Below are 230,686 nucleotides of genomic sequence, written 5' to 3' on the forward strand. Positions count from 1 at the left end.
CCGTTTCTCCCTTCAGCAAAAGGTGCCCAGGCTTCCGGTTGAATACCGCGGCTTTGCATCCAGGGCACGGCATGCAGTTGCTGATTGAATGGGTTCACTTCAATTTGGTTTACTGCTGGAACTATCTTGTTAAATGCCATGAGGTCTGCCAGGCGATCTGGTTGAAAGTTGCTGACACCAATGGCACGGATTTTACCCGCCAGGTGCAATTCTTCCATCGCACGCCATGCTCCATGCACGTCGCCATAGGGCTGGTGAATCAGGTACAAATCAACATAATCCAGCTGCAGGCGATTCAGTGAACGTTCAAACTGCGCTTTCGCCCCTTCATAATGAGCACCTTGCAACCACAATTTTGTGGTGATAAACAGTTCATCGCGCGCGATGCCACTTTGCCTAATAGCATTCCCTACCTGCGTTTCGTTCTGGTAGGAAGCCGCTGTATCAATCAGGCGGTAACCTGTCTCAATAGCATCGACCACGGCGCGCTCACATTCTGTTGCGTCCGTCATCTGGAAGACCCCAAAGCCCAGCAGGGGCATATCAATCCCATTGTTCAGTTTTACTGTTTGCATGACGTTATCCTTGAGTATTGTGCTTGAACTAAGCATACCGCAGAGTTTTTCATCTGATTATAGGCCGCCATTCGATAGGCTTAATGAGCAGGATTCATTAATTAGCAAATGTATCCTGCTTTTTTGGACGTTACTGTAAATCTTTTTCTTTCAGAAACTGACTGACCTGATCGGCAATCTCGACATTATTCAGATCAGAAAAAGGAAAGTGCGTGTTGCCCTTAATACCCAGCTCTGGCAAATGGATGACCGTGACATCGCCACCGTGTTTATTCACCACGTCACGCCATTCGCGTGCCATTGCCAGACGTACTCGCCAGCTGTCCTGTGCGGGTAAAACTGTCGGTTTATCCGGAATATTATCGCCGTAAAAAATTACAATAGGAATTTTGGTGAGTGCCATAAATTGATCTAACGGCACCGGCTCGCCTTTCAGGGTATCGAACGCGCTTGGCATCGGTGCAGGTAATTCATTGTCCGGGAAGACAAAACTACTGCCCGGTTCAAAAGCAACGATGGCTTTCACCTTGCTGTTTTTCATCGCGGTGTACCAGCCTGGCCCACCGCCTTGAGAATGGGTGAATAAAATAGCCGGGCCGGTTTTGTCCACCACCGCTGACATGGCATCAGCAATAACGTTGATATCAAAAGGCCCGGTGTTGGGCGTCATCTGACGGAAATACTGATTCAGCGCCTGTTTATCGTGAGAGAACTGAACGCCGTTAAAATAGTCCGGCCAGATACCGACACGGAACTGATTGAACCACATCTGTTCATCCGGTTTTGGGGTGACCGTTCCTTCAACCATCGTGCGTCCTGCATTACCCCGACGTGGTTGATCAACCAGATAGGTCGAAAACCCCCGACGCAGGAATATATTCTGAAACCCTTCGCGGCCATCAGGAGTGCTTTCCCAGGTGCGGGAAGACTGCCCAGCGCCATGAAGCATGATTAAAGGATATTTATGTGGGTTCTCTGGGATTTGATAAAAAACAGAAGCGTGATCGCCGTGATAAGTTTGGCCAGCAGGATCCAACGGTTTTTTTGCATCAAATGTTCCGGGAGCTGTCGCTATTGCTCCACCAGCAGAAAAGCTTCCTTGTGCCTGAATAACCAAAGGCTCTGCATAAACAGATTGCACTGTCAGCCCTCCAGCCATCATGCAGAACACCAGTGTTTTTAACAGCATCTTCAAGGTGACTTCCTCTATGTTGGTTGTGATTCAATATGATCTGTGTTGTTCAGCTTGATGAGTTAGCCACGAACAGTCTCAAATCAATTAAGTCATTGTTTACTTTGCAGTAGCTAACGCTTGTTGCAGTGCCTTTTCAACCCGAGTTGCGGCATCGCCTTCACCCTGTTCACGCAATATCTGTGCAAGCTGGCGCAACTGTTCTGCTGTTAGCCCGACACGCAGACTGGCTCGCGTATGTGACAGTAGTTGTGCTTCCACACTCGGAGTGGCGGCTAGTGCCCCGACCGTCGCCAGCTCGCGGCTTTGCCAGTCCAGATTGTCACGGGCAAAAATGTCGCCAAATAAATGTGTTTGCAGGAATTGATTAATCACTGGGGCAAATTCAAAAACCGGGCCTTGTACCGGCGCGCCCGATATTTTGGTCTGATTAGCCGTCCCCACACGACGGAGTTCATCACCGACCGGAATCGGGCTAACCGGTTCTTTACCTTGAGCATCGTTAATGCCGCGTTGCTTGCGTTCATTAACAACCTTCATTAATTCATTCAATGCATTAAGACTGCGAGGAAAACCGGTATAAGCATAAAGCTGAACAAGGATCTCTTTGGCTTCATTCACCGTCAGCCCAGCATCCAGCCCCCGATTAAGTGCCGCATTGAGTTTTTCCATCTGGCTGCTGGCCATATAAGATGCAATCAAAGGTATAGCTTGTTGGCGCGCGGATAGCGTGTCGGAAATGGTTTGTTGCTGATTCATTTCTGATGCTCCTGTCGTTACGGATGCGGCATGTGCTGTCAGACTCACGCTGAAAACCAGTAAAGCCGCGGCGGTGAGAACTTTAATCTGCGTGGTATTGTTCATCGGTCACTTTCTCCATCCAATTAACACTCTTTCCATCAATGATCCCGGTCACTGCCAGATGTGTCATCGCGCTGTCAGGTGAGGCGCCATGCCAGTGTTTAACCCCTGCCGGGCACGATACCGCGTCCTGGTCGGATTATTTGCACTGGCTGACCTTCCGCCTGAGTCAAGCCAACGCCGGAAGTTACGATAAGCCGCTGTCCGGCGGGGTGGGTGTGCCAGGCAGAGCGGGCGCTTGGCTCGAATGTGACGTAAGCCGCGGAAACGGCCATGTCTTTATCCGCAGTAAAGAGGGGGGCGACACGTACACGGCCGGTAAAGTTTTCCTCTGCACCAAAAATGGCTTGCTGGCTTCCGGCGGGAGCAATATGTGCTGAGCTGCTTTGGGCCAACGTGACAGTAGAGAAGGTGATAAGAGGGACTAATAGCCCGAGATAGCCGATTTTTCCGATCATGCAATGCGTCCTTTTAGTTAAAAAAGCTCATGCTTTGTCGGTTTGATTCTAACCGGAGTCAAATGTCTTCAGGCTGACGGTTGCCTGACAATGTTGTCAGTTGACGCCGAAAATGTATTTTCAAGTTCTTTTGCCGAGAGCTGGTTTTGTTCCGCGCAGAGTTCGTCGTCGGTAGATAGCGCAAACGTCAGCCCAAAGGTATTGATACCGTTCTCGCTACGGGCAAACACATCACCGCGATGCATAATCGCGACTGCGCGTACAATCGACAGCCCAAGGCCGTGGTGAGTGTCACTTTGGGTTCGTGAAGAATCTACCCGATAAAATCGCTCAAACAGGCGATGTAAATGTGTCGGTGCAATAGGGTCACCTGGGTTTGATACTGCAACCCTGGCCTGATTGCCACTTTTGCTTAACTGCACGGTAATGGTACTTTCAGGTGGTGAATGCCTTGCGCTGTTTTCCAGTAGGTTGGCAAGTGATCGGTGAAACAAACGCCGGTCAATATGGGCAATCACGTCACCTTCGACTTTCAGGGAAAGCTGTTTCTCAGCGAAGGAGGGTTCAACATATTCCGCCGTTTTAAGTGTTTCTTCGCGCAGTGAGATACGTGTTAACTGGGCGGCATGATCACCTGCGTGAGCGTGTGACAAGAATAGCATATCGTTAACGATGGACGTCATCCGCTCCAGTTCTTCCAGATTTGAACCCAGCAGCTCCTCAAGTTCCTCCGGCGAACGCCGACGTGACAGGCCCAGTTGTGTTTGACCTAGCAGATTGGTGAGGGGGGTGCGTAATTCATGGGCCACATCGGCGTTAAAGCTCTCAAGCTGCCGCCAGGCGATTTCCTGCCGCTCAAGCACACCATTAAATGATATCGCCAACTGCTGAAGCTCTTGCGGTAATGTGCTGGCATCCAGTCGTTGGCCGTGATCTCCCGGTGCCAGATGTTGTGCCTGATGGCTAAGTGCGCCTACCGGACGCAGACCGATTCTGGATACGGCATAGCCTAGCAGTGCAACAATAAGTACACCCAACGCGGTAATGATCAGTAATGTGCGAGTGAATGCATCCAGCGTGCCCATGTAAGGTGTGGAATCGATAGCCACGACATAGCGCAGTGCCGGCCTTTCTCCATTGGCTGGAATGGTTTTTACTAGCAGAAACAACGAACAAACTCCCTCGGACGTGCCGGGTATCTTGTTAAATCCCTCTTGCAGCGATGACCAGTTAACGCCAGCTGGTGGAGGACCTCCCACGCTAAAACGGGGATTGTCACTGACAATCCAATAGCGCACCCGTTCCCCCTCTGAACTGGCCAAAACGGTGAATTTGTTCGCCAGTGTTGACCAGCCCTCAGCCGAGGTACGCGCAATGATCCACGGGCTCATCAATGATTCGCGAAAAAGCAGCTCGTTATGCATCTGCTTTTGCAATGAATCGTGCAGCGAACTTCGCAGCAAAATACCGATAGCCGAGACAATCAGTAAGGCGGATAAAGCAAACATCAACGCCATATGCACGGAGATGGAACGCCTGAACATATGTTTCTCCCTCACTTAATTTAGTGTGTCGGGTCTGACTTCAAGAACATAGCCCATACCGCGCACGGTATGCAGTAACTTGACCTCAAATGGCGCATCAATCTTGGCGCGCAGACGTTTAATCGCAACCTCAACCACGTTGGCATCGCTGTCGAAATTCATATCCCAGACTTGCTCGGCGATCATCATTTTTGACAGGATTTCCCCCTGGTGACGCGCCAGCAGACTGAGCAAGGAAAACTCTTTCGCGGTCAGTTCCAGCCGGGTTCCAGTTCGAAACACGCGGCGAGCCAGCAGATCCAGATGTAGGTCATGAATCTGTAGTTGCGTGATATCTGCGCCATCCGTCGAGCGGCGACGCACTAGCGCTTGAATGCGGGCTACCAACTCAATGAGTGAGAAGGGTTTAGGCAGATAATCATCGGCACCAAGACGCAGGCCTTTGACGCGCTCATCCACCGAGCCTCGAGCTGAAAGCACCAACACCGGCGTTTGTTTACTGGCGCGAATACCCTCCAGCACCCGATAGCCATCCATGCCGGGCAACATGACATCAAGGATTATGGCATCGTAATCATATTCCAGCGCATAATGCAGCCCCTCTGCACCATCAGCAGATATATCCACGCTAAAGCCCGATTCCCCTAACGCCCGACTTAAATAGGACGAGGTTTTTTCTTCATCTTCCACTAATAACAGTCGCATCCACCGTCTCCTCTGTTGCTTGTCTGCTATACGCGGCCACGCTGATGTTAACCCACTAATGCCAACATCTTGCTGACAACTTCCTGTCATTTCTGTCAGTTTCGCGAATCTGGTTAACTGACAAAATTGTTATTCGCCAGTCATGATGTTGTCAGCCCGTCTCTTTAAGCTAAACCAGCAATACCCACGATACGTGCCCTACGCGTTGGGCCATAACTTATTTCGGAAGATGACCATGAAACTCAACTTGTTAAATGCAATGCTGCTTACGGCAATGGCAGCTATTACTTCAGTTCATGCCGCTGATTACAAACAGAATCCGTTTACTTTGGTGTATGACGGTGCCATTACCGAGAACATCGATGGCAAGGTTAATATTCACCCGGTGAAATATGATCTTCATGGCATTCAAATTGCTGCGAATGTCTACACGCCCGCTAATTATGATCCGGCAAAAAAATATCCTGCGGTGGTAGTTGCCCACCCTAATGGTGGTGTTAAAGAGCAGGTTGCCGGATTGTATGCTCAGCGTTTGGCAGAGCACGGGTACATCACTATCACCGCCGATGCTGCCTATCAGGGAGCCAGTGGCGGCATGCCGCGCAATGTAGATAAACCCGCCAATCGCATTGAAGATATTCACGGCATGGCTGACTACATTAGCCAGTATCCAGGTGTTGATACCACACACATTGGCCTGCTGGGTATCTGTGGCGGCGGTGGGTATTCACTGAAAGCGGCCCAGACCGACAAACGGTTTAAAGCACTGGCGACGCTGAGTATGTTTGACTCCGGACTAGTACGCCGCAACGGGTATCAGGATTCCCAGCTTTCCACTATTCAGGAGCGGCTGAAGCAAGCCTCGGATGCGCGTACAAAAGAGGTCGCCACCGGTGAAATTACCTATACCGGCGATGCTCAATTAACCGATGAGCAAATTGCCAAACTGCCCTTTGATCTCTATCGCCAGGGCTTTGAGTATTACGGCAAAACCCACGCGCACCCAAATTCAACCTTCCGCTATACCCTGAGTAGTCTGCTTGATTTGATGAGCTTTGATGCACAAAGCAATATGGATCTCATCAATCAGCCGCTGTTAATGATAGCGGGTACGAAAGCAGATTCGCGCTATATGACCGAAAGTGCGTTCAAAAAAGCGACAGGTACGCAGAATAAAGAGCTGTTCCTGATTGATGGCGCGACGCATATCGAAACCTACTGGGTACCCCGTTATGTTGAGCAGGCAATGAGCAAGATAGATAATTTCTTTGATAAAAATATCTAATCGCCCGTTTTTGTTGCTCTGGTGGTCAGCGCCATCACAGTGCTGGCCACTGTAACAAAAGGGCTATCCCGACTCACTGTGTCTGAAAGGGCTATGTTCTACGGTGGCTATACAGATTATCCGAACCATTTAGTACAAATAGATAATCAATAAAATCAGTCCAGTAATCCCGTTTCAGCCGCCCTGACTAGCTCATCCACCACATAACGGATTTGGGGCAGTAATTGACGATTTTTCGGCTATAACGCGCTGATGGGCATTTCACCACCGGAATGTCCGGCAAGAACTTCCTTTAATTCCCCACTTAGGTCATTGACTAATGACAAGGCAGGACAGGTGTTAGCCACTTTATAATTACTGCCGTTTATCTTCTTACTGGTGTGAAAGCATGACTTATCAACTCAATCTTAATTGGCCTGAATTCTTAGAGAAATATTGGCAAAAACAACCTGTGGTATTAAAAAATGCTTTCCCGAACTTTGTCGATCCCATTACGCCAGATGAGTTGGCTGGGCTGGCAATGGAAGCTGAGGTAGATAGCCGTTTAGTTAGTCATGTTAATGGCCAATGGCAGGCAAGTAACGGGCCATTTGAGCATTTTGATAATCTGGGTGAAACCAACTGGTCATTACTGGCCCAAGCGGTTAACCACTGGCATGCTCCATCTGCTGAGTTAGTTCGTCCATTTCGCGTACTACCTGACTGGCGCTTAGACGATCTAATGATCTCTTTTTCTGTCCCTGGCGGTGGGGTTGGACCGCATATCGATCAGTACGATGTCTTTATTATCCAGGGTATGGGTAGCCGACGTTGGCGGGTGGGCGATAAACTGCCACTGAAACAGTTTTGCCCACATCCAGCCCTGCTGCATGTTGAGCCATTCACACCGATTATTGATGAAGATTTAGCTCCAGGCGATATTTTATATATCCCACCGGGCTTCCCGCATGATGGGTTTACCCATGAAACTGCATTCAACTATTCAGTAGGCTTTCGCGGGCCAAATGGCAGGGATTTAATCAGTAGTTTTGCTGATTATGCGCTAGAAAATGATCTTGGCGGTGAGCACTACAGTGATCCTGATTTAACCTGTCGGGAACATCCAGGCCGGGTTGAAGATTATGAACTCGACCGCCTGCGCGGGATGATGATCGATATGATTAATCAACCGGAAGATTTTAAACAATGGTTTGGACGCTTCGCCACGACACCGCGTCATGAACTGGATATTGCTCCAGCGGAGCCACCTTATGAGCCAACTGAGATTGTCGATGCTCTGATGGATGGTGAAGTCTTGGCACGCCTGAGTGGGCTACGGGTTTTACAAGTAGGAAACAGCTTCTTTATCAACAGTGAACGACTAGAAACGGTGGATCCTAAAGCCGCTGACGCACTGTGCCGTTACACGATGATTGGTAAAAAGGAGCTGGGCGAGGCATTACATAATCCAGCGTTTGTCGCTGAATTAACGGATTTGATTAATCAGGGTTATTGGTACTTCGACGAGTAATTATGCAGTTAACAGCGGCTTTTGAATTTATATAGATGATACAACTCGAAAGCCGCTGTTAGGTATTAAATATTCACATAAATGGGATGATAATTATCCAACACTATGTTTTATATTGTTTTTTACAGCTTCATGCTGTTCTGAAATGTACAGCTGTCAATAAAATATTACAGGTGACTTTTTATCGGATAATAATTTTACAAATAAAAAACAAAAGATATATATATTCAAATTATTAATAATATAGATATATCATAGGGATGCTTAGTAAACATTCCTTTTTTCTGACATTTTGTTATATGTTTTTTATTATAAACTAACCTTTTAAATCTATTTATTATTAAATAATAACCAATGGATATTTGTTTTAATTAAATATGAATAATATTGCAATTATTGACATCTATTACTCTTTACCTATATTAAAAGTGATTTCTATAAATCAGCAGAGGATGATATGTCATTTTTAAATGATGTCAGTGTCGTGTGGATAAAAAAAGACAAGCCGGTCTCTATCAATGAAATATATGATGTTGCTGTAAATAAAAAAGAGGTTGTTCTGGATAAAGAACTATTAAAGTGGCTTCAATATGGTCGCAGTTTATTAGAAAAAAAACTGGATAAAAATGAAATTATTTATGGGGTAAACACCGGTTTTGGTGGTAATGCGAATATGGTTGTCCCAGCGGAGACCATTGCAGAACATCAAAATAACTTGTTGCGATTCCTCTCTGCTGGCACTGGCCCGTCTCTTCCACCTGAACATGTAAGAGCGGCGCAATTTCTGGTATTAATCGCGGTATGTCGGGGTTGGTCTTCAATTTGTCCAGAAACAGTAGAAATGCTGGCAGAGCATCTTAACAAAGGGTTAATTCCTTTGGTTCCCCGATATGGTTCGGTCGGGGCGAGTGGTGACCTCATTCCTTTAACCTATATTGCTAAGGCACTGTGTGGGAAAGGAAAAGTTTGGTATGATAATAGCGAACTGACAGCCGCAGAAGCTATAGAAAAAGCTGGATTACATCCCATTAGCCTTCAAGCAAAAGAGGGGCTGGCATTAATCAATGGCACTCGAATTATGACTGGGATTAGTGCTATTGCAGTTGTTAGGTTGGAGCAAACACTTAAAGCTGGGATTGCTGGAATAACTATGGCAATTGAAGCCTTACAGGCCTCCGATGAACATTTTGATCCCCGTATTCAAGAAATAAAAAATCATCCTGGGCAAAAAGCTATTGCAGCGACATTGCGTAAACTGTTGAAAGGAACTCGTCAGGAAAGTCTGCTTCATAAATTAAAGCAACAACCTAATCTCTGTTCTAATAAGGGTACTGCAACAAGATTAGATTCGACGGTTCAGGAAGTTTATTCTATACGCTGTGCGCCACAAATATTAGGAATTATTCCTGAGTCATTGGCTTACACCAAAACGATTATTGAACGTGAGGCTTATTCTGCCAATGATAATCCTTTAATCGATCCCAATACAGGTGACGTCTTAAATGGTGGTAATTTTATGGGCCACTATATTGCAAGGACAATGGATGCATTAAAGCTAGATATCGCCTTGCTCGCAAATCATCTGCATTCGATAGTTGCCCTAATGATGGATGAGCGTTTTTCCCATGGGTTGGCTAATTCGCTTAGCCCGGTACCGGGGATATATCAAGGAATGAAAGGAATACAGCTCTCACAAACTGCTTTGGTTGCCGCTATCCGTCGAGAATGTTCCCCTTCCGGAATACATACAATGCCAACTGAGCAATACAATCAAGATATTGTTAGCCTGGGAACGCATGCGGCACAAGATGTTGCTGAAATGGAAATAAAACTACGCGATGTCGTCTCAATGACATTGATTACCGCAGCTCAAGCGTTGGCGCTTAGAGATAATTTGCAGATTATTGCACCTGAAGTAGCGGCATTTTATCACGCCGTTCGTCGGTTCTCTCCTTCCCTCGATAAAGATCGCCCTTTAGATGAAGATATTGCTCGCCTGTCACAAGCAATTATCACCAATGGACTACCACTACCGGACATTATTTTGGATTAATACCTTCATCTCTGACGTGGGAGTCAATCATGTTTTTAAAAAGTGTACGCGAACAAATAAGCTTGCTGCAAGAACAGGGCGATTTGAGGGTAATTAACCGTCCCGTCGATAGTTATTTAGAAGCTGCGGCAATTATTCGCCGCTGTGCGGAAATTGAAGCCCCAGTGCCTTTGATGACCAATATAAAAGATTATCCTGGTTGTTCAATTGTTGGCGGACTGGCAGCCTTATCATCCCATGCTGAATACCCACTTTCCCGGGTAGCGATGTCTTTAGGATTACCCTTAACAGCAACGGCGCAGGATATTGTTCAGTATCTGGTCGATGGCTTGAAAAAAACGCCTTATTTACCGAGAGAAATAGAGCGCAACTCAGCAGCCTGTAAGCAAAATATTCTGCATGGGGATAAAGCAACATTGGCTCGCTTTCCTATACCGCAGGTACATCAATATGACGGCAACCGTTATGTTAATACCTGGGGCGTGTTTATTGTTGAATCACCTGACGGTAAATGGTGTAACTGGTCAATACAACGTGTGCAATATCATAATGATCGACAGATGATTGCATTGGTTTTCCCTAGCCAGCATATTGCTGATATATGGGAGGAGTGGGTAAAAATAGGTAAGCCGATGCCTTATGCGTTGGTTCAGGGAGGTGAGCCCATCGTCCCCTATGTTGCCGGATTGCCTCTGCTTGACCGTGATGTTAACGAAGCCGACTATATTGGTGCGCTATATGGTAAGGGAATCGAGGTTGTTAAATGTGAGACGCATCATTTGAGGGTACCTGCCAGTTCCGAAGTCGTTATTGAAGGCTATTTTGCTATTACTCGCGAAGGTATAGAAGGGCCATTTGGTGAATTTGCTGGATACACGCCAAATGAAAACTCACTACAACCGATCTTGTCAATTGAAGCAATTAGTTGGCAAGACAATCCCATTTGGCCTGTGGTTGCTGAGGGTAAGCCGGTTGATGAATATCACACATGTTCGGGGATAGGCGATGCAGCGGCTATTCAGAACGTGTTGCTGGAAGCGAATATACCGGTGTCCTTTGTTTGGGGGCCGCTATATTCTGCCTGTCATTTAATGATCGTATCTATTAAGCACAATTGGCGTCAACTCCATCCAGATTTGAGTAGTGAACAACTGACTAAAAAAATTGGGGATATTATTCATCAGACGCGTAATAGTATCAAATTACCCAAAATCGTGGTGCTGGATGACGATATAGATCCAACAGAGACTAATTCGCTGCTTTGGGCATTATCGACTCGTGTACATCCTGAGAAAAGGCGTTATTACTATGAAAGCGCAATTTTGCCACTATTGAGTTGTTATTCGCAGGCAGAGCGCCACAACCGTAAAGGAAAACGCGTAGTGATTGATGCGTTGTTACCTGAAAATCACGGTTCTATCAGCTCATTCGATTATGCCTATCCCGAGGCGATAAAACAGCGAGTGCTGAAGAATTGGGTATCTGATTTTGGTGATAATGAATAGTATTGATGATGATTAAAAGCCCCACTCAATATTCAGTGGGGCTGTTGGTTTTTTAGTTTTTCGCTGTTTGGCCCGCGTTATTAGTGCTTTGGCCTTGGCTAATGGAGTAGGTGCCTTGATAGCTGTCATGGTCACCAATATTTGCCATTGAAACAGTTGGAGCCAGAATTGCTGCAATTAAGGTCAGAGCTGCGATGGTCATTTTCATAATAAATTCTCTTCTGTTTATTGATGTGAAAGCCGGTTGCTTTCGATAGAAATAATGTTACTCCGATCACATAATTTGGATATCGAAGAGAATTGTTCATGTTGGTCAAAAAAAATGAAAGAAAACTAACTGTGCAGCACAATTTAATTAACGGACATATCGCATCTATCGATATATGGCGGAACAAACTGGGCTAGCTCAATGATTGTTGATATTGACTTGTTTGTTAGGCCATGACTCTGATACGTGGCAGAATATAAAAAATAATGACAGCTAACCCACCTGAAATGACAAATAAATAAATATGGATCGCTCCCGTATACTGAAATTCCTGCTGCCTTACCTGTGGCCTAAAAATAATCCTAAACTGCGTTACTACCTGATTGCCGCCGTCATATTTATGGTGGTTTCGAAGGTCAGCACCACTCTGGTCCCTCTTGCATATAGGGCAATGATCGACACATTGAGCAGTGAAAATGCCAAGATGATGGCTATTCCCATCACCTTGATAATTGCTTATGGGGTCGCGAGAATCAGTGCTTCTCTATTTGAAGAATTGCGTAACGTCATGTTTGTGCATGTCAGTCAGAATGCGACGCGGTTGCTTGGTTTACGGGTATTTAAACAATTACATGATCTCAGCTTACGTTTTCATCTGGACAGGCAAACGGGCGGGTTATATTTATCTATTGAGCGCGGTACACAAGCGGTTGCGACAGTACTTTCGCGCATCTTGTTCTCCATATTCCCCATTTTATTTGAGATAACATTGGTCTCTCTTATTATGTGGCATTTGCTCGATGGCTGGTTTGCTGTCGCCATTCTGGTGACCGTTGCCTGTTACATTCTATTTACCGTGATGGCTGTCAGTTGGCGAACTCGCTTTCGGCGCGAGCTGAATCAAGCGAATGCCGATGCCAACACCAAGTCTATCGACAGCCTGATAAATTATGAAACTGTAAAATATTTTGGTAATGAACAGTTTGAGGCCGAACGTTTTAATCACTCCAGACAGCTGTATGAATATGCAGCGATAAAAAATCAATTTAGTTTTACTGCATTAAGTCTGGGGCAAACAGCCATTATATCGGTAGGGCTGGTTGTGATGATGTCTATGGCGGCGCAAGGTATTACGCAAGGTCGTATGACCATCGGTGACTTTGTGTTAGTCAACGCTTATCTTCTTCAGTTGTATCAGCCACTCAACTTCTTTGGGTTTATTTACTCCGAGATCAGACAGGCGCTGATTGATATGGAGAATATGCTCGATTTATTGATGGTAAAAAGAGAAATTACAGATCGTCCTAATGCACCAACTTTGCAACTGACAAAAGGAGAAGTGCGTTTTGACTCTGTGAGTTTCGGTTATGACCCACGCCGGCCTATTCTGAATAAAGTGAGTTTTACTATTCCGGCGGGTAAAACGGTGGCAGTCGTTGGTGCATCGGGAGCCGGTAAATCGACACTATCTCGCTTGCTGTTTCGTTTTTATGATGTGACTGATGGTGCGATTTATATTGATGATCAAGATGTCCGCAATGTGACTCAAGCGAGTTTACGTGAGGCTATTGGTATCGTGCCTCAAGATACAGTGCTATTTAATGACACGCTGCGTTATAACATTGCATATGGCAGAACCTCTTCAAGTTTTGCAGAGATAGAACGTGCAGCGAAACTTGCGCATATCCATGATTTTATTATTAGCTTGCCTGATGGTTATGAGACGCGAGTAGGGGAGCGCGGGCTTAAGTTATCCGGTGGTGAGAAACAGCGGGTAGCGATTGCGCGCACGATTCTTAAAAATCCGGCTATTTTGGTTTTTGATGAAGCAACCAGTGCATTAGATACCCATACTGAGCGCGAGATTCAGGCCCATTTACGAGAAGTTAGCCGTGATCACACGACGTTGGTTATTGCTCACCGTTTATCCACCATCATTGATGCTGATGAAATTATTGTGATGGAAGCGGGCGCAATAGTTGAACGCGGGCGGCATGAGGAATTATTGCTGCAAAATGGCCGGTACTCAGCTATGTGGCAGAATCAATATCATGAAGAAGAGCAACAGGTATTGTAACCGGTTGCTTTGAAACGCTATTCAAAAGAGTGCATAAAGATGAATGTGCACTCTTTTCGCTGATATTGGTTGATCTGCGGTACCAACCGTCTGAAATGCTCTGTCGCGCAATGTGTATCTAATGCCGCTTGGTCTGGCCACTCTTCAATAAAAACGAAGCTACCAGGGTCTTTATTATCAATGTACAAATCATAGGAAATACAAAGGGGTTCAAGCTTTGTTTTTTCCACTAATTCTTTATAGAGCGGCATAACATCACTGATGTTTTCTGGTTTGATAAAGTCTTGTGCGATAACTTTTAGCATAGGTTTGATAGCGTTAGGCTCCGGTAAAATGCGTGTAAGCAAATACCGCGAGGGCAATTGCTATCATAATTATCGTTGTTTTTCTCATTTCAATTCTGTTCTCGTTATCAATTATGGGCTTTAGAAAGGTTAAAAGGTTATCTGAACCATAACGGAAAATCCGCTAAAAAACATCGACCCACGACAAAATACCTGGCTTCAGTTTAATGTCAGTAAAATCAATAACACTGCTGGTGTCGGGGGCCTGCGGTGGGCTATTTCCTTTTTGGTTGATCTGTGTCTCGGTTTTAATATAATTATTTGTGTTAAATTGTGCGGTGTGCTAGGTCAAATAAAGGGGGGTAACATGTCAGCACTTGAGAAACTTGTTTCGGCATATTGCCATACCAGCTTGGATTTTGTGGCATCCACGGTTGCTTTTATGGAAAACCAAAAAAAGAAAATTAAAGTTGATGAAATTGAAGCAAAACTTTCATCAGATGAACTCGATTTTTTCCGGGAAAGATTAGCCCATTACAGAGACATATATCGGCCTCAGTGATCCTAAGGCGGTTTGTTGTCCTTTCAACGTAGAATAAGCCGCTTGAGGGCGGCTTATTCTATTTTTGAAATAGCATTCATAAATATTTCCAGCAGTACGAGAGTGACGCGCATCTATCAACAAAAAATTGCGGTGTGTTGAAACTCACCACATTCCCCCTCTATTTTTAACTAAACCCCGCATTGATGCTCATAAATTGAGCAATTAAGCTAAAATTAAAGTAGGCAATACACTGACTGTGAGGCCTGCTATGTACCAAAAAATAAATGGCAGTGAATACCGGCGTATCTTTGTTGTTGGTGATATTCATGGCTGCTATAAAAAGTTGATGGATAGTTTGGGTCGAGTTGCCTTTGATCGCTCGTCTGATTTACTTGTTTCTGTGGGCGATCTGGCTGATCGCGGCCCTCAGAATACAGAATGTTATGAACTGCTTAATGCATATTGGTTTCGTGCTGTTCGTGGCAATCATGAGCAAATGGCCATTGATGTACTGGCCGGTGATGAGGCTGATACCTGGATAGCCAATGGCGGGCGCTGGTTCTTCTTATTGGCAGGAAATAATAGATATCAGGTTGAACAGTTGATTAAACAGGCCGAACAGCTGCCATTGATAATTGAGGTTACGACTGACAACGGGACATATGTTATCGCTCATGCTGATTATCCTTCAGATGAGTATGTTTACGGCAAATTTGTTGATGAGCATTTAGTCTTATGGAATCGTAAGCGCCTTAACGCGGCGATGAAGGGAGAAAGTGATGAGATCTCCGGGGCTGATAAATTTATTTTTGGTCACACGCCGCTGGTAAAACCATCACTATTTAAAAACCAGCTCTATATTGATACTGGCGCAGTATTCGGCAATACCCTGACCTTGATTCAGATTCAATAATGAAAAGTGTTGGACAGAAGCGCCTGCTACCACCCATCGCCTGTTGTCTCTGATATAGGTGATTCTGCTAGTATATTTTATCTTGCGCGAGTTTTGTTGTTGCTGCATATCTGACCCGCCACCACTTCGTATGGAGGCGGATTATATCTATCAAAACGAGATAAAACGTGATGTATATTTATTCAGTAATAGAATTCGCGATAACAGGACTGAGGCCGCAAATACTGACAACAGTAATGTGAACCTCAATGTGACATCAGATAAGTTATATGCGCTGGCAATAAAATAGAAAATCCCATCATGCAAGATATACACCCCGATCATGGATGGGCTGATATAGGCCAATGTTTTCTTTATCCATTCATGTTTAGTGTCAAAGTTATCAAATATTACAAATAAGCATAAGCTCAGAATTAAAACATGCAAATTATCGAGGAAATAGCCTGCATTCACTGTTTTATATACATGTATCGACATAAAGCTTTCATAGTAATACATTGAAATTGCCGTCGGGATAAGAAGTACTTTTGCGACAAGACGTATCCTTGGCAATTTGGTTATTTTTTGGCAAATTTTTGAGCAGAGGAACCTGCCAGTCATATAATAAAATACCCACGTCCATAGTCTAAAATATTGTGGAAAATCAATTAAATATGGCCGCTCACTGAACGCGCTAATTAAATCGATAGAAATAGAGAATATAACCAGACACGAGAGAGTGATGATAGCCGTTCTGTTACTTTGTAGTACTTTCGAGATTATCGGATTGATCAGATAAATAATAGCAATACTGAATAAAAGCCAGCTTTGTAGGAAATAGCCCCGCTTGAAGCCATCCTCATTGATAAAGTAGAAAAGTACGTTCCAGAAAATGATAATGGTTATGATAGATTTTAATTTTCTGAGTATATCTGCTTGATCTATCTCATCGCTCGAATCGATATAACCGATAATCATAAAAAACAGTGGGGTGGCGATGATCGACAAAAAGTACAAAACCCCCATTACTTCTCCACCTAAAAAGCACTGTTCGGTACAGGTTTTACTGGCAGAATAAAAGGTAACGGCAGAAAAGCAGCTTAATGTTTTTAGCGCATGTAAACCGACGTTTCTCATATAATCGTTCGGCTTGAAATAAGGTTAAATGAGATATCCAGCTGTAAATGGCGTAGGTATAGCATTAGAACCTTCCTGGTTAGGCCACTAATTTTTCACTATTTTTACATACAATCTAAATGCTGTCACGCCTGACAGATTTAACTATAAATAAAAGAACGAGAAATATTCTTTTGAAAAAAAGACGTTTCCTACACCCTCCGGTGTTGCCTTCCTATATATCTCATGACGCCTCTATGGTTTACTCAAAAGTAAGGTGTTTCTGGTCTATCTTCATAATATTTAATAATTTTTATTTCATCACAAACAGATGTGAGTTAACAATTCATAGAGTGCTGAAGCACTAGCGGGTGTGGCCAATATGATAAGTTGTATGATCGTTGACAACGATAAATATCAAACACTAGGTATGGTAGCTATCGTAAAAAAGATATTTACATCTCTAGGATTTAAAAAAGAGATCAAATTCTATCGAAAAGCATTTTATTCAGCAGATATCATTTTTATTGGGGTTGATGAGTTCAGTTTTTTTGATGCTCTAAAGCGTTTGGATAAAGCCCCTTCAGAAGCGGATGTTTTTTTGATTTGTGATGCTCGTTTGAATAGCTTTTTACAGGGTATCCCAAGATTCAGCAATGTGACGATGATCTTCAGAGAAGACGGCGTTGATACTGTCACTAATAAAATTACGACTGTTTTCAAACGTAAGCTTCGCGGGCTTAAAGATAACTTATCTGAGCGTAAATCTACGAGAGTTCTGAGTTTGCCGTCGTCGGAGCGGCAGTATTTGACACCCAATGAAAATATCGTGTTGAAATTATTTAATGAAGGTTTTTCCGGTGGTGATATTGCCAAGATTTTGAAAAAGAGTGAGAAAACAGTCAGTGGGCAAAAACGGTCTGCTATGAAAAAACTGGGAGCCCGTACTGACGTTGAATTGATTAAAATGTTTATGTTCAAATAGTTAATATAAATAACGGACTGGATTTTTAGTTACTTTTTCCGTCAACATCAGTGAATACCAAAGGGATTGTCTAGTGCTCGCGGGCAGGGATGCCAGCTTCAAACCCTGGAATGCCCGGACAGCCACAAAGCTATTTGGGGCTGTTTATGGGGATATCGCGGCGTTTTAGTAAAAGTAAATCGGGATTAAATACTCTTCAATTTGGCAATTGTACTGTCAATATCAACTTCATGCTCTGAGAATGTGTAAGTAACATTTTGGAATGTTGTTATCGATAACATTTTCAATGGCACAGTTTTCTCTGAAATATCTTCTTCCTGCGGCCGGATTTTACTCATCAGTAAATTGACTGAAAGGATGGTATTGGCTTTATCAACTTCAGCCTGTGCAGGCACTTCTTTAGTAAAAGTATGGAAGGATTTGATACTGGTGAGTTTGATTCTTTCATTGGCAATAAAGATGTATTTGCTCTCAATGGCCACTTTCACCGCAAATGCTGACAACCCTTTGGTATTGGTTGTTGGCTCGAAAGTCACTTCCGCACCTTTTTTAATCATCTCGGGATTAGCAACTTTAATAACGTGAAAATAACGGTTATCTCCGTTCTCATCGGTGATAAAACCAAAACCTTTATCTTCAAAAAAAGTTGTTATTCTACCGTTCATCATGCATCTCATATTAGCGTATCCAATGGGCAAGTATAATACAGGTGAAACGCTTTCAGATACAGTCTGGGACTTTTTTAGGGCCAGTGCGGGTGAGCTGTAAAAGAGCGAAACATGGATTTCTGTGCTAAAAATTGAGCATAAAATCTGATGTTTTCACTTTTTCTCTGTTTTTTGTGATCTCTGCCGTGGACAAAAAACAGTTCTATTGCTGTACTGTATTTGACACACATTTTGTGTCCAACATTCACGTAAAGGTAAGTTTGATGTCTAAGATTAAAGGTAGCGTTAAGTGGTTCAATGAAGCTAAAGGCTTTGGTTTTATTACCCCAGAAGATGGCAGCAAGGACGTTTTCGTTCATTTCTCAGCCATCGCTAGCAACGGTTTCAAAACTCTTGCTGAAGGCCAGCGTGTAGAATTTGAAATCACGAGCGGTGCCAAAGGGCCATCAGCTGCTAATGTTATCGCTATCTAAGTAGCCCATATCTCTTAAAACCCGCCTCATTGTTATCAGGCGGGTTTTTTATTTATAGCACCGACAAGCATTGACGGGATAGTGGGCTAAAAGAGATATGCCCTTAAAAAGGCAACCGTGATAACCAAGCAAAAAATAACTGCCAGCCATTCAGTTCCTGTTTTGGGTAAACTACACATAGGATCTATCCAGCACATCAGTCACCCCATTGGCTAACTGTTCTCTGCTAAATAATTATCCGGTTCGTAGATTAAGAAAACATTAAGATGCAGTAAACAGTGGTGCTCTTTGATCCACGATTATTGAGCAGCAAAGTAATTAACCAATATAAAAGCCAGCATTGTCATGGCAAGTGAACCGGCCAGATTAAGTGCAACTGTGCCCGCAGCCCAAGCTAATTTCCCATCCTGAAGTAAATAGACAACTTCAACGGAGAAGGTTGAAAATGTCGTCAGCCCACCACAAAAGCCAGTAGTAATGAGTAATTTCCAAACAGGATCAATGTGTGCAATTCGGGTGAATAGTGCTAATGTCAGGCCGATAATAAAAGCACCGACCAGGTTTACAATAAGTGTTCCTACTGGGATATTTGGGGAAAAATTGTTTAGCTTCAGACTGACCAGCCAACGGGCGACACTGCCCACACCACCACCAATAAATACTGCAAGCAATGTATTAAACATAAACACCTTTCTTTAGGGATACCACTATATTGGAATTTTACCGTTATTCAGCTTGCCAGCTCAATGCGGTTACGGCCATTATCTTTTGCCAAATATAGTGCAGAATCGGCGGCTTTTAACCATTGCTGATAGTTAATCATGTCATGACGGTAATCCGCGATACCAGCACTGACTCTGAGTTGCAGGGGCGGTGCTTGGGTAAAAACTAAATCGGCTAACCTTTCCTGAATTCGCATTAATACTTCCCGCGTTTGTTCGGCAGTTGTATTGGGTAAAATAGCACCAAACTCATCTCCACCATAGCGGCCAACAATATCAATGGCTCGCAACCCCAGCAGTAATTCTTCGGCAAGAACAGTAATAGCCTCATCACCAACGGCGTGACCAAAGGTATCATTAATAGATTTAAAATTATCAATATCCAGTAAAATTAGCGTGGCACCATGTTGGTAGCGTCGGCAACTATCAAATTGATTATGTAGCTGATGTTCCCAATGCCTGCGGTTATACAGCCCAGTTAATCCATCCCTGACACTAATACGCAATAACTCTTCTTTATTTTCAGCGAGGCGTTTTGCGGTTCGATAGGTGACTAATCCAAGCAGGGAAGGGTAAATAATTATCATCGGTAGGCAGGCATATACCTGAAGTGGCGAGGTCTCAGGTTTAAAGGGCAAATTAAATATCCATGCAGTCAGTAAACTACAGGCTATCTGTAAAGCCAGCCCTTTACAAAAAACATTTTTCCCACCAGAAGCAATATTGTTCATGCTCATCATGGAGAGAATAACGACTGATGGCAGAGCATTGAATGACATTATTGCAACCCAGACACCTCCCAGCGCCGAGTCTATTTTCATGTTTATGATTTCTTGCTCAAACGGTTGTTCAGAGCGTGAGGCCAGTAGGTAGGCAATATGTGGCCATACCAATCCATTAAGCACCAGCATGAGCCATAGCCATAATGGAGCATTCTGCGTGTAGAGCACGGAGCCTACGCAAAACATGCCAATACCTAAACCAAATGCGCGGGGTAAATAAGTCCTTTTAGCGAAACTTAACCCGGATCTGCGAGTATTGATTCTACTTGAATAAGGCAATTGGCGGCTCCCTCGTTCTTTCTGCTTTGGGGGGATGTTAACGGCAATGTCTCATCCGGAATGAGTCAAAATAAATGAGAATAGACTCTTGAATAAATCATAGTTCACTAACGAAATCTGTTACATATTACTCTTGTTTTAATCGGCAATTTATTCGTAAATAGCGCATGATTTAATGAACAGTACTAATCAAGAAGGTGTGTATGGAAGGTATCAGTATTACCAAATTGCTGGTAGTCGGCATATTGATTGTGTTGTTGTTTGGTACCAGCAAATTGCGCACGTTAGGTGCGGATTTAGGCGCGGCTCTGAAAGGCTTTAAAAAGGCGATGGGTAATGACGATGCTCCTCCAGCCAACACGGCTGCTGAGTCTAAAGTCGCCACAGAAGCCAAACCGCCTATCGAGCATAAAGACTGATTATACCGGCAGGTAATAGAAACCGACTGCGAAACTAAAAAACGGATCTCCAGTGGAAATCCGTTTTTGATTATCTGCTATTTAAGATGTAATAAAATATTTCAATCAAATTAGTCTGAACAACTATTCAGACTAATTTGGCTTATTTTACTTCCAATCCTTTTGCTTGCAGGTCAGCATGGTAAGAGGAGCGAACAAATGGGCCGCAAGCTGCATGGGTAAAGCCCATCGCCATTGCTTCCGCTTTCATTTCATCAAATTCCGCTGGGCTAACATATCGCTGTACAGGTAAATGGTGACGGCTAGGTTGCAAATATTGGCCCAGCGTCAGCATAGTGACTCCATGACGGCGCAAATCACGCATAACTTCCACGATTTCAGCATTAGTTTCACCCAAACCGACCATCAAACCAGATTTGGTAGGAATATCTGGATGAGCTTCTTTAAAACGTTCTAATAATTTAAGTGACCACTCATAGTTAGCCCCTGGGCGAACCTGACGATATACCCGTGGAACGTTTTCCAGATTGTGGTTAAAGACATCTGGTGGTGTGACAGTCAAAATATCTAACGCGCGATCCATACGGCCACGGAAATCCGGCACTAATGTTTCAATTTTAATCGTTGGATTCTTGGCACGAATCGCTGAGATGCAATCTGCAAAATGTTGGGCACCGCCATCACGTAAATCATCGCGGTCAACCGATGTGATAACCACATAGCGCAAACCCATATCTTTGATTGTTTGAGCTAATTTCTCTGGCTCATTGGCATCCGGTGTCACTGGGCGGCCGTGGGCAACGTCGCAGAATGGGCAACGGCGGGTGCAAATCGCGCCGAGGATCATAAAGGTCGCGGTACCGTGGTTAAAGCACTCCGACAGGTTGGGGCAGGAGGCCTCTTCGCAAACCGAGTGCAGACCATTTTTACGCATTGCTGCTTTAATACCCTGAATGCGGCTAGAGTCAGCAGGAAGCTTGATTTTCATCCACTCGGGTTTACGTAGCAGCTCTTGGCGTTCGGTAACCACGGTTTTAATCGGGATTAGCGCCATTTTATCTGCGTCGCGGTATTTGACGCCGCGTTCCATCTGAATCGGTTTACTCATAATCGTGCAGGTTCCAGTTCTGAATCTCTCAATTTGAGATTTTTAATTAAATTCAACGGGATGTGGCGTCGTTAAAAAAATTTTGAAAATTGTTTAAAAATTATATCATCTTTAGCCTGTCCCATTCAGCCCCCAATTTTGTAGGCGTTTGTAAATAGCGCCGTATTGAGTTGCTGTGGGAGAGTTATTCATACTTCACATTGCTTATTGCCGGGCTATTGAGCGTCTGGTGGTAAATAATCAGCCAATGACCACGGCTGCTGCTCGGCATCGGGATAACCTAGCTGACGGGTAAATTCGCGCACTAATATTGGTTGAACATCGGCCATAGTAGTACCCGCTTTCAGCGCGCTGATTTGCGTCATTTGCATGCCTGCGTAGCCACAGGGATTAATGCGCAAGAAGGGTTCCAGATCCATTGCAACATTTAATGCCAGGCCATGGAATGAACAGCCCCTGCGAATGCGTAGACCTAATGAACAAATTTTCTGTTGACCCACATAAACACCGGGAGCATCTGGGCGAGCTTGTGATTCAATTCCTAAATGGGCTAGCGTCCCAATCACGGTGTTCTCAATGGTGGTCACAAGCTGCCGTACACCCAATTTGGCCCGCTTGAGATCAATCATGATATACATGACTTGTTGGCCGGGGCCATGATAAGTGACCTGGCCCCCGCGGTCACTTTGGATAACCGGAATATCACCGGGCATCAGAACATGTTCGGCTTTTCCTGCCTGACCCTGAGTAAATACGTGTTGATGTTCAACCAACCAGATTTCATCTGCGCTGGTATCGGTGCGAAACTCAGTGAAATTATGCATGGCTTGAGATACGGGGGCATAGGGTTGTAGCCCTAGCTGACGTAAAATGATCTTATGTTGTTGCAAGCGAGGCATCATCTGGTTACAGAAATGGTGGCGTCAGTATACCAGCCCAGCTGTGTCGAGGCACTATTTTGACGGATGAAAGCGATAATTTGGCCGTAAAAAAATAAGGCCCGACAGCTGAGTAAGCAGTGTGGGCCATAGGTGGGTGGTCAGTATTTGAACGGTATTACAGCACCATTCTGACCAATTCAAGATTGCCTAATTCTTCATACAGCGTTTCCACTTGATCGATATGGGTCGCTGTAATGGTAATGGAAACAGAGTGATAGTTGCCTTTACTGCTCGGTTTGACTTCGGGGGTATAATCGCCCGGAGCATGGCGCTGTACCACTTCAACCACCTGGTTAACCAGTTGAGGTTCAGCAATGCCCATTACCTTGTAGGTGAAGGGGCAAGGGAACTCAAGCAGTTCATTCAGTTTAGTTTTCATGTGCGCTCCTGGGGTTTGACAGACAGATTGTTGTCGGACTGGTGTTAGGATAAAAAGTACCCGACTATAAAATTATAACTCCCGCCGGAGCGGGAGTTTCACATTATTTATAATATGGGGGTCGACTTCGGCTTTTCAAGGCCAGTGATTAGCCAAACCAGCGGTGGAACATCAGTTTGATGTAGTCCACCATGCGGCTGAAGATCCCGCCTTCTTTCACTTCATTCATGACAACCAGTGGTCGTTGATCGATGGTTTTACCATCCAACTGGAAGTTAATCATCCCGACAACCTGGTTTTTCGCCAGTGGCGCATGGATTTCTGGAGTATTCAGAACATAGCTGGCTTTCAAGTCTTTCATTCGGCCACGTGGAATAGTTAGGTAGACGTCTTTATCCACACCCAACTGCACCCGGTCATTGTCACCGAACCAAACTGGCTCTGAAGCAAACTCTTTACCGACTTTCAATGGTGCTACGGTTTCAAAGAAACGGAAGCCCCAAGTCAGCAGTTTTTTGCTCTCAGTTTCACGGCCTTTATAAGTGTGACCACCCAGAACGGCTGAAATCAAACGCATTTGACCATCGGTAGCAGATGCCACCAGATTATAGCCAGCAGCATCGGTATGGCCGGTTTTAATACCATCTACATTTAAGCTGGTATCCCACAGCAAACCATTACGGTTCATCTGGCGAATATTGTTGAAAGTGAATTCTTTCTCTTTGTAGATGGCATACTCATCTGGTACATCACGAATCAGCGCTTGACCAATCAACGCCATATCGCGCGCAGAGCTGTACTGCCCTTCAGCATCTAAGCCGTGAACGGTTTTGAACTGGGTATTTTGCAGGCCCAGTGCTTTAACGTAGTTGTTCATCAGGTTTACGAATGAGTCCTGGCTGCCAGCAACGTAATCTGCCATAGCAACGCAAGCATCGTTACCCGATTGCAGGTTGATACCGCGGGTCAGTTTAGACACAGGCACACGGTCACCTGGCTTCAGGAACATCAACGAAGAGCCCTTGAACTCAGGATTGCCGGTCGCCCACGCATCTTTGCCTACGGTAACCATATCTTCTGGCCCGATTTTACCTGCTTTGATGGCTTGCCCAATGACATAGCTGGTCATCATTTTGGTCAGGCTGGCAGGATTGCGGCGCGCATCGGCATTCATTTCTGCTAATACTTTGCCGGAGTTGTAATCAATCAGAACGTAGGCTTCCGCGTCGATCTGTGGTACGCCGGGGATCATGGTTTTTAAGTTGACGTCATCAGCGTTTGCAGCAGATGCTGCGCTCATAACAATAACAGTGCCGAGCGCCAGGCTCTTGATAATACGAGAAGTAGTTACATATTTCATGATCAGGACAACAACATCCGTGGGAGTAAGTTAAAAAACGTGCCACATCATACCATAGCCTTCTGACTTGACGCTGTTGCCTTGCTACAACGCCAATTAATTTGGCTATAAATTCATGTGGCGCTTATGCATTCAACCGTAACATTCTGTTAGCACAGGGAGTTACGGTTATTTTTGTTTGGTTAGACTTAAATTGCTACAAGCTATGTATATTTAAGGTGCCGCAACCACAAATGACTGCTGTTGAGCTTCGCTCGACAGGCGCTGTTGCAGTTCAACTGCCTGTTGGCGGCTACTAAATGGCCCAAGCTGAACACGGTGGACACTGCCATTGGTGGCGACTTTCCCTGGTACACCAAAACGTTGACTCAGACTTTGCTGCCAGGTTTGGGCGCGGCTTGCATCACTCAGTGCGCCCACTTGAACCACATAGCCCCCAGATGATGATGGGGCGGCGGCCGGTGCTGCTGCCACTGACGAGGTCACTGGGCCGGGGTTAGCGACTACCGGTGGCTGTACCGATTGTGAACTCAGCGCGGGTTCTGAACTTTCGAGCACTCCTGCGGGCACGGGGGTAGATGCGCGCAGGAAGCCACTGCTTTGTGGTGCAACCGGCTGGGTCGCATCGGCACCGGACAAATGACTATTATCGATAGGGCGCACAGGCGCACTTACTGCCGGAGCATCCTGTTGAATCGGGGTACCCATGCCGCTGGAAGTGAGGTCTGGTCGGCTGGGTAATGCATAGCTTTGCTTCGCGATAGTGGTACCAACCATTCCGGGGCCAGATAATGAGCCATCAGGTGCTACATTGATAAAATCAATCTTCACCTTGGTATTATTCGAAATATTTAGGCGGTCAGCGGCAGCTTTGGATAAATCAATCACCCGGCCAGGGGTATAAGGGCCGCGGTCATTGACGCGCACCACAATCTGGCGACCATTGCTAATGTTAGTGACTCGCACATAGCTTGGGATGGGCAGCGTAGGGTGGGCTGCCGTCAATGCATTGGGATCAAAGATTTCGCCCGTTGCTGTAGAGTTGCCATTAGCCTCTTCACCGTACCATGCCGCCAGACCCACTTGACTGAAGTTTTGTGGGTCTTTAACGATGCTGTAAGACTGGCCATTCACTTTATAATCCTGATTGAAATTAGGATTGAAAGGCTCATAGCGTGGCTCTGCACCACCTATTTCTACCACCGGGCCATTGTATGTCTGCTGCACTTGTTGCTGGGGGGCAGGAGGTTGACTGGTACATGCTGATAGCAATACACCTGCGATGCCGATCCAAAGCCATTCCTTACGCATTGCTCACCTCTATAAATTTTTAGATAACATTTTTCGATGAGTATGTATCGACATCACGATACCAAACCCGGCCATCAGCACTATCAGCGCCGAGCCTCCGTAGCTGACCAAAGGCAAAGGTACGCCAACCACAGGTAAAATTCCACTTACCATACCTATGTTAACAAACACATAGACAAAGAGTATCAGCATTAGTCCGCCAACCATAACTCGGCCGAAGGTGGTTTGTGCATGAGCTGCAATCACCAAACCCCGCATAATCAGGCACAGATAGAGAGCTAATAACACCAGCACACCGATTAAACCTAACTCTTCTGCCAGCACGGCAAAGATAAAATCTGTATGACGTTCTGGCAGGAATTCCAACTGTGATTGAGTTCCGTGCAGCCAGCCTTTACCTGATAACCCACCGGAACCAATAGCAATTTTTGACTGAATAATATGATAACCAGCACCGAGCGGATCACTTTCTGGGTCTAGCAGCATCATCACGCGATCTCGCTGATAGCCATGCATCAGGAAGAACCAGAGAATAGGAATAAATGCCGCAACCAAAATGGCTGCAATGGCAATTAAACGCCAGCTCATACCGGAAAGGAACAGAACAAATAATCCGGAAGCTGCTATCAGGATAGAGGTGCCCAGATCGGGTTGTGCGGCCACCAATAAGGTTGGCATAAAGATTAAAATCAGTGCGATACTGGTATTTTTCAATGATGGGGGGCAGACGTCGCGGTTCATAAAGCGTGCGACCATTAAGGGAACCGCAATTTTCGCAATTTCAGAGGGTTGGAAGCGAATAAAACCCAAATCCAGCCAGCGCTGCGCACCTTTACTGATTTGACCAAATGCATCAACTAAGACCAGTAAAATGACACAGACAAAATAGAGATAAGGTGCCCAGCTTTCATAGACGCGAGGCGGGATCTGCGCCATGACCAGCATCACAACCAGGCCCATCGCAATTTGACCGACCTTGCGTTCCATCATACCCATGTCTTGCCCGCTGGCGCTCCACATCACGAAGGCGCTATAAGCCAGTAGCGCCAGTACGCAAAGCAGAAACGGCAGGTCAATGTGCATTTTGTACCACAAAGAACCTTTTTGTTGATTATCAGTCATGAGTTACCTTAATCCGCTGCAACTAATCTGCTTTAGCTAGTCTGCTTCAACGCCCGGAGGCAGAGGAGCTGCATCCGGTAATTCAGTGTTGTTATCGCCCAATAAGATATGGTCGAGAATTTGACGGGTAATCGTCCCTACCGCAGGCCCGGCCCCGCCATTTTCTAAAATCATGGCGACAGATACCGTCGGATTCTCGTAGGGGGCAAACGCAACCATTAACTTGTGGTCGCGCAAGTGCTCGGCTACTTTGTGGGCATTATAGGTTTCATAGCTATAAACCTGCGCGGTACCGGATTTGGCTGCTGCCTTATACGGCGTACCTTCAAAGAACTTACGCCCCGTTCCGTTCGGGCGGTTTGCCACGCCATACATGCCATCTTTGGCAATTTCCCAGTAGCCAGAGTGAATATCGCCAATCTGAGTACTGTCTTCCTGCTTATAAGGCACTAAAACGCCATCAATACGGGTGCTTTGCAGCAAATGAGGTGTTTTAACGGCACCATCATTGATCAGGGTCATCAGGGCTTTTGCCATCTGAATAGGCGTGGCAGTCCAATAGCCCTGACCGATACCTACGGGGATGGTATCCCCTTGATACCAAGGTTTTTTATGGCGTTTTTGTTTCCATTCACGGGTCGGCATGAGGCCAGCCCGCTCTTCAGATAAGTCGATGCCAGTGTATTCACCGTAACCGAATTTGCTCATCCATGAGGATAAACGGTCAATCCCCATGTCATATGCTACCTGATAGAAGAAGGTGTCGGCCGATTCTTCCAACGCTTTGGTGACATTCAGCCGGCCATGACCCCATTTCTTCCAGTCGCGAAAACGTTTTTCCGAACCGGGCAACTGCCACCAACCGGGATCAAACAGGCTGGTGTTTTTGGTGATAACTCCGGCGCTGAGAGCCGAAACCGCAATATAGGGTTTTACCGTCGAGGCGGGCGGGTATACCCCTTGAGTGGCGCGGTTGATCAATGGGCGGTTCGGGTCGTTCAATAACCCTTGATAATCTTTATTAGAAATACCATCGACAAACAAGTTCGGGTCATAGCTTGGGTTTGACACTAAGGCCAATATGCCACCGGTGCGCGGATCTGTTACCACTACTGCCGCACGGCTACCACTTAACAACTGCTCAATATAGGTTTGCAGGTGCAAATCGAGAGTCAGATAAATGTCTTTACCGGCTTGCGGTGGTTGCTCATGTAATTGGCGGATCACCCGGCCACGGTTATTAACTTCAACTTCTTCATAACCGGTTTTGCCGTGTAATACGGATTCATAATAGCGCTCAATACCCAGCTTGCCGATATCGTGGGTGGCGGCATAGTTCGCGAGAATGCCTTCTTTATCCAGCCGCTCAACATCTTTGTCGTTAATCTTGGAAACGTAGCCGATAACATGAGTCAGTGCTGAGCCATAAGGGTAGAAGCGGCGTTGATAGCCTTTGACCTCAATGCCAGGGAAGCGGAACTGGTTAACCGCGAAACGAGCGACCTGCACTTCGGTCAGCGGCGTTTTAACCGCAATTGAAGTAAAGCGACGTGAGCGCTTACGCTCTTTTTCAAAGTTGGCGATATCCTCATCCGTCAGATCCACTATCGGGCGCAGTGCATTGAGGGTCGCGGGGAGGTCTTCAATTTTTTCCGGCATCAGTTCTAACTGATAAATCGTCCGGTTCATTGCCAGCGGAGTGCCGTTACGGTCAAATATCATACCGCGGCTAGGGGCGATAGGAACCAGCTTAATCCGGTTTTCATTGGAACGGGTGCGATAGTCTTCAAAACGGACTATCTGCAAATTGTACATGTTTGCGACCAATATCCCGCTTAGCAGCAGGATACCGAGGAAAGCCACAAGGGCACGGCGGACAAACAAGGCTGACTCAGCCGAATAGTCGCGAAAAGGATTAGGTTCTTTTTTCATCCCACTGCTATTTCATTTTGCCCAAAACCAGCGTCTTACTCAGAGCCATCACTTTACTCAGGTTCATCGCCCGCTTATTCCCGATGATAAGGGTGATTGGTCGTAATACTCCAGGCACGATAGAGGCTCTCCGCCACTAAAACGCGCACTAAAGGATGAGGTAGCGTCAACGGAGAGAGCGACCAGCTCTGCTCTGCGGCGGCTTTACAGGCCGGGGCTAACCCCTCAGGCCCGCCAATCAGCAGACTGACATCACGGCCATCCTGCTTCCAGCGTTCTAATTGCTGAGCTAACTGCGGGGTCTCCCAGGGAGTACCTGGGATATCCAGCGTGACAATACGGTTGTTTTTGCCAACCGCTGCCAGCATCAGCTCGCCTTCTTTTTCCAAAATGCGTTTGATATCCGCATTTTTGCCCCGTTTACCTGCGGGTATCTCTACCAGCTCGAAGGGCATATCCTTGGGAAAGCGGCGCAGGTAATCGATAAAACCGGTCTGCACCCAGTCTGGCATTTTGGTGCCGACGGCTACCAGTTGCAGTTTCACCGCTTAGCTCCAGAGCTTTTCCAGTTCATACATACGGCGGCTTTCTTCTTGCATCACATGCACAATCACTTCGCCTAAATCGACCACGACCCAGTCAGAGACACCCTGACCTTCGATACCAAAAGGTATCATGCCTGCCGCGCGGGATTCTTGAACCAGGTTATCAGCCAACGCCATCACATGGCGAGTGGAGGTACCGGTACAAATAATCATGTAATCAGTGATGCTGGACTTACCCTGAACATCCAGAGTAATAATGTCCTGGCCTTTCAAATCATCGAGCTTGTCGATAACAAATTCTTGGAGCGCTTTACCTTGCAAAGGTTCCCCCTCGGGTGATTTCTGTCTATACCCTTTGTCCTTGAAGTTGCCGGGGTGTTAGCTGCACTTTCTCACCCGAATCACTTACTCATGTAAGCTCATCGGGATTCGTGCGCTGGCTGCCTACCTGCAACGTCAAGTTCTTTGGGTATTAACGTTCTTCCGTATTGTTTGCAGGAGATCCCGCGAACAGTTACCGGTATGAACAGTTAGAATGTAACGGTTTTTCAGCGAATACCTGAAATTTAGCGGCGGAGTATAACATGGGTCAATGCATCGCGATATAAACCCTCAGTTCCTCAGCCGCGATATAAACCTTGTAACTCAATATATCGCTGTACAGCCCGTGGCAGCAGATCATCGCAACTTTCGCCGTTATGACGCCGATGGCGAATATCTGTGGCAGAAATGTCCAGTAAAGGCGTATCTGCCAGATAGATTGCACCATGCGGCCGCAGGCTCAGTGCCTGTGGATCAAAAACGCGATGAGCATCAAGCCATTGCTGTAACTCTGGTGTTTCCAGAGTTTGCGCATAACCTGGGCGAGCGCACACTAACAAATGACACACATCTAACAATGATTGCCAGCGATGCCACTTATGCAGCGATAATAATGAATCTTGCCCAATAATAAACGCTAAGGGGCGTTCAGCACCACGTTCTTTACGAAGTGATTCCAAGGTATCAATGGTGAATGATGGGGCATCACGCAATAACTCTCGTGAATCAACACTGAACAATGGGTTGCCGGCCACAGCCAGTTCGACCATTTTTAGCCGCTGCTGCGCATTGGCCTCAGGTTGAGGGCGATGAGGTGGGACATGGTTAGGTAACAAGATAATGTGTTGTAAACCCACTTGTTGAGCCAATGCTTCAACTGGCTTTAAATGGCCATAATGAATGGGATCAAAAGTACCGCCGAACAGGGCATAGAGGGTGCGAGTCGGGGATTTATTGGGCATCAAAAAAGCTCTCAGGTAAAATTTTTCCACACATCAGCATAGATAGTGTTTCTAACTCCGGCCAGATTGACTGACCGTAATCCTGCTTCAGGCGAACTTCCATCTGTGACAATAAACGCACGGCCTGTTGCAGTTGTGGCATCGAAAGACGTTGTAACGCTTGAGTCATCATCGGACGACGATTTTGCCACACTTTAAATTGATCAAATAATGTTCGCAGTGGCACCTGCTCCATCCGGCGCTTTAGTGTTAGCAGTTGTAATAGCTCGCGCTGGAGTGTGCGTAGCAAGATAACTGGCTCACTGTCTTCCTGCTGTAATTGTTGCAGGATATGCCAGGCGCGTTTGCTTTTCCCCGCCAGCAAAGCATCAAGCCAGTGGTAAGGGGTGAAATGTGCGGCATCGTTGACGGCTTGCTCTACTTTGGGCAGTGTTAATTTACCGTCCGGATAGAGTAATGATAGGCGTTCCAATGCCTGTGATAACGCCAGCAGGTTACCCTCATAGCAGTAACAAAGTAGCTGAACGGCGGCATCATCAATATCTAAATTTAGGCTTTTGGCGCGTGTGCTTACCCAACGAGGGAGTTGAGCCTGTTCTGGTGTCTGGCAGCTGACGAACACCGAATTTGGGCTGAGAGCTTTAAACCATGCGCTGTTTTCTTGTGCTTTTGTTAGCTTATTGGCACGTAATATCAACAAAATGTCTGGGTGCAAAAGGCCGGATAATTTGACCAATTGTTCATTCATCGGTGCGGTTAACCCACTGTCAGGGAAGCTCAATAGCAGTGTCTGGCGGCTGGCAAATAAACTCAGCGCCTGACAAAGGCTAAAGATATTCTCCCATTCAGTGTGAGCATCCAGCGCAAAACTGAAATGCTCGCTGAAATCATGCGTTGCTGCCACACGGCGAATATGGTCCTGACTTTCCTGTAATAACAAGGGTTCGTTACCACACAACAGATAACAAGCGCGCAGCCCCTCATGGAGCTGCGCGACAAGTTGTTCAGGATAAACTCGAATCATTGGGCAGGGGTACTGACGGCAGGTTTGCCAATATTAATTTCTTCGACATCAGCCATTTTAGCTGCACCGGTAGCACGCTTACTGCTGGTGAGTGTATCGCCATTTTCCTGCGCATTTTTTATTTCCGCAGCATGTACCACCAACAGCTTACGCACTAGCTGTTGCGCTGCCTGATCACGCATTTCCTGACGCAGCACTTCGGCTTCAGCTTCTTTCGCCAGTGCGGTTAACGGGTTATCGAAGAAGGTACGGAAGATATTCACCCGAATTGGGTAAATATCATGACCTGGAATCAATACTTGCGCCTGAACGTGTAATACCAACTGATACTCGGCTGTCACGCCGTTGCGGAAGATAGACACGGTATCCTGATTTTCGGATGAACCGATAATCCGCAGCGCTGGCAAGTCCTTACGCATCGGGTCATCAACAATAGTGACGTTACTTAAACGCAATTGTTGGCGTATCGCACGGGTTAACGGCCCATAAGGATCGCTACTTTCCAGCAACAGTTTTTGCAGCTCAGGTGGCACCTGAGTGGTGCCCCGCAGATTAAAGCCACAGCCAGCAGTGACCAGCACCGCCAACCCCAGCAACAGCATCAGAATACGATGTCGCACAACTCCTCCTTGCCTTAACCCACAACCAGGTTAAGCAGTTTGCCAGGGACATAGATGACTTTACGTACGGTAACTCCATCCAGGTATTTAGCCACCAAGTGTTCCTGACCAGCACGTTCACGCACTTGCTGTTCAGTGGCATCGGCTGGCACAGTAATGCGGCCACGCACTTTACCATTAACCTGTACGACCACTAATTTAGAGTCTTCGACCATCGCTTGTTCATCAGCAACTGGCCATGGTGCGGTATCAATATCACCTTCGCCACCCAGCGCTTGCCACAAGCTAAAGCAAACGTGAGGCGTGAATGGATAAAGCATCCGAACCACTGCCAATAATGCTTCTTGCAGCAGAGCACGGTCTTGCTCGGTTTCCTGAGGTGCGCGACCCAGCTTGTTCATCAACTCCATCACCGCAGCAATCGCGGTATTGAAAGTTTGACGGCGGCCCACGTCATCAGTGACTTTGGCAATAGTTTTATGCAGGTCGCGGCGTAAGGATTTCTGCTCTTCCGTCAGGTTGGCAACATCCAGTGGTGCGGTTGCCCCTTTGGCGGTGTGATCATAGGCCAGACGCCAGACGCGTTTCAGGAAGCGGTTAGCTCCTTCGACACCAGATTCCTGCCATTCCAGCGTCATTTCTGCTGGTGAGGCAAACATCATAAACAGGCGCACGGTATCGGCACCGTATTTTTCTACCATGACTTGTGGGTCGATACCGTTATTTTTCGATTTCGACATTTTGCTCATGCCAGCGTAAACCAGTTCATGGCCTTCGGCATCAGTCGCTTTAATGATGCGCCCTTTATCATCACGCTCAACAATGGCGTCCACCGGTGAAACCCAGATACGCTCACCGCTTGTGCCGGTGTAGTAGAAGGCATCGGCCAACACCATGCCCTGACACAGCAGGCGTTTGGCGGGCTCATCAGAATCCACTAAACCGGCGTCGCGCAGCAATTTATGGAAGAAGCGGAAGTACATCAAGTGCATGATGGCATGTTCAATACCACCGACATATTGATCAACCGGCAGCCAATAGTTGGCGGCGGCTGGATCCAGCATGCCTTTATCAAATTGTGGGCAGGTGTAGCGCGCGTAATACCATGATGATTCCATAAAGGTATCAAAGGTATCAGTTTCACGCAGGCCCGGCACGCCATTAACGGTGGTTTTAGCCCACTCAGGATCGGCCTTTATTGGGCTGGTAATACCATCCATCACCACATCTTCCGGCAGGATAACCGGCAGTTGATCTTCTGGAGTTGGTACCACGGTGCCGTCTTCCAGTGTCACCATCGGGATAGGCGCACCCCAATAACGCTGACGGGAAACACCCCAGTCACGCAGGCGATAGTTGACTTTGCGCTGACCGACACCGAGGGCGACCAGTTTGTCGGCAACCGCATTGAAGCCATCTTCATAATTCAGACCATCAAACTCACCGGAGTTGAACAGTATGCCTTTCTCGGTCATGGCTTCCTGGCTCAAGTCTGGCTCACTGCCATCAGCAGCCAAAATAACCGGTTTGATTGGCAAATTATATTTAGTCGCAAATTCCCAGTCGCGGACATCGTGGCCCGGAACCGCCATTACCGCACCGGTGCCGTAATCCATCAAGACAAAGTTAGCCGCCCAGATAGGTAATTTTTCACCTGTCAGTGGATGGATGGCATACAGGCCGGTAGCCATGCCTTTTTTCTCCATGGTGGCCATTTCAGCTTCGGCAACCTTGGTGTTCCGGCATTCCGCGACAAAATCAGCCAGTGCAGGGTTAGTCGCTGCGGCTTGTAATGACAGCGGGTGACCAGCAGCAACAGCTACGTAAGTCACACCCATAAAGGTGTCCGGGCGCGTGGTGTAAACGGAGAGCTTCTCTTCGCTATCTGCGACGTTGAAAACGATATCAACCCCTTCAGAGCGGCCAATCCAGTTACGTTGCATGGTCTTAACTTGTTCTGGCCAGCTTTCCAGCGTGTCCAGATCATTAAGCAATTGATCAGCGTAATCAGTAATTTTAATAAACCACTGTGGGATTTCTTTACGTTCAACTTTGGTATCACAACGCCAGCAGCAGCCGTCGATAACCTGCTCGTTAGCTAAAACGGTCAGGTCGTGTGGACACCAGTTAACGGCTGAGGTCTTTTTGTAGACCATGCCTTTTTCATACAATTTGGTGAAGAACCACTGTTCCCAACGGTAGTAATCGGGTGAGCAGGTGGCAATCTCGCGATCCCAGTCATAGCCGAAGCCCAGTAATTTTAACTGGTTCTTCATGTATTCAATGTTGTCGTAAGTCCAGGGGGCCGGTGCGGTGTTGTTTTTTACCGCAGCGCCTTCAGCTGGCAGACCAAATGCATCCCAGCCGATCGGCTGTAACACGTTTTTGCCCAGCATGCGCTGGTAACGGGAGATAACATCACCAATGGTGTAGTTACGAACGTGCCCCATATGTAGGCGTCCTGACGGATACGGCAGCATGGATAGGCAGTAATATTTTTCTTTGCTGGTATCTTCAGTGACTTTAAAAGTTTGCTTCTCTTGCCAGTGAAGCTGTACTTGCGTTTCGATATCTTCTGGGCGGTATTGCTCTTGCATGGCGGCCGGTGGTCCTATAGTGAAAAACAGCTACGCCTGTAGCATTATCTGTTTCATATCATAAAGAGAGATCCGCATAGCATAGCTGATAAGCGGCTGCGGCAACAACACTCAGCATCCTACTGGAGGCTTTTTCTGCGCAGTGAATGGCAGAAATCATCAAAGTGGCGCGAGAACAACCTGATGATGACGTGACTTCAGTCATTTACGACTAAAATAATTAACGTTAGCTTTAATATCAGAGTAAGTACGTGCAGATAACAGAGACGGGTAACTCAAGAAGATGAAAAACCCTATTTTCTTTGTCACAACTTTGGCTTTATCACAATTTGCTTTATCACAACCGTGGATCGAGGAGACAGTATGAACAAGGTAGCTCAATATTATCGTGAGTTGGTGGCATCACTGACTGAACGCTTGAAAAATGGTGAACGTGATATCGATAAGCTGGTGGACAGCGCTGAACAGCGGTTGGATGCCGTAGAAGAGTTATCCCGCAGTGAAGTTGAGCAAATCATTCAGGCGGTGCGGCGTGATTTGGAAGAGTTTGCTCGTAGCTATGAAGAAAGTAAGGATGAATTTACTGATAGTGTATTTATGCGCGTTATCAAAGAGAGTTTGTGGCAAGAGCTGGCTGATATCACCGATAAAACGCAATTAGAGTGGCGTGAGGTGTTTAAAGATGTCAGTCATCATGGGGTTTATCACAGCGGAGAGGTGGTCGGCTTAGGCAATCTTGTCTGTGAAAAATGCCACTATCATCTGGCTTTCTATACCCCCGAAGTGCTGCCGGTCTGCCCAAAATGCGGCCATGACCAGTTTACGCGTCGGCCATTCCAGCCTTGATAGCGGGTGGTACATATACCATCTCCCCCACCAATGTGGGGGAGATGTGATCATTAATGCAGGATTTTCGCCAGGAAGTCTTTGGCACGATCAGATTTAGGGTTGTTAAAGAAATCATCTTTGTTGCTGTCTTCGACGATTTTCCCTTCATCCATAAAAATAACCCGATTTGCCACTTTGCGAGCGAAGCCCATTTCGTGGGTGACCACCATCATGGTCATACCTTCCAGCGCCAGCTTGACCATCACATCCAGCACTTCGTTGATCATTTCTGGGTCAAGGGCCGAAGTCGGTTCGTCAAACAGCATGGCGATAGGGTCCATACACAGTGCGCGGGCAATCGCCACACGCTGTTGCTGGCCGCCAGATAACTGCGAGGGGAATTTATCCGCGTGGGTGGTAAGACCGACACGCTCTAACAGTTTTAGCCCTTTTTCTCTTGCTTCTGTTTTGTCGCGTTTGAGTACTTTAACTTGCGCCAGTGTCAGGTTTTCAATAATAGACAGGTGTGGGAATAGTTCAAAATGCTGGAATACCATGCCGACTTTAGAACGTAATTGCGCCAAATTGGTGCCTTTATCATTCACACCAATGCCATTGACCGTAATGCTGCCCTTCTGGATAGGTTCCAGCCCATTAACCGTTTTGATTAAGGTTGATTTGCCTGAGCCGGAAGGGCCGCAGACTACCACGACCTCACCTTTTTTAACTTCGGTAGTGCAGTCAGCCAGCACCTGAAAGTGGCCGTACCACTTAGAAACATTTTTCAGGGAAATCATCAAACAGTCCTTTTCTTCAAATAGTTAACCAGCATCGACGCGGAAAAACTGATAACGAAATACACCAAACCGGCAAACAGCACCATTTCGACCTGAGTACCGTCCCGCTCGCCAATCGTGGTCGCGGTGCGGAAGAAATCGGCCAGACTAAGGACATACACCAGCGATGTATCCTGAAATAACACGATCCCTTGGGTTAACAGTAATGGCACCATGGCGCGGAAAGCCTGCGGCAGGATAACCAATCTCATTGACTGGCCTTGGGTCATGCCCAGAGCCAAGGCCGCAGAGGATTGCCCACGAGAGATGCTTTGGATCCCGGCACGGATAATTTCTGAGTAATAAGCCGCTTCAAATAATGAAAAGGCTACCATGGCAGAGATTAAGCGAATATCAGTTTTTGGTGATAAGCCCAGCACATTTTGTAATAAGCTCGGCACGACCAGATAAAACCACAACAGCACCATGACCAACGGAATAGAGCGGAACACGTTGACATAGGCGGTAGCGAACCAGCTGATAGCTTTAACCGGCGATAGGCGCATCACCGCCAGAACTGTGCCCCACACTATGCCGAACACAATGGCGATGAGGGTTATTTTGGCGGTAACCGCCAAACCTTGCAGCAGGTATGGCAGGCTGGGTGCGATGGAACTCCAATCAAATTCGTACATTATTTACTCCCCAGATTGCCGGGTAACTGCACTTTCTTTTCAACTAACCGCATCAACAGCATGATCACGGCGTTGATCAGTACATATCCAAGGGTGATGGCAGTGAATGACTCATAGGCGTGAGCCGAGTAATCGAGCAATTTACCCGCCTGCGCAGCCATATCTACCAGCCCGATGGTTGATGCAATGGCTGAGTTTTTTACCAGGTTGAGCATTTCTGAAGTCATCGGGGGAATAATTACCCGATAAGCATTGGGCAATAAAACATAGCGATAAGTCTGTGGCAGGGTTAATCCCATCGCCAGACCGGCCGCTTTTTGGCCTCGAGGTAGTGATTGGATCCCAGCTCGAACCTGCTCACAAACACGGGCGGCGGTAAATAAGCCAAGGCACATCATTGATGAGAGGAAGAACTGTATATTCGGATCCAATTCGCTTTTGAACCACATGCCAAGATCGGCTGGCAATAATTCAGGGACCACCAAATACCAGGTAAAGAATTGCACAATCAGCGGCACATTACGGAATAGCTCTACGTAACAGGCCCCAATACTAGATAAAATGCGGTTGGGGACTGTTCTTAAAATCCCAAATAAAGAACCGACGAAAAAAGCGATAACCCAAGCGCATAATGATAATGCGACAGTGACCTGAAAGCCGGACCAGATCCAGCCAAGATAGGTGGTATTACCGAAAGGTGCCGGTTGCAGAAAAATGCCCCAGTTCCAGTCTATTGACATAAAAAACTCCCTTAAAAGGATGGGTAAGCCACCCTGATGACTGATGATTCAATGCGTTGCGGCCTCCCGAGGGTGAACAAAAAAATGCGGAGTGGGGAACGGCCACCCCGCATCCTGTCTACCAATCGGTCCATCATCAATCTGTAGGGCTAGCAGAGCTGGCCCTGATTATTATTGTTAGTTCAATGCTTTATCGTTAGGGGCTTTGAACAGCACCTTCATCTCATCAGACAGTGAGAAATTCAGGTTAAGATTTTTCGGTGGAATTGGGTTTTTGAACCAACGGTCAAAGGACTTCTCAGCCACACCAGAGGTTTGTGCGGTTGCGATGGTTTCATCCAACAGAGTTTTAAAGGCTGGATCGTTTTTACGTAGCATGCAGCCGTAGGCTTCCTGAGATTGTGGCGTACCGACGATATCCCACTGGTCTGGTTTCTTGGCTTTGGCACGTTCGCCAGCCAGCAAGGCATCATCCATCATAAAGGCGACAGCACGGCCACTTTCCAGGGTACGGAAAGAATCGCCGTGGTCTTTGGCGCTGATGATGCGCATGTTCATCTTATCTTTTTCATTCAATTTATTGAGCAACACTTCAGAGGTGGTACCGGAGGTAACGACCACTGGTTTCCCTGCCAAGTCTTTGAAATCTTTAACTTCAGAACCTTTTTTGGTCAGCAGACGCGTACCGACAACAAAAATAGTGTTAGAGAACGCGGCTTGTTGCTGGCGTTCCAGGTTGTTGGTGGTAGAGCCACACTCGAAATCAAAGGTCCCGTTTTGCAGTAATGGAATACGGTTCTGCGAAGTGATGGGGATCAGTTTTACCTGGAGGTCTGGGGCATTAAGTTTTTTCTTGATCGCATCGACGATCAGATTGGAATAATCTTGTGAATAACCCACGACTTTCTGCTGGTTATCGTAGTAAGAGAATGGAACGGAAGACTCACGGTGACCGACGACGATAACGCCGTTATCTTTGATCTTCTTCAGTGTGTCAACCGAAGCATCTGGTTTTGCTGCATCTTCTGCATGGGCAACACCACTTGCCATCCCAGCTAACAGTAGCGCTAACGCCAATTTACGCATATGCATGTCCAACTCCTTTGATGTTGTTTTTTACTTAATGTTTTCTGACTCGATGTTGTGATACTTAAAATGTAGTCATGTGACAAACGTGAAATGCCAAAAACTGTCTTATTTTGTTGCGCTTGTATAACCACAGATATTTGTTGGTTAACAGGCTATTTTCATTGTTACTTGTATCAGATTATCTTTAAAAAATAGCCAATTGTTATGCAAGTGATGAATAAATGTTTGTTTTTTGAGACGCAAATCGCACCAAAGAGAGGCAATAAAACACTAGCGCACTAATGCGGTGCGTGGTTCGCCCCATAAATGTGCACGCCAGCAATGGCAATTCCCTCATTTGAAACAGACCTCATCTATACAGCGGGGCTATGCCCTTTGAACACTTAATACAAAGCAGAAATTGGTGGATAGCTAACACTATTTGATTAGAAACGATGCAAGGTCTGTGCCAGTCGCGGAAAACAGGGAGGATAAATAGCCCTGTTTATCAGAGCTATGAAATATCATTCGGGGGCGGTGGGTTAATTAATCAGTCGCCGAAGATGGCATACTATCGATTAGATTAACTATTGGTCATTTTTATAGCAGGTTAACTTAACTGGTGATTATTGATTGCCAGATGAGCTTTAAAAACTTCCAGTGCCGTTGGAACACTTTCTTTAGCGGCATGTTTCTCTGGGTTCCACAGGTCGGCAAAGGTGATTGCGCGGCCACAGTGGATAAATACCTCATCGACTTCGATCACTAACACACTGCGGGCCGGTTGGTCATTTTGGCTAAAACGCTCGCACAGTTCAGGGTCGACGGAAATTTTTGCCCGGCCATTAACCCGAAAACCTTCTGTCCAGCCAGGGATCAGGAACAAGATGCCGACAAAAGGGTTATGCAATAGATTGCGGATACCATCCAGACGGTTATTGCCTGGTCGGTCTGGCAGCATCAGTGTCTTGCTGTCCTGCACATGAATAAAACCCGGTTCGCCACCTTTAGGTGAACAGTCGATTCCGTTGGCACCCAGCGTTCCCAATACTGCGAATGGCGCGGCGGCAATCAGTTTTTTGGCATAATCATCAATATGATCAATTTGTTTCTTCAACACATTCTTATTAGGCGCGGCGTAATGTTCGCTTAATTGCGCTTCAGTTGTGAGGATAAATTCAGGTTTCAGTGACATAACGATGCTCAAGTTACGGGGTTATTTTTATCAGCTCGACATTTCTTGTCAGAGCGACAACGGGCGGCGCGGTATAGCGTTAATGCCCCCAGTATCAGCGTGATAATCCACATTGGCCACGAACCAAACCGGGCATAAGGGGTAATACCGGTAGTCGGTGTGACCTTAACTTCCAGCACTTGCTGAGTAAATTGTGGAATTTGCGCCAGGACTTCACCGCTTGGGCCAACTGCCGCTGTTATACCATTATTGGTACTGCGCAACAGAGGACGACCCAATTCAAGCGCGCGCATACGTGCCATTTGGAAATGCTGCCACGGGCCGATAGAGTGACCAAACCATGCATCATTGGAGACCGTCAGCAAGAAGTTGGTATCGGGGTTGAAGTTGTCCCGAACCTGTTGACCCAAGACGATTTCATAGCAAATAGCGGCCGTTAGGTTAAATCCAGCCACATTAAGCTGTGGTTGCACATAGCCACCTCGGCTGAAAGATGACATCGGTAAATCAAAGAACGGCGCGAGTGGGCGCAGCAGTGTTTCCAGCGGCACAAACTCGCCAAAGGGCACCAGGTGGTGTTTGCTGTAGCGGTTGCGAGTTGGATACTGGTAAGGTTCTTTATCCCCCAATACGATAATACTGTTGAAGAAGTGGTATCCCTTGCCTTCAGGGCGGCGCTGGGCATCAACAATACCGGTAATCAGGCTGCTGTGGTTTGCCCGCATCAGACCATCAACCATCGTCAGGAAGGTCGTTTGATCGGTTTCAATATCAGGGATAGCAGATTCCGGCCAAATGATAATGGGGGCTTTCCCCATAAATGGGCGCGTTTCATCGAGATAAATTTGTAAGGTCTTAAGCAGGATTTTGGGATCCCACTTCATTGACTGAGCAATGTTACCTTGCACCATCGCGATATTAACTGCGCGTTCAGGTTGTGGAGTAAACCAATGCAACTGGCGCAGCGGCCAGGGTAACAATAACATTGCTATGGCAATTATTGCCGCAGTGATACGGCGTTGATAGCAGGCGTAAACCAGTAATCCACTGATCGACATCAGTATAAAGGTGATGCCATCGACACCGAGAATAGGCGCAATACCACGCAGTGGGCCGTTTATTTGGCTGTAGCCAAATTGCAGCCACGGGAAGCCAGTTAATACCCAGCCGCGCAAGAACTCAGTTAACTGCCATACCACAGGTGCCGCAATAGCCAGTCGCCACCAGGTTGTTTTAGGGCATACGCGGGCTAATAAACCGGCAAATAGCATGGTGTAGAGCGAGAGATAGGCCGCCAGTAATACCACCAGGAAGATATTGATGGCTGTCGGCATGCCGCCAAATTCGGCGATGCTGACATAGACCCAGTTAATACCTGTACCAAATAGCCCCATACCCCAACAAAAACCGATAAAAGCAGCTTGTTTGGTGCTACGGTTCAATGTCAGGCTGAGTAAGCCAAACAGCGAGACAATAGCTGCGGGCCAACTATCAAAGGGGGAATAGGCCAGCGTACCGCAGGCGCCAAAAAATAGCGCCAGTAGGGCGCGAACCCACTGGCGTTGAAGGTATGAAGCGATAGGCATCGAGGATTTATTCTTCCAGTTTGGGTTGCGGAGCATCATCCGGGATTTTCACATGAACCTGAATGATACGTCGGCTATCCGCCATGGCAACTTTAAATAAGTAACCTTCAATTTCAATGGTTTCACCGCGAGCAGGTAAATGACCAAACGCCTGCATCACTAAACCACCGATGGTGTCTACTTCATCGTCGCTGAAATGGGTGTTGAAGACTTCATTGAAATCTTCAATGGGTGTCAGCGCACGAATCGTGTATGTGTGCCGACTGAGTTGACGAACATCTCTGTCTTCTTCATCGTCATACTCATCTTCAATTTCGCCAACGATCAGCTCAAGAATATCTTCAATGGTCACCAGGCCAGAAACGCCACCAAACTCATCAATGACAATAGCCATGTGATAGCGTTGAGAGCGGAACTCTTTCAGCATCCGATCGACACGCTTACTTTCTGGCACAACAACCGCCGTCCGTAAAACTTTATCAATGCTGAATGGCTCAGAATCTGTGCGCATAAACGGCAGCAAATCCTTGGCCATCAGAATGCCTTCAATGTGATCTTTATCTTCACTGATCACCGGAAAGCGGGAGTGAGCAGATTCAATAATGACATCCAGACACTCATCCAGCGTTTGATTACGCTTTAATGTGACCATCTGAGAGCGGGGGATCATGATGTCCCGTACGCGCTGTTCGGCGATATCCATCACCCCTTCCAGCATGTCGCGGGTATCGGGATCGATCAGATCGTTTTGCTCAGAATCACGGATAAGCTCTACCAGATCGCCACGGTTTTTGGGTTCGCCGTGGAATAACTGGTTAAGGATGAGAGTAAAGAACCCTTTCTTGGGACTGGGGCTATCATTGTTTTGTGAGTGGTCGTCGCTCATGGCGTTTTAGTTAAGTTTACCCATGTAAGATTATATTTTATCGGCAGTGGTAAACACACACTGCCGACAGCTTTTTACTGATACCCAGTCAGATAATACCTACCTGTGGTGGGTTTACTCGGGGTCTTTCTCTGAAATATACGGGTCTGGGTAGCCCAAACTTTGCATTATTTCAGTCTCAATCGACTCCATTTCTTCTGCTTCATCGTCAACGATATGGTCATACCCTAGCAGATGCAGACTGCCGTGAACAACCATATGCGCCCAATGAGCCAATAGTGCTTTCTCTTGCTCAACCGCTTCTTGTTCAACTACCTGACGACAAATGATCAAATCACCCAGTAGTGGCAGCTCAATCTCAGGTGGGGCCTCAAATGGAAAAGACAAGACATTGGTTGGTTTATCTTTACCGCGATAGGTGAGATTCAGCTCATGGCTTTCTGCTTCATCAACCACACGGATGGTGACTTCAGAGACTTCCTGAAATTGAGGTAATACTGCTTCCAACCAATGCTGAAAATCTGCTTCGGTCGGTAAACCCTGGCTGTCAGCGCAGGCAATTTGTAAATCGAGAATAACCTGGCTCACGGAGCCTCCTGCTCAGACGGGGTGTGAGTTTCCCGCTTACGTTGTTCGGCGATGGCATCTTTACGTTTTTGTTCAGCAGCTTCCCAAGCTTCATAAGCAATGACCACGCGGGCGACGACGGGGTGGCGCACCACATCTTCGCTATGGAAGAAGTTAAAACTCAGCTCTTCTACCCCTGATAACACTTCAATGGCATGGCTTAAGCCGGACTTCTGATGGCGTGGCAAGTCAGTTTGTGTGACATCACCGGTAATTACCGCTTTAGAGTTGAAGCCCATGCGGGTCAGGAACATTTTCATCTGTTCGATGGTGGTGTTCTGGCTTTCATCTAAAATGATAAATGCATCATTCAGTGTGCGGCCGCGCATATACGCCAGCGGAGCCACTTCAATCACATTGCGCTCAATCAGTTTCTCCACTCGCTCAAAGCCCAGCATTTCAAACAGAGCATCATAGAGTGGGCGCAGATAAGGATCGACTTTTTGGCTAAGATCGCCGGGTAAAAAGCCCAGTTTCTCACCGGCTTCAACCGCCGGGCGAGTTAGCAAAATGCGTCGTACGTTTTGGCGCTCCAGAGCATCAACTGCTGCAGCAACGGCCAGATAGGTCTTACCGGTACCGGCTGGCCCAATCCCGAAAGTAATATCATGATCGAGAATATTAGCAATGTATTGTGCCTGATTTGGTGTGCGAGGCTTGACCATCCCGCGCTTGGTACGAATGTTAACAGCTTTGCCGTAATCCGGTACACTCTCGGCGGTTTGTTCTAACACGCGACTTTCTTTCACCGCGAGGTGAATAGCTTCGGGATCGATATCGGGGATAACACCACGGATAGGGGCCGTATCAACATACAGATGGCGCAGGATATCTGCCGCTGCAACCACGCAGATATTCTTACCGACTAACTTGAAACGGTTATCACGACGATTAATTTCAATACCTAACCGGCGTTCTAACTGCTTGATGTTGTCATCAAAAGGGCCGCATAAACTCAGCAGGCGCTGATTATCGGCGGGTTCCAGCAAGATTTCTTGTGTCACTACGTGCAAACTGTTTCTCTGAGTCACTGCGTTCCTCTGGGTCACTAAGGGCCGGTTTATTTGAAGCCTGACTGCCATTCCCACTATAGGGGGATATTATTCGCTGATATAACGTCAATCATACATGTCATCTGTGAATTATTCATGGTGCACCGTGTGGACGCAAGTGTGCGGCTTATGAATCTGTGCCTTCGGCCCCTATTGAAATAGCGGCCAGCAGATGGTGCAACTTAAAAAAACGAATTTGCATAACGCCCCGCTAAAATAAAACAGGCACTGACAATGCAGCGCCTGCTGGTGCGGACTGGTTCGCAGAATTGCAATCAGGGTTGATACAGGCCGACACCTAACTCATTTTCTTTGCGGGTGCGGGCAATCACTGATTGCGGCGATTCATGAATACGCAGATCCATCTGGTCTTCGGTGCGCAGCAAAATGCCGCGAAGTGAACTGGCATAAACATCAACGATTTCAACATCGACGAATTTACCGATCATCTCTGGTGTGCCTTCAAAGTTCACGACCCGATTATTCTCAGTGCGCCCCGCCAATTCCATCACATTCTTACGAGATGTGCCTTCCACTAGAATGCGTTGCACAGTACCCACCATTTCGCGGCTGATTTCCATCGCTTGCTGAGTAATCCGTTGTTGCAAAATATGCAGGCGCTGTTTTTTCTCCTCTTCTGAAACATCATCCGGCAGATCAGCCGCCGGCGTGCCAGGGCGTGGAGAGTAAATAAAGCTGTAACTGGTATCAAAACGGACATCTGCCACCAGTTTCATGGTTTGCTCAAAATCTTGCTGAGTTTCGCCAGGAAAACCGATAATAAAATCAGAGCTAATTTGGATATCAGGCCGAGCCTGACGCAGTTTACGGATGATAGCTTTGTATTCCAGCGCGGTATGCGCCCGTTTCATCATGGTCAAAATGCGGTCAGAGCCACTTTGTACCGGCAAATGCAGGAAACTCACCAGTTCGGGCGTATCTCGATAAACGTCAATAATATCATCAGTAAACTCAATAGGATGGCTGGTGGTAAAGCGCACTCTATCGATACCATCAATGGCGGCAACTAGCCGCAATAGTTCGGCAAAACTACAGATATCACCATCATAAGTGGCACCACGATATGCATTGACATTCTGCCCTAGCAGGTTCACTTCCCGCACGCCTTGGGCGGCTAACTGTGCGATTTCAAACAAGATATCGTCACTTGGACGGCTAACTTCCTCGCCACGGGTATAAGGTACGACACAGAATGTGCAGTATTTATTGCAACCTTCCATAATGGAGACAAATGCTGTCGGCCCTTCAGCACGAGGCTCCGGCAGGCGGTCAAATTTTTCAATTTCTGGGAAACTGATATCCACCACAGGGCTGTGGGTGCCTTGCACGTGATTAATCATTTCCGGCAAACGATGCAGGGTTTGTGGACCGAAAATAACGTCGACACAAGGAGCACGTTGGCGCAGATGCTCACCTTCCTGAGATGCCACACAACCACCCACACCAATAATGAGCTCTGGATTTTTTTCTTTCAGCAGTTTCCACTGCCCAAGCAGGCTGAATACTTTTTCCTGTGCTTTTTCGCGGATTGAGCAGGTATTGAGTAACAGTAAATCCGCCTCTTCGGGGATTTCTGTCAATTGGTAGCCGTGGGTGCTGGCCAGCAAATCAGCCATTTTAGATGAATCGTATTCATTCATCTGGCAGCCCCAGGTTTTGATGTGTAGTTTTTTAGTCATAGCCTATCTACCGCCAAAAAATTCATCATAAAAGTCACATCGCGTGGCGCAATGCTCTATGCAGTGTTCCGTCATCGAATAGTGGGAGCACAAAGGCTCCGTAGTTATAGGGCTATTGTAGTCATTTGCCGTTGCGATGACCACCGCATAACGGCTTACTTATCCTGTGGAGTCATGAAAAATCCGGTACACTGTCTGCTGACAAAATATAGGCGGTATTTTAACTTCTAAGAATGGCCAAAATGGATAAATCGCAACCAAATTATGATGTTGTGGTCGTGGGTGGAGGCATGGTAGGTGCTGCTGCCGCGCTGGGGCTGGCACAAACTGGCTGGTCAGTGGCGTTACTGGAACACGAGGCTCCGCAGCCGTTTGAGGCTGAAAGTGTGCCGGACTTACGGGTTTCCGCGATTGGATGCACCTCGGTATCCTTGCTGAAACAACTCGGAGCCTGGTCGCAAGTGCAACAGATGCGCTATGCACCTTATCGTCGATTGGAAACATGGGAACAGCCGGGTTCTCAAGTTGTTTTTGATGCGGCGTCGCTGTCATTGCCTGAACTGGGCTTTATGGTCGAGAACCGGGTTTTGCAGTTGGCGCTATGGCAACAGATGGCAACATGCCCTAATTTGACGTTACTGTGCCCGTCACGGCTGCAAACAATGGTTAGAGTAGATGACTATTGGAAAATCACGTTAGATGCACAGCGAGAGATACAGAGCCATTTAGTGGTGGGTGCGGATGGGGCTAATTCTCTGGTACGCCGTTTAGCTGGGATTGGCACCAGCGGTTGGCAATATCGCCAGTCTTGTATGTTAATTACTGTTGAGACCGACACTGCTCAGCAAGACACCACCTGGCAGCAGTTTTTCCCTTCTGGTCCAAGAGCGTTCCTACCATTATTTGATAACTGGGCATCATTGGTTTGGTACGACAGTCCTCAGCGTATCCGTCTGCTTCAGGCGTTGCCGCTGGCACAATTGAATCAAGAGATTGCTGCGGCTTTCCCATCTCGTTTGGGAACTGTCAACGCCATTGCCACAGGTTCTTTTCCTTTGGTTCGCCGCCATGCGCAGCAATATGTGCAGCCGGGGTTGGTATTACTGGGCGATGCGGCGCATACCATCAATCCATTGGCGGGGCAGGGGGTTAATCTGGGATATCGGGATGTCGATGTGTTACTGGAGGTGTTAAACCAGGCGCGTGAACAGGCTGAATCTTGGCATAGCGAGCAGGTATTGCAGCGTTATCAGCGCCGCCGCCGTACTGATAATTTGATTATGCAAAGTGGAATGGATGTGTTTTACACCGCATTCAGTAATGACTTACCTGCGGTAAAATTTGTGCGTAATTTGGCGCTGATGGCGGCTCAACGTGCGGGTAAGCTCAAGGAGCATGCATTGAAGTATGCACTAGGGCTGTAGGTATTTTAATAACTCGTCGCCAGAAATAGTTATTGCCTGGCGACTGTGGGCACGTTTCTTGTTCTTTTGTTGAAAAGCAAAATTCAAATTTTATCGCAGCGAAAAAATCTCATTACAGTGAAAAAACAAAATGCAGAAAAGCAAAAAGCCCGCCGAAGCGAGCTTTTCTAAATTTGGCTGGGGTACGAGGATTCGAACCTCGGAATGCTGGAATCAGAATCCAGTGCCTTACCGCTTGGCGATACCCCAAAAGATGGTGGCTACGACGGGAATCGAACCTGTGACCCCAGCATTATGAGTGCTGTGCTCTAACCAGCTGAGCTACGTAGCCATCTTAAAATCTTTAACCTTAAGAAATTGTATGGCTGGGATACCAGGATTCGAACCTGGGAATGCCAGGATCAAAACCTGGTGCCTTACCGCTTGGCGATATCCCAACTGAAATACAATTCTTTTTACTGATTTAGTACAACTGGCGTCTAACAGTATTTGTGTTTAACAATCTTCGTCTTTAACAATCTTCGTGTTTAACAACAAACTATTTCACCATTTCAGAGAAATGGCTGGGATACCAGGATTCGAACCTGGGAATGCCAGGATCAAAACCTGGTGCCTTACCGCTTGGCGATATCCCATCTACTGTGACAACCGATGAAAATGGTGCGGGAGGCGAGACTTGAACTCGCACACCTTGCGGCGCTAGAACCTAAATCTAGTGCGTCTACCAATTTCGCCACTCCCGCATACATGAAAAAAGATGGTGGCTACGACGGGAATCGAACCTGTGACCCCAGCATTATGAGTGCTGTGCTCTAACCAGCTGAGCTACGTAGCCGTCTTTTTTCTGCACAACCTTCATCGGCGTTGCGGGGCGCATTATGCGTATATGGCCGATTTGCGTCAACTAATTTTTTCCCAAAAAAGCATTGAAGGGGTTCGTTTGTTTGGCTTGTGAACAGTCTGGTGATTAAAGCAGCACTTATGATGATTAATTGTTGAATTTGCCAGCAAAAAAATAAGGCCACCCAAAGGCGGCCTTGAGAGCGGAATGGTTGATGCAGGCAGACTCCCCCTGCTATCACGTTCAGTTATTTGTAAGCATCCTGATGCACGCCTACCGCGCGACCAGAAGGGTCATCCATGCTTTTGAATGATTCATCCCATTCAATAGCTTTAGCTGATGAACATGCTACTGAAGGGCCGCCAGGCACGCATTCCGCTGCACTTGGCAGTGGGAATAGCTCTTCAAAAATTTCTCGATACAAGTAGCCCTCTTTGGAGGACGGCGTGTTGTATGGGAAACGGAAGTGCGCAGTTTCCATCTGTTGATCAGTGACTTGCTCGGCAGCTTTCTCTTTTAATGTATCAATCCAGCTGTAACCCACACCATCGGAGAATTGTTCTTTCTGACGCCATGCGACGCTATGTGGCAGGTAGGATTCAAAACATTCACGTAGTACATGTTTTTCCATTTTGCCATTACCGCACATTTTATCCTGCGGGTTAATTCGCATCGCCACATCAAGGAAGTTTTTATCCAGGAATGGTACACGCGCTTCAACACCCCAGGCAGACATCGCTTTGTTGGCACGAGCGCAGTCATACATATGCAGGGCTAACAGCTTGCGCACGGTTTCTTCATGTAACTCTTTGGCATTTGGCGCTTTGTGGAAATAGAGGTAACCGCCAAATACTTCGTCAGAACCTTCGCCAGATAGCACCATTTTGATACCCATCGCCTTGATTTTACGTGACATCAAGTACATTGGTGTTGAGGCGCGGATAGTGGTGACATCATAAGTTTCAATGTGATAAATCACATCACGGATGGCATCCAGACCTTCCTGCACGGTGAAGTGAATTTCATGATGCACGGTACCCAAATGGTTGGCGACCTCTTGCGCGGCGCGCAAATCCGGTGAACCTATCAAACCTACGGCGAAGGAGTGCAATTGTGGCCACCAGGCTTCACTGCGTTCATCATCTTCTACGCGACGAGCCGCAAATTTTTTGGTGATAGCCGAAATAACCGAGGAATCCAGACCGCCAGAGAGCAGCACGCCGTAAGGAACGTCGGACATCAAATGACTTTTAACCGCATCTTCTAACGCATTTGCCAGTTCAACTTTATCAGTGACATTGTTTTTGACATTATCGAAATCAAACCAGTCGCGATGATAATACTCGCGAATTTCGCCATCCTGACTCCACAGATAGCTTCCGGCCGGGAATTCTTTGATGGTACGGCAAACCGGAACCAAGGCTTTCATTTCTGAAGCCACAAACATATTACCGTGTTCGTCGTGGCCCATGTACAGCGGGATAATACCCAGATGGTCACGCCCAATCAGGTAAGCGTCTTTTTCCGTATCGTATAGGACGAAAGCGAACATACCTTGCAGGTCGTCAAGGAATTCAGGCCCTTTCTCCTGATACAGCGCCAGAATGACTTCACAGTCAGAACCGGTCTGGAATTTATAACGGTCGCCGTATTGCTGGCGTAATGCCTGATGATTATAAATTTCACCATTGACCGCCAGAATATGTGTGTGCGCCGCGTTAAACAGGGGCTGGGCACCAGTATTGACGTCAACAATAGATAAGCGTTCATGGGCGAGTATGGCTTTATCATTTGCCCATACACCTGACCAGTCCGGGCCGCGGTGGCGCATTAGACGTGACATTTCCAGCGCTTTTTTGCGTAACTCAATGGGGTCAGTTTTAAGGTCGAGGACCCCGAAAATAGAACACATAGTAATCTCCCTAACTTCTCTGCTTTGGCGGTGATGATGTTGAGTTTGAGTCGTTCATCGCTGGAACTGTTTTTCGTGCACTTGCTTTTGATTGATGCAAGCTGTGCCCCATGACGATGCATTCATCCGAATAATTTGTAGAAAGTAATGCAAAAAACACGCCAATTTAGAGCGAGATAGATTTGTCGCTATAGCTGGCATGGCGGTGAACACACATAACGAAAATGCGCCAAAATGGGGAGAATTAGCAAGAAACTTTGGTGCGCTGCACTAAAAAAGGGCGTCGCGCGATAAGGGGAGTATCACAAAAAAGGTGTATGGCGGCCGGAACCGCCAACGAGAAACTAGATGATGTCAATTTCTGCAACAGATGGGTAAACGTAGCTTGGGCGGAATGGCATCGCTTCAATATCTGTTAATGTCGATACGCCGGAAAGAACCAAAATAGTCTCAAGGCCCGCCTGGAAACCGGCCAAAATGTCGGTACGCAGGTTATCACCCACAATGACGGTACTTTCCGAATGTGCCTGCATTTTATTGAGTGCAGCGCGGATAATCCACGGGCTAGGTTTGCCGACATAAAATGGTTTACGGCCAGAGATTTTCTCGATAGGCGCGCACAACGCTCCACAAGCAGGTGCAAAGCCGTGGCCGTGGCTATCGGGGTTGGTGGCAATAAAGCGCGCACCATTGGCGACGAAATAGGCTGCTTTATGCATCATGTCCCAGTTGTATGAGCGGGTTTCACCCACAATCACAAAATCAGGATTTATATCGGTAATGGTAAAGCCAGCTTTATACAATTCGTGAACTAATGCGCCTTCACCTACTACATAAGCTTTCTTACCGTCCTGGCGGCGCAGAAAATCAGCTGTTGCCATCGCCGAGGTATAAAAAGCACTTTCTGGCACTTCCAGCCCGGCAGAACTAAAACGATTAGCCAGATCCTGAGCGGTTTGTGACGGATAGTTGGTCAAAATAACCAGCGGCATGCCGGCTTCTTGAATTCGGGCCAGAAAAACATCAGCGCCGGGGACGGGGTGATTATCATGCAACAAAACACCATCGATATCGCAAATAACGCTTTTAATTGTCATCGTTTAAATTACTCTTTTAGCCGCAGCAATGAGTCACTATAACATGGTCGATAATGAAACTGACCCTGCCACTATCTTATGCCCGTCATCTTTCAAGATACAGGGCTGTTGGCTGCCATCACTTACCCAACTCATTGAGTTATCTCAACTCCTTGGGTTCATTCCGTTGCCGCCTGCCTGTAACTCGAAATCTATTGGGTGCATAAATGATTAGTTTTCTAACAGGCGTTGCAATAATACACCGTTTAACATGGCGCGCTTGGCCAGCGCAAAAGCCCCAATAGCTGATTGATGATCAAGCTGCGAGGTGACCACCGGTAGATTTTGGCGGAAGTTTTTTAACACTTGCGTATTAATACAACCTTGAATAGCGGGGAGTAGGATTTTGTCAGCTTCAATGATTTCACCGGCAATGACCACTTTTTGCGGATTGAACAAGTTGATGGCGATAGAAATGGCTTTACCCAGGTAGCGGCCTACATGTTCAATCACCTCAGTTGCCAGCAAATCACCTTTGTTAGCCGCTTTGCAGATGGCACTAATATGGCAATCATCCAATGTTAACTTGCTTGGATATCCCTGCGCGAGCAGGTGGCGTACGCGGTTTTCAATGGCTGCATTCGATGCGACAGTTTCCAGGCAACCAAAATTACCGCAATAGCAGCGCTCGCCCAATGGATCAATCTGGATATGACCGATTTCGCCTACGTTACCATTGCTGCCAAGAAATATTTGGCTGTTAACAATGATTCCGGCACCGGTACCGCGATGCAGACGAACCAAAATAGAGTCTTCGCAGTCGCGAGTTGCACCAAAATAGTGCTCAGCCAGCGCTAAACTACGAATATCGTGGCCAACAAAGCTGGTGACATTGAAACGATTTTGCAGATTTTCGACTAACGGCCAATTGCTAACACTGATATGTGGCATATAGCGCACGATACCTTTGCTCGGTTCAACCAGACCAGGGAGGATGACGGCGATAGCGATCAGTTCACGTAATTTGCGCTGATAAGCTTCAATAAACTGACTGATGATATTAAATAATGCATGTTCGAGAGTTTCTTGCGTGCGCTCTGGCAGGGAATAGTGCTCTTCACCCAGCGACTTGCCGCTCATATCAAACAGCGTAATAGTGGCATCATGGCGGCCCAGGCGGACAGCGATGGTATGGAACTGACGGTTTTCTGTCACGATAGAAATTGCGCGGCGACCACCGGTGGAGGCTTGCTGATCGACTTCTTTGATCAGCCCGCGCTCCAACAGTTGACGAGTAATCTTGGTGACACTGGCGGGAGCTAGCTGGCTGAGATCGGCAATTTGAATGCGCGAAATCGGGCCTTGCTGGTCAATGAGCCGATATACCACGGCACCATTGAGTTGTTTCACAAGATCCACATTACCAATTTGTGACTGTCCGCCGGTGCTCATCAATAAAATTACTCGCTTATTTTAAAACCTCGTTACCATTAACGATGGTTTTAGTGATTTTATAATCGCGGGTAAAGGCAGTCAGGTTGGCCACTTTGCCGGCTTCAATACTCCCTAACTGCTTATCCACGCCAATCGCTCGGGCCGCATAAAGTGTGGCCATACGCAATGCTTCGTCTAGCGCGATGCCCACATGCTCAACACTATTTTGGACCGCTTCTATCATGGTCAGTGCTGAACCGCTTAATGTGCCATTTTCATCCACACATAAACCATCGCGATAGTATATTGTTTTACCAGCAAAAATAAATTGATCAATTTCAGCACCTGCTGGTGCAGTTGCATCAGTTACCAGTACTAATTTCTCACCTTTCAATCGCTTAGCATTACGAATATTGGCCCAATCCACATGCAAACCATCCGCAATGACACCTGTGTACACTTCTGGCGTATCAAAAATCGCCCCAATCAGGCCCGGCTCGCGCCCGGAAATGTAAGGCATTGCATTATATAGGTGCGTTGCAAAGCGGATACCGGCAGCAAAACCTTGACGAGCTTGCTGATACGTCGCGTTTGAATGGCCGGAGGAAACCAAAATACCGGCTTCTGTCAGTTGACGAATATATTTGGCATCAACCATTTCAGGAGCCAAGGTCACTTTAGTGATCACATCGGCATTGGCGCACAGATAATCAATCATTTCAGCGCTAGGTTTACGAATAAACGCTGGGTTATGAGTCCCTTTCTTTTGAGGGCTGATATAAGGCCCTTCCAGATGCAGACCCAAAGCCTGATGCTGGTTTTTTTGCAGATATGAACGCATGACATCAATGCCGTGCTTCATGTATTCATCACTGCAAGTAATGAGTGTCGGCAGGAAACTAGTACAGCCTGACTTTTCATTCGCGCGCTGCATAATTTCCAGCGTCTTTTCGGAGATGGCTTCAAGCGAATCATTGAATTGCACCCCCCCGCAGCCATTAAGCTGAACATCAATAAAACCGGGGGCCAGGATGGCGCCACCCAAGTCGCGTACCTCAATGCCAGCCGGAAGTTCATCGGCAGGACAGATACGTTCGATCAATCCGTTAGCCACGACAACAGCGTGATTATCCAGTACTTCATGGCTGGTATAAATACGGCCGTGAGTTAAAGCGTACATCTTAACCCCCTAATAACTGTTACAGATTCTTGATGTTTTCAGCTTCTAATTCGCTGAAATATTTTACAGTTTTAACCTTCAATTCCATAGTCGAAGGTTCATCGCACACCATGATGGCTTTCGCATGCAGTTGCAGGCAACTGATGGTCCACATGTGGTTGATACTGCCTTCAACTGCGGCTTGCAAGGCTTGTGCTTTGCCACGGCCAGTCACCAGAATCATCACTTCTTCTGCATCCAACAGAGTGCCCACACCTACAGTAAGTGCATATTTCGGCACGAGGTTTGCATCACCACCAAAGAAACGTGAGTTTGCTTCGCGAGTTTCTTCGGTCAGCGTTTTGATGCGAGTACGAGAAGCTAAAGAGGACGCCGGTTCATTAAAGGCAATGTGGCCGTCAACGCCTACGCCACCCATGAACAGGTGAATTTTGCCATAAGACTTAATCTTTTCTTCGTAACGGCGACATTCTTCATCGATATCAGGCGCATTACCATTAAGAAGATTGATGTTTTCAGCAGGGATATCCACATGATCAAAGAAGTTGCTGTGCATGAAGGTGTAGTAGCTTTCCGGGTGCTCTTGCGGCAGCCCAACATATTCATCCATGTTGAAAGTGACCACATTTTTGAAACTCACTTCACCGGCTTTATACAGCGCAACCAAGTGCTTATACGCTTCCATCGGTGTGCCGCCAGTTGGCAGCCCCAGAACAAATGGGCGATCAGCGGTCGGTTTAAATGCATTGATGCGGTTAACGATATAACGTGCGGCCCATTTACCAACTTCTGTGGTGTTTTTCAGTGGGATAAGTCTCATCTTGCACCTCTTTGATTGCTAATAGTGGCTATACTCTACGCGGATTGAATCATTCAGCTAAGCGTAACTCAGATTTTGACTCATGCGTTGGTACAATGCTTTGTTCATTTTTCGAATGATAAAATAAGTTTTGTGTCATGGCTAGTCTATTGGTGCTTTTTGACTGGTTTTTGGTGACATTTATCACAAAATAGGGGGTTTTAATTTGCGTTACGAAATAAATTTTTTACACTCCGGAATGAGTCATTTGTATCGTGAATAAATAGCGTGCCGTGAATAAATAAAGATGTGCCATGCGTTTTTCTAAAAGGTAGTGAATCAAATAAATAAACTACTTAAAGGGTCCGATATCGGACGAATAGGGGGAAAGGTGAATATTCTTAGTTACTTGCAAAAAGTGGGTCGGGCTTTGATGGTCCCAGTGGCCACACTGCCTGCAGCCGCGATATTGATGGGTGTGGGCTACTGGATAGACCCAGTCAGCTGGGGAGGTGATAATGCGCTAGCGGCATTGTTTATCAAGTCCGGTGCCGCCATCATCGATAATATGTCCGTGCTGTTCGCCATTGGTGTGGCTTATGGTATGTCAAAAGATAAAGACGGTGCTGCTGCACTGACCGGCTTTGTCGGCTTCCTGGTGTTGACGACGCTGTGTTCGCCAGCCGCGGTTTCGATGATTCAAAAGATTCCGGTTGATCAGGTTCCAGCTGCCTTCGGCAAAATCAACAACCAGTTCGTGGGTATTCTGGTAGGTATCATCTCAGCTGAGTTGTATAACCGCTTCAGCGGCGTTGAATTGCCAAAAGCACTTTCCTTCTTCAGTGGTCGCCGTCTGGTTCCGATTCTGACGTCTTTCCTGATGATCGTGGTTGCCTTCATTCTGATGTACGTTTGGCCACTGATTTATAACGCATTGGTGACTTTCGGTGAGTACATCAAAGATATGGGTTCTGTGGGTGCAGGTATTTATGCCTTCTTCAACCGCTTACTGATCCCAGTCGGCCTGCATCACGCCTTGAACTCTGTGTTCTGGTTTGACGTTGCCGGTATTAACGATATCCCTAACTTCCTGGGTGGCCAACAGTCCATCGATAGCGGTAAAGCTGTTGTCGGTATCACTGGTCGTTATCAGGCTGGTTTCTTCCCAATCATGATGTTTGGTTTACCTGGTGCTGCGCTGGCGATTTATCACTGTGCGCGTCCGGAAAACAGAGCAAAAGTGGCCGGTATCATGTTGGCGGGGGCATTTGCAGCCTTCTTCACCGGTATCACTGAACCACTTGAATTCTCCTTCATGTTCGTTGCCCCTGTGTTGTACTTTATCCATGCCGTGCTGACCGGGATTTCTGTGTTCATTGCAGCCAGTATGCATTGGATTGCAGGCTTTGGTTTCAGTGCCGGTCTGGTGGATATGGTGTTGTCTTCCCGCAACCCGCTGGCGACACACTGGTACATGTTGATCCCACAAGGTCTGGTGTTCTTCGCGATTTACTACGTGGTGTTCCGTTTCACCATCAAGAAATTCAACTTGCTGACTCCTGGTCGTGAACTGGCAGTTGAAGGTAGTGAAGAAGATGGTTATGACGTCAATGTTGATAAAACTCCAGAAGTTAACGAAAGCGAAATTAATGGTCTGGCGCGTCGTTACATTGGAGCCATCGGCGGCTCAGACAACCTGACAGGGATTGATGCATGTATCACCCGTCTGCGTTTGAACGTGAAAGATTCTGCATTGGTGAATGACGGTGTTGCCAAACGCTTAGGCGCTTCTGGTGTTATTCGTCTGAACAAACAAAGTGTGCAAGTGATTGTTGGTACCCGTGCGGAACTGATTGCTTCGGCAATGCGTAACGTGTTGGCCAGTGGCCCGGTTCCTGCGGCAAGTAGCGCCACTGCTCCTGCTGCGGCCAAGCCTCAGGCTGTCATTAACACCGCGAAAGCTGCCTCTTTGGTATTGGTTTCTCCGATTACCGGTGATGTGGTTGCTTTGGAAGAGGTTCCTGATGAAGCCTTTGCCAGCAAAGCTGTCGGTGAGGGTATTGCCATTCGTCCAACGGATAAAACTGTGGTTGCTCCGGCAAACGGCACCATCGTAAAAATCTTCAACACTGACCATGCTTTCTGTCTGGAAACTGAAACCGGCGCTGAAATTGTGGTACATATCGGGATTGATACGGTGAAACTGAACGGCCAGGGCTTTGCACGTCTGGTTGAAGAAGGTGCCACTGTAGTTGCTGGTCAACCGGTGCTTGAGCTGGACTTGGCTTACCTGAACGCTAATGCGCGCTCAATGATTAGCCCAGTTGTTGTCAGTAATATTGATGACTATGCCGGTATCTCGGTGTTGGCGGGTGGTTCGGTGGTCGCCGGTCAAAGCCAGCTGTTTGAGATTCAGAGCAAATAATTGGCTTTAGCCCGACGGTGAAAAGGGACTGCTGTCCTGAATAACCGATTTAACTTTTAGCTGAACCAACGGGAAGAGAGCAATCTCTTCCCGTTTTTTTGTTTTATTTCCTGTAACAAACGGTTGTTTCCAAGTCGGGCTTGTTGGATTATATGCGGTTATATTTGTTGCGTTTGCATTGAGGAATAGAACAATGAGTGAGGCAGAAGCCCGCCCAAGTAATTTTATCCGTCAGATCATTGACGAAGATTTAGCCAGCGGCAAACACACGTCGGTTCATACCCGCTTCCCGCCGGAGCCAAATGGCTACTTGCATATTGGCCATGCGAAGTCTATTTGCCTGAACTTTGGTATTGCGCAAGACTACCAGGGGCAATGCAATCTGCGTTTCGACGACACCAACCCAGTGAAAGAAGATGTGGAGTTTGTGGAGTCAATTAAACGCGACGTAGAGTGGCTAGGCTTCACCTGGAGCGGTGATGTGCGTTACTCCTCAGACTATTTTGACCAATTGTACCAGTACGCTGTAGAGCTGATTAACAAGGGCCTGGCGTATGTTGATGAATTAACGCCTGAGCAGATGCGCGAATATCGCGGCACACTGACTGCGCCGGGTAAAAATAGCCCGTATCGCGACCGCAGTGTGGAAGAGAACCTGGCGCTGTTTGAAAAAATGCGTGCCGGTGGCTTTGCTGAAGGCACCGCATGCTTGCGCGCAAAAATTGACATGGCGTCACCGTTCATTGTGATGCGTGATCCGGTGTTGTACCGCATTAAATTTGCCGAACATCACCAGTCTGGTAACAAGTGGTGCATCTACCCGATGTATGACTTCACCCATTGCATTTCTGATGCGATTGAAGGGATTACGCATTCACTTTGTACTTTGGAGTTCCAGGATAACCGTCGCTTGTATGATTGGGTGCTGGATAATATCTCTATTGAATGCCATCCACGTCAGTATGAGTTCTCTCGTCTGAATCTCGAATACTCCATTATGTCTAAGCGTAAGCTGAACCTATTGGTGACCGAGAAGGTAGTCGAGGGCTGGGATGACCCGCGTATGCCAACCATTTCTGGTTTGCGTCGCCGTGGTTACACCGCAGCATCAATTCGTGAATTCTGCCGCCGTATCGGTGTGACCAAGCAGGATAACAACGTTGAGATGATGGCGCTGGAATCCTGTATCCGTGATGATCTGAACGAAAATGCGCCACGGGCTATGGCTGTTCTGGATCCAATTAAAGTGGTTATCGAGAATCGTGCGGCAGGGGAAGAGTGGCTGACCATGCCAAATCATCCGAATAATCCGGATATGGGCACCCGTCAGGTACCTTTCGACAGTGAGATTTATATCGATCGCGCTGATTTTCGTGAAGAAGCCAATAAGCAATACAAGCGTCTGGTGCTGGGTAAAGAAGTGCGCCTGCGTAATGCTTATGTCATCAAAGCCGAGCGTGTTGAGAAAGACGCCGAAGGTCATGTCACGACACTTTATTGCAGCTATGACGCAGAAACTTTAAATAAAGACCCTGCCGACGGCCGTAAAGTGAAAGGGGTTATCCATTGGGTTTCTGTTAAGCATGCATTGCCTGCTGAAATCCGTTTATATGACCGTTTGTTTAGTGTACCAAACCCAGCGGCGGCGGAAGACTTCTTATCCACCATCAACCCTGAGTCTTTGATTATCCGTCAGGGCTTTGTTGAGCCAAGCTTGGCTGGTGCGGTACCAGAAAAAAATTATCAGTTTGAACGTGAAGGTTATTTCTGTGCTGATAGCCACTATTCACGGCCAGATGCGTTGGTATTTAACCGCACTGTCGGTCTGCGTGATACCTGGGCGGCTAAGGTGACTAACTGATTTTAGTCCTCCGATTTACCTCAATTGGCGTGGCTTAGTCCACGCTTTTTTTATGTCCATATCCAGTCATTGTTAGTTTTACTAAACATGACTCGGTTGTTTCAATTTCCTCTCCGTCCCGTCCTATTCTTTGGTCAATCTCAACAGATTACATTCTTTTCTCCCCCTTAAGCGGCGTTCTGTAAGTCTTTCTTAAATATTCGCTTTACGAATTAACTGGGAAAATAACACTGTTTTCCTCGTATAAATCTTATGTTTTATTGGTTCAGCTGAAACCATTCAAGATGTCAATATGGAACGATTCTGCTCTTTAAAAATCATGTTATGCATTGTTTTTTAAGCTTTTGTGAACTCTGTAATATTTTTTCACAGTTATGTGCTCATTGTCATACTTTGAATAATTAGCTTCATTTTTGATTGATAATTCGCGTCGCGAAAAATAGTCTGTATTCCAGCAGTAATCTTCACCAGTGTGTATTTCGACAGCGAAGTTGGTTTTTTTATGAACAACTGCTGGTGGGATTTCTTCCCAGCAAAACTTTACCCACTAGGGTTTTTTGAGGCTAAACCTGTGAGCTGTGGTGGACACAGGGGCGGCACTTTAAATGTGATGTCAAAGAGGAATTTTTTCATATGGTTACGCACGGTGCTAAACGTAAAACATTAGCGCTCGCAGTCGCGGGTGCATTGTTAGGAACGGGGTTTATGGCAGCCCCAGAGGCCAAGGCAGAAGGCTTTGTTGATGATTCATCACTGACGGGTGGTATTTACTATTGGCAGCGTCAGCGTGACCGTAAGGATTTAACGCCAGGTAGCGCAGAGTATGGCAAGTATGTCGCTAACCTGCACCACTCCACATTTAACGCCAATCTGGACTTCTCTTCCGGTTATGCCGCAGATATGTTCGGTATCGACTTAGCCGCTTTCGGCGCAGTTGAAATGACCAACAGTGGCCCAGCGGCACCAAACGAAATTGGTTTCAGTGATGCCAAAACCCGTTGGGACGAAAAATGGACCGGCGATAAGAGTGGTGTGAGTATTTACAAAGCCGCCGCCAAATTCAAATTAGGTGATTTCTGGGCGCGTGGTGGTTATATCCAACCCACTGGTCAGACCCTGCTAGCCCCACACTGGAGCTTTATGCCGGGCACCTACCGCGGTGCTGAAGGTGGTGCGAAATTTGATTTTGATACGGCGGGCGCATTGTCCATGTCATACATGTGGACTGATGAATATAAAGCGCCGTGGTATCAGAACATGTACAACTTCCGTCAAGCTGATGGCAAAACTGGTATCAGTTATCTGCACTCAATTGGCGCCAAATATGACTTTAAAAACAAGCTAGTACTGGAAGCAGCATTCGGTCAAGCCAAAGATTACATGGATCAATACTTTGCGAAAGCCTCTTATGCTTTCCCGGTTGCGGGTAATGATCTGCGGACGTCTTATCAGTTCTATGGTGCAAAAGACAAAGTTGATGGCGGCTTCAAAGATGTTAATGACGTCTATGACGGTCTTGCCTGGTTGCAAGCATTGACTCTGGGTTACACCACCGGGCCATTTGATTTGCGTCTGGAAGGTACCTGGGCCAAAGCTGACGGCAACCAAGGCTACTTCTTGCAACGTATGACTCCGGGCTACGCCACCTCCAATGGTCGCTTAGACGTGTGGTGGGATTCGCGCTCTGACTTTAACGCCAACGGTGAAAAAGCGTTGTTTGGTGGCGTGATGTATGACCTGAAAAACTGGAATTTGGCCGGTTGGTCAGTCGGGACTTCCTATGCTTATGGTTGGGATGCCAAACCGAGCACCAACCCAATTTATGACCAAAATACCCGTTTGAAAGAATCTGCATGGAACTTTGACATTCTTTACACCCTGCAAGAAGGCCGTGCTAAAGGCACATTATTCAAACTGCACTACACCATGTACGACAACCACACCAACATTCCAAGTTATGGTGGCGGTTTCGGCAACGTATTCCAGGATGAAAAAGACGTTAAATTCATCGTGATTGCACCATTTACGATCTTCTGATTTTTCCCCTTTTGATTGCCATCCCCGGCCGCTGTGCCGGGGACATAATGGAGTGCCACCATGAAAAAAATCCTTTTTATCATCGCCGCAGTCATGGGATTAAGTGCTTGTGCCCCACAAACTCCCATTCAGCCGGAAGACAGCAAACTTAAGCAAGCATACAGCGCTTGTATCAATGCTAGCGAAGGTCAACCAGAAAGGCTGATCCCTTGCAAAGCGGTACTGAACGTTTTGAAACAAGAGAAGGCGCATCAAGCCTTTACCGACAAAGAAACAGTACGGGTACTGGATTACCAGCGCTGTATTGATGCGGCCCACACTGGCAATGGTCAAGCCTATGACGCGCAGTGCGGCAAACTTTGGCAAGAAATTCGCAACAACAATTGATTTAACAACAATTGATTTAACAATAATTGTTTTAACAACGATTGATCTAACAATAATTCTGTCAGCGGCAATACTTCAGTAGCGACTTTGGCAGCGGTTATTCATTATGGATGAGGTTAGTGATGAACAAATTCAGATTAAATGCGTTAGCGGCAATCACCGCAACCTTTGGCTTGATGGGCGCTGCCCATGCAGATGCCGCCAATCAACAGATTGTTGATCAACTCAGCGCTTTGACAGTTAATTATAAAGTGTTGGATAACCGCGCAGCTGAAAATGGCGTAGATTGCGCCAAGTTGGGAGCTGACTGGGCATCATGTAATAAAGTAGTGATTACTCTGACCAATACTGGGGATGAGATCAAAGGCCAGGACTGGGCCATTTACTTCCATAGTATTCGTCAAATTCTCACCGTAGATAATGATCAGTTTAAAATTACTCACCTGACGGGTGATCTACATAAAATTGAACCTACCGCCAAATTTACTGGTTTCCCTGCCAATCAGGCGGTTGAAATCCCGATCACCGGCGAATACTGGCAGTTATTTGCCACCGACTTTATGCCGCGCTGGTATGCCACTTCGGGTGATGCAAAACCAAAAGTTCTGAAAAGTACTGATACTGAAGATATTAATGAATATCTGACTCAGTTTACGGGCGATCAGTGGAAGCGTACTAAAGACGACAATAACGTATTAATGACACCGGAATCTCGCTTCGTCAAAAATGAGGCCGTGAAAACATTAACGGCAGCTAACCTGCGCGGGCAGATTATCCCGACACCAATGGAAGTGAAGGTTCACCAACAAGATGCCGATTTGAGTCAAGGTGTGGCGCTTGACCTGAGCACTTTGCCCAAACCGGCTGCTGAGGCGGCGGCGCAGCGTTTTGCATTACTTGGCTTGAAGTTGGGTGCAACGGGGTTCCCGATTAAAACCTTGATTCAGCCGTCTGCCTTTAAAGGTGACTTAGCCGTTTCAGGCGCATATGAGCTGAAAATCGGTGAAAAGGGCGCGCAAGTGATTGGTTTTGACCCAACAGGTGTGTTTTACGGCCTGCAATCCATTCTTTCTTTAGTACCGACTGATGGTAGCAAGAAGATTGCGACATTGGATGCCAAAGATGCGCCACGCTTTGAATACCGTGGTGTTTTCCTGGATGTAGGGCGTAACTTCAAAACTAAAGATGCAGTATTGCGTTTGCTTGATCAGATGGCCGCTTACAAGCTGAACAAATTCCACTTCCATCTGAGTGATGATGAAGGCTGGCGTATTGAGATACCAGGCCTGCCAGAACTGACCGATGTGGGCAGCAAGCGTTGCCACGATTTAACGGAAAACACCTGCTTACTGCCGCAATTGGGCTCAGGCCCGGATAGCAATAATTTGGGCTCGGGTCACTTTACCCGTGATGATTACATCGACATTTTGAAATACGCGAAAGCCCGCCAAATTGAGGTCATTCCTGAGATTGATATGCCCGCCCACGCGCGTGCAGCCGTCGTCTCGATGGAAGCTCGTTACAACAATTTGATGAAGCAGGGTAAGGAAAAAGAAGCCAACGAGTTCCGCCTGGTTGACCCGACAGATGATTCCAACACGACTTCTGTTCAGTTCTATGAACGCAAAAGTTATCTCAACCCATGTCTGGATTCGTCTAAACGTTTTGTCGACAAAGTGATCGGCGAAATGGCGCAGATGCACAAAGAAGCCGGTATGCCATTGACCACCTGGCATTTTGGTGGTGATGAGGCGAAGAACATCCGTCTGGGGGCAGGGTTCCAGGATAAAAATGGCACCATTGAGCCGGGCAAGGGCATTATTGATAAAAGTGTGGAAGATAAGCCGTGGGCTAAATCGCAAGTTTGTCAGGATATGGTCAAGCAAGGCAAAATTCAGGATGTTGAGCATCTTTCCAGCCACTTTGCGATTGAAGTCAGCAAGTTGGTGAATGCCCATGGCATTGAGAAAATGCAAGCCTGGCAAGATGGCCTTAAAGATGCCAAGTCGTCGAAAGACTTTGCCACTAAACGTGTTGGCGTTAACTTCTGGGATACTCTCTATTGGGGCGGCGCTGACTCAATCAATGATTGGGCCAATAAAGGCTATGAAGTGGTCGCGTCGAATCCGGATTATGTCTATTTCGACATGCCATATGAAGTTAACCCAAATGAGCGCGGTTATTACTGGGCGACTCGCTTCAGCGACGAAGCCAAAGTCTTTAGTTTCGCGCCGGATAATATGCCACAAAACGCGGAAACATCGGTCGACCGTGACGGTAATCATTTCAGTGCTAAAAGTGATAAACCTTGGCCGGGTGTGCACGGTATTTCCGTTCAATCATGGAATGAAACAGTACGAACTGATGAACAAATGGAATACATGATTTTCCCTCGAGTATTACCACTGGCCGAACGTGCCTGGCATCGTGCGTCTTGGGAGCAGGATTATAAAGCCGGTCGTGAGTACCAAGGTGGCGTAACGCATAGGGTTGACACCAAGGCGTTGAGTTCCGATTGGCAGCGTTTTGCCAATATTATGGGCCAACGTGAATTGGCGAAACTGGATAAAGCCGGAGTGGCTTATCGCTTGCCAGTTCCAGGGGCGCGAGTTGTTGGCGGGGAATTGGAAGCTAATATCTCCTTACCGGGTCTGATTATCGAGTATTCCACTGATGGCGGAAAACAATGGCAGCAGTATGATGCCAAAGCACAACCGAAAGTCAGTGGCGACGTATTGATTCGTTCCACCAGCCCGGATGGTAAACGTAGTAGTCGTGCGGAGCCGGTTAAGGTTTGATTATTGCTGTCAAAGTGCTGTGTCTGATGTTAACTCCTGTTTGCTGAGGTTTAGGTAAACACTATTAAGTGAAGTTGAGTTGATGGTTTTCCCCCGGCAAGTCCGGGGTTTTTTTTGTTTTAAATTTATGGAGGTAGCAATAGGGTGTATACCCAAAGTCATTGGAATTGCAGATAAGTGGGGTGGCAAGCGAATAAATCACCTACGTCAGTGATTAGGGGGAATTAGAATAACTAACAACCCAGCGGCTTCAAGGGTGAAGGGTATAAATAAGAATGACCACCTGACTCCCAACCGAGTTGCACTTGGGTAACTGAGCGGGAAAGGCGGCCATCTTGCGGATTATTTATTTCAGCAGCGCTTAAAATCTTTATAAGTCAACGCGATAAAACGACATTATCTTTTATCGTGCGCAGATTCATTTTCACGGCAATCGCCGCTTTCACAGTGGCCGTACAGATACAGACTGTGATTGGTCAGCTTGATACCATGTTGTTTAGCAATTTCACGTTGAAGCGATTCAATGGATTCATTACTAAATTCGATCACTTTGCCGCAATCCAGGCAAATCAGATGATCGTGATGATGTTGCTGCGTCAGCTCAAAGACTGATTTGCCGCCTTCGAAATTATGGCGGGTAACAATACCGGCATCATCAAACTGGTTCAGTACACGGTAAACCGTTGCTAAACCAATTTCTTCACCGATATCGATCAGCTTTTTATAAAGATCTTCCGCGCTGACGTGATGGCACACCGGATCTTGCAACACTTCCAGAATTTTAAGCCGTGGCAGTGTTACTTTAAGGCCTGCGTTTTTTAAGGCTTTGTTGTTGTCAGTCATGCGGATTCAGTCCTGTTACTATCGATTCAAATTAAGGCTGTTCAGCCTATGACATCCGTGGCGCAATATTCTCAATTGCGTCTCATTATAGAACTGCTAGCCCCAAATGAAAACCGTGGTTGTTAACAAAGATATAATTGCACACTTTGCCCGATTAATCATGCAATGTATTGATGAATGGGATTGTTGCATAATTTAAGTATATGACTGCAAAGTATAAGGTTACAAATTTGTAGCAGTTTATTTTCATTTTGCACGGATGAAAGTGCGGATTTGTGGGTGGCTTAACAGAGTATAACCAGAGGGATAGAAGCAACGGAAACGCGTGGCAATATTAAATTTCATCCCCGCGTTTCCGACATGACAAATTAACCGGTAATTTCGGCCAGATTCAGTTCTTCGCTGATCTGTTTTACCCAAGCTTCAACGCGCTCATTTGTCAATTCTGGCTGACGATCTTCATCAATGGCTAAACCAATAAAGTGATCGTCATCCGCCAAGCCTTTAGACGCTTCAAAGTGGTAGCCAGCGGTTGGCCAGTGACCGACGATAGCAGCACCGCGTGGTTCGATGATATCGCGCACGGTTCCCATCGCATCACAGAAATATTCTGCATAATCTTCCTGATCGCCACAGCCAAATATAGCCACCAATTTGCCGTTGAAATCAATTTCTTCCAGTGTCGGGAAGAAATCATCCCAATCACATTGAGCTTCACCGTAATACCAGGTTGGGATGCCGATGAGCAGAATATCAAAGCCTTCTAAATCTTCTTTAGTGCTTTTGGCAATGTCGTGAACCTCAGCAACATCTTTACCCAGTTGCTTTTGGATCATCTTGGCAATGTTTTCGGTATTGCCAGTATCGCTGCCAAAGAAAATGCCTACAGTTGCCATATAACTTAATACCTTTTAAATTCAAATTGTTATGCAAATTACTGAGCGTTTGGCCCAATAATATAACACATGTATAGGGCCATATAGTGCCAGAAAACCTCGTCCGGCCGATATCAAGATTATGCGATATTAAATTTTTGTGAGTGGCTCAACCTTATAACCTCATTGCCGATAACAGCGGTGTAACCGAATGGTTGCAATTTGCAGTGAAGGAGAACAAACATGCAGTTTTTAAGAAATATTTCTATCAGAGCCGCGTTACTTTGGGTGCTTGGGGCATTTTGCCTGCTATGGGGCGGTGTATCTGGTTATACGTTGCTATCGCTGAATCAACTGACTCAATCCTCTAATGCTAATAGTGTGTTGGTTGAAAACATGAATTTGGTCAATCAGGGGACGGATCAATATTTTCGGATGGTGACACGTCTTGCCCGCTCAGTCGATTACCGTCAGAGCGGCAATATTGCGGATGCAGATAAGGAACTCAAATCATCCAATGCAGCACTTGAAAATCTGAAACAGAAGTTGGCGCAGTTTAAAGCCATTGACCATGCACAGATTGATCCTACATTGGTAAATGGGGTGATTGATGGGTGGAGCGGATTAATTGATCAAGGTGTCACTCCGCTGTATCAGGCGGCAATGGCGAACAATAGCGCGGCCTATCAGGATTTAGCTAAAAAGACAGTGCCAGCGCTGAGCCGGCAATATGGCTCTGTTGCGGAGAATTTTAATCAAGCTGCATCCAAGGCTATCGGGGTGGCTAAAGAGCAGTTTGCTCACCTGACAAAAGTGAGCAGCATGACATTAATTTCTGCTTTAGTGGCCGGATTAGTGATTTTACTGGCAACCGATCGCTACCTGTTGGCTAACCTGGTTCGCCCATTGGATGATATTCGTGCACATTTTCGCGTGATTGCTTCCGGCCAGCTGGGCCAGCCCATTACCGATTTTGGTCGTAATTGCGTTGGCAAATTGTTTCCGCTGCTACGTGATGTGCAAGCCAGTTTGGCCAATACGGTAAAAGCTATCCGCAGTAGCACTGATGGGATTTATCACGGGGCGGCAGAAATTTCAGCCGGTAATACAGATTTATCATCGCGAACTGAGCAGCAGGCCGCCGCATTGGAAGAGACGGCCGCCAGTATGGAGCAGTTGACGGCAACGGTGAAACATAACGCAGATAATGCGCATCATGCCAGCCAATTGGCAGCTAATGCTTCTATTACCGCCAAAAAAGGCGGGGCGCTGGTGGCTGATGTGGTTCATACCATGGATGAGATTTCAGCCAGTTCACGTAAGATAGCTGAAATTACAACAGTGATTAACAGTATCGCTTTCCAGACTAATATTCTGGCACTGAATGCTGCCGTTGAAGCGGCCAGAGCAGGTGAACAAGGTCGCGGTTTCGCGGTGGTTGCCAGTGAAGTCCGTAATTTGGCCCAGCGCAGTGCTCAAGCGGCAAAAGAGATTGATAGCTTGATAACCGAGTCCGTTAACCGGGTGAGTAGTGGTTCGGCTTTGGTAGAAAGTGCCGGGATAACTATGGATGAAATTGTTCGTTCCATCACCAATGTCACCGATTTAATGGGTGAGATAGCATCGGCGTCAGATGAGCAAAGCAAAGGTATCACTCAGGTCGGGCAGGCAGTGGCTGAAATGGACAGTGTGACTCAGCAAAATGCTGCGTTGGTACAGCAAGCCTCACGCGCGGCTGCCGCGCTAGAGGAACAAGCGACTCAGTTAAACCAAGCAGTGGCAGTGTTTAAATTGCAATCAGATGATGTGCGGACAAAATCGGTAGCTAAACCTCGGGCTACGGTATTAACGACAGCGCCTATTGCCAAGGTAGACAACAACGCAAACTGGGAAACTTTCTAAAATTTGGGATAGGGATATTGGCGTGGCGTAATCACTTACGCCACGCCGTCGTGATAACCGATAGGGTTAAAACCCTTCTTGTGAGTGCGCCAATTGAGCCAATAACATCTGTTCAATCAGTTCACTACGGCTGATGTTGCGTTGCTCTGCAAGACTATTGAGAGTGTCGACGGCATCGGCATTAATTTTCAGTTCCACGCGCCGTAAACCACGTACTTTATCGCGCCGTAGTTGATTTCGCTTATTAATTCTAAGCTGTTCATCACGCGATAATGGATTTGTTTTCGGGCGCCCCGGACGGCGTTCATCTGCGAACAGATCCAGCGTCGTGCGATCCGTTTGTTCTTTTGCCATAGGTAGCGGTACTACAAGGGATTTACATCAGAAATTTCTGACGATTCGGTTTACACGTTTCAGGCCGATACCTTTCTGAGTTGGTGCTGCTTATAACATCACAACAACCCTTCAATTGGGTATGAACCAACAGCCTGAATTTGCATTTGCTACCAAATATCGGAGCAAATTTATAGCGCGCCATAATACCCTAGCCAACCGAGCAACGACAATGCCTTACTGTGATTAGATTGGGCTAATTCACTCTTTTTTGCACAATTTTTCCACAGGAAATACATTTCTTTTCCCCAGGGTATGATTTTTAATCAACATCCATCGCGCGCGGTTCGTTTTTTACTCAGCGCTATTTTTCGCCAGTGCTATCTTCATCACTCTCTTCATCAATAAAGCGGTGAATGGCACGTAAGACAGAATCTGGTTTTTCTGCATGCACCCAGTGTCCGGTTCCGGCGACAACATGGGCGCGTGCTTGTGGGAATTGACGGGCAATCTCATCGCGATAGCTGTCTTGAATATAAGGTGACAGTTCACCGCGAATAAACAAAATGGGATGTGGCCAGGGGGGAATGGGTTGCCAGCCAACAATATTTTCGTATTGATCCCACAATGCGGGCACGTTAAACCGCCACTCACCGTTATGGAATGATTTCAATAAGAACTGAATAACACCTTCTTCTTTTATTGATTCGCGCATCAGTTGAGCGGCTTCCTGGCGTTGAGTCACACCCGCAGCACTGACTGCATTGATAGCGGTGAAAATTTGATCATGGCGGCGCACTTGATAATCGATGGGTGCGACATCTATGGCTATCAGTTTTTCGATACGGTCGGGCGCAATTGCTGTCATGGCCATCGCCACTTTTCCCCCCATGGAATGCCCAATAATAATCGCTTTTTTTATCTCAAGCCTGTCCATCAGTTCCAGCACATCCTGTGCCATATCGGGGTAATTCACTTCGGGTGATCGCGGGGATAAACCGTGATCGCGCAAATCGACCTGGATAACATCATGGTCTTTATGTAAGTCGCGAGCTAATACACCGAGGTTATCGAGGTTACCAAATAACCCATGAATCAAGATGATCGGCAGGGAAGAAGTGGGAGAAAGTGCGTTTTGTTGGCGGAAGTTTAATTTCATGGCGAAGTTCATACTGAGAGATATTGTGGTTAGGGTATCATGACTGCGCGAGGGTGTGCTGCTCACGATTAGGGTTCATGTGGATTATTCAGTCGTGGCTGATGTATTAGGGTTTTATCGCGGATAAAGCCATGATAAAGGTACTCGTTAGCGCGCTTTGACTTTATAATCCTAAGATATGCATAAGAAAGTAGAAAACCGTACTGGATAAAGATGAAAACTATTGAACTCGACGAAGAACTTTATCGCTATATTGCCAGCCATACGCAACACATTGGCGAGAGTGCGTCCGACATTTTACGGCGCATGTTGAAGTTTACGGCCGGTCAGCCGGTACCTGGCTTATCTACCCATAGTGTTGCCGGTCATGATGTCGCCAAAACAGCGACGGCTCCAGCACCAAAGGATAGGGTTCGCGCGGTACGTGAATTACTGTTATCTGATGAGTATGCTGAGCAAAATCGGGCGGTTAACCGCTTTATGTTGGTGCTTTCGACTTTATATACCTTAGATGCTCAGGCATTTGCCGAGGCAACGGAGTCTTTATATGGTCGTACCCGGGTCTATTTTGCCGGTGATCAACAAACTTTGTTGCAAAACGGGACACACACCAAACCTAAACACGTACCTGGTACGCCATACTGGGTTATTACCAATACTAATACCGAGCGTAAACGCAGTATGGTGCAACATATCATGCTGGCGATGCAGTTCCCGCCGGATTTGACTGACAAGGTGTGTGGAACTATCTAATTTCGTTGAAACGATACCCCAAGAAGTTGGAGTTGCAGGCCGTGAATACTCCTGCAATTTGCACAATGATGGATAGATAGGGAGTAGTAACTGTGGCTAATCACCCTCGTGCCGGGCAAGCTGCTCAGCAAAGCGATTTGATTAATGTTGCTCAGTTGACGTCGCAATATTATGTATTGCAACCTGATGCTGAAAATCAGGCCCATGCGGTCAAATTTGGGACGTCAGGCCATCGTGGCAGCTCATTGCGCCACAGTTTTAATGAAGCCCATATTTTGGCAATCGCTCAGGCGATAGCTGAAGTTCGTCACCAGCACGGCATTACCGGCCCGTGCTATGTGGGTAAAGATACCCATGCGTTGTCAGAACCCGCCTTTATTTCCGTATTGGAAGTGTTGACCGCTAATGGCGTGGATGTCGTGGTGCAGCAAGATAATGGTTTCACGCCAACCCCAGCTATTTCCCACGCGATTTTGTGCTATAACGCGCAAGGCAAAGATCTGGCTGATGGTATTGTTATCACGCCATCCCATAACCCGCCTGAAGATGGTGGAATTAAGTACAATCCACCCAATGGCGGCCCGGCCGATACCAATCTCACCTCAGTAATTGAAAAGCGTGCTAATCAGTTGCTCAGCCTGAAATTAGAGGGGGTCAAACGCCAAACTCTGGATAAAGCCTGGCGCGGTAACCATCTGCGTGAGCAGGATTTGATTCAGCCGTACGTAGAGGGTTTGGTCGATGTTGTTGATATTCCAGCGATTCAAAAGGCTGGTCTGAAATTAGGTGTTGATCCGCTCGGTGGCTCCGGTATTGCTTATTGGCAACGTATTGCTGAGCATTATAAGTTAGATCTGACACTGGTTAATGATTCCATTGATCAGACATTCCGCTTTATGCATCTGGATCATGATGGCGTGATCCGTATGGATTGTTCATCAGAATGCGCGATGGCGGGTTTGTTGGCTTTGCGTGATAAATTCGATTTAGCCTTTGCCAACGACCCGGATTATGACCGCCACGGCATTGTCACACCTGCCGGTTTGATGAATCCGAATCATTATCTGGCAGTCGCAATTAATTATCTGTTCCAGCATCGACCACAATGGGGCGCAGATGTGGCGGTGGGTAAAACACTGGTTTCCAGTGCGATGATTGATAGGGTGGTGGCTGATTTGGGCCGTAAACTGGTGGAAGTACCGGTGGGTTTCAAATGGTTTGTTGATGGTTTGCACGACGGCAGCTTTGGATTTGGTGGCGAAGAGAGTGCCGGGGCATCCTTCCTGCGCTTTAATGGTACACCGTGGTCGACCGATAAAGATGGCATTATCATGTGCTTGCTGGCGGCTGAAATTACCGCAGTCACCGGCAAAAATCCACAACAACACTATGATGGTTTAGCGCAACGCTTTGGTGCGCCAAGCTATAACCGCATTCAGGCTCCGGCAACGCAGGCGCAGAAAAACGCCTTGTCCAAGTTGTCGCCTGAAATGGTGAAAGCCAGTACGCTGGCGGGGGATGCTATCACTGCGCGTTTAACCACCGCACCGGGTAATGGCGCATCCATTGGTGGTCTGAAAGTGATGACGGAAAATGGCTGGTTTGCTGCGCGGCCATCGGGCACAGAGGATGCTTATAAAATTTACTGTGAAAGTTTCTTGGGTGCTGAGCATCGCGAAAAAATAGAGCAGGAAGCGGTCGATATTGTCAGTGCAGTATTAGCCGGTAAATAGTCATTACAGGTAAGGAATAGCGCCAACCGGCGCTATTTCGCCAATACCCATATAAGCAAAAAAACGGCGATACTCGCGGTTGCTAATGTTTTACCGTGACTAAACCGCCAGCAAAACTATCCATTGGTATCGGGGATGTTAAATATTTTATATCGTATTGAGAGGCTTCTTTGGGGGCAAAAGAAGATAGCGCTTGAATAATATAAGTTATATCAGGTAAGTTATCACCAAAATAAAAAGCCCTTTTTGCATACATTTCTCGTAATGTATTATTCTGCTCGATAAGCATATCAATTAGATTTTCCCCGGTTGTTTTTTCAATATCGGGCATCTTTTCACAAAAAATGTCAGAGAGATCAGTTGGATAATAATCACCAAAATCTTTTATATTGCTCAATTTGGCGACTATTTTTTCAGCGTCATCAGTGTGTTTTCTCACTAGATTATTAATCATTATAGTATGATTATTTTTATCATCGTCACTGCCATGACGAAGATACGATTTTGTCTGTAAATTTTTAACTTTATAACCATCTGGGGTATATTGATCTTTGATAACGATGACCAGATTATTAGGATGATCTTCAGTGCTCGATATTATCAGGTGATTGCCATAACGAGTGAATTTTAGCTGATGGAAAAAATAATCATCAATACTGATCGTATTTTCTTCATCAGTGTATTCTACTATCATGTTGATACCATCATAAGCGGAGAAAACATATAAATCATCACCTGTTCCACCGGCCAGATAATCATTATTCTTACCACCACGGATACGGTCATTACCTTTACCACCAAAAAGTATATCATTGCCGCGCCACTGGGCTTCACTGGCATAAAGGCCACCAGCATCACCTTCTAAATCATCGTCGCCATCACCACCATCAAGAAAATCATCACCCGCGCCACCCGTCAGCCCATCATTACCGTTGCCGCCGACCAAAACGTCATTTCCACCCTCACCAAACAGCGAATCAAAAGAGTCATAACCCATAATAAGATCGTTGCCATTTCCACCGGCTAAATTATCATTTTTATCGCCACCCGTAATCGTATTGTTCCCCTCACCACCGGTGACCTCATTTCTAATATATTTATGCCCTGAGAAAGTATCATCGCCATTTAGGGAAAATCTTTCTACGGGCCGAGTATTAGTGATTAGATGGTGTGCGGAGTTATATTTTAGATCTTCTCTAATGAGCAAGATATCTTTGCTGGGGCCATCGTAAAACCCCTCTTTTTTCTTAGTTTCCTTTAGTGTTAAAAATAACTCGGTTTTTACTCCATTTTTGTCACGTAGAATGACAGATTTAACAATATAATTTCCATTATCAATGACGTGGTAAGTTTTGCTGAAAAAATGATTGTTATCGGCAACTATAATGACTTTAAGTTTTGAATCTAAATATTGGAAAAATACTTTATCAGGAGATATATAGTCTAAAAAAATAGATTTCATTTTTCCATTAGTTATCAATATACCCGTGATCGGAGTTGTTTTACTTTTGTTTTTGCTTGTTTTTTTACTCAAAATGATTTCCTTTTTTGATATGTCAGTGATTATCATTCTGTTAGATTTTAAAAAATAAATGATTTAAAATGAAGCCAAATAACATTATTGTTTATTATTGGTCGTTTAATTAGACAGTATAATAAATTTTATTTTTTAATGTAAATTACCCCAATGCCACCAGCAAGGCGCCAGCAGTAATCAGAGCTACACCTAGCCCGGCAAGTAGAGAGATTTTTTCGCCAAACAGTATGAAGGCCAGAATGACTGCAAATACTACACTGAGTTTGTCTATTGGCGCGACTTGGGAGACATTGCCGTTTTTAATCGCCATAAAGTAGAACAGCCAGGATAATGCACCGGCGACACCACTTAGAATAATAAACAGCAGGGCTTTTTTATCTGCTAATACCGTACCAACCAGATTGAATTTACCCTGAACCACCACCACGCCGACTAAAAATAGTGCCATCACCACCGCACGGACTGCGGTTGCGGTATTGGCATCCAAATGCTGCAAGCCTATTTTACCGAAGATAGCGACCAGAGAAGCGGAGAGGGCAGACAGCAGGGCGTAAATCAACCAAGTGCTCATAATAAATAAGACCTATTATCATTAAAATCCTGATGCTACGCCGTTAGGTTTATTATTAATAGCCTTAAAGGAGTTTTATAGTGAATAAATCGTTATGGTATAAAGCGATAGCCGACGCCGGTCTCCGTAATTAAGTGCTGCGGTCGGGTAGGGTCGCTTTCTAATTTCTGGCGTAAATGGCCCATATAAATGCGCAGATAGTGGTTGTGCTCGACATAATTCGGCCCCCAGACTTGGTTGAGTAATTGGCGCTGGGTAATGACTTTACCCGCATTAGCCAATAATGCTGAAAGTAAGCGAAACTCGATGGGGGTCAAGTGGAGGTCAATACCGGCTCGGGTGACCTGGCGATTAATTAAATCCACACTGATATCGGCAAAATTCACCAACGGGCTTTCCTGGCTGCCACCACTATGACGACGCAAAGCCACCCGTACTCGCGCAAGTAATTCACTGATGCCAAAAGGTTTGCTGAGATAGTCATCGGCACCAGCATCCAGCGCTGCGACTTTGTCTTCTTCGCTGCTACGGGCCGATAACACAATAATTGGGATGGCGCTCCATTGGCGCAGATCCTGAATATAAGTCAGGCCGTCACCATCCGGCAAACCCAAATCCAAAATGATCAGATCCGGTTTGCGTGTGCCAGCCTCAATCAGACCCCGTTGTAGGGTATCGCTTTCAAATACACGCCAGCCTTCACTCTCCAGCGCAATACGGACAAAGCGGCGGATCTCTTTTTCATCTTCGACGATGAGGATGTTAGTCGGCGATATAGTCATTTTTCAGCATCAATATTTTCACCTTCAATTTCCGGCGCTTTCTCTAGTGGCAAGGTAAAGTGGAAACTCGCACCACCTTCTTGACTCTTTTCAACCCAGATACGGCCACCATGTACATCAATAATGGCACGGCAAATGGCTAAACCCAAGCCCACCCCTGGAATCGCTGACTCTTTGTTACCGCGAGAAAATTTGTCAAAAATCAGCTGTTCCTGCCCAGCCGTGACCCCAGGGCCATTATCCCAGACTTCGACATTGAGCCACTCACCTTGCACTGTGGCGCGAATTCCCAGCAATGCGTCGTAACCGGCGTATTTATGGGCATTTTCCAATAGGTTGATAAATACCCGCTCCAGCAAGCTACCATCGCAATTGATCAGCACCATTTCATCCGGTAACTCGACACGAATGTGGTGATGATTCAAGGTGGTTTCCAGCATATGTAACGCGCTGCCGACGATCTCTTCCAGTGACTGCCACTCTTTACGCAGATTAAATCCACCCGATTGGATGCGGGCCATATCGAGCAAATTGTTGACCAGCCGGGTGGTACTCAGCACTTGTTGACGGATTTGGTTGGCCTGCGGCGCGTGGCGTGAGCCTTCAGCGGCCAGATCCAGTGTCAGGATTTCCGCCTGACCAAATAGCACTGTCAAGGGAGTACGCAAATCATGAGACAGTGCGGCCAGTAAAGAATTGCGCAGTTGTTCGCGTTCTGCATCCAGTTTAGCCAATTCGGCGCTGCGGGCCAGATGCAACCTTTCTAATGCGTTGGCAATCAGGCTGGTAAAGGTTTGCAGCAAACGCTGTTGCTCCGGCACCATGAGTTGGCGCAGGTTGGCCGGTTCAATCGCCAATACACCGTAAGTTTGTTTAGCTGCGGTGAGTGGCAGTAATTGATAAGGCACGCCCGGCAAGGTATCTGTGCCAGCGCCAGCCGGTGCGCCGTTGTTAAAGCTCCAGCGGGCAATGGCCTCATCGACGGAAAGTGCAGCACCTTCGTCGGTAGTGATTTGTTGCAAACGCCCATCCTCTTGTGGCAGTAACAGGTCTGTTTTGGCCTGAAAACTGCTGGAAAGAAAATGACGGCTGGTTTTGGCAATATCCACCGGGGTCAGGGCGCGGCTTAACCCACGAGACATTTCATACAGATGTCGCGCGCGTTGCTCGCGGTAACGGGCAATTCTGGCTTGATAACGCACGCCAGCAGTCAAGTTCCCCACCACGATACCGACAATCAGCATGACAGCAAAAGTCAGCAAATATTGCACGTCAGTGACCGCCAGCGACCAGTGTGGCTGGACAAAGAACAGATCGAAACTGGCAACATTGATAACAGCCGCCAATACCGAAGGCCAGCGGCCATAGAACAGCGCAATAATGACCACACCCAGCAAGTAAACCATCACCAGATTGGCTTGGTCGAATCCCGGTATTAGCCATTGCGATAATACAGTGATCAGTGCGCACAAGCCGATGGCGGCGGCACAGCCGCGTAATTGCATGCGCCATTTTTCAGTGAAAGTACGCGAGTCCGTCTCTTTCACTACATTGGTCGGGTTATCGCCCTCCAGCGCAATAATCACCAAATCTAAATCTGGCCCGAGTTTCCCCAAGCGGTCAGCAAAGCTGCCACGTAATTTCCAGTGTTTTTCCGTGCGGCGGCCAATAATGATTTTGCCCAAATTATGTTCGCGGGCGTAACGTAATATCGCCTGTTCTTCACCGGCCTCAGATAAGGTTGCTGTTTCAGCTCCGAGTTCTTGTGCCAGTTTGAGGGTGCGCAGAATTGCACGGCGCTTAGCTTCGGGCAGGCGGTGCAAGCGAGGAGTTTCAACATAGACCGCATGCCAGATACACCCTAACCGCGCTGCCAATCTGGCAGCAGTGCGCACCAGTTTTTCATTACCGCTATTATGGCCGATACACAATAAGATGGCATCGCGGGTGTGCCAAACACGCTCGCGCCCTTGTGTGTCGCGAAAGGCGCGCATCTGGTCGTCAACCCGATCAGCAGTACGGCGCAGGGCCAGTTCGCGTAATGCAATCAAGTTGCCTTTGCGAAAGAAATGCTCAATAGCCCGTTCCGCCTGCCCAGGGATGTACACTTTGCCTTCATTGAGGCGCTGGCGTAGGTCATCGGGGGGAAGATCGACTAAAACCACTTCCGTGGCTTCATCAAACATATGGTCAGGTACAGTTTCCCGTACCCGAATACCCGTAACCCCCCCGACCACATCATTCAGGCTTTCCAAATGCTGCACATTGACAGTGGTGAGCACATCAATACCGGCATCCAACAGCTCTTCCACATCTTGCCAGCGCTTTGGGTGGCGCGAGCCATGAGCATTACTGTGTGCCAGTTCATCCATTAAGATCAAGGCAGGGTGGCGGGCGAGGGCAGCATCCAAATCAAACTCGCGCACCTGGCGATTGCGGTGATGAATCCGCTTGGGGGGCAGGATATCCAGCCCCGCCAGTAATGCGGCCGTTTCGCTGCGTCCGTGAGTTTCTACCACGCCGACCAACACATCCAGCCCCTGAGCACGCAGGCGCTGGGCTTCTTGTAGCATGGCGTAGGTTTTGCCGACCCCCGCGCAAGCCCCAAAAAAGACTTTTAGCCGGCCACGGGATTTTTCATTCGCGGCTGCAAGCAGGCTGTCAGGGTTTGGGCGGGTTGGTTCTGCATCCACCATGTTATGTCCTTAAGATTTTGTCGAAGTCGCCGGGACTTTCACATGGCTTTGGGCATCCAGCGCCATATTCAGGTTCAGTACGTTGACCACGGATTCACCAAAGAAATTAGGTGTCGCTTTTTGTACATTGCTATCAATCAACTGTTTCACCTCAGACAGCGGCATCTGGCGAATGCTGGCAATGCGCGGCGCTTGATAATAGGCCGCTGCCAGTGAAATTTGCGGATCGAGGCCACTGGCGGAAGCGGTCACCAGATCAACCGGCACCGGCCCTGTTTGCGTCGGGTTTGCCTGACGCAGCGATTTCACGCGCTCAGTGATGGCTTTATCCAGCTCTGGGTTGCTGATAGCCAGATTGCTGCCACCAGATGCCATTGAATTATAAGGCATCTCTGCTGTCGCTGATGGGCGTCCAGAAAAATACCCCGGTTGGGTAAAGTTTTGGCCGATTAAACTGGAGCCGACCACTTCATCACCCAGCATAACCAGTGATCCGTTTGCTTGCTGTGAAAACATCAGTTTGGCCAGCCCGGTGGTCAGCAGAGGATAAGCTATTCCGGTGATAAGTGTCAGTAATATCAGTAAAACCACTGCTGGACGTAGGTATGACATGCGCCCGGTTGATGACATGCTTTTAGCGGATGACATATTGGTAGTCGATGACATCTTCTATTACCTCAATTTGAGTCTTATAACCGGCCACCGTCAAAGCGCGGTGGCCATTGCAAAATATTGTTAGTCGCGCAGTTAACTCATTATCAAGGCGGCCAGCACCAGGTCGATGAGTTTGATACCGACAAATGGCACTAATAAGCCACCCAAACCATAAATCCACAGATTACGGCGCAGTAGGGCGGCGGCGCTCATCGCCTTATAACTGACCCCTTTTAGGGCCAACGGAATCAAGAACACGATGATCAGCGCATTAAAGATAACCGCCGACAATATTGCGGAGGCTGGTGAGTGCAACTGCATCACATTCAGGGCGTTGAGCTGCGGGTACGTCGCCGCAAATGCAGCCGGAATAATGGCAAAATATTTGGCGACGTCGTTGGCAATACTAAAGGTGGTCAATGAGCCACGGGTCATCAACATCTGCTTGCCGATATGCACCACTTCAATCAACTTGGTCGGATTAGAGTCCAAATCCACCATGTTGCCCGCCTCTTTGGCGGCTTGAGTCCCCGAGTTCATCGCTACCGCTACGTCAGCTTGAGCCAGCGCGGGGGCGTCGTTGGTGCCATCGCCGGTCATTGCTACCAGTCGACCTTCTGCTTGATATTGACGAATCAATGCCAATTTGGCTTCTGGCGTAGCTTCGGCCAGAAAATCATCCACTCCCGCTTCAGCAGCAATGGCAGCTGCTGTTAGCCGGTTATCGCCGGTGATCATCACGGTTTTAATGCCCATTTTACGGAGTTCCGCAAAACGTTCTTTAATACCACCTTTAACAATATCTTTTAGTGCCACCACACCCAGCACGCGAGGGCCATCAGCAACAACCAATGGCGTCCCCCCGGTGCGCGCGACACTTTCTACGGCATCTTCTACTGCGCGTGGGAAGTGGCCTTGATTGGATTCCACATGACGGCGGATAGCATCGACAGCCCCTTTGCGAATCATCCGATCCTGAACATTGACACCACTCATCCGTGTTTGTGCGGAGAAGGGCACAAAGGTGGCATTTAGACTGTGTAAGTCGCGTTCGCGCAAGTTAAAGCGCTGTTTCGCCAGCACCACAATGCTGCGGCCTTCCGGTGTTTCGTCGGCCAGAGAGGAGAGTTGCGCGGCATCCGCGAGTTGTTGCTCGGTAACACCTGGTGCCGGTAAAAACTCGGATGCCTGGCGGTTACCCAAAGTGATGGTGCCGGTTTTATCCAGCAGCAGCACATCAACATCTCCTGCCGCTTCAACTGCACGCCCGCTGGTGGCGATGACATTAGCCCCCAGCATGCGGCTCATCCCGGCGACACCAATGGCAGAGAGCAAACCGCCGATGGTGGTTGGGATCAGGCAAACCAACAGTGCCACCAACACGGTGATAGTGACCGGTGAGCCAGCTTGATTAGCCTCAACACTGAAGACTGAGAATGGATACAACGTCGCGGTAGCCAGTAAGAAGACGATGGTCAATGCCACCAGCAAAATGGTCAATGCTACTTCGTTTGGTGTTTTGCGCCGTTTCGCACCTTCAACCATGGCAATCATTCTGTCGAGGAAAGTCTCGCCGGGGTTAACGCTGCACTCGACCACCAGCCAGTCTGACAGCACGCGAGTGCCGCCGGTGACGGAGGAGAAGTCGCCGCCGGATTCACGGATAACCGGCGCAGATTCACCGGTAATGGCGCTTTCATCGACTGAGGCACCGCCTTCCAGCACTTCACCATCGCAGGGCACGGTGTCGCCCGCTTCAATCAGTACCACATCACCTTTGCGCAGACTGTCGGCATAGACTTTCTCTTGCGGCGCATCAAAGCGAGCTTCGGACAGTTTTTTCGCCCAACTGGTTTTTTTCACACCACGCAGGCTTTCGGCTTGCGCTTTACTGCGCCCCTCGGCCAGTGCTTCAGCAAAGTTGGCAAACAGTACGGTAAACCACAGCCACAAGGCAACACTGCCGGTAAACAGGGCGCTGCCGGTGGTTTGTCCGCTTAAAATAGCCAACCAAATCAGGGTGGTCAACCCACTGCCCAGATACACCACGAACATCACCGGGTTACGCCACTGAACCCGAGGATCCAGTTTCTTCACGGCATCAAGCAGTGCAGTGCGAACCAGTGCCGGCTCAAAAATTGCACGTTGTTTGCGGGTCATAGTTATTCTCTCTTAGTGACGATACCCTTGGACTTGAAGTTGCAGGGGCATTCGTTTGCCACCTACCTGCAACTCCAAGCTCTTTGGCTGTATAATCAATGTGTTAACCAAACTTGAAGATGTTCGGCGACTGGGCCTAAGGCCAGTGCTGGGATAAAGGTCAATGCGCCCACCAATAACACGGTGCCCACCAGTAAGCCGATAAACAGTGGCCCCGAAGTCGGTAGGGTGCCGTTGCCCGCCGGTTGGCGTTTCTTCGCCACCAAGGAGCTGGCAATTGCCAACACGGGCAAAATCACACCAAATCGCCCCAAAAACATCGCCGCAGCCAGCAACAGGTTATAAAACGGTGTGTTGACACTCAGGCCCGCGAAGGCACTGCCGTTGTTGTTGGCTGCTGAGGAGAGGGCGTAGAGCACTTCACTAAAGCCATGTGCGCCGGGGTTCAGAATGCCTGCGCGGCCAGCATCGGTACAAAGTGCCAGTGCGGTGCCAAGTAGCACGACTGCGGGTGTGACCAGAATCGCCAGCGCGGTCATTTTCATATCAAAAACGTCAATTTTTTTACCAAGGTATTCTGGGGTGCGACCAATCATCAGTCCGGCAATAAACACCGTCAGTAGCACGAATAACAGCATGCCGTATAAACCAGAACCGACGCCGCCAAACACCACTTCGCCAATCTGCATCAGCCACATCGGCACCATGCCACCTAGCGCGGTAAAGGAGTCGTGCATGGCGTTAACCGCACCACAAGATGCTGCGGTGGTGACTACGGCATACATGCTGGTGGCGAGAATACCGAAGCGTGATTCCTTACCTTCCATATTGATATTGCTGTCCGCGCCCAGCTTGATGAGATGGGGGTTACCGGCCAGCTCGGCGTACATCACCACCACCACTGCCACCACAAAAATCAGTGACATAGCCCAGATAAGCGCATGGCCTTGGCGGGTATCCCCAACCACCTGGCCGAACGCGAAGCACAGGGCACAGGGGATGAGGAAGATAGCCAGCATCTGGACAAAGTTGCTAAATGCCGTCGGGTTCTCAAACGGATGGGCAGAGTTGGCACCAAAGAAGCCACCGCCATTGGTTCCCAGCATTTTTATTGCTTCTTGTGAGGCCACTGGCCCCATCGGTAAGGTCTGTTTTACGCCTTCCAATGTGGTGATATGCAGGTAGCCATCCAGATTTTGTAATACTCCCTGACTGACAAAAATAAGAGCGATGATCAGTGCAATAGGCAATAAGACATATAACGTGATGCGCACCAAATCGACCCAGGCATTACCTAATGTGGCTGCCGAATGGCGGGAAAATGCACGAATCAGTGCAAAAGCAACCGCAATACCGGTGGCGGCAGAGAGGAAGTTCTGTACGGTCAGGCCAGCCATTTGGCTGAGGTAGCTAAGGGTATTTTCGCCGCTATAGGCTTGCCAGTTGGTGTTAGTCACAAAACTGACCGCTGTATTCAGCGCCAGATGCCACGACATCCCCGGCATATTTTCCGGATTCAGGGGTAATGCACCTTGCATCATTAACAGTGCGAACAGCAGCGCAATGCCCAGAATGTTAAACAGGAGAATAGCCAGCGCATATTGCCAGCCGTTCATCTCGACATTTTTTACTCCACTACAACGCCATAAACCGGCCTCAATTTTTTGCAATGGCATAAAGGGGTCGCCTTCAATAAGGCGCGCCAGAAAACTTCCCAATGGACGGGCTAGCACCAACAACACCAGCATAAAGCTGGCGATAAGCAGAAATCCTGATGCCGCCATTTAAAAGTCCTCCGCATTAAATAAGGCATAAACCAGATAGCCCAATAGCAGCAGAACCAGCAATCCACCACAAATGATGCTGATACTCACGATATACCTCCATAGATCTTGTTTTTTGATATCTCAGTTTTTGATATCTCAGTTTTTGATAACAACAGCTTAGGAAGTTGTAAGAAAAGTTCTTGATAAAAAAATAGGAAGGCGTGTAAAAAAAGTATAAAAACGGTTAAAAAGCAATCGAAAAAAGAGTGTAAATTACTCAGTGGCGCTGTGCAGTATTCAATTGAGTTAGCGGAGTAGATATTTCTGGGGTAAATACACCCAGTTTTCTAATTGATAAATTGCCAGTAACGCCAATGCAACAAATTATAAAGTGAGTTTAACTTTGCTGTAACAAAATTACAGAATGGGTATTTTTTTTCTTTTTTTATGCGATTGAGTGGTCGGATGAGTGGTAAAGTTTCAACCAATGCGGTAAAATTTTGCTCAGTTTCCAATTTGTTTATTTTACTTTCAACGCCAAGCGGTAATAGGCCTGCGGTTAATAGGGTTAGCTGTTACACAACGGCGTTTTAAAGGAGGGTTATTATGTCCATTTACAACGCATACCCATTACACCAAGTGATGTTGCGTCGTTTCGCTGTGATTCTGGTGGGGTTATTGGCGCTGCCTGTCATGCTATTTCGCAAGGACCGCGCCCGTTTTTATAGCTATTTGCACCGTGTCTGGGTCAAAACCAGTGATAAACCGGTGTGGTTGGCACAGTCAGAAACGGCACCACAATATTTTTACTGAGATAAACTATCAGGTTTACAGCGGTAAATTGCAGTAAAGTGAAAGGCCCATGAGTGAATGCTCATGGGCTTTTTTATTGGTCGATGGAGAATGAGATGGCGCAAAACAATCAGATGAAACAGAGTGTTGAATATTGCCATGCGCGCGATGAACTTGATGCGCTATGCACAGCAGGTATCACTCGAGGCCAATTGATGGCATTTCATAGTCGCTATAAATTAGTGTTATTGGCACATTCACAGCCGGAATACCGTGCAATTGGGCCTTTTATTGCGTCAATGGATAAATGGTCATCACTGATTGAATTTACCGCTGAGTATCGCCAGCGTTTACTACAGCTACTCTCTCATTCTCCAACAGTGGCGAACCATACCAATGTATTGATGCATATGCAGGGTTATTTCCGCCCTTATCTCACCTCTACTCAGCGTCAGGCGCTAGCGCAACTGATTGACCAATATCGCTTAGGTGAATTGCCCCTGAGTGCGCCTATCGCCCAGATAACAGCTTATATGATTGAGTTTCCCAATGACTATCTGGCCAGTCAGCACTATTTTACTTTTTACTCAGATCAAGGATAAGCCATGGCAACGCATCTGGTCTGGTTTCGTAATGACTTACGCGTCACTGACAACTTGGCATTGCATACGGCGTGTCAGGACCCACAAGCGACAGTGATTGCGGTGTTTATTGCGACCCCCGCACAATGGGCTGCGCATGATATGGCACCGCGGCAGGCCGCATTTTTGCTGCAAAACCTGCAATTGCTACAGGATGCACTCGCCGCGCGGGCGATCCCACTGCACTATCATCAGTGTGATGATTTTAAGGATTCGATTACCTGGTTGGCTGATTTTTGTCAGCAACAGCAAGTGGATGCACTGTTTTATAACCATCAGTATGAGCTGAATGAGCGGATGCGCGATGAGGCATTGATGACAAAGCTGAGTCATCGTGCGATTGCTTGTCATGGTTTTCATGACAGTGTGTTATTGCCGCCGGGCAGTGTCCTGACGGGTAATAATGAAATGTATAAAGTGTTCACTCCGTTTCGCCGTGCTTTTATCCAGCGTTTAATGATGAGTGATTGCCGCAGTGTCCCAGCCCCGAAAGCTCGTACCACCGCAGCGGTGATCCCCTCACAGCCCCTAGCTCCGTTTGATTACCCGCAACAACCGGTAGACAGCCAGCTATTTCCGGCGGGTGAAGAAGCGGCGTTACAGCGCTTACGCAGTTTTTGTCGCGAAGATGTTCAGGACTATCAACAGCAACGTGATTTTCCTGCTGTGGCGGGCACCAGTTGCCTGTCACCTTATCTTGCGCTGGGAATACTTTCACCCCGTCAATGTGTTAATCGCCTGCGTGCTGAATGTCCACAGGTGTTGGAAAATGCCGATGGCGGGGCTTTTATTTGGCTTAATGAATTGATCTGGCGTGAATTTTATCGCCATTTATTGGTAGCTTATCCACGATTATGCCAGCATCATCCCTTTATTGGTTGGACTGATGCAGTACTATGGAATCACTCCAAACAGCAATTAATCGCCTGGCAGCAAGGGCGAACAGGTTATCCTATTGTCGATGCTGCCATGCGGCAACTCAATGAAACCGGTTGGATGCATAACCGCCTGCGAATGATCAGTGCCAGTTTTCTGGTTAAAGATTTGCTCATCGACTGGCGACAAGGAGAACGCTATTTTATGTCGCAACTGCTGGACGGTGATTTGGCTGCGAATAATGGTGGCTGGCAATGGGCTGCTTCTACCGGGACAGATGCCGCACCTTACTTTCGTATCTTTAACCCCACCACCCAGGGTGAGCGTTTTGACCAAGACGGCGTGTTTATTCGCCGCTGGTTGCCTGAATTGGCGGCAGTACCAGACAGTGATATCCATCAGCCGTGGCGTTGGGCCGAGCGGCAACAGCAATCATTGGATTACCCACCACCGCTGGTGGAGCATAAGCAGGCCAGATTGGCGACACTCGCGGCGTTTGAAGCCGCTAAGCGGGATGGTAGCAAGGATCCCTAACAACAAGGAGCCTTCATGTTTTTGACCTATATTTCGACTCAACCAGTATCGGCAGCCAGTAAAACCAGCACTAATAAGTGCCGTAACCGGCTGTTTAACGCCGGGTTGGTTCTCTCGATTAGCCTTTATAGCACTCTGGCAGCGGCAGGGTTTGAAGTGGTGGCACTTGGTGTGGATGGTGGAGTCAGTGATGGCAACCTGACGTCTTACCTGATACGCGATGATAGCCAGCCAGTGTATTTGGCGCTGGATGCCGGTTCGGTGCTGCCGGGGGTAGCCAAGGCGTTAGATAAAGGCAATTTCTCTGATATTACGGATGAAATCGCTGCGCCGTTGACACGGCAGGGCTATATTTTTCGTCAGCGTATTAACAGCTATTTTATCAGCCATGCCCATCTTGATCATGTATCTGGCCTGATTATCGGCTCACCGGAAGACAGCAAAAAAACCATTTATGCATCAGCTGATACCATCGATGTGCTGAGAAACTACTATTTTAACTGGCGCGTCTGGCCCAATTTTACCGACAGTGGCAGTGGCACGCGTTTAGGCACTTACCGGATGCAACTGCTGCGTCCGGCTCAATCATTAAGCTTGGGGCTGACCCGTTTAACCGGCGAGATTTATCCTTTAAGTCATGATAAATCGCCGTCTTCGATGTTGCTGATCAGTAATAATAATCAGTCCTTTGCCTATTTTGGCGATACCGGCCCGGATGAGGTAGAAAAGTCGAAGAATCTGGATACGGTGTGGCGTAAATTGGCGGAAAAGGTCAAGCAGCAGCAGTTGAAAGGGATGATTATTGAAGTTTCTTATCCGAACGAAGTGGATGATGGCAAGTTGTACGGCCACATGACCCCTAAGTGGTTGCTGAAAGAATTGAAAAATCTTGAGAAATACAGCGGTGAAGGGCAACCGTTAAAAGGCTTGCCAGTGATTATCAGCCATATCAAACCCTCATTCCAACAGGGGCAGGATGTGCGAAAAGTGATTGCGTCCGAGCTAGAGCAAGGTAATGATACGGGGGTTGATTTTATCTTGATGGATCAAGGTGATAGTCGCCGTTTTTAACTACCCATTTATATTTTTTTGAGACTGATAAAATGCGCAATATAGAACTGGAAGCTCTACTCAACAACCAGCTGAATACCTCGGCATTTCAGGATTATGCACCCAATGGATTGCAGGTTGAGGGGCGTGAGGAGGTTCGGCGCATAGTGACTGGTGTGACGGCCAGCCAGGCATTGCTGGATGCGGCGGTTGGGCAACAGGCCGATGCTATCTTGGTACATCATGGTTATTTCTGGAAAAACGAACCGGCAGTTGTGCGGGGAATGAAACGTAACCGACTGAAAACGTTACTGACCAACGATATCAATCTGTATGGTTACCATTTGCCGTTAGATGCACATCCGGAATTGGGCAATAACGCGCAGTTGGCGAAGTTACTGGGGATTCGCGTGCAGGGAGAAATTGAGTCCCTATTACCCTATGGTGAATTTGATACGCCATTAAATGCAGTCATTTTGCGTGAGCGGTTGGAAAAGTTGCTGGAGCGCCCGGTGTTACATTGTGGTGATCGCGCACCAACTGATGTGCGCCGTATTGCTTGGTGCACCGGAGGTGGGCAAGGATATATTCAGCAAGCTGCTGAATTTGGTGTTGATGCATTTATCACTGGCGAGGTTTCTGAGCAGACAATTCATATTGCCCGTGAGATGGGGGTGAATTTTTATGCGGCAGGGCACCATGCGACGGAACGTTACGGCATTAAAGCATTAGGTGAATGGCTCGCGAACCATCATCAACTTGACGTTATCTTTATCGATATCCCTAATCCAGCCTGACCCAATGTGACATTATGCACCGGTAATCAGTATCGGTGCGTAACCTGCTCCTGATATCTCCCTCTCAAAGCATCATTAAACCATACTTAAAACAAGGTCTTATTCTCTGATTGGCCTTTTAAAATCATCATCTGGTGGTGGATGAATGATAAGACGACGGTTTTTAAGAATATCTTCTCGCTGTACTCTGATTTTAAATAAGAAAAAAATCGCACCAACCCTCCTGTTATGGTGAAAAAACTATAAAAATAAGTATTTTCAGCCGTTAATATTGACCTTTCCATCAGGTTTAGTGATTGCTCATAGCTATTAGATAATTCAGTTCTATTGACAGCGACCAGACGCTAACGCATAAATATAAACTTATAACGAGTATTTATATAAAAAATGAAAGCTAGAAATTAATCAGGGGGACGGGAGTGCAACGAGCTCGATGCTATTTACTGGGAGAAAGTGCGGTAGTTCTGGAGCTGGAACCGCCGGTTACATTAGCAAGTCAGCAACGGATTTGGGGGTTAGCTGATCGCCTGATTCATCATCCCGATATACTTGAAGCCATCCCCGGAATGAATAACCTAACGCTATTGCTGGCAGATCCAGACAATACTGCGTTGGATGCTATTGAACGGCTGCAACGTTGGTGGGAAGAGAGCGAGTCATTAGTGCCTGAATCGCGTGATGTCACTATCCCGGTGATTTATGGCGGTGATGCCGGGCCAGATTTGGCAGAGGTGGCGCGTCATACCGGTATGACGGAACGTCAGGTGGTTGAGTGCCACGCAGGAGCGAGTTATATCGTCTATTTCCTTGGCTTCCAACCGGGTTTTTCCTATCTGGGTGGCATGCCGGAACAACTGGCAACACCACGGCGCGCGGAGCCACGACTGGTTGTTCCCGCCGGTTCTGTCGGGATTGGGGGCAGCCAAACCGGTATCTATCCGCTGGCAACGCCGGGTGGCTGGCAACTGATTGGCCGCACATCGCTGGCATTGTTTAATCCATTAGAGATGCCGCCAACCTTGTTGCGGCCTGGTGATAATGTGCGCTTCTTGCCTTCAAAGGAGGGCGTATGCTGAAGATTATTCGTTCAGGGATTTATACCACGGTGCAAGACAGTGGCCGTGGTGGTTTTCGTCGCTTAGGCATTAGTCAGGGCGGGGCTCTCGATTTACCGGCGCTGAGTATGGCGAATATGCTGGTGGGCAATGAGGCGGGGGCTGCTGGGCTGGAAATTACATTGGGCCAATTTACTGCCGAGTTTACCCAACCGGGCTGGATTGCGGTAACGGGTGCAGGCTGTGAAGCTATGTTGGGCGATCAACTGCTCTGGACTGGGTGGCGTTATCCGGTCAAACCGGGCCAGCAGTTAAAACTCAGTGTGCCGCACCGTGGTATGCGCAGTTATCTGGCTATTTCTGGCGGTATTGATGTACCGGAAATGCTGGGATCACGCAGCACGGATCTGAAAGCGGGCTTTGGTGGTTATCAGGGGCGACTTATTAAAGAAGGCGACTGTCTGCCATTGGGCAAACCGACACGTTTACCGCGTGAATCTGTCGGTGTCAAACAATCTGTTGGTGTCAAACAATCTGTTGGTGTCAAACAACTGCTATTTGGTAACCGTGTGCGTGCCGTGCCGGGGCCGGAATATCATGAATTTGACCCTGTTTCACAGGGCGCTTTTTGGCGTGAAGCCTGGCAACTCAGCCCGCAAAGTAACCGGATGGGGTATCGCCTAACCGGGCGCGAGTTAACGCGTACTACTTCTCGCGAGATGTTATCCCACGGCTTATTGCCCGGAGTAGTGCAAGTGCCGCATAACGGCCAGCCCATTGTGCTGATGGCTGACGCGCAAACTACTGGCGGCTACCCGCGAATTGCCTGTGTGATTGAAGCTGATCTCTACCATTTGGCACAACTTCGCCTCGGAGAGTCGGTGCATTTTGTGCCCTGTACTGTAGAAGAAGCACTTCGTGCCAAGTCAGAACAACAACATTTTCTGCAACAGATTGAATGGGGCTTACAGTCAGGGTTCGATACTGTGGAGGCTAAATGAAGGTGGATTTAAACGCAGATTTAGGTGAAGGCTGTGCCAATGATCAGGCGCTGCTGCAATTGGTCAGTTCAGCCAATATTGCTTGTGGTTTTCATGCAGGCGACGCGCAAACCATGCGCCAGTCGGTGCGCTGGGCCATTGAGTATGGAGTAGCGATTGGTGCACACCCAAGCTTTCCGGATCGCGAGAACTTTGGCCGCACAGCCATGCAGTTACCTCCTGAGACAGTCTACGCCCAAGTGGTTTACCAACTCGGTGCGCTGGCCGCCATCGTGAAAGCAGAAGGGGGAATTATGCAGCATGTGAAACCTCACGGCATGCTGTACAACCAGGCGGCACTAGACCCGCTACTGGCAGATGCTATTGCCCAAGCGGTCAAGGCTGTCGACCCGATATTACGGTTGGTGGGGTTAGCTGGCAGCGAATTGATTCGTGCGGGTGAGCGGGCGGGTTTGGTGACGCGTCAGGAAGTGTTTGCCGATCGCCGCTATCAATCCGATGGCACGCTGGTACCCCGTAGTCAGCCTGATGCGTTAATTGAAAGTGACGACTTGGCTTTGTCACAAACCTTAGCAATGGTGCAACGTCATCAGGTGCAGGCGCGTGATGGCAGTTGGGTGTCAGTGCAGGCGGACACGGTTTGTGTGCATGGTGATGGCGCGCATGCTTTGAATTTTGCCCGCCGTTTGCGTGACAGTTTTCAGCAGGAAAATATCACCGTTACGGCGCAATAACTGGGCAGTAAAAACCATAACCACCTGGCCCGGGTGGAATGCATCATAAGTTAGCTACCTATAACTCTATTTTAGGACAGGAGAGTCACCTTGGAACAAACGGTAAACCTTTGGCCGCTGATTGGGATCGCGGCGATTGTAATCGGATTTTTACTGCGCATAAACGCAGTCTTAGTGGTCATTAGCGCGGGTGTTATCACCGGCCTGGCGGCACTGATGCCAATGGCCACTATTTTAGAAAAACTGGGTGAAGGATTTCTGAATACCCGTAATCTGCCCTTGATTTTGTTACTGCCACTGGCGGTTATTGGCTTACTTGAACGTCATGGCTTGAAAGAGCGGGCGCAGGCGTGGATTTCACAAATTAAAAGTGCCACTTCTGGTCGTTTATTGATTGTGTATCTGTTTGTTCGTGAAGCCACGGCAGCGCTGGGTTTAACCAGTCTTGGCGGTCATGCACAGATGGTCCGGCCGCTATTGGCTCCGATGGCAGAAGGTGCTGCAAAGACGCGTTATGGTGAGTTGCCGGAGAAAGTGCGTTATCGCCTGCGCGCCATGTCAGCGGCAACCGATAACGTTGGCCTGTTCTTTGGTGAAGATATTTTTGTCGCCTTTGGTGCCATCATTTTTATGCATAACTTTATGCTGGAATCTGGTGGCATTCAGACTGAGCCGTTACACATTGCGTTGTGGGGGATTCCGACAGCCATCTGTGCCTTCCTTATCCATGCATATCGATTACAACGTTTAGATAAACACCTCGCCGCTGAGTTAACCGCGCTGAGTCAGTCTGCTTTGGCTACCAAGGGAGACGCCAAATGATTTTCCAACAACAATATCTTTATTGGTTGGCTGGTGTGGTGCTGCTGATTGTCGCGCTAATGTCATTTCGTGATAAGGCCAACCCGCGCCGTATCACCACCGGTTTATTTTGGGGGTTGTACGGGCTGATTTTCCTGGTCGGAGATTGGACATACCGCCTGGCGAATACCTTGGCGGGCGAAGGGCCAGATGAGAAACGGGTCCTGAATATCACTGTCGGCGTAGTGGTCATTATCATGGCGTTAATTGCTGGTTTCGGTGGGGTCAAACTGGGTAGTTATCACCAGCGCACCGAGCAAGAGCGCGAAGTGAGCGCCAAGCGCCTCGGTAACCGATTATTCCTGCCGGCACTGACTATTCCGGTTGTTACTGTTATCGGTGTGCTGCTGTTTAATAATATTCCAGCTCTGGATCTGTGGTTATTTGGTGCCGGTAACCATGCCACTCTGGTGACTTTATTCTCGATGACGGTCGGCTGTGTGCTCGGCTTGCTGATTGCGGTGTTCCTGACCCGCGAAACTGCCGCTCAGCCGGTGCAGGAAGCGCGTCGGTTACTGGATTCTATCGGTTGGGCATTTATCTTGCCGCAGATCCTGGCGACACTTGGCCTGTTATTTACCACTGCGGGTGTCGGGACGGCGATTGCCCATCTGACACAGGAATATCTGGCGGTAGATCATCGCTTTATTGCCGTGGCAGTCTATGCTATTGGCATGGCGGTACTCACCATGATTATGGGGAATGCGTTTGCGGCTTTCCCTATTGTCACCGCCGGTATTGGTATCCCTATTTTAGTGTTGCAGCATGGTGGTAACCCCGCAGTTATGGCCGCTATCGGCATGTTCTCTGGTTATTGCGGTACTCTAATGACCCCAATGGCTGCCAACTTTAACATTGTTCCTGCTGCATTATTGGAACTGCCAGATAAAAATGCGGTGATCAAAGCCCAGATCCCAACCGGGATCACTCTTTTGATTGTTAACGTATTTTTACTGTATTTCCTGATGTTCCTCTAGGAGAGGCGATGAAAAGTGTATTAATTACCGGGTTTGAGCCATTTGGTGGGGAGCGGGTCAATCCTTCCTGGGAAGTGGTTAAACAATTAAATGATCTCATGCTAGGTGGGGTCAAAGTGGTGGCTCGTCAATTACCTTGTGCTTTTGGCGAAGCGCTGACCGCGCTGAATGCCGCGGTAGATGAAATTCAGCCAGTGCTGGTGTTAGCCATTGGTCAGGCTGGGGGACGTGCTGATATCAGCATCGAGCGGGTTGCTATTAATGTCGATGATGCACGTATTGCGGATAATCTGGGGAATCAGCCAATCGATCAGCCGATTGTCGAAAATGGCCCAGCGGCTTATTTCACCCGTTTACCCATCAAAGCAATGGTGCAGGGCATTCGTGAAGCGGGTATCCCGGCCTCCGTATCCCAGACTGCCGGAACCTATGTTTGTAATCATGTTATGTACGGGTTATTACATCGGTTACATCAGACAAATGACGAAATTAAGGGCGGTTTCATTCATATCCCTTATTTACCTGAGCAGGCAGTCAATCATCCTGGCGCGCCCAGTATGTCAGCGCATTCGGTAGTGATAGCGTTGGAACTGGCTATTTCCATCGCCTTACAAATTGATCATGATTCGCACATTGCCGGTGGCGCAATCCACTGATTCCACTATAAAAAACGCCACCGGTTAAGGTGGCGTGAGGTTAATGACAAAGTGCCCGTAACGGTGAAAACAGGCAGATCGTAAAGACGCCGTAAACCCCTCCCTGGCGCGGACGCTTTACTCTTCTACCTGTCTTCACCTTGCAAGATTGAGTCGTCGAGGTTTGTCAGCAGTCTGACGCCACCGGTTAAGGTGGCGTTTTTCGATTAAACAGAAAAGAAAATCTGCTTATTTCTTCAACTGACTGCTGAAATCACGTTCGGCGTAACCGGTGTAAAGCTGACGCGGACGCGCGATTTTGATGCCTTCATCGTGCATTTCATTCCAGTGAGCAATCCAGCCGATAGTACGGGCAATAGCAAAGATTACGGTGAACATGGAAGACGGAATACCCAACGCTTTCAAGATGATACCTGAGTAGAAATCAACGTTTGGATACAGTTTTCTCTCGATGAAGTACGGGTCGTTCAGCGCAATATGCTCTAACTCCATCGCCACTTTCAGCAGATCATCTTCTAGTTTCAGTTCTTTCAATACTTCATGGCAGGTTTCACGCATGACAGTCGCGCGCGGGTCATGATTTTTATACACGCGGTGACCAAAGCCCATCAGGCGGAACGAGTCATTTTTATCTTTGGCGCGGCGGATAAATTCTGGAATGTGTTCAACGGTTTTAATCTCTTCCAGCATCTTCAGGCAGGCTTCGTTCGCACCGCCGTGAGCTGGCCCCCATAGAGAAGCGATCCCTGCGGCAATACACGCAAACGGGTTAGCGCCCGATGAGCCGGCAGTACGCACGGTAGAGGTTGATGCATTCTGTTCGTGGTCGGCATGCAAGATGAAAATACGATCCATCGCGCGTTCCAGTACTGGGTTAACTTCATATTCTTCGCACGGTGTAGAGAACATCATGCGCAGGAAGTTACCGGCATAGGACAGGTCGTTGCGCGGATAAACAAACGGCTGACCGATGGAGTATTTGTAGCACATTGCGGCGACTGTCGGCATTTTCGACAGCAGACGGAAGGCGGTGATTTCACGATGCCGCTCATTATTAACATCTAGCGCATCATGGTAGAAAGCAGCCAGTGCGCCTGTCACACCGCAGAGAACGGCCATAGGATGTGAGTCGCGGCGGAACCCGCGGAACAGGCTGGTTATCTGCTCGTGGATCATGGTGTGGCGTGTGACTGTTGCTTTGAAAGTTTCATACTCTTCTGCGGTTGGCGTTTCGCCGTATAGCAGGATGTAGCAAACTTCCAGATAAGTAGAATTTTTTGCTAGTTGATCAATAGGATAGCCACGATGTAGCAGTATCCCTTTATCACCATCGATAAAGGTAATTTTTGATTCGCAGGACGCGGTAGAGGTAAACCCAGGGTCAAAGGTAAAATACCCTTTGGAACCTAAGGTACTGACGTCAATCACATCAGTGCCGATGGTTGGGGATTTAACCCCCAGTTCGATCGTAGCTTCGCCTATGTTCAGCGTCGCTTTTTTGTCAGCCATTTACAGTCTCCTTAGCGCTTATTATAAAACCCTTAACAACTGAAATGTCTTAGATGCCCCTGGGGCCATCTCCTCACCAGCACTGCTCTGTTTTATTCACTATAAAAACATGATTTAGGGTACAGAGTGTCTCGCCAATGCGGTCAACAATCCGTGGGGTCGGATTGATGTCAACGTTACATAGTTGTTAACGATTTGTCGGATACTTATCGTTTATAGTTCATTGCCTACGATATCTATGGGGATATTCATTCACTACACTGTTGCATAACTTAAGCTTATGGGGAAGTGTATCCGCAGACCTTTAGTGCATCATAGGGCTTATTTCTACCCTAGTTGTAATGGAAATGTTTATTCTTTGTCAAATCAGATAATTAATTTTATATAAATTGTGTAAATCGTGATCCTAATCACTGTTCAGGGGAAATGTTACCAATCAGTTTGTGTGGGAATTGTAATAAGAATGTGAACCACCTATACTGCCGCCAGGTCTCCGGATTACCCTGAAGTAGGAGCACCCAGCGTTATACAGAACACGTCATTTAAGCATTCAGGATGTTATGTCTAAATGTGCGATGTGAAGGGTTTCGGCTCTTAACGCTGTCTGATCCACGCCCAGGCCCGGAGGAAGGAAAATAATAAGAGCTGTGTGGGCAAAACCGTGAAAAAACAAAGACCTGTCAATTTGGATCTGCAAACGATTCGATTTCCTGTTACTGCGATAGCGTCCATTTTACACCGAGTCTCTGGCGTAATGACTTTCGTTGCTGTTGGTATCCTCCTCTGGCTGTTAGGTTTGTCTGTATCCTCGCAAGAAGGGTTCATGCAAGCAGCGGCTGTCATGAATAGCTTTTTTGTTAAATTCATCTTCTGGGGAATACTCACCGCACTGGCCTATCACGTTTGCGGTGGCATCCGCCACTTGCTTATGGATTTTGGCTATGTCGAAGAGAGCTTGGCTGCGGGGACCCGCTCCGCCCAAGTCGTCATGGTGTTAACCCTGGTGCTGTCAGTTTTAGCTGGAGTCCTTGTATGGTAAGCAATGCTTCTGCGTTAGGGCGTAATGGAGTACACGACTGGCTGTTACTGCGTGCTTCTGCAATCGTCATCACTCTATATATTCTTTATATTCTGGGCTTCGTTGTTATTGTCCCAGACATCACCTACGAAATCTGGCGTGGCTTCTTTGCTTCGCACATCACAAAAGTATTTACCCTGCTGACATTGCTGTCGATTCTGGCTCATGCCTGGATTGGTCTATGGCAGGTATTAACGGACTATATCAAGCCGCTAGCGGTACGACTGGTGTTACAACTGGCCGTGGTGATTACGCTGCTGGTCTACCTCTTGTATGGAACAATTGTGGTGTGGGGTGCTTAAATGAAACTGCCGGTCAGAGAGTTTGATGCTGTTGTTGTTGGTGCGGGTGGCGCAGGTATGCGCGCGGCACTGCAAATTTCACAAATGGGGCTGTCTTGCGCCCTGATATCAAAAGTATTCCCAACCCGTTCCCATACCGTATCTGCGCAGGGTGGTATTACTGTCGCACTGGGTAATACCCATGAAGATAACTGGGAATGGCATATGTATGACACGGTAAAGGGTTCCGATTATATCGGTGACCAGGATGCCATCGAATATATGTGTAAAACTGGCCCTGAGGCTGTTCTTGAATTGGAACACATGGGGCTACCTTTCTCCCGTTTAGAAGATGGCAGCATTTATCAGCGGCCATTTGGTGGGCAGTCGCTCAACTTTGGCGGTGAGCAAGCGGCGCGTACTGCGGCTGCGGCTGACCGTACCGGGCATGCGCTGTTACACACCCTTTATCAGCAAAACCTGAAAAACCACACCACTATATTCTCTGAGTGGTATGCACTGGATTTAGTGAAGAATCAGGACGGCGCTTTTGTGGGCTGTACGGCTATCTGCATTGAAACCGGTGAAGTGGTCTATTTCAAAGCGCGGGCCACCGTGCTGGCCACCGGCGGTGCCGGTCGTATTTACCAATCAACAACCAATGCGCACATTAATACCGGTGACGGTGTTGGCATGGCCTTGCGTGCCGGTGTACCGGTGCAGGACATGGAAATGTGGCAGTTCCACCCGACGGGTATTGCCGGGGCGGGCGTGTTGGTCACCGAGGGCTGCCGTGGTGAAGGCGGTTATCTGCTGAATAAACACGGCGAGCGCTTTATGGAGCGTTATGCGCCGAACGCCAAAGATTTGGCCGGTCGTGATGTGGTTGCGCGTTCTATTATGATTGAAATCCGTGAAGGTCGTGGTTGCGATGGCCCTTGGGGTCCGCATGCCAAACTGAAATTGGATCACTTGGGTAAAGATGTGCTGGAATCCCGTCTGCCGGGTATTCTTGAGTTATCTCGCACCTTTGCACATGTTGACCCCATTAAAGAACCTATCCCGGTGATTCCAACTTGCCATTACATGATGGGCGGGATCCCAACCAAGGTGACCGGTCAGGCCATCACAGTAAATGAAAAGGGTGAAGATGTTGTCATCCCAGGTCTGTTTGCTGTGGGTGAAATTGCTTGTGTTTCCGTCCACGGTGCCAACCGTTTGGGGGGGAACTCATTGCTGGACTTGGTGGTCTTTGGTCGCGCAGCCGGTATGCATCTGCAAGAATCTTTAATGGAGCAGGGCGCTAGTCGCGATGCCAGTGATTCTGATATTGAAGCATCACTGGATCGAATGAACCGCTGGAATAACACCCGCTCAGGTGAAGATCCGGTTGAGATCCGCAAAGCATTACAATCCTGCATGCAGCATAACTTCTCGGTATTCCGCGAAGGTGATGCAATGGCTAAAGGGTTAGAAGAACTGAGAACTATCCGCGAACGTCTGCAAAATGCCCGTCTGGATGACACTTCTAGCGAGTTCAATACCCAGCGTATTGAATGTCTGGAATTGGATAACCTGATGGAAACAGCGTTTTCCACTGCCGTGTCTGCAAACTTCCGTACCGAAAGCCGTGGCGCACATAGCCGCTTCGATTTCCCGGAACGTGATGATGCCAACTGGTTGTGCCATTCGCTCTATTTGCCTGGCACTGAAAGCATGACCCGCCGTGAGGTAAACATGCAACCTAAGCTACGCGCGGCATTCCCGCCGAAAGTGCGTTCTTATTAATGCATGTGTCGTGTTGATAGGGTTAACCCTAACCCGCTGCGGAGGAAAAAGTCATGAAACTTGAGTTCTCAATTTATCGCTATAACCCGGACGTCGATAACGCGCCGCATATGCAGGATTACACGTTAGAAGCGGAAGAAGGCCGGGATATGATGTTGCTGGATGCACTTATCCAGTTAAAAGAAAAAGATCCGACGTTGTCGTTTCGCCGCTCATGCCGTGAAGGGGTTTGTGGCTCCGACGGTTTGAATATGAATGGCAAAAATGGGTTGGCTTGTATTACGCCAGTTTCAGCTTTGCAAAAAGGCAATAAAAAGATTGTGATTCGCCCGTTGCCGGGCTTACCGGTGGTGCGGGATTTAGTGGTCGATATGGGGCAGTTTTATACTCAGTACGAGAAAATTAAACCATACCTGTTGAATGATGGCAAAAATCCGCCAGCACGTGAGCATTTGCAATCGCCAGAACAACGCGAGAAATTGGATGGCCTGTATGAATGCATCCTATGTGCTTGTTGTTCCACATCTTGCCCGTCATTCTGGTGGAATCCGGATAAATTTGTGGGGCCGGCAGGGTTACTGGCTGCCTATCGCTTCCTGATAGATAGTCGTGATACGGAAACAACAGCACGTTTGGATGATCTGGACGACGCTTTTAGTGTTTTCCGCTGCCATAGCATTATGAATTGTGTCAGTGTGTGTCCTAAAGGCCTTAACCCGACCAAAGCAATCGGCCACATTAAGTCTATGTTGTTGCAGCGTAGTGCATGATAGTTACAGCGTAGCGCATGATAAGCGCTTCACAACGGATCATAGTTGCAACATAGTGGATGATGTGAGTTTATTAACCCGGGGAATGTTTCCCCCGGGTTGCTTAAAGGTAGGGAATCTCTAAAAACCGGCAAGCTGTCCGTTTTTAGAGGTTCCTTGAACGGGACCGTTAAGGTCCATAACAGAACGTGCATTGAGCACGTCGAGTGAACCGTTTTTACGGCAAACCGTTGATATTACGGTGTATATGTTAACCACGGCGAAAACTGAAGCTTCAAAGCTTAAGGGATCATGATGCAGAACGGCGCAATGAAGGCCTGGCTGGATTCCTCCTATCTGGCGGGCGCGAACCAGTCCTACATAGAGCAGCTCTATGAAGACTTTTTAACCGATCCTGGTTCCGTTGATGATAGTTGGCGTTCAATTTTTCTACAACTACCTACAACGGGTGTAAAACCTGATCAGTTCCACTCTCAAACACGCGAGTATTTCCGTCGCCTGGCGAAGGATCCCTCTCGTTATAACTCATCCATCAGCGATCCTGAAAATGATGCCAAGCAAGTTAAGGTGTTGCAGTTAATCAACGCCTTCCGCTTCCGCGGCCATCAACATGCCAATCTTGACCCACTCGGTTTGTGGAAGCAGGAGTCTGTTCCTGACCTTGACCCTGCCTATCACCATCTGACTGAAGCCGATTTCCAGAACACCTTCAATGTGGGTTCTTTTGCTATTGGCAAAGAAACCATGAAGCTGTCTGATCTATATGCAGCCCTGAAACAAACCTACTGTGGTTCGATTGGCGCTGAATATATGCACATCACCAACACCGAAGAAAAACGTTGGCTTCAGCAGCGTATTGAGTCGGTAGTTGGGAAACCCACTTTCAGCGATGAAGAGAAGCGCCGCTTCCTGAGCGAACTGACTGCCGCTGAAGGTTTGGAGCGTTATTTAGGGGCCAAATTCCCTGGTGCCAAGCGTTTCTCACTGGAGGGCGGCGATTCGCTGGTCACCATGTTGAAAGAGATGATTCGCCATGCCGGTAAAAATGGCACACGTGAAGTGGTTTTGGGTATGGCGCACCGTGGCCGCCTGAACGTATTGATAAACGTGTTGGGTAAGAAACCGGAAGATTTGTTCGATGAATTTGCTGGTAAACATAAAGAGCATTTGGGTACCGGTGACGTTAAATATCACCAAGGTTTCTCTTCTGATGTAGAAACTGAAGGCGGCCTGGTTCACCTGGCGTTAGCCTTTAACCCATCGCATCTGGAAATTGTTAGCCCGGTGGTTATCGGTTCTGTGCGAGCACGCCGTGACCGCCTGGATGAAGCGCGCAGCAATATGGTACTGCCAATCACCATTCATGGTGATGCGGCGATTGCCGGGCAGGGCGTAGTGCAAGAGACGTTGAATATGTCTCAAGCCCGTGGTTATGAAGTGGGCGGGACAGTGCGTATTGTTATCAACAACCAGATTGGTTTCACCACCTCGAACCCACTGGATGCGCGCTCTACCCAATACTGTACTGATATTGCCAAAATGGTACAGGCTCCTATTTTCCATGTGAATGCTGATGATCCTGAAGCTGTGGCGTTTGTAACCCGTCTGGCGTTGGATTTCCGTAACACCTTTAAACGTGACGTGATGATCGATCTGGTTTGCTACCGTCGCCATGGGCATAACGAAGCCGATGAGCCAAGTGCAACACAGCCAGTGATGTATCAGAAGATCAAAAAACACCCGACGCCGCGCAAGATCTATGCTGACAAGCTGACCGAGCAAAATATCGCCAGCCTGGAAGATGCCACGGAAATGGTCAACCTGTATCGCGATGCATTGGATCGCGGTGATTGTGTGGTGGAAGAGTGGCGTCCGATGAATCTGCAATCCTTCACCTGGTCACCGTATCTGAACCATGAATGGGATGAAGAATATCCAAGCAAAGTTGATATGAAACGGCTGCAAGACTTGGCGCGCCGTATCAGCCACGCACCAGATGCCATTGAAATGCAATCCCGTGTTGCCAAGATCTATGGCGATCGCGCCTTGATGGCAAGCGGCGAGAAGCCATTTGACTGGGGCGGAGCTGAGACACTGGCTTACGCCACACTGGTAGATGAAGGGATCCCCATTCGCTTGTCGGGTGAAGATGCCGGGCGCGGAACTTTCTTCCATCGTCATGCTGTGATTCATAACCAGAAAAATGGCTCTGTCTATGTGCCACTGGCGAATATTCACAGCGGGCAGGGCGATTTCCAGGTATGGGACTCGGTACTGTCGGAAGAAGCTGTTTTGGCCTTTGAATATGGTTACGCCACCGCAGAACCGCGCACTCTGACTATCTGGGAAGCGCAGTTTGGTGACTTTGCCAACGGTGCTCAAGTGGTTATCGACCAATTCATCAGCTCCGGCGAGCAGAAATGGGGCCGCATGTGTGGTCTGGTTATGCTGTTGCCGCACGGTTATGAAGGTCAAGGCCCGGAACACTCCTCCGCTCGGTTGGAGCGCTATCTGCAACTTTGTGCTGAACAAAACATGCAGGTGTGTATTCCGTCAACGCCAGCACAGGTTTACCACATGATTCGCCGTCAGGCATTACGTGGTATGCGCCGACCTCTGGTGGTGATGTCACCTAAGTCATTGTTGCGTCATCCATTAGCAGTATCGTCACTGGATGAATTGGCAAATGGCAGCTTCTTGCCCGCCATTGGTGAAATTGATGAGCTGGACCCGAAAGGCGTCAAACGTGTCGTGATGTGTTCAGGCAAAGTTTATTATGACCTGCTGGAACAGCGTCGCAAAAACGGGCAAACCGATGTCGCCATCGTGCGTATCGAGCAGCTTTATCCATTCCCACACCAAGCGGTACAAGCGGTGTTGGAACAATTTGCGCATGTTCATGATTTCGTCTGGTGTCAGGAAGAGCCGCTCAACCAGGGTGCCTGGTATTGCAGCCAACACAACTTCCGTGAAGTGATTCCATTTGGTGCTTCCTTGCGTTACGCAGGTCGCCCAGCCTCAGCTTCACCGGCAGTGGGATACATTTCCGTGCACCAGAAACAACAACAAGCTCTGGTTAATGACGCGCTGACTGTTGAATAGCGACCGGTTAACACATAAAGGATAGAGAATGAGTAGCGTAGATATTAATGTTCCTGACCTCCCTGAGTCTGTCGCCGATGGCTCGGTAGCAACCTGGCACAAAAAACCGGGTGATAGCGTCAAACGCGATGAAGTGCTGGTTGAGATTGAAACAGACAAAGTGATTCTGGAAGTTCCGGCCAGCCAAGACGGTATTTTGGATGCCATTTTGGAAGACGAAGGTGCCACTGTGACTTCGCGTCAAGTGTTGGGTCGTATTCGTCCAAGTGACAGCTCTGGCTTGCCAACCGAAGAAAAAAGCCAAAGCACCGAGTCCACCCCTGCTCAGCGCCAAACCGCCAGCCTGGAAGAAGAAAGCAACGATACGCTCAGCCCGGCGATCCGTCGTCTGATTGCAGAACACTCTCTTGATGCTTCCGCCATTAAAGGCAGTGGTGTGGGTGGTCGTATCACGCGTGAAGATATTGATAACCATTTGGCAACGCGTAAATCAGTACCCGCTGCCGTGGAAAACAAAGTTGAAGCTACCGCACCGGTTGCCGCACTTGCTGGCCGCAGCGAAAAACGTGTTCCGATGACGCGTCTACGTAAACGTGTTGCCGAGCGCCTGCTGGAAGCTAAAAACAGCACCGCAATGTTGACTACGTTTAACGAAATCAACATGAAGCCAATCATGGATCTGCGCAAGCAGTACGGTGAGGCTTTCGAGAAGCGTCACGGTGTGCGTCTGGGCTTTATGTCCTTCTATATCAAGGCCGTGGTTGAAGCGCTGAAACGCTACCCAGAAGTGAATGCTTCTATTGATGGCGAAGATGTGGTTTACCATAATTACTTTGATGTCAGCATTGCCGTTTCTACCCCACGCGGCCTGGTTACCCCTGTATTACGTGATGTAGATACTATGGGTATGGCTGATATTGAGAAGAAAATCAAAGAGCTGGCTGTAAAAGGCCGTGACGGCAAACTGAAGGTTGAAGAACTGACTGGCGGTAATTTCACTATTACCAATGGCGGCGTATTCGGCTCATTGATGTCGACCCCGATCATTAACCCACCACAAAGCGCGATCCTTGGTATGCATGCTATCAAAGACAGGCCTATGGCGGTCAATGGTCAGGTAGTGATTCTGCCAATGATGTATCTGGCACTGTCCTACGACCACCGGTTGATCGATGGCCGCGAATCCGTTGGCTATCTGGTGACGGTGAAAGAGATGCTGGAAGATCCAGCTCGCTTACTGCTGGATGTATAAAAAAGATAAATAACAAGGCCAGCCTGATTGCCAGGTGTTGATAACCTGCCTCCGCGCAATCAGGCTACCTGGTAGGCCTCGGCCCAACTCAGACCTTATATGGATAGAACATCATGAATTTACACGAATATCAGGCAAAACAACTGTTTGCTCGGTATGGCATGCCAGCACCAACTGGCTACGCTTGTACCACACCGCGTGAAGCAGAAGAAGCCGCATCTAAAATCGGTGCTGGCCCGTGGGTGGTTAAATGTCAGGTACATGCTGGTGGTCGCGGTAAAGCGGGCGGCGTGAAACTGGTTAACAGCAAAGAAGATATTCGTGCTTTCGCTGAACAGTGGTTGGGTAAAAAGCTGGTCACTTACCAGACAGATGTGCATGGTCAACCGGTTCACCAAATCTTGGTGGAAGCGGCGACTGATATCGACAAAGAGCTATATTTGGGCGCGGTTATTGACCGTAGCTCCCGTCGGGTGGTGTTTATGGCATCCACTGAAGGCGGCGTTGAAATTGAAAAAGTGGCCGAAGAAACACCAGAACTGATCCATAAGGTCGCCTTGGATCCATTGACTGGCCCGCAGCCTTATCAAGGTCGCGAATTGGCATTCAAACTGGGTTTAACTGGGAAGCAAGTGGCTCAGTTCACCAAGATCTTTATGGGGCTGGCGACTCTGTTCCTGGAACGTGACTTGGCGATGGTTGAGATAAACCCGCTGGTGATTACCAAACAGGGTGATCTGGTTTGTTTGGATGGCAAACTGGGTGCCGATGGTAACGCTTTGTTCCGTCAACCAGAACTGCGTGAAATGCGTGATAAATCTCAGGAAGATGAGCGCGAAGCACAGGCTGCACAGTGGGAACTGAACTATGTCGCCTTGGATGGCAACATTGGTTGCATGGTAAACGGTGCTGGCTTGGCAATGGGTACTATGGATATTGTGAAACTGCACGGTGGTGAACCCGCTAACTTCCTTGATGTGGGTGGCGGTGCCACTAAAGAGCGCGTGACTGAAGCGTTCAAAATCATTTTGTCTGATGACAAAGTGAAAGCAGTTTTCGTTAATATCTTCGGCGGTATTGTGCGCTGTGACCTGATTGCTGACGGCATTATTGGTGCAGTTGAAGAAGTGGGTGTCAACGTGCCAGTTGTAGTGCGTTTGGAAGGGAATAACGCCGAGCTGGGTGCCAAGAAACTGGCAGACAGCGGTTTGAATATCATTGCTGCGACCAGCCTGACAGATGCGGCTCAGCAAGTTGTAGCGGCAGTGGGGGCTAAATAATGTCTATTCTAATTGATAAAAACACCAAAGTTATTTGCCAGGGTTTTACCGGTAGCCAAGGGACTTTCCACTCCGAACAAGCTATTGCTTATGGCACAAAGATGGTTGGCGGTGTGACGCCAGGTAAAGGCGGAACCCAGCATTTGGGCCTGCCAGTATTCAATACCGTACGCGAAGCAGTAGAAACGACCGGTGCGACTGCATCTGTTATCTACGTTCCTGCGCCGTTCTGTAAAGACTCGATTCTGGAAGCTATCGACGCAGGTATCAAATTGATTATCTGTATTACCGAAGGCATCCCGACTCTGGATATGCTGGTGGTCAAAGTCAAACTGGAACAGTCTGATGCGCGGATGATCGGTCCGAACTGCCCAGGTGTTATCACTCCAGGTGAATGTAAGATTGGTATCATGCCAGGTCACATCCACTTGCCTGGCAAAGTGGGTATCGTTTCGCGCTCCGGCACACTGACCTATGAAGCAGTAAAACAAACTACGGATATCGGTTTCGGTCAGTCAACTTGTGTTGGTATCGGTGGTGACCCGATCCCGGGTTCTAACTTTATCGATATTCTGAAGTTGTTCCAGGAAGATCCACAAACTGAAGTCATCGTAATGATCGGTGAGATCGGTGGTAACGCAGAAGAAGAAGCGGCTGCTTATATTAAAGAGCACGTAACCAAACCTGTGGTGGGTTATATCGCCGGTGTGACTGCACCCAAAGGTAAGCGTATGGGCCACGCAGGTGCCATTATTGCCGGTGGTAAAGGAACGGCGGATGATAAATTTGCTGCGCTGGAAGCTGCTGGCGTGAAAACCGTCCGTAGCCTGGCTGAAATTGGTAATGCCGTGAAAGCTGTTTACCAAAGTAATAAATAACATCGAGTGCACTGGTTTCAGTGTTAGTTCGACACCTGAGGCCACCTTGCGGTGGCCTTTTTAATACCTAATCAGAACTTATTTAACGCGGTAATTAATGCAATATCAGTTTGAGCCTGTTGTTTGGCCAGTTCACTGCTTGCTGCGGTGGCTTGCTGTTGCAATGTTGCTAAAGCAGCCTGGTAGCTGGCTTTATCATTAAATATCTTATCTTTGATATTGATAGACGCGATGTTGGTATAGCGGCCATCAGCCGTCGCGGGCACAGCAAGTGTGCCGTTATTAATCAGCTGTTTAACAATCTGCCGCTCTTTCTCGTAGCCTTCCAATCCCACTAAATGCCAGCGCTGTTGCAGTTTTCCTTCATATTTACCCGCCTTAACATCAGTCAGATAACGAATAGTCAAATTACGGATAGTGCCTGCTTCTTCTCCATATTGGACTTTACTGTCTGACAGCACGGGGAATGTTTGTCCCTCGAGCACGCCACCTTTTTGCGTCAAATGCCCCATTCGATAGCTGTTCATGCCCAGATGAATTGGCGTGGTATCCGTAACGGGTGTGCCATCATTGAGGCGCAGGTCGGTGATACGTGAGCCGACTGGCTGACGTAAATCAATGGTGTAAGTCACACCGTCAAAGAAATCATTGGTGGAATATTTAGAGGCACGGCGCTGCGGATTAAAGCTGTAGGTCACATCCCCTGGTTTAACCTGGTTAAAGTAATCAGCCGACCATTCCATATATTGCTTCAGTTCTTTGCCCGTCAGAGCATAAACGGTAACTTCCCCACCGGCATATTGATAGTTAAATGCAATGTCTTTAGCCGTGATATTACCTACATCCATTTTTGGCCGGTCATTATCAATTTGTAAGGCAATGACTTGCGCCAGCGGAGCGTAATAATGGGCGGCTTCTTGATACAGTGCGCTGATGCCAGTGTCTTGCACATGGACTTGCGGAATGCCTTTAATCTCATCCGGCGGGACTAAATTCGTGCCATTTAGTGTCGCAATCACACGATTAGCATTGGCGCGTAAAATATCGTGGTAAGGCTGATAGAGTGATTCCAGTGACTTATCGGACTCAATGCCCTTGATGGGGTAGGTGTAGCTGTCTTTCTCTATCAGGTGATATTTCCCGTCTCGTTGCTCAAATTTCAGGTCAATACGTGACAGTGCGCGGCCATATTTATCCGGTTCAGTGATAATGACACCATTCACCACGGCCTTATCAATCTTCACGTGCATATGACCTGCGACGATGGCGGCAAGCTCGGGGTTAGCCTGGGCAATATCACCAACACCGGTTCCAGGGCGCTGATTTTCATTATCGATCCCCATATGCGCGACCAGAACAATGGCATCGACCTGTGGCTGGATCTGCTGAATGACCTTTTTCACTTCCTGTACCGGATCAGTGAAATGGATGCCATTGATGCGATCCGTGCCTTGGGCAAACTCGGCAGTCATGGGCGTGTCCATGCCGATAATGCCGATTTTAACTCCTTGGCGTTCAATGATTTTATAAGAGGGGAGGTAGGGTTTGCCTGAATCCCAGAAGATATTACCCGCCAGCGCAGCACCATCAAATTGCTTGAGTGAGGTAGAAAGGGCTTTTAAGCCAAAATCAAATTCGTGATTACCCATCACCCATGCATCATATTTTAAGGCATTGAAGCCCAGTATCATCGGGCTAATAGGTTCATTTTTAAAAGTTTCGACAAAGTTACCCTGAATGGTATCTCCGGCATCGACCAAAATAATATTCGGCTGTTCGGCGCGTATTTTATGCACTTTGGTGGCAATTTGGCTCAAGCTGCCAGCCAGGTTTTCACTGTCACTGGCGTAGTCCCACGGCACAAAAGTGCCGTGCAGGTCAGAGGTTCCCAAGATGGTGATATCAACTTGTTGAGCGGCGAGAATCGGGGTACTGATACAGAGTAAAGTGGTGAGTGCTATTTTTTTCATTGTAGAGGATTCAATCTTTTATAATGTCATAGCACTTCATCATGCAACAAAATGGCAACACTTGCGAACGCTTCCCTCAGGATGAACTACTATATTGATATAAAACTTGGAAATGTGATTTAACTCACTCTGAAAATAATAAATTTAAAAGTTAACCTGGATCGCATAATAACGATGTAATAAAGCATTAACTAAACCATAAAATTACATTTTATTAACAGCAATGGATTATATAAAAACAATCGAACTTTTAATTAACATGGAAAAGAATTAATTGTTCTAAATCAACTTTTGAATATGGCAATAATGTTCATATGGGCTTAAATTGTTCTGGATCAAATTACGGCATGATAGGCAAACGGCCTATTTATTGACCTGTATCCAGAACTCGAAGCTGGGTCACGTAAAATCCTATTTATTGTGTGGGATTAGAAGCGTACTATTACCGCGGTGTAATACTGGGTAGTTGATATTGTTATTTTTGTTGTGTTTTTTGGGCATTCACTGTGGGTAATTACTAAACTTCCAATATAGCGGAGGTTAAGTTGCCGCAAGTCGGAGTCTTCCTGCGAGGAGCAAGGAGTCAAGATGTTTGATATTGTCGAACTGTCACGGTTACAGTTTGCCTTAACGGCAATGTACCATTTCTTATTTGTCCCACTAACGCTGGGTATGGCGTTTATGTTGGCAATTATGGAATCGGTTTATGTGCTGTCTGGCAAACAAATCTATAAAGATATGACCAAGTTCTGGGGTAAGTTATTCGCGATTAACTTTGCCCTGGGTGTTGCCACTGGTCTGACTATGGAGTTCCAATTCGGGACTAACTGGTCATATTTCTCTCATTACGTCGGTGACATCTTCGGTGCCCCTCTGGCAATCGAAGGTTTAATGGCGTTCTTCTTAGAATCTACTTTCGTTGGTCTCTTCTTCTTCGGTTGGGATCGTCTGAGTAAACACCAGCATTTGGCCGTAACCTGGCTGGTGGCGTTAGGCTCTAACTTCTCTGCGCTGTGGATCTTGGTTGCGAACGGCTGGATGCAAAACCCGATTGCATCTGACTTCAACTTTGAAACCATGCGTATGGAAATGCTGAGCTTCTCAGAGTTAGTGCTAAACCCAGTTGCTCAGGTGAAATTTGTTCACACAGTTGCAGCAGGTTATGTCACTGGCGCGATGTTTGTTCTGGGTATCAGTTCTTACTATCTGTTGAAAGGCCGTGATATTCCGTTTGCCAAACGTTCCTTTGCTATTGCTGCAAGCTTTGGTTTGGCTGCCGTCTTGTCTGTTATCGTGCTGGGTGATGAATCCGGTTATGAGATGGGTGACGTGCAGAAAACTAAACTGGCTGCAATTGAAGCTGAATGGGAAACTCAGCCACCTCCAGCTGCATTTACACTGTTTGCCATCCCAAATCAGGAAACGATGGAGAACCGGTTTGCGGTTCAGATTCCATTCGCTTTGGGAATAATTGCGACGCGTTCATTGGATACACCTGTTATCGGCTTGCGTGACTTGATGTCTCAGCACGAAGTCCGTATCCGTAATGGTATCCAGGCTTACAGTCTGCTGGAAAAATTACGTTCAGGTAATACTGATCCAGCTGTGCGTGAAGCATTCAGTAAGGCTAAGCAAGATTTGGGCTACGGCCTGTTGTTGAAGCGTTATACGCAAAACGTAACGGATGCCACTGAAGAGCAAATTCAGTTAGCCGCCAAAGACTCTATTCCACGTGTTCTGCCGCTGTACTTTGCCTTCCGCATCATGGTGGCTTGTGGCTTCCTGATGTTACTGATCATCGGCCTGTCGTTCTATAACGTGGTTCGTGGTCGGATTGGTCAGAAGAAATGGCTATTACGCGCTGCCTTGTTCGGTATTCCATTACCGTGGATTGCAGTGGAAGCAGGTTGGTTTGTGGCAGAGTATGGCCGCCAACCATGGGCCATCGGTGAAGTGCTACCGACAGCAATTGCAAACTCATCGGTTACCGCTGGGGATATTCTATTCTCCATGGGGTTGATTTGTGGTTTGTACACGCTGTTCCTGGTGGCAGAAATGTACCTGATGTTCAAATTCGCGCGCCTTGGGCCTAGCAGCCTGAAAACTGGCCGCTATCATTTTGAACAGCCGACTGCACCAGTGCAGGAAGCACGGTAAACAGGAGTCCACTTATGTTTGATTATGAAGTATTACGATTTATCTGGTGGCTGCTGATCGGTGTGCTGCTGATTGGTTTCGCAGTCACCGATGGTTTCGATATGGGTGTCGGTATCCTGCTGCGTATCATCGGTAAGAATGATACAGAACGTCGCATTATGATTAACTCGATTGCCCCCCACTGGGATGGTAATCAGGTTTGGCTGATAACTGCGGGTGGGGCGCTGTTTGCTGCCTGGCCAATGGTGTATGCAGCGGCATTCTCCGGCTTCTATATTGCGATGATTCTGGTATTGGCTGCGTTGTTCTTCCGCCCGGTCGGTTTCGATTACCGTTCTAAGCTGGAGAACAACCGCTGGCGCAACATGTGGGACTGGGGCATTTTTGTCGGTAGCTTCGTGCCTGCGGTGGTGTTCGGTGTGGCGTTCGGCAACTTGTTGCAAGGTGTGCCGTTCCATATGGACAGCTATATGCGCCTGTTCTACACCGGTAACTTCTTCCAGTTGCTGAACCCGTTTGGCTTACTGGCGGGGGTGGTCAGCTTAACTATGCTGGTGACTCAAGGTGCGACTTATCTGCAAATGCGTACCCGCGGTGAGCTGCACTTGCGCTCTCGTGCTGCCGCGCAGATTTCTGCTTTGGTGATGGGCGTCGCCTTCCTGCTAGCCGGTATCTGGTTAGTTAAAGGTATTGATGGTTTTGTAGTGACTTCAGTATTGGATACAGCAGCTGAATCTAACCCGATGCGTAAAGAAGTTGCTCATCAGGCAGGCGCATGGTTGATTAACTTCAACAAGTATCCAAGTTTATGGGCGCTGCCAGCACTTGGCGTGATTCTGCCACTGTTCACCATCTTGTTGTCGCGCTTTGAAAAAGGGGCTTGGGCCTTCGTATTCTCATCACTGACTATTGCCTGTGTGATCCTGACTGCTGGGGTAACGATGTTCCCATTCGTCATGCCGTCAAGCACAGTACCAAATGTCAGCCTGACCATGTGGGATGCGACATCTAGCCTGTTAACGCTGAAAGTGATGACCGTTGTTGCGATAATCTTTGTTCCTCTCATCCTGATTTACACCAGTTGGTGTTACTACAAGATGTTCGGGCGTATTGATAAAGACTTTATCGAAAACAACAAGCACTCACTGTACTAAGGAGCATAAAGCATGTGGTATTTTGCCTGGATTCTAGGGACACTTCTGGCCTGCTCCTTTGGTATCATTACTGCTCTGGCGCTGGAGCAGAGTGAAGCCAATGCAGCAGCGAAAGCTGCTAATAATGGCAAAGATGATGTTGTCCGATAAGCTATACAATTTGATGGACAAGGGCCCGTTACGGGCCCTTTCACTGGTATTCGCATTCGCTGTGGCGTTTTGTGTGTTTTGGGACCCTTCGCGTTTTGCGGCGGCGACCAGCTCACTTGAAATCTGGCAAGAGGTCTTTATTGTGTGGGCCGTGTGTACCGGTATGATTCATGGCGTAGGTTTTCGTCCAAAACGGATGTGGTTGCGTGCTTTTTTCTCACCACTTCCAGCAATTGTGATCTTGGGCGCGGGATTATTTTACTTTTTTGTCTAATCTGGTCATGTTTCGCCTAATCTGAACACAATCTCTCCTTATGGGCCGCCTGGCCCATAATTATTTTCGTTCTATTCTCGCAAGTGATTCCAAAGCTTAACGCTCTTCAGTATAGTGTGTCCGTTAACTGCATTACTGGGAAGTAGAGTGAGTAATACGTTGTTTCGATGGCCGGTTCGTGTCTACTTTGAAGACACTGATGCAGGTGGCGTGGTTTACCATGCACGCTACGTTGCCTTTTACGAAAGGGCGCGCACTGAAATGTTGCGCCAACGCAATTTTCACCAGCAGCAATTGCTCAGTGAGCATGTCGCTTTCGCTGTCCGCCGCATGACGGTAGAATACCTGGCACCTGCACGTCTAGATGATATGCTGGAAGTTCAGAGTGAAATTACCGCAATGCGTGGGGCTTCTCTCACGTTTGCTCAACGAATTCTCGACTCACATGGCAATCTTCTGAGTAGTGCAGAAGTATTGATCGCATGTATCGATCCACACCAAATGAAGCCAAGAGCGCTTCCTAAGTCTATTGTCGCGGAGTTTAAGTAGTGGCTGACATGAACATTCTGGATTTATTCCTGCAGGCAAGCCTATTCGTTAAGCTTATCATGCTGGTATTGATGGGCTTTTCTATTGCTTCATGGGCGATCATCATTCAGCGAACGCGTATTCTGAATGCTGCTACCCGCGATGCAGAAGCTTTCGAAGACAAATTTTGGTCCGGCATCGAGCTGTCTCGCCTGTATCAAGAAAGTCAGGCTCGCCGTGATACGCTGGGTGGCTCCGAGCAAATCTTCCATTCTGGGTTTAAAGAGTTTGCTCGTTTACATCGTGCAAACAGCCATGCGCCTGAAGCCGTGATTGATGGTGCTTCCCGTGCCATGCGCATCTCTATGAACCGTGAATTAGAAGCGCTGGAAACTCATATTCCTTTCCTTGGTACTGTTGGTTCCATCAGCCCGTATATCGGCCTGTTTGGTACAGTATGGGGGATTATGCATGCCTTTATTTCTCTGGGTGCAGTCAAACAGGCGACATTGCAAATGGTCGCACCGGGTATTGCTGAAGCACTGATTGCCACAGCAATCGGTCTGTTTGCCGCTATCCCTGCTGTTATGGCTTATAACCGCCTGAATCAGCGCGTGAATAAACTTGAACAAAACTATGACAATTTCATGGAAGAGTTCATTGCTATTCTGCATCGCCAGGCTTTTGCCAGCGCCGAGAGCAAATAAGTAGGGGGTTATATGGCGCGAGTACGTGGTCGTAAACGGCGCGAGCTTAAGTCTGAAATTAATATTGTTCCCTTGCTTGATGTGCTGCTGGTGCTATTGCTGATCTTTATGGCGACAGCACCGATTATCACGCAAAGCGTTGAGGTGGACTTACCTGACGCGACGGATTCCAAAACGGTCTCCAGCGATGATAATCCTCCGGTGATTGTCGAGGTATCCGGCGTCGGTCAATATTCGTTGGTTATTGACCATCAGCGGATGGAGCAACTGCCTTCAGAACAAGTGGTGGCAGAGGCTCAGGCGAGGTTGAAATCGAATCCGAAAACTGTATTTCTGATCGGCGGTGCGAAAGAGGTTCCTTATGATGAAATCATTAAGGCCCTTAATATGCTGCATCAGGCTGGAGTGACATCGGTGGGCTTAATGACTCAACCGATATAAATTTGCGTTGATATTGGTTGGACTAATAATCAGTCTGGCCAGTAGATACCCTGTTTTTGGCAGTTCCGTTTTTTAGCAATAGATCGCGGACATCGAGTGTGGAAATCGAGCGTGGGTAAGGCAACCGAGCAAAATGATAAGCTGAATCGCGCTGTTATAGTGTCGGTGGTTCTGCACATCATATTGATTGCCCTGTTGATTTGGGGCTCTCTGACGCAGACGACTGAAATGGGCGGTGGCGGTGCTGGCGGTGAAGTTATTGACGCCGTCATGGTCGATCCGGGCGCAGTGACAGAGCAGTATAACCGTCAGCAACAGCAACAGACGGACGCTAAACGCGCGGAGCAGCAACGCCAGAAGAAAGCTGAACAGCAAGCTGAGGAATTACAGCAAAAGCAGGCAGCAGAACAACAACGCTTGAAAGAATTGGAAAAAGAGCGTCTGCAAGCACAGGAAGATGCGAAGCAGGCGGCTGAAGAACAGAAAAAACAAGCAGCTGAACAGCAGAAAGAGGCCGCTGAGCAACAGAAAGCTGCCGCTGCCGCCGCCGCAAAAGCGAAAGAAGAGCAGAAGCAGGCCGAGGCCGCTGCAGCGCAAGCTAAAGCAGAAGCGGATAAGTTGGTAAAAGCACAGGCCGAAGCACAGAAAAAAGCTGAAGCCGAGGCCAAAAAAGAGGCCGCTGTCGCCGCTGCTGCGAAGAAACAAGCTGATGCAGATGCGAAGAAAGCCGCAGATGCTGCTGAAAAGGCCGCAACAGAAGCTGCCGAGAAGAAAGCGGCTGCTGATGCTGAGAAGAAAGCCGCCGCTGATGCTAAAAAAGCCGCAGCTGCTGAGGCCAAAAAGAAAGCTGCCGCAGAAGCCGCCGCTGCAACAGATGTTGATGATTTATTCGGTGGCCTGGCAAATTCCAAGAATGCACCGAAAAGTGGTTCCGGTGCAGGCGCTGCTGCTGCCGGTAAAGGTGGCGGCAAGAAGAGTGGGGCGTCAGCAGGTGATATCAGCGGCTATTTGGGCCAAGTCACTGCTGCAATCCAAAGTAAATTTTATGATGCTGATCTTTACAAAGGTCGCACCTGTAATCTGCGAATTAAACTGGCACCAGATGGTCTATTAATTGATGTTAAACAGGAAGGGGGCGATCCGGCACTGTGCCAGGCGGCTATCGCTGCGGCGAAACTCGCTAAAATACCTAAACCGCCAAGTCAGGACGTGTATGAGGTGTTTAAGAATGCTCCGCTTGTATTTAAGCCTCAATAAGGTTTGATTGACAGGGTATAATGGTGTTAATCAACCGTGGATTATGTAGTTTTGTTTGCGTTGGTTTGTTAAAATTCTGCTAATTATCGCGGGCATCCCGCTCGGATAAGGGAGATAAAATGAAGCAGGCATTTCGAGTTGCGCTAGGCTTTTTAGTATTATGGGCTTCTGTTTTACACGCAGAAGTTCGAATTGAGATTACCCAAGGGGTAGACTCTGCTCGTCCAATTGGTGTTGTTCCATTCAAATGGATGGGGCCAGGTACACCACCGGAAGAGATTGGTGCGATCGTTGGCGCGGATTTGCGCAATAGTGGCAAATTTAACCCAATTGATGCGGCGCGTATGCCACAACAACCTTCTACAGCAGCTGAAGTCACCCCTGCTGCCTGGACTGCGCTCGGTATTGATGCCGTGGTGGTGGGTCAGGTTCAACCGAGTGCTGATGGCAGCTATGTGGTTTCTTACCAGTTAGTAGATACTTCTGGTGCCGCCGGTAGCGTTTTGGCGCAAAATCAGTATAAAGTGACCAAACAGTGGTTACGTTATGCCGCGCATACCGCCAGTGATGAAGTATTTGAAAAACTGACTGGGATTAAAGGTGCTTTCCGTACCCGTATTGCTTATGTTGTGCAAACCAATGGCGGCAAGTTCCCACACGAATTGCGGGTTTCTGATTACGATGGCTACAACCAGTTTGTGGTTCACCGTTCTCCAGAGCCTTTGATGTCACCAGCCTGGTCTCCAGATGGTAGCAAAATTGCTTATGTAACTTTTGAGAGTGGCAAATCAGCACTGGTTATTCAGACGCTGGCAAATGGTGCAATCAGACAAGTGGCTTCATTCCCTCGTCATAACGGTGCACCAGCCTTCTCGCCAGATGGCACCAAATTGGCTTTCGCTTTGTCTAAAAGCGGTAGCTTGAATTTGTATGTTATGGACTTAGGTTCTGGCCAAATTAGCCAGGTGACTGATGGTCGTAGCAATAACACTGAACCAAGCTGGTTCCCGGATAGCCAGAATCTGGCCTATACCTCGGATCAGGGCGGTCGTCCACAAGTGTATAAAGTGAATATTAATGGCGGTGCGCCACAGCGAATCACGTGGGAAGGTTCTCAGAACCAGAACGCAGATGTGAGTCCTGATGGTAAATTCCTGGTATTGGTTAGTTCCAATGGTGGGGCACAACACATCGCCAAACAGGATCTGGTAACGGGAGCCGTTCAAGTATTAACGGACACGTTCCTGGATGAAACGCCTAGTATCGCGCCTAACGGCACCATGGTTATCTATAGCTCGACACAAGGGCTGGGAGCCGTGTTACAGCTGGTCTCGACTGATGGGCGTTTCAAAGCGCGTCTTCCGGCAACTGATGGACAGGTCAAATTTCCTGCCTGGTCGCCGTATCTGTGATGCATGTGTAAATACGTATGTATGGCAAACTATAAAAGGATCAAAGAGATGCAACTGAACAAAGTGCTAAAAGGGCTAATGTTGGCTTTGCCAGTTCTGGCAATCGCTGCTTGTAGTTCTAACAAAAGCGCAAATAATGACCAATCTGGCATGGGCGCTGGCACTGGTACAGAAAACGGCAGCAACCTGTCTTCCGAAGAGCAAGCGCGTCTTCAGATGCAAGAACTGCAAAAGAACAATATCGTTTACTTCGGTTTCGATAAATACGATATCGGTTCTGACTTCGCTCAAATGCTGGATGCACATGCTGCATTCCTGCGTAGCAACCCATCTTACAAAGTTGTTGTTGAAGGCCACGCGGATGAACGCGGTACGCCAGAATACAACATCGCGTTGGGCGAGCGTCGTGCAAACGCAGTGAAAATGTATCTGCAAGGTAAAGGCGTTTCTGCTGACCAAATCTCTATCGTTTCTTACGGTAAAGAGAAACCAGCAGTACTGGGCCATGACGAAGCCGCATTTGCTAAAAACCGTCGTGCAGTTCTGGTTTACTAAGAGAATCGCATGAACAGTAACTTCAGACGTCACTTAGTGGGTCTGTCGTTACTGGTTGGCGTAGCGGTCCCATGGGCCGCTACTGCCCAAGCGCCAATCAGTAATGTCGGCTCCGGCTCGGTAGAAGATCGAGTCACTCAACTTGAGCGTATTTCCAACGCTCACAGCCAACTATTAACTCAACTTCAGCAACAACTGTCAGATTCGCAACGCGATGTAGATAGTTTACGCGGTCAGATCCAAGAAAATCAGTATCAGCTCAATCAAATTGTTGAGCGGCAAAAACAGATCTACCAGCAGATGGATAGTCTGAGCGGTGGTCAGGGGGCGTCTACTTCAACGCCTGCGGCTGCTGGCGCTGCGACAGATAATGCAGCGACTGGAAGTTCTGATACTGCCGCCGCAGGCGCAGCAGCAGCTACAGCGGCACCTGCAGCCAGTACTGGCGATGAAAATAGCGATTACAATGCAGCTGTTTCTCTGGCTCTTGAAAAAAAGCAATACGATCAAGCGATCACTGCTTTCCAAGGCTTTGTGAAACAGTATCCAAAGTCGACTTACCAACCTAACGCCAATTATTGGTTAGGGCAGTTGTATTACAACAAAGGTAAGAAAGATGATGCTGCGTATTATTATGCTGTTGTAGTAAAAAATTATCCAAAGTCTCCAAAAAGTTCAGAAGCGATGTTTAAAGTTGGGGTGATCATGCAGGATAAAGGCCAAAGCGATAAAGCGAAGGCGGTTTATCAACAAGTGATCAAGCAATATCCCAACACTGATGCTGCTAAACAAGCACAGAAACGTTTATCTGCTCTTTAGCCTTTTTCGAGCCCAGGAATCGGTCTTATTGACTAGTTTCTGGGCTTTGGCGAACGAAGAACAAGCAGTTAGACGTCTTTACAGAAATTTAAGTTGCACTGTGAAGAGAAATTAGTAATATATGCCGCCGTTGCCAAGACAACTTGTAAAACGTTAAAGCAACAGGAAATTATGGTTCGTAGTAAACATAATGGGTCGTTAGCTCAGTTGGTAGAGCAGTTGACTTTTAATCAATTGGTCGCAGGTTCGAGCCGAGCGAAGCGAGACAGCAACGCGTTAGCGTTGACCCGAAGGGCGAGTCAGCAGGACGAGTAATCCCGCACGACAGGCACTGAATTGTCATTGGCAGTACACATAATGGGTCGTTAGCTCAGTTGGTAGAGCAGTTGACTTTTAATCAATTGGTCGCAGGTTCGAATCCCGCACGACCCACCATTATGTCAAGTAATCCCGCACGACAGGCACTGAATTGTCATTGGTAGTACACATAATGGGTCGTTAGCTCAGTTGGTAGAGCAGTTGACTTTTAATCAATTGGTCGCAGGTTCGAATCCCGCACGACCCACCATTATGTCAAGTAATCCCGCACGACAGGCACTGAATTGTCATTGGTAGTACACATAATGGGTCGTTAGCTCAGTTGGTAGAGCAGTTGACTTTTAATCAATTGGTCGCAGGTTCGAATCCCGCACGACCCACCATTATGTCAAGTAATCCCGCACGACTGGCACTGAATTGTCATCAAATAGTAAACATAATGGGTCGTTAGCTCAGTTGGTAGAGCAGTTGACTTTTAATCAATTGGTCGCAGGTTCGAATCCCGCACGACCCACCATTATCTTCTCCTTCTCCTGTTATACCTTCCAAGCAATATCATTTATATTTCTCATTCCAGAACCCCAAACAGATCTCTATAATCCTCTACTATCCTTTCTATCACTCAACTTCCCCCATATTTAACTCTATTAAACATTTTTGCCATTTTGAGACAATATCTGGCGACTTTTCGCAAAATATTGAGTATTTTGTTTAGGATAAAAAACAAATCAATCTGACTGGCAGCCTGAAAGGCATTATGGCTCCGGAATCACTGGCAATAGAGATGTGAGCGATGAGCGAAACTTTTGATGTGAATGCAGCGATTTATCCTTTCCCTGCGCGGCCTGTCCCGCTGGATGTGGACCAAAAAGCCTTTTATCGTGAGAAAATTAAAACACTGCTGAAGCAACGCGATGCCGTGTTAGTCGCTCACTATTATACTGACCCTGAAATTCAGGCTTTGGCCGAAGAGACTGGCGGCTGTGTTGCTGATTCCCTGGAGATGGCGCGATTTGGTAACAACCACCCTGCGTCAACTCTGCTGGTCGCTGGCGTTCGTTTTATGGGTGAAACGGCTAAAATACTCAATCCCGAAAAGCAAGTATTGATGCCAACCCTCAATGCTGAATGTTCGCTGGATTTAGGCTGTCCGGCTGATGAATTTGCCGCATTCTGCGACAGCCATCCTGACCGCACTGTCGTGGTGTATGCCAATACCTCAGCGGCGGTCAAAGCCCGGGCTGATTGGGTGGTCACTTCCAGTATCGCGGTTGAGTTAATCGAACATCTCGATAGCCTGGGTGAGAAAATAATCTGGGCACCGGATAGGCATCTTGGAAACTACGTACAAAAAAGGAGTGGTGCCGATGTGCTGTGCTGGCAGGGGGCTTGTATCGTCCATGACGAGTTTAAAACCCAGGCACTGGCCCAAATGAAAGCATTACATCCCGATGCCGCGGTGTTGGTTCACCCGGAGTCGCCACAAGCTGTTGTCGATATGGCGGATGCGGTAGGTTCAACCAGTCAGTTGATCATGGCGGCAAAAACATTGCCCCAGAAAAAACTGATCGTCGCAACGGATCGGGGCATTTTCTATAAAATGCAGCAGGCTTGTCCAGATAAAGAGTTATTCGAAGCGCCCACTGCTGGTGAAGGTGCAACATGCCGAAGCTGTGCGCATTGTCCGTGGATGGCGATGAATGGTCTTAAAGCGATAGCTGAGGGGCTGGAGCAGGGGGGTGTGATGCATGAGATACATGTTGATGAGCAATTGCGTCAGCAGGCGCTGATACCGCTAAATCGCATGTTGGATTTTGCCAACGAGTTGAAGTTACAGACCAAAGGTAATGCGTAAGCATTTCAGACGGCTGACAAACCCCAAAGACTCGATCTTGCAAGGTGAGAACAGGCAGAAGAGTAAAGCATCCGCACCAAGGATGGCGCGGGTCGAACCCCCAGGGAAGGGGGTACGGCCTCTTTGCGATCTGCCTGTTCCCACTGATATGGGCACTTTGTCATTAACCTCCAATGCATAAGTATTTGTTCTCTTTAAAAGTTTTATGCCGATAAAACGCTTAAATTAATAGCAAAAGGATAACCAGATGGATTTCTTTAGTACCAGTAATATATTGGTTCATATTCCGCTGGGTACCGGCGGGTATGATCTTTCATGGATTGAAGCAATAGGTACGCTGTTTGGGTTGCTGTGTATCTGGTTTGCCAGCAAAGAGAAAATCATTAACTACTTGTTTGGGTTGATAAACGTGACGTTGTTCGCGGTGATTTTCTTCCAGATCCAACTCTATGCCAGCTTGTTGCTACAGCTGTTCTTCTTTGTAGCCAATATTTATGGTTGGTATGCCTGGAGCAAACAAACGCCTGATAACCAAGCAGAATTGAAAATTCGTTGGCTATCTTTGCCGAAAGCATTGGTTTGGGGCGTGGTTTGTGTCGCGGGTATCGCGTTGATGACGTTACATATTGATACGGTATTTGCCTGGCTGACCCGTGCGGCAGTTACCGTTATGCAAGGTTTGGGGGCGAACGTCCAAATGCCGGAGTTGCAGCCAGACGCTTTCCCATTCTGGGATTCCACTATGATGGTCTTATCCATCGTGGCGATGATCTTAATGACCCGGAAGTATGTTGAAAACTGGCTGATTTGGGTGATTATTGATGTTATCAGTGTGGCAATTTTCGCCTACCAAGGCGTTTACGCCATGGCGCTGGAATACGTGATACTGACGCTGATTGCACTAAATGGCTCTTGGCTGTGGATTAAGAGTGCGGCACGAAACCATTCACGCCCACTGTCTACCCAGAATGACTAATATTTCGGTCCAATAACTGTTGCTGGAAATGTCAGTCAGGCGAGGTGCTCCAAAGCATTCGCCTGACTGATGACATCAATGATGGTGATGATGGTGTTCTCCTGCACTGGCGGCTTGATTAATACCGCAATCAGGTGCTTCGCAGTGCTGGTATTCCATCTGAATGGTGGCATGACCAATATGGTAATGATGCAGCAGATGGTGCTGAATTCGTTGCAGTAATTCATCATTGTCTTGCGGTGGGATCACCTGTACATGCAGTGTCATCAGCCGTTGGTCACCGACTTGCCATAAGTGGACGTGATGGACGTCCCGCACCTCATAGACGCTGGCACAGAGATCTTTGCGTAACTTATTGATATCAATCTCCTGCGGTGCGCCCTCCAATAGTTCGTGAAAACTTTCTTTCAGCAGACGCCAGGCACTGCGTAATACCAATACCGAGACTAATACTGATAAAATTGGATCTATGGGTGTCCAGCCGGTGGTCAGGATCACTACGGCTGCCACGATAGCCCCGACGGAACCTAATAAGTCACCCATAACATGCAAGGCTGCAGCCCGCACATTGATATTCTTTTCTTCCTCGCCACGATGAAGTATCCAGAAGCAGAAAATATTCGCACATAATCCCGCTATGGCAATGATTAACATCGGTACACCCATCACCTCATGCGGGGTAAAGAAACGCCGAACCGCCTCCCAAAAAATCAGCACGACAATCAACAATAAAGCTGCGGCGTTAACAAAAGCAGCCAGTGTGGTGAGACGCAAATAACCAAAGGTATGGCGAGAATCCGGCTTCCTCCGTGAGAAATGTACTGCCATTAGTGCAATAAATAATGCGGCAGAATCGGTCAGCATATGCCCGGCATCAGCCAGCAGTGCCAACGAACCAGATAACCAGCCGCCAATCGCCTCTGCCACCATAAACAGAGTCGTCACAGCGAAAGCTATCAACAGGCGCTTGCTGTTGCCGTCTTGTGGGAAAAACGATGATGCAGACATATTTATCCTTCAATGGTAAAGCTGAACGCAAAACGAGAATTATCTATCTATGTTAGCCCTGATAGGATTTCATTCAATGATTGATGCATATTATAGATAACAGCGATGTTGTTGTTTATCTGTACTGCTCTTCTAATGCGATAAAGTAGATTTACAGCATCCAATTCACCAGTTAGATTGGTTCAACTAGATTAATACAGACAGACGTTGTGCGATGATCGTCACAAGACTTAATGGAAGAGCTATGAATTACCTGAATGATGACCTACGAATTAAAGAAATTAAGGAACTCCTGCCCCCAGTCGCCCTGCTAGAGAAGTTTCCGGCCAGCAATAATGCAGCAGAAATCGTCGCCAAGACCCGCGCTGCGATTCACAACATTTTACGCGCTCAGGACGACCGCTTGTTGGTGGTGATTGGCCCATGCTCCATTCACGATACTCAGGCGGCCAAAGAATATGCGGCCCGCTTGCTGACATTGCGTGAAGAGCTGCAAGGTGAGCTTGAAGTGGTGATGCGGGTCTATTTTGAAAAACCGCGTACCACGGTGGGTTGGAAAGGTCTGATCAACGATCCGCATATGGATGGTAGCTATAACATCAATGATGGTCTGCGTATCGCACGTAAGTTGCTATTGGATATTAATGAGAGCGGCTTACCGGCTGCCGGTGAGTTTTTGGATATGATTACCCCTCAATACCTGGCTGACCTGATGAGCTGGGGGGCGATTGGTGCCCGTACCACGGAATCTCAGGTGCACCGTGAGCTGGCTTCTGGCCTGTCTTGCCCAGTTGGTTTCAAAAATGGTACCGATGGCACTATCAAAGTTGCTATTGATGCTATCAATGCCGCCAGTGCGCCACATTGTTTCCTGTCGGTGACTAAATGGGGACACTCAGCGATTGTCAATACCGCCGGAAATGATGATTGCCATATCATTCTGCGTGGTGGTAAAGAACCGAATTACAGCAGTTCCCATGTTGCAGCGGTGAAAGAAGGGCTTAGCAAAGCTGGCCTGGAACCACAAATCATGATTGATTTCAGCCATGCTAACAGCTGTAAGCAATTCAAAAAGCAAATGGAAGTAGGAACGGATGTTTGCCGTCAGATTGCTCAGGGCGAAAAATCTATTATGGGCGTGATGATTGAAAGTCATCTGGTCGAAGGTAGTCAGAATCTGGAAAGTGGCGAACCCTTAACTTACGGCCAAAGTGTCACCGATGCCTGTATTGGTTGGGAAGATACAGAAGCGTTGTTACGCCAGTTATCAAACGCAGTCAACGCTCGCCGCCAGTAGGCTATCGAACTTGCCATGTTGAATTTGGGCCAATAGCTGGTCAATAAAAACCCCCGGCATCTGAGATGTACGGGGGTTTTTTATGCTACTAATCAGGAATGATTACTTCGCTTTACCCTGATTGGCCACCGCAGCAGCTTTAGCCGCGATTTCATCAGCGTTGCCCAAATAGTAGTGTTTGATTGGTTTGAAGTTTTCGTCAAACTCATACACTAATGGCACACCTGTTGGGATATTCAGCTCAAGAATTTCTTCTTCGTTCAGATTATCCAGATATTTCACCAGTGCACGCAAAGAGTTACCGTGAGCAGCGATGATAACGCGCTCGCCACTGGCGATGCGTGGTTTGATCACTTCTTCCCAGTAAGGGATAACGCGATCGATAGTCAGAGCCAAGCTTTCAGTGGTTGGCAGTTCTGCATCGGTTAATTTTGCATAACGTGGGTCATGACCAGGGAAGCGCTCATCACTTTTATCCAGTGCTGGAGGGGTGATGGCAAAGCCGCGACGCCACAGTTTAACTTGCTCATCACCGTATTTAGCCGCAGTTTCAGATTTATCCAAACCTTGCAATGCGCCGTAATGACGCTCATTCAGTTTCCAGGTTTTTTCCGTTGGAAGCCAAGCCTGATCCAATTCGTCCAGGATGCTCCACAAGGTGTGGATAGCGCGTTTTAATACTGAGGTGTAGGCGAAATCAAAAGTAAAACCTTCATCTTTCAACAGCTTGCCAGCTGCTTTTGCTTCGGTACGGCCTTTCTCAGACAAATCAACGTCATACCAACCGGTGAAGCGGTTTTCGTTGTTCCATTGACTTTCGCCGTGACGTACCAGAACCAGCTTTGTTACTGCCATAGTTCGAACTCCTCAGATGACTAATTTATACCGATTACAACTTCAAGCTGCATACGTGTTGACTGTCTTGCTGCAACTTGAATTATTCAGGGTATATTCAATGATAACTATTATCATTATATTGCGTGATGACCACAGACAGCAATCGATAGTGTTTAACCATAGCCAATTTTTTATCATAAGGTAAGGCCAGAGGTCGAATCGATTTAATTGCATCCAATCGTCTGAGCCAGTGTCCCTTTTTGCGATTTAATTATTTGGGCAACATCTGCAGGCAAGTTTGACCAGATAGTCAGTTGGGGATTTGTTTTTGCTTCGATGGTATCAACGGTGACTTGATAATCGCAGAAATTAGCAGATTTGGCCGTATTTTGATCCATCAGGAATGCAGCATACTGGCCTTTATCCGGTGATGTGCCAATAAAAATGATCTTCCAATAGCCACTCGGGAATGCAACAGACGGCTTTGCTGGCAGTGTTCCTATATTGCGTTCAAATAGCGGCCCGGTAACGGAGTAAACAGCAGTTACATCCTGACGGTTAGCCAATGTGCGCTCCTTGTCTTCGAGCCTCACCCATGCACCTTGGTTTAAGGCTGCTTTTTGTGGTGTGATATTTGACAAATAATTAAGTGCCTGCGAATCGTTGTTACCAGCGAGTAAGCTCAGCGGAGCCTGATGCCCACGATCAACGGCCAGCTTTTGATTAGCACCAGTATAATCTGCCGGTGCTAGTGTATCTGAGGCTGGCAAGTCGGGATCTTGTGCCCATTTACGCGGGTGGTTGCTAGCTTGACTACTTTTTGTGACTTTATATGCCACCCAATTTGCAAATTTGGTATGACTGTTATTGTTCAGCGTATACACATCACGGATAATTGTTTGATCACTACCACCGGTCGGGCAGCCGACAAGGCAGTTATCAATAGCTGCAGCAGGCAAATTTTGTTCGGTAACGGTAGGTGCCGAGGGTGTAGTTTTGGGCGCGGTGGAGTGATCTGTTGTGGTACATGCGGTCAACAAAAGAACAGGCAAAAGTTTAATCAGATTAAATTTCATTATTTATTCCTCTTGCATTTTTGCTTCAGCAATACGGTTAACACTTTGAGCTTGGATTGGAAGTTTCATGTTTCTTTCCTTCATATTTTTATGTAGTGGTGAATTTAATCACCGGATTATCGCCGTCGGATGACGACAAATATTTAAATAAAGAGAGCGTTAGACTTAATAGACATACCAACTGCGTAATGTTCCAATTGTTACTGGCATAATATCGCTTACATCGATTGTGTCGCGATATAGCTTACGAGCAGTGGTTAATCTTTCTTTAGGATTGAAGAATTCTAATACCACATCCCAACAGCCTGAATCAGGGCGACTTACCGGGCTAACGGTTGGAATGACTTGCCCATTAAACAGGCGTGTTTCCCCAGTGACGACTCCAGATACTGAAACGCGTTCCACTCCCTCTTCCTCCAGCCTGTGGTTTGACTCTATTTATGGGCGCATGAACATAGTTATTAGCTGCCGAATCATTAATTTTGGGCAAAGTTAAACTTGAATTTTGTGGCTGAGAAGATAATTTTGTTGCTTCAAAATATAATTCTCATTTGCTTCAGTTGCTGGCGTTATTACATTTTCAGGTGCAAGATATAACTCAGTTGATGATGGGTTAATAATGCTATCTTCAGTTGACATAATGGTATTCCTATTTTGTTGGTAGAGTGTTAACTCTTGTTGTACACGCTGGAGTAACGATGAAATATTAAGACGATGTAACGTAAATATTTGGCGCTCCAAAGCTGGCGGCTGCAACTTCGTGGCGGTTTCAAATAACAATCTATTGACCACCTTGGCTGCTTGATTATTTCCATTTAATGATAACGCTCGTATAATTAATGCGGAAAATTCGGCAATAATAGGTGCGGCAAAACTACTACCAGATACCAGAGAAATATTGTTACCTGTTATGGCTACGGGTATTGAAATTCCAGGTGCTAACAACATTTTTTTTCTTAGTTTATGACCAAAGTTATTAAATTTGGCTGGATATCCCTCTTTATCACAAGCACCGACGGCTAATACTGAATCTAAAGACTCTGGTAATGATTCCTGATTAATACCTTCATTTCCTACTGCTGCAATAATTAATATTCCAGCTTGTTGGCAATTATTTACCTCCTTACACAAATCATCAGACCCACGGCCATTTACCGACAGCGATGCACCACTGATATTAATAATATGACATCCTTGCTGACGAGCTTCATTAATTGCTTTAGCCAGTGTTAACTCAGAGCACCCTTGTAATTTCCCCTGCGAGTTCTCATGGAATACTGGAATATTGTAAATTTCAACATTTTCAGCAATACCTAAACCTTTTCCTCCCACAATGCTGCATACCGCAGTACCATGTGTGGTTTTTTTTTCTTCATTCATAAATGAACAATGAATATTCATATGGTTTAGCAGAGGATGATTTCTTTCTATTAAACCATCGATAATTCCTATTTTAATATCTTTTCCTGACTGACCTAAATTCTTAAGAGTATTAAGGTTAGATTCTTCTGAGGAAATTTCATAATTTGTATTATTTACCCCCATCATTTAAATCCTCGAATGTTTTTCTTTGCGTTGATAATAATCCTAACTTAATATTTAATTTATGTAGTATCAGTTTGGCATCAGTTTAATAATATACAATTTGTTGATATTTAATGACTTTATAATTTATGGCTGTGTTTTATACATAAGTATTGTTTACTTTTCATAGATTGATAAGGGGTGGTATCGAGATTGCAGCCTGTCGTTACTAAAAAACAAGCTACGAAAAACGGGGACAGTAAAGTGATATATGGAGCACTAAAGGCTCCATATCGATAAATGTATGATTATTACAAGAGGAGATTAAGCGGCTTTCTTCAGGCAGGTACTCATAAAGGTTTTACGCGCGTCACCTTTTAACTCTTTGGTTGCTGCCTCGGCATTACAGCTTTTCATTTTCTGCTGTTGCGGGGTCAGGGCTTTTTCATCAGGATGAACTTGTGCTTTTAAGCACTGACTCATAAATTTCTTCCGATCATCACCTTTCAGGGATTGGGTTGTTGCTTGCTGGTTACAATCGGTCATTTTTTTCTGTTGCGCGGCTTGAGCTGGTGAGGGGGTTTTTGCTGTATCCGCCGCCATCACATTCACACTGAGCAGCAATCCGGCTGAGAGTAACCATAGGGTAGTTAGACGCATAAGAGTTCCCTTTATTTGAGCACTGTTTATTCAGTAACGTTAGGGTCTGAAAGGGCGAGCAATATGTCAGTGTCGCCGCCTGACAGATGCCTTAAGCGTAGATGCTGTTTATCAATAAGGGTAGGTTTCGGTTATATCTTATGCCATTAGCATTGCCGCCGCAGCGGCAATCCGCTATAACGCGATAAAGTGATAAACGGTGGTTGCATGGTAGGTTTTCCCCGGTTTTAGCCAACAATCAGGTTGTGGCCATTCCGGGTGGTTAGGGCTATCAGGTAAGAATTCACTTTCCAAAGCGACGCCAGTATAGCTGGCATAGGTTCCGCCATTACGCGCAGGTGTTCCGCCGAGGAAATTACCGCTATAGAGCTGCAATGCGGGTGCTGTGGTGTATACGCTCATTTGAACTTGATTATCAGAAGACCACAGGTGCGCCGCCGGGCTTTCGGTAGCACCACAAGTGCGATGTAGCAGATAGGCATGGTCATAACCTTTCACCCGTTGTTGACCACGGTCTTGCAGGAAGTCGCGCGCCAGTGTTTTCGCTTGACGGAAATCCATGCCAGTTTTTTCAACACTTTCGAGTCCAGCGGTGGGTATCCCATCACTGCCGACCGGTAAATAGCGGTCAGCAAACAGCTGTAATCGATGCGCCCGCACGTCTCGTCCTTCGCCATCGAGATTAAAGTACGCATGATTGGTCAGGTTTACCGGGCAGGTTTTATCAACCTGAGCCTGATAGTGAATCTCCAGCCGATTATCCTCGGTCAGCAGATACTGCACTTCGGCGGTTAGATTACCAGGGAAACCCTGATCACCATCAGGAGAGTGCAACTGATAAGTGACCTGCTTCTCATCTTGCTTAACCTTTTTCCAGCGCCGGTTATGGAACCCTTCCGGGCCACCATGTAGTTGGTTCTCGCCTTGATTGGGTATCAGATGGAGGATTTCGCCCTCTACGGTGATTTGTGCCTTCGCAATGCGGTTGGCGTAGCGGCCAACTGTCGCACCGAGATAAGCCGCTTGATGCAGATAATCGGCCGGGGTTTGGCAGCCCAGCAGCAACTCACGTTTTTCGCCCCCTTTTAGTGGCAATATTGCTGATAACCAGGTAGCGCCCCAATCCATCAGCGTCACGCTCATGCCGGTTTTATTATGTAACTCGGTCAATTCAAAGGGGTGACCATCCGGTGCTAACTGGTCAACACTGCTTGATGATGCAGCGTCGTTTTTCAGCATAAACCCGCTCCTTGTGAAGCCTGACAAACGTAAAAGGTTTCAGTTCTGCCGCCACTGTAAGCCGGATATTGCTGCGCTACAGCCGCACGAACTTGCTCGACGAGTGAGTTTGGCATTAGCGCGACAATACAGCCGCCAAAACCACCGCCAGTCATACGAACACCACCTTGCTCCCCAATAACGGATTTCACAATATCTACCAGGCTGTCGATCGGTGGAACTGTGATCTCGAAATCATCGCGCATTGAAATATGAGACTCGTGCATCAATTGTCCCATCAATTTCAAATCACCAGTTGCCAATGCATCAGCCGCCGTCAGAGTGCGCTCATTTTCAGTAATCACATGGCGAGCACGTTTAGCGACCACAGGATCTAACTCATCCTGAATAGAGAAGAACAGGTTAGGGTCAACATCGCGCAGGGCTTTGACCCCAAAGAAACGCGCAGCGGTTTCACATTGCTGGCGACGGGTGTTGTATTCGCTATCAACCAAGCCCCGTTTCACATTGGAATTGATTATCACCACCGCCACATTTTCTGGCATGGGGACGGCGCGAGTTTCAAGCGTGCGGCAGTCGATCAATAGCGCGTGGTCTTGCTGGCCGAGTGCCGAAATCAGCTGATCCATGATGCCGCAGTTGCAACCAACAAACTGGTTTTCAGCTTCCTGGCCATTGAGTGCCAGTTCCACACCACTCAGAGGTAACTGATAGAGTGATTGTAACGCCTGGCCGACGGCGACTTCTAAAGAAGCTGAAGAGCTCAGGCCCGCACCTTGCGGGACATTGCCGCTGATAACCAGCGAGGCACCGCCAAAATCGGCATGACGCAGTTGCAAGTGTTTTACCACACCGCGCACATAGTCAGCCCAACGGTATTGCGCATGCGGGACAATTGGTTCATCCAGAGAGAATATGTCTTGCTGATTGTCATAATCAGCCGCAATAACATGTATCTGGCGATCATCGCGTTTACTGCAACTGATGACGGTTTCATAATCAATGGCGCAGGGCAGCACAAAGCCATCGTTATAATCGGTATGCTCGCCGATAAGATTGACGCGGCCCGGAGCTTTGATAGTGATGTTAGGTTCATGGCTAAATTGTTGGCGGAAAATGGCCTGGGTATGCTGTTTTAAACTCATTATTTGACTCCAGCTTCTCGATAATGGACATCACTTACTGCCCGCAGGTGTTCAGCCGCCTGTTCCGCAGTAAGGTCTCGCTGGGTTTCGGCCAGCATTTCATAACCCACCATAAATTTACGGACAGATGCAGAGCGCAGTAATGGCGGATAAAAATGTGCATGTAACTGCCAGTGTGTATTGGCAGCGGTTTTATCAGCACCATGATCGGTTTTATCGGTGCCATAGGTTTTATCGGTGCCATAAATGTTATAAGGCGCGCCGTGCCATCCCATTGAATAAGGGAAAGAACATGAGAACAAATTGTCGTAGCGGCTGGTCAGTTTTTTCAGTGCAATAGCCAGGTCGTGGCGTTGTTCATCCGATAAGTCTTCTAAGCGCAGAACATGGGCTTTGGGCAGCAGTAAGGTTTCAAATGGCCACGCCGCCCAGTAGGGCACCACGGCTAGCCAGTGCTCAGTTTCAACCACTGTTCTGCTGCCATCACGCTGCTCACGTTCGGCATAATCGAGTAGCATCGGCGATTGATGTTGTTGAAAATATTGCTGTTGCAGGCGGTCTTCCCGCGCGGCTTCATTGGGCAGGAAGCTATTAGCCCAAATTTGCCCATGCGGATGGGGGTTTGAGCAGCCCATAGCCGCGCCTTTATTCTCAAATACTTGTACCCAAGGGTATGTCTTACCCAATTCGGCACTTTGCTGTTGCCAGGTCTGGATGACATCTTCCAGCGCTGCCAGTGTTAGCTGCGGCAATGTCTTACTGTGATCTGGTGAGAAGCAAATAACCCTGCTGGTGCCGCGTGCACTCTGGCTGCGCATCAAGGGATCATCACTTTGCGGCGCATCGGGGGTATCCGGCATCAGCGCGGCAAAGTCATTGGTAAATACATAGGTTGACCGGTAGTCAGGGTTGACGTCACCCGTTACCCGGGTATTGCCTGGGCATAAGAAGCAATCCGCATCGTGCGTCGGTAAACTCTCGGTCGAAGGCGACTCCTGCTGACCTTGCCAGGGGCGCTTGGCCCGATGAGGCGATACCAATACCCACTGATCACTTAATGGGTTATATCTGCGGTGTGGATGATCCACAGGGTTAAAATCAGTCATAACAATACCTTAATCGGGATAGCCCTGAGGATTCTGTGATTGCCAGCGCCAGGTATCAGCCGCCATTTCGTCCAGCGAGCGGCTGACTCGCCAGCCCAGTTGTTCCGCAGCTTTGGTGGGATCAGCCCAATAAGCCGGAAGATCACCTTCACGACGTGGGGCAAAATGGTAGGTCAGTGGTTTGCCACAAGCTTTGCTGAATGCTTCGACCACCTGTAAAACACTGTGGCCAACACCGGCACCCAAATTAAAAATATGTACACCCGGTTGATTGTGTAACTTTTTCATTGCGGCAACATGGCCGTCAGCTAAATCGACCACATGAATATAGTCACGAACCCCAGTGCCATCAGGGGTTGGATAGTCATTGCCGAATATCGCCAATGATTCACGGCGGCCTACTGCAACCTGTGCAATAAACGGCATCAAGTTGTTAGGGATACCTTGTGGGTCTTCTCCCATCAGCCCAGATGAATGGGCCCCAACCGGATTGAAATAACGCAGGATAGTCATGTTCCATTGTGGGTCGGCCAGTTGCACATCTTGCAGGATTTGCTCAACCATCAATTTGCTGCGGCCATACGGACTAGAAGGTGAGCCAGTCGGGAAGCTTTCAACATAAGGAATTTGCGGCTGATCACCATACACGGTGGCGGATGAACTGAAGATAAAGTTTTTGACCTGAGCCGCGCGCATCGCCTCCAGCAAGACTAAGGTGCCGAAAATATTATTATTGTAATATTCCAATGGCTTACTGACGGATTCGCCGACAGCTTTCAAGCCAGCAAAATGAATGACCGCGTGAATAGGATGAGCGGCGAATATCTTATCGAGCAGGGCGCGGTCACGAATGTCCCCCTGATAAAGTTCAGGAGTGTAGCCAGTCAATTGATGTATCCGGGCTAATACGCTGGATTTGCTATTACAAAGATTGTCGAGGATAACTGGCTGATAGCCAGCTTCAATCAATTGCACACAGGTATGACTACCAATGTAACCGCTACCACCTGTTACCAGTACATACATAAAAGACTCCTGGAATGACTTTTGTCTAAGAAAGATAGCATGCCATTATGTGAGAAAAGGTGATCTGCGCTCAATAATGGAATCGTTTACATTTAATTTTATGCTAGCTTAATCCCTGTGAGGGTATAAATACAGGGGAATGAACAAGGATAGGCTAAAAAATCGAGAAAACTCTGACATAACAAAGATAAGCACAGTGGTAGCGTTCTCATCCATTCATTTAGCAGGAATGTCCTGCTAATGATGCGATGACCCGATACTGACGAATAAAAGGGTATCGGATCTTGTCAGTAAAAATCAGTGGGTGGAGTAAAGCGGGTAGGTAAAGTACAGCAAATGCATTAAATTCAGGCCGAAATGGAATGCCACTGCAACCCACAAACGGCCACTCCACAGCCAGGCTAAACCATAAATGACCCCTGCCAGAGCAGCGAACACCATTAACAGCGCGCCACCGGCAAAATGCGCGGCACCGAACAATAGCGCGGTAAGCAGCAGTGCAGGATAGTTACCGATGCACTGACTTAGGCGTTGCTGCAAATAACCACGGAATAGCGCTTCTTCGGCCAGGCAAACAAAAAATATATTGGCCATAACAAAGGAGCCAACCCATGCAGGAGTGTGCATTTCAACTTTTAAACCGCCTAGCGCAACCGCCAGCAGTAACAATGCGGGGATACTGGCAATCAAACCTAACCAGCCGAGCCGGCTAACTGAGAGATGTTTTTTGGCAACAAACAAGGTGGGCAGGCAGGCGAGCAAAATAAAGGGAACCAGTGCCTTATCAAGATTGTAATACATGCTAAAGGCGGCACTCAGTGGCCCCACTTTTACGTTATCTAACACTTTCAAGTTGTTAAAACCAGGAATCAAGTGCAGGAATAGGGCAATGGCGGCAAGCACCAAGAGCAATTCTAATCCGGCGGCCAACCATTTTTGTTGACGATATTTTTTCAGTAGCAGCGCAACTGCCAGTGTCAGCAACAGAAATGCCGCTGAGGGTAACGTCAGAACACCGTGATACAGGGCAATAGATAAGGATAAAGCCAACAGAAACAGGGAAAGTACCCGGTTAATTGATAAGAAAAACAGTGATGCAGCGAGTACGCCCCACATAGGAAGTCCCTTTGTTATTCAATCTTAAAAATATTATAAAATGAGTAATAATAATCTATAATCATTATCCACCGTCAACCTGAATGATGGTTGACGGTGGCGATAGTAGCATAAGTGCTAGTGGATAAAACTCACGTCAGTTGAGAAAAGCTCTCATTATTTGATGAGCCAAATATTATAATATAACGATGCTGCTCTCATTTAGCTGGGCAATTTTTCCTGCTGATATTGATAAATATCGCCATCAGGAATAAAGGTTAGTCGGTGGGTAATGCATTGCGGAGCATCTTCTGCGTGGTGGGAAACGAACAACAATTGTGTCTCACCTTCACTGATCATCACATCAATAAAACGGCGTACTAACAATCGGTTAAGTGGATCTAATCCTTGCAATGGTTCATCGAGAATCAGTAGCGCAGGGTGTTTTACCAGCGCTCGGGCGATCAGCGCCAAGCGCTGTTGCCCCCACGATAAGCTATGGAAAGGCTGATCGGCAGTCGTTGCAGAAAACCCCAGTAACGCCAGCCATTGATCGGCAAGTTGCTGCTGCCGGTCTGATACCGCCTGATAAATACCAATTGAATCGAAAAAGCCCGATAAAATCACCGTGCGCAGATTGGTACTGACACGATAGTCCAAATGTAAGCTACTGCTGACATAACCGATATGACGTTTAATATCCCAGATGGTTTCTCCACTGCCACGACGGCGGCCAAACAGTGTTAAATCATTACTGTAACCTTGTGGATGATCACCTGTAATTAGGCTGAGTAAAGTTGATTTCCCTGCGCCATTCTGGCCGATAATTTGCCAATGCTCGCCTGGATTTACCCGCCAGCTCAGGTTATGCAAAATAGGGCGGTCATTGTACTTTACCACTCCATTTTTCAATATAATCAGTGGATTGTCTTGCGATAAATGAACTTGCTGCTGTGGGCTTTCCGTTTCTGGCAGTAACAATCCCTCAAGATTTTCGCTGTGTGCCAGTTGAGCAATCAGCGCTTGGGAAAGGATCTGCTGACGTGGGCCGGTATGGGTCAATTGGCAATCCGCCAGTACGCCGACGTATTGTACAAAATCGGGAATATCATCAAAGCGGTTAAGCACTAAAACCAGAGTGACGCCTTGCGCTGAAAGTGTGGACAACCTGCTGGCCAACTGCGCACGGGCGGCCACATCCAAACCATCAAACGGCTCATCCAGAATCAGTAGGTCGGGTTGTGGCATCAGTGCCCGGCATAACAATGTCTTGCGAGTTTCGCCGGTCGAAAGATACTTAAAGCGACGTGAGAGTAAGTGGCTAATGCCAAATTGCTCTGCCAGTTGCTGGCAGCGCTGCGGATCGCTGAATTCTTCCTGGATGATTTCGGCCGTGGTGCGACCGGTATCATCTTCATCGATGCTGAGTAAATCGGTGTTATTACGCTGCCACTCTTCGCTGATTAACTGTTGCAGTTGCTCGAAAGACAAACGCACAATATGGTTAAAATTGCTCTGGCGACGGCCACTAAGCAGGATAAGTTCTCCCGCTAAGGCCTTGGCCAGCGACGATTTACCGCTGCCATTGGCACCAACAAATGCCCAGCTATCACTTGTCTGCTGCATATCACCAGAAGATATACGTAACTCTGGCAAGATGAGTGTCCGGGTGTCGCTCAGACGAAAACAACCTTGCGTTATTTGCAATTCAGACATCATCTTTCCCATATTCTGCAACACAATAATATGTGTAGGAATAGGCGGGAAGGGGCAAAATGTCAACAGGTAAATGCTTACCTCAGACTTGCTGACAAACCCCAACGACTCGATCTTGCAAGGTGAGGACAGGTAGAAGAGTAAAGCGTCCGCGCCAAGGAGCGCGCGGCTCGAGCCCCCTGGGAGGGGTTTACGGCGTCTTTACGATCTGCCTGTTTTCGCCGTTACGGGCACTTTGTCATTAATCTCAGGTGAATACTTACTTATGATTGATAACTAACGCGAATTACTCAACACAGTGTGGCGATGATGACCCGATCAGCATTGAACTGGGCAATAACATCACTTCCCACGCGCAAATTCAGTTTGTGCAACTCGCTGTTATTTTGTGTCGAGCAGAGACTAGCACCTCCCGCCAATGTCACGATAACTTCACTGTGTTCATTACCTGGCTCGATACTGCTAACGGTGCCTGTCAGAGAGTTATCCGCCGCCCCCGCGAGCGCTTGATCAGTGATCAGTTTTATCCAGGGCGCTTTGATCAGCGCCAACACTTCTTTACCCGCGACAAGTTGCAACCGGTCAGCACTTTGCTGGGTTATCGCCGCAGATAAGCGGGTCTCCCCATCTGATAACAAGATATTGATGTGTTGTTGAACCTGCTGATGGTCACGCTCTATCACCGTACCGAAGAACTGGTTACGGGCGCTGGTTTGCAGAGAGAAACGAGAAATTGCGGCCAGCAAGCTATCCAGTGGCATCGAGTCGTCTTTTAAAGTATCAAATGCTTTTTGTTGAATCTGCGCCAGCAAATCATAGAGCTGGATTAAACGCTCACCATAGCGAGTCAGAAAAGCGCCGCCGCCACCTTTGCCGCCTGTTGCCCGCTCGACCAAGGTTTCTTCAGCTAAGGTATTCATTTCATTGATGGCATCCCAGGCGCTTTTATAGCTAATGCCCGCGAGTTTCGCGCCCTGACTGATTGAACCGGTATTTTGTATTTGTTTCAGTAATGAGATACGTCGTGGATCGGCAAACAGTCGCTGCTGAAGTTTTAAAGTGAGTAGGATTTCGGCCTGCATGATTTTTAGCTCCAGCGGGAAACGCGTATTGTGACTCAACAGTCGGTGTATATCCAATGGACATCAAGTGCGTAGCGCTAAAGCCCAATCGCACGTTTGGCAGGTTACATTCTTTTCGTGTGGGTTAGAATAACTGCATTCATTCATTGCTTATATAATTTACACAGAATGATATCTATTGGTTATTGTGATAACGTGGGTTATCGCTCTATAAAGTAGTCATGAGAGGTTAGTATGTTAGATCTTTTGAAAAGCCTGCTTTTTGCTGTGGTCATGGTACCCGTAGTGATGGCAGTGATTTTGGGCATGATCTATGGACTGGGTGAGGTGTTTAACATCATCTCTAAAACGGGTCACACCAAAGAACGCTCTTAATAAGATAGCGGCTGTTCCCAGCGCAGTTGTCTCTATTTCATAAATGCCTGGCGTATTGACGCTGGGCATTTTCGTTTTTATCTTTTGCTTTATTATCTTCACTTCTGTTGTGACAACTCAAGATACCTCACATCTTGCCGATAAATTACATGACCTGCCCATGATGTTACGTTATATTTCAACGTATATAGCGGTATCACTCATGCGGAGAACAAGATGAAGAATCAATACGGTAAAGTGAATAAATGGGTTGCGAGTGCTGCGTTGTTGGTAGCATTTTCCAGTTCTGCCATGGCGGCAGATATTACAGTTTTTGCAGCTGCCTCTTTGACCAATGCGCTGCAAGATATCGCGGCACAGTATAAAAAAGAGAAGCAAGTTGATGTGGTAGCTTCTTACGCTTCATCCTCTACTCTGGCACGCCAGATTGAGCAGGGTGCTCCGGCGGACTTGTTTATCTCTGCTGATCAGCAATGGATGGATTATGCCATTGATAAGCAACAAATGGTTGCTAATACCCGCTATACCCTGTTAGGTAATGAGCTAGTATTGATTGCGCCAAAAGACAGCAAAATTACCAAAGTTGAGATTGATAAAAAAACAGATTGGAAGAAATTGTTAGAGGGTGGCCGTCTGGCTGTTGGCGATCCTGATCATGTTCCTGCTGGGATTTATGCTAAAGAGTCATTAGAGAATTTAGGTGCTTGGGCAACTTTAGCTCCAGAAATGGCTCGAGCCAATAACGTGCGCAGTGCTATGGCACTGGTCGAACGGGCGGAAGCGCCACTGGGTATCGTCTACGGCTCAGATGCTATAGCCAGCGATAAAGTGAAAGTTGTGGGGGTATTCCCGGAATCGAGCCATAAGCCGGTTGAATACCCAATGGCGATTGTTAAGGGTCATGAAAATCCTACCGTTACTGCTTTTTATGACTACCTGAAAAGCCCGGCAGCGGCTGTTATTTTCGAAAAATATGGATTTACCACACGCTAATGATATTGAGTGAGTATGAGTGGCAGGCCATTATTCTGAGCCTGAAGGTTTCCGGTGTGGCGGTGGTGTGCAGTTTGCCATTAGGTATTTTGATGGCATGGATTTTAGTGCGCTGCCGTTTCCCCGGTAAGTCTTTGTTAGATAGTATTATTCACTTACCACTGGTGCTGCCGCCAGTGGTTATTGGTTATTTGCTGCTGATCAGCATGGGCCGCCGCGGTTTTATCGGCGAGTGGCTTTATAGCTGGTTTGGCATTAATTTCAGTTTCAGTTGGCGTGGCGCGGCATTGGCCTCGGCGGTAGTGGCTTTCCCATTGATGGTCAGGGCTATCCGTCTGGCGCTGGAAGCGGTTGACACCCGGCTAGAGTTGGCTGCACGTACCCTCGGGGCAAACCCGTGGCGGGTGTTTTTCACCATCACGTTACCGCTTTCTTTACCGGGGGTGATTGCCGGTACGGTACTTTCTTTTGCCCGTTCGTTGGGGGAGTTTGGTGCCACCATCACTTTCGTTTCCAATATTCCCGGCGAAACCCGCACCATTCCATTGGCCATGTACACCCTAATTGAAACGCCCGGCGCTGAAGCGGCGGCGGCGCGGCTGTGTATTATTGCTATTATTCTGTCGCTGGTTTCTCTGTTGTTGTCTGAATGGCTGGCCCGTTGGGGTAAAAAGCGCATGGGGGTACCATGCTAGAACTGGATTTCAGCCAACAACTGGGTGATTTGCATTTACAAGTGAGCACTAATTTACCCGCTCAAGGCATTACCGCTATTTTTGGTTTGTCGGGAGCCGGTAAGACGTCGCTGATCAATGTGATTGGTGGTTTGACTCGCCCGCAGCAAGGCAAAGTTGTGCTTAATGGCCGGGTGCTGGTGGATGCAGAACAGAATATTTATCTGCCACCGGAAAAACGGCGGGTCGGTTATGTCTTTCAGGATGCGCGTTTGTTCCCCCATTATCGCGTAATGGGTAACTTGCAATATGGTATGAACCCGTCAATGCGCGGGCAGTTTGATACCATTGTGGGGTTGTTGGGTATCGAGGCGTTATTAGGGCGTTTCCCGTTAACCCTTTCTGGTGGCGAAAAACAGCGAGTAGCGATTGGCCGTGCTTTGCTGACTGCCCCTGAGTTGTTGTTGATGGATGAGCCTTTAGCCTCACTGGATTTGCCGCGTAAGCGTGAACTGTTGCCGTATCTGGAGCGGCTGGCGCAAGACGTCAATACACCGATATTGTATGTCAGCCACAGCATGGACGAGATTTTGCGTTTGGCGGATCAAGTGGTGGTGATGGATGCAGGTAAAGTTCGCGCTGTTGGTGGCCTGGAAGAGGTGTGGGCCAGTAGTGCATTGCGTCCGTGGCTACAACGGGAAGAGCCGAGCAGCATATTGCGAGTGAGTGTCATTGGTCATCATGACCGTTACGCGATGACAGCACTGGCATTAGGCGATCAGCGGTTATGGGTCGGAAAGCTGGAGGCGCAAGAGGGTGAATCAATGCGCATCCGGATAAATGCGGCCGATGTCTCATTGGTATTACAGCCACCGCAAAACAGCAGTATTCGCAATATTTTGCCGGTCAAAATAGCCGAATGCCTTGAAGTTGATGGGCAGATTGATGTCAAACTGGCTGTTGGCGACCAATGGTTATGGGCAAGAATTACGCCGTGGGCGCGGGATGAACTGGGGCTGAAACCCGGTCAGTGGGTGTATGCTCAGATAAAAAGTGTGTCGTTTAATCGTAAAAATTGAGAGATGCAAACCTCTACAACTCGATCTCAAGTGGTGAGGATAGGCAGAGGCATAAAGCGTCCGCGCCAGGACGGCGCGGCTCAAGCCCCCAGGGGAGGCTTTACGGCGTCTTTACGATCTGCCTGTTTTCACCGCTGCGAGTTTTTTTAACAAACTCGATTATGCCAGCACATGCTGGCGGATAACCGCAGCAATACCCGGTTGTTCGTTATCGGCAATCACCAGATCGGCCCGTTGTTTGATGGCATCAGCGCTGTTGCCCATAGCCACACCTAAACCGGCGCTCTCAAGCATGCTCAGGTCGTTAAAATTGTCACCAAAAGCGACCACTTCTTTCATGCTCAAACCTTGAGATTCAACCCATTGTTGCAGGCGCATCCCTTTGCTATTTCCGGCTTGGGCGATATCCACTTGATCATGCCACGACCATTCACATGCCAGCCCCATTTCATCTTCTACTTTGCTCGCAAATGTTTTTAGTTGGTCGATGTCAGCATGGGAAGTGGCAAATTTCCAAATAGCATTGGCGCTGTGGGCGGCATCTAACAAGCTATCGACCTGAAGCAGGGTCGGGCGTTGGGCAACGGGTAATGATTCGGCCCAATTGAGGGAGCGAACGACATGCCCGCTACTCTGTTGATAAAGCATCGCATCGTCGACATACATCAGCCCGTGGATATCACTTTGCTCCAGCAACTGTAATACCTGAACCGCCTGTTGAGGTTCTAATGGGTTGGAATCTAAAACTTTTTTGGCTTGATAATCATATAGGTAAGTGCCATTACAGCAAATTGCTGGAGTGTCGAGCTCAAGCGCCTGATAAAACGGATGAATCGCCACATGATGACGACCCGTGACGACCACAACCTTGACCCCTGCGGCGCGAGCTTGCGCCAGTGCGGACAAAGATTCAGGTAAAATACGTTTCTTGCTGTCCAGCAGCGTTCCATCCAAATCCAATGCAATAATACGGTATGTCATAGTGATGCTAATCCCAAGGCGAGAAATAATATGTTTGCATAGTATTTTCTGATGGTACACCGGATAAGCAGTTGATTAAACCTGACTGGGTAAGCACCCGCATCAACGGCTAAAAATAAGCAGAATAAGTTTTGATCTTCACGATGGCGGGCTGTTGTTATGTCTGCTCAGTCAGGTAAGCTAGGCTAAATTATTCGCAATTTTGCAATTGTGTTAAGCGCTGGGTTTGTTTGGAAAGACAAATTCGGCCAATGAAAGTTGCCTATACCCTAAATAATTAGAGTTGCAGGAAGGCGGCAAGCGAGTGAGTCCCGATGAGTTGACGCCAGTCAATGATTCGGGTGATTGAACGAAGCCAACACACATGCAGCTTGAAGTATGACGAGTATAATTGGCTCGACTAAGGAGTAAAGATGAAGCAAGTGGTTTACGTGGCAAGCCCAGACAGTCAGCAGATCCATGTCTGGCAATTAGGTTCCACCGGTGAATTAACCTTACTGCAAACGGTGGAAGTTCCGGGCCAGGTGCAGCCGATGACAATCAACCCGAACCAGCGTCATTTGTATGTTGGCGTTCGCCCTGATTTTGGCATCGTCAGCTATAACATTGCCGATGATGGCACCCTGACTGCTGCCGGTATGGCACCGTTGCCAGGTAGTCCAACTCATATTGGCACGGATCTGCAAGGCCGTTTCTTGTTCTCTGCTTCTTATAGTTTCAATTGTGTCAGTATCAGCCCTATTGATGAGCACGGTGTGGTACAAGCGCCTATTCAGCAGCTTAATGATTTACCTGCGCCACACTCGGCAAATATTGACCCGACCAATCAAATCCTGCTGGTGCCTTGCCTGAAAGAAGACAAAGTGCGCTTATTTGATTTGAGTGCCGAGGGTAAATTGACGCCACATGCGCAGTCTGATGTGACTGTTGCCGCCGGTGCTGGCCCACGCCATATGGCTTTCCACCCTAATCAGCAGGTGGCTTATTGTGTCAATGAGCTGAATAGCTCGGTTGATGTATACCAAATCAGCAATAACGGCCAGGAATATAAGATCATTCAAACATTGGATGCCATGCCTGCCGACTTTACTGACACCCGTTGGGCAGCTGATATCCACATCACGCCAAATGGCTGCCATTTGTACATTAGTGATCGTACTGCCAGTCTGTTGGGTATTTTTAGTGTTTCTGAAGACGGTCGTGAGATTGCGTTGGTGGGTCATCATCAGACTGAAGCCCAGCCGCGCGGTTTTAATATCGACCACAATGGCCAGTTCCTGATCTCTTCCGGCCAGAAATCTGATCATATCGAAGTGTATCGTATCGATCAGAATAGCGGCGAGTTGACCACCCTCAAGCGCTATCCGGTTGGGAAAGGCCCAATGTGGGTCAGCATATTGGCACCAAGAGCCTAAAAAATAATGTTATCAGGCGGGGGAAGTGTGCCGAATAAGCTATAGCGATGTGAGTCGCCGCAGTGCCCGTCGGTACAGTCACCCCGTCAGTCTCCAAACTGTTTTTCGGCAATTTCTTTAGTAGCGTCTTCCCACTGCACCTGCCACCGCGTCGGTCAGTCGGGTTAATGCTTCTGACGAGATAACATAAGGTGGCATCAGGTAAATTAGCTTGCCAAAGGGTCTGATCCACACCCCTTGTTCAACAAAACCGCGTTGCAGGCGAGCGACGTTAACCGGTTCCTTCATTTCCACCACCCCGATAGCCCCTAATACCCGCACATCAGCTACTGTTTTATGCTCTGCCAATGGTAAAAGCGCTTGTTTCAATTGAATTTCGATGGAAGCCACTTGCTGTTGCCAGCGATTCTCTGCCAATAGACTCAGGCTGGCGGAGGCCACCGCGCAAGCCAGCGGGTTTGCCATAAATGTCGGCCCATGCATAAAGCACCCAGCATCACCGTTACTGATGGTTTCTGCCACTTTTCGGGTGGTCAGTGTGGCGGATAAGGTCAAATAGCCGCCTGTTAGGGCCTTACCTAAACAGAGAATATCCGGCACGATTTGCGCGTGTTCACAGGCAAAAAGTTTGCCGGTGCGGCCAAATCCTGTGGCGATTTCATCAGCAATCAACAAAATATTATATTGATCGCACAAGGCCCTTACCTCACGCAGATAAGCGGGGTGATAGATACGCATCCCACCCGCACCTTGCACTATTGGCTCCAAAATCACCGCCGCAATCTCACCGGCGTGCTTTGCTATCATTGCAGCAAAATCGGTGATGTCTTCCGAGTTCCATGCCTCATCAAAGCGGCTTTGTGGCGCGGCGGCGAACAGATTTTCAGCTAAATAACCTTGATACAAACTGTGCATGGAGTTCTGCGGATCACACACTGACATCGCGCCGAAGGTATCACCATGATAGCCGTGGCGCAGGGTCAAAATCCGCTGCCGCCGTTCCCCTTTTGCCTGCCAGTATTGTAATGCTATTTTCAGCGCAACCTCGACCGCCACCGAGCCAGAATCAGCCAGAAACACGCATTCCAGTGCCGGCGGGGTCATGGAAACCAGCTGTTGGCAAAGCTTCACCGCTGGCGGATGGGTGATACCGCCAAACATCACATGCGACATCTTATCCAACTGCTGATGTGCCGCCTGATTAAGCGCGGGGTGGTTGTATCCGTGAATCGCCGCCCACCATGAAGACATACCATCAATTAGCCGTCGGCCATCGGCCAGTTGTAGCTCAACACCTTCGGCGGCAACTACCGGATAACAGGGCAATGGGTCGGTCATTGAAGTGTAGGGATGCCAGATGTGGCGTTGATCAAAAGCCAGGTCAGAAGGTGTCATGAGAATTTGTCGTAAACCAAAATGATGCAAGAATGGTTGACAGTATATCGAGTTTATTTACACTGACGACACTTTTTTCTCTTCTTTGGAGAAGCCGTAATGGCAAATTATCTTCGCTGGACAGTCGGGCAAGCCCAGGCCCTGTTTGAAAAACCGTTGCTGGATTTATTATTTGAAGCTCAGCAGATTCATCGTCAGCATTTTGATCCACGCCAGGTTCAAGTCAGTACTTTGTTGTCGATTAAAACCGGCGCTTGTCCGGAAGATTGCAAATATTGTCCACAAAGCTCGCGTTACAAAACCGGGCTGGAAAGTGAGCGCTTAATGCAGGTCGAGCAAGTGCTGGAATCCGCGAAAAAAGCCAAGGCTGCGGGTTCAACCCGTTTTTGTATGGGAGCGGCCTGGAAAAATCCGCATGAGCGCGATATGCCTTATCTGGAAAAAATGGTCGAAGGCGTCAAGGCGATGGGCATGGAAACCTGCATGACCTTGGGGACTTTGGACAAACAGCAAGCCCACCGTTTGGCAGACGCCGGATTGGATTATTACAATCACAATCTGGATACCTCGCCGGAATTCTACGGCAGCATCATCACCACCCGCAGTTATCAGGAGCGGCTTGATACCTTAAGCGAAGTGCGCGATGCGGGGATCAAAGTCTGTTCCGGCGGCATTGTTGGGCTGGGCGAAACCGTTCGTGACCGTGCCGGGCTGCTAGTGGAACTGGCGAATTTGCCGAAACCACCGGAAAGCGTGCCGATCAACATGCTGGTCAAAGTGAAAGGCACACCGCTGGAAAATAACGACGATGTGGATGCTTTTGAGTTTATTCGCACCATCGCGGTTGCCCGCATTATGATGCCAACCTCCTATGTGCGACTCTCTGCTGGCCGTGAGCAGATGAATGAACAAACGCAGGCTATGTGCTTTATGGCTGGGGCTAATTCCATTTTCTATGGTTGCAAATTACTCACCACGCCGAATCCAGAAGAAGATAAAGATTTACAGCTATTTCGCAAATTGGGGCTGAACCCGCAGCAAACCGCAACACAGCACGGTGATCGCGCACAGCAACAGGTTTTGACCGAGCAATTATTGCATGGTGATTCCTTGCCCGAAGACTCGGTTCAATTTTATAACGCGGCCCACTGATGAGCTGGCAGAACAAAATAGATCTCGGCCTGCAACAGCGACACGAAGCAGCCGCTTATCGTTGCCGTCAAGTCAATGATGGGGCGAATGGGCGCTGGTTACAGACTGGAGCGCAGCAATATCTCAACTTTTCCAGCAATGACTATTTGGGATTAAGTCAGGATGCTGCGGTCATTGCGGCCTGGCAGCAAGGGGCGCAGCGCTATGGCGTGGGGAGTGGCGGTTCTGGTCATGTTACGGGCTATAGCTTGCCTCATGCCCAATTGGAACAACAATTAGCTGACTGGTTGGGTTATCCGCGTGCCTTGTTGTTTATCTCCGGTTTTGCCGCCAATCAGGCTGTATTGACGGCGTTAACCGCTGCTGATGACCGAATTTTGGCCGATAAACTCAGCCATGCCTCTTTGCTGGAAGCCGCTACGCACTCTCCGGCGCAACTTCGGCGCTTTGCTCACAATCAACCTGATTCACTGCAAAAACTGCTTAATAAGCCGTGTTCAGGCCAAACTTTGGTGGTGACAGAAGGCGTTTTTAGCATGGATGGCGACAGCGCACCGTTGGCAGCTATACAGCAACATACGGCGGCTGCGGGGGGCTGGTTATTGGTGGACGACGCTCATGGTATCGGCGTGCGAGGGGCTACGGGGCGGGGAAGTTGTGAGTTGCAAGGTGTGAAACCTGAACTGCTGGTGGTGACTTTTGGTAAGGCGTTTGGCTTGAGTGGTGCGGCGGTGTTATGTCAGGAGCCGGTAGCCGAATACTTGCTGCAATATGCTCGTCACCTGATTTACAGCACGGCAATGCCACCGGCGCAGGCCTGTGCTCTGCAAGCCGCGCTACTACGCATTCAGCAAGGTGATGATTTGCGCCAACGCCTCCAGCAACGCATTACACAATTTCGCTGCGGTGCGGCAGCTTTACCGCTGCAATTAGGGGCATCTGAAACCGCCATTCAGCCACTATTGGTCGGCGACAATCAACAGACAGTGGCATTGGCAGAGCAGCTACGCGCTGCGGGCTTGTGGGTGACGGCTATTCGGCCACCGACAGTTCCTCCCGGTGGTGCAAGATTGCGTATTACCCTGAGTGCCGCCCATGAGAGTGAAGATATTGACCGTCTGCTGGAGGTGCTACATGGCGTTTGTCACTGAAAATTCACCGCCAGCAAGAGTCAGTAAACCCACAGCAAATCAACCAACAGTGAATAAACCAGCAATTGCTGCGGCTTTTAGTCGAGCGGCAGGCAGTTACGATATCGCCGCCGATTTGCAACGGGAAACCGGTGAGGTTTTGTTGGCCCTTGGGGGGCAACATCCAGGGATATCAGTATTGGATGCTGGTTGTGGTACTGGGCATTTCAGCCGCCTGTGGCGCGAGCGCGCTAAGCAAGTTATTGCATTGGATCTGGCCGCGGGGATGTTGGATCACGCCCGCCAACATAAAGCTGCCGATGACTACCTTCTTGGCGATATTGAGAATATTCCGCTGTCAGATCAAACAGTTGATATCTGTTTTAGCAATTTAGCGGTGCAGTGGTGCACTGATTTGTCTGTGGCGCTGGCTGAACTGTATCGAGTCACTCGCCCAGGGGGGATCATCCTGTTTTCCACTCTGGCCGACGGCTCTCTGGATGAGTTGGGGCAGGCATGGCAACAAGTTGATGGTAAGCGGCATGTGAATGATTTCCTCTCATTTCAGCATATCAGCGCGGCTTGTCAGAGATATCGCCATACCCTGACACCGCAGATATATCAGCAACAGTTTCCGAATGTCATCGCCCTTATGCGCTCGCTACAGGGCATTGGTGCCACGCACTTACATCAAGGGCGTAAGGCTGGGTTGAATGGCCGCAAGCGCCTCATGGCCTTGCAGCAGGCTTATAGCATGCAATCTGGTTACTACCCGCTGAGTTACCATTTGGTTTATGGGGTTATTTATCGTGATTAGACGTTGGTTTATCACCGGCACAGATACTGATGTCGGTAAGACTGTTGCCAGTTGTGCATTGTTGCAAGCCGCAGCCCTCCAAGGCTTCCGCACCGCGGGTTATAAACCGGTAGCATCTGGCAGTCAGATGACAGCCGATGGCTTGCGTAACAGTGACGCTCTGGCATTACAGGCGAATAGCACTCAAACATTGTCTTATGCACAGGTGAATCCATTGACACTGCTAGAGGCGACCTCGCCGCATATTGCCAGTGTCAGTGAAGGGCAGGAGATTCATTTGCCGGTCTTATCACAAGGCTTACGCCAACTTGAGCAATCAGCTGACTGGATATTGGTCGAAGGGGCAGGGGGTTGGTTTACGCCCCTTTCGTCACAGGCGACGTTTGCCGATTGGGTGCAGCAGGAACAATTGCCAGTGATAATGGTTGTTGGGGTAAAACTTGGCTGCATCAATCATGCACTGTTGACGGTTTTGGCGATTGAGCAAGCGGGGCTACCTTTGGCCGGTTGGGTGGCGAATGAGGTGATACCGGCAGGACGGCGGCAAACTGAATACATGGCAACACTGAAACGGATGATAAACGCACCGTTACTAGGGATTGTTCCCCATCTTGCGGATTTGGCTACTTCTCCTGTGACAGAGCGACGCGATCTTGGTCGCTATCTGGATCTGAGTTTATTAGCAGTGCACCGCCGCCCAGATTAAAGGTAAATACGGATTTTTAGCCATTTGGTGGTTAAAAGGGCTAATAACAAGTATTAGCCCACTATTTCGTCTGGTATAAATAGGGGGGCGCATAGCAGTATTGAGCCATCTCAACTGGCCAAATGCTCAATGATCATATTTTCATCCAACTGATCTAACGTCCCTTGCGCCACATTTCTCCCTCCTGCCATCAAGCAAAATCTATCTGCAACATGTTGAATAAACGGTAATCGATGTTCGACCAGCAATACCGTCATGCCAAGGCTACGGCTAAGTTGGTGCAGGATATTGCCGATGTCCTCACTCAGTGGCGGCAACGTACCGTTACCTGGCTCATCAAGAATAAGCAATTCAGGTTCGGCGACCAGCGCGCGGGCAATCGCCAACTGTTGTTGCTGGTAACGGGTAAGTTCTCCACCCCGTTGATGACGTTTGTCATACAACAGAGGGAACAACTCAAAAACCCAGCCCGGGATATGGCGTGATTTATGTCCAGCGAGCACGGCTATCAACATATTCTCCTCAACACTCATTTGGGAGAATATCTGTTGCCCTTGCGGAACATAGCCGATACCTAGCGCAGTGCGCCCTTCAACAGGTTGCTGTAACAAATTCTGCGGCGGTTCATGGTTCGGCTGCCAGGTCATGGTGCCACTCATAACGGGCAGATGGCCCATGATGCAATTAATTAATGTGGTTTTCCCTACGCCATTACGCCCAATCAGGCAGGTGCATTGGCCGCGGGGAATCTCCAGATTGATATCCCAAAGAATATGGTTCTGACCATAGTATTGATTTACAGCGGTTAAACTCAGCATCAGTGCTTCTCCTCAGTCGATCTCAGTTGCTCACAGGTATCCCGGTGTTCTGTAACGGCTAGTGAAGGATTAACCAGCAAATCTGCATACTTGGTAGCGGCAGCACTGCATAAAACACCACATTTCTAGCGGGTGGTTGCGAGTGTCTTTTGTTCCTCAAACAAGTAAGCAACTCTTGGGCCAAGTTGCGATGAGTTGAGATAAAATACGTATGTTAACGGGCTGTAAATGGTTTTGGCGCGCAAGGGGAAACTAAAACGGCTAAAACAGCTGGAGGGCCAGTGGTGAGTGGGTTTTTATTGCACTCAAGCAGTGCTATACAGAAAATAATGGTGCAATAAAAATACAGGACTTCTTGCACTGCTGAGTAGCCTCACAGAAAGAACTAAAATTATAGAATTAGCAAATAGATTTGTTAGCACTAATTGAAATATGCGGTGAAATAAAAATGTAAAAAAAACACTAAAAAAGTCAGTTTGTCACTATAACTTCGCGAAGCTTCGCTTTTCGCCAACACGCGGCCCTTATGGGGTTGAATGAGTTATCCACCATTCCTGTGGATAACCTTGTGCATTAGCCATAGAAAACTGATGGCAGACGAGAGCGGACGCGGCTTCCGCTCCTGTTGTCCGGATTCTCGACTTTTTGATAAAAATTTTAATTTTCAATGAGTTAATTAAAATCAAGCATTCAGAAAATATAGCTGGCACACATGGGTAATCTTTAATCAATTAACTATCAATAATGTGTCGATGTTCATAGCTGGGGATAAAAATACTTTTAGGGGGCAAATGCTATCCACATATCACTGTAATAATGCGTGCAATATTGCATTGAGAGAAATTTCAGCATTTTGGTGCTTGAAGCTGGTTTTATATCCAGTATCATAGCAGTGGCAAAAATCTATGGGGCTTTCATAATTAGCCTCCTGACAGTTTGTATTTCTCCGGTGGGTAGCAAATTCATGAGTAAATCATTCAAACTACATTCTGAGTTTAAGCCAGCAGGTGATCAGCCTGAGGCCATCCGGAAACTGGAGGAGGGGCTGGAAAATGGTCTGGCTCATCAGACGCTGTTGGGGGTAACCGGCTCGGGCAAAACCTTTACGGTGGCCAATGTTATTGCTGACCTGAATCGGCCCACCATGGTGTTAGCCCCCAACAAAACCCTGGCGGCACAGCTTTATGGTGAGATGAAAGAGTTCTTTCCCGAGAATGCGGTAGAATATTTCGTCTCCTATTATGACTATTATCAACCTGAAGCTTATGTACCGAGTTCAGACACCTTTATCGAGAAAGACGCCTCGGTAAACGAGCATATCGAACAAATGCGGCTATCAGCCACCAAGGCACTGCTGGAGCGGCGCGACGTGGTGGTGGTTGCCTCGGTTTCTGCCATTTATGGTCTGGGTGACCCTGATTTATATCTGAAAATGATGCTGCATTTGACCAAGGGTATGATAATCGACCAACGCTCCATTTTACGGCGTTTGTCAGAATTGCAATACAGTCGCAACGACCAGGTGTTTCAGCGCGGCACTTTCCGGGTACGTGGCGAGGTTATCGACATCTTCCCAGCGGAGTCTGATGAATGGGCACTGCGGGTAGAGTTGTTTGATGAGGAAGTGGAGCGGCTATCGATATTTGATCCGCTGACCGGTCAGCTACAACATGAGGTTCCACGTTTTACTGTTTACCCTAAAACGCACTACGTTACCCCGAGGGAGCGTATTTTACAGGCGATGGAAGACATCAAGGTTGAGCTGGCAGAGCGGCGTAAGGTGCTGCTAGCCAACAACAAATTGATTGAAGAACAGCGTATTACCCAGCGAACCCAGTTTGACCTCGAAATGATGAATGAACTGGGTTATTGCTCTGGTATTGAAAACTATTCCCGCTATCTTTCGGGCCGTGGGCCGGGAGAGCCGCCGCCAACACTATTTGATTATCTACCATCAGATGGTTTGCTGATTGTAGATGAATCCCACGTCACCATCCCGCAAATCGGTGGCATGTACAAAGGTGACCGCTCACGTAAAGAAACATTGGTGGAATATGGCTTCCGGCTACCCTCGGCGCTGGATAACCGCCCAATGCGTTTTGAAGAGTTTGAAGCGTTGGCACCACAAACTATCTATGTTTCCGCCACTCCCGGTAAATATGAGCTGGAAAAATCCGGTGGCGATGTTATCGACCAAGTGGTGCGCCCAACCGGCTTACTGGATCCATTGATTGAGGTACGGCCTGTAGCAACGCAGGTGGATGACTTGCTATCAGAGATCCGCATTCGCGCTGCAATTAATGAGCGGGTGCTGGTCACTACGCTGACCAAACGCATGGCAGAGGATTTAACCGAGTATCTGGAAGAGCATGGCGCGCGGGTGCGTTACCTGCATTCGGATATTGATACCGTGGAGCGGGTTGAGATTATCCGTGATTTGCGTTTGGGTGAGTTTGATGTGCTGGTGGGGATCAACTTACTGCGAGAAGGGCTGGATATGCCGGAGGTTTCTCTCGTTGCCATCCTTGATGCTGATAAAGAAGGTTTCCTGCGTTCTGAGCGCTCATTGATCCAGACCATTGGTCGCGCAGCACGTAACCTTAATGGTAAAGCCATTCTTTATGGTGACAGAATTACGGCTTCAATGGAAAAAGCCATTGGTGAAACTGAGCGGCGTCGAGCCAAACAGCAAGCTTACAATGAAGAGCGCGGCATTATCCCACAGGGGCTAAACAAGAAGATCGGCGATATTCTGCAATTGGGTCAACCTTCTACCCGTGGCAAAGGGAAAAGCCGGGGTGGCAAAGTGGCTGATACCAACAACTACCAATCTCTGGCACCAAAAGCGCTTGATCAGAAAATCCGTGAATTGGAAGCGAAGATGTACACCCACGCGCAAAATCTTGAGTTTGAGCAGGCGGCAGAATTACGCGATCAGGTGCATCAGTTACGCCAGCAGTTCATCGCTATATCTTAATATCTTGCGGCATAGCTCGATTCCTCGTAAGGTGTGCCGCTAAATTTAGGGTAATAAAAGGGCAAATGATGAGTGACCATGTATCAAAAGATCCGTTACACGGAATTACCCTTGAACAACTGTTGACCAAATTGGTTGAGCATTATGGTTGGGAAGAGTTGGCATATCGCATCCGGATCAACTGTTTCACCAGCTCACCAAGTATCAAATCTAGCCTGAAGTTTTTGCGACGTACACCGTGGGCACGAACTAAAGTGGAAGAGCTTTATATCCACATGAATGCGACCGCTGCTTTGGAAGAAAAATCGCGTAAGTAACCTGGTTCGCCCACTTACACCGAGCCTGCGCCACCTAATTGTTGCAAGGTGGCTTCCAGTGCCTGGCGCAGTAACTCTCGGTCATGACGATAGGGAATATCTTTGGCTTCCAAGGGCTGTTGGACAATGATTCTGTCCGTAACGCCGCTGATATCAATGTGCGGGCTTACAATTGCTGCATCGATAATTTTTCGACCAATTTTACTTTCCATTATTTCCAGCTTTTCGTGTAATGACAGCTCAGCGGCCGCCACACTGAGTTCACGCCCCAGATTGCCAATATAAATCATGCTGGCAGAGCTGCGCCGCAGGGCTTGAGTGAGGTCATCGAGTAGTAACAGCGGCATCAGGCTGGTTAAGAAACTACCCGGCCCGATTAAAATGACATCCGCCTGGCCAATAGCTTCAACCGCTTCTTTGGTTGCGTGGACATGGGGGGACAGCAGCAAATCTTTCGGCATATGCGCAAGTTGGTCAATATTCACTTCGCCGTAAACCGGGTGCCCCTCATGATCGATAGCCAGCAAATCGACGGGGTGTTCTGACATAGGAATCAACCAGGCATCGACTTTCAGCAAACTACGCACCAGGTTAATAGCTTCAATGGGACGAATGCTGAGATGGTCCAGTGCCTTAAGCATTAAATTACCCAGATTATGGCCTGCCAGTTCGCCATTACCGGTAAATCGGTATTCGAACATTGCAGAAGCTACACTAGGTTCTGTTATCAATTGATTCAGACAGTTACGTGTGTCACCCCAGGCAATCCCCCCCTCTGAACGACGTATGCGACCAGTCGAACCACCATTATCGGTAGTAGTAACAATACCAGTCAGGCGTGAACCTAAAGGGGAAAGGGCTGACATCACTCGCCCCAGCCCATGGCCTCCACCTAAAGCAACCACCCGATCGAGGTCCGCTAATGTGCGATTTCGCATATTTTTCCTGTCTAAATATTGTAATAAGCATAGCTAATGGTGAAATTGCTGCATAAGTTAACGGATTTGCCGCCAAAACGCGATATAAGCCAAGATTTTCGTGATTTTAAACAAAGTATTATCCCCACAATAAAATAAGCTCAATAATATAAATTTTGTTATATAAGTCGTTGTATATAAATATATATAGCGAAAAACAGCAATTGGCTATCTTGTAGTTTTAGCGTTAGAATCTGTAGGAAAAGTGAGGGGTTTAGCGATTAGCGGCTATACCCAAAATGACTTTTTTAACCATGGTTCAGTTAGCTGTGAGCACAGTGACTGAGCACAAACTCCTAGCCTTAGTGTCTACGTTGTTGCGTTTATGGACAATATGATGCTCTGGCCGTGGCTTCAAGCCACCAGGGTGCGAGGTAGAAATGCCTGCATCTCCCGTATTTGGAAAGGTGTTATGGTACAACTTACAGACGCATTTGCGCGCAAGTTCTATTACTTGCGCCTATCGATTACCGATGTGTGTAATTTTCGCTGCACATATTGCCTGCCCGATGGCTACCGCCCGGACGGAGTAAAAAGTTTTCTCAGCCTTGACGAAATAAGCCGCGTCAGCCGGGCATTTGCCCTTTTGGGAACAGAAAAAATCCGTTTGACGGGGGGCGAGCCCTCTATGCGTCGCGATTTTACCGATATCATCGCAACTATTCGTCAAAATCCCGCGATCCGCACCTTGGCGGTGACTACCAATGGTTACCGTTTAGCCCGTGATGCCACCCAGTGGCGTGAGGCGGGGTTGACTGCAATTAATGTTAGTGTTGATAGCCTCGACCCACGGCAGTTTCATGCCATCACCGGGCAAGATAAATTTCATCAAGTGATGCAAGGCATTGATGCCGCTTTTGATGCGGGTTTTGAGAAAGTCAAAATCAATGCCGTGCTGATGCGGGATGTTAATGACAAGAATCTCGGTGCTTTCCTTAACTGGATAAAATCTCGCCCGATTCAACTGCGATTTATCGAACTGATGGAGACCGGTGAGGGCGGCAATTTGTTCCGCAAACACCATGTTTCCGGTAGCGTCATCCGCCAGCAATTACTCCAGCAAGGTTGGCAACAGCAAGAGCGTGCGCGCAGCGATGGCCCAGCTCAGGTATTTCATCACCCGGACTATCTGGGCGAAGTCGGGCTTATCATGCCGTATGAGAAAGACTTCTGTGCCAGTTGTAACCGCCTACGTGTTTCAGCGCTGGGAAACCTGCACTTATGCTTATTTGGCGAGCAGGGCATCACGCTGCGTGATTTGTTAGCCAGTGATGACCAGCAAGATGAGTTAATGGCGCGGATTCAAAGCGCATTGCAAACCAAAAAGCAAACTCATTTCTTGCATCAAGGCAACAGCGGTATCACACAGAATTTATCGTTTATTGGTGGCTGATCGGCTGCAATATCAAGAACTAAGGTTATCTATGACCCAACTGACTCACATCAATGCCGCTGGGGAAGCCCATATGGTGGATGTTTCCGCCAAAGCTGACACTGTACGTGAAGCGCGAGCGGAAGCTTTTGTTGAAATGCATGCTACGACATTAGCGATGATTATTGAGGGTAGCCATCATAAAGGTGATGTGTTTGCCACAGCACGAATTGCTGGCATTCAAGCGGCCAAAAAAACCTGGGAATTAATTCCTCTGTGTCACCCGCTGCTGCTTACCAAAGTGGAAGTCCAACTGGAAGCGCAACCGGAACACAATAGAGTTCGCATCGAATCCTGCTGCCGCTTGACCGGTAAAACCGGGGTGGAAATGGAAGCCCTCACCGCGGCGTCTGTTGCAGCCCTGACTATTTACGACATGTGTAAAGCCGTACAAAAAGACATGATAATTGGCCCGATTCGTCTGTTGGCAAAAAGTGGCGGAAAATCCGGTGATTTTAAGGTGAACCCATGATTCAGATTCTGTTTTTTGCTCAGGTTCGTGAGCTGGTGGGAACTGATCGCTTGCAACTGGCAGCGGAATTTCCAACGGTTGAAGCTTTGCGCCAATCCCTATGTCAGCGGGGCGAGCGCTGGCAGTTAGCACTTGAAGAAGGTAAATTGCTCACGGCGGTGAATCAATCGCTGGTCAACATGCAGCATCCTTTGGTTGCGGGGGATGAAGTGGCTTTCTTCCCACCAGTGACGGGAGGTTGATGATGGACAACACGCGTATTCGTGTCGGGCCGGAGTCATTTAATGTCGGCGAGGAGTACATCTGGTTGTCACAGTGCGATGAAGATGGCGCGGTGGTAACCTTCACCGGCAAAGTCCGAAATCATAATTTGGGGACTAATGTCAGTGCGTTGACGCTTGAGCATTATCCAGGGATGACAGAAAAAGCGCTGGAAGAAATTATTACTCAAGCGCGCAGCCGCTGGCCCTTGCAGCGCGTATCAGTTATTCATCGGGTGGGGCCGCTGTTTCCCGGCGATGAAATTGTTTTTGTCGGTGTGACCAGTGCTCATCGCAGTATGGCGTTTGAGTCGGCTGAGTTTATTATGGATTATCTGAAAACACGGGCACCATTCTGGAAACGCGAAGCGACCACTGACGGCGAACGTTGGGTCGAATCACGAGACAGTGATCATGCCGCTGCCAGGCGTTGGTAAACTGTACGTAAACCCGTGTAAAGATTGGCCCTAAACATCTATTTTTACCCCCTTGTTTGCCCTGTTTCTGTGGTACCCTTAAAGAGTCGGTGGGCTGTCAGTTGATAGCCTGTATCATTATTTATATGCATAAGGTAACTACCATGGATCGCTATCCACGCTCTAATGGTTCAATTGTCGAACGTGCCAACTCTGGCATTCAGGCATATATGGCGCAGGTATACGGCTGGATGACCTGTGGTCTGTTATTAACAGCAGTAGTCGCTTGGTATGCAGCGAACACGCCTGCGGTAATGAATTTTATCTTCTCCAGCCAGATCACCTTTTTCGGGCTGATTATTGTTCAGTTAGGTCTGGTATTTGTTATTTCTGGCATGGTTAATCGCTTAAGCGGTTCAATGGCAACCAGCCTGTTTATGTTGTATTCGGCGCTGACGGGCCTGACACTATCTAGTATTCTTATCATGTACACTGGCGCTTCTATTGCCAGCACATTTATTATTTGTGCCGGGATGTTTGGTGCGATGAGTGTGTATGGCTATACCACCAAACGTGATTTGAGTGGTATGGGTAGCATGCTGTTTATGGGCTTGATCGGTATCGTGTTAGCTTCTATCGTTAATATCTGGCTGAAAAGCCCAGCATTGATGTGGGCTGTCACTTATATCGGCGTGTTGGTATTTGTTGGCCTGACTGCTTACGATACTCAGAAACTGAAAAATATGGGTGCACAGTTGGATTCTAATGATAGAGATAATTTCCGTAAATATTCTATCGTCGGTGCATTGACTCTGTATCTTGATTTCATCAACTTGTTCCTGATGTTACTGCGGATTTTCGGCAACCGCCGCTAAGCGGGTTGATTAAGGGCTGCTACGCGGCAGATTTGCCCGGCGTATACTGCTCAAAATTTGAAAGGATACCAGATGGGTGTCCTCAGACTGCTGACAAACCCTAAGGACTCGATCTTGCAAGGTGAAGGCAGGTAGAAGAGTAAAGCGTCCGCGCTAGGGACGGCGTGGCTCGAGCCCCCAGGGAGGGGTTTACGGCGTCTTTACGATCTGCCTGTTTTCACCGTTACGGGCACTTTGTCATTAACCTCAAGGACACCAGATTGGTGTCCTTTTTGCTTTTTGGTGAGTGGATATAGAGTACTAACGATTAAATCCGTTACGCAATTTTCCGTCTAAACATTCCATATGCCACACTACCGGTGGTGGCGGTTATCACCAATAGCGGCCACAAGCTGTGCCAGATAATATCGAAACTGGCATCTTTGAGATAAATCTGTTTGGTGATATCAGTAAAGTGGCGGATAGGATTGATCCACGTGATGTTTTGCAGCCAAATGGGCATGTTCTCCACTGGGGATACATAACCAGAAAGTAGTATTGCCGGCATCATAAAGACAAATACGCCGATAAATGCTTGTTGCTGAGTGGAACATAGCGATGAAATCAATAAGCCAAAACCGACTAGCGACAGGCCGTAGAGCAACATAGTGCCGTAGAACAGTGCCAGTGACCCAGCAAAAGGAATCTGGTAGAAAAATATCCCGATAAACAACACGATAGTAGCCTGGAATGTGGCTACTATCAGCGCTGGAACCGCTTTACCGATAAAAATCTGCCAGGTTGTCAGCGGCGAAACCAAAAGTTGCTCCAGTGTCCCTTGCTCTCGCTCCCGTGCTACGGATAGCGACGTCACAATCAGTACGCCGATAGTTGTAATCATCGCAATCAATGAAGGCACTACAAACCATTTGTAATCCAAATTCGGGTTATACCAGTTTCTAATCACCAACTCGCTGTTATTGGGCTTAACTTGCCCCTTAGTCAATTCTAATTGGTACTCTTGCACGATTTGCTGAATGTAATTTGCCGCTATCTGAGCACTGTTGGAATTGCGCCCATCCAGTACGAGTTGTAGCTGAGTCATTTTGCCATTTGCCAAATCCGCACTGAACTGCTCAGGAAAACGAATCAACAGCAGCGCTTTCTGATTATCAATGACGGGCTGAATCTCTTGTGGACTGTGCAGCAGCAAGACGTGAGAAAAGGCTTCGGCTTTAGCAAAGCGCTGGGTGAGTTCGACCGAGGCCTTACCGCTATCCTCACTGTAAATGGCGATAGTGGCATTGGTTACTTCTAATGTGGCGGCGAATGGGAATAAGATCACTTGCAATATCACTGGCATGATTAATATCGCACGGGTTTGCGGTTCACGCAGTAGCGACTGTAACTCTTTAATAATCAATGTGTAGAGGCGATGAAACATTGCCAACTCCCTTCTGCTAATCGAGTCGACGACTTAATCTAATCGACGATGAGTTTTCCATGCCGTCAGGCCAATAAAGACCACGGCTGATGCGATCAGGAACAATAGGTTAATCACCAAAACGGTACCGATATTCCCCGCCAAAAATAGAGTTTGCAGGCTACTGACAAAATAGCGGGCAGGAATGATATAGGTCACGGCGCGGACAACGGCTGGCATACTGTCGATTTGGAAAATAAATCCAGACAGCATAACTGCGGGCAGGAATGCGGCGTTCAATGCCACCATAGCAGCATTGAACTGGTTGCGGGTGATAGTCGAAATCAATAACCCCATGCCCAGTGTGCTGGCTAAGAACAAGCTGGTCATGACAAACAATATCCACAATGAGCCACGATAAGGTACACCGAGGATAAACACCGCGACCACCATACATAGCGTCATAGCGACCATGCCGAGCACGTAATAGGGGATAAGTTTCGACAACAACAATTCACTGCGCGTGACTTGAGTCGACAGTAACGCCTCCATTGTGCCGCGTTCCCATTCGCGGGCGATTACCAGCGACGTCAGGATCGCGCCAATCACTGTCATGATAATAGTGATGGCACCTGGAATAATAAAATGTCGGCTGATGGCAGCAGGGTTAAACCAATAACGCACCTGAATCTCTATTAACGGATCATTCTTTTGCCCCAGATTTTGCGCCTGCTGCTGTTGCCATATTTGCCATACACCTTGAGCATAGCCTTGCACAAAGTTGGCAGTATTTGGCTCACTCCCATCAGTAATCACCTGAATTGGGGCTTTACTCTCAGGTCGTGCAAGTTGCTCGGCAAAGTCATTTGGAATCACAATAAGCCCACGAATTTTACCGGCCTGCATCGCCTGAATCAGTGCCTGACGGTTATCACTGATTTGTGGCGAGATATAAGGCGAACTGGCGAAGGCGTTAGCCAAATCTTGTGCGGGTTGGCTCTGTTGCTCCATCAAAATGCCAATATGCAGCTTGCTCGAATCCAGATTGATGCCGTAGCCAAATATAAACAGCAACAATAGGGGGATGACAAAAGCAATCAGCCCGCTGCTTGGGTCACGTAGAATTTGCCGGGTTTCTTTATTGCACAGCGCCCGTAAGCGACGCCAGGAGAATCCGGTGTCTTGATAAGTTTCACTCTCATTTACCGGCGATTTATTTACATGGAAATCATGTGGCTCGGTCATGGTTGTTGTTCCTTATCGTTCTGCTGGTCATAGCGCAAGACCAACCCGATGAATGCCTCTTCCATTGATGGATTCGGATTTTCATCAGTAGCAACTTGCTGCTTTAACTCATCCGGTGTACCTGCGGCGATGATTTTGCCGCGATAAACCAGGCCGATGCGATCACAATACTCCGCTTCATCCATAAAATGAGTGGTGACCATGACCGTCACACCTTTGTCTACCATCCCATTGATATGCAGCCAAAATTCACGGCGAGTGAGGGGGTCAACACCTGAAGTTGGTTCGTCCAGAAACAGGATGTCGGGTTCATGCATCAGGGCGCATGCCAGCGCCAGGCGCTGTTTGAACCCAAGCGGCAGTGAATCGGGTGTTTGTTTGAGAATCGGCGTGAAATTAAACGCTGACGTCATATCAGCAATTTTATCGCGCTGGATTTTACCCTGTAGGCCATAAACACCTGAGAAAAACTTCAGGTTTTGCTCCACAGTTAGGTTGCCATACAGTGAAAATTTCTGCGCCATATAACCCAAATGTTGGCGTGCTTTACCTGAGCTGGTTTTCAGATCCATACCCAGCACCAAGGCCTTGCCACTGCTGGGAATCAGCAAACCACACATCATCTTAAATGTGGTCGATTTACCCGCGCCATTCGGCCCGAGTAAGCCAAATATCTCGCCGCGTTTTACCTGAAAATTCACATGGTCGGTGGCGGCGAAATCACCAAATTTCTTGGTTAACTCTTGGGCTTCAATCACTGTTTCGTCATGGCTGCCTTCGACTTTGGGCATGATTTTTGCCAAAGCAGACTCACTGGCCGGGCCACCGCCCAGCAAGTCAATAAAGGCATCCTCAAAGCGCGGTTCGGCCTCCATGATTTCGCCATTAGGTTGATTTAACAGAGATAATACCTGGCCGTGATCCACTTCTGGTTTGAGGATCAATCGCACATATTTTCCCTGAATAACCCCATCACTGACCTGCGGTAACGTCAAGGCGTGCTGTAATAATTTGCGGTTAGTTCCAGTTTGGGCGGCGACCAAAATAGTTCGGCCACGCATACGCTGTGTAAGTTCCTGCGGCGCACCGCTATAAAGCAACTTCCCTTCATTGAGCAGCAAAACTTCGCGGCATTGCTCGGCTTCATCCAGATAGGAGGTACTCCACAGGATAAGCATGCCGTCACTCGCCAACTCATGAACCATGCGCCATAACTCGCGGCGTGAGATGGGGTCGACACCGACACCTGGCTCATCCAGCAACAAAACTTTCGGTTGGCCGACCAAGGTACAAGCCAGCCCCAGTTTTTGCTTCATACCGCCAGAAAGTTTGCCCGCCAGCCGTTCAGTAAAGCGGGTCAAATCGGTAAAAGTCAGCAGGCGCTCAAATGTCTGGCGGCGCTGTTCACCGGTCACACCGCGTAAATCGGCATACAGTGTCAGGTTCTCCATCACCGTCAAATCTTCATACAAACCAAATTTTTGCGGCATATAGCCGAGGATTGAGTGCAACTGGCGATCATTTTCCACCGGGTCGAGACCCACAACTGTCAGCTTGCCATGACTGGGTTTGAGCAACCCTGCCAACATTCGTAACAGTGTGGTCTTACCGGCACCATCAGGCCCGACCAAACCGGTGACTGCCCCGCTGCGAATTTCAGTGGTCAGGCTGGCAACGGCAGGACTCTCCAGTCCGGGGAAGGATTTTTCGACACCTTCCAAAGTAATAAGATGCTGGATGCCATTCATAGCTCATACCACCTTAAGGTTGTACAAAGCGGACAGTGACCGGCATACCCTGGCGCAGCGATTCATCGGCATCGGTGATGATAATACGTAAGCGATAAACCAGGTCGGTGCGTAAATCCGGCGTTTCCACACTCTTAGGGGTAAATTCGGCGGTCGGCGAAACAAAACCGATTTTGCCGTGATAAGGCTTATCTGGGCGGCCATCGGTAAAGACTTCGACCTCAGTCCCTGGGATCGCTTGACCCAAATGGCGCTCGCTGACATAGGCCCGCACCCAAACCGGATCAGTCAGAGAGAGCGTAAAGACGGTATTGCTGGCAGATAGAATGGTGCCTGGCTCAACTGCGCGTGTCAGTACCGTTCCGCCAGAGGGAGAGAGTAGGGTAGTATCTTGCAAGTTGAGCTGGGCTTGAGCCAATTCAGCTTCACTTTGCGCCAGATTTGCTTCGGCTTGCGCAATTTCTTGCGGGCGGTTACCGCTTAAGTATTGAGCCAGCTTATCTTTCGATGCTTGCAGATTAGCTTGAGCCTGATTACGCGCGGTACGGGCATTTTCCAATTCATTGGCTGAAGTGGCTTTATTGGCCCACAACCCTTGTTGGCGTTTGAGGAAGCTGTCAGCGTAACTGAATGCAGCCTCGCGCTGGGAAACCTCAGACCTGACCTGGGCAATTTCTTCCTCCCGATAGCCCGCTTTGAGTAACGCTAACTGAGCCTGTGCACTTTGTACATTTGCCTGCGCTTGTTTGAGGGCGTTGACATAAGGGCCGTCATCCAGCTTTCCTAACACTTCACCCGGCTGAATTTTATCGCCTTCATCGACCGCGAGAGAGGCTAGCCGGCCACTGACTCTAAAGCCCAAATTCACGGTACGAATATCGACATTGCCGTATAACGTCAATGTGGCGTCTTGTTGTTGGCGATAATAACTCCATCCGTAACCTATTGCCGCCAACAGAGCGACAATAACGACGACCACTATAATCTTCTTGCGATTCATAATGCTCCCTATCTGTTACCGATTTTTATACCCTTCGCCCTTGAAGCCGCAGGGTTGTTAGCTACGTTCGTTATTCGGCCCGTCCATGGGCCTCGCCTCTGCAAGGCCGCTGCAAGCAGCCTACCTGCAACTCCAATTTCTTTGGGTATAGCTACAATTTTTATAACGACCGACTTAAGACGTTCATTATGCCGATTTAGCCCGCAGCCCATAAAGCAACAGGTCAATATGTTCGATAAGTACTTGATTAATCATCTCACTTTCCGGCTCGCCGATTTCGAGCCAGCCGGCTTGTCGACGGATAGTCTCCCGCGCCATACGGAAAGCCAGCACCTCACCAATCAATGCATGAGTATGAAGAATAGTTTTTGTAGCACTTGCATCTGCACCAATGAATGCCGCCAGCAATAAATTCATTTTTTGATGTAAGGGCGAAATAGCCTGAGCATGAATCAATGGGTATGCATCTGTGGGGGAAAGTTGTTCTCGCGCCATGATTTTGCTGATATTCAGCGTTTCTGGCTGTGTCATTAAATGGCTGAATTCTAATAAGCCGTGGCGGATATAATGCAACTGCTGTTCCGGGCTTTGCTCCTGGCTCGGTAGCCGCAGAAACTGGTCAATTTCCAATGCCAGTGGCGCGAAAGCCTGTTGGATAAAATCTGCAATTTGCTGCGCCACCGCCAGATACAAACCTTCTTTAGAATTGAAGTAGTAGGTAATCGCGGCAATATTCTGGCCAGCCCGCTGAGCAATCTCTCGGGTGGTAGCCCCTTTCAAACCCTGTTCGCCGAACAACTCGGTCGCCGCTTGTATCAGTTGCTGACGAGCTTGTTCACCACGAGAGGTGACCGGTATTGCTGGTGTCAGATTTTGAGGTGTGGAATGGGACATAGGCGCTAGTCTCAGTGCAATTCCCCTACTGGGGTAGGTGTGGATAAAATTCGCGCTAATAATAGTAATAGCTAAATAATAAATCAATCATATGATTAACTTTAGGCTGCTACTGAGAATATGTAAAGTTATGGCCGGAATTCGCCCTGTTTTTGTGATCGCAAGTGGGTTAATCGCTAGAAATAAATCAATTTTCTTGATGTTTGAGTTAATAAAAATCTTAAGGAACGTGTAAATATCCCTTTTCCTGCTAAACATCTGTTATAATCAGCCGCAATGGTGCACTGCAGTTTGTGCCAATCCTCGTGGTAATGCCTCAATTCATGCCTCGTCTGATAATCTTCCCTTGAAACTGCACCTGACGATATCGCCGGGATTGGGAAGATCTGGAGCTTCTCGTAATATGTCATTTGATTCTCTCGGTTTAAACGCCGACATCCTGCGTGCTGTTGAAGAGCAGGGCTACCTTGTGCCGACGCCAATTCAACGTCAGGCAATCCCTGTGGTACTGGAAGGCCGTGATTTAATGGCCAGCGCACAAACCGGTACCGGTAAAACCGCTGGTTTCACCTTGCCATTGTTGCAACTGCTGAGTCAGGACCAACAGCCCATTAAAGGCCGTCGCCCGGTGCGCGCGTTGATTTTGACGCCGACTCGCGAACTGGCTGCGCAGATTGACGAAAACGTCCAGAGTTACAGCAAATACCTGAAGCTGCGTTCGCTGGTGGTATTTGGTGGCGTTAGCATTAACCCACAGATGATGAAATTGCGTGGTGGTGTTGATATTTTGGTCGCCACCCCGGGCCGTTTACTGGATCTGGAACATCAGAACGCTGTTGATTTGTCCAAGATTGAGATTTTGGTGCTGGACGAAGCCGACCGCATGCTGGATATGGGCTTTATCCACGATATCCGCCGTGTTTTGGCAAAACTGCCAGCCAAGCGTCAGAACTTGCTGTTCTCCGCCACCTTCTCTGATGAGATTAAAGGTTTGGCTAGCAAGCTGTTGCATAACCCCGCTTCTGTTGAAGTGGCGCGTCGCAACACAGCTTCTGAACAAATTGCACAAAGCGTTCATTTTGTGGACAAAAACCGCAAGCGCGAGCTGTTGTCTCAGATGATTGGCGAAGGTAACTGGCAGCAAGTATTGGTGTTCAATCGCACCAAACATGGCGCTAACCATTTGGCTGAACAATTGAATAAAGACGGCATTACTGCCGCCGCTATTCACGGTAACAAGAGTCAGGGCGCGCGTACTCGTGCATTGGCTGATTTTAAAGATGGCAAAATCCGTGTACTGGTCGCGACTGATATCGCCGCTCGCGGTTTGGATATTGATCAGTTACCTCATGTGGTTAACTATGAACTGCCAAACGTACCGGAAGATTACGTGCACCGCATTGGCCGGACTGGCCGCGCGGAACGTACTGGTGAAGCGATTTCTTTAGTTTGTGTTGATGAACATAAACTGTTGCGTGATATCGAGCGCTTACTGAAACGTGAAATCCCACGCATTGCGCTGGATGGCTATGAGCCGGACCCAAGCATTAAAGCTGATCCGATTCAAAATGGCCGTCAAGGTCGCGGAGCACAACGTCCTGGTATGGGGCGTGGTAGCAGTGCCAGCCGCCCACAAAATGGTGGCGCAGCAGCAGGCCGTGGCGATAGCCGCACCAGCCGCCCACGTAGCCAGGCTGATGGTCAACGCCGCCCGGCAGGCCCGTCTTCACGTGGCCGTAGCCGCAAACCAGGTGAATAAGTTAAACCGTATTCGTTGATAAAACCGCTTCTTTGGAGGTAATGCCAGTCAGTTAAGGATCGGTTGACCGATCCAGTGGTTGTGTAAGAATCCGGAAATGTTCTTCATTTCCGGATTTTTTTATGCACATCGGACAGGCTCTTGATCTCGTTTCCCGCTACGACTCACTGCGTAACCCACTGACCACACTGGGAGATTACCTCGACCCCCAGCTCATCTCCCGTTGCCTTGCCGAATCCGGCACGGTGACTCTGCGCAAGCGCCGCCTGCCGCTGGAAATGATGGTCTGGTGCATTGTCGGGATGGCGCTCGAGCGTAAAGAACCTCTTCATCAAATCGTTAACCGGCTGGATATCATGCTGCCGGGCGGCCGCCCCTTCGTGGCCCCCAGCGCCGTTATCCAGGCACGGCAAAGGCTGGGAAGCGAGGCTGTTCGCCGGGTATTCTCACAAACGGCGCAACTGTGGCATGGCTCCGTCACCCATCCTCACTGGTGCGGTCTGACGTTGCTGGCCGTGGATGGCGTGGTCTGGCGAACAGACAATGCAACTGAGCAGGCTGACGCTGCGGAGTAAAAAGCCGGAGCTTGTTGAGCAGGAGCTATGGGGAGTACTGCTGGGCTATAATCTGGTGCGTTATCAGATGATTAAGATGGCGAGAGCGCTGAAAGGATATTGGCCGAATCAGCTGAGCTTCTCAGAATCGTGCGGAATGGTGATGCGGATGCTGATGACGCTGCAGGGAGCTTCACCAGGTCGTATCCCGGAACTGATGCGGGATATGGAGATCATGGCGCAGATGGTGAAGTTACCGATAAGAAGAGAAAGAGCTTTCCCGAGGGTGGTGAAGGAAAGGCCGTATAAATATGGAAAAGCCAGGAACAAAAATGCCAGTCAGTTGCTTAACTGACTGGCATTACTCCTTTCGGGGCGGTTTTTTTTCATCTGAATCCATGTCATTACAGGGTTATTCCTTGTCTTAACCCCGGCTTGCCTCGTATCATTGCCGGTCTTTTTTACCGTTATACTGTGGTTGAAATAAGGAAGTAGGATAAATGATATGCGGGTAATACTGGCACCAATGGAAGGGGTATTGGACTCACTGGTGCGCGAGCTTCTTAGCGAAGTCAATGATTACGACCTTTGTATCACCGAGTTCTTACGGGTGGTCGATCAGTTATTGCCTACAAAATCATTCTACCGCCTCTGCCCTGAACTTCATCAACAAAGCCGAACCTCGTCTGGCACTCAGGTGCGTATCCAATTGTTAGGCCAATATCCGCAGTGGTTAGCGGAAAATGCCGCTCGAGCAGTTGAACTGGGATCTTACGGTGTGGATCTAAACTGCGGCTGCCCTTCTAAATTGGTTAACGGCAGTGGCGGTGGGGCCACATTATTAAAAGATCCTGAGCTGATTTATCGAGGCGCGAAAGCGATGCGTGAAGCTGTACCGGCCCATCAGCCCGTAACGGTAAAGATTCGTTTAGGTTGGGATTCGGGTGATCGCCAGTTTGAAATTGCTGATGCGGTGCAACAAGCGGGTGCAACGGAATTAGCGGTACATGGCCGCACCAAAGAAGATGGCTACCAGGCAGAACGCATTAACTGGCAGGCAATAGGTGAAATTCGCCAACGCCTGACTATACCGGTGATTGCCAATGGCGAAATTTGGGATTATCAGAGTGCGCAAGAGTGCATGAAAGTAACGGGTTGTGATGCTGTGATGTTAGGCCGTGGCGCATTGAATGTGCCGAATTTGAGCCGTGTAGTGAAGTATAACGAACCGCGTATGCCGTGGCCGGAAGTGGTCAAACTGCTGCAAAAGTATGTGCAATTAGAGAAGCAGGGCGATACGGGGTTGTATCATGTTGCCCGCATCAAGCAGTGGCTGGGATATCTGCGTAAAGAATATACTGAAGCCACGGATTTATTCAGTGAAATCCGCGCATTAAAAACCTCAAAAGATATTGCATTAGCTATTACTCGTATTCGAGTATAAGTATGACTAAATACCGTTACCCATAAACCAGCTAAATATATTGGCAACGGCATGTTTTCCCTGCGAATTTATTGTTTTTTGTCCTGCATCTGTTTAAGGACTTTGCCGAAGCTGATAGTTTTCTGACCCACTTTTTTCATCCCTTCTTCCGGGAGATAACTGAATTTTACGTAAAGTAGCTTACCATCAGCCTTTTCCTGATGTTTTAGCTTTTTAATAACGTCATACATTTCTTTTATATCTACAGGAATACCTGCGATATCAGTTACTACCGAGCCAGGTAGAAATATTGATATTTGCTCGACCGATTTACTCAATAAATCATGTAGTGGAAATAAGCCAGTAAATCGCTGCCGCGGTACATAATCGGTAATACCCATATAAATATCAGGCAGTTCTTTAATATGATTTTCAATGCCACGAGTTTGGTTTTTAATCAGAAATTCTGAAACTTCAATAGGGGTGCCAATTAACACTAATGGCTTGGTAGAATTACCCTTTTCTGCAAAGAGATACTCATTATTGCTATCCTTAACAGCCTTCTGTAGTTCACCGCGGTCAACAATCAGGCTGTAATATCTTCCCTCTTTTACAATAGGGACTGGCTCGCGCCATAGGGTAATTTCATTGGCGGATACAACACTCATTCCTACAGTAGAACATATAAATAATATAGATGTATTAACTAAGGTTTTCATCAATAAGATCCTTCTTATTATGACCATTTTATGCAAATGATTAGTTATGAAATAATAATTACATCCCGCCTTTATCCGTTCACTTTTTCTTTCGACCGATAAACTTCGCAATGCCCAATAGGAATACTGCACCAACAAAAATCAGCAATGCATCCACCCAAAATGTCAGAGATGCCAGATTTTCATCATGAATGTCAGCTAAACCAGCCGCGATTAAAAACACACCGAAAAGAATACCAAAAATTGTCGTTCCCATATAAACACCTGTTAATTAGGTTTATCTTAATATTTCTGTTGGCATTATAGACTAATATTGAAGTTGGCTGTATTTACTTACGTAAATGTTTACCGCTGAACAGCAATTAGGCAGTTTTAATCTTTGTAACAATCATTTTAAGAATGTGTGGTGCGCGGTGCATTGCTGTAATTTATAATGCGCCAGATCAACCACAATGGCTCCAGATAACCTATTTAAGCTGATGAACATGCATGTGAAAATCCGTTTTGCACTATTAAGTTTCTTGCTTTTATCTACCAGTATCAGTGTTGTTCCTACCGCGATAGCGAGTGGTGGAGCCAGTGAAGTTAAAGGTAAAGCCCCTCTTGAGCTGGCCTCGGGGAGCGCTATGGTGGTTGATTTACAAACGAATAAAGTGATTTATGCTAACAATGCAGATGAGGTCGTGCCGATCGCATCCATCACCAAATTGATGACAGCAATGGTGGTATTAGATGCTAAATTACCGCTTGATGAGATTATTTCAGTCGATATCCATCAAACCAAAGAAATGAAAGGCGTATTTTCACGGGTTAGAGTGAACAGTGAAATTAGCCGCAAAGATATGTTGTTGCTGGCGCTGATGTCGTCGGAAAATCGTGCCGCAGCAAGTCTGGCTCATCATTATCCCGGCGGTTATAACGCCTTTATTAAGGCGATGAATGCAAAAGCTAAATCACTAGGAATGACCAAAACGCGCTATGTCGAACCCACTGGTCTCTCGATTAATAATGTCTCGACAGCGCGTGACCTTACTAAATTATTGATAGCGACCAAGCAATATCCACTCATAGGCCAGCTAAGCACTACGACCGAGAAAATGGCAACATTCCGAGAGCCAAATTACACGTTGCCGTTCCGAAACACTAACCATTTAGTTTATAACGATAAATGGAATATCCAGCTAACTAAAACCGGCTTTACTAATCAAGCAGGGCACTGTTTGGCAATGCGTACCGTTATTGGTAACCGCCCTGTTGCACTGGTTGTTTTGGATGCTTTTGGTAAATATACCCATTTTGCAGATGCAAACCGCCTGCGCAGTTGGATGGAAACGGGCAAGGCCTCACCCATCCCCGGTGCTGCAAAAAGCTATCGCCAGCAAAAAGATGCTCAAGGCCGATTAGCTCAGGTATCCGAATAAATACAGCAATTGATAATTGAAAGGCAGAGTTTGCGAGTGACTGGCAAATTCTGCCTATAATATTTAATAAATGGCGCTCATATTACTGATAAAAATTAGAAAATTAGTTTAAATACGCCAGTAATGGTCAGTAAGCCTACAATAAAAATGATCGCAATAATCCACAGTATTATTTTCATTTGTTCTCCCAGCCATCAAGATGAAAAATAACGTCTACTAGTCATACCAACCTTAGTTGGTAGTAGACTATGACTATAGTTTATCTGGCAGAATCCATACGCTATGTTGCTGCAATTCGGATAATGCTTAATTTTTCTGATTCAAACCATACTCATTATCGGTAGCGTTATTTTGTCTGCCAATATTTAAGTTTCGACGTTTTGCCAATTCCAGGGTTAAAGCTGTTGGTCGGGTCTATCTGCTGATAAAAAGCCTTTAAAGCTGGTTTGGCGATATAGAGGTGCCCGACATTATGTTCAGCTGGATATTCCGCCCCTTTATCATTCAGAAGAGACAACATTTTTTGTTTTAAGGCGTGCGTATCGACTCCTTTCTTCACAATATAATCTTGATGAAAAACATGGCACAAAAAGTGGCCATAATAGAGTTTGGCAACCAGACATTGGTCTATTTCAGGTGGTAGAGTTTCAAACCACTGCTCTTCATTACGTGGTAGAGCGATATCCAGTGCTAGAATGTCTTCAACTTTATCGGCATGAACTGCGTGATAGCGAACGGCTGCCCCAGCCGCAGCAAAACGATGTAAAAAAGCTTTTTTACCCTCATCGACAGTACAGGTAATAAAATTGCCTTCCGCAGTAGCAAAAAATTTCTTTAAAAATTGCTGGGCTTCAGTAATTCCTTGACCTGACATTTTCAACATCAAGTGATGCTCATATCTGTTACGATAACTCTTAAGCCGCTTTGGCAAATGGTTGGGCAGTACCTGGCTAAAACCTTGCATGATCCGGTCAGTTAAGTGATCAACCAGAAACGGAACTTTACTCAGGCGCGCGTCAATTTTGCCTTTTAAGGTGAAAAAACGCGGCATATTATTGGTGCCCATACTGTTGATCATGACAAATGTATCTTTGCCATACACCTCTGCAATATCAAAAATATCACGATGCATGTATTCACCAGCAATAGGCAAATGTTTGAAGTCGCGTAAAATAGCACGTCGCAGTTCTGTTAATACTTGAGTTTGGTTGGTGCCGATATAAAAAACTTGCTGCTGTTTTTCACTGGGGAATGTATCCAGGCGAACAGCAAACACAGCCAATTTACCCGCGCATCCAGACGCTTCAAATAGGCGTCTCGGGTCAGCATTAAAACGGGATGGGGTGGGGGCATCAATATCTCTCACTCGCGTAGCATATTCATGATCAGATGCTTGCTGTGTCCCTTGATCAATATCGCTGGCCCGATATTTACCCCGTTCTAAACGTTGTAAAATCTCCTCTGGTGTATTGCCTAAATTAATTCCTAGATGATTAATTAATTGCAACTCACCTTGTGCATCGATCTGCGCAAATAGTGCCATTTCGGTGTAGGCAGGGCCTCTTTGAACTAAAGATCCGCCCGAGTTATTACAAATACCACCAATAACAGAAGCACCAATGCAGGAAGAACCAATGACTGAATGAGGTTCACGGTCATAAGGTTTTAAGCGTTTTTCCAGTTGATTCAAAGTACTACCGGGAAAGCCAATAACCTGCTTACCATCATTGAGTAACTGAATTTGATTGAGGCGTAATGTATTCAATATGACAATAGGGCGGTCGTAATTATCACCACTAGGAGTTGAACCCTCGGTCAGTCCAGTATTCGCTGCTTGCATGATAACGATAGTGTCGGCTGCTACGCAGGCCTGCAATAACTGCCATTGTTGCCACAATGTAGAAGGAAATACGACAGCGAGGGCAGAACCTGATCCTGATCGAAAACCGGTACGATAACGTTCAGTCTGTCGTTCGCCAGTCAATAAATAGCGCGCGCCAACAATATGCTGTAACTGAGTTAATAAGGTTTGAGTTTTTTTATCATTAGATTGTTTCATACAAGCATATCCCTATCATTGTATTAATTTTGTGAGACTTTCCACGTCATATAGCGATTATATTGTTATTTGTGCAGCTCGTGGCTTAGCATGGCTAATGTGGGCGTTAATTTGATGATTATCACAATAATAATTTTTAACCCTCAGACTATGAAGTATAGGATCTAATTTGATTATGACACGGATTAATAAGGCATTTTATGAGTGAGCATTTTGTTGGTAAATATGAGGTTGAGTTGAAGTTCCAGGTATCGGATATTGCTCAATTGCATAAACAGTTAGTTAGGCATAAAGCAATTGCATTTGCCGTCGATAATGATGAAAAAGATAGCTATTTGGAGGCGAATGGCGGTGATTTAGCGGCTAAGCAGATAAGTATGGTTTTACGAGAAATGAATCCATCAGGTATTCGTTTGTGGATAGTTAAAGGGCCAGGCACCGAACGTTGCGAAGCGACTAATATTGAAGATATCGATAAAGTGCAGAGTATGTTGTCAACATTAGGTTATCAGCCTGCGTTTACATTGGAGAAACGACGTAGCATCTATTTTGTTGGAAAATTTCATGTCACGGTTGATAACCTGGCGGGATTGGGTGATTTTGCTGAAATAGCTATTATGACTGATGATGCCTCGGTGCTTGATAATCTCAAGGCTGAATGCCGAGATTTAGCCGATAGATTAGGGTTATTGGCAGAACAACAAGAAAGTCGGTCATACCGACAGCTATTGGGTTTCTAGCGAGTACACGAAGAACCCCCATGATGTCATATTGGCCGTTCCAGGTGTCACGGCCAGATAGCCCTATTTTTTCATCAAAGACTTCAAGTTAGCGAATGGATTATGGGTGGCAACTCCCTGATCATTCTGTGCATCATCACCAGCAATTACTGTCGAACCATAGAGATCTGCTTCGGTATATTTGGAGTGTTCATGGTCATGGCAAAAAAGGCATAACATCTCCCAATTGCTGCCATCTTCGGGGTTATTACTGTGATCATGGTCGATATGGTGAACGGTCAGTTCGCGCAGATTGGAATAAACGAATTCTCGTGAACATTTACCGCAAACCCACGGAAAAATCTTCAACGCTTTTTCTCTATACCCACTTTCCAACCGCGCGTAGTTCTTCGGTATATATGCCATATCAGCCTTCTATTCTACGAAAAAATAATGGTTCTATTTTAGCGTGAAAGCAGGCAGTAGACTATCTACTATTGGCTATTAATCTTTAGGTCATACACCATCATTAGAGCCAGTCTCTATAGGAAGATATTGAATCAATTATAAAAAAATGTGTCTAGATATTCATGTAGATACGGAGACTTTTTGAGACTTTTGCTGATGATTTAATGAGATAAGTCGTTTTACACTATCACTGAGTTTTTATAGTCACTTTTTTACATTTTTCAGTATAGAGTTATTAGCATAAGGTTATGTGTATCTCGCTAATAGACTTATTTTACGGCAGGCAATATAGCGTGTTTAGCCTGAAATCCTTTGCCGATACAGTTGAGGCGATATGAAAGAATCTGAGGTACTGGCCGAAGTCAGTAATGAAAACCAGACATTAGTAGCCGTGGTGCAACAAGACCAGCGGGTAGTGTATTTCTATATTTATCCGCAAGAGGCGTTTGAAGAGCGTTTTCCTGTTCGCGCTTGTTGGGTGAGGAATTTGGTTGCAGCGCCAATATCGGTTGATAATGTCGCCCTTGAACAAGGTTTAGCACCGCGATTAGCTGCCGAGTTTTGCCGTAATGTGGCCGGTGAAGCTGAACTTGATGCACAGTTTATTTCAATTATCTGGTCAGAAAGTGATGATGGCGCAGCATTATGGTATCAGGGGCAATTACTGGCGATTATTCCCGGTTGGAGTTTATATATTGATCACTCAGTTTGTTACTCAGCCAGTTGTATTAAAGATAACCCACTAACATTACCTCTGGGTTCAGCTTCCACTAATACTCAATATGCTCGTGCTCAAAATACACGTCAATTTTGGCGAACCTGGCAGCAGGAAGAAGGGAATCCTTGGCCTGCATTACAGGCCGAATATATTCAGTGCTATGAACAACATTTCGGCCCTGCGATAAAATATTATGCCATCGATCAAGGTAAGTGGCCGCCTATGGCTATCTCACAACACGAAAAAGAGGGAATATATTATTTTCTGACGTTGGGGGTTAGTATTCGTCCTCAGCCATGGGTTGAAATATTATTCAATGACGATGCGACTAAATACCGGCGTTTCGAAATGGCTATAGCAATTGATAGCCAATTTGTTAATGAGGATAATGCTATTCATATGGCTAGCGCACTGGCCGGTTTTGCTCATGTACCTTGGGGCAAAATAACCTGGCTGGGGGAGGGGCATACCTTGGAGTCAGAAGTTGCCCCTCAAGGGTATGAAGGCTATATTTTATCAGCAAAGTTTTATGACAATGCTGATAGCCTAATATTGCCTCTTCAGCAAGATGACCCGGTTAATATATATTGGGCTAGCCCTGTCTTTGCCAGTGAAAGAGAATTAGCCCATAGTGCACCGAATGGTGGGTATGATTTGCTGAAAAAGCTGCAACAACAGGGAGTTAATCATATTTTTTCACCGCGTGAATCTGTTATTTAATTTCGTCTGAATATGGCAGATTTGATTTGCAGATTTTGTTATTCGGGTCTTAACTTAACAATGACGATAGCAGTTTGAGGCTGTAATGTTAAATTTGTAATGAGTGAAATAGGTAAATCTGCTATCAGTGATTTTTAATTTTATGGAGGTGCTTATGGGCATACTATCTTGGATTATTTTTGGTCTTATCGCCGGTATTTTGGCTAAATGGATTATGCCAGGAGAGGATGGTGGTGGTTTTATTATGACTATAATCCTCGGCGTAGTGGGTGCGCTGGTTGGTGGCTATATCAGTACTTTCTTTGGGATGGGCAAGGTTGATGGCTTTAACTTTGGCAGCTTTGTGGTGGCTGTTATCGGCTCGCTGGTTGTGCTATTTGTCTACCGAAAGTTGAGAAGTTAGAGGCTATTTAAATGCTTTCACAGTAATTTTAAATAATTATTAGCTGCGAAATCAGCATTAATCAAGAAATATAGACTTATCAAAATATAGGAAGGTGGCTAAATTTTTGTCACCTTTCTCTCATAAAACTATCATCAATATGCAATAAAAATATTCGTTAATGGTTCATGATTACAGGCAATCTGAGAGACATGACATGGGCCAGGCGTTACGTAAATTCACTGTGGCTGATTATCCAGCTGCGGTGCCAGAATCACGTAAAAAGGTACTTGCTGTTAAAGGTTTAGTTAAGGTGTATAAGTCACAGCATCGAGTTCTGGATGATATTAATTTTGAGCTTCACGCGGGTGAGTTTGTCGCAATAATTGGCCGTTCTGGTGCCGGTAAATCGACATTATTGCATGTTTTAAATGGTACTATTCCCAGTAGTGCTGGTGAAATTATTAATTACCATGACAATGGTGAGACCCAGAATATCGCTGCTCTGACAACCAAGCAGATGAGAAAGTGGCGAGCCAAATGTGGCATGATTTTTCAAGATTTCTGTTTGGTTCCGCGCCTCGATGTTATGACAAATGTTTTATTAGGCCGCCTCAGTTATACCTCCACACTAAAATCATTTTTTAAAATTTTTGCAGACCAGGATCGCGCCAGGGCAATCGAATTGTTGCAATGGCTTAATATGCTGCCACATGCCTTGCAACGTGCAGAAAACCTCTCGGGTGGGCAAATGCAGCGAGTGGCTATTTGTCGTGCCATGATGCAAAACCCCAAAATATTATTGGCTGATGAGCCCGTTGCTTCTTTGGACCCCAAAAACACCACGCGTATTATGAATACATTGCAGAAAATAAGTGAAGACGATATTGCAGTCGTCGTTAACTTACACTCTGTCGATTTAGTAAAAGAGTATTGTACAAGAGTCATTGGTATTGCTCATGGACGAATCATTTTTGACGGACATCCCTCTATGCTGAATGACACTATTATTCAGGATATATATAGCGATGAATCAACGGAGCTTTTGCATTAATTCCCACTTATCCCTTTATCAGAATAGGTTATTTTAATGAAAAAAGTACTTTGTCTTACCTCATTATTGGCAAGCATGATGGTATTTAATGCCACGGCAGCGGATGCACCAAAAGAAATTAATCTGGGTATTTTGGGCGGACAGAATGCGACACAGCAAATTGGTGATAATATGTGTGTCAAAGAATTCTTGGATAAAGAATTAAACGTTAAAACTAATTTACATAACGCTTCTGACTACTCAGGGGTGATTCAAGGTTTACTTGGTGGGAAGATTGACCTGGTATTAAGTATGTCTCCCTCCTCTTTTGCCTCTGTTTATATTAAAGATCCTAAAGCCGTCGATATCGTGGGTATTGCTATTGATGATACTGACAAGTCGCGCGGTTATCACTCAGTTGTGGTCGTCAAAGCCGATAGCCCTTATCAGAAAATTGAAGATTTAAAGGGCAAAGCATTTGGTTTCGCTGATCCAGACTCAACTTCAGGTTTCTTGATCCCTAATCAAGTCTTTAAACAGAAATTAGGCGGGACAGCCGATAACAAATATAACAATTTCTTCTCTAGCGTGACATTCTCTGGCGGCCATGAGCAGGATATTCTGGGGGTTATTAACGGTCAATTTGACGGTGCGGTTACATGGGCATCAATGATCGGCGATTACAATACCGGTTATACCAGTGGCGCATTTACCCGTATGATTAGGATGGATCATCCAGATTTAATGAAACAGATCCGTATTATCTGGGAATCCCCACTTATTCCTAATGGCCCGATTTTAGTCCGTGGTGCATTGCCACCTGAATTTAAAGCACAACTCGTAGCTGCGGTTAAAAAACTGGATAAAGAAGATCACGCCTGCTTTATCAAAGCAATGGGCGGCAAACAGCATATTGGTGAGACATCACTAAGTGAATATCAAACAATCATTGATATGAAGCGCGAATTAACCAAAGGCGACCGCTAAGTCGGCTCTGCGAATAAAAATAGTTTAGCTCTGGCTTGCTGGAGCTATTTTTTAGGTGGTAGCTAATTTTGAATACGGACTTCAACCATTACTATCAGCGGGTTCGCGCTAAACAGAAACGTGAAACGTTGATTTGGTCATTGACGCTGGTCATTATCTATCTTGGTGCGGGAAGTATTGCTGAGTTTAATTTACATACTGTTTTTATTTCTATTCCGTCTTTTTTTGATTATCTGGTTGAAACTATCCCCGAACTCCATTTGCATAAACTATTGGCGGATGGTCATACGGAAGGCTCGCTGGCTTATTGGGGATATCGTCTGCCAATTCAGTTACCGCTAATCTGGGAAACGCTGCAATTGGCTGTGGCGTCGACAATCTTGTCGGTAATGGTTGCTATTACTCTGGCTTTTTTGGCGGCGAATAATACTCAAAATCCATCCTGGTTGAGATTATCTATCCGGACCTTTGTCGCCTTTTTACGCACGATGCCAGAATTAGCATGGGCAGTGATGTTTGTCATGGCTTTTGGAATTGGGGCGATTCCCGGTTTTTTGGCGCTGGCCTTACACACTATTGGCAGCTTAACCAAGTTGTTTTACGAATCATTGGAAACCGCATCTGATAAACCTGTTCGCGGCCTCGCTGCTTGTGGGGCGGGTAAATTGCAACGGATGCGCTTTGCATTTTGGCCACAAGTAAAACCCATATTTCTTTCTTATAGTTTTATGCGGCTGGAAATTAATTTTCGCCAATCGACTATTTTGGGTTTGGTGGGAGCGGGGGGAATCGGTCAGGAGTTAATGACCTCAATAAAATTGGATCGCTATGATCAGGTGAGTATGACACTACTGCTGATTATTATCGTGGTTTCGCTGTTGGATTACACATCCGGCAAATTACGCAAGCGAGTTGTGGAAGGGGGTTCATAATGCTAAATAATAATCTAACCGCAGAGCAGCTCTTTACACTGAAGCAACAGTATCCGCAGATTTTCTTACAGCAAACACGCTATATCAGATGGGTTACTATCATTGGGGTAGCTATTTTTTTATATTACCTTTTTTTCTTTAAAACCTTTGGCATTCCCTGGCTGGCATTTGTAAATGGTAGCCAGCAAATAAGCCGATATTTTTTGCGCATGTTTGTTTGGCATGACTTCGTCAATTGGCCATTTAGATATTACTTTGGCCAGATTTTTATTACCTTAGCCATTGTATTTGCCGGAACACTCACTGCCACTCTGATTGCTTTACCCCTGTCATTCCTGGCGGCGCGAAATGTGATGTCGACACCGAGTTTACGCCTTATTTCATTTGTCGTGCGACGTTTCCTGGATATCTTTCGTGGCATTGATATGGCGATTTGGGGGCTGATTTTTGTGCGCGCAGTGGGTATGGGGCCACTTGCTGGGGTGTTGGCGATTATTATGCAAGATATGGGGTTGCTCGGTAAACTTTATGCAGAAGGACATGAAGCGGTAGATAAATCACCTAATCGTGGTTTGACCGCCATGGGAGCCAATGCTTTGCAAAAACAGCGTTTTGGTATTTTCACTCAGTCTTTCCCCACTTTTTTAGCGCTAAGCCTCTATCAGATTGAATCCAATACCCGGTCGGCCGCAGTGTTAGGTTTTGTTGGGGCAGGAGGGATCGGCTTAGTTTATGCCGAGAATATGCGCTTATGGAATTGGGATGTCGTGATGTTTATTACATTAATCATGGTGGTTATTGTCATGATTATGGATAAAGTCTCCGCTACTTTACGAAAGAAATATATTGTTGGTGAGGAAATCGCACTTTATCAGCCAATCAAAAATATTAAATCTAAAATTTAATATCTATTCTAATAATTAAGGTAAGTGTTTGTTTATGCCTTGCCTTAATTTATTTTTTTACTAAAAATAGCTAATTAATAATTATACTTCATGATTTTTTATTTCTGCTGTATTTTTATCATCAATCAGATTTACATTGAGAAAATTGGTGTGGATCTATACAATACTGCCCGCTAGACGTTAAAGAAGATTTTTGTTTTTCTTGCGATATTCGCACACGTCTAATCTACATAATAGGAATAGGGCAGTAATATGATCAACAACGATGTGCTCCGTAGTGTTCGCTATATGCTTAACGTAAACGATACCAAGATAACTGAAATCATTAAGCTGGCTGACTTTGAAGTGGACAATGCGGATGTCGTTAATTTTCTTAAAAAAGAAGATGAAGCCGGTTATCAGGATTGCCCTGATCTGGTGATGGCACATTTCCTCAATGGCCTGATTTTCTTTAGGCGCGGTAAAGATGACAAGTTCCCGGCACCTGCGGTAGAGCCAGTTATCACTAACAATATCGTGCTAAAAAAACTGCGTGTGGCGTTTGAATTGAAAGACACCGATATGCATGATGTGTTCAACGCCGTCGAGTTTCCAGTATCCAAACCTGAGTTAAATGCTTTGTTCCGTAAAGAAGGCAGCAAAAATTTCCGTCCATGTGGTGATCAGGTATTGCGCTATTTCCTTAAGGGTTTGACATTACGTATACGTGGTCCTAAAAAATAGAAATAATCATGTCGATATAAAATCGGATGTTGATTGCCAGTAAAAGAGCAGGAGTAGCAATTTGCTATTCCTGTTTTTCGTTAATTAGCGAGATAACCTCACTCTATTTTTAAATTAGCCCATCTCAGTTAGTCTTTTCTTTATATATCTCCCCTTTCAGTGTTGCACTATATGTGCTCGTTTGTTGCGCAATAATGGTGCAGATAATTAGGCTGTATATCAGGCTATTTGGTCGAAATATTTATAATGTTAAATTAAATCATCAAGATATAAAACTGGCACGGCGATTGCGCAGAGTCATTCAATCTTGTGTGTTTTTACTCAACGACCAGAGGTTAACGCTATGCAACATCGTAACTTAATTAAGGTTTTTGCGCTTTCAGCTTCGGTTGTCAGTCTGGGGGTGGCTTTTGGCACACTGGCCGCTGATACTATTAAAGTGGGTATTTTGCACTCGTTGTCTGGCACGATGGCTATTTCTGAGACTCCCCTGAAAGATATGGCGTTAATGAGTATTGATGATATCAATGCGCACGGTGGAGTATTAGGTAAACAACTTGAGCCGGTTATTGTTGACCCAGCATCTAACTGGCCGTTATTTGCCGAAAAAGCACGGCAATTATTAACACAAGATAAAGTCGCTGTTGTTTTCGGTGCCTGGACTTCGGTCTCTCGTAAATCAGTTTTGCCGGTATTTGAAGAGCTTAATGGTTTATTGTTTTACCCGGTACAGTATGAAGGTGAGGAGATGTCACCGAATGTTTTCTACACCGGCGCGGCACCAAATCAGCAAGCTATCCCCGCAGTGGAATATTTATTGAGTGAAGATGGTGGTGCGGCGAAGCGCTTTATTCTGTTAGGTACTGATTATGTTTATCCGCGAACAACCAATAAAATTTTACGGGCGTTCCTGCACAGTAAAGGTATTCAGGATAAAGATATCGAGGAGGTTTATACCCCGTTCGGCTATAGCGATTACCAAACGATCGTGAGTAATATTAAAAAGTTCTCAGCCGATGGCAAAACTGCAGTTATCTCCACCATCAATGGTGATTCGAATGTTCCTTTCTACAAAGAATTAGCCAATCAGGGCATTAAAGCCACTGATGTGCCAGTCATTGCTTTTTCTGTGGGTGAAGAAGAACTTCGCGGTATTGATACTAAACCATTAGTGGGCAATCTCGCGGCGTGGAATTACTTCCAATCAGTCGATAATCCAACTAATAAAAAGTTTGTTGAGCAATGGAAAGCTTATGCCAAAGCTCACAAGTTGCCGAATGCTGATACCGCTGTGACCAATGACCCGATGGAAGCAACCTGGGTTGGCATGCATATGTGGGCGCAGGCGGTGGAGAAAGCCAAATCAACTGATGTGGATAAAGTGCGCGCCGCAATGGCTGGGCAAACCTATCCGGCACCCTCCGGCTTTACCTTAACCATGGATAAGACAAATCACCATTTACATAAACCCGTGATGATTGGCGAAATCGAAGCTGATGGGCAGTTCAATGTGGTGTGGCAGACGGATGCCCCGATTCGCGCTCAGCCGTGGAGCCCATTTATCGCCGGAAATGACAAAAAACCGGACCATCCAGTGAAAACTACCCAGTAGCGCCGACTCTCCGGAGTCAGTCAAATGTTGCTGCCTCCGGCTCTTTTTTGGCACATATCCGTGATGAGTGGGCTTATGAAATCGTTAATTCCTGTTTGGAGTAGAACGGCCAATGATTTGCTTAGGGCTATGCTGTGCCTGCTATTAGGCATGTCGACATTTGCGATGGCAGGGCCAGCTCATGATTTTGCTGTGGCTAATCGTTCGCAACAGATCACGATGTTGCAGCAATGGGCGACAGAACCGGATGCGAGTCGTTTAGCATTATTACAAGCGCTTAAACAAGAAACGTTAGTGATAGACAGTGCTGGGCAGGTTTTTGTCCAGAATCATCAGGTTTTCACCCCTTTGGAGGGGCTGTTACAACCCACTGACGTACCGAAGAAAATATGGCTCAACAACCGGTTACGTATTTTAATTGCTAATGCTTTGGCGGCTCAACGGCTGGTCAGTGACGATGTATCTGTGCGTTTAAATGCGGCACAGGAATTACAGCAGCAGGCGCAAAGTGATCAACTGCCGCTACTTAATCAGCGTTTGAAATTAGAAACTGACAGCAAAGTCAAAGAAGCGCTGAACATTGCGCTGGCAAATTTACAACTGACCGACAGCAACCCGCAAATACGGTTAAACGCCGTACAACTGTTAGGGCAATCGGGCTCACCGCAGACTCAATCACGGCTGCAAAACTTAACTGATGCCAAGGTTGAGCCTGATGCACAGGTACGTGCGGCGGCGGCCAGTAGTTTAAAGCAGGTGCAAAACCGATTGATGGTGGGAGATGTGATCGGGCAGGTATTTAGCGGGCTGTCGCTGGGATCTATCTTACTGTTGGCCGCGCTGGGATTAGCCATCACTTATGGGTTACTGGGCGTTATCAATATGGCTCATGGCGAGATGTTGATGCTGGGAGCCTACTCCGCCTATTTAGTGCAATCCCTGTTTCAACAACTTGCTCCACATTGGCTGGCACTCTATCCATTGGTCGCTTTACCGGTTGCTTTCTTTATTACCGCTGGAATTGGTATGGCTTTAGAGCGAACCGTGATTCGACATCTGTACGGCCGCCCACTAGAAACCCTACTAGCAACTTGGGGGATCAGCTTGATGCTTATTCAGGGGGTACGGATGATTTTTGGCGCGCAAAATTTGGAAGTGGCTAACCCTGCCTGGTTATCGGGTGGCGTGCAACTTTTACCTAATCTGGTTCTACCGTGGAATCGGATTGCCGTTATTGCTTTCGTTGTGATTGTTTTGCTACTCACTTGGTTATTGCTGAATAAAACTCGCCTTGGATTGCAGGTGCGAGCAGTGACACAAAACCGTGCAATGGCCGCGTGTTGCGGGGTAGCAACTGGGAAAGTCGATATGTTGGCTTTTGGGTTAGGGTCTGGTATTGCCGGCTTAGGGGGCGTTGCGCTATCGCAGCTTGGAAATGTCGGCCCGGAATTAGGGCAGGGTTATATTATCGACTCTTTCCTGGTGGTGGTGCTTGGCGGGGTCGGGCAATTAGCGGGTAGTGTTATGGCGGCTTTGGGGCTGGGCATGCTAAATAAAATTCTGGAACCGCAGATTGGTGCAGTGCTGGGCAAGATATTGATTTTAGTGCTGATCATTTTGTTTATTCAAAAACGACCGCAAGGTCTGTTTGCCCTCAAGGGCAGGGTGAGTGACTAATGAATCAACCTTTGGCGATAACCTTGGCGAAGAAAGCCCCAACCCTTAGTTTGTCATTAGCAGGTATAGTCACTATTTTACTGATTATTCTTCCTTTTTTGGCATTATTGCCTGCGGATAACCCACTGGCTATCTCGACATATACCTTAACCGTTGTTGGTAAGATTCTGTGTTATGCAGTGGTTGCCATTGCATTAGATCTGGTGTGGGGCTATGCCGGATTATTATCTCTCGGTCATGGCTTATTCTTTGCCCTAGGGGGATATGCCATGGGAATGTACCTGATGCGGCAAGCTGCTGGTGATGGTTTGCCCGCTTTCATGTCTTTTCTCTCATGGTCTGAATTGCCGTGGTTTTGGCGTGGTAGCCAATATTTTATTTGGGCGTTGTGCTTGATTGTAGTGGTGCCCGGTTTATTGGCTTTTATTTTTGGTTACTTTGCCTTTCGCTCCAAAATAAAAGGTGTCTACTTTTCCATTATGACTCAGGCATTAACCTACGCCGGCATGCTGCTATTTTTCCGCAATGAAACCGGTTTTGGTGGCAATAACGGTTTCACCGGTTTTACAACTATGTTGGGTTTTTCAGTATCAGCAACCTCCACACGTATTGCCTTATTTCTGGCAACACTCGCACTGCTTATTGCCAGTTTGGCTCTCGGGTTTGCCGTGGCGCGCACCAAATTTGGCCGGATACTGACTGCGGTGCGCGATGCTGAAAACCGCCTGACATTCTGTGGCTATGATCCTAAAGGTTTCAAGCTGTTTATCTGGACATTATCAGCCGTGTTGTGTGCTTTGGCGGGTGCGCTATATGTGCCGCAGGTTGGTATTATCAATCCCAGTGAAATGTCACCCACTAACTCCATTGAAGCTGCAATTTGGGTTGCGTTAGGTGGGCGCGGCACTTTGATTGGACCGGTACTGGGGGCTGGCATTGTTAATGGTGCAAAAAGCTGGTTCACCATGGCAATGCCCGAATACTGGCAATTCTTCCTCGGTTTGATCTTTATTTTAGTGACTTTGTTCTTACCTAAAGGGGTTATTGGCTTGCTGAGACGGGGAAAAGACAAATGAGTCGATTTCAAATTACAGAACAACTGATTTACCCTGAAATTATTGCTCAGGAGCCAGGTGCGATACAGCATGCAGCGGATAAGTATCGTCAACAGCGAGATCCGGTACTGACTCTGGAAAATATCAACGTCAGTTTTGATGGTTTTCAGGTGTTGAGGAACCTTTCGCTGCAAATAGGCGTCGGTGAACTGCGTTGTATTATCGGCCCAAACGGCGCAGGCAAAACAACACTGATGGATGTCATTACCGGTAAAACTCGCCCACAGAGTGGCAAGATGATGTACGACCAACACCATGACCTCTCTGTTATGAATACAATTGAAATTGCTCAGGCAGGTATTGGGCGAAAATTCCAAAAACCGACAGTATTTGAAGCGTTGAGCGTGTTCGAAAATCTTGAACTGGCCCAAAAAAGTGCCAAAACTGTTTGGGCCAGTTTGCGCGCTAAGTTAAACAGTGAACAGCGGGATCAAATTGATGAAACGTTAACTATGCTGCGCCTAAATAATATGCGCCAGCGGCCTGCAGGTTTGTTATCTCATGGGCAGAAACAGTTTCTTGAAATCGGGATGTTATTAGTACAAGACCCACATTTGCTGTTGTTGGATGAGCCAGCCGCTGGGATGACGGATGCAGAAACGGCTTATACCGCCGAGCTGTTTAACCAATTGGCTGGGAAGCATTCATTGATGGTGGTGGAGCACGATATGGGGTTTGTGGAGACCATTGCCGACCATGTCACCGTATTACATCAGGGGCAAGTGTTAGCTGAGGGAACACTGGCTGAGGTGCAGACAAATGAGCAGGTGATAGAGGTGTATTTAGGGCGCTGAACCGCTCTGACTCTGCGTTGCCTCCCCTCATTTGGGTTGACTAAACTTCGGGGGATCGCGCCTTGATTCACAGCGGTTGCGCCGCTTTCTTTTCATATCGCGTTATCTGGGTATTTAAGGGCAAAATATGCTGCAAGTGAATGAACTTGATCAATATTATGGTGGAAGCCATATCTTGCGCGGCTTGTCATTCGAGGCAGCCATAGGTGAGGTAACTTGCTTATTGGGCCGTAATGGTGTGGGTAAAACAACATTACTGAAATGCCTGATGGGGCTAGTACCAGTCAAGAACGGTACCATTAGTTGGGAGGGGAAAGATATTAGCCATCAATCACCCCATCAGCGAGTTAAAGGGGGGATTGCCTATGTGCCACAAGGGCGGGAAATTTTCCCCCGATTAACAGTAGAAGAGAACATTCTGTTAGGTCTTTCCCGCTTTTCCGGTTCACAAAGTCAGGTCGTACCAGAACATATTTATCAACTCTTCCCTGTTTTGCAGGAAATGAAACATCGCCGCGGCGGTGATTTATCGGGCGGGCAGCGACAACAACTGGCTATTGGGCGGGCGCTGGCTTGTCAACCTCGTTTGCTCATTCTTGATGAACCCACAGAAGGCATTCAGCCCTCGGTTATTAAGGAAATCGGTTTAGTTATCAAGACACTGGCAGCCCAAGGGGATATGGCTATTTTGCTGGTTGAGCAATTTTATGATTTTGCCGCAGAGCTGGCGGATAGCTATCTGGTGATGTCCCGCGGCAAAATTGTCCAGCGAGGTCACGGTACCGATATGGAGCTTGAGGGTGTCCGTAGCCTGGTCGCAATTTGAGTTATTTTATGACAGCTTAGTGCTATCGATTGGGAGCGAATCAGAAGCACCCCATTCAGCCCAAGAACCGTCATACAGTGCTATAGACGGTGCATTGACAGCAGCTAATCCCAGAGCAACCACTGCAGCTGTAACACCTGAGCCACAACTGGTAATAATGGGTTTGGTTAAATCCACCCCTTGGGTGGCAAAAATAGCTTCCAGTGCTTGTGGTGATTTCAGGTTACCATTTTCAACCATACTCCCCCAAGGCACATTAATACTGCCGGGGATGCGACCAAGACGTAATCCAGGACGAGGTTCTGGTTCCAGAGCTTTAAATCTGGCTGCTGGACGAGCATCTAAAATCTGTATTTCATTGTTTCCCAGTGCGGCTAAAACCTCATGAACATTTTTGACAGCAGCATCATTGAATGTTGCGTTGAAGGTTTGAGGTGTTGGGAATGTTGGGCCGCTTTCTAATGCCAAACCTGCCTGTTGCCATCCACTAAAACCACCGGCCAGTATATATACGTTTTTGGCGCCGAAGATACGGAGTGTCCACCAAACCCGTGGTGCTGAAAATAGGTTGCCATCATCATAAATGACTAAGGTATGTTGCTCACTAATCCCTAATTGGCCGACCATCTCACTGAATACTTGTGGAGATGGCAACATATGAGGCAAATCGGTGCTGCTATCTGCAATTGCATCAATATCAAAGTAAACAGCTCCGGGGATATGCCCTTGCTCAAACTCGGCCTGAATATTTCTTTTGGGGATTAATCCTGGCGGTGACATTCTGGCATCCAGAATAACGATGTTGGTATCATCAATATGTTCTGCCAGCCATTGTGGTGTAACCAAAAAAGATGAGTTCATAGCAAGTTACCTGTCGAAATTATAAAGAAGCAGCTTAGTTGAGTGCTTTATCGTGGTGTTCACTATATAACGAAATCACCGCATTGAAACCCAGAGTTGTCAGCAATGCATATTGCCCCGCAAAATTTAAATTTATAGTTTCATTTGTTTCATAAAAAGAATAAATAATTCATTTGTTGGTTTTTTATGATTTCTTTTTGTGAGCTAAGAGGCTTGGTTTACTACTTGTTAATGCAAAATTTCATCGGACTGGGAAGATTAAATGAGTTGCTTCGCAAAAAAGGTTTTTCATTCCTATTTAGTCTTGAATGTGAAATTTTAATTTCGTATAACCGTTGACAAGTAGCGGCTCCTCATGGGGCCTAAATCCTAAACACGCGAGGGGAATAGAATGCAAAAGGTTCGAATCGGCCTTATTGGTACCGGTTATATTGGTCGCTGTCATGCTATTGCTTATGCGCAGGTTGCGACGGTTTTTCCTTTAAAGGGTTTGCCTGTATTAGAAATGCTGGCAGAGGTCACACCTGAGTTGGCTCAACAACGAGCTGAAGAATTTGGTTTTTCCCGATCAACTGCAAATTGGCAAGAATTGGTTTCTGACCCAGCTATTGATGTCGTAGATATTTGTGCGCCAAATTTCTTACACAAAGAAATGGCTCTTGCGGCTATAAACCATGGTAAGCATGTTTATTCCGAAAAACCGCTGGCACTTAATGCCGCAGATGCCAAAGAAATGGCCGAGGCAGCACGCGCTAAAGGGGTGAAAACGTTGGTGGGATTCAACTATATGAAGAACCCAACTAGCCAGTTAGCCCGCGAGATCATTGCCAATGGCGAGATTGGCGATATCGTGCATTTTTATGGCACTCATAATGAAGATTATCTGGCAGACCCGCAAACACCGTTGGATTGGCACTGCACTAAGGCGCAGGCGGGGCTAGGAGCATTAGGTGATTTAGCCGCACACATTGTCAATATGGCCCATTATCTGGTGGGTGATATCACTAATGTATGTGGTGATATGCAGACGGTGATTAAGCAGCGGCCTGATCCAAAAAATCCCTCATTGTTACGTGAAGTAGAAAATGAAGATCAGGCAAGTGCGCTAGTTCGTTTTGCCAATGGAGCAATGGGGACTATTGAGACTTCACGTATTGCTTGTGGTCGCAAAATGGGTTTGACCTATGTGGTCACAGGAACCAAAGGCACAATCAGTTATTCCCAAGAACGAATGGCTGAATTGCAGCTCTATCGCCACGATGAACCCCACTCCAGACAAGGGTTTAAAACACTGCTTACAGGGCCATTGCACCCCGACTATGCAGCATTTTGTGTAAGTGCTGGGCATGGTATTGGATTTAACGACCAAAAAACGGTCGAGATCCGTGATTTGATTAACGGAATTGCTGCCGGTGATCGTATGTGGCCGGATTTCGACGAAGGCTGGAAGGTCTCCAGAGTTCTCGATGCTATTGCTACTTCAGCAGAGGAACTGTGCTGGGTTAATGTAGTTGAAAATTGATGTGGTTCATCATAGCTCATCGCTTTTTGAGTTTAGTCAGATCAAAGCAAAAGGCGATTATCACATTCTCATATTTACATAGTATTTTAAGTTAGTTAGCAGCAGGGATCATTAAGCTGATACTGGTGAGAATTATGCCAAGTATGAGTCCTCAATATGCCTGCTGCTGATACCAAATTTAATCACCGTGGAGCCGGGGCTGCTTATTATCTTAGCGAGCAACAACGGGCTAGAATAAAACTATTGTCTCGCTCTTGGGTATGGCGGCTGGAATTGCCTACCTGGATATTGATAGGGGTTATTTATACTGGCTGGTTTGCTTGTGTTATTTATTGGCAGCAATTAGGCACAGTGCTAGTAAGCATACTGCTAATATTATTTACCGCGTGGTATATGTCACTACAACATGAGCTGATTCATGGTCATCCAACTCGCTGGCGAGGGGTAAATCAGCTGTTAGGTACTTTGCCACTGGCAGTATGGTACCCCTATGGTCTTTATCGTGACTCCCATATTCAACACCATAAAGATGAGGATCTGACTCATCCTGAAAAAGATCCAGAATGCTATTATTACACCGCAAAGCAATGGCAACATTTTCCGCAATTATTCAAAGGTATTGTTCGTATTAGCAATACCTTTTCTGGCCGATTAATTTTGGGACCCGCGTTAGATATCATCGCCACCATTCGCAGTACAATCCGTGCTTTTATTACCGGCGATCATCCGGCCATTGCAATGTGGTTGGCTCATTTTGGTTTACTTGGCTTATTGTTTTACTGGATGGCTGGTTATGGTATTTCGGCTATTTTTTATATTTTGGTAATTAGCTATCCCGCCCTTAGTTTGACCAAGGTAAGATCCTTTTTTGAGCATCGTGTGGCTGAAAACAGCGCAGCACGTTCTACTCTAAATGAGGCTGCATGGCCATGGCGTCTACTCTTTTTAAACCTCAATTATCATTTGGTTCACCACGATTTACCGGCTTTACCCTGGTATGGATTGCGCCGGATTTATCTGGAAAGTCGGGTTCAATATCAGCATCGCAGCGAGCAATTTGTGGTGAATGGCTATACTGAATGGTTCGAAGCATTTGTTTTTACAGCTTTGGAGATAGAAATTCATCCTTTTTACGATAGTGAAAATAAAGCCCCGGCTGAGGAAAGGCTGCACACTGTAATTGACAGGGGAAATGGGCATACCGAGTCAGTCTAAAGTGACTTATCAAAGTGAAAATGAAGGTATCAGGCCATCTACAAAATCGGAGGTATTGTTTTCACTTATCTGTATTTTGCTGTTGTTATATACAGTAATTTGTGTAATCTTAACAGTCATCCTTGTCAGTAACGCGCGTTTAAATACTTAGCTATCATACTGTTATCTATAGAAGTGGCAGGCCAGTTAGCCTAGTCTGACCTGAATAATATATTTAATATCAATTGGTTATTTGGTTTATTTTCGACTAAATCTAATATGGTTGCTGATTTGTTAATGGTTTTGGTTTTATGCCTTGCTGAAATTGGCATTTCACCGACATTAATGAATGAACTTTCATTAACCCTTGAGCACATAGAGGTAAAGCATGGCAAAGACCTTAACCCGTAGCCGGATTTTTGCGTTAGCTACAGTAATGTTGGCTGTTTCAGGTGGTGCGTCACAGGCTGCTGATACTGTCCGTGTTGGCTCAAAAATTGATACTGAAGGCTCATTGCTAGGCAATATTATTGTGCAGGTTCTTGATGCTAACGGGATTAAAACCACCAATAAATCGCAGTTGGGCACCACCAAAGTGGTGCGCGGGGCTATCACTGCGGGTGAGATTGATATTTACCCTGAATACACGGGTAATGGTGCCTTTTTCTTCTCTGATGAAAAAGATCCTGCCTGGAAAGATGCGAAAGCAGGTTATGAAAAAGTAAAAGCACTGGATTATGAGAAAAATAAACTGGTGTGGCTTTCACCGGCACCAGCGAACAATACCTGGACCATTGCTGTTCGCCAGGATTTGGCCAGCGCAAATAATTTGAAAACCCTGGATGATTTAGGTAAATGGATTAATGCGGGTGGCAAATTCAAATTGGCGGCCTCAGCTGAGTTTATTGAAAGACCTGATGCCCTGCCTGCTTTCCAACAAGCATATGGCTTCAAATTGAATCAAGACCAACTCTTATCATTGGCTGGTGGTGATACAGCGGTAACAATTAAAGCCGCCGCTGAGCAAACCTCGGGAGTGAATGCCGCCATGGCGTATGGCACCGATGGCCCGGTAGCGGCACTAGGTCTGCAAACGTTGGAAGATACTAAAGGTGTACAACCTATCTATGCGCCAACCCCAATAATCCGTGAAACCACACTGAAAGCGCATCCTAATATCCCTGCTTTGCTTGATCCCGTATTTGCCACTCTTGATAGTGCAACCTTGCAAAAACTGAATGCTCGTATTGCGGTTGAAGGTCAGGATGCTAAGAAAGTCGCGGCCAATTACCTGAAAGAAAAAGGGTTTGTAAAAGGATAGTCGTGTGTATCAGGGAGGGTGCTATAGCTATCAATATGTATAGCACTCCCCAATAAACAGATAATTCATTGTTTCGTTTAGGATTATCTGTCATGGAGATAGATTTTTATGTCTGTAAAAAACCGAGTCCTGTTAGCGCTGGTTATTTTGATGATTTTATCAGGAGTCGGGCTTTCTTTTGTCAGCCATGCACCCAATCGGTTGATATCAGGGCAGGGAATTTCATTAATATCGTTGATAACAGGGTCAGTTTGGTGGTTGTTAGTACCGATATTGATGCTGGCTAGCTTCGCTTTCTTTAAACAAAGTACTGTGCTGTATTGGGCCACAGTTTTGATAGCCGAACTGCTGTTATTCGGTTTGTTGTTACTGGCTGGTACAACCGCTACACAACTTGCTGGCGGCGAAGAAAGCCTGGTTCGCACATCTCTAGGCGGTGGGTTCTGGCTGATGAGTGGGATGAGCATTTTGATTGCTATCGATAGTTTGTCTCGTGCGGTTGTGAATCCTATCTGGCGCAGTATGGCTAATGTTTTGCTGCTTCTGCCCGTCGTAATATTGCTAGCTACCGGGCAACTCGATCAACTGTCATTGCTGAAAGAATACGTTAATCGGCAAGATGTGTTTAATGATGCATTATGGCAACACCTTCAAATCCTGTTTGCAACGTTAGTGCCAGCAATGTTTTTGGGTATTCCCCTTGGCCTGTTCTGCTTCCGCTCCACTCGCTTTCAAGTTGCTGTTTTTTCAATATTAAATATTATTCAAACTATTCCATCCATTGCTTTATTTGGTCTGCTGATTGCACCTTTGGCTGGGTTGGCTGCGGCTATTCCCTGGCTGGCAGAGCATGGAGTGAGTGGTATCGGGTTAGCGCCAGCGATTGTTGCACTGGTACTTTATGCTTTATTGCCGCTAGTACGTAATGTAGTTGCCGGGTTAGACGCTGTGCCAGACAGTGTTGTTGAATCGGCACGAGGAATGGGAATGACCCGCAGCCAGTTATTCTTTCGGGTGCAGATACCCATTGCCATGCCACTTATTGTATCTGGCGTTCGGATTATTGCCGTGCAGACAGTCGGTTTGGCTGTTGTCGCCGCACTAATTGGTGCGGGTGGCTTGGGTGCGATTGTATTCCAAGGTTTGCTGAGCAGTGCATTGGATTTGGTGTTGTTGGGTGTAATCCCCGTGGTAGTGATGGCGGTAGTAGTTGATTCGCTGTTTAAATTCATCGTTATTTTTATGGATACTTCGCATCGATGATTCATTTCCATCAGGTAAGTAAATACTTTGCCGGTAAACGGGCTGTAGATAATCTAACGTTACAGATCGCAAAAGGGGAATTTACGGTATTGATAGGTACCTCGGGTTCCGGTAAGTCGACCACACTAAAAATGATTAACCGACTTATTGAACATGATGAAGGGGAAATTCATTTTGCCGGAGAGGAAATTCGTAATTATAAGCCCGAAGATATACGCCGTCGCATGGGTTATGCCATCCAATCAATAGGGCTATTCCCCCATTGGACTGTGGAACGCAATATTGGCACCGTACCACAATTGCTCAAATGGCCTCAGGAGCGTATTCGACTGCGGGTGATTGAATTGCTTGAGTTATTGCATCTGGATCCAGAACAATTTCTTCATCGTTATCCTCATCAATTATCAGGTGGACAGCAACAAAGGGTAGGTGTTGCTCGAGCTTTGGCCGCAGATCCAGAAGTATTGCTAATGGACGAACCCTTTGGGGCATTAGACCCAGTGACTCGTTCGGCATTGCAGTTTGAAATTACCCGTATTCATCAATTATCGGGGCGGACTATTGTGCTGGTTACCCATGATATTGATGAAGCTTTGGCTTTGGCTGACCGTATAGTATTGATGGATGGTGGGCGAGTTATCCAACAAGGGACACCTCTGGAAATGTTAACTCAGCCCGCGAATGGCTTTGTGCGTGATTTTTTTGGCCGCAGTGATTTAGGCATTAAGTTGTTGTCACTCGGGCGAGCCGAACAACGTATCAGGCGCGGTGAAACTATGATAGGGCAGCCCATACTGGGTACAACGAGCTTGCGAGAAGCACTTTCTCTGTTTGTGTCACGCCAGACAGATAAATTGCTGGTGGCCGATGAACAGGGGCAACCATTGGGGGTACTTTATTTTGCTGATTTGATTGCGGATGTAGATAGGGGCGAAGTATGAAACCGACTGACTTCAACATTAGTGAGGATAAAAAGTGTCTAATGGAGAAGCTTAAATCAGGGCTACTGTGCGGGTTAACCGACCCTCTTTGTTGGGCATTGCTGTTATTGGCTGGTCTGGTTTTTGGTATGACCTCCTTGGGGGGCTTTTTTTCGGCGTTATTCCCAGATCTCGACAGGCCGATATATGTGCAAGATACATTTTGGTCACTGGTAGTCGCCCATGTTCTCCTGGTGCTAATTTCCAGCATTATCGCTGTTTTTATTGGGGTGAGCGCCGGTGTTGCCGTGACACGTCCAGCAGGGAAAGAGTTTCGTTCGGTGGTAGAAACTATTGTCGCGATGGGGCAGACATTTCCCCCTGTAGCGGTGCTTGCTATTGCCGTGCCGGTGATGGGATTTAGCGAAAAACCCGCGATTATTGCTTTAGTGCTTTATGGTTTATTACCTATTTTACAAGGGGCTATTACAGGTGTTGAGTCTGTTTCCCGGGATATCCGTGAGGTGGCTGCTGGGGTAGGAATGAGCGCCAGACAGATCTTGTGGCGAGTGGAATTACCGTTGGCTGCCCCGGTTATTGTCGCGGGGATCCGAACGTCAGTCATTATTAATATTGGTACTGCTGCTATTGCTTCCACTGTAGGGACGAAAACCTTGGGATCGCCAATTATTATTGGACTGAGCGGATTTAATACCGCCTATGTTATCCAGGGAGCTATTGTGGTTGCCTTATTGGCGATTATTACCGATATGATCTTTACACGGTGGAATCGGCGTTTATCTCGCTGGAGAGAATTGCAGTCTCTTCCTGCAGCAAAAAATCACTGATACTTCGGTTTTTACTACTCTTCTTAAGTAGGTGCTAATATTGATTTCACTGCCGATGTACGGGGTTCGGCCACCACAAGATGTGCAACCTTTTTGGCAATTATTGTTGCGGCAATTGCACAAACATGGCGTCACGGCAGTTCCCGAGCAATTATGTTGGCCCTCAGATTTACTACAACATTGGCGTGATCCTACACTGCTTTTGAGTCAGACCTGTGGTTTTCCTCTCGTGACTTTATTACAACAGCAAGTTCAGTTGGTTGGCGCATTCAGCTATCAATCACCTTATTGCTCAGGGGAGTATTACCGCAGTTTAGTTGTGGTCCGTGCAGATGAAGAAGGGCTGCAGCTTTCTGACTTTCGCTATCGTGTCGTTGCATTCAACAGCACAGACTCCCAGTCAGGATATAATGCTTTGCGTGCTTTGATTGCGCCACTGGCGATCAAGGGGAAGTTCTTTTCTCGTGCAGTAGCTTCGGGTGGACACTATCGTTCTATCGAAATGATTCAACAGCGGCAAGCAGATATTGCCGCGATAGATTGCGTAAGTTTTGCATTATTACAGCGTGATAACCCATCAGCGGTTGCCGGATTAAAAATTGTCGCGCAAACCGATATTGCTCCAGGCTTGCCATTGATTACCTCGTTAGCGACATCTAAAGAGCAGCTAAACCAGATACGTCAGGCCATAACAGCTACTGTCAACTCTCCCGAGGCAAGCTCCGCTAAGGATAAATTATTGATCAAAGAATTTAGCACGTTGCCGTGGTCGGCCTATGACGAGATTAAGCAGATGGAAAAAAAGGCTGCGGCATTAGGCGTAATAACGCTTTAAAACAAGGAATATTGAAGTCCTGATTCTTGATGAAGTATGTTGAGGTACAGATATAAGACGGCAGTAAAATGCCGTCAGACTGCTGACGAACTTCAATGGCTCGATCTTGCAAGGTGGGGACAGGTAGAAGAGTAAAGCATCCGCGCCAGGGATGCTTGTTTTAACAAAAGAAGTACGGCGTCTTGACGATCTGCCTGTTTTCACCGCTGCGGGCACTTTGCCATTAACCTCGTCTTAGGCCTGATTATGAATAGCTACAGCAGGCCACCGCCGTCAATATCAAGCACGCTACCGGTCATGAAGCTATTTTCCAGTAATAAGATATAGGCGCTAGCAATATCAACTGGTTGGCCTACTCTACCCACTGGCAGTGAAGCACTAACTTTGGGACTGCGGGAGTTTGTCTGAAGCGGCTCGGCGGTTGAATATAACACCAGCAGCGGCCAGCATTGCAGTAAAGCGTCTGGAATCACAATTGGGCGTTCGCTTGTTGGTACGCTCAACCCGCAGTTTGCGGCTAACAGAGGAAGGTATTAGTTATCTGGATAGCGCGCGTATTGCACTAGGGGCATTAATTGAGGGGGAGCAGGCCATTCAGCGGAAAATGACCGGATTATCTGGGGTTTTGCAACTTTCAGCGCCTTCAGATTTTGGTCGCAATTTATTAGTTAACTGGCTCAATGATTTCAAGCAACAACATCCGCATATTCAATTGCACTTGTTACTTAATGATCGTCACGCAGATCTCTTTCGCGAACCCGTGGATATCGCTTTACGTTTTGGCGTGCCGACTGACTCCAGTTTGGTGGCACTACCTATTTTGTCTCACCATCGGCGGATGCTCTGCGCCAGCCCAGCCTATCTTGCCCGCAATGGTGTGCCGCAAACGCCAGCACAATTGGTGAATCATCAATCGGTGTTATATCAGCGTAATGGCCGCCTTTATAATCAATGGCGATTAATGCGGCAAGACGATATTCAGGAAGTCACTATGTCTGGTGAATACATCAGTGATGATGGTGAAATTGCCCGGCGTTGGGCACTGGCGGGGCTGGGGATCGCCAATAAAGCCGCTATTGATGTGATTGCGGATATTCGTGCAGGGCGCTTGGTTCAGGTACTACCGGACTGGCAGGGTGAGATTTTACCCTTAAATTTATTATGCCCCCACCGCTCACAGGTGTCAGAACGGGTTAGGGGCTTGCAGACTTTTTTGCAGCAGCGATGCCGCGAATGGATGGGAACTTATGGTGATTCCTGACCGTTATTGGATAAGCCCGCAGGGCCAATATCAGACAATGGGCTGGACTGCGTAGTTTCAGTTTCATGTGGGGTGGTTGAACGGGTATAAATGTTCAGTCCAGCCAGAAAAACGCCACCTAATGAACTCAGAGCCATTACCGCAATCAGGATAATGAGTGCTTTTCTCAGCATAATTATTTTCACTTTTTATCTAAACAGCGTGAATTATAGCCCGTTGGCTAAATGAAACAACCATGTTGCATTCTCGGACAATTAGCGTGGTTTGAACAAAAATTTCCCCAGCGTCACCAAAACCACTGCAGAAACAATAACAGCTAACGCGCACCATTCCGTGGTGGATAGACTTTCACCGGCAAAACCAATACCCAATAATACTGCAACTACCGGATTTACATAGGCATAGCTGGTTGCAACAGCGGGGCGGACATTTTTCAGCAAAAACATGTAAGCACTGATAGCCAGCATGGAACCAAAAACAATCAAATAGAGTAGTGAGAGGATTCCTCCCATTGAGGGCATTTGATTGAGCTCTTCGCCGCTTAATGCACTGGCAAGTAACAGAACAACGCCAGCAACCAGCATTTGTGCTGCACCAGACATCGCTCCACTTGGCAACGCCAGCCGTGAGCTCCAAACCGAGCCGAATGCCCAACTGGCTGACGCCAGTAATATCAACATCGCACCCAGTGGGTTACCTAATAAGTTACTGCCGGTATTGAGTAATATAATGCCCACTAACCCGAGAGCAATGCCCGACCATTCCAGCTTAGTATTACGCATTCCCCATAACATACTGAAACACAAAGTGAATAATGGAACGGTCGCGACCATAACGGCAGCAATACCGGAGGGGACATGTTGGTGTTCTGCAATGGTGACCAACCCATTACCGATAGCCAATAATAAAACACCAATTGCGCTGGCCCCCATCCATTGGCGCAAAGTCGGCAGAGCATGACCGCGAATAGCCAGGAAGCTGAACAGTAAGACTCCGGCAATCAGGTAGCGTAATCCCGCCATCATCAACGGTGGCCAGCTTTCGACCCCGATTCGAATGACCAGATAGGTAGAACCCCAGACGAAGTATAAGGTGAACAGTGAACCGACTAGCAACCACAGATTACGGTTATTTTGCTTCAGCATAGTTATTCAATAGGAAAGGAACAGTAAAACAGAGATGTATCAGTAAACATGAGAATAGTGATCGTTACCAAAGGTTTTTATTATTTTTTTACGTTTTAATTTTTCGTCTAAAATTTTCATTAAAACAGAGAGTTATTCTTATGGTTAACAACTGCCGGGTTAATAGACAGTGACAAAAGCTACTCTTCTCAAGAAAGCAAAAATTGCTTCAGGCATGATGCATAAAATCAGGTGGCTCAACTGAGCTTATATGACAATTATCAGACAAGGTGAGTGATTTATGGGGCCGATGGAGAGTCAGATTAGAATACGCATTACTAATCTTATACGTACTTATTCCGGCCTGGTGGCACTATTGTCACTGTTTATGATGCCAGTAGCCGAGGCGGTACAGAGTGAATATGCTTTTTTATCTCCCAGCGTATTACAGCATAATCAACGGGCTATCGCGCAAAATAACAAGAAAGGGCAAGAGCAGATCCCCGTGACAACACAGCAGGCTTACCGCCAGTTATTGCAGCAAGCGGACAAAATACTGAAACAACCCAACCCCAGTGTCATGGATAAAAATAGAGTTCCGCCCAGTGGCTCTAAGCATGATTATCTGAGTCTCAGTGCGTATTGGTGGCCAGATAGTCAAAAAACTGATGGTTTACCTTGGATACGCCAAGACGGGCAGATTAATCCCGCCAGTAAAAATGAAGACAGTGATGGTGTACGTTTGGCTGATTTTACTGCAAAGGTACAGGCATTGACGTTAGCTTGGTATTTTTCCGGTGAACAGAAATATGCGGATAAAGCCATTAGCCTGATTCGAACCTGGTTTATTGACCCGGATACTCGCATGAATCCTAACCTGGATTTCGCTCAGGGAGTACCGGGAATTGCCGCAGGGCGCGGAACGGGAGTTTTGGATGGGCGTTACTTTGCCACTCGCATTGTCGATTCGTTGATTATGCTACAGCAGAATAAAAACTGGACGGTGCAAGATGAAAAGCAGATTCGGCACTGGATGACAGAGTATCTACAGTGGTTACGCTACAGTGCAGCAGGTAAAAAAGAAGCTGCGGCGCAGAATAATCACGGCAATTGGTATGCGGTACAAGTGGCGGGTATCGCCTGGTATTTGCAACAACCGATTATCGTAGTTGAGATGGCTGAGTTGCTGAAAACCAAACTGAATAGCCAATTAGCAGCAGATGGTTCACAACCGCTGGAGTTGGCGCGAACGCGCTCATTCCATTACAGCTATTTCAGTTTGCAAGCGGCCATACTGATGGCCCAATTGGCAGATAAAGTTCATGTCGATCTGTGGCATTACCACACTCCGAATGGCAGTGGTTTAATTAAAGCGCTTGATTTTATGGCTCCTTTTTCTAACGAACAAAACAAATGGCCCTACCATAGTCTTGATCATATTGGTGTACGACTCGTGCCTCTGATGGTTGAGACAGACAAAGCGTTGGGTGAAAATCGCTACCAACAATGGATACAGCAAGCTGATTTTTCCGCTAACAATAACAAGCGAAGAGGTGCGGTAACTGAAGCCTTGCGTGACATTGGGCTATTATTTGTATCGGTTAACAAATAGTGGATAATAAAAAGCCGGGAGGGATCTCCCGGCAAAATGTGATGACTTTAATAAAATAAATTCACAAAACACGATGAAGCATTCAAACAATAAAGCAATGAGGGTAATGCAAATCAATAACGATTAGAACTGATAGACCAGGCCAACAGCCAGAACGTTATCAGTGTTCAGTTTCAACTTATTATCGTCGTTAAGTTGGTTTATTTTATAATCAACATAGGTAGACATGTTTTTATTGAAGTAATAGTAAGCACCGATATCAACATATTTAACTAAATCGGCATCACCAATCCCTTCGATATCTTTTCCTTTAGACTGAATATAAGCCAAAGAAGGTTTTAATCCGAAATCAAATAGGTATTGCGCAACTAATTCAACGTTTTGTGTTTTATTAGCAAAACCACTGACGCTAGTTGAGACATTATTAATAACGGCAGTGCCGGAAATAGGCGTCATATTACGTGTTTCGGCGTAAGTTGCACCCAGGTAAACACCGTTATCGTCATATTTCAGACCGGTAGTCCAGGCATCTGCTTTATCGCCTTTACCAAATCGCCCTTCTTTCTGTGCGGTGGTGCGGTTAGATGAGGCATAGGCCGCACCTACACTAACACCTGCGCCAATTTCATAGCTGGAAGACAAACCGAAGCCGTCACCATTCTGTTTGGTGGCATCTGCGCGACCATTGGTATTGTCAGTTTCGCTGCCGTTTTTGCCCTGATATTGCAGGGAGAACTTCAGGCCATCAACCAGACCGAAGAAGTCAGTGTTACGATAAGTGGCAACGCCGGTTGTACGGCCAGTCATGAAGTTGTCGGTTCTGGTGTAGCTGTCATTACCGAATTCTGGCAGCATATCGGTCCAGGCGGCGATGTCATATAATACGCCGTAGTTACGGCCATAATCGATTGAGCCTAATTTCCCATAACGTAAACCGGCAAACGCTAAACGTGTTTTGTTATCTTTTGTTTCCTGGCTTTCAGCATAGTTAGCAGCAATGTTATATTCCCACTGACCATAACCTGTCAGTTGGTCGGTAATCTGGGTGGCACCTTTAAAACCAAAGCGGACATAAGACTTGTCGCCATCACTTTTATTATTATCAGAGAAGTAGTGTAGTGCTTTTACTTTTCCGTATAAATCGAGTTTATTGCCGTCTTTATTATAGATTTCTGCTGCATGTGAAGTTGTGGCAACTAATAAGGCTGGTACCAGGATTGCCAGAATATTACGTTTCATATTTTTTGCCCTGTTTCTCTTATTTAAAAAGACGCGAGTAGTAGAATTTTTTGCTGTATTCAATATCTGTCTGAATTCATCCAGCGCAGAATTTTTACCGCATCTGTGTGATATATTTATGACAAAACATAAATAACTGCGACATTGCGTAAATATTGTTCATTTTTATTAGCGATAAACTGACACTTCATCTGTAGCCTAAATAATTCGAGTTGGAGGAAGGCGGCAACCGATTTGAACAGCATTTATGCTGCCCGCAGGGTGAGCCTCAGAGATGAGGCTCATTAATCCCGATGAGCTTACATAAGTCAGTGATTCGGGTTATTGAGTGTAGCCAACGCACATGCAGCTTGAAGTATGACGGGTATGGTGCTTTCGGGCTGACGTGAGCGTTGCGGTGTGGGACAATAGGGCAACATTCAGTTTAGATAAGATATGCATGGCGTTATCCCCGGCAGTAAAAGAACAAATAAGTCAGTGGTATAAGGCTCTTTCGCAGCAGATTCCGGATTTTATTTCCCGTACGCCGCAGCGCCAGATGATCGCCGAAGTGGCGAAAACGCTGGCGGGTGATGCTGGCCGACATTTGGCTATCGAGGCCCCGACGGGGGTCGGCAAAACCCTGTCTTATCTGATCCCTGGTATTGCTGTCGGCCGGGCGGAAAGCAAGCCGCTGGTGGTCAGTACCGCAAATGTGGCGTTGCAGGATCAGATTTACAGCAAAGATTTGCCGCTGTTGAAGAAGATTATTCCCGACCTTAAGTTCACCGGTGCCTTCGGGCGTGGGCGATATGTCTGTCCGCGCAATCTGGCGGCGATGTGCACCGATGTTTCCGGGCAAGGGGATTTATCACTCTTTCTCGGCGATGAGTTGGCACCCGCCAATGGTGAGGAGCAGGCAACCTGTTTAGCGCTGTCCAAATCATTGAACAGCCATGTCTGGGATGGGCTGCGTGACCATCATCAGTTATCACTCAGTGACAGTTTATGGGCTAAATTAAGTACCGATAAAGTCAATTGCCTGGGGCGTAATTGCCATTATTTTCGTGAATGTCCGTTCTTTATTGCCCGCAAGGAAATTGAGAGCGCCGATGTGGTGGTAGCCAATCATGCTTTAGTCATGGCAGCACTGGAAACTGAATCCGTATTACCCAATCCAAAAGAGCTGCTGCTGGTGTTGGATGAGGGCCATCATCTGCCAGATGTAGCCCGTGATGCACTCGAGATTGAAGGTGAAATCACCGCCGTTTTTGCCAATATGCAATTGGATATGATTGTTCGGCTGGTGGATCAATGCATGGTGCAATATCGGCCTAAAAACCCTCCCGGTTTAGCGAATCCCGAACGTTTAAAAGACCATTGCGAACAACTGCGTGAGCTGATGTTGAGTGTCGAGCAGCAAGTTAACCAACTGCTGCCAGCCGATGGCAGTCCGGCGGTATATCGTTTTGAAATGGGGGAACTACCCGGTAGTTTGACGGAAGATTGTGCCAAATTATTCAAGTTAACCGATGCGTTACGTGGCCTGGCTGAGTTCGTTCTCAATGATTTAAGCGAACAAACCGGCAAGCACGATATTGTGCGGTTACATCGTGCTATTTTGCAAATGAGCCGGACATTGGGTTATCTGGAGGCCATGAGCAAACTTTGGCGCTTGGCGGCGATGGCAAAAGCCTCGAATGCACCGATTTCCAAGTGGATTACCCGAGATTATCGTGAGAACCAAACGCATCTCTATTTCCACTGTGTGGGAATACGCGTCAGCGATCAGTTGGATAAAATGCTGTGGCGCAAAGTGCCGCACGTCATTGTCACTTCTGCCACTTTACGTTCGCTTAATAGTTTTGCTCGTTTGCAGGAACTCAGCGGGTTGAGTGAGAAGGCCGGAGACCGATTTGAAACCTTGTCATCGCCGTTTAATCATATTGAGCAAGGGAAGCTGATTATTCCCAAAATGCGCTTTGAACCCACCATGGCCCATGAGGCTGAGCATCTGGCGGAAATGGCGCAATTTTTCCGTACCCAACACGCCAGCGGGCGGCATAAGGGCATGTTGATCCTATTTAGTAGCCATCGGGCGATGCAAACTTTCCTCAGTCATGTCACTGATCTGCGCTTGATGTTGTTAGTTCAGGGCGATCAACCGCGCTATCGGCTGGTAGAAGAGCACCGCAAGCGAGTGAAAAAGGGCACCGCCAGTGTATTGATAGGTTTGCAATCTTTTGCTGAAGGATTGGATTTGAAAGGTGAATTATTGACTCAGGTTCATATACACAAAATTTCATTTCCACCTATCGACAGCCCGGTGATTCTGACCGAAGGGGAATGGCTTAAGTCGTTGAATCGCTATCCGTTTGAGGTGCAAAGTTTGCCAAGTGCGTCGTTCAACTTGATTCAGCAGGTTGGGCGTTTGATTCGCAGTAACCAATGCCACGGTGAAATTGTTATTTATGACCGGCGTTTATTAACCAAGGGTTATGGTTCGCGATTGTTGGCGGCGCTACCTGTTTTCCCTATTGAGCAGCCCGATATGCCGGAGGGCAAAGTTGTTACTACTCCCATGGTGAAAGCGGTTGCTAAGGCCTCAGGGAAGAAAGTACGAAGAAAACGAACAGCCTTATAGTGGTTGCTAAGCTGGTTTGGTTATGAAGCGGAGCGAGTGATTATTCCGATTGATAATCGACCAGCCTATATTGCGATTTACTTAAATTTCATGGCAAATCTCATTTCTCAAGTTAATAATTTCTGAAAAAAACCATTTGATCTGAAATCTTTTCTGATAGGCATGAATCCAGTGACTAATATTATATCAGCCGCTGGTAAGCTGACCCTAACAAGTCAAGCCTGGCAGTACCTCCGGTGAAAATTGCTGGTTATTGGTTAGCGGCAATGCTAACTGCTATCGACATATTTGGCGGGCAGAGGTAGATCAGAATGAAACAGCTAATGGCAGAGTTTATTGGCACTTTCTGGCTGGTATTAGGCGGGTGTGGCAGTGCAGTATTGGCGGCAATGTTCCCGGTAGCGGGTATCGGATTTCTCGGTGTGGCGTTGGCATTCGGGCTGACTGTTGTCACGATGGCTTATGCATTAGGGCATGTCTCTGGTGCGCATTTTAACCCTGCGGTGTCGCTTGGTTTATGGGTCGGAGGCCGTTTTTCTGGCGCGCAATTGATTCCTTATATCATTGCACAAGTACTGGGGGGGGTTAGCCGGGGCGGCAATTTTGTATTTAATCGCCAGTGGTAAGGCCGGTTTCGATGTGACAGCCGGATTTGCCAGTAACGGCTTTGGCGTCCGCTCACCGGGGGGTTATAGCTTACAAGCGGTATTGGTCGCCGAAGTGATTCTAACTATGGGGTTCGTGATGGTGATTATGGGGGCGACGGATATACGTTCTCCGGCAGTAGCCGCACCGCTGGCGATCGGTCTGTGTCTGACACTGATTCACTTAATTAGCATTCCGGTAGATAACACTTCAGTTAATCCAGCCCGTAGCACCGGGGTAGCCATTTTTGCCGGTGGAATTGCATTACAGCAGTTATGGGTATTTTGGTTAGCACCTTTAGTCGGCGGAGCCTTAGGGGGAGCTATCTACCGTGTGTTGTTTAGCCCACCGGAAGAGTTGAATAATAGATAGAGATATACAGGTCACTGCGGTGCTTCACCCTCAGCAGTGGCCTGTTTCACCCGCAAACTGACCGCTATTAACTCCGTTAGTGATATTGTTCCCGCAGCTTTTATCCCCCACTTAACCTGGTAACTATTTCGGGCATATCCATCCCTATCGATGATAAAGTTTCAGTCATATACATTTTCAAAACATTGATAGGGGAAATGCCGCACCATGAATTACAGCAAAATTATCAAAGAGATTGGGCGCGGTAAAAATCATGCCCGCGATTTGGATCAGGATACCGCCTGTGAACTGTATAAAGCCATGTTGGCCGGACAAGTACCTGCGCTGGAATTGGGTGCTATCCTGATTGCATTTCGTATCAAAGGTGAGTCTGAACAGGAAATTCTGGGATTTTATCAGGCTATGCAGCAACAGGTTATGCCCCTGCGTGTACCCGCTGGCCGCCCGTTGCCGGTCGTCATTCCAAGCTACAACGGAGCGCGTAAACAAGCCAATCTCACCCCGTTATTGGCATTATTGCTCTCGCGTCTTGGGCTACCCGTAGTGGTGCACGGCGTGACAGAAGATAACAGTCGGGTGACCAGTGCCGAGATTTTCCAACAGTTGGATATCCCTTGGTCACACAACTCAGCAGAGGCTCAGCAGCGCCTGGATAATGGGTTGCCGGTATTTATTCCCGTTTCAGCGCTGTCCGCTCAATTGGACGAACAATTACAGCAACGCTGGCGTATGGGTGTGAGAAACAGCAGCCACACCTTAGCAAAGTTGGCAACACCCTTTATTCACGATCAAGCACTGCGTCTGGCCAGCGTATCTCATCCAGAATATATGCAAAAAGTTGGCGGTTTTTTCCAGGCGATTAATGCCCCCGCCTTGTTGCAGCAAGGAACTGAAGGGGAAGTTTATGCAAATCCGTTACGCTGCCCGCCAATTCACTATATCAATAACGGTGAGCAGCAAATTTTATTGGATCGCCAACCAGAACCGGGTGAGCTTGAATTACCTTCGTCGAAAGATGCAGCTATAACCGCACGCTGGATTGAGGATTGTTTGGCTGGTGTTTTACCTATTCCTGATTCTATCCAGAAACAGCTGGCATGCTGTTTAGTTGCCGTGGGGCAGGTGAACACAGTCGAACTTGCACAGCAACAGATTAATGACTTATACGGAATCACCATCACTCGGTAGATGTCATGACGTTATTGTATGTTTTATTGAGTTTGGGTTGCATAAATATTTGTAATGGATATTTTCCTATTTAAATGGTTCTTACCATATAAAATATAGAGTTTTTTATTTAAATATAATCACGACTTGTTGTCTTTTTTTACAGTGATAGACTGAAAAAGTCGTTTTTTTTTCTTGTCTGAATATGTTTTTAATGAAAAATAGCCAAAAAGGAGCGCTATGCAACTAGCTTTGAACTACTTTACTGCTTTGAATAAGGATTATCTGGCTGTTCATCAGGCTAAAGAAGCTCTTTTCTGGCAGAACTATATGGGGTTGGGTGGGGAGGATATTGCACAGCAATTCTCTACAGCCGAGACTGTTTATAAGCGTTTTATTGCACAGAGCCATCGTTTAAAGGAGTTACGTGATCTGATTGCCCAGTTGGAAAGTGAACCCACCACCGCCGAGCGTGATGAGTTATTGCATGGCTTGCAGGGGTGGTATCGCTTTTTTGATTGTAATGCCATTGAAGATCCAGACACGCAAGTATTACTTGATAAGATTATTGCTGCCGAATCAAATCTTTATCAGCGACGCAAAGCCCTCACTTTGACACATCTAAATACTGCTGGTGAGCGGGTTCCGGCTTCCTTGGGTGAGTTATTGACCAACCAAGGCACCAATGAGAATGCGGAGTGTCGATACAGTTCGCATTTAGCATTACGTGAGCTGGAACAATGGCTATTACACAATGGCTTGCCCGAACTAATAAGTTTACGTAATCGTTTTGCGCGAAAATTGGGTTATCGCAATTACTTTGATTACAAAGTGAATAAAACCGAGCAGATGACACCGGAACAGCTATTTGCCATTTTGGATCGCTTCGAAGAACAGACGCGCGAGGCGAATTTACGTAGTTTGCAGCAATTAGCAGAAGAGAAAGGCCCAGAAACGCTGGAGCCGTGGAATATCCGCTTTGCTAGTGGGGGCGATGTTACTCGTCAATTAGACCCTTACTTCCCCTTTGCCGAGTCACTCGACCGCTGGGTCAATAGCTTTAAGCGGCTGCATATTGGTTTTCGCGGCGCACAGATGAATTTAGATCTGTTGGTGCGCAAAGGAAAATATGAAAATGGGTTTATGCATGGGCCAGTACCGCCTTTTGTTGATCAGGGTAAGTGGATACCAGCGCGGATCAACTTCACGAGTTTAGCTAAACCTGATCAGGTTGGAAGTGGTGCTTCGGGCCTAAATACGTTATTTCACGAAGGTGGTCATGCGGCTCACTTTTCTAACATTGTGCAAAACTCGCCCTGTTTCTCACAAGAATTCCCTCCAACTTCAATGGCCTATGCTGAAACGCAATCCATGTTTTGTGATAGACTGCTTGATGATGCTGATTGGTTAAAACGTTATGCAAAAAATAGTGCGGGTGAATCCGTTCCTGATGCATTAATTCAGGAAAGTATTCAGGCGCGACAACCTATGCGGGCTTTTAATGATCGCCACATTTTATTAGTGCCTTATTTTGAATGGCAGCTGTATCAGTGGGATGACGCACAATGCACGCCAGAGGCGATGACTCAGCTTGCCCGGGATATTGAGCTAAAAATTCTGGGTGTCAGCGGCAGTCCACGTCCGACATTGGCTATCCCACATTTGTTATCAATGGAGTCCGCTTGCTCCTATCAAGGCTATCTATTGGCATTGATGGCGGTAGAGCAGACCAGGGCATTCTTCCTCAAACGCGATGGTTATCTGACGGACAACCCGGCTATTGGCCCAGATCTCGCTGAGCATTATTGGCGACCTGGTAATAGTGTCAGTCACGATGAGACATTGCGTAGCCTGACAGGGGAAGGCTTCAATCCAGATTATCTGGCCAAGGTGTGTAATCAAACCGTTGCAGAAGCCTGGCGTGAAGCACAGAAAACAATTGAACTGGCGGCGATACGGCCACAACCGACAGCAAATTTTGACTTAGACGTTACTCTGCGAGTGGTTGATGGAGATGAACAGCTGGCAGACAATTTGCGAGGAGATGAGGCGATGTGCCGCACATTTTCCAACGCCATAAATGCACGGCTCAAGTCAGTGTAGTGTGTTGTTTTTTTTATATAAAAAATCCCATCAGGTTTGCTGATGGGATTTTTCTCTTACAGCAATGACACGAATGATAAATCCCGTCCATATTGCTGCAATGTATTTAAGGGTAAAATGTATCTTAAGGGCAAATTAGTTATAAATAACCGCAGTACCGTGCATCAAGTTATTGCCTGTCGCTGAAGTGATAGTGAAAGCTTTAGCACCAGCAGCATCTGCTTTTTCTGCCAGTTGCGCTTTCAAGCTGCTCAGGTCAGTGACGCCACTGACGGAAACCACACCAACTTGCTCTAATTTAGCCGCATCCTGGCTGCTGACGTATTCAGCAGCAAAACTACCGAAAGATAAAGTAGACAGGGCGATAACTGCAACGAAATTTTTGATGTTTTTCATGATGTATTCCTATTCGATTTTAAGATTGAAAGGGCGTTTCCTTTCGATGGAAGCTATATTACGCCTTTGGTGAAATTTTAAAACCGGATAGAATTGAGTTATTCATTCAAAATATTTGACTTATAATTACCGAGGTTTCATCCCCTCTGGCCGTAACAGATCAAACCGCAAATCATCGGTAATCTGGTAATAAGCACTGGGGCCACCGCCACGTAAAATAGGTTGGGCGGCGGCTGTTTGGTAAATCCCTTCGGCATTGAGCAGTTCACCATGAATGTGCACGGCGATAACTTCACCTAATATCAGCCAGTTATCAATTACTGCTCCTTCAGCATTTTTTAACTGAATGCATTGCGTCAATTTACATTCAAAATTAACCGGACTTTCTGCCACGCAATCGACATTGACTCGACGTCCACGTCTGGCGGTCAATTGGGCAAATTGAAACTCATCTTGATCCCGTGGTAGAGAGGCCGAACTATTATTCATGGCCTCAGCCAGCGGGCGGGTCGCCAGATTCCAGACAAATTCCCTGGTTTCGGTGATATTCGCTACGCTATCTTTCCAACCACTACTGGAAAAACCAATAATTGGTGGGCGGTCACTAAAGCAATTAAAGAAACTATAAGGCGCAAGGTTACGTTGCCCAGACCCGCTTACCGAGGAGATCCAGCCAATAGGACGCGGGCTAATAATGGACTTCAGTGGATCATGCGCCAGACCGTGGCCTGTTGCCGGTTCGTAGTAATAATAGTTTTCTGCGCTCATACATTCCTACATTGCACAATGGTCAGATAAAGGCCAGAAAAGATTAATTCATCCGGTATTCTGGTTTGAGATAAATCGACGGATAGCGAGCAGCCTCTTTTGCTGCTGACCCGTTTCACATGAATTTATGCTATCTTACGCGCCAGAAAATGCCTATCAGAGAGTCAGTACGATGGAAAACAAAAAAGTATTCCCGAAAGAAAAAAGTGGATTGCACCCGCGCAACCGTCATCGCTCACGTTATGACTTTGATGCTCTTTCAGTGAGTTGCCCCGAGCTAATCCCTTTTTTGGCACCGACAGCCTACGGGGATATTTCTATCGACTTCGCCTCCCCACTGGCAGTAAAAATGCTGAATAAGGCATTATTAAAACATTTTTATGGCATTGAATATTGGGATATTCCGGCTGACTTTTTATGTCCACCGATTCCAGGTCGTGCCGATTATGTGCATCATCTGGCTGATTTATTAGCCAGCTGCAATGACGGAGTTATCCCGCAAGGTAAGAATGTTGCTGTGCTGGATATTGGTGTGGGTGCAAACTGTATTTATCCTATTATTGGTCAACGGGAATACGGCTGGCGCTTCACCGGGACTGACATTGACCCGCAAGCCCTGAGTGCGGCCAAAATGGTGGTATCCATGAATCCGACACTGAAAAATACCCTGCGACTTAAGCAACAAAAAAATCCACAAGCGATTTTCGACGGTATCTTGGCGGTGAATGAACGCTACGATGCCACATTGTGTAATCCACCGTTCCACGGTTCAGCAGAAGAAGCAGCAGCAACCACGCGGCGTAAACTGCATAAACTGGGTAAAAGTGAAGTTGCAGCCAAGCCAGTGCAAAACTTTGGTGGTAAAAATAGTGAGCTGTGGTGTGAGGGCGGCGAAGAAGGTTTTGTCAGCCGCATGGTGGCAGAGAGCGCGACGAAGGCGCAAAATTGCTTCTGGTTTACTTCACTGATCTCTAAAAAGACAACATTACCTGCTATCTATCATGCTCTGCGTTACGCCAATGCGGTTGAAGTTCGTACCATTGATATGGCTCAGGGGCAGAAAGTCAGCCGATTTGTTGCATGGACGTTTCTGACGCCGGAGCAACAGGCGGCCTGGAAAGCTGAACGCTGGTAATCCCCGTCGGCCTTGGCGCTACAGGGGTGTTGGCTGCATGCACTTACCCGAATCACTGACATCTGTCAGCTCATCGGGATGTGTTTACTTGCCGCCTACCTGCAACACCAATGACTTTGGGGATACTTTTCTTTGGCCTTGGCGCTACAGGGGTGTTGGCTGCATGCACTTACCCGAGTCAATGACTGCCCGTTGACCTTAAAATAAATAAGCTCAGTGGGATGCGTTTACTGGTCACCGGGTGGCAATATTCAATTATCTGGATATTGCCCTATTTCCTACTATTTTATTTCAATATTGCTCAGTTGGCTGTCAATCTAAATACTTTCGGCTATGCTAATTAAGATAAATATTAGTCAGACAATATAGCCGACAAAGGTAGATTTTATTTTTCCCCATATTTAATTTTATTTACTCAGCTATCTCATCGTCCAGGGTGAAGAATAAAACTTAAAGAAAATTCTATTAAGGGTTTTCTGGGTTTTGTTGTGCAAACACGTTAATGGTCACATGACTTATTTGCAGCACAATCTTTCACCATAAGGACTCAACTTATGTTGTTCAATTTCAGCTCCTCTCATGTATCAAAGCGCGCCGAACTGACCTCGATTGATAGTGCCGTCCCTATGATTATTTTCAAACCTGATGGCACAGTAAAATACGCTAATACCTTATTTCTACAGGCTATGGGATACCAACGAGAAGAGGTCGTCGGGCAACATCATAAACTGTTTTGTGACCCGAAATATGTACAAAGTGATGCTTACCGTCGCCACTGGCAATTGCTCAATGAAGGGCGGGCCATTACCGATAATATTAAACGTATTCGCAAAGACGGCAGTATTATTTGGCTACAAGGGACATATACACCGGTGCTCGATAGCCAAGGGCGGGTGGTGGAAATTATTAAACTTGCCAGTGATGTAACTGAGCGAATGTTGCAGTCTCAGGAACATCAGAGTTTATTGGCTGCGCTAAATCGCTCAATGGGAATGATCACCTTCACACCCCAAGGTATTATTTTAGATGCCAATGATAATTTGCTAAATGTTATTGGTTATTCATTGGCTGATATTCGGCATAAGTCTCATCAGATTTTGTGTACTCCAGAATTCGCTCACTCCGATGAATATCGTCAGCATTGGCAGCGGTTAGCCCGTGGTGAGTTCATTGTTGGGCGCTTTGAGCGCATGAACAGTCGTGGTCAGCGTGTTTGGCTGGAAGCGAGCTATAACCCGATTATGGACAAGGAGGGGCAGGTGCTGAAAGTGGTGAAAATTGCGCAGGATATTACGCCACTGATGTTGCAGCAGGAGCAAGAAGAGAATCTGATTCGTGATGTGCACCATTTATCATTAACCACCGACCGGTCAGCGTCGCAAGGGGCCGAGATTGTCCAGCAGGCGGTTCGCGGTATGCAGGAAGTGGAGTCGGTTGCTCGCGAAACTTCAGATGTTATCAGCGAGTTAGGTCGTTGCTCGAATGAGATTGGCACCATTGTTGAAGCCATTCGTAAAATTTCCTCACAAACTAACTTATTGGCAATCAATGCTTCAATAGAAGCGGCTCATGCCGGTGAACACGGTAAAGGGTTTTCTGTAGTGGCGAGTGAAGTGCGTATATTGGCAGAAAGTTCCCGTAAAGCGGCCACTGAAATCGAGCATATGACCAAGACGATTCAGAACGGTGTGATGGCGGCCATCAAGGGCATGGGAGTGTGTGTCGAGCAGGCTGGCGGTGGCGTCACGCTGACCCAAGATGCCGGTGAAGTTATCCATCAGGTGAATATTGGGATGCAAGATGTGGTGAAGTTGATGACGGCGTTTTCTCAGGTCAAGAATCAGCAACCCCATATATGACTGGGCGTTAGCACAAAAAAGCGGGTATCAGTAAAGATACCCGCCATTCTATTTTAACGTCGTGATTTTATTGCTCTGCTAAATCGCACATCAGGAAACATGTTGTAGGAATTCCTGTAAACGTTCACTGGGTGGATTTGAGATTAAACTATCAGGGTCACCATCCTGCGCCACCCGGCCTTTATCGATAAAGATCAGGCGTGATGCTACTTTTTGGGCAAAACCCACTTCGTGGGTCACGATGACCATAGTCATGCCTTCTTCAGCCAAATCTTTCATTACCGTCAAGACTTCATGACGCAATTCCGGATCCAGTGCTGAGGTTGGTTCATCAAACAGCATTAGCTTAGGTTTGACCGCCAGAGCACGGGCAATAGCTACGCGCTGCTGTTGTCCACCGGACAGCTCTGCCGGGTAATGATGAGCACGCTCTTCCAATCCCACCTTGGTCAATAGCTCCATAGCGAGTTTGTTGGCCGCTTCCTTAGAAGCTCCACGCACACGGATGGGGCCAAATGCCACGTTTTCCAACGCAGTCAAATGCGGGAAAAGATAAAACTGTTGGAATACCATACCTGCTTCCTGACGAATCAGGCGTTCATCAACTTTGGGATCATTGACATCCAGGCCATCGACAATCAGCTGACCACTGGTAATGACTTCCAGCTTATTGATACAACGCAGCAGGGTAGATTTACCCGAGCCGGAAGGACCAATAATAACCACCACTTCTCCCTTGGTGATATTCAGATTGATGTCGTGGAGCACTTGGGTTTTACCAAAGTGTTTGGAGACGTTTTTGAATTCAATCATATTATTTTCAGTTTTCTTTCTAACCGGCGCAGAACGAAGCTCAGAGCCAAGGTGATTATCAGGTAGATAACCGCAACCGCACTCCAAATTTCCATGGCGCGGAAGTTACCGGCAATAATTTCCTGACCCTGTCGAGTCAGTTCAGCTACGCCAATCACGATAAACAGTGAGGTGTCTTTGATGCTGACGATCCATTGGTTACCTAATGGTGGCAGCATGCGACGTAGAGCTAAAGGTGCAATCACGTAGCGCAAGGTATCGCGTTTGGACAAGCCCAACGCCAGACCGGCTTCACGGAACCCATTATGAATTGACAGCACTGCACCACGGGTGATTTCCGCGATGTATGCGCCTGAGTTAATCATGATCGTCACAACGGCTGCTGAGAAGGGATCGATGCGCACTGGCATCATCATCGGTAGCGCGAAGTAGATGAACATCACCTGCACCACAATTGGCGTGCCACGGATTAGCTCAATAAACACTAATGCGATATTTCTGCTCAGCCAACCGCCATAGGCGCGGGCAAAACCTGCTATAACCCCAATAATCAGGCCGCCAAGCAACCCCAGGACCGAAATCCATAGGGTTAACTTGGCACCTTCAAGCAGGATTGGGATGGCGGGCCAAATAGCGCTCCATTCAAACTGCATGGATATTCTCCTGGTCTATACTCGTCATACTTCGAACTTTCAGAGTATAAAAAATTTAAAAATGAATTACTTAGGTTCTACGCCGAACCATTTTTTATAAATTGCAGCGTAAGTGCCGTCTTCTTTCAGGGATTTCAGCGCTGCGTTAACTTTTTCACGCAGGTCACTGCCTTGTGGGAATGCTACACCATACTGTTGAGCTTTAATGGAATCACCCACCGCTTTGAACTGGCCATTACCGGCAGTTTTGATGAAGTAAAGAATGTTTGGTGTGTCATGCAAAACAGCATCAGCATTGCCTGTACCTAGCTCCAAATACGCATTGTCGATATTCGGGAATTGGCGCAGGTCTTTGGTTTTGATGTTGGCTTTAGCATAATCGACAGAGCCGGTGCCGCTTTTCACTGCCAGCACTTTGCCTGCCAGATCAGCTTCGCCTTTAATGTCGTTGTTATTCGCTTTAACCATCACCAGCAAGCCGCTGTTGTAATAGCCATCAGAGAAATCGACTGCTTTTTTACGCTCGTCGGTAATGGTGATACCGGCCAGTGCCAGATCCACGTTTTTAGTTTGCAACGCAGGAATGATGCCACTGAAATCCATTGGTTTCAGGGTGTATTTCAGATCCAGTTTCTTCGCGATGGCATCCCATAAGTCGATATCGAAACCGACATATTTATCCCCTTGTTTGAACTCAAAAGGAACGAACGCGGTGTCTGTGGCAACAATCAGTTCTTTTTCTGCGGCGTGGGAGCTAACGGCAAAGGCCAGCGCGAGAGCGGCCAATGAAACTTTGACAAGTGACTTCATAAGTGGGAGTTCCTTTGTGCTTTTGTGGATTACCCGTTGTTGTTGATATTGTGGTCAAACTGCAACGCCAACCGCGCGGGGCATGGGGATCCATTTTTGTCTTTCAGGGTGCAATATGAAAAGATCGTGCCAGAAATGCAAGTTATTTAAAAATAAAGAATTTTATCAAACTAATTAGCAGGCCATTACCTGGCTGGCTCTGGTTGCACCAAGTTAGCCCACCAAAATGGTGCGTTAATATCATTATGGTGCAAACATCCAATTATTTACTTATTATTAACTCGCCAGTCAATAATAAACAATCTATAACCAACATTGGTGTAACAATATTGTTAACTGTATCGGGTTTTTGTTCGAAAAGAGGGCAATGAGGGAGAGTAGGGGGAACTATCTGAGTTGGCTATCTTTACTGCCACGGCGGTTATACCCGGAATGGGTTGTTTGACGTTTATCTAATTCATTTTGGCAGGCCAGGCAATGTTTAACACCGGCCAGCGCTTTGCGCCGCGCTTCTGGAATGATTTGACCACATTCCAGACAATATATTTCGCTATCGCCTTTGCCCAGCGCAAGGCGTGCACGCTCGATGGCATCTTCCAGAGTGGAGTCAATTTGATCTTGTACTGCGCCGTCTCCTGCCCATCCACTTGCCATATAACCTCCCTAAACAGAACCGGATCACCGGCCCTGTTTGATTTTCTTCAAATTGTAGGAATGCTGACTGTTCTCAGTTAATGTTTTCCCGCGCTTTGAAAGCTATCGGCGATATATCACTGATCTTCAAGATTGGCTTCGAGGAACCACAGGAATTTATCAAGGTCACGCGATGCAGCAGTAAACATGTCCGCGCTATCTTCATCTTTGACTTCTGTTATGGCTTTGCGCACAAAGTTCGCCACCACACCATAACGATCTGCTAACTCTTTCAGATGCTCTTGCACGCTATGAATACGAGTTGGATAGCTCTCCAACGGTGTTTTTTCAGTCACCAATTGTGCAGTACCGAGAGCAATGCCACCGAGTTGTACCGCGCGTTCTGCAAAGGTATCCAGATGATCATTGATGGTGGTGCGGAAGCCATCGAGCATTTCATGCACGGCGATAAAATTGGCACCGCGCATATTCCAGTGCGCTTGTTTGGTGATAAGCGACAGATCGATAAACTGAATAACCAGCTCATTTAATAGTTTAATTGTCAGCGTTTTAGTATGTTCATCAACATCATTACGTGTATAGATAAGTTCGGAAGATTTTGCTTTTACCAGTTTTGCTGTACTCATAATAGGTATCCCTTTATTGAGTTGATTACCAATTTCTTCACCGCAATAAGTATAACAAAGATATTTAATTTTGCAGGACAGATAGTGCCTATCAATTAAATAGCCCATTACTGAATCTGTTTGAAAGTGTAATTTAGTGTTTCATAAATAAAATATTATCATTCTTATTATTGCGTCCAATTGGTAATGACTATTACTATGATTTATATGTGTTTTTATATTTAAAATATAAATGGTTTTATAGGGTAACTATTTTATTGTGTTATATCAGTGCTGTAAGCCGGTAAATTAATTGAACCGGCATACTTAAAGGGTTATTTCAGCGCACGAGCAACAATAAATAAACGTGGAAATGCGAGTAAGCGCCGGCCATCCACTTGCTGTGGATATGCAGCATCAATAATAGTCAGGTAATCTTGTAGGAAATCCAATCGCATAGACTCAGCAAGCGGTTCAAGAAAAGGCCGTAAACCAGTCGCGCGCAGCCAATCAACAATCGCCTGTGCTGATGGCATCGGGTGGTAGTAGGTGGTGCGCCAAATATCGACTTGCTCAGCATGGGGGGCCAGTAAGTCATAATATTGATTTGCTGTGAGCACTTTGGCCCGCACAACTCCGGCCTCTTGCAGTGTTTGTTGCCACGGACCATTTTCGGCGACTTCCCGCATGGCTCTATGGCTGGGTTCATCCAGATTGTCCGGCATCTGCACCGCCAGTATTCCGTTGGCGGCCAGTTGAGAAAACAGATAAGGGAAGAGTTGCTGGTGGTCAGTTAGCCACTGGAGTGATGCATTGGCATAAATCAGGTCTTGCGGTTCTGCGGGTTGCCATTGGCGGATATCTGCTTCGAGAAAGACACAATCAGGCAAACGCTGTTGTGCACTGAGCAACATAGCGCGGGAATTATCAATCCCCATCAGTTGGGCGTCGGGGAAACGCTGGTGCAGCAGTTGAGTCGAGTTACCTGGCCCACAGCCTAAGTCGCTGATACGTAGCGGTATTGTCGCTGGAATATGGGCCAGCAGATCGCGAGCGGGGCGGGTGCGTTCTGCTTCAAATTGGCGATATAAATCGGGATCCCAGTCTTGCATGTATGGCCTCCGGTGGAAAAAGTCTTACAGATTTTGTAATGGCCCGCTGAATAACACCGCCCCAGTCGGTTGGCCGGTAGGTGACCCGCCATGGGGTTCCAAACTGATTGCCAGTAAGGAATGGGCGGTTAACGGATTGTCTGCCAGTGCCAGTTGTGTCGCGCCTTGGGGATGTAATATTCCCAGTGAATGGGGCTTTTCCCCAACAGGAATACTCCATAATTCAAGGCTGTTGCTATCACTGACGGTCACCGGATTCAATGGTGTTAATGTCAAACTACGGGTTGATTTATCCAGACTGACAACCCATTGGCCGCTCTGCTGGCTATTGGACAGCACAGCCACCGGTATAGCAGCCGGTGGTTCGACTAATAACCTCGGTATGAGCAATATTGCTGCCAGGCCCGCAGCGACGGCCCAACCGGCATAAGACCAAGGGTTTCGCTTCATGTGGCGGATATTGATCGGTGGTAACTGCAACTCCAGCCGTTTCCAAACGCGCTCAGGTGGCTCTAACGGGGCGAGCTGATTATCAAGTTGAGTCAATAGGCTTTGCCAACTGGCAACATCCGCTGCCAGCCGAGGGTCGCGGCGGACTCTGCGTTCAAAACGCATCCGAGCCAGCCCGCGTAGGGTGCCCAGTGCATACTCTGCGGCGAGTGCTGAGTCATATTCGCATCTGTTTTTCATAAGCCTACACAGTCCTTTAGGTGGTCCAGTGCACGACGTATCCAGCTTTTTATCGTACCGAGGGGGTGCTGTAAATGAACAGAGATTTCCCCATGAGAAAGCCCTTGATAATAAGCCAGCATAATACTTTGGCGCTGCTCAACGGGCAGATGTGTTAGACAATCGGCTAGTTGTTTAGCCTCACTGTCTTGCTGCAATTGCGCCAGTGGTGTCAGTGTGTTGTCGGTTAGCGAGTCGGTTTCGTCATCGTCTAGTGATTGCAGACGATTATCACTGCCTCGCATCAGGTCGATAGCCCGGTGGCGAACAATATGAGTTAACCAGGTGAGTGGCGCACTGAGTTGTGCATTGTAATGGCCGGCCCGGTTCCAGACAGTGAGAAAACTGTCGTGTAAAACTTCTTCTGCCCGGGCGGGATTACGCAACATGCGTTGGGCGACCGCGAATAATCGAGGGGATGTGAGACGGTAAAGCTTTTCAAAAGCGGACTGATCGCCTTGAGCAATGGCATCTATCAGCCCGACCTGCTGTTCCACAGAACATTCATTCATGCGCCAATCCCTAAAAAAACCATCAGGTGCAGTGAGACACTGCACCCAGTATAGACCGGTTTTATTTAGGCATCAGGACAGTATCAATAACATCGATCACACCATTTTTCTGTTGTACATCATAGGTACTGATATTCGCGATGTTACCTTTTCCATCTTTAATCTGAATATTATGTGGCCCATTATTCATAATCCATAATGGCTGGCCATTGACCGTTTTCAGCTCGGCAGTCCCGCCTCCGGCCTTGATTTTACTTTCCAGTTGTTTCATATCGTACTTCCCGGCCACTACGTGATAGGTCAGGATTTGCGTGAGCAAGGCTTTATTTTCTGGTTTGACCAAATTTTCAACCGTACCTGCGGGCAACTTGGCAAAGGCGGCATTGGTGGGCGCAAACACGGTAAAAGGCCCAGCCCCTTGTAGGGTATCCACCAATCCGGCAGCTTTAACTGCGGCAACCAAGGTGGTGTGATCTTTTGAGTTGACTGCATTCTCGATAATATTTTTGCTTGGGCGCATCGACGCGCCCCCCACCATGACAGTGTCAGACATCATGGCGGCCATAGAAACACTGCTGAATACTAAAGAAGCACAGATAGCGGTACGAATAAGCGTTTTCATAATGTATTCCTGTAGGTTGAGGTGAAGCCTTGCCTCACATCTACCTATACGAATCAGCAGGGTGTTTTGGATGCAAAAAAAGTGAAAAATAATGAATAAAAAAAGCCAACCCGCGTAATGACTGGGCTGGCGTGCTATTCATAAATCTGTCTTTGGCGGGGAACTGCGTGTTCAGCGCTAATTAGGGAGCAAAGCTCGATGCATCACATAGGCATCCACATAACCCAATTGGCTGTGATTAAACGCGCCAGGCAGTGTGGCGATAATCTCAAAGCCCAGTTTTTGCCACAGGGCAACTGCCAGCGTATTGGTGCTAACCACAAAGTTAAACTGTATGGCTCGATAACCGAGAGCGGTTGCCTGCTTGATGCAATGTAGCCCCAGTGCTTTGCCGATACCCAGACCGCGGGCTTCTCCATCAACCATAAAGGATGCATTGGCGACATGGTTACCGAGGCCACGCTGGTTATCGATTAATTTGTACATGCCGACAACTCGCCCCTCGTGCACAGCTACCCAGCACCGAACTCCTGCGCCAAACCAGTAATCATAGGCATCTTGTTCGGGAGTCTCTGGTGTGAATACATAGGTGTCGCCGCTACTGATTACCGCCTGAAACAGCGGCCAAATTTCAGCAAAATCGGCGGCTGCTGCCATTCTGATTTCCATATTTGGTTCCTGTTTAAGCAATTTCGTCAATCTGCGGTTTAGATTTTATGGTCAGAGTCGCGCCAATGGAGGCGCTGATAATTGATGCCAGAGCTAGCCACTGAATCAGCGTCAGATGTTCATTTAAGAATATCAGCCCTGAAATTGCCGCCAATGCCGGTTCTAAGCTCATTAATGTGCCAAATGTACGAGTAGGCAGGCGGGTCAATGCGACCATTTCCAGTGAGTAGGGCAAGGCGGTAGACAGAATAGCGACGGCTAAAGCAACCGGTAAAATGGCTGGGTCGAACAGTGCCAGGCCGTTATAAGCCACTCCAATCGGGCAGAAAACCAGCGCAGCAATTAAAGAGCCAACAGCCACCGTCCCTGGCCCATGATCACCGCCAGCTTTTTGCCCTGAAATAATATAAAGCGCCCAGCAGGCACCCGCACCCAGAGCACAAGCTGCACCAAATAAATCAATGCTTCCGATGCTGCTGCCCAGAGGTAATAGGAACCAGAGGCCCAGAATCGCCAATCCTACCCAGATAAAATCAACTGGACGACGCGAAGATAACATGGCGACTGCCAACGGGCCGGTGAATTCCAAGGCGACGGCAATACCTAATGGCACCGTTTTTAATGAGAGGTAAAAAAGGAAATTCATTCCACCTAAGGTCACCCCATAGACCAGCAAGGGTAACCGGCTGCCCGCTTCAAATCGCATCCGCCAGGGTTTAAAGATGATAAACAGAATCAGTGTGCCGATACCAAGTCGTAACGACGTTATCCCTTGTGCGCCAACCAGCGGGAACAGACTTTTCGCCAACGATGCGCCACTTTGTATTGAGATCATGGCGATCACGAGCAAGAAAATGGGGAGTAACGGGAGTGAATGTTTGGATGGAGGAGACAAAGACATCCTGTTGAGCCTCAAAGAAGATAGTAAGTAGCAATCCTTGCCAGTGTAAATGAAATGTCGATTGAGTGTTTAAAAATTACCGCCAGACATAACAAAGATGAAAAAAAAGAAAAAATAAATCATCACTATCTAATAACGCTGATTTTTGAAGCGTTTTTTGATGTTTTTTTGAACGTTAAAAATAAGAATAGTCTGGAATGGCTTGTGGTGATTGATGTCACAAAAAGGAGTAACATAGCCAAAATTTACAAGTGTATTAGTAAGATAGATGATACTTGAAACTCTTTGTTACACCAAATAAATGATTAGACAATCATTAGTAAGCAGAGTTTCACGCTACTTTTTGTTATAATTTCATGGTGTTTTAGTTTCACTTAAAAATTTGCGTCTTTCGAGGTGGTTATGAATAAAATTGCATGTCTTTCAGCTGTAGCAGCTTGTGTATTAGCAGTGACCGCAGGTTCAGCCTTTGCAGGTCAAAGCACCGTTTCTGGTGGTTATGCCCAGAGCGATTATCAGGGTGTTGCTAACAAATCTTCAGGCTTCAACCTGAAGTACCGTTACGAGTGGAGTGATTCTCAACTGGGTTATATCACCTCTTTCACTCACACTGAAAAAAGCAGCTTCGGCGATAGCGCGTCTGTTTACAACAAAGCACAATACAACGCCATCACTGCTGGTCCAGCTTACCGTATCAACGATTGGGCTAGCGTTTATGGCCTGGTCGGTGTGGGTTATGGCCGTTTCAGCCAGAACTACCCAACATCTGCTAGCGACAAAAACAGCACCAGCGATTACGGCTTCACTTATGGTGCGGGTATGCAGTTTAACCCAATGCAAAATGTTGCTCTGGACGTTTCTTACGAACAGAGTCGCATCCGTAACGTTGACGTTGGTACTTGGGTTGCTGGCGTTGGTTACACTTTCTAAGCAACAGCTTAGGATGATCAGCATTCATCTTTAAAGGTGAATTCTGTATTTGATAAAAAATCCGCTTTCGGGCGGATTTTTTTCGTCTGTCATAGCGATAGTTTTGATGGATAACTAAAAATTACCTAACTGCATTCGCTGCATCAGTAATTAAATCAATGATTTGTTGTGGATGTGATAGATGGGCTGAGTGGCTAGAAGGGAGTTCAACCACTTTCTGCGCCTGAATTCGTTTGGCGAAGTCGCATTGTGTTTCAACTGGCAGCATTCTGTCTTCCGTTGAAATCTGATACCAACAGGGTTTGACTCGCCAGGCCGGTTGAGCAGACTTATCAGTAAAAATACGAGCCGCTAAAGGTTTTTGCGTCAGGGCCATTACTAGCGCTTCACTTTCATCAATATCCTGACACATATTCTCGTGGAACTGGTCTGTATCGATCCATAAAAAGCCATTATCGTCAGGGCGAATGTAAGCTGCGCCTACCGGCGGTTTACGCAATGCATAAGTACTGGATAAGCTTTCACCGGCATCCGGTGCGAAAGCAGCGAGATAAACCATCCCGACAACATTTTGCAAATGCCCAACTTGGGTAATCACCATTCCACCGTATGAGTGGCCGACTAATAATGTTGGGCCATACAATGCCGTTGTTAGCTTGATGGTGCGCTCGACATCATCAGCCAACGAGGTTAACGGATTTTGTATTGCAATAACCCTGTGGCCCAACGCGTGTAAGGCTGGAATAATATGCCGCCATTGTGAGCCATCAGCCCACGCGCCATGTACTAATAAAATATTAAGTTTTGCTGCCATATTTCCCCCAAGGCGGGTATTAAGCGGTGCATAATATCCTTATGCGGAAACACTATTCTTGACGAATAACAACTTCTACTCATCTAAGGTGCTGTTGTTAATTGAAAGGTCAGTTCATTGTTATATGTTATTAACATTAACAAGGTCTGTTGCTGGCTATAAGTATAAAGTAATGAGGGTTAATATCTTTAAGATAAAGACGAAAATGAAACGATAAATTAATCTATTGAAATGTTAATTAGCACTATAAAATCTCTTATAGTCAAAAACATCTTACTTTATATAAGTAAAAACAAGACATTAACAATTCTTTTTATTTTTCTATTACAGCGCAATTTACTGGTAAAAATGGAATAATATGGCACACTCTTATTAGCTATGATCTATATTCACTGTTCATACCCTGATTTACATATCAAGCTGAATAAATAACGATAAAATTTTATAAAACAGTTAGTTACTATAAAATAAGTAGTTAAAAAATAGGTTGTGACCATGACGACACTCAGTGAACAAGCAGCACCTATGCTGCATGATACTAAACTTGAGCAACAGATTTTGCGGCGCTCGATTTTTTGTACTTTATTCATTGCCATTATGGGGATTATTTTCGGTATTGTATGCGGGTCGATGTCGATAATTTTCGATGGAATGTTCTCTGCTTTAGATGCAGGTATGTGCAGTTTATCTCTATTAGTTTCCCGATTGCTTGGCCAACCCAATAGCCGCCGTTTTCAATATGGTTTCTGGCATGTAGAACCTCTGGTATTAGCTTTCAATGGCAGTCTACTGGCCTTCCTTTGTCTGTATGCTTTTGTTAACGCGATTAAAGGTATTATTGATGGCGGACGTGAATTAGAACTAGGTTGGGCTATTGTGTATGCTTTGGTTGTGAGTATTTTCTGTTTTACTATCTTTTTAAAGCAACGCCGTTTGAATAAACGTGTTAAGTCCGAGCTAATCGCATTGGATACCAAAAGTTGGCTGATGTCGGCGTGTATCAGCTCTGCTTTATTAGTGGCTTTTTTACTTTCCTGGAGTATGGAAGGCACGGGTTATGAACATTTGATTGTTTATACTGACCCTGCGGTACTGGCGCTGTTAACACTGATATTGATATCTGTTCCGATAAAGACCGTCATCGCGGCTGTCCGTGAAGTATTACAAATGACACCGGATACACTAGACGCCTCGATGGAAAGTTTGATGGATAAACTGATGGCGAAATATCAATTTATCGATTATTCGCATTACGCTACCCGCATCGGCCGTGGCTTATTTGTTGAGATTCATGTGGTTATTCCACCAGAAATGGAAAACAGCGGCGTGTCTTATTTTGACAAAATACGCGATGAAATTTCTCACGCGATTGGTGAGTCAGGCCCACATCGCTGGTTAACCATCTCATTCACGCGCAATCCTAAATGGTTGTAGCGTAAACAGTCATAAGTTAGGTGGTTTATATTAACTAACCCTAGGGTAATAAAGATGATGAGTGTTCAACGCCATATTAAACTTAGCCCTATCGATGCACCACCGAGATGCAATGCTGTTACTAAGGTAGCGATTAGCGATAATACAATCACTGCTCGAAAAGCTAAAATTATCGCCAATATGGCTCGGGCTAATATCGATTATTTTCTGGTTTATGCCGATAAAGAGCATGGGGGTAATTTTGAGTATCTGACTGGCTTTATCCCCCGATTTGAAGAAGCGGCTTTGGTATTACATGCCTCCGGGAAAATCTTTTTATTGCTAGGCAACGAGAATTTAAAACTGTCTCAATATGCGCGGGTGAGCAATACAGCGATCCATATTCCCTATTTTTCGCTACCGAATCAACCCATGAATAACAGCAAAACGCTAGCTGATTTATTGGCGGACACAGGCCTGCAGCTGGCTAAAAAAGTCGGCATTGCCGGGTGGAAATTATTTACCAGCAAGTTGGATGATAATAGTCAATTATTTGATATTCCACATTTTATTTTATCTGCAATAAAACAAACCATTTCATCGTCAACACCGGTGGTCAACGCGACACACATATTTATTGGTAGTGATACAGCAGCTAGAGTGACTAACAATGCCAATGAATTAGCTCATTATGAATACGGTGCTAATTTGGCCTCTAATTGTATTCTTAATGCCTTGACTGCGGTAGATATCGGTGTGACTGAGAAGCAACTTGGTTCTTATCTGGCAGATGAAGGGCAGCCGAATACTGTTGTGATGATTGCTGCAACGGGTGATCGTTTTGAAAACGCTAATTTGTATCCTGGTGATAAAATTGTGCAACTTGGTGATAAAATATCATTAACCACCGGGTATAAAGGTGGCTTAAGCAGTAGAACGGGTTATGCCGTACATCACAGCGATGAGCTGCCTTTGGCACAAAGGGATTATCTCGATAGAGTTGCTATTCCTTATTACGCCGCAGTCGTAACCTGGCTGGAAAATATCCGTATTGGTATGTCCGGCAAAGAGATGTATGCAGCAATTGAAGCTGTTTTACCGAAGTCGCAATACCATTGGTCATTAAATCCTGGGCATTTGGTCGCGGATGAAGAATGGTTGTGTTCGCCTATTTATAAGGACTCGGAAGAAAAAATTAGCAGTGGAATGTTATTCCAAATCGATATCATCCCCGCAGTGAAAGGTTATGCAGGAGTCAGTGCGGAAGACGGTATTGCATTGGCTGATCAACATTTACGTGATGAACTGGCCGCCCATTACCCCGCTGTTTGGCAAAGAATACAAAAACGGCGTGATTACCTTAGTAATATACTGAATATTCATCTCAGCGAAGAGGTATTACCGATGTCTAACACCGTGGCGTATCTGCGACCTTTCTTGTTGGATAAATACAGCGCACTGCAATGTACCAATGAAGCTCAAGGCTAATACCTCATTTATTTAATGGGGCTGTTCGGCCCCAAATCTTGCTCACTTTCCACCCCTGCTGAGATTTCATGCAAACTGGAGGCGATACTCTTGCCATCTTGTGGCATAATGCGCGCCGAATCACATTTTCTAGTATTCTTGAATACCCCTATTCAGTAATCCAATCGAGAGCGAGCTCTGTGCTAAGTACTAACAATATCACCATGCAATTCGGCAGCAAGCCGCTGTTTGAGAACATTTCAGTAAAATTCGGTGGCGGTAATCGCTATGGCCTGATCGGTGCTAATGGTTGTGGTAAATCCACATTCATGAAAATCCTTGGTGGTGATCTGGTGCCGAGTGGCGGTAACGTATTCCTTGACCCTAATGAGCGTCTGGGTAAGTTGCGTCAGGATCAATTCGCCTTTGAAAACAACACAGTGCTGGACACCGTTATTATGGGTCACGGCGAGTTGTGGGAAGTGAAAGAAGAGCGCGACCGCATTTACGCTATGGCTGAAATGAGCGAAGCAGATGGCTATAAAGTGGCTGATCTGGAAGTTGCCTATGGTGAAATGGATGGTTATAGCGCAGAAGCCCGTGCTGGTGAATTGCTGCTGGGTGTTGGTATTCCAGTTGAACAGCATTATGGTTTGATGAGCGAAATCGCGCCAGGTTTTAAATTGCGCGTATTGTTGGCCCAGGCTCTGTTCTCAGATCCAGAAATTTTGTTACTCGACGAACCGACCAACAACCTGGATATCGATACTATCCGCTGGTTGGAACAAGTTCTGAACGAACGTAGCAGTACCATGATCATTATTTCCCATGACCGTCACTTCCTGAATATGGTCTGTACCCACATGGCGGATTTGGATTACGGCGAACTGCGTGTTTATCCGGGTAACTATGACGAGTATATGACTGCGGCGACTCAAGCTCGCGATCGTTTGCTCTCTGATAATGCTAAGAAAAAGGCCCAGATCTCTGAGCTTCAATCTTTCGTTAGCCGCTTTAGCGCCAACGCCTCTAAATCCAAACAGGCCACTTCACGTGCCCGTCAAATTGATAAAATTCAGCTTGATGAAGTGAAAGCTTCAAGTCGCCAGAACCCATTTATCCGCTTTGATCAGGATAAAAAGTTGTTCAGAAATGCGCTGGAAGTTGAAATGCTAACTAAAGGTTTTGATAACGGCCCACTGTTTAAAAACCTCAATCTGCGCCTGGAAGTGGGTGAAAAAGTCGCTATTCTTGGGCCGAACGGTATTGGTAAATCAACTTTACTGAAAACCTTGGTAGGGGATTATGAAGCGGACGCCGGTACCGTGAAATGGTCTGAAAACAGTAGAATTGGCTATTACGCGCAGGATCACGCCAGTGATTTTGAAATTGATCTCACAGTATTTGACTGGATGAGTCAGTGGAAACAGGAAAAGGACGACGAGCAGGCTGTGCGCAGTGTGTTGGGTCGTTTACTGTTTAGCCAAGACGATATCAAGAAGAAAGTTAAAGTTCTATCTGGTGGTGAGAAAGGGCGCATGCTATTTGGCAAGCTGATGATGCAGCGTCCTAACATTCTGGTAATGGATGAGCCAACCAACCATTTGGATATGGAATCGATTGAAGCTCTTAACATGGCATTGGAAATGTACGAAGGTACGTTAATCTTCGTTTCCCATGACCGTGAGTTCGTCAGTTCACTGGCGACCCGAGTGATTGAGATGACACCGAAAAAACTGATCGACTTTACCGGTAACTACGAAGATTATCTGCGTAGTCAGGGTATTCAGTCGTAATAACTTATTGATTTATTAATAAAAAGTTGATGCATGAATAATCGCATCAACTTATCAGTCTCAAGGCAGGGTTACCCTGCCTTTAATCCATTATGGCCTATCAGCGGTCATTAGCAGGCGCCTTTATCCTCCCAAACCTTATTCCAACCGGTGCCGTTACCCGTGGTGTCCGTCACGGTGTTATCACCCGGTACTGCTTCAGCAGCAACCCACCATTTGTTGGTATAAACCCGCCCATCTTTACTGACCGTAGTCGGCTCACCATAGACTTTCTGCTGCCAGGATGGTGCGCTACATAGCTGTGGCGCAACAGGTTTTGACTGAATCACTGTTTTCAGCTCGTCATTAACCGGGGTGTCACATAAGCCTTTATCTTCCCAGACCTTACCCCAGCCGGTGCTGTTACCGGTGGTATCGGTTACCGCAGCATCACCCGGTACCATTTCAGCGGATACCCACCATTTGCTGGTATAAATCCGCCCATCTTTACTGACAGTGGTTGGCCCGTTATAGACTTTCTCTTCCCAGGATGGTGCGCTGCACTGTACTGGTTTTTCTACCGGCTTCTCTGCTGGTTTGGCTGCTGTAACTTCCTCAATAACTTCACCGCTCAGATATTGAGAACCATTATAGCTTTCTAAATATTCCCAAGCGGTATTGCTGGTTTGATTACTGGGGAAGTACCAATATGAACTGGTTTTTAAGCGGAAATAATCACGAGTGTACGTGTAGTGGTTATCGTATTGATAGAATGTACCTGGAACACCTTTATGTGATGCGTCATCCCAGTGATTAAAATCGCCCACTATTTGGTAACGCTGTTTGATCAATTGATTATAAGCTTCACGCGCTGATATATTTTCGCCTACGGTCTTCAATTGAGTCGAGCTGGCCAGCCTCATGGCCATATTATTACTATCCGTTACCGTAACCGGAATTGACAGCATGGCATTTTGTAATGCGTTACGCGGTGCTCGCAGAGTAATTTCATTACCCTTATCAGTGATAATTTCAACGCCCGGTGGAATGTCCCACTGGTAATTCAACACTGATATATCGCGGTTAGTCACATCTACGGATACGCTAAATACATCCCCCGCATTGACCGTGTCAGGTACACGCACATCGCCGGTGATATTTTGCTGGGTCAGAGGGTAACTGTGAGCAATATTGTTGTCGCTATTAAGCCAAATTGGCTTAGTTAATTGAGGCAAATTCATTGCTTTTAATTGCGCGCTAGTTTCTTTAGTCGGTTTGATACCCCATTGATGGAAAAATGATTTAAGGCTCATGCCTGAAACCCGACTGGCTTCCAAAAGAAAGCGCTGCTTTTTCTCATCGTTATTCTTTGGTTGTTCTGCCGGAGTCAGCGTGCGGTAACGATCACCGAGGCGTTGGTAGAAGTCCTTACCAAATGCCAAATCCAGCTGCCAAAACATGCCTAAACTGACAAATACGCCAGCATCTTCGTATGCTTTGCTTTTGTCCTTTAAGAAAACAGCGATATCTTCCCAGCGTGAGTCTGCTTCCATGCGCGAAGTGCCACCCAGAGCACGTTGAACATACAACGAAGTCAAATTTACTGTGACTTCTGTATTACCTTTAAACGTCCATGCTGGCATTTGGTAGTGATGGCCCAACTCATGCCAAGGCCCCCAGCCTTCATTTTGTAATTTGTCGGTATTAATTACTTCCGCAATACCTGAGGCGTTAGAACCCAGCCAATAATTTGCCGCTGACATATAGCCCGGCGTGCTATTTGGCTTACTCACAAATTGGTATTGGAAAGGGGTAGCACGATGGGGGAAAGCTCTCTTCGCACTGAGCCCGAATTGTTCTTCTGCGAGGCTGACGATGCGATCCCACAAGACCAAAACACCCTCAGGGTCGGTTGCTTTCTCACGCATATCTGCGATCGGCATGGTGAGGATCATACGTTTACCTACCAACTCGGCGAAAGGTGCATCGCCAAACTTCACTAACTGCGCCTGCCAGTCTTCAGCGGTATTTTCGCCCAAAATAAAGCGCGGCATAGGTTTACCACCCTCAAGCAAATTAACGGTAATTTCACTGCTGCCAGGCTGATTTGTGGCGACAAAATAAAGTGGGCCAGTATTCTCAACCTCAATCTCATTAATACCTCGTTGCAGTTTAACTACCTGTCGCTCAAAGTCCTCTTCATTGCCTTTCCTGACCGGCACAATCCATAGTTCAGGCAATGCATCAATATCCTCTCCCTGATGCTGGTACTCAATACGCAGGTTGTCGCCTTTGTTTACCCAAAAACCACTAGATTGGGTTGGGTGAGTGAACCTATTACGCTTTTGCTGTTCATTAAAATAAATCGGAGAACCATTTTGAACCACGCGAATTTGTCGCGATGCTTCAGCAGTATTATGGCTATTCGCCGTTTTTGTATGCTGAGTAGATATATTTACTGGCATATCTGCAACGGCGGCAGATAACGTAGAAGAAAAACCCAACGCCAATAATAGACTCAGGGCAACGGGGGTAGTACGTAATACAGGATGCAACATAAAGCTCTCTCCAGATAGCCTTCAACTCCAATAACGTGTCGATGAAGATTGAATTAAGTTAAGAAATAATTTGTGAGTGAGACACTGTAGTCCATCCATTCTTAACTCTGCTATTGGATTAATGTTGAACATAAAAAAGTCGAAAAAGGTCACAATGATTAATGATAAATAAGGGGGATGGTAGTGTTCATTGCCTTATTTTTTAATAAAAACAGTCATAGATAACCCTTAAAATATAGGAATCCAAAAAAAGTACGGGAGGCAATTGACCCCCGCAGAGCGATATCAAAATTGATCCATGAGGAAAAGTGCCAGTGAGTTGTTGTGGTATAAGTCACTGACGCATATCTTGAGGTGGCCGCTTCGACAGACTCGGTGCTACAAAACAGGTTGGTCAGCTACCTTAGCCAATTCATCCTTACCGCAAACCACGCAGTTAGCGTCTTTTGCCAGTTTTAAACTCCGAAACTCAGCCGTCATGGCGTCATACATTACTATGCGGCCTGATATTACCTGCCCATACTGAGTCAGTAGTTTTATCGCTTCCATCGCTTGTAGATTGCCAATAATACCCACTAATGGGGCCATGACTCCGGCTTCAACGCAGGTTAGGGCGTTATCGCCAAATAACCGGCTCAGACAGCGATAGCACGGCTGATCCTCTTGATAGGTAAAGACGCTGACTTGCCCCTCCATGCGAATTGCCGCACCTGAAACCAGTGGTTTACGCTGTGCATGGCATAGGCGGTTAAGTTGCTCACGGCTGGCGACATTATCGGTACAATCTAACACCAATTGATGTTCAGCTATGGCAATGGCAAGTTGTTCATCATCTAACTGAGCATCAATGGTTTTGATTATCAGGCTGGGATTCATCTCAGACAAAGTTAGTGCCGCAGAAGCCACCTTAGACATACCGATACGGTTATCGCGGTGCAGAACCTGCCTTTGTAGATTGGAAAGAGACACCTTGTCAAAATCCAGCAGTGTGAGATGACCTACACCTGCCACTGTAAGATACTGTGCAGCGGCACACCCGAGGCCACCTAATCCAACAATTAATACCTTAGCGGCATTCAGTTTTTCCTGACCGTCAAAATCAAAACCACGTAAGACAATCTGCCGGTTATAACGCAGGGCTTGCGCATCGGAAAGTTCAGGCAACATATCAGGCTCTCAGTAATTTATTGGGCCAATAATCAACTAGCGTAATAGTTCATTAAACAACTCTATTTCAACAACTTCACCGACTTCTACCGAACCACGTTCCCGCTCAAGCACGATAAAACAGTTACCTTGGCTGAATGAGCTGAAGACATGTGAACCTTGATGGCCAGTTGTACTTACTTCCAGTTCGCCACGAGAATTCGTTGAGAAAATCCCACGCTGGAAATCCAAACGACCCGGCGTTTTTTTCAGCTTTGTGATCGTTTTTGCTTTCAGACGTAATGGTGGATGCCATGTCGAGTGGCCGGAAAGTTTCGCAATAAGGGGTTGTACCAACTGATAAAATGTCAGCGCCGCAGAGACGGGGTTACCCGGTAGGCCGCAGAACCAGGCATGATCCAATTTACCGAAAGCAAAAGGTTTGCCGGGTTTTATGGCTAACTTCCAGAAACCAATATCACCCAGTTCCTCCAGCATCTGTTTGGTGTAATCGGCTTCACCGACAGAAACACCACCACTACTAATAACCAAATCAGCGACGGCATCAGCTTGCTCAAATGCTTTGCGCAATGCCTGTTGGTCATCACGGATAACACCCAGATCAATAATTTGGCAACCTAACTGTTGCAACATCAAACGGACCGCAAAACGGTTGGTATCGTAAATTTGCCCTTCTCCCAAGGGTTGCCCAACGGCCTGCAACTCATCGCCGGTAGAGAAAATAGCCACTTTCAATGTGCGGAAAACAGTTAGTTCGGCAATTCCTAATGATGCCAAGAGGGGAAGTTGCGCCGCACCGAGTTTGACGCCAGCGGGGAAAACAGCCGCCCCTTGCTGGATATCTTCGCCTGCCAGTCGAATGTTCTGCCCAATCCGCGCATTGCCACTGAAGGAGACACCTTGTTCACTTACCACAGCTTGTTCTTGCATAATGACGGCATCGGCTCCTTCGGGGATAGGAGCGCCCGTCATAATTCGAATACAACTATTTGCTGGCCATTCTTCTTTAAACGGTGCACCAGCAAAAGCTTTACCTGCCACCGGTAACGGCATTGTGCTGCTAAGCTCATTACAGCGCACAGCATAACCGTCCATAGCGGAGTTAGCGAAAGGGGGGACGGCAATCGGAGATGTGATTGCGCTGGCAGTGATACGCCCCGCAGCATCAGTGAGTGCAATGGTTTCGGTGGCCGGTAATGGCGTGACCTGTGACAGCATTTTGGTCAGAGCTTGTTCCAGAGAGAGTAAATCCGAGGTATTACAGTGATCCATGCGGGACTCCGTGGTCTGATGGCGGCACCGTCGCCAGAAGCTATAACGGGTGCGCGGCAATAATCAATTGAGATCGCCATTATGGCAGAGATTGCTATGCGGGTGAATTGATGGGGGGCAAAGAGGTCACAGTCTGATATTGTCTTGAGTTGTATCATTCTTTTTTATTGGCATTTTCTTTGTCGGGTGAAATTGGGGGTAATATGGATTATCAAAAAATTCTGAAATTCTGGTTTAGTGAGATGGACCCCGCATTGTGGTTCAAAAAAGATGAGGATTTTGACACCCATTTACGTCAGCATTTTGGTGCCATTTGGCAGGCGGCGTCCAAGGGGGAATTGGCTCACTGGCGGCTGAATATTGAGGGGCGCTTGGCAGAAATTCTGATATTAGATCAATTCAGCCGAAATCTATTCCGCGATTTACCGACTTCATTTTCCTGTGATGGTATGGCCTTGGTGTTGGCACAGGAGGCGGTCAGCAGTGGCAAGGCTGGGCTGTTATCAGATACGCAGCGGGGGTTCCTCTATTTACCTTTTATGCATTCTGAATCCGCATTAATCCATCAGCAAGCATTGAAGCTATATACCGAACTAGGTAATGAGACTCAGCTCGATTATGAATTGCGCCATAAAGCAATTATTGATCGCTTTGGCCGCTACCCACACCGCAATCATATTCTTGGGCGAGTATCCAGTGCCGAGGAGCAGGCTTTTCTGTTACAACCCGGATCTGCTTTTTAGTCTAAAACTCCTTCCTAATAAACCCCAAATTATCAGCATTCTGTCTGTTTATAGAAAGGCAGAATACTGAGTTATCATGTTACAATTCAAGCTATTATAATGTCGCTTCAGTAAGTACTGGCTAAATTTCGCTGAATAGTCGCCAGTAATTTTCCCGTTCCGCAACATGTATCATTATATCCTTCGGTATGTCGACGGTTAATAACCCGGTCATGGGGGCAGCCGCCATGACAAATAGAAAACCACTCGCAATGTTGCATTTTTTTAGTCGCGGTTTTTTCCTCATTGATGGCTTGTTGATTATGTGATGAATGAGCTAAAAGATCAGCCAAGTCAGTATCTAATAAAGATCCATAGATGCTACCTTTATCACCCACATATTTGTCACAGGGAGAGATGTCGCCATTGGGTTCTAAGGTGATAATTTCTTGCGAGCAATTGCCAGACCAATAACATGCGGAAGGTTTATTTTTAGCATCTTTCAATACACGAATAAAATCATCAAAAACAGCAATATGTATCTTTCCCTGATAACCGTTTACCCAAATAGTAAACAACGTTGATAGAAACTGGATAAACTCAGCATAACTGATAAATCCTTCGCCAACATACTGCCCTTTAACGAGTCTATTATCAGGAACTATATTAAGAAACTCAATGTGGGTTAATTCTATTGAAATAAAATAGTCCAACATTTCTTTCATGTCAGTTTGATAAACTTCTCGGTCAACAACAATAAGAGCACCATATGGAATATTATACTCGCGAAGTTTTTTTATTCCTTTGGCTATGCGATCAGATGTCTTTCTTCCCCGATAATCTACCCGTCGTTTATCATTTACCGCTGGTACACCATCAAGACTAATTCCGACATTCATGCCAATACCTTTAATAAATATTAACCACTCATCTGAGATATTGACGACATTTGATTGCATGGTGTTAGTTATATATTGCTCTGGCCGCTTAAATTGTTGCTGCAACCAAATAAGTTTTTTAAAAAATGCTGGCTTTAGCAGTGTGATTTCACCGCCATGCCAGACAAACTCAAATCTATTTACATTAGGAATGGCAAGGATCTGCCGTACTGTACGGACGAGGGTATGAAATGATACCGTCTGATTGGGGCCTTCTGCCCATGAGTGGCAGTAGGTACAACGAAGATTACATAAACGGGTTGCCTTTAACACAACAACCAGTTTTTGGGCTTTAATCGTTTTCACTGAAATACTTTTTTTTATCTCTTCGTTGAATATATCTAGCTCATCACTATCGAGTAATTTTTTTGCTGGTATTTTACCAATAAGAAAAGACGATAGTATTCTGTATTCACATGTCTCGAGTTTTTCCAGTTCTTTGAGATCTATTTCGCTTATCTTAATATAATCAATGTATTTTACCGGAATCATATTATCCATAGTATATTCCTATTTATTCATGTTAGTTTTCCATCTCTCATATTTATTATTCTGTTGCCATATGCAGAGGCTTCATCTGAATGTGTAACCATAATAATAGTTGTACCTTTTTGGTTTATATATTTTAATTGCTGTAATACAGAACGGGCATTTTTACTGTCTAAATTACCAGTAGGCTCATCAGCCAAGAGCAATGCGGGGTTAGATACCATCGCTCTGGCGATGGCGACTCGTTGTTGTTGACCTCCTGAGAGTTGCATTGGTTTATGATGTTTCCGGTTATCAATATCGAACAGGTTTAAAACTTGGTTAACTTGTTCGGTACGTTCCTTTTTTCCAATACCACGGTATTTAAGTGGTAAAGCAACGTTATCAAAAATAGATAAGTGTGAAATGAGGTTGAATGATTGAAATATATAACCTATTAATAACCGCCTTAATATTATTTTTTGTGAATAACTGATGCCGATAATATCTTTTCCTGCCAGTGTAAATGAACCGTTATCAAGGTGATCAAACAGACCGATGATATTAAGTAATGTTGATTTACCTGAGCCAGATGGCCCCATGATAGAAACGAAATCACCTTTCTCAACACTGAAATTTAGATGATTAAGAACCCTGGTTTTAATTGTTTTTGTGGTATAGCATTTTTCAGCATTTTGTATGTTTAGCATGTTATTTGAACCCAATGATATCGTATTCACTACTATTAGTCGCTGGGGGCTTGATAATGATTTCCCCTACCTTTATCCCTGCTGTTATCTCTGTTTTCATCGGATTCCGACGCTTTATTTCTATTTTAGATTTAATGGCAAGATCGTCTTCTGGCTGATAAATATAGATAAAACTATTTCCATTATCATCGAAAATGATGCTATCAGTGGGTGCCATCAGCACAGCGTTACTTTCTTCTTGTAATGGAATTTTTATTTCAATAGATTGTCCTCTTTTAAGCAGGGTGGTAGAGGCATGTAATGGCATCAGTTTTGCTTTGAATTTACCATTTTCAACAATAGTTGATACTGACTCAATAAGTAGTGGTGTTTCTTGACCATTTATTGTTGCCAATATTTGGCTTTGCGGCTTAATTTTATTGAGGTAATATTCACTGAAATACACATTGAAATAATATGATTGAAGGTTATCGATAATTGCAATTTTTTCGCCGGGTTTTATTTGTTGACCTGGTTCTACATCAAGGATAGATAAAACTCCATCAATGGGTGCTGTTATAACCAATTGTTCCATCCCGTTTTCTATAATATCCATCATTCTCTCCAGTAATAATATAGAATCATCTATGCTTTTGAATTGTGTGGGGAATGACTCTTTATTTTTATTATCGTGTTCTTTTAAAATTTCACTTTTAATTTTCCAGTTTTTTAACATACCGACTTGATTTTCCAATTCGGATTTTGCAATCATGGATTTCATATCGAGAACTTGATGCCTTGCCAAATCTTTCGAAATAGTCGTTATCTGATGCTGGGCCTCTTGTAAATTAAGTTTTGTCTCTCGGTTATCTTGTTCCAACTGTATTTTCATATTACGGAGATTGTTTATTTGCTCGGTAATATTGACTATTCTGGATGTCGCTTCCAGCATAAAATCGTAGTTAGATAAACGAATAATAACATCGCCTTTCGCGACAGTATCGAAAGCCTGTTTGGCGACTTCTGTAACTTTTCCTCCTCGTTCACTTGATACAATTATACTTTCTTTCGGTACCGCGATAGCTCGGGTCGTCAGCACTTCCTGATATACTTCTGATTCAATAGTATGGAAAACTGTATCCTCTCGTGATATGAGTAAAGAACGCTGAGCGGTAGATAAATAATAAATATAATAAAGACAAGCAATAACAGCCAATAATACGAAAAATATAATTATTTTCGCAGTTATGTTTTTGTTTTTTCTCTGCTCAATATTTATATCCATGATTTTATTTCTTCTTCTGACTATTTAGTGTATGACTATTTAAAATAAGTGTAATGGTCATAACGAGAATTATGCATAAAATGAAAATAACAAATGAACTTGTCGCGTAAATATAAGCTAGCCCTTTAACTATACTGTATTGTGTCAGCCAATTATGCAATAACAGAAAACTGACAGGTAATGATATTATTACAGCTATGACGATAGGTATAATGTTCTGCTGTATAAAGAAAATAATATGCGTATAAATTGATCCACCAATCGATTCCATTATTGCCAGTGTTTTTTCGAGTCGTTTGGTCTCTGAGGTGCTGATTATTATCGTGCTTATTAATACTAATATGACTGTAAATAATGTTACCGTGTTGCTCGTATTATACATAATTATATTATTGCTGAAATATTCTTTATGAAGTTTGTTGACCGATTTTATGTGTTCGGTATTAACATGATGGCGTTTTAATATTTTCTCTACTTTCCCGAAATCTTGAATGCTTTCAAGTTTGACAGCGCCATAGCGTTGGGGGGTGTTTTGAATGAGAATAAGTAAGGGCGGCGGTGTCTCCTCTCTATCTGCCAGATAAAAGTCATCGATCACATTCAGTACCCTAACTGATTGCTGCGAGTTATTCTCATTAATATAAAAAATAGTATTTAGTATATGCTCATAGGACTGTTGTCCCATTAATGTCATAAACGATTTCGTGGCAATTGCATGGTAAATATTGCTATTATCACTGGGTAATAATGGGTTTTCGTCACCTGCCAGAATATTTATCCCCCAAGTGTTAATAAAGTTTTTGTTTACTTTAAGTATGTTGACTGTGAGTAGTTTGTCTTTTTCTTGCTGATTATTATGGAATACGGAAATATTATGTCGTGACATATCAAATGGCCGCCAGTTACTCAACGAGATACTATTAACTCCAGCTGCACTCCTTAATTCATCTTGTAAATTGTTTATTGCTGTTTTTGATTTTAATTCATCACTTAGTATAAATGTTATTACATTTTCTTTTTCATAACCAAAATTGTAATTTTTCATAAAATGCATCTGTGTCATTATACCTGCCCACAGGTATATGATGACACCTGCAATAATGATCTGCATGCAGAACATAATACGAGTCATATAGTGTGACTGAGATGATTGTGCAGCAATGCTGTTGCTATAGGTATTATTAGGCAAAGTAAGCGT

The 230,686-nt window shown here is 46.8% G+C and carries 209 protein-coding genes, 11 tRNA genes, 5 pseudogenes and 1 riboswitch (2 of these 226 only partly in view); of the genes and pseudogenes, 111 read left to right on the top strand and 114 right to left on the bottom strand.

Annotation, left to right across the window (positions count from 1 at the left end; genetic code table 11):
* The 6 genes and pseudogenes from FGL26_RS00295 to FGL26_RS00320 form a co-directional block, all read right to left on the bottom strand.
* Positions 1-575, bottom strand: partial view of an aldo/keto reductase gene (locus FGL26_RS00295; RefSeq protein WP_005167842.1) — the 5' portion only. The gene continues 277 nt to the left of window position 1, outside the view; only the first 575 of its 852 coding nucleotides appear in the window; the start codon lies at positions 573-575; its stop codon lies off the left edge, out of view.
* Between the two features lie 130 nt (positions 576-705).
* On the bottom strand, positions 706-1,770 hold the full coding sequence (locus tag FGL26_RS00300) for an alpha/beta hydrolase (RefSeq protein ID WP_032902559.1): 1,065 nt from the start codon (positions 1,768-1,770) through the stop codon (positions 706-708).
* Between the two features lie 96 nt (positions 1,771-1,866).
* Complete coding sequence (locus FGL26_RS00305; protein ID WP_032912641.1) at positions 1,867-2,631, bottom strand: carboxymuconolactone decarboxylase family protein; 765 nt, start codon at positions 2,629-2,631, stop codon at positions 1,867-1,869.
* A pseudogene (locus FGL26_RS00310) lies at positions 2,609-3,086 on the bottom strand ((R)-mandelonitrile lyase). Before FGL26_RS00310 ends, FGL26_RS00305 begins: the two are co-directional and overlap by 23 nt.
* A 68-nt stretch (positions 3,087-3,154) precedes the next feature.
* Entirely contained in the window at positions 3,155-4,630 is a 1,476-nt protein-coding gene (locus FGL26_RS00315) for a heavy metal sensor histidine kinase (RefSeq protein WP_005167851.1), read from the bottom strand.
* 15 nt (positions 4,631-4,645) lie between these two features.
* Positions 4,646-5,335, bottom strand: coding sequence for a heavy metal response regulator transcription factor (locus FGL26_RS00320; RefSeq protein WP_005167853.1), 690 nt, complete (start codon positions 5,333-5,335; stop codon positions 4,646-4,648).
* Positions 5,336-5,594: 259 nt separating this feature from the next.
* On the opposite strand from FGL26_RS00320, the gene FGL26_RS00325 reads away from it, so the two are divergent.
* Positions 5,595-6,620, top strand: a complete 1,026-nt coding sequence (locus tag FGL26_RS00325; protein WP_227746668.1) for an alpha/beta hydrolase — start codon at positions 5,595-5,597, stop codon at positions 6,618-6,620.
* Between the two features lie 155 nt (positions 6,621-6,775).
* Here the strand turns inward: FGL26_RS00325 and FGL26_RS21815 are convergent.
* Positions 6,776-6,922 (bottom strand): annotated as a pseudogene (locus FGL26_RS21815) (LysR family transcriptional regulator); the annotation flags it as partial.
* A gap of 86 nt (positions 6,923-7,008) precedes the next feature.
* Between FGL26_RS21815 and FGL26_RS00335 the strand changes: the two are divergent.
* From FGL26_RS00335 to FGL26_RS00345, 3 genes are all read left to right on the top strand, one after another.
* Positions 7,009-8,130 carry a ribosomal protein uL16 3-hydroxylase gene (locus FGL26_RS00335; RefSeq protein WP_011816845.1) on the top strand — a complete coding sequence of 374 codons (1,122 nt, stop codon included), beginning with the start codon at positions 7,009-7,011 and terminating at the stop codon, positions 8,128-8,130.
* 457 nt (positions 8,131-8,587) lie between these two features.
* Positions 8,588-10,183: an HAL/PAL/TAL family ammonia-lyase gene (locus FGL26_RS00340; RefSeq protein ID WP_005167859.1), complete on the top strand. Its 1,596-nt coding sequence runs from the start codon at positions 8,588-8,590 to the stop codon at positions 10,181-10,183.
* A 29-nt stretch (positions 10,184-10,212) separates the two neighbouring features.
* Complete coding sequence (locus FGL26_RS00345) at positions 10,213-11,688, top strand: UbiD family decarboxylase (protein WP_005167861.1); 1,476 nt, start codon at positions 10,213-10,215, stop codon at positions 11,686-11,688.
* 52 nt (positions 11,689-11,740) lie between these two features.
* On the opposite strand, the gene FGL26_RS21380 is transcribed toward FGL26_RS00345, so the two are convergent.
* Positions 11,741-11,896 carry a hypothetical protein gene (locus FGL26_RS21380; protein ID WP_005167863.1) on the bottom strand — a complete coding sequence of 52 codons (156 nt, stop codon included), beginning with the start codon at positions 11,894-11,896 and terminating at the stop codon, positions 11,741-11,743.
* A 304-nt stretch (positions 11,897-12,200) separates the two neighbouring features.
* Between FGL26_RS21380 and FGL26_RS00350 the strand changes: the two genes are divergently transcribed.
* On the top strand, positions 12,201-13,973 hold the full coding sequence (locus FGL26_RS00350) for an ABCB family ABC transporter ATP-binding protein/permease (protein WP_005167865.1): 1,773 nt from the start codon (positions 12,201-12,203) through the stop codon (positions 13,971-13,973).
* 17 nt (positions 13,974-13,990) lie between these two features.
* On the opposite strand, the gene FGL26_RS00355 is transcribed toward FGL26_RS00350, so the two are convergent.
* A complete protein-coding gene (locus FGL26_RS00355; RefSeq protein WP_005167867.1) occupies positions 13,991-14,278 on the bottom strand; it encodes a putative quinol monooxygenase in 288 nt (95 codons plus the stop codon).
* Between the two features lie 346 nt (positions 14,279-14,624).
* Between FGL26_RS00355 and FGL26_RS00360 the strand changes: the two genes are divergently transcribed.
* Both FGL26_RS00360 and FGL26_RS00365 read left to right on the top strand, forming a co-directional pair.
* On the top strand, positions 14,625-14,819 hold the full coding sequence (locus FGL26_RS00360; protein WP_005167868.1) for a glycogen synthase: 195 nt from the start codon (positions 14,625-14,627) through the stop codon (positions 14,817-14,819).
* Positions 14,820-15,069: 250 nt separating this feature from the next.
* On the top strand, positions 15,070-15,714 hold the full coding sequence (locus FGL26_RS00365) for a metallophosphoesterase (protein ID WP_005167870.1): 645 nt from the start codon (positions 15,070-15,072) through the stop codon (positions 15,712-15,714).
* A 150-nt stretch (positions 15,715-15,864) separates the two neighbouring features.
* On the opposite strand, the gene FGL26_RS00370 is transcribed toward FGL26_RS00365, so the two are convergent.
* A complete protein-coding gene (locus tag FGL26_RS00370) occupies positions 15,865-16,830 on the bottom strand; it encodes an acyltransferase (RefSeq protein ID WP_011816843.1) in 966 nt (321 codons plus the stop codon).
* Between the two features lie 373 nt (positions 16,831-17,203).
* Here FGL26_RS00370 and FGL26_RS00375 point away from each other — a divergent pair, with 373 nt between their 5' ends.
* Positions 17,204-17,794, top strand: coding sequence for a helix-turn-helix transcriptional regulator (locus tag FGL26_RS00375; RefSeq protein WP_005167874.1), 591 nt, complete (start codon positions 17,204-17,206; stop codon positions 17,792-17,794).
* Positions 17,795-17,979: 185 nt separating this feature from the next.
* Here the strand turns inward: FGL26_RS00375 and FGL26_RS00380 are convergent, their stop codons facing one another.
* Positions 17,980-18,459, bottom strand: coding sequence for a cold-shock protein (locus FGL26_RS00380; protein ID WP_005158372.1), 480 nt, complete (start codon positions 18,457-18,459; stop codon positions 17,980-17,982).
* Positions 18,460-18,725: 266 nt separating this feature from the next.
* Between FGL26_RS00380 and cspE the strand changes: the two genes are divergently transcribed.
* Positions 18,726-18,935, top strand: coding sequence for a transcription antiterminator/RNA stability regulator CspE (cspE, locus tag FGL26_RS00385; protein ID WP_004716300.1), 210 nt, complete (start codon positions 18,726-18,728; stop codon positions 18,933-18,935).
* 299 nt (positions 18,936-19,234) lie between these two features.
* Here cspE and crcB read toward each other — a convergent pair whose 3' ends face one another.
* On the bottom strand, positions 19,235-19,618 hold the full coding sequence (gene crcB, locus FGL26_RS00390) for a fluoride efflux transporter CrcB (protein ID WP_005167877.1): 384 nt from the start codon (positions 19,616-19,618) through the stop codon (positions 19,235-19,237).
* 47 nt (positions 19,619-19,665) lie between these two features.
* Complete coding sequence (locus FGL26_RS00395) at positions 19,666-20,718, bottom strand: diguanylate cyclase (protein WP_020283421.1); 1,053 nt, start codon at positions 20,716-20,718, stop codon at positions 19,666-19,668.
* Positions 20,719-20,921: 203 nt separating this feature from the next.
* Here FGL26_RS00395 and tatA point away from each other — a divergent pair, with 203 nt between their 5' ends.
* A complete protein-coding gene (tatA, locus tag FGL26_RS00400) occupies positions 20,922-21,137 on the top strand; it encodes a Sec-independent protein translocase subunit TatA (protein WP_005167881.1) in 216 nt (71 codons plus the stop codon).
* A gap of 142 nt (positions 21,138-21,279) precedes the next feature.
* Here the strand turns inward: tatA and lipA are convergent, their stop codons facing one another.
* The 13 genes from lipA to leuS all read right to left on the bottom strand — a co-directional run bounded on the left by lipA (position 21,280) and on the right by leuS (position 35,359).
* Positions 21,280-22,245: a lipoyl synthase gene (gene lipA, locus FGL26_RS00405; RefSeq protein ID WP_004712243.1), complete on the bottom strand. Its 966-nt coding sequence runs from the start codon at positions 22,243-22,245 to the stop codon at positions 21,280-21,282.
* A 215-nt stretch (positions 22,246-22,460) separates the two neighbouring features.
* Positions 22,461-23,147, bottom strand: a complete 687-nt coding sequence (gene lipB, locus FGL26_RS00410) for a lipoyl(octanoyl) transferase LipB (RefSeq protein WP_032902561.1) — start codon at positions 23,145-23,147, stop codon at positions 22,461-22,463.
* 154 nt (positions 23,148-23,301) lie between these two features.
* Positions 23,302-23,565: a DUF493 family protein YbeD gene (ybeD, locus tag FGL26_RS00415; protein ID WP_005158389.1), complete on the bottom strand. Its 264-nt coding sequence runs from the start codon at positions 23,563-23,565 to the stop codon at positions 23,302-23,304.
* A 148-nt stretch (positions 23,566-23,713) separates the two neighbouring features.
* The gene (gene dacA, locus FGL26_RS00420) at positions 23,714-24,925 is read right to left on the bottom strand and encodes a D-alanyl-D-alanine carboxypeptidase DacA (protein WP_005167886.1); all 1,212 of its coding nucleotides are present in this window, start codon (positions 24,923-24,925) and stop codon (positions 23,714-23,716) included.
* 213 nt (positions 24,926-25,138) lie between these two features.
* A complete protein-coding gene (rlpA, locus tag FGL26_RS00425) occupies positions 25,139-26,236 on the bottom strand; it encodes an endolytic peptidoglycan transglycosylase RlpA (RefSeq protein WP_005167887.1) in 1,098 nt (365 codons plus the stop codon).
* Between the two features lie 9 nt (positions 26,237-26,245).
* Entirely contained in the window at positions 26,246-27,358 is a 1,113-nt protein-coding gene (gene mrdB / locus FGL26_RS00430) for a peptidoglycan glycosyltransferase MrdB (protein WP_005167889.1), read from the bottom strand.
* A 36-nt stretch (positions 27,359-27,394) separates the two neighbouring features.
* Positions 27,395-29,290, bottom strand: coding sequence for a peptidoglycan DD-transpeptidase MrdA (gene mrdA, locus FGL26_RS00435; RefSeq protein WP_005167891.1), 1,896 nt, complete (start codon positions 29,288-29,290; stop codon positions 27,395-27,397).
* 74 nt (positions 29,291-29,364) lie between these two features.
* A complete protein-coding gene (gene rlmH / locus FGL26_RS00440; protein WP_004390602.1) occupies positions 29,365-29,835 on the bottom strand; it encodes a 23S rRNA (pseudouridine(1915)-N(3))-methyltransferase RlmH in 471 nt (156 codons plus the stop codon).
* A 3-nt stretch (positions 29,836-29,838) separates the two neighbouring features.
* Positions 29,839-30,156 carry a ribosome silencing factor gene (gene rsfS, locus FGL26_RS00445; RefSeq protein WP_005167894.1) on the bottom strand — a complete coding sequence of 106 codons (318 nt, stop codon included), beginning with the start codon at positions 30,154-30,156 and terminating at the stop codon, positions 29,839-29,841.
* 299 nt (positions 30,157-30,455) lie between these two features.
* Positions 30,456-31,118 carry a nicotinate-nucleotide adenylyltransferase gene (gene nadD / locus FGL26_RS00450; RefSeq protein ID WP_005167896.1) on the bottom strand — a complete coding sequence of 221 codons (663 nt, stop codon included), beginning with the start codon at positions 31,116-31,118 and terminating at the stop codon, positions 30,456-30,458.
* Positions 31,108-32,142 (bottom strand): DNA polymerase III subunit delta, encoded by a 1,035-nt coding sequence (gene holA, locus FGL26_RS00455; RefSeq protein WP_005167898.1) that lies wholly within the window; start codon positions 32,140-32,142, stop codon positions 31,108-31,110. The genes nadD and holA overlap by 11 nt, the downstream gene beginning before the upstream one ends.
* Positions 32,139-32,762, bottom strand: coding sequence for an LPS assembly lipoprotein LptE (lptE, locus tag FGL26_RS00460; RefSeq protein WP_011816836.1), 624 nt, complete (start codon positions 32,760-32,762; stop codon positions 32,139-32,141). The genes holA and lptE overlap by 4 nt, the downstream gene beginning before the upstream one ends.
* A gap of 14 nt (positions 32,763-32,776) precedes the next feature.
* Positions 32,777-35,359: a leucine--tRNA ligase gene (gene leuS, locus FGL26_RS00465; RefSeq protein WP_032912647.1), complete on the bottom strand. Its 2,583-nt coding sequence runs from the start codon at positions 35,357-35,359 to the stop codon at positions 32,777-32,779.
* Positions 35,360-35,722: 363 nt separating this feature from the next.
* Here leuS and FGL26_RS00470 point away from each other — a divergent pair, with 363 nt between their 5' ends.
* Positions 35,723-36,205, top strand: coding sequence for a zinc ribbon-containing protein (locus FGL26_RS00470; protein WP_005158404.1), 483 nt, complete (start codon positions 35,723-35,725; stop codon positions 36,203-36,205).
* A gap of 53 nt (positions 36,206-36,258) precedes the next feature.
* Here the strand turns inward: FGL26_RS00470 and FGL26_RS00475 are convergent, their stop codons facing one another.
* The 10 genes from FGL26_RS00475 to miaB form a co-directional block, all read right to left on the bottom strand.
* Positions 36,259-36,984 carry an amino acid ABC transporter ATP-binding protein gene (locus tag FGL26_RS00475; protein WP_005167914.1) on the bottom strand — a complete coding sequence of 242 codons (726 nt, stop codon included), beginning with the start codon at positions 36,982-36,984 and terminating at the stop codon, positions 36,259-36,261.
* Positions 36,984-37,658, bottom strand: a complete 675-nt coding sequence (gene gltK, locus FGL26_RS00480) for a glutamate/aspartate ABC transporter permease GltK (protein ID WP_005167916.1) — start codon at positions 37,656-37,658, stop codon at positions 36,984-36,986. The genes FGL26_RS00475 and gltK overlap by 1 nt, the downstream gene beginning before the upstream one ends.
* Positions 37,658-38,398, bottom strand: coding sequence for an amino acid ABC transporter permease (locus tag FGL26_RS00485; RefSeq protein ID WP_005167917.1), 741 nt, complete (start codon positions 38,396-38,398; stop codon positions 37,658-37,660). The genes gltK and FGL26_RS00485 overlap by 1 nt, the downstream gene beginning before the upstream one ends.
* Positions 38,399-38,575: 177 nt before the next feature.
* Entirely contained in the window at positions 38,576-39,490 is a 915-nt protein-coding gene (locus tag FGL26_RS00490; protein WP_005167919.1) for an amino acid ABC transporter substrate-binding protein, read from the bottom strand.
* Positions 39,491-40,076: 586 nt separating this feature from the next.
* Entirely contained in the window at positions 40,077-40,661 is a 585-nt protein-coding gene (locus FGL26_RS00495) for an MSMEG_1061 family FMN-dependent PPOX-type flavoprotein (protein WP_005167922.1), read from the bottom strand.
* An 8-nt stretch (positions 40,662-40,669) separates the two neighbouring features.
* Entirely contained in the window at positions 40,670-42,247 is a 1,578-nt protein-coding gene (gene lnt, locus FGL26_RS00500) for an apolipoprotein N-acyltransferase (RefSeq protein WP_005167924.1), read from the bottom strand.
* A 7-nt stretch (positions 42,248-42,254) separates the two neighbouring features.
* Positions 42,255-43,133 carry a CNNM family magnesium/cobalt transport protein CorC gene (gene corC, locus FGL26_RS00505; RefSeq protein WP_005158416.1) on the bottom strand — a complete coding sequence of 293 codons (879 nt, stop codon included), beginning with the start codon at positions 43,131-43,133 and terminating at the stop codon, positions 42,255-42,257.
* A 114-nt stretch (positions 43,134-43,247) separates the two neighbouring features.
* Positions 43,248-43,721 (bottom strand): rRNA maturation RNase YbeY, encoded by a 474-nt coding sequence (gene ybeY / locus FGL26_RS00510; RefSeq protein ID WP_005158419.1) that lies wholly within the window; start codon positions 43,719-43,721, stop codon positions 43,248-43,250.
* Positions 43,718-44,791, bottom strand: coding sequence for a PhoH family protein (locus FGL26_RS00515; RefSeq protein ID WP_172667443.1), 1,074 nt, complete (start codon positions 44,789-44,791; stop codon positions 43,718-43,720). The genes ybeY and FGL26_RS00515 overlap by 4 nt, the downstream gene beginning before the upstream one ends.
* A 296-nt stretch (positions 44,792-45,087) precedes the next feature.
* Positions 45,088-46,512 carry a tRNA (N6-isopentenyl adenosine(37)-C2)-methylthiotransferase MiaB gene (gene miaB / locus FGL26_RS00520; protein WP_005167929.1) on the bottom strand — a complete coding sequence of 475 codons (1,425 nt, stop codon included), beginning with the start codon at positions 46,510-46,512 and terminating at the stop codon, positions 45,088-45,090.
* Positions 46,513-46,754: 242 nt separating this feature from the next.
* Between miaB and ubiF the strand changes: the two genes are divergently transcribed.
* Entirely contained in the window at positions 46,755-47,936 is a 1,182-nt protein-coding gene (gene ubiF / locus FGL26_RS00525) for a 3-demethoxyubiquinol 3-hydroxylase (protein ID WP_005167930.1), read from the top strand.
* Between the two features lie 174 nt (positions 47,937-48,110).
* Here ubiF and FGL26_RS00530 read toward each other — a convergent pair.
* From FGL26_RS00530 to nagB, 11 genes are all read right to left on the bottom strand, one after another.
* Positions 48,111-48,185: transfer RNA gene (locus FGL26_RS00530), tRNA-Gln, on the bottom strand.
* A 5-nt stretch (positions 48,186-48,190) separates the two neighbouring features.
* Positions 48,191-48,267, bottom strand: a tRNA-Met gene (locus FGL26_RS00535).
* A gap of 31 nt (positions 48,268-48,298) precedes the next feature.
* Positions 48,299-48,373 (bottom strand) — tRNA-Gln (locus FGL26_RS00540).
* Positions 48,374-48,496: 123 nt separating this feature from the next.
* Positions 48,497-48,571, bottom strand: a tRNA-Gln gene (locus tag FGL26_RS00545).
* A gap of 23 nt (positions 48,572-48,594) precedes the next feature.
* Positions 48,595-48,679: transfer RNA gene (locus tag FGL26_RS00550), tRNA-Leu, on the bottom strand.
* Positions 48,680-48,694: 15 nt separating this feature from the next.
* Positions 48,695-48,771, bottom strand: a tRNA-Met gene (locus FGL26_RS00555).
* Positions 48,772-49,024: 253 nt separating this feature from the next.
* A complete protein-coding gene (gene asnB / locus FGL26_RS00560; RefSeq protein ID WP_005167937.1) occupies positions 49,025-50,689 on the bottom strand; it encodes an asparagine synthase B in 1,665 nt (554 codons plus the stop codon).
* A 344-nt stretch (positions 50,690-51,033) separates the two neighbouring features.
* Positions 51,034-51,786 carry an HAD-IIA family hydrolase gene (locus FGL26_RS00565; RefSeq protein ID WP_005167939.1) on the bottom strand — a complete coding sequence of 251 codons (753 nt, stop codon included), beginning with the start codon at positions 51,784-51,786 and terminating at the stop codon, positions 51,034-51,036.
* A gap of 210 nt (positions 51,787-51,996) precedes the next feature.
* Positions 51,997-53,217, bottom strand: coding sequence for a DNA-binding transcriptional regulator NagC (gene nagC, locus FGL26_RS00570; RefSeq protein WP_005167941.1), 1,221 nt, complete (start codon positions 53,215-53,217; stop codon positions 51,997-51,999).
* 16 nt (positions 53,218-53,233) lie between these two features.
* Positions 53,234-54,379 carry an N-acetylglucosamine-6-phosphate deacetylase gene (nagA, locus tag FGL26_RS00575; RefSeq protein WP_005167945.1) on the bottom strand — a complete coding sequence of 382 codons (1,146 nt, stop codon included), beginning with the start codon at positions 54,377-54,379 and terminating at the stop codon, positions 53,234-53,236.
* Positions 54,380-54,398: 19 nt separating this feature from the next.
* Positions 54,399-55,199, bottom strand: coding sequence for a glucosamine-6-phosphate deaminase (nagB, locus tag FGL26_RS00580; RefSeq protein WP_005163359.1), 801 nt, complete (start codon positions 55,197-55,199; stop codon positions 54,399-54,401).
* A 370-nt stretch (positions 55,200-55,569) separates the two neighbouring features.
* Here nagB and nagE point away from each other — a divergent pair, with 370 nt between their 5' ends.
* The 5 genes from nagE to FGL26_RS00605 all read left to right on the top strand — a co-directional run bounded on the left by nagE (position 55,570) and on the right by FGL26_RS00605 (position 64,686).
* Positions 55,570-57,603 (top strand): N-acetylglucosamine-specific PTS transporter subunit IIBC, encoded by a 2,034-nt coding sequence (gene nagE, locus FGL26_RS00585; RefSeq protein WP_005167947.1) that lies wholly within the window; start codon positions 55,570-55,572, stop codon positions 57,601-57,603.
* Between the two features lie 193 nt (positions 57,604-57,796).
* Positions 57,797-59,464, top strand: coding sequence for a glutamine--tRNA ligase (gene glnS, locus FGL26_RS00590; protein WP_032912649.1), 1,668 nt, complete (start codon positions 57,797-57,799; stop codon positions 59,462-59,464).
* Positions 59,465-60,097: 633 nt separating this feature from the next.
* Positions 60,098-61,501: a chitoporin ChiP gene (chiP, locus tag FGL26_RS00595; RefSeq protein ID WP_005167949.1), complete on the top strand. Its 1,404-nt coding sequence runs from the start codon at positions 60,098-60,100 to the stop codon at positions 61,499-61,501.
* Positions 61,502-61,561: 60 nt separating this feature from the next.
* Positions 61,562-61,888 carry a ChiQ/YbfN family lipoprotein gene (gene chiQ, locus FGL26_RS00600; protein ID WP_005167950.1) on the top strand — a complete coding sequence of 109 codons (327 nt, stop codon included), beginning with the start codon at positions 61,562-61,564 and terminating at the stop codon, positions 61,886-61,888.
* Between the two features lie 122 nt (positions 61,889-62,010).
* Positions 62,011-64,686: a beta-N-acetylhexosaminidase gene (locus FGL26_RS00605; RefSeq protein ID WP_032912651.1), complete on the top strand. Its 2,676-nt coding sequence runs from the start codon at positions 62,011-62,013 to the stop codon at positions 64,684-64,686.
* A gap of 396 nt (positions 64,687-65,082) precedes the next feature.
* On the opposite strand, the gene fur is transcribed toward FGL26_RS00605, so the two are convergent.
* Both fur and fldA read right to left on the bottom strand, forming a co-directional pair.
* Positions 65,083-65,529: a ferric iron uptake transcriptional regulator gene (gene fur, locus FGL26_RS00610; RefSeq protein ID WP_005163370.1), complete on the bottom strand. Its 447-nt coding sequence runs from the start codon at positions 65,527-65,529 to the stop codon at positions 65,083-65,085.
* A gap of 368 nt (positions 65,530-65,897) precedes the next feature.
* Positions 65,898-66,425, bottom strand: a complete 528-nt coding sequence (fldA, locus tag FGL26_RS00615; RefSeq protein WP_005163372.1) for a flavodoxin FldA — start codon at positions 66,423-66,425, stop codon at positions 65,898-65,900.
* 222 nt (positions 66,426-66,647) lie between these two features.
* Here fldA and FGL26_RS00620 point away from each other — a divergent pair, with 222 nt between their 5' ends.
* Positions 66,648-68,306, top strand: coding sequence for a methyl-accepting chemotaxis protein (locus FGL26_RS00620; RefSeq protein ID WP_005167953.1), 1,659 nt, complete (start codon positions 66,648-66,650; stop codon positions 68,304-68,306).
* A gap of 66 nt (positions 68,307-68,372) precedes the next feature.
* Here FGL26_RS00620 and ybfE read toward each other — a convergent pair whose 3' ends face one another.
* Together ybfE and ybfF are read right to left on the bottom strand one after the other, a co-directional pair.
* Positions 68,373-68,660, bottom strand: a complete 288-nt coding sequence (ybfE, locus tag FGL26_RS00625; RefSeq protein WP_138060207.1) for a LexA regulated protein — start codon at positions 68,658-68,660, stop codon at positions 68,373-68,375.
* Between the two features lie 343 nt (positions 68,661-69,003).
* A complete protein-coding gene (gene ybfF, locus FGL26_RS00630) occupies positions 69,004-69,798 on the bottom strand; it encodes an esterase (RefSeq protein ID WP_005167956.1) in 795 nt (264 codons plus the stop codon).
* A 213-nt stretch (positions 69,799-70,011) separates the two neighbouring features.
* Between ybfF and seqA the strand changes: the two genes are divergently transcribed.
* Together seqA and pgm are read left to right on the top strand one after the other, a co-directional pair.
* The gene (gene seqA, locus FGL26_RS00635; protein WP_005167958.1) at positions 70,012-70,551 is read left to right on the top strand and encodes a replication initiation negative regulator SeqA; all 540 of its coding nucleotides are present in this window, start codon (positions 70,012-70,014) and stop codon (positions 70,549-70,551) included.
* Between the two features lie 92 nt (positions 70,552-70,643).
* Positions 70,644-72,284: a phosphoglucomutase (alpha-D-glucose-1,6-bisphosphate-dependent) gene (gene pgm / locus FGL26_RS00640; protein ID WP_005167960.1), complete on the top strand. Its 1,641-nt coding sequence runs from the start codon at positions 70,644-70,646 to the stop codon at positions 72,282-72,284.
* An 82-nt stretch (positions 72,285-72,366) separates the two neighbouring features.
* Here pgm and FGL26_RS00645 read toward each other — a convergent pair whose 3' ends face one another.
* The 8 genes from FGL26_RS00645 to FGL26_RS00680 form a co-directional block, all read right to left on the bottom strand.
* Positions 72,367-73,818 (bottom strand): calcium-binding protein, encoded by a 1,452-nt coding sequence (locus tag FGL26_RS00645; RefSeq protein ID WP_005167962.1) that lies wholly within the window; start codon positions 73,816-73,818, stop codon positions 72,367-72,369.
* Between the two features lie 145 nt (positions 73,819-73,963).
* Positions 73,964-74,392 (bottom strand): EamA family transporter, encoded by a 429-nt coding sequence (locus tag FGL26_RS00650; protein ID WP_005167964.1) that lies wholly within the window; start codon positions 74,390-74,392, stop codon positions 73,964-73,966.
* Positions 74,393-74,484: 92 nt separating this feature from the next.
* Positions 74,485-75,174 (bottom strand): two-component system response regulator KdpE, encoded by a 690-nt coding sequence (gene kdpE / locus FGL26_RS00655; RefSeq protein WP_005167966.1) that lies wholly within the window; start codon positions 75,172-75,174, stop codon positions 74,485-74,487.
* Entirely contained in the window at positions 75,171-77,870 is a 2,700-nt protein-coding gene (gene kdpD, locus FGL26_RS00660; protein WP_005167969.1) for a two-component system sensor histidine kinase KdpD, read from the bottom strand. Before kdpD ends, kdpE begins: the two co-directional genes overlap by 4 nt.
* 9 nt (positions 77,871-77,879) lie before the next feature.
* Entirely contained in the window at positions 77,880-78,482 is a 603-nt protein-coding gene (gene kdpC, locus FGL26_RS00665) for a potassium-transporting ATPase subunit KdpC (protein ID WP_072075764.1), read from the bottom strand.
* 135 nt (positions 78,483-78,617) lie between these two features.
* Positions 78,618-80,684 carry a potassium-transporting ATPase subunit KdpB gene (gene kdpB, locus FGL26_RS00670; protein WP_005167973.1) on the bottom strand — a complete coding sequence of 689 codons (2,067 nt, stop codon included), beginning with the start codon at positions 80,682-80,684 and terminating at the stop codon, positions 78,618-78,620.
* A 95-nt stretch (positions 80,685-80,779) separates the two neighbouring features.
* Positions 80,780-82,468, bottom strand: a complete 1,689-nt coding sequence (gene kdpA, locus FGL26_RS00675; protein ID WP_011816819.1) for a potassium-transporting ATPase subunit KdpA — start codon at positions 82,466-82,468, stop codon at positions 80,780-80,782.
* Positions 82,469-82,558 (bottom strand): K(+)-transporting ATPase subunit F, encoded by a 90-nt coding sequence (locus FGL26_RS00680; protein ID WP_032899945.1) that lies wholly within the window; start codon positions 82,556-82,558, stop codon positions 82,469-82,471.
* Between the two features lie 498 nt (positions 82,559-83,056).
* Here FGL26_RS00680 and FGL26_RS00685 point away from each other — a divergent pair, with 498 nt between their 5' ends.
* From FGL26_RS00685 to pcp, 11 genes are all read left to right on the top strand, one after another.
* Complete coding sequence (locus tag FGL26_RS00685; RefSeq protein WP_005167995.1) at positions 83,057-83,263, top strand: YbfA family protein; 207 nt, start codon at positions 83,057-83,059, stop codon at positions 83,261-83,263.
* A gap of 95 nt (positions 83,264-83,358) precedes the next feature.
* Positions 83,359-83,844, top strand: coding sequence for a YbgA family protein (locus FGL26_RS00690; RefSeq protein WP_005167997.1), 486 nt, complete (start codon positions 83,359-83,361; stop codon positions 83,842-83,844).
* 3 nt (positions 83,845-83,847) lie between these two features.
* Entirely contained in the window at positions 83,848-85,293 is a 1,446-nt protein-coding gene (gene phrB / locus FGL26_RS00695) for a deoxyribodipyrimidine photo-lyase (protein ID WP_005167999.1), read from the top strand.
* A 15-nt stretch (positions 85,294-85,308) separates the two neighbouring features.
* The gene (locus FGL26_RS00700) at positions 85,309-86,364 is read left to right on the top strand and encodes an MBL fold metallo-hydrolase (RefSeq protein WP_005168002.1); all 1,056 of its coding nucleotides are present in this window, start codon (positions 85,309-85,311) and stop codon (positions 86,362-86,364) included.
* A 32-nt stretch (positions 86,365-86,396) separates the two neighbouring features.
* Positions 86,397-87,140 (top strand): type 2 GTP cyclohydrolase I, encoded by a 744-nt coding sequence (locus FGL26_RS00705; protein ID WP_005168004.1) that lies wholly within the window; start codon positions 86,397-86,399, stop codon positions 87,138-87,140.
* Positions 87,141-87,559: 419 nt separating this feature from the next.
* Positions 87,560-88,216, top strand: a complete 657-nt coding sequence (pxpB, locus tag FGL26_RS00710) for a 5-oxoprolinase subunit PxpB (RefSeq protein WP_005168006.1) — start codon at positions 87,560-87,562, stop codon at positions 88,214-88,216.
* Positions 88,210-89,196 carry a 5-oxoprolinase subunit PxpC gene (gene pxpC, locus FGL26_RS00715; protein ID WP_005168009.1) on the top strand — a complete coding sequence of 329 codons (987 nt, stop codon included), beginning with the start codon at positions 88,210-88,212 and terminating at the stop codon, positions 89,194-89,196. The genes pxpB and pxpC overlap by 7 nt, the downstream gene beginning before the upstream one ends.
* On the top strand, positions 89,193-89,930 hold the full coding sequence (pxpA, locus tag FGL26_RS00720) for a 5-oxoprolinase subunit PxpA (RefSeq protein WP_005168010.1): 738 nt from the start codon (positions 89,193-89,195) through the stop codon (positions 89,928-89,930). The genes pxpC and pxpA overlap by 4 nt, the downstream gene beginning before the upstream one ends.
* Positions 89,931-90,020: 90 nt before the next feature.
* Positions 90,021-90,752: a DUF969 domain-containing protein gene (locus FGL26_RS00725; protein ID WP_005168011.1), complete on the top strand. Its 732-nt coding sequence runs from the start codon at positions 90,021-90,023 to the stop codon at positions 90,750-90,752.
* Complete coding sequence (locus FGL26_RS00730; RefSeq protein WP_005168012.1) at positions 90,749-91,768, top strand: DUF979 domain-containing protein; 1,020 nt, start codon at positions 90,749-90,751, stop codon at positions 91,766-91,768. Before FGL26_RS00725 ends, FGL26_RS00730 begins: the two co-directional genes overlap by 4 nt.
* An 8-nt stretch (positions 91,769-91,776) precedes the next feature.
* Positions 91,777-92,424 carry a pyroglutamyl-peptidase I gene (gene pcp, locus FGL26_RS00735; RefSeq protein WP_005168013.1) on the top strand — a complete coding sequence of 216 codons (648 nt, stop codon included), beginning with the start codon at positions 91,777-91,779 and terminating at the stop codon, positions 92,422-92,424.
* Between the two features lie 228 nt (positions 92,425-92,652).
* On the opposite strand, the gene FGL26_RS00740 is transcribed toward pcp, so the two are convergent.
* Positions 92,653-93,933 carry a citrate synthase gene (locus FGL26_RS00740; RefSeq protein WP_005168014.1) on the bottom strand — a complete coding sequence of 427 codons (1,281 nt, stop codon included), beginning with the start codon at positions 93,931-93,933 and terminating at the stop codon, positions 92,653-92,655.
* Between the two features lie 649 nt (positions 93,934-94,582).
* On the opposite strand from FGL26_RS00740, the gene sdhC reads away from it, so the two are divergent.
* The 8 genes from sdhC (at position 94,583) to sucD (ending at position 104,362) form a co-directional block, all read left to right on the top strand.
* Complete coding sequence (sdhC, locus tag FGL26_RS00745) at positions 94,583-94,972, top strand: succinate dehydrogenase cytochrome b556 subunit (RefSeq protein ID WP_005165474.1); 390 nt, start codon at positions 94,583-94,585, stop codon at positions 94,970-94,972.
* Complete coding sequence (sdhD, locus tag FGL26_RS00750) at positions 94,966-95,313, top strand: succinate dehydrogenase membrane anchor subunit (protein ID WP_004700691.1); 348 nt, start codon at positions 94,966-94,968, stop codon at positions 95,311-95,313. The genes sdhC and sdhD overlap by 7 nt, the downstream gene beginning before the upstream one ends.
* Positions 95,314-97,080: a succinate dehydrogenase flavoprotein subunit gene (gene sdhA, locus FGL26_RS00755; protein ID WP_005168015.1), complete on the top strand. Its 1,767-nt coding sequence runs from the start codon at positions 95,314-95,316 to the stop codon at positions 97,078-97,080.
* A gap of 53 nt (positions 97,081-97,133) precedes the next feature.
* Positions 97,134-97,850: a succinate dehydrogenase iron-sulfur subunit gene (locus tag FGL26_RS00760; RefSeq protein WP_005165479.1), complete on the top strand. Its 717-nt coding sequence runs from the start codon at positions 97,134-97,136 to the stop codon at positions 97,848-97,850.
* A 294-nt stretch (positions 97,851-98,144) separates the two neighbouring features.
* A complete protein-coding gene (gene sucA, locus FGL26_RS00765) occupies positions 98,145-100,952 on the top strand; it encodes a 2-oxoglutarate dehydrogenase E1 component (RefSeq protein WP_005168018.1) in 2,808 nt (935 codons plus the stop codon).
* A gap of 28 nt (positions 100,953-100,980) precedes the next feature.
* Positions 100,981-102,204 carry a 2-oxoglutarate dehydrogenase complex dihydrolipoyllysine-residue succinyltransferase gene (gene odhB, locus FGL26_RS00770; RefSeq protein WP_005168020.1) on the top strand — a complete coding sequence of 408 codons (1,224 nt, stop codon included), beginning with the start codon at positions 100,981-100,983 and terminating at the stop codon, positions 102,202-102,204.
* A gap of 113 nt (positions 102,205-102,317) precedes the next feature.
* Positions 102,318-103,484 (top strand): ADP-forming succinate--CoA ligase subunit beta, encoded by a 1,167-nt coding sequence (gene sucC, locus FGL26_RS00775; RefSeq protein ID WP_005168022.1) that lies wholly within the window; start codon positions 102,318-102,320, stop codon positions 103,482-103,484.
* Entirely contained in the window at positions 103,484-104,362 is an 879-nt protein-coding gene (gene sucD, locus FGL26_RS00780) for a succinate--CoA ligase subunit alpha (RefSeq protein ID WP_005165487.1), read from the top strand. Before sucC ends, sucD begins: the two co-directional genes overlap by 1 nt.
* Before the next feature lie 71 nt (positions 104,363-104,433).
* On the opposite strand, the gene FGL26_RS00785 is transcribed toward sucD, so the two are convergent.
* Positions 104,434-106,332, bottom strand: coding sequence for a bifunctional metallophosphatase/5'-nucleotidase (locus tag FGL26_RS00785; protein ID WP_005168025.1), 1,899 nt, complete (start codon positions 106,330-106,332; stop codon positions 104,434-104,436).
* Between the two features lie 588 nt (positions 106,333-106,920).
* Between FGL26_RS00785 and cydA the strand changes: the two genes are divergently transcribed.
* From cydA to pnuC, 18 genes are all read left to right on the top strand, one after another.
* On the top strand, positions 106,921-108,489 hold the full coding sequence (gene cydA, locus FGL26_RS00790; RefSeq protein ID WP_005168026.1) for a cytochrome ubiquinol oxidase subunit I: 1,569 nt from the start codon (positions 106,921-106,923) through the stop codon (positions 108,487-108,489).
* A gap of 14 nt (positions 108,490-108,503) precedes the next feature.
* The gene (cydB, locus tag FGL26_RS00795; protein ID WP_005168027.1) at positions 108,504-109,643 is read left to right on the top strand and encodes a cytochrome d ubiquinol oxidase subunit II; all 1,140 of its coding nucleotides are present in this window, start codon (positions 108,504-108,506) and stop codon (positions 109,641-109,643) included.
* Between the two features lie 12 nt (positions 109,644-109,655).
* Positions 109,656-109,793: a cytochrome bd-I oxidase subunit CydX gene (gene cydX, locus FGL26_RS00800; RefSeq protein WP_005165495.1), complete on the top strand. Its 138-nt coding sequence runs from the start codon at positions 109,656-109,658 to the stop codon at positions 109,791-109,793.
* Entirely contained in the window at positions 109,780-110,067 is a 288-nt protein-coding gene (ybgE, locus tag FGL26_RS00805) for a cyd operon protein YbgE (RefSeq protein WP_172668233.1), read from the top strand. Before cydX ends, ybgE begins: the two co-directional genes overlap by 14 nt.
* A gap of 147 nt (positions 110,068-110,214) precedes the next feature.
* Complete coding sequence (ybgC, locus tag FGL26_RS00810) at positions 110,215-110,616, top strand: tol-pal system-associated acyl-CoA thioesterase (protein ID WP_005165498.1); 402 nt, start codon at positions 110,215-110,217, stop codon at positions 110,614-110,616.
* Positions 110,616-111,302 carry a Tol-Pal system protein TolQ gene (gene tolQ, locus FGL26_RS00815; protein ID WP_004393307.1) on the top strand — a complete coding sequence of 229 codons (687 nt, stop codon included), beginning with the start codon at positions 110,616-110,618 and terminating at the stop codon, positions 111,300-111,302. The genes ybgC and tolQ overlap by 1 nt, the downstream gene beginning before the upstream one ends.
* A gap of 12 nt (positions 111,303-111,314) precedes the next feature.
* Positions 111,315-111,743: a colicin uptake protein TolR gene (gene tolR / locus FGL26_RS00820; RefSeq protein WP_004393306.1), complete on the top strand. Its 429-nt coding sequence runs from the start codon at positions 111,315-111,317 to the stop codon at positions 111,741-111,743.
* Between the two features lie 111 nt (positions 111,744-111,854).
* Entirely contained in the window at positions 111,855-113,000 is a 1,146-nt protein-coding gene (gene tolA / locus FGL26_RS00825) for a cell envelope integrity protein TolA (protein ID WP_005168031.1), read from the top strand.
* Positions 113,001-113,119: 119 nt separating this feature from the next.
* Positions 113,120-114,412 (top strand): Tol-Pal system beta propeller repeat protein TolB, encoded by a 1,293-nt coding sequence (gene tolB, locus FGL26_RS00830; protein ID WP_005165502.1) that lies wholly within the window; start codon positions 113,120-113,122, stop codon positions 114,410-114,412.
* A gap of 48 nt (positions 114,413-114,460) precedes the next feature.
* Positions 114,461-114,967 carry a peptidoglycan-associated lipoprotein Pal gene (gene pal, locus FGL26_RS00835; protein WP_004393299.1) on the top strand — a complete coding sequence of 169 codons (507 nt, stop codon included), beginning with the start codon at positions 114,461-114,463 and terminating at the stop codon, positions 114,965-114,967.
* Positions 114,968-114,976: 9 nt separating this feature from the next.
* The gene (gene cpoB / locus FGL26_RS00840) at positions 114,977-115,786 is read left to right on the top strand and encodes a cell division protein CpoB (protein WP_005165506.1); all 810 of its coding nucleotides are present in this window, start codon (positions 114,977-114,979) and stop codon (positions 115,784-115,786) included.
* A gap of 195 nt (positions 115,787-115,981) precedes the next feature.
* Positions 115,982-116,051: transfer RNA gene (locus tag FGL26_RS00845), tRNA-Lys, on the top strand.
* Positions 116,052-116,145: 94 nt separating this feature from the next.
* A tRNA-Lys gene (locus FGL26_RS00850) sits at positions 116,146-116,221 on the top strand.
* Positions 116,222-116,278: 57 nt separating this feature from the next.
* Positions 116,279-116,354: transfer RNA gene (locus FGL26_RS00855), tRNA-Lys, on the top strand.
* A 57-nt stretch (positions 116,355-116,411) separates the two neighbouring features.
* A tRNA-Lys gene (locus FGL26_RS00860) sits at positions 116,412-116,487 on the top strand.
* Between the two features lie 58 nt (positions 116,488-116,545).
* A tRNA-Lys gene (locus FGL26_RS00865) sits at positions 116,546-116,621 on the top strand.
* A gap of 276 nt (positions 116,622-116,897) precedes the next feature.
* Positions 116,898-117,959 (top strand): quinolinate synthase NadA, encoded by a 1,062-nt coding sequence (gene nadA / locus FGL26_RS00870; protein WP_005168034.1) that lies wholly within the window; start codon positions 116,898-116,900, stop codon positions 117,957-117,959.
* A gap of 247 nt (positions 117,960-118,206) precedes the next feature.
* On the top strand, positions 118,207-118,935 hold the full coding sequence (gene pnuC, locus FGL26_RS00875; protein ID WP_005168038.1) for a nicotinamide riboside transporter PnuC: 729 nt from the start codon (positions 118,207-118,209) through the stop codon (positions 118,933-118,935).
* Between the two features lie 75 nt (positions 118,936-119,010).
* On the opposite strand, the gene zitB is transcribed toward pnuC, so the two are convergent.
* Entirely contained in the window at positions 119,011-119,943 is a 933-nt protein-coding gene (gene zitB / locus FGL26_RS00880) for a CDF family zinc transporter ZitB (RefSeq protein WP_005168040.1), read from the bottom strand.
* 244 nt (positions 119,944-120,187) lie between these two features.
* Here zitB and aroG point away from each other — a divergent pair, with 244 nt between their 5' ends.
* The gene (aroG, locus tag FGL26_RS00885) at positions 120,188-121,240 is read left to right on the top strand and encodes a 3-deoxy-7-phosphoheptulonate synthase AroG (protein WP_005168042.1); all 1,053 of its coding nucleotides are present in this window, start codon (positions 120,188-120,190) and stop codon (positions 121,238-121,240) included.
* A gap of 102 nt (positions 121,241-121,342) precedes the next feature.
* On the opposite strand, the gene gpmA is transcribed toward aroG, so the two are convergent.
* The 12 genes from gpmA to modE all read right to left on the bottom strand — a co-directional run bounded on the left by gpmA (position 121,343) and on the right by modE (position 133,746).
* On the bottom strand, positions 121,343-122,095 hold the full coding sequence (gpmA, locus tag FGL26_RS00890) for a 2,3-diphosphoglycerate-dependent phosphoglycerate mutase (protein ID WP_005159006.1): 753 nt from the start codon (positions 122,093-122,095) through the stop codon (positions 121,343-121,345).
* 206 nt (positions 122,096-122,301) lie between these two features.
* Complete coding sequence (locus tag FGL26_RS00895) at positions 122,302-123,153, bottom strand: DNA/RNA non-specific endonuclease (protein WP_005168044.1); 852 nt, start codon at positions 123,151-123,153, stop codon at positions 122,302-122,304.
* Positions 123,154-123,318: 165 nt separating this feature from the next.
* Positions 123,319-123,558 carry a cyanobactin maturation protease PatG family protein gene (locus tag FGL26_RS21590; RefSeq protein ID WP_227746649.1) on the bottom strand — a complete coding sequence of 80 codons (240 nt, stop codon included), beginning with the start codon at positions 123,556-123,558 and terminating at the stop codon, positions 123,319-123,321.
* 87 nt (positions 123,559-123,645) lie between these two features.
* The gene (locus FGL26_RS00900; protein ID WP_227746648.1) at positions 123,646-124,701 is read right to left on the bottom strand and encodes a S8 family serine peptidase; all 1,056 of its coding nucleotides are present in this window, start codon (positions 124,699-124,701) and stop codon (positions 123,646-123,648) included.
* A gap of 300 nt (positions 124,702-125,001) precedes the next feature.
* Positions 125,002-125,337, bottom strand: a complete 336-nt coding sequence (locus FGL26_RS00905) for a PsiF family protein (protein WP_005168046.1) — start codon at positions 125,335-125,337, stop codon at positions 125,002-125,004.
* A 174-nt stretch (positions 125,338-125,511) separates the two neighbouring features.
* Positions 125,512-126,576: a galactose-1-epimerase gene (gene galM / locus FGL26_RS00910; protein WP_005168049.1), complete on the bottom strand. Its 1,065-nt coding sequence runs from the start codon at positions 126,574-126,576 to the stop codon at positions 125,512-125,514.
* A complete protein-coding gene (gene galK, locus FGL26_RS00915) occupies positions 126,570-127,721 on the bottom strand; it encodes a galactokinase (protein WP_032912654.1) in 1,152 nt (383 codons plus the stop codon). Before galK ends, galM begins: the two co-directional genes overlap by 7 nt.
* On the bottom strand, positions 127,721-128,827 hold the full coding sequence (gene galT / locus FGL26_RS00920) for a galactose-1-phosphate uridylyltransferase (RefSeq protein WP_011816803.1): 1,107 nt from the start codon (positions 128,825-128,827) through the stop codon (positions 127,721-127,723). Before galT ends, galK begins: the two co-directional genes overlap by 1 nt.
* A 9-nt stretch (positions 128,828-128,836) precedes the next feature.
* Positions 128,837-129,853 (bottom strand): UDP-glucose 4-epimerase GalE, encoded by a 1,017-nt coding sequence (gene galE / locus FGL26_RS00925; RefSeq protein ID WP_032912656.1) that lies wholly within the window; start codon positions 129,851-129,853, stop codon positions 128,837-128,839.
* A 297-nt stretch (positions 129,854-130,150) separates the two neighbouring features.
* The gene (locus tag FGL26_RS00930; protein WP_005168056.1) at positions 130,151-130,969 is read right to left on the bottom strand and encodes a CPBP family intramembrane glutamic endopeptidase; all 819 of its coding nucleotides are present in this window, start codon (positions 130,967-130,969) and stop codon (positions 130,151-130,153) included.
* A gap of 201 nt (positions 130,970-131,170) precedes the next feature.
* Complete coding sequence (gene modF, locus FGL26_RS00935) at positions 131,171-132,664, bottom strand: molybdate ABC transporter ATP-binding protein ModF (protein WP_005168057.1); 1,494 nt, start codon at positions 132,662-132,664, stop codon at positions 131,171-131,173.
* Positions 132,665-132,954: 290 nt separating this feature from the next.
* Positions 132,955-133,746, bottom strand: a complete 792-nt coding sequence (gene modE / locus FGL26_RS00945; RefSeq protein WP_005168058.1) for a molybdenum-dependent transcriptional regulator — start codon at positions 133,744-133,746, stop codon at positions 132,955-132,957.
* A 234-nt stretch (positions 133,747-133,980) separates the two neighbouring features.
* Here modE and FGL26_RS00950 point away from each other — a divergent pair, with 234 nt between their 5' ends.
* The 4 genes from FGL26_RS00950 (at position 133,981) to modC (ending at position 136,867) form a co-directional block, all read left to right on the top strand.
* Positions 133,981-134,121, top strand: a complete 141-nt coding sequence (locus tag FGL26_RS00950) for an AcrZ family multidrug efflux pump-associated protein (protein ID WP_005158974.1) — start codon at positions 133,981-133,983, stop codon at positions 134,119-134,121.
* 216 nt (positions 134,122-134,337) lie between these two features.
* Positions 134,338-135,114 (top strand): molybdate ABC transporter substrate-binding protein, encoded by a 777-nt coding sequence (gene modA / locus FGL26_RS00955; RefSeq protein WP_005168060.1) that lies wholly within the window; start codon positions 134,338-134,340, stop codon positions 135,112-135,114.
* A complete protein-coding gene (gene modB / locus FGL26_RS00960; RefSeq protein WP_005158971.1) occupies positions 135,114-135,809 on the top strand; it encodes a molybdate ABC transporter permease subunit in 696 nt (231 codons plus the stop codon). The genes modA and modB overlap by 1 nt, the downstream gene beginning before the upstream one ends.
* Positions 135,803-136,867 carry a molybdenum ABC transporter ATP-binding protein ModC gene (gene modC / locus FGL26_RS00965; protein ID WP_005158969.1) on the top strand — a complete coding sequence of 355 codons (1,065 nt, stop codon included), beginning with the start codon at positions 135,803-135,805 and terminating at the stop codon, positions 136,865-136,867. Before modB ends, modC begins: the two co-directional genes overlap by 7 nt.
* Positions 136,868-137,026: 159 nt before the next feature.
* Here the strand turns inward: modC and FGL26_RS00970 are convergent, their stop codons facing one another.
* Positions 137,027-137,848, bottom strand: a complete 822-nt coding sequence (locus FGL26_RS00970) for a pyridoxal phosphatase (RefSeq protein WP_005168064.1) — start codon at positions 137,846-137,848, stop codon at positions 137,027-137,029.
* A gap of 413 nt (positions 137,849-138,261) precedes the next feature.
* Here FGL26_RS00970 and pgl point away from each other — a divergent pair, with 413 nt between their 5' ends.
* Positions 138,262-139,263, top strand: a complete 1,002-nt coding sequence (pgl, locus tag FGL26_RS00975) for a 6-phosphogluconolactonase (protein WP_005168066.1) — start codon at positions 138,262-138,264, stop codon at positions 139,261-139,263.
* Positions 139,264-139,380: 117 nt separating this feature from the next.
* Here the strand turns inward: pgl and bioA are convergent, their stop codons facing one another.
* A complete protein-coding gene (bioA, locus tag FGL26_RS00980) occupies positions 139,381-140,658 on the bottom strand; it encodes an adenosylmethionine--8-amino-7-oxononanoate transaminase (RefSeq protein WP_005168068.1) in 1,278 nt (425 codons plus the stop codon).
* Positions 140,659-140,757: 99 nt separating this feature from the next.
* On the opposite strand from bioA, the gene bioB reads away from it, so the two are divergent.
* The 4 genes from bioB to bioD are packed head-to-tail and all read left to right on the top strand — an operon-like array spanning position 140,758 to position 144,463.
* Positions 140,758-141,810, top strand: coding sequence for a biotin synthase BioB (gene bioB / locus FGL26_RS00985; protein WP_005168071.1), 1,053 nt, complete (start codon positions 140,758-140,760; stop codon positions 141,808-141,810).
* Positions 141,810-142,961: an 8-amino-7-oxononanoate synthase gene (gene bioF, locus FGL26_RS00990; protein ID WP_032912658.1), complete on the top strand. Its 1,152-nt coding sequence runs from the start codon at positions 141,810-141,812 to the stop codon at positions 142,959-142,961. The genes bioB and bioF overlap by 1 nt, the downstream gene beginning before the upstream one ends.
* Positions 142,945-143,757 (top strand): malonyl-ACP O-methyltransferase BioC, encoded by an 813-nt coding sequence (bioC, locus tag FGL26_RS00995; RefSeq protein ID WP_032912660.1) that lies wholly within the window; start codon positions 142,945-142,947, stop codon positions 143,755-143,757. The genes bioF and bioC overlap by 17 nt, the downstream gene beginning before the upstream one ends.
* Positions 143,750-144,463 (top strand): dethiobiotin synthase, encoded by a 714-nt coding sequence (gene bioD, locus FGL26_RS01000; RefSeq protein ID WP_032912661.1) that lies wholly within the window; start codon positions 143,750-143,752, stop codon positions 144,461-144,463. The genes bioC and bioD overlap by 8 nt, the downstream gene beginning before the upstream one ends.
* Before the next feature lie 110 nt (positions 144,464-144,573).
* On the opposite strand, the gene FGL26_RS01005 is transcribed toward bioD, so the two are convergent.
* Positions 144,574-145,281, bottom strand: a complete 708-nt coding sequence (locus tag FGL26_RS01005) for a branched-chain amino acid ABC transporter ATP-binding protein (protein ID WP_005158946.1) — start codon at positions 145,279-145,281, stop codon at positions 144,574-144,576.
* Between the two features lie 964 nt (positions 145,282-146,245).
* Between FGL26_RS01005 and uvrB the strand changes: the two genes are divergently transcribed.
* Together uvrB and FGL26_RS01015 are read left to right on the top strand one after the other, a co-directional pair.
* Positions 146,246-148,258: an excinuclease ABC subunit UvrB gene (gene uvrB, locus FGL26_RS01010; RefSeq protein ID WP_005168079.1), complete on the top strand. Its 2,013-nt coding sequence runs from the start codon at positions 146,246-146,248 to the stop codon at positions 148,256-148,258.
* Between the two features lie 68 nt (positions 148,259-148,326).
* Positions 148,327-148,575 (top strand): VF530 family protein, encoded by a 249-nt coding sequence (locus FGL26_RS01015; RefSeq protein WP_005168081.1) that lies wholly within the window; start codon positions 148,327-148,329, stop codon positions 148,573-148,575.
* 14 nt (positions 148,576-148,589) lie between these two features.
* Here FGL26_RS01015 and yvcK read toward each other — a convergent pair whose 3' ends face one another.
* A complete protein-coding gene (gene yvcK / locus FGL26_RS01020; RefSeq protein WP_005158941.1) occupies positions 148,590-149,513 on the bottom strand; it encodes a uridine diphosphate-N-acetylglucosamine-binding protein YvcK in 924 nt (307 codons plus the stop codon).
* A gap of 320 nt (positions 149,514-149,833) precedes the next feature.
* A riboswitch (molybdenum cofactor riboswitch) is annotated at positions 149,834-149,978 on the top strand.
* Here yvcK and moaA point away from each other — a divergent pair.
* The 5 genes from moaA (at position 149,965) to FGL26_RS01045 (ending at position 153,007) form a co-directional block, all read left to right on the top strand.
* A complete protein-coding gene (gene moaA, locus FGL26_RS01025; RefSeq protein WP_005168084.1) occupies positions 149,965-150,945 on the top strand; it encodes a GTP 3',8-cyclase MoaA in 981 nt (326 codons plus the stop codon). It overlaps the preceding riboswitch by 14 nt.
* A gap of 31 nt (positions 150,946-150,976) precedes the next feature.
* On the top strand, positions 150,977-151,456 hold the full coding sequence (gene moaC, locus FGL26_RS01030; RefSeq protein ID WP_005168086.1) for a cyclic pyranopterin monophosphate synthase MoaC: 480 nt from the start codon (positions 150,977-150,979) through the stop codon (positions 151,454-151,456).
* Positions 151,453-151,698 carry a molybdopterin synthase sulfur carrier subunit gene (gene moaD / locus FGL26_RS01035; RefSeq protein WP_005168089.1) on the top strand — a complete coding sequence of 82 codons (246 nt, stop codon included), beginning with the start codon at positions 151,453-151,455 and terminating at the stop codon, positions 151,696-151,698. The genes moaC and moaD overlap by 4 nt, the downstream gene beginning before the upstream one ends.
* Positions 151,699-151,700: 2 nt before the next feature.
* Entirely contained in the window at positions 151,701-152,153 is a 453-nt protein-coding gene (moaE, locus tag FGL26_RS01040; RefSeq protein ID WP_005168091.1) for a molybdopterin synthase catalytic subunit MoaE, read from the top strand.
* Positions 152,154-152,296: 143 nt separating this feature from the next.
* Entirely contained in the window at positions 152,297-153,007 is a 711-nt protein-coding gene (locus tag FGL26_RS01045) for a Bax inhibitor-1/YccA family protein (RefSeq protein ID WP_005158923.1), read from the top strand.
* Between the two features lie 316 nt (positions 153,008-153,323).
* Here the strand turns inward: FGL26_RS01045 and FGL26_RS01055 are convergent, their stop codons facing one another.
* The 5 genes from FGL26_RS01055 to FGL26_RS01075 form a co-directional block, all read right to left on the bottom strand.
* Positions 153,324-154,430, bottom strand: coding sequence for an ABC transporter permease (locus FGL26_RS01055; protein ID WP_005168094.1), 1,107 nt, complete (start codon positions 154,428-154,430; stop codon positions 153,324-153,326).
* A 33-nt stretch (positions 154,431-154,463) separates the two neighbouring features.
* Positions 154,464-155,654 carry an ABC transporter permease gene (locus FGL26_RS01060; protein ID WP_005168097.1) on the bottom strand — a complete coding sequence of 397 codons (1,191 nt, stop codon included), beginning with the start codon at positions 155,652-155,654 and terminating at the stop codon, positions 154,464-154,466.
* On the bottom strand, positions 155,651-157,402 hold the full coding sequence (locus tag FGL26_RS01065) for an ATP-binding cassette domain-containing protein (RefSeq protein WP_005168099.1): 1,752 nt from the start codon (positions 157,400-157,402) through the stop codon (positions 155,651-155,653). The genes FGL26_RS01060 and FGL26_RS01065 overlap by 4 nt, the downstream gene beginning before the upstream one ends.
* A 13-nt stretch (positions 157,403-157,415) precedes the next feature.
* Positions 157,416-158,402, bottom strand: a complete 987-nt coding sequence (hlyD, locus tag FGL26_RS01070; RefSeq protein ID WP_005168101.1) for a secretion protein HlyD — start codon at positions 158,400-158,402, stop codon at positions 157,416-157,418.
* A 186-nt stretch (positions 158,403-158,588) separates the two neighbouring features.
* The gene (locus FGL26_RS01075; protein WP_005168102.1) at positions 158,589-159,296 is read right to left on the bottom strand and encodes a transcriptional regulator; all 708 of its coding nucleotides are present in this window, start codon (positions 159,294-159,296) and stop codon (positions 158,589-158,591) included.
* Positions 159,297-159,699: 403 nt separating this feature from the next.
* Here FGL26_RS01075 and rhlE point away from each other — a divergent pair, with 403 nt between their 5' ends.
* The 3 genes and pseudogenes from rhlE to dusC all read left to right on the top strand — a co-directional run bounded on the left by rhlE (position 159,700) and on the right by dusC (position 163,053).
* On the top strand, positions 159,700-161,055 hold the full coding sequence (gene rhlE, locus FGL26_RS01080) for an ATP-dependent RNA helicase RhlE (protein ID WP_005168103.1): 1,356 nt from the start codon (positions 159,700-159,702) through the stop codon (positions 161,053-161,055).
* Positions 161,056-161,177: 122 nt separating this feature from the next.
* Positions 161,178-161,964, top strand: a pseudogene (locus FGL26_RS01085) (transposase domain-containing protein).
* Between the two features lie 150 nt (positions 161,965-162,114).
* Positions 162,115-163,053, top strand: coding sequence for a tRNA dihydrouridine(16) synthase DusC (gene dusC / locus FGL26_RS01090; RefSeq protein WP_005168116.1), 939 nt, complete (start codon positions 162,115-162,117; stop codon positions 163,051-163,053).
* A gap of 68 nt (positions 163,054-163,121) precedes the next feature.
* Here dusC and FGL26_RS01095 read toward each other — a convergent pair whose 3' ends face one another.
* On the bottom strand, positions 163,122-163,751 hold the full coding sequence (locus FGL26_RS01095) for a hypothetical protein (protein WP_005168118.1): 630 nt from the start codon (positions 163,749-163,751) through the stop codon (positions 163,122-163,124).
* A gap of 79 nt (positions 163,752-163,830) precedes the next feature.
* Positions 163,831-164,007: a hypothetical protein gene (locus FGL26_RS01100; protein WP_004391528.1), complete on the bottom strand. Its 177-nt coding sequence runs from the start codon at positions 164,005-164,007 to the stop codon at positions 163,831-163,833.
* 229 nt (positions 164,008-164,236) lie between these two features.
* Between FGL26_RS01100 and pbpG the strand changes: the two genes are divergently transcribed.
* Positions 164,237-165,172: a D-alanyl-D-alanine endopeptidase gene (gene pbpG, locus FGL26_RS01105; protein WP_005168121.1), complete on the top strand. Its 936-nt coding sequence runs from the start codon at positions 164,237-164,239 to the stop codon at positions 165,170-165,172.
* 95 nt (positions 165,173-165,267) lie between these two features.
* On the opposite strand, the gene FGL26_RS21990 is transcribed toward pbpG, so the two are convergent.
* Together FGL26_RS21990 and dld are read right to left on the bottom strand one after the other, a co-directional pair.
* Positions 165,268-165,351, bottom strand: a complete 84-nt coding sequence (locus FGL26_RS21990; protein ID WP_017346848.1) for a small membrane protein YohP — start codon at positions 165,349-165,351, stop codon at positions 165,268-165,270.
* 167 nt (positions 165,352-165,518) lie between these two features.
* Positions 165,519-167,231 carry a D-lactate dehydrogenase gene (gene dld / locus FGL26_RS01110; RefSeq protein ID WP_005168123.1) on the bottom strand — a complete coding sequence of 571 codons (1,713 nt, stop codon included), beginning with the start codon at positions 167,229-167,231 and terminating at the stop codon, positions 165,519-165,521.
* Between the two features lie 200 nt (positions 167,232-167,431).
* On the opposite strand from dld, the gene FGL26_RS01115 reads away from it, so the two are divergent.
* Positions 167,432-167,971, top strand: coding sequence for a class IV adenylate cyclase (locus tag FGL26_RS01115; RefSeq protein WP_005168125.1), 540 nt, complete (start codon positions 167,432-167,434; stop codon positions 167,969-167,971).
* 63 nt (positions 167,972-168,034) lie between these two features.
* Here the strand turns inward: FGL26_RS01115 and yajD are convergent, their stop codons facing one another.
* Positions 168,035-168,376: an HNH nuclease YajD gene (yajD, locus tag FGL26_RS01120; protein ID WP_005158894.1), complete on the bottom strand. Its 342-nt coding sequence runs from the start codon at positions 168,374-168,376 to the stop codon at positions 168,035-168,037.
* 376 nt (positions 168,377-168,752) lie between these two features.
* Here yajD and FGL26_RS01125 point away from each other — a divergent pair, with 376 nt between their 5' ends.
* The 12 genes from FGL26_RS01125 to urtE all read left to right on the top strand — a co-directional run bounded on the left by FGL26_RS01125 (position 168,753) and on the right by urtE (position 180,842).
* Complete coding sequence (locus tag FGL26_RS01125; protein WP_005168128.1) at positions 168,753-169,856, top strand: suppressor of fused domain protein; 1,104 nt, start codon at positions 168,753-168,755, stop codon at positions 169,854-169,856.
* A gap of 154 nt (positions 169,857-170,010) precedes the next feature.
* Positions 170,011-170,259, top strand: coding sequence for a GlsB/YeaQ/YmgE family stress response membrane protein (locus tag FGL26_RS01130; protein ID WP_005158887.1), 249 nt, complete (start codon positions 170,011-170,013; stop codon positions 170,257-170,259).
* A gap of 196 nt (positions 170,260-170,455) precedes the next feature.
* The gene (phnC, locus tag FGL26_RS01135) at positions 170,456-171,292 is read left to right on the top strand and encodes a phosphonate ABC transporter ATP-binding protein (RefSeq protein WP_005168130.1); all 837 of its coding nucleotides are present in this window, start codon (positions 170,456-170,458) and stop codon (positions 171,290-171,292) included.
* Between the two features lie 36 nt (positions 171,293-171,328).
* Positions 171,329-172,258, top strand: a complete 930-nt coding sequence (gene phnD, locus FGL26_RS01140; protein ID WP_005158874.1) for a phosphonate ABC transporter substrate-binding protein — start codon at positions 171,329-171,331, stop codon at positions 172,256-172,258.
* Positions 172,259-172,326: 68 nt separating this feature from the next.
* Positions 172,327-173,190 (top strand): phosphonate ABC transporter, permease protein PhnE, encoded by an 864-nt coding sequence (gene phnE / locus FGL26_RS01145; protein ID WP_005168131.1) that lies wholly within the window; start codon positions 172,327-172,329, stop codon positions 173,188-173,190.
* Positions 173,190-174,095: a phosphonate ABC transporter, permease protein PhnE gene (gene phnE / locus FGL26_RS01150; RefSeq protein ID WP_005168132.1), complete on the top strand. Its 906-nt coding sequence runs from the start codon at positions 173,190-173,192 to the stop codon at positions 174,093-174,095. The genes phnE (FGL26_RS01145) and phnE (FGL26_RS01150) overlap by 1 nt, the downstream gene beginning before the upstream one ends.
* 252 nt (positions 174,096-174,347) lie before the next feature.
* Positions 174,348-174,818 carry a YehS family protein gene (locus tag FGL26_RS01155; RefSeq protein WP_005168133.1) on the top strand — a complete coding sequence of 157 codons (471 nt, stop codon included), beginning with the start codon at positions 174,348-174,350 and terminating at the stop codon, positions 174,816-174,818.
* Positions 174,819-175,161: 343 nt separating this feature from the next.
* Complete coding sequence (urtA, locus tag FGL26_RS01160) at positions 175,162-176,430, top strand: urea ABC transporter substrate-binding protein (protein ID WP_005168134.1); 1,269 nt, start codon at positions 175,162-175,164, stop codon at positions 176,428-176,430.
* Between the two features lie 75 nt (positions 176,431-176,505).
* Positions 176,506-178,107: an urea ABC transporter permease subunit UrtB gene (gene urtB / locus FGL26_RS01165; protein ID WP_032912942.1), complete on the top strand. Its 1,602-nt coding sequence runs from the start codon at positions 176,506-176,508 to the stop codon at positions 178,105-178,107.
* On the top strand, positions 178,107-179,183 hold the full coding sequence (urtC, locus tag FGL26_RS01170) for an urea ABC transporter permease subunit UrtC (protein ID WP_005168138.1): 1,077 nt from the start codon (positions 178,107-178,109) through the stop codon (positions 179,181-179,183). The genes urtB and urtC overlap by 1 nt, the downstream gene beginning before the upstream one ends.
* A complete protein-coding gene (gene urtD, locus FGL26_RS01175) occupies positions 179,180-180,016 on the top strand; it encodes an urea ABC transporter ATP-binding protein UrtD (protein ID WP_005168142.1) in 837 nt (278 codons plus the stop codon). The genes urtC and urtD overlap by 4 nt, the downstream gene beginning before the upstream one ends.
* 127 nt (positions 180,017-180,143) lie before the next feature.
* The gene (gene urtE / locus FGL26_RS01180; RefSeq protein ID WP_005168144.1) at positions 180,144-180,842 is read left to right on the top strand and encodes an urea ABC transporter ATP-binding subunit UrtE; all 699 of its coding nucleotides are present in this window, start codon (positions 180,144-180,146) and stop codon (positions 180,840-180,842) included.
* A gap of 6 nt (positions 180,843-180,848) precedes the next feature.
* Here urtE and sseA read toward each other — a convergent pair whose 3' ends face one another.
* A complete protein-coding gene (sseA, locus tag FGL26_RS01185; RefSeq protein WP_005168147.1) occupies positions 180,849-181,703 on the bottom strand; it encodes a 3-mercaptopyruvate sulfurtransferase in 855 nt (284 codons plus the stop codon).
* A gap of 391 nt (positions 181,704-182,094) precedes the next feature.
* Here sseA and FGL26_RS01190 point away from each other — a divergent pair, with 391 nt between their 5' ends.
* The 7 genes from FGL26_RS01190 (at position 182,095) to FGL26_RS01220 (ending at position 189,606) form a co-directional block, all read left to right on the top strand.
* Positions 182,095-183,225 (top strand): Gfo/Idh/MocA family protein, encoded by a 1,131-nt coding sequence (locus FGL26_RS01190; RefSeq protein WP_005168149.1) that lies wholly within the window; start codon positions 182,095-182,097, stop codon positions 183,223-183,225.
* A gap of 156 nt (positions 183,226-183,381) precedes the next feature.
* The gene (locus FGL26_RS01195) at positions 183,382-184,440 is read left to right on the top strand and encodes a fatty acid desaturase (RefSeq protein WP_032912666.1); all 1,059 of its coding nucleotides are present in this window, start codon (positions 183,382-183,384) and stop codon (positions 184,438-184,440) included.
* A 367-nt stretch (positions 184,441-184,807) separates the two neighbouring features.
* Positions 184,808-185,740 carry a glycine betaine ABC transporter substrate-binding protein OsmF gene (osmF, locus tag FGL26_RS01200; RefSeq protein ID WP_005168154.1) on the top strand — a complete coding sequence of 311 codons (933 nt, stop codon included), beginning with the start codon at positions 184,808-184,810 and terminating at the stop codon, positions 185,738-185,740.
* Positions 185,741-185,848: 108 nt separating this feature from the next.
* Positions 185,849-187,003, top strand: coding sequence for an ABC transporter permease (locus FGL26_RS01205; protein ID WP_005168156.1), 1,155 nt, complete (start codon positions 185,849-185,851; stop codon positions 187,001-187,003).
* A complete protein-coding gene (locus FGL26_RS01210; protein WP_032912667.1) occupies positions 187,000-187,944 on the top strand; it encodes an ABC transporter ATP-binding protein in 945 nt (314 codons plus the stop codon). The genes FGL26_RS01205 and FGL26_RS01210 overlap by 4 nt, the downstream gene beginning before the upstream one ends.
* 128 nt (positions 187,945-188,072) lie before the next feature.
* Entirely contained in the window at positions 188,073-188,771 is a 699-nt protein-coding gene (locus tag FGL26_RS01215) for an ABC transporter permease (RefSeq protein ID WP_174531808.1), read from the top strand.
* 55 nt (positions 188,772-188,826) lie between these two features.
* Entirely contained in the window at positions 188,827-189,606 is a 780-nt protein-coding gene (locus FGL26_RS01220) for a phosphate/phosphite/phosphonate ABC transporter substrate-binding protein (RefSeq protein ID WP_005168162.1), read from the top strand.
* A 254-nt stretch (positions 189,607-189,860) separates the two neighbouring features.
* On the opposite strand, the pseudogene FGL26_RS21595 reads toward FGL26_RS01220, so the two are convergent.
* Positions 189,861-189,995, bottom strand: a pseudogene (locus tag FGL26_RS21595) (SDR family oxidoreductase); the annotation flags it as partial.
* 11 nt (positions 189,996-190,006) lie between these two features.
* Between FGL26_RS21595 and FGL26_RS01230 the strand changes: the two are divergent.
* Positions 190,007-190,867, top strand: a complete 861-nt coding sequence (locus FGL26_RS01230; protein WP_050498971.1) for a LysR family transcriptional regulator — start codon at positions 190,007-190,009, stop codon at positions 190,865-190,867.
* On the opposite strand, the gene FGL26_RS01235 is transcribed toward FGL26_RS01230, so the two are convergent.
* Both FGL26_RS01235 and yedA read right to left on the bottom strand, forming a co-directional pair.
* Positions 190,852-191,040, bottom strand: a complete 189-nt coding sequence (locus FGL26_RS01235; RefSeq protein ID WP_005158818.1) for a hypothetical protein — start codon at positions 191,038-191,040, stop codon at positions 190,852-190,854. The genes FGL26_RS01230 and FGL26_RS01235 overlap by 16 nt on opposite strands.
* Before the next feature lie 81 nt (positions 191,041-191,121).
* A complete protein-coding gene (yedA, locus tag FGL26_RS01240) occupies positions 191,122-192,012 on the bottom strand; it encodes a drug/metabolite exporter YedA (protein WP_005168169.1) in 891 nt (296 codons plus the stop codon).
* 280 nt (positions 192,013-192,292) lie between these two features.
* Between yedA and FGL26_RS01245 the strand changes: the two genes are divergently transcribed.
* The gene (locus tag FGL26_RS01245) at positions 192,293-193,603 is read left to right on the top strand and encodes an alginate lyase family protein (protein WP_005168171.1); all 1,311 of its coding nucleotides are present in this window, start codon (positions 192,293-192,295) and stop codon (positions 193,601-193,603) included.
* A 123-nt stretch (positions 193,604-193,726) separates the two neighbouring features.
* On the opposite strand, the gene ompF2 is transcribed toward FGL26_RS01245, so the two are convergent.
* Positions 193,727-194,842 carry a porin OmpF2 gene (gene ompF2 / locus FGL26_RS01250; protein ID WP_005168174.1) on the bottom strand — a complete coding sequence of 372 codons (1,116 nt, stop codon included), beginning with the start codon at positions 194,840-194,842 and terminating at the stop codon, positions 193,727-193,729.
* Positions 194,843-195,281: 439 nt separating this feature from the next.
* On the opposite strand from ompF2, the gene dinG reads away from it, so the two are divergent.
* The 4 genes and pseudogenes from dinG (at position 195,282) to FGL26_RS01270 (ending at position 201,752) form a co-directional block, all read left to right on the top strand.
* A complete protein-coding gene (gene dinG / locus FGL26_RS01255) occupies positions 195,282-197,465 on the top strand; it encodes an ATP-dependent DNA helicase DinG (protein ID WP_005168176.1) in 2,184 nt (727 codons plus the stop codon).
* A 311-nt stretch (positions 197,466-197,776) separates the two neighbouring features.
* Positions 197,777-198,482 (top strand): annotated as a pseudogene (gene aqpZ / locus FGL26_RS01260) (aquaporin Z).
* 207 nt (positions 198,483-198,689) lie between these two features.
* Positions 198,690-199,670 (top strand): DNA-binding protein YbiB, encoded by a 981-nt coding sequence (gene ybiB / locus FGL26_RS01265; RefSeq protein ID WP_005168179.1) that lies wholly within the window; start codon positions 198,690-198,692, stop codon positions 199,668-199,670.
* Between the two features lie 219 nt (positions 199,671-199,889).
* On the top strand, positions 199,890-201,752 hold the full coding sequence (locus FGL26_RS01270; protein WP_005168181.1) for a M3 family metallopeptidase: 1,863 nt from the start codon (positions 199,890-199,892) through the stop codon (positions 201,750-201,752).
* Between the two features lie 135 nt (positions 201,753-201,887).
* Here the strand turns inward: FGL26_RS01270 and bhsA are convergent, their stop codons facing one another.
* Both bhsA and FGL26_RS01280 read right to left on the bottom strand, forming a co-directional pair.
* Positions 201,888-202,148, bottom strand: coding sequence for a multiple stress resistance protein BhsA (gene bhsA / locus FGL26_RS01275; RefSeq protein WP_005168184.1), 261 nt, complete (start codon positions 202,146-202,148; stop codon positions 201,888-201,890).
* Between the two features lie 126 nt (positions 202,149-202,274).
* A complete protein-coding gene (locus FGL26_RS01280) occupies positions 202,275-202,916 on the bottom strand; it encodes a flavin reductase family protein (RefSeq protein ID WP_005168185.1) in 642 nt (213 codons plus the stop codon).
* 172 nt (positions 202,917-203,088) lie between these two features.
* Here FGL26_RS01280 and rlmF point away from each other — a divergent pair, with 172 nt between their 5' ends.
* Complete coding sequence (gene rlmF / locus FGL26_RS01285) at positions 203,089-204,051, top strand: 23S rRNA (adenine(1618)-N(6))-methyltransferase RlmF (protein WP_166792489.1); 963 nt, start codon at positions 203,089-203,091, stop codon at positions 204,049-204,051.
* 554 nt (positions 204,052-204,605) lie between these two features.
* The gene (locus tag FGL26_RS01290; RefSeq protein ID WP_032909187.1) at positions 204,606-205,910 is read left to right on the top strand and encodes a methyl-accepting chemotaxis protein; all 1,305 of its coding nucleotides are present in this window, start codon (positions 204,606-204,608) and stop codon (positions 205,908-205,910) included.
* A 90-nt stretch (positions 205,911-206,000) separates the two neighbouring features.
* Here FGL26_RS01290 and glnQ read toward each other — a convergent pair whose 3' ends face one another.
* The 11 genes from glnQ to rhtA all read right to left on the bottom strand — a co-directional run bounded on the left by glnQ (position 206,001) and on the right by rhtA (position 213,990).
* Positions 206,001-206,723: a glutamine ABC transporter ATP-binding protein GlnQ gene (gene glnQ, locus FGL26_RS01295; protein ID WP_005168188.1), complete on the bottom strand. Its 723-nt coding sequence runs from the start codon at positions 206,721-206,723 to the stop codon at positions 206,001-206,003.
* A complete protein-coding gene (gene glnP / locus FGL26_RS01300; protein ID WP_005168189.1) occupies positions 206,720-207,376 on the bottom strand; it encodes a glutamine ABC transporter permease GlnP in 657 nt (218 codons plus the stop codon). Before glnP ends, glnQ begins: the two co-directional genes overlap by 4 nt.
* A 66-nt stretch (positions 207,377-207,442) precedes the next feature.
* Positions 207,443-208,186, bottom strand: a complete 744-nt coding sequence (gene glnH, locus FGL26_RS01305) for a glutamine ABC transporter substrate-binding protein GlnH (protein WP_004388693.1) — start codon at positions 208,184-208,186, stop codon at positions 207,443-207,445.
* A 387-nt stretch (positions 208,187-208,573) separates the two neighbouring features.
* Complete coding sequence (locus tag FGL26_RS01310; protein WP_005168190.1) at positions 208,574-208,840, bottom strand: DksA/TraR family C4-type zinc finger protein; 267 nt, start codon at positions 208,838-208,840, stop codon at positions 208,574-208,576.
* A 116-nt stretch (positions 208,841-208,956) separates the two neighbouring features.
* Positions 208,957-209,466, bottom strand: a complete 510-nt coding sequence (gene dps, locus FGL26_RS01315; RefSeq protein WP_005168192.1) for a DNA starvation/stationary phase protection protein Dps — start codon at positions 209,464-209,466, stop codon at positions 208,957-208,959.
* Positions 209,467-209,780: 314 nt separating this feature from the next.
* Positions 209,781-210,557 carry a trans-aconitate 2-methyltransferase gene (gene tam / locus FGL26_RS01320; protein ID WP_032912669.1) on the bottom strand — a complete coding sequence of 259 codons (777 nt, stop codon included), beginning with the start codon at positions 210,555-210,557 and terminating at the stop codon, positions 209,781-209,783.
* A gap of 24 nt (positions 210,558-210,581) precedes the next feature.
* The gene (locus FGL26_RS01325; RefSeq protein WP_005168196.1) at positions 210,582-211,247 is read right to left on the bottom strand and encodes an anti-sigma factor; all 666 of its coding nucleotides are present in this window, start codon (positions 211,245-211,247) and stop codon (positions 210,582-210,584) included.
* Positions 211,244-211,798 (bottom strand): RNA polymerase sigma factor, encoded by a 555-nt coding sequence (locus FGL26_RS01330; RefSeq protein WP_005168199.1) that lies wholly within the window; start codon positions 211,796-211,798, stop codon positions 211,244-211,246. The genes FGL26_RS01325 and FGL26_RS01330 overlap by 4 nt, the downstream gene beginning before the upstream one ends.
* 61 nt (positions 211,799-211,859) lie before the next feature.
* Positions 211,860-212,420 carry a fasciclin domain-containing protein gene (locus FGL26_RS01335; RefSeq protein ID WP_005168202.1) on the bottom strand — a complete coding sequence of 187 codons (561 nt, stop codon included), beginning with the start codon at positions 212,418-212,420 and terminating at the stop codon, positions 211,860-211,862.
* 177 nt (positions 212,421-212,597) lie between these two features.
* Positions 212,598-213,089 (bottom strand): GNAT family N-acetyltransferase, encoded by a 492-nt coding sequence (locus tag FGL26_RS01340; protein WP_032912672.1) that lies wholly within the window; start codon positions 213,087-213,089, stop codon positions 212,598-212,600.
* A gap of 13 nt (positions 213,090-213,102) precedes the next feature.
* Positions 213,103-213,990: a threonine/homoserine exporter RhtA gene (rhtA, locus tag FGL26_RS01345; protein WP_005168205.1), complete on the bottom strand. Its 888-nt coding sequence runs from the start codon at positions 213,988-213,990 to the stop codon at positions 213,103-213,105.
* 402 nt (positions 213,991-214,392) lie between these two features.
* Here rhtA and ompX point away from each other — a divergent pair, with 402 nt between their 5' ends.
* Positions 214,393-214,920 carry an outer membrane protein OmpX gene (gene ompX, locus FGL26_RS01355; protein ID WP_005158749.1) on the top strand — a complete coding sequence of 176 codons (528 nt, stop codon included), beginning with the start codon at positions 214,393-214,395 and terminating at the stop codon, positions 214,918-214,920.
* A 121-nt stretch (positions 214,921-215,041) separates the two neighbouring features.
* Here ompX and FGL26_RS01360 read toward each other — a convergent pair whose 3' ends face one another.
* Positions 215,042-215,734 (bottom strand): alpha/beta fold hydrolase, encoded by a 693-nt coding sequence (locus tag FGL26_RS01360; protein ID WP_032909186.1) that lies wholly within the window; start codon positions 215,732-215,734, stop codon positions 215,042-215,044.
* Between the two features lie 495 nt (positions 215,735-216,229).
* Between FGL26_RS01360 and FGL26_RS01365 the strand changes: the two genes are divergently transcribed.
* From FGL26_RS01365 to FGL26_RS01375, 3 genes are all read left to right on the top strand, one after another.
* A complete protein-coding gene (locus FGL26_RS01365) occupies positions 216,230-217,168 on the top strand; it encodes a cation diffusion facilitator family transporter (RefSeq protein WP_005168220.1) in 939 nt (312 codons plus the stop codon).
* 54 nt (positions 217,169-217,222) lie between these two features.
* Positions 217,223-218,635: an aminopeptidase P family protein gene (locus FGL26_RS01370; RefSeq protein WP_032909184.1), complete on the top strand. Its 1,413-nt coding sequence runs from the start codon at positions 217,223-217,225 to the stop codon at positions 218,633-218,635.
* Positions 218,636-218,814: 179 nt separating this feature from the next.
* Positions 218,815-220,410, top strand: coding sequence for an ABC-F family ATPase (locus FGL26_RS01375; protein ID WP_005168223.1), 1,596 nt, complete (start codon positions 218,815-218,817; stop codon positions 220,408-220,410).
* A gap of 110 nt (positions 220,411-220,520) precedes the next feature.
* Here FGL26_RS01375 and FGL26_RS01380 read toward each other — a convergent pair whose 3' ends face one another.
* The 3 genes from FGL26_RS01380 to moeA all read right to left on the bottom strand — a co-directional run bounded on the left by FGL26_RS01380 (position 220,521) and on the right by moeA (position 225,386).
* On the bottom strand, positions 220,521-222,947 hold the full coding sequence (locus FGL26_RS01380; protein ID WP_005168225.1) for a M60 family metallopeptidase: 2,427 nt from the start codon (positions 222,945-222,947) through the stop codon (positions 220,521-220,523).
* A 378-nt stretch (positions 222,948-223,325) separates the two neighbouring features.
* Positions 223,326-224,114: a molybdopterin-synthase adenylyltransferase MoeB gene (moeB, locus tag FGL26_RS01385; protein WP_005168226.1), complete on the bottom strand. Its 789-nt coding sequence runs from the start codon at positions 224,112-224,114 to the stop codon at positions 223,326-223,328.
* Between the two features lie 36 nt (positions 224,115-224,150).
* Positions 224,151-225,386 (bottom strand): molybdopterin molybdotransferase MoeA, encoded by a 1,236-nt coding sequence (gene moeA / locus FGL26_RS01390; RefSeq protein WP_005168227.1) that lies wholly within the window; start codon positions 225,384-225,386, stop codon positions 224,151-224,153.
* Positions 225,387-225,589: 203 nt separating this feature from the next.
* Between moeA and FGL26_RS01395 the strand changes: the two genes are divergently transcribed.
* On the top strand, positions 225,590-226,129 hold the full coding sequence (locus FGL26_RS01395) for a DUF924 family protein (protein WP_005168228.1): 540 nt from the start codon (positions 225,590-225,592) through the stop codon (positions 226,127-226,129).
* Between the two features lie 107 nt (positions 226,130-226,236).
* Here the strand turns inward: FGL26_RS01395 and darE are convergent, their stop codons facing one another.
* The 4 genes in view from darE to darB are tightly spaced (at most 17 nt apart) and all read right to left on the bottom strand, a layout consistent with a single transcriptional unit that may run on beyond the window.
* A complete protein-coding gene (gene darE / locus FGL26_RS01400) occupies positions 226,237-227,547 on the bottom strand; it encodes a darobactin maturation radical SAM/SPASM protein DarE (RefSeq protein WP_005168229.1) in 1,311 nt (436 codons plus the stop codon).
* Positions 227,548-227,564: 17 nt separating this feature from the next.
* Positions 227,565-228,224 carry a darobactin export ABC transporter ATP-binding protein gene (gene darD / locus FGL26_RS01405; RefSeq protein ID WP_005168230.1) on the bottom strand — a complete coding sequence of 220 codons (660 nt, stop codon included), beginning with the start codon at positions 228,222-228,224 and terminating at the stop codon, positions 227,565-227,567.
* Between the two features lies 1 nt (position 228,225).
* Positions 228,226-229,488, bottom strand: a complete 1,263-nt coding sequence (darC, locus tag FGL26_RS01410) for a darobactin export ABC transporter periplasmic adaptor subunit (RefSeq protein WP_005168232.1) — start codon at positions 229,486-229,488, stop codon at positions 228,226-228,228.
* Positions 229,489-229,492: 4 nt separating this feature from the next.
* Positions 229,493-230,686 carry the 3' portion of a darobactin export ABC transporter permease subunit gene (gene darB, locus FGL26_RS01415; RefSeq protein ID WP_005168238.1) on the bottom strand. Its footprint extends 1,179 nt past the window's final position, so the window shows 1,194 of its 2,373 coding nt (coding positions 1,180-2,373); its start codon lies off the right edge, out of view; the stop codon is at positions 229,493-229,495.

It is taken from the genome of Yersinia enterocolitica subsp. enterocolitica (genome assembly GCF_901472495.1).
In the GTDB taxonomy this organism is placed as follows: domain Bacteria; phylum Pseudomonadota; class Gammaproteobacteria; order Enterobacterales; family Enterobacteriaceae; genus Yersinia; species Yersinia enterocolitica.

Excerpts from the sequence above, each read along its gene's own strand:
- asnB (WP_005167937.1), bottom strand. The coding sequence starts at position 50,689 with ATGTGTTCTATTTTCGGGGTCCTCGACCTTAAAACTGACCCCATTGAG.
- FGL26_RS21990 (WP_017346848.1), bottom strand. The coding sequence starts at position 165,351 with ATGAAAATAATACTGTGGATTATTGCGATCATTTTTATTGTAGGCTTA.
- zitB (WP_005168040.1), bottom strand. The coding sequence starts at position 119,943 with ATGTCTGCATCATCGTTTTTCCCACAAGACGGCAACAGCAAGCGCCTG.
- FGL26_RS01395 (WP_005168228.1), top strand. The coding sequence starts at position 225,590 with ATGGATTATCAAAAAATTCTGAAATTCTGGTTTAGTGAGATGGACCCC.
- FGL26_RS01015 (WP_005168081.1), top strand. The coding sequence starts at position 148,327 with ATGAGTGACCATGTATCAAAAGATCCGTTACACGGAATTACCCTTGAA.
- FGL26_RS01290 (WP_032909187.1), top strand. The coding sequence starts at position 204,606 with ATGTTGTTCAATTTCAGCTCCTCTCATGTATCAAAGCGCGCCGAACTG.
- pxpC (WP_005168009.1), top strand. The coding sequence starts at position 88,210 with ATGCTGAAGATTATTCGTTCAGGGATTTATACCACGGTGCAAGACAGT.
- FGL26_RS00320 (WP_005167853.1), bottom strand. The coding sequence starts at position 5,335 with ATGCGACTGTTATTAGTGGAAGATGAAGAAAAAACCTCGTCCTATTTA.
- FGL26_RS00650 (WP_005167964.1), bottom strand. The coding sequence starts at position 74,392 with ATGAGCACTTGGTTGATTTACGCCCTGCTGTCTGCCCTCTCCGCTTCT.
- FGL26_RS00785 (WP_005168025.1), bottom strand. The coding sequence starts at position 106,332 with ATGAAAAAAATAGCACTCACCACTTTACTCTGTATCAGTACCCCGATT.
- kdpB (WP_005167973.1), bottom strand. The coding sequence starts at position 80,684 with ATGACCCGCAAACAACGTGCAATTTTTGAGCCGGCACTGGTTCGCACT.
- bioF (WP_032912658.1), top strand. The coding sequence starts at position 141,810 with ATGAGCTGGCAGAACAAAATAGATCTCGGCCTGCAACAGCGACACGAA.
- phrB (WP_005167999.1), top strand. The coding sequence starts at position 83,848 with ATGGCAACGCATCTGGTCTGGTTTCGTAATGACTTACGCGTCACTGAC.
- cydA (WP_005168026.1), top strand. The coding sequence starts at position 106,921 with ATGTTTGATATTGTCGAACTGTCACGGTTACAGTTTGCCTTAACGGCA.
- urtC (WP_005168138.1), top strand. The coding sequence starts at position 178,107 with ATGAATCAACCTTTGGCGATAACCTTGGCGAAGAAAGCCCCAACCCTT.
- bhsA (WP_005168184.1), bottom strand. The coding sequence starts at position 202,148 with ATGAAAAACATCAAAAATTTCGTTGCAGTTATCGCCCTGTCTACTTTA.
- kdpD (WP_005167969.1), bottom strand. The coding sequence starts at position 77,870 with ATGGTGGATGCAGAACCAACCCGCCCAAACCCTGACAGCCTGCTTGCA.
- FGL26_RS00970 (WP_005168064.1), bottom strand. The coding sequence starts at position 137,848 with ATGACATACCGTATTATTGCATTGGATTTGGATGGAACGCTGCTGGAC.
- FGL26_RS01100 (WP_004391528.1), bottom strand. The coding sequence starts at position 164,007 with ATGGGAACGACAATTTTTGGTATTCTTTTCGGTGTGTTTTTAATCGCG.
- FGL26_RS00905 (WP_005168046.1), bottom strand. The coding sequence starts at position 125,337 with ATGCGTCTAACTACCCTATGGTTACTCTCAGCCGGATTGCTGCTCAGT.
- FGL26_RS00485 (WP_005167917.1), bottom strand. The coding sequence starts at position 38,398 with ATGTCAATAGACTGGAACTGGGGCATTTTTCTGCAACCGGCACCTTTC.
- urtB (WP_032912942.1), top strand. The coding sequence starts at position 176,506 with ATGAAATCGTTAATTCCTGTTTGGAGTAGAACGGCCAATGATTTGCTT.
- darC (WP_005168232.1), bottom strand. The coding sequence starts at position 229,488 with ATGGATATAAATATTGAGCAGAGAAAAAACAAAAACATAACTGCGAAA.
- nagA (WP_005167945.1), bottom strand. The coding sequence starts at position 54,379 with ATGTACGCTTTAACTCACGGCCGTATTTATACCAGCCATGAAGTACTG.
- FGL26_RS00375 (WP_005167874.1), top strand. The coding sequence starts at position 17,204 with ATGATCGTTGACAACGATAAATATCAAACACTAGGTATGGTAGCTATC.
- mrdA (WP_005167891.1), bottom strand. The coding sequence starts at position 29,290 with ATGAAAAAAGAACCTAATCCTTTTCGCGACTATTCGGCTGAGTCAGCC.
- FGL26_RS00350 (WP_005167865.1), top strand. The coding sequence starts at position 12,201 with ATGGATCGCTCCCGTATACTGAAATTCCTGCTGCCTTACCTGTGGCCT.
- ompF2 (WP_005168174.1), bottom strand. The coding sequence starts at position 194,842 with ATGAAACGTAATATTCTGGCAATCCTGGTACCAGCCTTATTAGTTGCC.
- FGL26_RS00685 (WP_005167995.1), top strand. The coding sequence starts at position 83,057 with ATGTCCATTTACAACGCATACCCATTACACCAAGTGATGTTGCGTCGT.
- lnt (WP_005167924.1), bottom strand. The coding sequence starts at position 42,247 with ATGCCTATCGCTTCATACCTTCAACGCCAGTGGGTTCGCGCCCTACTG.
- FGL26_RS00700 (WP_005168002.1), top strand. The coding sequence starts at position 85,309 with ATGTTTTTGACCTATATTTCGACTCAACCAGTATCGGCAGCCAGTAAA.
- tam (WP_032912669.1), bottom strand. The coding sequence starts at position 210,557 with ATGCAAGACTGGGATCCCGATTTATATCGCCAATTTGAAGCAGAACGC.
- FGL26_RS00620 (WP_005167953.1), top strand. The coding sequence starts at position 66,648 with ATGCAGTTTTTAAGAAATATTTCTATCAGAGCCGCGTTACTTTGGGTG.
- moaE (WP_005168091.1), top strand. The coding sequence starts at position 151,701 with ATGGACAACACGCGTATTCGTGTCGGGCCGGAGTCATTTAATGTCGGC.
- modC (WP_005158969.1), top strand. The coding sequence starts at position 135,803 with ATGCTAGAACTGGATTTCAGCCAACAACTGGGTGATTTGCATTTACAA.
- FGL26_RS00370 (WP_011816843.1), bottom strand. The coding sequence starts at position 16,830 with ATGAGAAACGTCGGTTTACATGCGCTAAAAACATTAAGCTGCTTTTCT.
- ybiB (WP_005168179.1), top strand. The coding sequence starts at position 198,690 with ATGAATTACAGCAAAATTATCAAAGAGATTGGGCGCGGTAAAAATCAT.
- tolB (WP_005165502.1), top strand. The coding sequence starts at position 113,120 with ATGAAGCAGGCATTTCGAGTTGCGCTAGGCTTTTTAGTATTATGGGCT.
- FGL26_RS01155 (WP_005168133.1), top strand. The coding sequence starts at position 174,348 with ATGATCAACAACGATGTGCTCCGTAGTGTTCGCTATATGCTTAACGTA.
- FGL26_RS00740 (WP_005168014.1), bottom strand. The coding sequence starts at position 93,933 with ATGGCTGACAAAAAAGCGACGCTGAACATAGGCGAAGCTACGATCGAA.
- FGL26_RS00900 (WP_227746648.1), bottom strand. The coding sequence starts at position 124,701 with ATGATGGGGGTAAATAATACAAATTATGAAATTTCCTCAGAAGAATCT.
- phnD (WP_005158874.1), top strand. The coding sequence starts at position 171,329 with ATGAAAAAAGTACTTTGTCTTACCTCATTATTGGCAAGCATGATGGTA.
- miaB (WP_005167929.1), bottom strand. The coding sequence starts at position 46,512 with ATGACTAAAAAACTACACATCAAAACCTGGGGCTGCCAGATGAATGAA.
- FGL26_RS01270 (WP_005168181.1), top strand. The coding sequence starts at position 199,890 with ATGCAACTAGCTTTGAACTACTTTACTGCTTTGAATAAGGATTATCTG.
- moaA (WP_005168084.1), top strand. The coding sequence starts at position 149,965 with ATGGTACAACTTACAGACGCATTTGCGCGCAAGTTCTATTACTTGCGC.
- FGL26_RS01065 (WP_005168099.1), bottom strand. The coding sequence starts at position 157,402 with ATGAATGGCATCCAGCATCTTATTACTTTGGAAGGTGTCGAAAAATCC.
- sdhA (WP_005168015.1), top strand. The coding sequence starts at position 95,314 with ATGAAACTGCCGGTCAGAGAGTTTGATGCTGTTGTTGTTGGTGCGGGT.
- FGL26_RS00355 (WP_005167867.1), bottom strand. The coding sequence starts at position 14,278 with ATGCTAAAAGTTATCGCACAAGACTTTATCAAACCAGAAAACATCAGT.
- glnH (WP_004388693.1), bottom strand. The coding sequence starts at position 208,186 with ATGAAGTCACTTGTCAAAGTTTCATTGGCCGCTCTCGCGCTGGCCTTT.
- ybgE (WP_172668233.1), top strand. The coding sequence starts at position 109,780 with ATGTTGTCCGATAAGCTATACAATTTGATGGACAAGGGCCCGTTACGG.
- odhB (WP_005168020.1), top strand. The coding sequence starts at position 100,981 with ATGAGTAGCGTAGATATTAATGTTCCTGACCTCCCTGAGTCTGTCGCC.
- glnQ (WP_005168188.1), bottom strand. The coding sequence starts at position 206,723 with ATGATTGAATTCAAAAACGTCTCCAAACACTTTGGTAAAACCCAAGTG.
- mrdB (WP_005167889.1), bottom strand. The coding sequence starts at position 27,358 with ATGACTGATAATCAACAAAAAGGTTCTTTGTGGTACAAAATGCACATT.
- cspE (WP_004716300.1), top strand. The coding sequence starts at position 18,726 with ATGTCTAAGATTAAAGGTAGCGTTAAGTGGTTCAATGAAGCTAAAGGC.
- galK (WP_032912654.1), bottom strand. The coding sequence starts at position 127,721 with ATGAGTTTAAAACAGCATACCCAGGCCATTTTCCGCCAACAATTTAGC.
- nadA (WP_005168034.1), top strand. The coding sequence starts at position 116,898 with ATGAGCGAAACTTTTGATGTGAATGCAGCGATTTATCCTTTCCCTGCG.
- FGL26_RS01115 (WP_005168125.1), top strand. The coding sequence starts at position 167,432 with ATGAGTGAGCATTTTGTTGGTAAATATGAGGTTGAGTTGAAGTTCCAG.
- FGL26_RS01075 (WP_005168102.1), bottom strand. The coding sequence starts at position 159,296 with ATGTCCCATTCCACACCTCAAAATCTGACACCAGCAATACCGGTCACC.
- ubiF (WP_005167930.1), top strand. The coding sequence starts at position 46,755 with ATGGATAAATCGCAACCAAATTATGATGTTGTGGTCGTGGGTGGAGGC.
- sucA (WP_005168018.1), top strand. The coding sequence starts at position 98,145 with ATGCAGAACGGCGCAATGAAGGCCTGGCTGGATTCCTCCTATCTGGCG.
- yedA (WP_005168169.1), bottom strand. The coding sequence starts at position 192,012 with ATGCTGAAGCAAAATAACCGTAATCTGTGGTTGCTAGTCGGTTCACTG.
- FGL26_RS01365 (WP_005168220.1), top strand. The coding sequence starts at position 216,230 with ATGACGACACTCAGTGAACAAGCAGCACCTATGCTGCATGATACTAAA.
- yajD (WP_005158894.1), bottom strand. The coding sequence starts at position 168,376 with ATGGCATATATACCGAAGAACTACGCGCGGTTGGAAAGTGGGTATAGA.
- sucD (WP_005165487.1), top strand. The coding sequence starts at position 103,484 with ATGTCTATTCTAATTGATAAAAACACCAAAGTTATTTGCCAGGGTTTT.
- kdpE (WP_005167966.1), bottom strand. The coding sequence starts at position 75,174 with ATGACTATATCGCCGACTAACATCCTCATCGTCGAAGATGAAAAAGAG.
- darE (WP_005168229.1), bottom strand. The coding sequence starts at position 227,547 with ATGGATAATATGATTCCGGTAAAATACATTGATTATATTAAGATAAGC.
- pnuC (WP_005168038.1), top strand. The coding sequence starts at position 118,207 with ATGGATTTCTTTAGTACCAGTAATATATTGGTTCATATTCCGCTGGGT.
- nagB (WP_005163359.1), bottom strand. The coding sequence starts at position 55,199 with ATGAGACTTATCCCACTGAAAAACACCACAGAAGTTGGTAAATGGGCC.
- moaC (WP_005168086.1), top strand. The coding sequence starts at position 150,977 with ATGACCCAACTGACTCACATCAATGCCGCTGGGGAAGCCCATATGGTG.
- kdpA (WP_011816819.1), bottom strand. The coding sequence starts at position 82,468 with ATGGCGGCATCAGGATTTCTGCTTATCGCCAGCTTTATGCTGGTGTTG.
- gpmA (WP_005159006.1), bottom strand. The coding sequence starts at position 122,095 with ATGGCAGTAACAAAGCTGGTTCTGGTACGTCACGGCGAAAGTCAATGG.
- modE (WP_005168058.1), bottom strand. The coding sequence starts at position 133,746 with ATGCAGGCCGAAATCCTACTCACTTTAAAACTTCAGCAGCGACTGTTT.
- moeB (WP_005168226.1), bottom strand. The coding sequence starts at position 224,114 with ATGTTGCCTGAACTTTCCGATGCGCAAGCCCTGCGTTATAACCGGCAG.
- moeA (WP_005168227.1), bottom strand. The coding sequence starts at position 225,386 with ATGGATCACTGTAATACCTCGGATTTACTCTCTCTGGAACAAGCTCTG.
- pcp (WP_005168013.1), top strand. The coding sequence starts at position 91,777 with ATGAAAAGTGTATTAATTACCGGGTTTGAGCCATTTGGTGGGGAGCGG.
- FGL26_RS01310 (WP_005168190.1), bottom strand. The coding sequence starts at position 208,840 with ATGGCAAGTGGATGGGCAGGAGACGGCGCAGTACAAGATCAAATTGAC.
- FGL26_RS01130 (WP_005158887.1), top strand. The coding sequence starts at position 170,011 with ATGGGCATACTATCTTGGATTATTTTTGGTCTTATCGCCGGTATTTTG.
- modA (WP_005168060.1), top strand. The coding sequence starts at position 134,338 with ATGAAGAATCAATACGGTAAAGTGAATAAATGGGTTGCGAGTGCTGCG.
- FGL26_RS01330 (WP_005168199.1), bottom strand. The coding sequence starts at position 211,798 with ATGAATGAATGTTCTGTGGAACAGCAGGTCGGGCTGATAGATGCCATT.
- FGL26_RS01190 (WP_005168149.1), top strand. The coding sequence starts at position 182,095 with ATGCAAAAGGTTCGAATCGGCCTTATTGGTACCGGTTATATTGGTCGC.
- FGL26_RS01215 (WP_174531808.1), top strand. The coding sequence starts at position 188,073 with ATGACCTCCTTGGGGGGCTTTTTTTCGGCGTTATTCCCAGATCTCGAC.
- modB (WP_005158971.1), top strand. The coding sequence starts at position 135,114 with ATGATATTGAGTGAGTATGAGTGGCAGGCCATTATTCTGAGCCTGAAG.
- urtA (WP_005168134.1), top strand. The coding sequence starts at position 175,162 with ATGCAACATCGTAACTTAATTAAGGTTTTTGCGCTTTCAGCTTCGGTT.
- galT (WP_011816803.1), bottom strand. The coding sequence starts at position 128,827 with ATGACTGATTTTAACCCTGTGGATCATCCACACCGCAGATATAACCCA.
- glnS (WP_032912649.1), top strand. The coding sequence starts at position 57,797 with ATGAGTGAGGCAGAAGCCCGCCCAAGTAATTTTATCCGTCAGATCATT.
- sdhD (WP_004700691.1), top strand. The coding sequence starts at position 94,966 with ATGGTAAGCAATGCTTCTGCGTTAGGGCGTAATGGAGTACACGACTGG.
- lipA (WP_004712243.1), bottom strand. The coding sequence starts at position 22,245 with ATGAGTAAACCGATTCAGATGGAACGCGGCGTCAAATACCGCGACGCA.
- galM (WP_005168049.1), bottom strand. The coding sequence starts at position 126,576 with ATGCTGAAAAACGACGCTGCATCATCAAGCAGTGTTGACCAGTTAGCA.
- FGL26_RS00895 (WP_005168044.1), bottom strand. The coding sequence starts at position 123,153 with ATGAAATTTAATCTGATTAAACTTTTGCCTGTTCTTTTGTTGACCGCA.
- modF (WP_005168057.1), bottom strand. The coding sequence starts at position 132,664 with ATGTCTGAATTGCAAATAACGCAAGGTTGTTTTCGTCTGAGCGACACC.
- ompX (WP_005158749.1), top strand. The coding sequence starts at position 214,393 with ATGAATAAAATTGCATGTCTTTCAGCTGTAGCAGCTTGTGTATTAGCA.
- pbpG (WP_005168121.1), top strand. The coding sequence starts at position 164,237 with ATGCATGTGAAAATCCGTTTTGCACTATTAAGTTTCTTGCTTTTATCT.
- rlmF (WP_166792489.1), top strand. The coding sequence starts at position 203,089 with ATGGAAAACAAAAAAGTATTCCCGAAAGAAAAAAGTGGATTGCACCCG.
- cydX (WP_005165495.1), top strand. The coding sequence starts at position 109,656 with ATGTGGTATTTTGCCTGGATTCTAGGGACACTTCTGGCCTGCTCCTTT.
- FGL26_RS00930 (WP_005168056.1), bottom strand. The coding sequence starts at position 130,969 with ATGTGGGGCGTACTCGCTGCATCACTGTTTTTCTTATCAATTAACCGG.
- bioA (WP_005168068.1), bottom strand. The coding sequence starts at position 140,658 with ATGACACCTTCTGACCTGGCTTTTGATCAACGCCACATCTGGCATCCC.
- dusC (WP_005168116.1), top strand. The coding sequence starts at position 162,115 with ATGCGGGTAATACTGGCACCAATGGAAGGGGTATTGGACTCACTGGTG.
- fur (WP_005163370.1), bottom strand. The coding sequence starts at position 65,529 with ATGACTGACAACAACAAAGCCTTAAAAAACGCAGGCCTTAAAGTAACA.
- FGL26_RS00340 (WP_005167859.1), top strand. The coding sequence starts at position 8,588 with ATGTCATTTTTAAATGATGTCAGTGTCGTGTGGATAAAAAAAGACAAG.
- aroG (WP_005168042.1), top strand. The coding sequence starts at position 120,188 with ATGAATTACCTGAATGATGACCTACGAATTAAAGAAATTAAGGAACTC.
- FGL26_RS00380 (WP_005158372.1), bottom strand. The coding sequence starts at position 18,459 with ATGAACGGTAGAATAACAACTTTTTTTGAAGATAAAGGTTTTGGTTTT.
- FGL26_RS01360 (WP_032909186.1), bottom strand. The coding sequence starts at position 215,734 with ATGGCAGCAAAACTTAATATTTTATTAGTACATGGCGCGTGGGCTGAT.
- FGL26_RS00565 (WP_005167939.1), bottom strand. The coding sequence starts at position 51,786 with ATGACAATTAAAAGCGTTATTTGCGATATCGATGGTGTTTTGTTGCAT.
- dinG (WP_005168176.1), top strand. The coding sequence starts at position 195,282 with ATGGCGTTATCCCCGGCAGTAAAAGAACAAATAAGTCAGTGGTATAAG.
- pxpA (WP_005168010.1), top strand. The coding sequence starts at position 89,193 with ATGAAGGTGGATTTAAACGCAGATTTAGGTGAAGGCTGTGCCAATGAT.
- ybfF (WP_005167956.1), bottom strand. The coding sequence starts at position 69,798 with ATGAAATTAAACTTCCGCCAACAAAACGCACTTTCTCCCACTTCTTCC.
- FGL26_RS01235 (WP_005158818.1), bottom strand. The coding sequence starts at position 191,040 with ATGCTGAGAAAAGCACTCATTATCCTGATTGCGGTAATGGCTCTGAGT.
- darD (WP_005168230.1), bottom strand. The coding sequence starts at position 228,224 with ATGCTAAACATACAAAATGCTGAAAAATGCTATACCACAAAAACAATT.
- glnP (WP_005168189.1), bottom strand. The coding sequence starts at position 207,376 with ATGCAGTTTGAATGGAGCGCTATTTGGCCCGCCATCCCAATCCTGCTT.
- pgl (WP_005168066.1), top strand. The coding sequence starts at position 138,262 with ATGAAGCAAGTGGTTTACGTGGCAAGCCCAGACAGTCAGCAGATCCAT.
- FGL26_RS01220 (WP_005168162.1), top strand. The coding sequence starts at position 188,827 with ATGTACGGGGTTCGGCCACCACAAGATGTGCAACCTTTTTGGCAATTA.
- FGL26_RS00495 (WP_005167922.1), bottom strand. The coding sequence starts at position 40,661 with ATGTCACTGAAACCTGAATTTATCCTCACAACTGAAGCGCAATTAAGC.
- FGL26_RS01045 (WP_005158923.1), top strand. The coding sequence starts at position 152,297 with ATGGATCGCTATCCACGCTCTAATGGTTCAATTGTCGAACGTGCCAAC.
- FGL26_RS00490 (WP_005167919.1), bottom strand. The coding sequence starts at position 39,490 with ATGCATATGCGTAAATTGGCGTTAGCGCTACTGTTAGCTGGGATGGCA.
- fldA (WP_005163372.1), bottom strand. The coding sequence starts at position 66,425 with ATGGCAACTGTAGGCATTTTCTTTGGCAGCGATACTGGCAATACCGAA.
- FGL26_RS01210 (WP_032912667.1), top strand. The coding sequence starts at position 187,000 with ATGATTCATTTCCATCAGGTAAGTAAATACTTTGCCGGTAAACGGGCT.
- gltK (WP_005167916.1), bottom strand. The coding sequence starts at position 37,658 with ATGTACGAATTTGATTGGAGTTCCATCGCACCCAGCCTGCCATACCTG.
- FGL26_RS01060 (WP_005168097.1), bottom strand. The coding sequence starts at position 155,654 with ATGACCGAGCCACATGATTTCCATGTAAATAAATCGCCGGTAAATGAG.
- nadD (WP_005167896.1), bottom strand. The coding sequence starts at position 31,118 with ATGCCCAATAAATCCCCGACTCGCACCCTCTATGCCCTGTTCGGCGGT.
- galE (WP_032912656.1), bottom strand. The coding sequence starts at position 129,853 with ATGTATGTACTGGTAACAGGTGGTAGCGGTTACATTGGTAGTCATACC.
- FGL26_RS00760 (WP_005165479.1), top strand. The coding sequence starts at position 97,134 with ATGAAACTTGAGTTCTCAATTTATCGCTATAACCCGGACGTCGATAAC.
- sseA (WP_005168147.1), bottom strand. The coding sequence starts at position 181,703 with ATGAACTCATCTTTTTTGGTTACACCACAATGGCTGGCAGAACATATT.
- FGL26_RS00470 (WP_005158404.1), top strand. The coding sequence starts at position 35,723 with ATGAACAAGGTAGCTCAATATTATCGTGAGTTGGTGGCATCACTGACT.
- corC (WP_005158416.1), bottom strand. The coding sequence starts at position 43,133 with ATGAGCGACGACCACTCACAAAACAATGATAGCCCCAGTCCCAAGAAA.
- urtD (WP_005168142.1), top strand. The coding sequence starts at position 179,180 with ATGAGTCGATTTCAAATTACAGAACAACTGATTTACCCTGAAATTATT.
- yvcK (WP_005158941.1), bottom strand. The coding sequence starts at position 149,513 with ATGCGAAATCGCACATTAGCGGACCTCGATCGGGTGGTTGCTTTAGGT.
- FGL26_RS00315 (WP_005167851.1), bottom strand. The coding sequence starts at position 4,630 with ATGTTCAGGCGTTCCATCTCCGTGCATATGGCGTTGATGTTTGCTTTA.
- FGL26_RS00475 (WP_005167914.1), bottom strand. The coding sequence starts at position 36,984 with ATGATTTCCCTGAAAAATGTTTCTAAGTGGTACGGCCACTTTCAGGTG.
- FGL26_RS01335 (WP_005168202.1), bottom strand. The coding sequence starts at position 212,420 with ATGAAAACGCTTATTCGTACCGCTATCTGTGCTTCTTTAGTATTCAGC.
- FGL26_RS00360 (WP_005167868.1), top strand. The coding sequence starts at position 14,625 with ATGTCAGCACTTGAGAAACTTGTTTCGGCATATTGCCATACCAGCTTG.
- ybfE (WP_138060207.1), bottom strand. The coding sequence starts at position 68,660 with ATGGCAAAAGAACAAACGGATCGCACGACGCTGGATCTGTTCGCAGAT.
- hlyD (WP_005168101.1), bottom strand. The coding sequence starts at position 158,402 with ATGAATCGCAAGAAGATTATAGTGGTCGTCGTTATTGTCGCTCTGTTG.
- FGL26_RS00305 (WP_032912641.1), bottom strand. The coding sequence starts at position 2,631 with ATGAACAATACCACGCAGATTAAAGTTCTCACCGCCGCGGCTTTACTG.
- dps (WP_005168192.1), bottom strand. The coding sequence starts at position 209,466 with ATGAGTACAGCAAAACTGGTAAAAGCAAAATCTTCCGAACTTATCTAT.
- cydB (WP_005168027.1), top strand. The coding sequence starts at position 108,504 with ATGTTTGATTATGAAGTATTACGATTTATCTGGTGGCTGCTGATCGGT.
- FGL26_RS01205 (WP_005168156.1), top strand. The coding sequence starts at position 185,849 with ATGTCTGTAAAAAACCGAGTCCTGTTAGCGCTGGTTATTTTGATGATT.
- FGL26_RS00345 (WP_005167861.1), top strand. The coding sequence starts at position 10,213 with ATGTTTTTAAAAAGTGTACGCGAACAAATAAGCTTGCTGCAAGAACAG.
- uvrB (WP_005168079.1), top strand. The coding sequence starts at position 146,246 with ATGAGTAAATCATTCAAACTACATTCTGAGTTTAAGCCAGCAGGTGAT.
- FGL26_RS01280 (WP_005168185.1), bottom strand. The coding sequence starts at position 202,916 with ATGAGCGCAGAAAACTATTATTACTACGAACCGGCAACAGGCCACGGT.
- FGL26_RS21380 (WP_005167863.1), bottom strand. The coding sequence starts at position 11,896 with ATGAAAATGACCATCGCAGCTCTGACCTTAATTGCAGCAATTCTGGCT.
- FGL26_RS00325 (WP_227746668.1), top strand. The coding sequence starts at position 5,595 with ATGCTGCTTACGGCAATGGCAGCTATTACTTCAGTTCATGCCGCTGAT.
- crcB (WP_005167877.1), bottom strand. The coding sequence starts at position 19,618 with ATGTTTAATACATTGCTTGCAGTATTTATTGGTGGTGGTGTGGGCAGT.
- rhtA (WP_005168205.1), bottom strand. The coding sequence starts at position 213,990 with ATGTCTTTGTCTCCTCCATCCAAACATTCACTCCCGTTACTCCCCATT.
- nagC (WP_005167941.1), bottom strand. The coding sequence starts at position 53,217 with ATGAGCACCGGCGGACAGTCACAAATTGGTAATGTGGATCTTGTGAAA.
- sucC (WP_005168022.1), top strand. The coding sequence starts at position 102,318 with ATGAATTTACACGAATATCAGGCAAAACAACTGTTTGCTCGGTATGGC.
- phnC (WP_005168130.1), top strand. The coding sequence starts at position 170,456 with ATGGGCCAGGCGTTACGTAAATTCACTGTGGCTGATTATCCAGCTGCG.
- dld (WP_005168123.1), bottom strand. The coding sequence starts at position 167,231 with ATGAAACAATCTAATGATAAAAAAACTCAAACCTTATTAACTCAGTTA.
- FGL26_RS00335 (WP_011816845.1), top strand. The coding sequence starts at position 7,009 with ATGACTTATCAACTCAATCTTAATTGGCCTGAATTCTTAGAGAAATAT.
- tatA (WP_005167881.1), top strand. The coding sequence starts at position 20,922 with ATGGAAGGTATCAGTATTACCAAATTGCTGGTAGTCGGCATATTGATT.
- tolR (WP_004393306.1), top strand. The coding sequence starts at position 111,315 with ATGGCGCGAGTACGTGGTCGTAAACGGCGCGAGCTTAAGTCTGAAATT.
- rlpA (WP_005167887.1), bottom strand. The coding sequence starts at position 26,236 with ATGCGTAAGGAATGGCTTTGGATCGGCATCGCAGGTGTATTGCTATCA.
- chiQ (WP_005167950.1), top strand. The coding sequence starts at position 61,562 with ATGAAAAAAATCCTTTTTATCATCGCCGCAGTCATGGGATTAAGTGCT.
- FGL26_RS01245 (WP_005168171.1), top strand. The coding sequence starts at position 192,293 with ATGGGGCCGATGGAGAGTCAGATTAGAATACGCATTACTAATCTTATA.
- osmF (WP_005168154.1), top strand. The coding sequence starts at position 184,808 with ATGGCAAAGACCTTAACCCGTAGCCGGATTTTTGCGTTAGCTACAGTA.
- FGL26_RS01370 (WP_032909184.1), top strand. The coding sequence starts at position 217,223 with ATGATGAGTGTTCAACGCCATATTAAACTTAGCCCTATCGATGCACCA.
- FGL26_RS01055 (WP_005168094.1), bottom strand. The coding sequence starts at position 154,430 with ATGTTTCATCGCCTCTACACATTGATTATTAAAGAGTTACAGTCGCTA.
- FGL26_RS01125 (WP_005168128.1), top strand. The coding sequence starts at position 168,753 with ATGAAAGAATCTGAGGTACTGGCCGAAGTCAGTAATGAAAACCAGACA.
- cpoB (WP_005165506.1), top strand. The coding sequence starts at position 114,977 with ATGAACAGTAACTTCAGACGTCACTTAGTGGGTCTGTCGTTACTGGTT.
- FGL26_RS00605 (WP_032912651.1), top strand. The coding sequence starts at position 62,011 with ATGAACAAATTCAGATTAAATGCGTTAGCGGCAATCACCGCAACCTTT.
- chiP (WP_005167949.1), top strand. The coding sequence starts at position 60,098 with ATGGTTACGCACGGTGCTAAACGTAAAACATTAGCGCTCGCAGTCGCG.
- FGL26_RS01380 (WP_005168225.1), bottom strand. The coding sequence starts at position 222,947 with ATGTTGCATCCTGTATTACGTACTACCCCCGTTGCCCTGAGTCTATTA.
- FGL26_RS01005 (WP_005158946.1), bottom strand. The coding sequence starts at position 145,281 with ATGCTGAGTTTAACCGCTGTAAATCAATACTATGGTCAGAACCATATT.
- kdpC (WP_072075764.1), bottom strand. The coding sequence starts at position 78,482 with ATGTCATACCTACGTCCAGCAGTGGTTTTACTGATATTACTGACACTT.
- FGL26_RS01195 (WP_032912666.1), top strand. The coding sequence starts at position 183,382 with ATGCCTGCTGCTGATACCAAATTTAATCACCGTGGAGCCGGGGCTGCT.
- pal (WP_004393299.1), top strand. The coding sequence starts at position 114,461 with ATGCAACTGAACAAAGTGCTAAAAGGGCTAATGTTGGCTTTGCCAGTT.
- lipB (WP_032902561.1), bottom strand. The coding sequence starts at position 23,147 with ATGATGCCTCGCTTGCAACAACATAAGATCATTTTACGTCAGCTAGGG.
- FGL26_RS00705 (WP_005168004.1), top strand. The coding sequence starts at position 86,397 with ATGCGCAATATAGAACTGGAAGCTCTACTCAACAACCAGCTGAATACC.
- ybeD (WP_005158389.1), bottom strand. The coding sequence starts at position 23,565 with ATGAAAACTAAACTGAATGAACTGCTTGAGTTCCCTTGCCCCTTCACC.
- phnE (WP_005168132.1), top strand. The coding sequence starts at position 173,190 with ATGCTAAATAATAATCTAACCGCAGAGCAGCTCTTTACACTGAAGCAA.
- FGL26_RS01095 (WP_005168118.1), bottom strand. The coding sequence starts at position 163,751 with ATGAAAACCTTAGTTAATACATCTATATTATTTATATGTTCTACTGTA.
- rhlE (WP_005168103.1), top strand. The coding sequence starts at position 159,700 with ATGTCATTTGATTCTCTCGGTTTAAACGCCGACATCCTGCGTGCTGTT.
- FGL26_RS00950 (WP_005158974.1), top strand. The coding sequence starts at position 133,981 with ATGTTAGATCTTTTGAAAAGCCTGCTTTTTGCTGTGGTCATGGTACCC.
- urtE (WP_005168144.1), top strand. The coding sequence starts at position 180,144 with ATGCTGCAAGTGAATGAACTTGATCAATATTATGGTGGAAGCCATATC.
- holA (WP_005167898.1), bottom strand. The coding sequence starts at position 32,142 with ATGATTCGAGTTTATCCTGAACAACTTGTCGCGCAGCTCCATGAGGGG.
- FGL26_RS01340 (WP_032912672.1), bottom strand. The coding sequence starts at position 213,089 with ATGGAAATCAGAATGGCAGCAGCCGCCGATTTTGCTGAAATTTGGCCG.
- FGL26_RS00730 (WP_005168012.1), top strand. The coding sequence starts at position 90,749 with ATGATTTTCCAACAACAATATCTTTATTGGTTGGCTGGTGTGGTGCTG.
- bioB (WP_005168071.1), top strand. The coding sequence starts at position 140,758 with ATGGCAAATTATCTTCGCTGGACAGTCGGGCAAGCCCAGGCCCTGTTT.
- FGL26_RS00365 (WP_005167870.1), top strand. The coding sequence starts at position 15,070 with ATGTACCAAAAAATAAATGGCAGTGAATACCGGCGTATCTTTGTTGTT.
- FGL26_RS00690 (WP_005167997.1), top strand. The coding sequence starts at position 83,359 with ATGGCGCAAAACAATCAGATGAAACAGAGTGTTGAATATTGCCATGCG.
- leuS (WP_032912647.1), bottom strand. The coding sequence starts at position 35,359 with ATGCAAGAGCAATACCGCCCAGAAGATATCGAAACGCAAGTACAGCTT.
- moaD (WP_005168089.1), top strand. The coding sequence starts at position 151,453 with ATGATTCAGATTCTGTTTTTTGCTCAGGTTCGTGAGCTGGTGGGAACT.
- FGL26_RS01325 (WP_005168196.1), bottom strand. The coding sequence starts at position 211,247 with ATGAAAAACAGATGCGAATATGACTCAGCACTCGCCGCAGAGTATGCA.
- dacA (WP_005167886.1), bottom strand. The coding sequence starts at position 24,925 with ATGAAATATGTAACTACTTCTCGTATTATCAAGAGCCTGGCGCTCGGC.
- bioC (WP_032912660.1), top strand. The coding sequence starts at position 142,945 with ATGGCGTTTGTCACTGAAAATTCACCGCCAGCAAGAGTCAGTAAACCC.
- seqA (WP_005167958.1), top strand. The coding sequence starts at position 70,012 with ATGAAAACTATTGAACTCGACGAAGAACTTTATCGCTATATTGCCAGC.